At 64.1% G+C, this 223,518-nt stretch carries 217 protein-coding genes, 1 tRNA gene and 3 pseudogenes (2 of these 221 running past the window's edge); 120 read left to right on the top strand and 101 right to left on the bottom strand.

The annotated features are described in order from the left end of the window. Positions 1–121: the beginning of a monovalent cation/H+ antiporter subunit A gene (locus tag AC58NV_RS03875; RefSeq protein WP_497225956.1), read on the bottom strand. 2,741 nt of this gene lie to the left of the window's left edge; the window shows 121 of its 2,862 coding nt (coding positions 1–121); the start codon lies at positions 119–121; its stop codon lies off the left edge, out of view. A 255-nt stretch (positions 122–376) separates the two neighbouring features. Here AC58NV_RS03875 and AC58NV_RS03870 point away from each other — a divergent pair, with 255 nt between their 5' ends. Both AC58NV_RS03870 and AC58NV_RS03865 read left to right on the top strand, forming a co-directional pair. Beyond that, the gene (locus AC58NV_RS03870; RefSeq protein ID WP_497225955.1) at positions 377–850 is read left to right on the top strand and encodes a rhodanese-like domain-containing protein; all 474 of its coding nucleotides are present in this window, start codon (positions 377–379) and stop codon (positions 848–850) included. Continuing rightward, positions 847–1,692 carry a CE1 family esterase gene (locus AC58NV_RS03865; RefSeq protein WP_497225954.1) on the top strand — a complete coding sequence of 282 codons (846 nt, stop codon included), beginning with the start codon at positions 847–849 and terminating at the stop codon, positions 1,690–1,692. Before AC58NV_RS03870 ends, AC58NV_RS03865 begins: the two co-directional genes overlap by 4 nt. Positions 1,693–1,925: 233 nt before the next feature. Here AC58NV_RS03865 and mdoH read toward each other — a convergent pair whose 3' ends face one another. The 10 genes from mdoH to AC58NV_RS03815 all read right to left on the bottom strand — a co-directional run bounded on the left by mdoH (position 1,926) and on the right by AC58NV_RS03815 (position 15,429). After that, positions 1,926–3,803 carry a glucans biosynthesis glucosyltransferase MdoH gene (gene mdoH, locus AC58NV_RS03860; protein WP_497225953.1) on the bottom strand — a complete coding sequence of 626 codons (1,878 nt, stop codon included), beginning with the start codon at positions 3,801–3,803 and terminating at the stop codon, positions 1,926–1,928. Continuing rightward, positions 3,800–5,308, bottom strand: a complete 1,509-nt coding sequence (locus AC58NV_RS03855) for an OpgD/OpgG family glucan biosynthesis protein (RefSeq protein WP_497225952.1) — start codon at positions 5,306–5,308, stop codon at positions 3,800–3,802. The genes mdoH and AC58NV_RS03855 overlap by 4 nt, the downstream gene beginning before the upstream one ends. Beyond that, a complete protein-coding gene (locus tag AC58NV_RS03850) occupies positions 5,305–6,567 on the bottom strand; it encodes an OpgC family protein (RefSeq protein WP_497225951.1) in 1,263 nt (420 codons plus the stop codon). Before AC58NV_RS03850 ends, AC58NV_RS03855 begins: the two co-directional genes overlap by 4 nt. A gap of 25 nt (positions 6,568–6,592) precedes the next feature. After that, positions 6,593–7,954, bottom strand: a complete 1,362-nt coding sequence (locus tag AC58NV_RS03845; protein ID WP_497225950.1) for a tetratricopeptide repeat protein — start codon at positions 7,952–7,954, stop codon at positions 6,593–6,595. A 264-nt stretch (positions 7,955–8,218) separates the two neighbouring features. Beyond that, positions 8,219–9,418, bottom strand: coding sequence for a CaiB/BaiF CoA transferase family protein (locus AC58NV_RS03840; protein WP_497225949.1), 1,200 nt, complete (start codon positions 9,416–9,418; stop codon positions 8,219–8,221). After that, a complete protein-coding gene (locus AC58NV_RS03835) occupies positions 9,405–11,018 on the bottom strand; it encodes a thiamine pyrophosphate-binding protein (RefSeq protein WP_497225948.1) in 1,614 nt (537 codons plus the stop codon). The genes AC58NV_RS03840 and AC58NV_RS03835 overlap by 14 nt, the downstream gene beginning before the upstream one ends. A gap of 145 nt (positions 11,019–11,163) precedes the next feature. Beyond that, positions 11,164–11,634 carry a DUF302 domain-containing protein gene (locus tag AC58NV_RS03830; RefSeq protein ID WP_497225947.1) on the bottom strand — a complete coding sequence of 157 codons (471 nt, stop codon included), beginning with the start codon at positions 11,632–11,634 and terminating at the stop codon, positions 11,164–11,166. Between the two features lie 91 nt (positions 11,635–11,725). Continuing rightward, on the bottom strand, positions 11,726–13,753 hold the full coding sequence (locus tag AC58NV_RS03825; RefSeq protein ID WP_497225946.1) for a PhoX family protein: 2,028 nt from the start codon (positions 13,751–13,753) through the stop codon (positions 11,726–11,728). Positions 13,754–13,835: 82 nt separating this feature from the next. Then, a complete protein-coding gene (locus AC58NV_RS03820; protein ID WP_366661765.1) occupies positions 13,836–14,174 on the bottom strand; it encodes an ArsR/SmtB family transcription factor in 339 nt (112 codons plus the stop codon). A gap of 247 nt (positions 14,175–14,421) precedes the next feature. Continuing rightward, the gene (locus tag AC58NV_RS03815) at positions 14,422–15,429 is read right to left on the bottom strand and encodes a GlxA family transcriptional regulator (RefSeq protein WP_366661764.1); all 1,008 of its coding nucleotides are present in this window, start codon (positions 15,427–15,429) and stop codon (positions 14,422–14,424) included. Between the two features lie 252 nt (positions 15,430–15,681). Here AC58NV_RS03815 and AC58NV_RS03810 point away from each other — a divergent pair, with 252 nt between their 5' ends. The 6 genes from AC58NV_RS03810 (at position 15,682) to AC58NV_RS03785 (ending at position 19,526) form a co-directional block, all read left to right on the top strand. After that, a complete protein-coding gene (locus AC58NV_RS03810) occupies positions 15,682–16,314 on the top strand; it encodes an ATP-dependent Clp protease proteolytic subunit (RefSeq protein WP_497225945.1) in 633 nt (210 codons plus the stop codon). Positions 16,315–16,464: 150 nt separating this feature from the next. After that, on the top strand, positions 16,465–17,733 hold the full coding sequence (clpX, locus tag AC58NV_RS03805) for an ATP-dependent Clp protease ATP-binding subunit ClpX (RefSeq protein WP_222476178.1): 1,269 nt from the start codon (positions 16,465–16,467) through the stop codon (positions 17,731–17,733). A gap of 66 nt (positions 17,734–17,799) precedes the next feature. Beyond that, positions 17,800–18,165 carry a RidA family protein gene (locus tag AC58NV_RS03800; RefSeq protein WP_497225944.1) on the top strand — a complete coding sequence of 122 codons (366 nt, stop codon included), beginning with the start codon at positions 17,800–17,802 and terminating at the stop codon, positions 18,163–18,165. 134 nt (positions 18,166–18,299) lie between these two features. Next, positions 18,300–18,686, top strand: a complete 387-nt coding sequence (locus tag AC58NV_RS03795; RefSeq protein WP_366661761.1) for an NADH:ubiquinone oxidoreductase subunit NDUFA12 — start codon at positions 18,300–18,302, stop codon at positions 18,684–18,686. 25 nt (positions 18,687–18,711) lie between these two features. Further along, positions 18,712–19,167, top strand: coding sequence for an outer membrane lipid asymmetry maintenance protein MlaD (gene mlaD, locus AC58NV_RS03790; protein WP_366661760.1), 456 nt, complete (start codon positions 18,712–18,714; stop codon positions 19,165–19,167). After that, complete coding sequence (locus AC58NV_RS03785; RefSeq protein ID WP_366661759.1) at positions 19,164–19,526, top strand: DUF2155 domain-containing protein; 363 nt, start codon at positions 19,164–19,166, stop codon at positions 19,524–19,526. The genes mlaD and AC58NV_RS03785 overlap by 4 nt, the downstream gene beginning before the upstream one ends. Here the strand turns inward: AC58NV_RS03785 and aat are convergent. The 4 genes from aat to AC58NV_RS03765 form a co-directional block, all read right to left on the bottom strand. Next, positions 19,490–20,122, bottom strand: coding sequence for a leucyl/phenylalanyl-tRNA--protein transferase (gene aat / locus AC58NV_RS03780; RefSeq protein ID WP_497225943.1), 633 nt, complete (start codon positions 20,120–20,122; stop codon positions 19,490–19,492). The two genes, AC58NV_RS03785 and aat, sit on opposite strands and share 37 nt — an antisense overlap. A 75-nt stretch (positions 20,123–20,197) precedes the next feature. Beyond that, a complete protein-coding gene (gene accC / locus AC58NV_RS03775) occupies positions 20,198–21,547 on the bottom strand; it encodes an acetyl-CoA carboxylase biotin carboxylase subunit (protein ID WP_497225942.1) in 1,350 nt (449 codons plus the stop codon). Positions 21,548–21,556: 9 nt separating this feature from the next. Next, positions 21,557–22,063: an acetyl-CoA carboxylase biotin carboxyl carrier protein gene (gene accB / locus AC58NV_RS03770; RefSeq protein ID WP_366661756.1), complete on the bottom strand. Its 507-nt coding sequence runs from the start codon at positions 22,061–22,063 to the stop codon at positions 21,557–21,559. Between the two features lie 157 nt (positions 22,064–22,220). Then, positions 22,221–22,757, bottom strand: coding sequence for a LuxR C-terminal-related transcriptional regulator (locus AC58NV_RS03765; RefSeq protein ID WP_366661755.1), 537 nt, complete (start codon positions 22,755–22,757; stop codon positions 22,221–22,223). Between the two features lie 88 nt (positions 22,758–22,845). Here AC58NV_RS03765 and AC58NV_RS03760 point away from each other — a divergent pair, with 88 nt between their 5' ends. Further along, positions 22,846–24,354, top strand: coding sequence for a class I adenylate-forming enzyme family protein (locus AC58NV_RS03760; protein ID WP_497225941.1), 1,509 nt, complete (start codon positions 22,846–22,848; stop codon positions 24,352–24,354). A 12-nt stretch (positions 24,355–24,366) separates the two neighbouring features. Here the strand turns inward: AC58NV_RS03760 and AC58NV_RS03755 are convergent, their stop codons facing one another. The 6 genes from AC58NV_RS03755 to AC58NV_RS03730 form a co-directional block, all read right to left on the bottom strand. Beyond that, complete coding sequence (locus AC58NV_RS03755; protein WP_497225940.1) at positions 24,367–25,680, bottom strand: adenylate/guanylate cyclase domain-containing protein; 1,314 nt, start codon at positions 25,678–25,680, stop codon at positions 24,367–24,369. A gap of 251 nt (positions 25,681–25,931) precedes the next feature. Next, complete coding sequence (locus AC58NV_RS03750) at positions 25,932–26,687, bottom strand: ABC transporter ATP-binding protein (protein WP_421056005.1); 756 nt, start codon at positions 26,685–26,687, stop codon at positions 25,932–25,934. Between the two features lie 12 nt (positions 26,688–26,699). Further along, a complete protein-coding gene (locus AC58NV_RS03745) occupies positions 26,700–27,455 on the bottom strand; it encodes an ABC transporter ATP-binding protein (RefSeq protein WP_497225939.1) in 756 nt (251 codons plus the stop codon). A gap of 12 nt (positions 27,456–27,467) precedes the next feature. Then, positions 27,468–28,673: a branched-chain amino acid ABC transporter permease gene (locus tag AC58NV_RS03740; RefSeq protein WP_366661748.1), complete on the bottom strand. Its 1,206-nt coding sequence runs from the start codon at positions 28,671–28,673 to the stop codon at positions 27,468–27,470. Between the two features lie 3 nt (positions 28,674–28,676). Continuing rightward, positions 28,677–29,699 carry a branched-chain amino acid ABC transporter permease gene (locus tag AC58NV_RS03735; protein ID WP_497225938.1) on the bottom strand — a complete coding sequence of 341 codons (1,023 nt, stop codon included), beginning with the start codon at positions 29,697–29,699 and terminating at the stop codon, positions 28,677–28,679. Positions 29,700–29,829: 130 nt separating this feature from the next. After that, on the bottom strand, positions 29,830–31,176 hold the full coding sequence (locus tag AC58NV_RS03730; RefSeq protein WP_497225937.1) for a substrate-binding protein: 1,347 nt from the start codon (positions 31,174–31,176) through the stop codon (positions 29,830–29,832). A 231-nt stretch (positions 31,177–31,407) separates the two neighbouring features. Between AC58NV_RS03730 and AC58NV_RS03725 the strand changes: the two genes are divergently transcribed. The 5 genes from AC58NV_RS03725 (at position 31,408) to AC58NV_RS03705 (ending at position 37,671) form a co-directional block, all read left to right on the top strand. Further along, positions 31,408–32,706, top strand: a complete 1,299-nt coding sequence (locus tag AC58NV_RS03725; RefSeq protein WP_497225936.1) for a helix-turn-helix domain-containing protein — start codon at positions 31,408–31,410, stop codon at positions 32,704–32,706. A 92-nt stretch (positions 32,707–32,798) separates the two neighbouring features. Further along, positions 32,799–33,179, top strand: a complete 381-nt coding sequence (locus AC58NV_RS03720; protein ID WP_174144490.1) for a response regulator transcription factor — start codon at positions 32,799–32,801, stop codon at positions 33,177–33,179. 7 nt (positions 33,180–33,186) lie between these two features. Continuing rightward, entirely contained in the window at positions 33,187–33,528 is a 342-nt protein-coding gene (locus AC58NV_RS03715; RefSeq protein ID WP_497225935.1) for a hypothetical protein, read from the top strand. Further along, positions 33,528–36,206, top strand: a complete 2,679-nt coding sequence (locus tag AC58NV_RS03710; RefSeq protein WP_497225934.1) for an ATP-binding protein — start codon at positions 33,528–33,530, stop codon at positions 36,204–36,206. The genes AC58NV_RS03715 and AC58NV_RS03710 overlap by 1 nt, the downstream gene beginning before the upstream one ends. 85 nt (positions 36,207–36,291) lie before the next feature. Continuing rightward, a complete protein-coding gene (locus tag AC58NV_RS03705) occupies positions 36,292–37,671 on the top strand; it encodes a FliM/FliN family flagellar motor switch protein (protein ID WP_497225933.1) in 1,380 nt (459 codons plus the stop codon). Between the two features lie 267 nt (positions 37,672–37,938). Here AC58NV_RS03705 and AC58NV_RS03700 read toward each other — a convergent pair whose 3' ends face one another. From AC58NV_RS03700 to AC58NV_RS03685, 4 genes are read right to left on the bottom strand one after another with little or no spacing between them, the layout of a single operon-like run. Beyond that, complete coding sequence (locus AC58NV_RS03700; protein ID WP_497225932.1) at positions 37,939–38,364, bottom strand: protein tyrosine phosphatase family protein; 426 nt, start codon at positions 38,362–38,364, stop codon at positions 37,939–37,941. 11 nt (positions 38,365–38,375) lie between these two features. Then, complete coding sequence (locus AC58NV_RS03695; RefSeq protein WP_497225931.1) at positions 38,376–38,810, bottom strand: DUF6691 family protein; 435 nt, start codon at positions 38,808–38,810, stop codon at positions 38,376–38,378. After that, on the bottom strand, positions 38,810–39,238 hold the full coding sequence (locus tag AC58NV_RS03690) for a YeeE/YedE family protein (RefSeq protein WP_497225930.1): 429 nt from the start codon (positions 39,236–39,238) through the stop codon (positions 38,810–38,812). Before AC58NV_RS03690 ends, AC58NV_RS03695 begins: the two co-directional genes overlap by 1 nt. Before the next feature lie 22 nt (positions 39,239–39,260). After that, positions 39,261–40,124: an MBL fold metallo-hydrolase gene (locus AC58NV_RS03685; RefSeq protein WP_497225929.1), complete on the bottom strand. Its 864-nt coding sequence runs from the start codon at positions 40,122–40,124 to the stop codon at positions 39,261–39,263. Positions 40,125–40,412: 288 nt separating this feature from the next. Between AC58NV_RS03685 and AC58NV_RS03680 the strand changes: the two genes are divergently transcribed. Then, on the top strand, positions 40,413–40,628 hold the full coding sequence (locus AC58NV_RS03680) for a hypothetical protein (RefSeq protein WP_174144504.1): 216 nt from the start codon (positions 40,413–40,415) through the stop codon (positions 40,626–40,628). 34 nt (positions 40,629–40,662) lie between these two features. Here AC58NV_RS03680 and AC58NV_RS03675 read toward each other — a convergent pair whose 3' ends face one another. After that, positions 40,663–40,881, bottom strand: coding sequence for a hypothetical protein (locus AC58NV_RS03675; RefSeq protein WP_366661737.1), 219 nt, complete (start codon positions 40,879–40,881; stop codon positions 40,663–40,665). A gap of 206 nt (positions 40,882–41,087) precedes the next feature. Here AC58NV_RS03675 and AC58NV_RS03670 point away from each other — a divergent pair, with 206 nt between their 5' ends. From AC58NV_RS03670 to preA, 4 genes are all read left to right on the top strand, one after another. After that, positions 41,088–41,351, top strand: a complete 264-nt coding sequence (locus tag AC58NV_RS03670) for a DUF2312 domain-containing protein (RefSeq protein ID WP_008553759.1) — start codon at positions 41,088–41,090, stop codon at positions 41,349–41,351. 154 nt (positions 41,352–41,505) lie between these two features. Further along, positions 41,506–41,904 carry a RidA family protein gene (locus AC58NV_RS03665; RefSeq protein WP_497225928.1) on the top strand — a complete coding sequence of 133 codons (399 nt, stop codon included), beginning with the start codon at positions 41,506–41,508 and terminating at the stop codon, positions 41,902–41,904. 288 nt (positions 41,905–42,192) lie between these two features. After that, the gene (locus tag AC58NV_RS03660; protein ID WP_497225927.1) at positions 42,193–43,527 is read left to right on the top strand and encodes an NAD(P)-dependent oxidoreductase; all 1,335 of its coding nucleotides are present in this window, start codon (positions 42,193–42,195) and stop codon (positions 43,525–43,527) included. Between the two features lie 55 nt (positions 43,528–43,582). Beyond that, positions 43,583–44,887 carry an NAD-dependent dihydropyrimidine dehydrogenase subunit PreA gene (preA, locus tag AC58NV_RS03655; RefSeq protein ID WP_497225926.1) on the top strand — a complete coding sequence of 435 codons (1,305 nt, stop codon included), beginning with the start codon at positions 43,583–43,585 and terminating at the stop codon, positions 44,885–44,887. Between the two features lie 145 nt (positions 44,888–45,032). On the opposite strand, the gene AC58NV_RS03650 is transcribed toward preA, so the two are convergent. Further along, positions 45,033–45,647 (bottom strand): TetR family transcriptional regulator C-terminal domain-containing protein, encoded by a 615-nt coding sequence (locus tag AC58NV_RS03650; RefSeq protein WP_497225925.1) that lies wholly within the window; start codon positions 45,645–45,647, stop codon positions 45,033–45,035. A gap of 265 nt (positions 45,648–45,912) precedes the next feature. Here AC58NV_RS03650 and AC58NV_RS03645 point away from each other — a divergent pair, with 265 nt between their 5' ends. From AC58NV_RS03645 to AC58NV_RS03615, 7 genes are all read left to right on the top strand, one after another. Beyond that, positions 45,913–47,163, top strand: a complete 1,251-nt coding sequence (locus AC58NV_RS03645) for a Zn-dependent hydrolase (RefSeq protein ID WP_497225924.1) — start codon at positions 45,913–45,915, stop codon at positions 47,161–47,163. A gap of 131 nt (positions 47,164–47,294) precedes the next feature. Next, positions 47,295–48,749: a dihydropyrimidinase gene (hydA, locus tag AC58NV_RS03640; RefSeq protein WP_497225923.1), complete on the top strand. Its 1,455-nt coding sequence runs from the start codon at positions 47,295–47,297 to the stop codon at positions 48,747–48,749. Between the two features lie 60 nt (positions 48,750–48,809). Beyond that, on the top strand, positions 48,810–49,649 hold the full coding sequence (locus AC58NV_RS03635) for an ABC transporter ATP-binding protein (RefSeq protein WP_497225922.1): 840 nt from the start codon (positions 48,810–48,812) through the stop codon (positions 49,647–49,649). 99 nt (positions 49,650–49,748) lie between these two features. Then, positions 49,749–50,666 carry an ABC transporter permease gene (locus AC58NV_RS03630; protein WP_497225921.1) on the top strand — a complete coding sequence of 306 codons (918 nt, stop codon included), beginning with the start codon at positions 49,749–49,751 and terminating at the stop codon, positions 50,664–50,666. Then, a complete protein-coding gene (locus tag AC58NV_RS03625) occupies positions 50,663–51,508 on the top strand; it encodes an ABC transporter permease (RefSeq protein WP_497225920.1) in 846 nt (281 codons plus the stop codon). Before AC58NV_RS03630 ends, AC58NV_RS03625 begins: the two co-directional genes overlap by 4 nt. A gap of 149 nt (positions 51,509–51,657) precedes the next feature. After that, complete coding sequence (locus AC58NV_RS03620) at positions 51,658–52,644, top strand: ABC transporter substrate-binding protein (protein WP_497225919.1); 987 nt, start codon at positions 51,658–51,660, stop codon at positions 52,642–52,644. A gap of 294 nt (positions 52,645–52,938) precedes the next feature. Continuing rightward, positions 52,939–53,817, top strand: a complete 879-nt coding sequence (locus AC58NV_RS03615) for an ATP-binding protein (RefSeq protein WP_497226388.1) — start codon at positions 52,939–52,941, stop codon at positions 53,815–53,817. On the opposite strand, the gene AC58NV_RS03610 is transcribed toward AC58NV_RS03615, so the two are convergent. The 8 genes from AC58NV_RS03610 to acs all read right to left on the bottom strand — a co-directional run bounded on the left by AC58NV_RS03610 (position 53,777) and on the right by acs (position 63,210). Next, on the bottom strand, positions 53,777–54,277 hold the full coding sequence (locus AC58NV_RS03610) for a flavin reductase family protein (protein ID WP_497225918.1): 501 nt from the start codon (positions 54,275–54,277) through the stop codon (positions 53,777–53,779). The genes AC58NV_RS03615 and AC58NV_RS03610 overlap by 41 nt on opposite strands. 56 nt (positions 54,278–54,333) lie before the next feature. Beyond that, entirely contained in the window at positions 54,334–55,761 is a 1,428-nt protein-coding gene (locus tag AC58NV_RS03605) for a 3'-5' exonuclease (RefSeq protein WP_497225917.1), read from the bottom strand. Positions 55,762–55,763: 2 nt separating this feature from the next. Further along, entirely contained in the window at positions 55,764–56,282 is a 519-nt protein-coding gene (locus tag AC58NV_RS03600) for a hypothetical protein (protein WP_497225916.1), read from the bottom strand. A gap of 85 nt (positions 56,283–56,367) precedes the next feature. Next, positions 56,368–58,191 (bottom strand): DUF294 nucleotidyltransferase-like domain-containing protein, encoded by a 1,824-nt coding sequence (locus AC58NV_RS03595; RefSeq protein WP_497225915.1) that lies wholly within the window; start codon positions 58,189–58,191, stop codon positions 56,368–56,370. Positions 58,192–58,297: 106 nt separating this feature from the next. Next, complete coding sequence (locus tag AC58NV_RS03590) at positions 58,298–60,082, bottom strand: sodium:solute symporter family protein (protein WP_497225914.1); 1,785 nt, start codon at positions 60,080–60,082, stop codon at positions 58,298–58,300. A 1-nt stretch (position 60,083) separates the two neighbouring features. After that, complete coding sequence (locus tag AC58NV_RS03585) at positions 60,084–60,368, bottom strand: DUF4212 domain-containing protein (RefSeq protein WP_497225913.1); 285 nt, start codon at positions 60,366–60,368, stop codon at positions 60,084–60,086. 189 nt (positions 60,369–60,557) lie between these two features. Then, positions 60,558–61,241 carry an adenylate kinase gene (locus tag AC58NV_RS03580; RefSeq protein ID WP_497225912.1) on the bottom strand — a complete coding sequence of 228 codons (684 nt, stop codon included), beginning with the start codon at positions 61,239–61,241 and terminating at the stop codon, positions 60,558–60,560. A gap of 7 nt (positions 61,242–61,248) precedes the next feature. Continuing rightward, positions 61,249–63,210 carry an acetate--CoA ligase gene (gene acs, locus AC58NV_RS03575; RefSeq protein ID WP_497225911.1) on the bottom strand — a complete coding sequence of 654 codons (1,962 nt, stop codon included), beginning with the start codon at positions 63,208–63,210 and terminating at the stop codon, positions 61,249–61,251. A gap of 492 nt (positions 63,211–63,702) precedes the next feature. Between acs and AC58NV_RS03570 the strand changes: the two genes are divergently transcribed. The 3 genes from AC58NV_RS03570 to AC58NV_RS03560 all read left to right on the top strand — a co-directional run bounded on the left by AC58NV_RS03570 (position 63,703) and on the right by AC58NV_RS03560 (position 66,861). Continuing rightward, a complete protein-coding gene (locus tag AC58NV_RS03570) occupies positions 63,703–64,719 on the top strand; it encodes a C4-dicarboxylate TRAP transporter substrate-binding protein (protein WP_497225910.1) in 1,017 nt (338 codons plus the stop codon). Between the two features lie 82 nt (positions 64,720–64,801). Next, a complete protein-coding gene (locus tag AC58NV_RS03565; protein ID WP_497225909.1) occupies positions 64,802–65,452 on the top strand; it encodes a TRAP transporter small permease subunit in 651 nt (216 codons plus the stop codon). A 5-nt stretch (positions 65,453–65,457) separates the two neighbouring features. Next, complete coding sequence (locus AC58NV_RS03560) at positions 65,458–66,861, top strand: TRAP transporter large permease (RefSeq protein ID WP_497225908.1); 1,404 nt, start codon at positions 65,458–65,460, stop codon at positions 66,859–66,861. 491 nt (positions 66,862–67,352) lie between these two features. On the opposite strand, the gene AC58NV_RS03555 is transcribed toward AC58NV_RS03560, so the two are convergent. From AC58NV_RS03555 to AC58NV_RS03545, 3 genes and pseudogenes are all read right to left on the bottom strand, one after another. Beyond that, the gene (locus AC58NV_RS03555; RefSeq protein WP_497226401.1) at positions 67,353–67,706 is read right to left on the bottom strand and encodes a hypothetical protein; all 354 of its coding nucleotides are present in this window, start codon (positions 67,704–67,706) and stop codon (positions 67,353–67,355) included. A gap of 47 nt (positions 67,707–67,753) precedes the next feature. Then, positions 67,754–68,092 (bottom strand): annotated as a pseudogene (locus tag AC58NV_RS03550) (pyrroline-5-carboxylate reductase dimerization domain-containing protein); the annotation flags it as partial. 342 nt (positions 68,093–68,434) lie between these two features. Then, positions 68,435–69,472 carry a zinc-dependent alcohol dehydrogenase family protein gene (locus AC58NV_RS03545; protein ID WP_497225907.1) on the bottom strand — a complete coding sequence of 346 codons (1,038 nt, stop codon included), beginning with the start codon at positions 69,470–69,472 and terminating at the stop codon, positions 68,435–68,437. A gap of 140 nt (positions 69,473–69,612) precedes the next feature. On the opposite strand from AC58NV_RS03545, the gene AC58NV_RS03540 reads away from it, so the two are divergent. Then, complete coding sequence (locus AC58NV_RS03540) at positions 69,613–70,092, top strand: Lrp/AsnC family transcriptional regulator (protein ID WP_497225906.1); 480 nt, start codon at positions 69,613–69,615, stop codon at positions 70,090–70,092. A 347-nt stretch (positions 70,093–70,439) separates the two neighbouring features. On the opposite strand, the gene AC58NV_RS03535 is transcribed toward AC58NV_RS03540, so the two are convergent. Together AC58NV_RS03535 and amrB are read right to left on the bottom strand one after the other, a co-directional pair. Then, positions 70,440–71,429, bottom strand: coding sequence for an MBL fold metallo-hydrolase (locus tag AC58NV_RS03535; protein WP_497225905.1), 990 nt, complete (start codon positions 71,427–71,429; stop codon positions 70,440–70,442). Between the two features lie 39 nt (positions 71,430–71,468). Continuing rightward, positions 71,469–72,836 carry an AmmeMemoRadiSam system protein B gene (gene amrB, locus AC58NV_RS03530; protein WP_497225904.1) on the bottom strand — a complete coding sequence of 456 codons (1,368 nt, stop codon included), beginning with the start codon at positions 72,834–72,836 and terminating at the stop codon, positions 71,469–71,471. Positions 72,837–72,922: 86 nt separating this feature from the next. On the opposite strand from amrB, the gene amrS reads away from it, so the two are divergent. The 3 genes and pseudogenes from amrS (at position 72,923) to AC58NV_RS03515 (ending at position 76,357) form a co-directional block, all read left to right on the top strand. Further along, on the top strand, positions 72,923–73,987 hold the full coding sequence (amrS, locus tag AC58NV_RS03525; RefSeq protein WP_497225903.1) for an AmmeMemoRadiSam system radical SAM enzyme: 1,065 nt from the start codon (positions 72,923–72,925) through the stop codon (positions 73,985–73,987). 224 nt (positions 73,988–74,211) lie between these two features. Further along, the gene (locus AC58NV_RS03520; RefSeq protein WP_174147242.1) at positions 74,212–75,246 is read left to right on the top strand and encodes an IS110 family RNA-guided transposase; all 1,035 of its coding nucleotides are present in this window, start codon (positions 74,212–74,214) and stop codon (positions 75,244–75,246) included. A gap of 322 nt (positions 75,247–75,568) precedes the next feature. Continuing rightward, a pseudogene (locus tag AC58NV_RS03515) lies at positions 75,569–76,357 on the top strand (IS5 family transposase). Positions 76,358–77,011: 654 nt separating this feature from the next. Here AC58NV_RS03515 and AC58NV_RS03510 read toward each other — a convergent pair. Beyond that, positions 77,012–77,248, bottom strand: coding sequence for a hypothetical protein (locus tag AC58NV_RS03510; protein ID WP_497225902.1), 237 nt, complete (start codon positions 77,246–77,248; stop codon positions 77,012–77,014). Between the two features lie 275 nt (positions 77,249–77,523). Between AC58NV_RS03510 and dusA the strand changes: the two genes are divergently transcribed. The 3 genes from dusA (at position 77,524) to AC58NV_RS03495 (ending at position 80,297) form a co-directional block, all read left to right on the top strand. Beyond that, complete coding sequence (gene dusA / locus AC58NV_RS03505; RefSeq protein ID WP_497225901.1) at positions 77,524–78,549, top strand: tRNA dihydrouridine(20/20a) synthase DusA; 1,026 nt, start codon at positions 77,524–77,526, stop codon at positions 78,547–78,549. A gap of 86 nt (positions 78,550–78,635) precedes the next feature. Beyond that, positions 78,636–79,490 (top strand): sulfite exporter TauE/SafE family protein, encoded by an 855-nt coding sequence (locus AC58NV_RS03500; protein WP_497225900.1) that lies wholly within the window; start codon positions 78,636–78,638, stop codon positions 79,488–79,490. Between the two features lie 9 nt (positions 79,491–79,499). Further along, a complete protein-coding gene (locus tag AC58NV_RS03495; RefSeq protein ID WP_497225899.1) occupies positions 79,500–80,297 on the top strand; it encodes a hypothetical protein in 798 nt (265 codons plus the stop codon). A gap of 534 nt (positions 80,298–80,831) precedes the next feature. Here the strand turns inward: AC58NV_RS03495 and AC58NV_RS03490 are convergent. Genes AC58NV_RS03490 through ccmI form a run of 3 tightly spaced genes read right to left on the bottom strand, consistent with a single transcriptional unit; the run spans position 80,832 to position 82,777 of the window. Next, positions 80,832–81,065, bottom strand: a complete 234-nt coding sequence (locus AC58NV_RS03490; protein WP_019295422.1) for a DUF1289 domain-containing protein — start codon at positions 81,063–81,065, stop codon at positions 80,832–80,834. A gap of 3 nt (positions 81,066–81,068) precedes the next feature. Beyond that, complete coding sequence (gene ruvX, locus AC58NV_RS03485; protein ID WP_497225898.1) at positions 81,069–81,542, bottom strand: Holliday junction resolvase RuvX; 474 nt, start codon at positions 81,540–81,542, stop codon at positions 81,069–81,071. Next, entirely contained in the window at positions 81,539–82,777 is a 1,239-nt protein-coding gene (gene ccmI / locus AC58NV_RS03480; protein WP_497225897.1) for a c-type cytochrome biogenesis protein CcmI, read from the bottom strand. Before ccmI ends, ruvX begins: the two co-directional genes overlap by 4 nt. A gap of 188 nt (positions 82,778–82,965) precedes the next feature. Between ccmI and AC58NV_RS03475 the strand changes: the two genes are divergently transcribed. From AC58NV_RS03475 to rarD, 11 genes are all read left to right on the top strand, one after another. Then, positions 82,966–84,210, top strand: a complete 1,245-nt coding sequence (locus tag AC58NV_RS03475; RefSeq protein WP_174144566.1) for a sarcosine oxidase subunit beta family protein — start codon at positions 82,966–82,968, stop codon at positions 84,208–84,210. A 33-nt stretch (positions 84,211–84,243) separates the two neighbouring features. Then, entirely contained in the window at positions 84,244–84,585 is a 342-nt protein-coding gene (locus AC58NV_RS03470; RefSeq protein WP_039169867.1) for a sarcosine oxidase subunit delta, read from the top strand. Positions 84,586–84,634: 49 nt separating this feature from the next. After that, a complete protein-coding gene (locus AC58NV_RS03465; protein ID WP_497225896.1) occupies positions 84,635–87,667 on the top strand; it encodes a sarcosine oxidase subunit alpha family protein in 3,033 nt (1,010 codons plus the stop codon). Further along, positions 87,660–88,226 carry a sarcosine oxidase subunit gamma gene (locus tag AC58NV_RS03460; RefSeq protein WP_497225895.1) on the top strand — a complete coding sequence of 189 codons (567 nt, stop codon included), beginning with the start codon at positions 87,660–87,662 and terminating at the stop codon, positions 88,224–88,226. The genes AC58NV_RS03465 and AC58NV_RS03460 overlap by 8 nt, the downstream gene beginning before the upstream one ends. 314 nt (positions 88,227–88,540) lie before the next feature. Continuing rightward, entirely contained in the window at positions 88,541–88,849 is a 309-nt protein-coding gene (locus AC58NV_RS03455) for a hypothetical protein (protein WP_497225894.1), read from the top strand. A 149-nt stretch (positions 88,850–88,998) separates the two neighbouring features. Beyond that, positions 88,999–89,403, top strand: coding sequence for a hypothetical protein (locus AC58NV_RS03450; RefSeq protein WP_497225893.1), 405 nt, complete (start codon positions 88,999–89,001; stop codon positions 89,401–89,403). Positions 89,404–89,443: 40 nt separating this feature from the next. Further along, positions 89,444–89,932, top strand: coding sequence for a hypothetical protein (locus AC58NV_RS03445; RefSeq protein ID WP_497225892.1), 489 nt, complete (start codon positions 89,444–89,446; stop codon positions 89,930–89,932). Between the two features lie 164 nt (positions 89,933–90,096). Beyond that, positions 90,097–90,696 carry a superoxide dismutase gene (locus tag AC58NV_RS03440; protein WP_497225891.1) on the top strand — a complete coding sequence of 200 codons (600 nt, stop codon included), beginning with the start codon at positions 90,097–90,099 and terminating at the stop codon, positions 90,694–90,696. A 145-nt stretch (positions 90,697–90,841) separates the two neighbouring features. Continuing rightward, complete coding sequence (locus tag AC58NV_RS03435; RefSeq protein ID WP_497225890.1) at positions 90,842–91,042, top strand: hypothetical protein; 201 nt, start codon at positions 90,842–90,844, stop codon at positions 91,040–91,042. Next, positions 91,042–91,497 (top strand): host attachment family protein, encoded by a 456-nt coding sequence (locus tag AC58NV_RS03430; RefSeq protein ID WP_497225889.1) that lies wholly within the window; start codon positions 91,042–91,044, stop codon positions 91,495–91,497. The genes AC58NV_RS03435 and AC58NV_RS03430 overlap by 1 nt, the downstream gene beginning before the upstream one ends. A gap of 61 nt (positions 91,498–91,558) precedes the next feature. After that, the gene (gene rarD / locus AC58NV_RS03425; RefSeq protein WP_497225888.1) at positions 91,559–92,470 is read left to right on the top strand and encodes an EamA family transporter RarD; all 912 of its coding nucleotides are present in this window, start codon (positions 91,559–91,561) and stop codon (positions 92,468–92,470) included. Here the strand turns inward: rarD and AC58NV_RS03420 are convergent. Then, the gene (locus AC58NV_RS03420) at positions 92,407–92,958 is read right to left on the bottom strand and encodes an LOG family protein (protein WP_497225887.1); all 552 of its coding nucleotides are present in this window, start codon (positions 92,956–92,958) and stop codon (positions 92,407–92,409) included. The two genes, rarD and AC58NV_RS03420, sit on opposite strands and share 64 nt — an antisense overlap. Before the next feature lie 184 nt (positions 92,959–93,142). Here AC58NV_RS03420 and AC58NV_RS03415 point away from each other — a divergent pair, with 184 nt between their 5' ends. The 3 genes from AC58NV_RS03415 (at position 93,143) to AC58NV_RS03405 (ending at position 97,128) form a co-directional block, all read left to right on the top strand. Next, positions 93,143–94,738 carry a LysM peptidoglycan-binding domain-containing protein gene (locus tag AC58NV_RS03415; RefSeq protein ID WP_497225886.1) on the top strand — a complete coding sequence of 532 codons (1,596 nt, stop codon included), beginning with the start codon at positions 93,143–93,145 and terminating at the stop codon, positions 94,736–94,738. A gap of 97 nt (positions 94,739–94,835) precedes the next feature. Further along, the gene (locus tag AC58NV_RS03410; protein WP_497225885.1) at positions 94,836–96,665 is read left to right on the top strand and encodes an ABCB family ABC transporter ATP-binding protein/permease; all 1,830 of its coding nucleotides are present in this window, start codon (positions 94,836–94,838) and stop codon (positions 96,663–96,665) included. Positions 96,666–96,801: 136 nt separating this feature from the next. After that, complete coding sequence (locus tag AC58NV_RS03405; RefSeq protein WP_497225884.1) at positions 96,802–97,128, top strand: hypothetical protein; 327 nt, start codon at positions 96,802–96,804, stop codon at positions 97,126–97,128. Positions 97,129–97,204: 76 nt separating this feature from the next. Here AC58NV_RS03405 and AC58NV_RS03400 read toward each other — a convergent pair whose 3' ends face one another. Then, positions 97,205–101,041, bottom strand: a complete 3,837-nt coding sequence (locus AC58NV_RS03400) for an efflux RND transporter permease subunit (protein WP_497225883.1) — start codon at positions 101,039–101,041, stop codon at positions 97,205–97,207. Continuing rightward, positions 101,038–102,150 (bottom strand): efflux RND transporter periplasmic adaptor subunit, encoded by a 1,113-nt coding sequence (locus AC58NV_RS03395; protein WP_497225882.1) that lies wholly within the window; start codon positions 102,148–102,150, stop codon positions 101,038–101,040. Before AC58NV_RS03395 ends, AC58NV_RS03400 begins: the two co-directional genes overlap by 4 nt. Positions 102,151–102,439: 289 nt before the next feature. Between AC58NV_RS03395 and AC58NV_RS03390 the strand changes: the two genes are divergently transcribed. From AC58NV_RS03390 to AC58NV_RS03370, 5 genes are all read left to right on the top strand, one after another. Continuing rightward, positions 102,440–103,111, top strand: a complete 672-nt coding sequence (locus tag AC58NV_RS03390; protein ID WP_497225881.1) for a hypothetical protein — start codon at positions 102,440–102,442, stop codon at positions 103,109–103,111. Between the two features lie 53 nt (positions 103,112–103,164). After that, a complete protein-coding gene (locus AC58NV_RS03385; protein ID WP_497225880.1) occupies positions 103,165–104,487 on the top strand; it encodes a PQQ-like beta-propeller repeat protein in 1,323 nt (440 codons plus the stop codon). Between the two features lie 72 nt (positions 104,488–104,559). Then, on the top strand, positions 104,560–106,023 hold the full coding sequence (gene der, locus AC58NV_RS03380; protein WP_497225879.1) for a ribosome biogenesis GTPase Der: 1,464 nt from the start codon (positions 104,560–104,562) through the stop codon (positions 106,021–106,023). A 319-nt stretch (positions 106,024–106,342) separates the two neighbouring features. Continuing rightward, on the top strand, positions 106,343–107,296 hold the full coding sequence (locus AC58NV_RS03375; protein WP_497225878.1) for a fatty acid desaturase: 954 nt from the start codon (positions 106,343–106,345) through the stop codon (positions 107,294–107,296). Between the two features lie 60 nt (positions 107,297–107,356). Then, a complete protein-coding gene (locus AC58NV_RS03370; protein ID WP_497225877.1) occupies positions 107,357–107,824 on the top strand; it encodes a helix-hairpin-helix domain-containing protein in 468 nt (155 codons plus the stop codon). A 72-nt stretch (positions 107,825–107,896) separates the two neighbouring features. Here AC58NV_RS03370 and serS read toward each other — a convergent pair whose 3' ends face one another. Next, on the bottom strand, positions 107,897–109,189 hold the full coding sequence (serS, locus tag AC58NV_RS03365) for a serine--tRNA ligase (RefSeq protein WP_497225876.1): 1,293 nt from the start codon (positions 109,187–109,189) through the stop codon (positions 107,897–107,899). A gap of 145 nt (positions 109,190–109,334) precedes the next feature. Then, positions 109,335–109,751, bottom strand: a complete 417-nt coding sequence (locus AC58NV_RS03360; RefSeq protein ID WP_366661686.1) for an SET domain-containing protein — start codon at positions 109,749–109,751, stop codon at positions 109,335–109,337. A 311-nt stretch (positions 109,752–110,062) separates the two neighbouring features. Between AC58NV_RS03360 and yajC the strand changes: the two genes are divergently transcribed. The 10 genes from yajC (at position 110,063) to AC58NV_RS03310 (ending at position 116,953) form a co-directional block, all read left to right on the top strand. Beyond that, positions 110,063–110,347: a preprotein translocase subunit YajC gene (yajC, locus tag AC58NV_RS03355; protein ID WP_027237888.1), complete on the top strand. Its 285-nt coding sequence runs from the start codon at positions 110,063–110,065 to the stop codon at positions 110,345–110,347. Positions 110,348–110,380: 33 nt separating this feature from the next. Next, positions 110,381–112,042, top strand: a complete 1,662-nt coding sequence (secD, locus tag AC58NV_RS03350; protein ID WP_497225875.1) for a protein translocase subunit SecD — start codon at positions 110,381–110,383, stop codon at positions 112,040–112,042. Position 112,043: 1 nt separating this feature from the next. Next, positions 112,044–113,012, top strand: a complete 969-nt coding sequence (gene secF, locus AC58NV_RS03345; RefSeq protein WP_497225874.1) for a protein translocase subunit SecF — start codon at positions 112,044–112,046, stop codon at positions 113,010–113,012. Continuing rightward, positions 113,005–113,757, top strand: a complete 753-nt coding sequence (locus AC58NV_RS03340) for a TSUP family transporter (protein WP_497225873.1) — start codon at positions 113,005–113,007, stop codon at positions 113,755–113,757. Before secF ends, AC58NV_RS03340 begins: the two co-directional genes overlap by 8 nt. Positions 113,758–113,768: 11 nt before the next feature. Then, positions 113,769–114,122 (top strand): Mth938-like domain-containing protein, encoded by a 354-nt coding sequence (locus tag AC58NV_RS03335; protein WP_497225872.1) that lies wholly within the window; start codon positions 113,769–113,771, stop codon positions 114,120–114,122. Between the two features lie 88 nt (positions 114,123–114,210). Continuing rightward, positions 114,211–114,825: a heme ABC exporter ATP-binding protein CcmA gene (ccmA, locus tag AC58NV_RS03330; protein WP_497225871.1), complete on the top strand. Its 615-nt coding sequence runs from the start codon at positions 114,211–114,213 to the stop codon at positions 114,823–114,825. Next, the gene (ccmB, locus tag AC58NV_RS03325; RefSeq protein WP_497225870.1) at positions 114,822–115,478 is read left to right on the top strand and encodes a heme exporter protein CcmB; all 657 of its coding nucleotides are present in this window, start codon (positions 114,822–114,824) and stop codon (positions 115,476–115,478) included. Before ccmA ends, ccmB begins: the two co-directional genes overlap by 4 nt. A 56-nt stretch (positions 115,479–115,534) precedes the next feature. After that, complete coding sequence (locus tag AC58NV_RS03320; protein ID WP_174144618.1) at positions 115,535–116,266, top strand: heme ABC transporter permease; 732 nt, start codon at positions 115,535–115,537, stop codon at positions 116,264–116,266. After that, positions 116,266–116,421: a heme exporter protein CcmD gene (gene ccmD, locus AC58NV_RS03315; RefSeq protein WP_497225869.1), complete on the top strand. Its 156-nt coding sequence runs from the start codon at positions 116,266–116,268 to the stop codon at positions 116,419–116,421. Before AC58NV_RS03320 ends, ccmD begins: the two co-directional genes overlap by 1 nt. Then, entirely contained in the window at positions 116,414–116,953 is a 540-nt protein-coding gene (locus AC58NV_RS03310; RefSeq protein WP_497225868.1) for a DsbE family thiol:disulfide interchange protein, read from the top strand. The genes ccmD and AC58NV_RS03310 overlap by 8 nt, the downstream gene beginning before the upstream one ends. A 14-nt stretch (positions 116,954–116,967) precedes the next feature. Here the strand turns inward: AC58NV_RS03310 and AC58NV_RS03305 are convergent, their stop codons facing one another. From AC58NV_RS03305 to acnA, 4 genes are all read right to left on the bottom strand, one after another. Next, positions 116,968–117,261 carry a putative quinol monooxygenase gene (locus AC58NV_RS03305; protein WP_497225867.1) on the bottom strand — a complete coding sequence of 98 codons (294 nt, stop codon included), beginning with the start codon at positions 117,259–117,261 and terminating at the stop codon, positions 116,968–116,970. 74 nt (positions 117,262–117,335) lie between these two features. Beyond that, the gene (locus AC58NV_RS03300) at positions 117,336–117,674 is read right to left on the bottom strand and encodes a DOPA 4,5-dioxygenase family protein (protein ID WP_497225866.1); all 339 of its coding nucleotides are present in this window, start codon (positions 117,672–117,674) and stop codon (positions 117,336–117,338) included. 83 nt (positions 117,675–117,757) lie between these two features. Then, the gene (locus AC58NV_RS03295) at positions 117,758–118,042 is read right to left on the bottom strand and encodes a hypothetical protein (RefSeq protein WP_497225865.1); all 285 of its coding nucleotides are present in this window, start codon (positions 118,040–118,042) and stop codon (positions 117,758–117,760) included. Positions 118,043–118,293: 251 nt separating this feature from the next. Beyond that, complete coding sequence (acnA, locus tag AC58NV_RS03290; protein ID WP_497225864.1) at positions 118,294–120,981, bottom strand: aconitate hydratase AcnA; 2,688 nt, start codon at positions 120,979–120,981, stop codon at positions 118,294–118,296. A gap of 234 nt (positions 120,982–121,215) precedes the next feature. On the opposite strand from acnA, the gene AC58NV_RS03285 reads away from it, so the two are divergent. Beyond that, on the top strand, positions 121,216–121,917 hold the full coding sequence (locus AC58NV_RS03285; RefSeq protein WP_497225863.1) for a DUF1223 domain-containing protein: 702 nt from the start codon (positions 121,216–121,218) through the stop codon (positions 121,915–121,917). A gap of 14 nt (positions 121,918–121,931) precedes the next feature. Here the strand turns inward: AC58NV_RS03285 and AC58NV_RS03280 are convergent, their stop codons facing one another. From AC58NV_RS03280 to purB, 4 genes are all read right to left on the bottom strand, one after another. Further along, entirely contained in the window at positions 121,932–122,864 is a 933-nt protein-coding gene (locus tag AC58NV_RS03280; protein WP_497225862.1) for a lysophospholipid acyltransferase family protein, read from the bottom strand. Between the two features lie 166 nt (positions 122,865–123,030). Further along, positions 123,031–124,215, bottom strand: a complete 1,185-nt coding sequence (locus AC58NV_RS03275) for a flagellar motor switch protein FliG (protein ID WP_497225861.1) — start codon at positions 124,213–124,215, stop codon at positions 123,031–123,033. Positions 124,216–124,291: 76 nt separating this feature from the next. After that, positions 124,292–124,825 (bottom strand): tetratricopeptide repeat protein, encoded by a 534-nt coding sequence (locus AC58NV_RS03270; protein WP_497225860.1) that lies wholly within the window; start codon positions 124,823–124,825, stop codon positions 124,292–124,294. A 154-nt stretch (positions 124,826–124,979) separates the two neighbouring features. Continuing rightward, entirely contained in the window at positions 124,980–126,284 is a 1,305-nt protein-coding gene (gene purB, locus AC58NV_RS03265; protein WP_435659651.1) for an adenylosuccinate lyase, read from the bottom strand. A gap of 86 nt (positions 126,285–126,370) precedes the next feature. Between purB and AC58NV_RS03260 the strand changes: the two genes are divergently transcribed. Continuing rightward, positions 126,371–126,718, top strand: coding sequence for a hypothetical protein (locus AC58NV_RS03260; protein ID WP_497225859.1), 348 nt, complete (start codon positions 126,371–126,373; stop codon positions 126,716–126,718). A gap of 71 nt (positions 126,719–126,789) precedes the next feature. Here the strand turns inward: AC58NV_RS03260 and AC58NV_RS03255 are convergent, their stop codons facing one another. After that, positions 126,790–127,047 carry a DUF6455 family protein gene (locus AC58NV_RS03255; protein WP_497225858.1) on the bottom strand — a complete coding sequence of 86 codons (258 nt, stop codon included), beginning with the start codon at positions 127,045–127,047 and terminating at the stop codon, positions 126,790–126,792. A gap of 247 nt (positions 127,048–127,294) precedes the next feature. Next, complete coding sequence (locus AC58NV_RS03250) at positions 127,295–128,527, bottom strand: bifunctional alpha/beta hydrolase/OsmC family protein (protein WP_497225857.1); 1,233 nt, start codon at positions 128,525–128,527, stop codon at positions 127,295–127,297. A gap of 95 nt (positions 128,528–128,622) precedes the next feature. Here AC58NV_RS03250 and AC58NV_RS03245 point away from each other — a divergent pair, with 95 nt between their 5' ends. After that, positions 128,623–129,171 carry an NUDIX hydrolase gene (locus tag AC58NV_RS03245; protein WP_497225856.1) on the top strand — a complete coding sequence of 183 codons (549 nt, stop codon included), beginning with the start codon at positions 128,623–128,625 and terminating at the stop codon, positions 129,169–129,171. Positions 129,172–129,239: 68 nt separating this feature from the next. Here AC58NV_RS03245 and dddP read toward each other — a convergent pair whose 3' ends face one another. The 6 genes from dddP to AC58NV_RS03215 all read right to left on the bottom strand — a co-directional run bounded on the left by dddP (position 129,240) and on the right by AC58NV_RS03215 (position 135,961). Next, positions 129,240–130,583, bottom strand: a complete 1,344-nt coding sequence (dddP, locus tag AC58NV_RS03240; RefSeq protein ID WP_497225855.1) for a dimethylsulfonioproprionate lyase DddP — start codon at positions 130,581–130,583, stop codon at positions 129,240–129,242. A gap of 149 nt (positions 130,584–130,732) precedes the next feature. After that, entirely contained in the window at positions 130,733–131,575 is an 843-nt protein-coding gene (locus AC58NV_RS03235) for a hypothetical protein (RefSeq protein ID WP_497225854.1), read from the bottom strand. Positions 131,576–131,913: 338 nt separating this feature from the next. After that, complete coding sequence (locus AC58NV_RS03230) at positions 131,914–132,708, bottom strand: lytic murein transglycosylase (RefSeq protein ID WP_497225853.1); 795 nt, start codon at positions 132,706–132,708, stop codon at positions 131,914–131,916. A 93-nt stretch (positions 132,709–132,801) separates the two neighbouring features. Beyond that, positions 132,802–134,049, bottom strand: a complete 1,248-nt coding sequence (locus AC58NV_RS03225) for an Hsp70 family protein (RefSeq protein WP_497225852.1) — start codon at positions 134,047–134,049, stop codon at positions 132,802–132,804. 120 nt (positions 134,050–134,169) lie between these two features. Continuing rightward, the gene (gene glnA, locus AC58NV_RS03220; protein ID WP_366661662.1) at positions 134,170–135,576 is read right to left on the bottom strand and encodes a type I glutamate--ammonia ligase; all 1,407 of its coding nucleotides are present in this window, start codon (positions 135,574–135,576) and stop codon (positions 134,170–134,172) included. 46 nt (positions 135,577–135,622) lie between these two features. Beyond that, entirely contained in the window at positions 135,623–135,961 is a 339-nt protein-coding gene (locus AC58NV_RS03215; RefSeq protein ID WP_008554830.1) for a P-II family nitrogen regulator, read from the bottom strand. A 171-nt stretch (positions 135,962–136,132) separates the two neighbouring features. Here AC58NV_RS03215 and AC58NV_RS03210 point away from each other — a divergent pair, with 171 nt between their 5' ends. Next, a complete protein-coding gene (locus AC58NV_RS03210) occupies positions 136,133–137,707 on the top strand; it encodes an NAD(P)H-hydrate dehydratase (RefSeq protein ID WP_497225851.1) in 1,575 nt (524 codons plus the stop codon). Between the two features lie 6 nt (positions 137,708–137,713). On the opposite strand, the gene AC58NV_RS03205 is transcribed toward AC58NV_RS03210, so the two are convergent. Beyond that, a complete protein-coding gene (locus tag AC58NV_RS03205) occupies positions 137,714–138,241 on the bottom strand; it encodes a Hint domain-containing protein (RefSeq protein ID WP_497225850.1) in 528 nt (175 codons plus the stop codon). Between the two features lie 221 nt (positions 138,242–138,462). Here AC58NV_RS03205 and AC58NV_RS03200 point away from each other — a divergent pair. The 4 genes from AC58NV_RS03200 to tig all read left to right on the top strand — a co-directional run bounded on the left by AC58NV_RS03200 (position 138,463) and on the right by tig (position 142,846). Then, positions 138,463–138,547: transfer RNA gene (locus AC58NV_RS03200), tRNA-Leu, on the top strand. A 177-nt stretch (positions 138,548–138,724) separates the two neighbouring features. Further along, positions 138,725–139,846, top strand: a complete 1,122-nt coding sequence (locus tag AC58NV_RS03195; RefSeq protein WP_497225849.1) for a porin — start codon at positions 138,725–138,727, stop codon at positions 139,844–139,846. A gap of 353 nt (positions 139,847–140,199) precedes the next feature. After that, positions 140,200–141,318 carry a porin gene (locus tag AC58NV_RS03190; protein WP_497225848.1) on the top strand — a complete coding sequence of 373 codons (1,119 nt, stop codon included), beginning with the start codon at positions 140,200–140,202 and terminating at the stop codon, positions 141,316–141,318. Between the two features lie 196 nt (positions 141,319–141,514). After that, positions 141,515–142,846 carry a trigger factor gene (tig, locus tag AC58NV_RS03185; protein WP_497225847.1) on the top strand — a complete coding sequence of 444 codons (1,332 nt, stop codon included), beginning with the start codon at positions 141,515–141,517 and terminating at the stop codon, positions 142,844–142,846. 140 nt (positions 142,847–142,986) lie between these two features. Here the strand turns inward: tig and AC58NV_RS03180 are convergent, their stop codons facing one another. The 6 genes from AC58NV_RS03180 to rpsF all read right to left on the bottom strand — a co-directional run bounded on the left by AC58NV_RS03180 (position 142,987) and on the right by rpsF (position 146,172). Beyond that, complete coding sequence (locus AC58NV_RS03180; RefSeq protein ID WP_497225846.1) at positions 142,987–143,421, bottom strand: YqfO family protein; 435 nt, start codon at positions 143,419–143,421, stop codon at positions 142,987–142,989. A 219-nt stretch (positions 143,422–143,640) separates the two neighbouring features. Continuing rightward, entirely contained in the window at positions 143,641–144,126 is a 486-nt protein-coding gene (locus AC58NV_RS03175) for a transglycosylase SLT domain-containing protein (RefSeq protein WP_497225845.1), read from the bottom strand. A gap of 453 nt (positions 144,127–144,579) precedes the next feature. Then, a complete protein-coding gene (locus AC58NV_RS03170) occupies positions 144,580–144,759 on the bottom strand; it encodes a hypothetical protein (protein ID WP_497225844.1) in 180 nt (59 codons plus the stop codon). A gap of 179 nt (positions 144,760–144,938) precedes the next feature. Beyond that, positions 144,939–145,550 carry a 50S ribosomal protein L9 gene (gene rplI, locus AC58NV_RS03165; RefSeq protein WP_366661653.1) on the bottom strand — a complete coding sequence of 204 codons (612 nt, stop codon included), beginning with the start codon at positions 145,548–145,550 and terminating at the stop codon, positions 144,939–144,941. Positions 145,551–145,562: 12 nt separating this feature from the next. Next, positions 145,563–145,790: a 30S ribosomal protein S18 gene (rpsR, locus tag AC58NV_RS03160; RefSeq protein WP_005608650.1), complete on the bottom strand. Its 228-nt coding sequence runs from the start codon at positions 145,788–145,790 to the stop codon at positions 145,563–145,565. A gap of 28 nt (positions 145,791–145,818) precedes the next feature. Next, positions 145,819–146,172 carry a 30S ribosomal protein S6 gene (rpsF, locus tag AC58NV_RS03155; protein ID WP_019295532.1) on the bottom strand — a complete coding sequence of 118 codons (354 nt, stop codon included), beginning with the start codon at positions 146,170–146,172 and terminating at the stop codon, positions 145,819–145,821. Positions 146,173–146,473: 301 nt separating this feature from the next. Here rpsF and AC58NV_RS03150 point away from each other — a divergent pair, with 301 nt between their 5' ends. The 5 genes from AC58NV_RS03150 to AC58NV_RS03130 all read left to right on the top strand — a co-directional run bounded on the left by AC58NV_RS03150 (position 146,474) and on the right by AC58NV_RS03130 (position 149,584). Then, positions 146,474–147,007 carry a hypothetical protein gene (locus AC58NV_RS03150; protein ID WP_497225843.1) on the top strand — a complete coding sequence of 178 codons (534 nt, stop codon included), beginning with the start codon at positions 146,474–146,476 and terminating at the stop codon, positions 147,005–147,007. A gap of 155 nt (positions 147,008–147,162) precedes the next feature. Continuing rightward, entirely contained in the window at positions 147,163–147,744 is a 582-nt protein-coding gene (locus tag AC58NV_RS03145) for a YceI family protein (protein WP_497225842.1), read from the top strand. A gap of 146 nt (positions 147,745–147,890) precedes the next feature. Continuing rightward, positions 147,891–148,466, top strand: coding sequence for a YceI family protein (locus AC58NV_RS03140; RefSeq protein WP_497225841.1), 576 nt, complete (start codon positions 147,891–147,893; stop codon positions 148,464–148,466). A gap of 172 nt (positions 148,467–148,638) precedes the next feature. Further along, positions 148,639–148,971, top strand: coding sequence for a hypothetical protein (locus AC58NV_RS03135; protein WP_497225840.1), 333 nt, complete (start codon positions 148,639–148,641; stop codon positions 148,969–148,971). Positions 148,972–149,089: 118 nt separating this feature from the next. After that, on the top strand, positions 149,090–149,584 hold the full coding sequence (locus AC58NV_RS03130; protein ID WP_497225839.1) for a GNAT family N-acetyltransferase: 495 nt from the start codon (positions 149,090–149,092) through the stop codon (positions 149,582–149,584). 152 nt (positions 149,585–149,736) lie between these two features. Here AC58NV_RS03130 and AC58NV_RS03125 read toward each other — a convergent pair whose 3' ends face one another. Next, on the bottom strand, positions 149,737–150,984 hold the full coding sequence (locus AC58NV_RS03125) for a cytochrome b/b6 domain-containing protein (RefSeq protein WP_497225838.1): 1,248 nt from the start codon (positions 150,982–150,984) through the stop codon (positions 149,737–149,739). Positions 150,985–151,161: 177 nt separating this feature from the next. Between AC58NV_RS03125 and fabD the strand changes: the two genes are divergently transcribed. The 5 genes from fabD (at position 151,162) to AC58NV_RS03100 (ending at position 155,081) form a co-directional block, all read left to right on the top strand. After that, complete coding sequence (fabD, locus tag AC58NV_RS03120; RefSeq protein WP_497225837.1) at positions 151,162–152,094, top strand: ACP S-malonyltransferase; 933 nt, start codon at positions 151,162–151,164, stop codon at positions 152,092–152,094. Positions 152,095–152,097: 3 nt separating this feature from the next. Continuing rightward, positions 152,098–152,685 (top strand): alpha/beta hydrolase, encoded by a 588-nt coding sequence (locus AC58NV_RS03115; RefSeq protein WP_497225836.1) that lies wholly within the window; start codon positions 152,098–152,100, stop codon positions 152,683–152,685. A gap of 21 nt (positions 152,686–152,706) precedes the next feature. Next, a complete protein-coding gene (gene fabG / locus AC58NV_RS03110; protein WP_497225835.1) occupies positions 152,707–153,444 on the top strand; it encodes a 3-oxoacyl-ACP reductase FabG in 738 nt (245 codons plus the stop codon). A 417-nt stretch (positions 153,445–153,861) separates the two neighbouring features. Beyond that, entirely contained in the window at positions 153,862–154,095 is a 234-nt protein-coding gene (locus tag AC58NV_RS03105; protein ID WP_005982462.1) for an acyl carrier protein, read from the top strand. Positions 154,096–154,337: 242 nt separating this feature from the next. After that, entirely contained in the window at positions 154,338–155,081 is a 744-nt protein-coding gene (locus AC58NV_RS03100; protein ID WP_497225834.1) for a 1-(5-phosphoribosyl)-5-[(5-phosphoribosylamino)methylideneamino]imidazole-4-carboxamide isomerase, read from the top strand. Positions 155,082–155,218: 137 nt separating this feature from the next. Here AC58NV_RS03100 and AC58NV_RS03095 read toward each other — a convergent pair whose 3' ends face one another. Both AC58NV_RS03095 and AC58NV_RS03090 read right to left on the bottom strand, forming a co-directional pair. Beyond that, positions 155,219–156,121 (bottom strand): PilZ domain-containing protein, encoded by a 903-nt coding sequence (locus tag AC58NV_RS03095; RefSeq protein ID WP_497225833.1) that lies wholly within the window; start codon positions 156,119–156,121, stop codon positions 155,219–155,221. 299 nt (positions 156,122–156,420) lie between these two features. Further along, positions 156,421–157,293: a PilZ domain-containing protein gene (locus AC58NV_RS03090; RefSeq protein ID WP_497225832.1), complete on the bottom strand. Its 873-nt coding sequence runs from the start codon at positions 157,291–157,293 to the stop codon at positions 156,421–156,423. A 439-nt stretch (positions 157,294–157,732) separates the two neighbouring features. Between AC58NV_RS03090 and fabF the strand changes: the two genes are divergently transcribed. Both fabF and mltG read left to right on the top strand, forming a co-directional pair. Continuing rightward, the gene (gene fabF, locus AC58NV_RS03085) at positions 157,733–158,998 is read left to right on the top strand and encodes a beta-ketoacyl-ACP synthase II (protein ID WP_366661640.1); all 1,266 of its coding nucleotides are present in this window, start codon (positions 157,733–157,735) and stop codon (positions 158,996–158,998) included. Then, positions 158,998–160,152 carry an endolytic transglycosylase MltG gene (gene mltG, locus AC58NV_RS03080; RefSeq protein WP_497225831.1) on the top strand — a complete coding sequence of 385 codons (1,155 nt, stop codon included), beginning with the start codon at positions 158,998–159,000 and terminating at the stop codon, positions 160,150–160,152. Before fabF ends, mltG begins: the two co-directional genes overlap by 1 nt. A gap of 91 nt (positions 160,153–160,243) precedes the next feature. Here mltG and AC58NV_RS03075 read toward each other — a convergent pair whose 3' ends face one another. Further along, the gene (locus AC58NV_RS03075; protein ID WP_497225830.1) at positions 160,244–161,017 is read right to left on the bottom strand and encodes a TIGR01458 family HAD-type hydrolase; all 774 of its coding nucleotides are present in this window, start codon (positions 161,015–161,017) and stop codon (positions 160,244–160,246) included. Positions 161,018–161,304: 287 nt separating this feature from the next. Between AC58NV_RS03075 and AC58NV_RS03070 the strand changes: the two genes are divergently transcribed. From AC58NV_RS03070 to AC58NV_RS02985, 18 genes and pseudogenes are all read left to right on the top strand, one after another. Further along, complete coding sequence (locus AC58NV_RS03070; protein WP_497225829.1) at positions 161,305–161,697, top strand: hypothetical protein; 393 nt, start codon at positions 161,305–161,307, stop codon at positions 161,695–161,697. Next, entirely contained in the window at positions 161,690–162,976 is a 1,287-nt protein-coding gene (locus AC58NV_RS03065) for a DNA-packaging protein (protein ID WP_497225828.1), read from the top strand. Before AC58NV_RS03070 ends, AC58NV_RS03065 begins: the two co-directional genes overlap by 8 nt. Before the next feature lie 322 nt (positions 162,977–163,298). Next, positions 163,299–164,543 (top strand): phage portal protein, encoded by a 1,245-nt coding sequence (locus AC58NV_RS03060; RefSeq protein WP_497225827.1) that lies wholly within the window; start codon positions 163,299–163,301, stop codon positions 164,541–164,543. Continuing rightward, positions 164,536–164,760: a GTA head formation protein, RCAP_rcc01685 family gene (locus AC58NV_RS03055; RefSeq protein ID WP_497225826.1), complete on the top strand. Its 225-nt coding sequence runs from the start codon at positions 164,536–164,538 to the stop codon at positions 164,758–164,760. Before AC58NV_RS03060 ends, AC58NV_RS03055 begins: the two co-directional genes overlap by 8 nt. A gap of 23 nt (positions 164,761–164,783) precedes the next feature. Next, on the top strand, positions 164,784–165,356 hold the full coding sequence (locus tag AC58NV_RS03050) for an HK97 family phage prohead protease (RefSeq protein ID WP_497225825.1): 573 nt from the start codon (positions 164,784–164,786) through the stop codon (positions 165,354–165,356). After that, a pseudogene (locus tag AC58NV_RS03045) lies at positions 165,353–166,535 on the top strand (phage major capsid protein). Before AC58NV_RS03050 ends, AC58NV_RS03045 begins: the two are co-directional and overlap by 4 nt. Positions 166,536–166,717: 182 nt before the next feature. Continuing rightward, a complete protein-coding gene (locus tag AC58NV_RS03040) occupies positions 166,718–167,317 on the top strand; it encodes a head-tail connector protein (protein WP_497225824.1) in 600 nt (199 codons plus the stop codon). Beyond that, positions 167,314–167,646: a head-tail adaptor protein gene (locus tag AC58NV_RS03035; RefSeq protein ID WP_497225823.1), complete on the top strand. Its 333-nt coding sequence runs from the start codon at positions 167,314–167,316 to the stop codon at positions 167,644–167,646. Before AC58NV_RS03040 ends, AC58NV_RS03035 begins: the two co-directional genes overlap by 4 nt. Then, positions 167,643–168,050, top strand: a complete 408-nt coding sequence (locus tag AC58NV_RS03030) for a DUF3168 domain-containing protein (RefSeq protein WP_497225822.1) — start codon at positions 167,643–167,645, stop codon at positions 168,048–168,050. Before AC58NV_RS03035 ends, AC58NV_RS03030 begins: the two co-directional genes overlap by 4 nt. 46 nt (positions 168,051–168,096) lie before the next feature. Then, complete coding sequence (locus tag AC58NV_RS03025) at positions 168,097–168,510, top strand: phage major tail protein, TP901-1 family (protein ID WP_039170035.1); 414 nt, start codon at positions 168,097–168,099, stop codon at positions 168,508–168,510. Between the two features lie 2 nt (positions 168,511–168,512). Further along, entirely contained in the window at positions 168,513–168,833 is a 321-nt protein-coding gene (locus AC58NV_RS03020; protein ID WP_497225821.1) for a gene transfer agent family protein, read from the top strand. Next, positions 168,830–169,045 (top strand): rcc01693 family protein, encoded by a 216-nt coding sequence (locus tag AC58NV_RS03015; protein WP_497225820.1) that lies wholly within the window; start codon positions 168,830–168,832, stop codon positions 169,043–169,045. The genes AC58NV_RS03020 and AC58NV_RS03015 overlap by 4 nt, the downstream gene beginning before the upstream one ends. Beyond that, complete coding sequence (locus AC58NV_RS03010) at positions 169,038–169,697, top strand: RcGTA-type gene transfer agent tail tape measure protein (protein ID WP_497225819.1); 660 nt, start codon at positions 169,038–169,040, stop codon at positions 169,695–169,697. The genes AC58NV_RS03015 and AC58NV_RS03010 overlap by 8 nt, the downstream gene beginning before the upstream one ends. Positions 169,698–169,714: 17 nt before the next feature. Next, complete coding sequence (locus tag AC58NV_RS03005) at positions 169,715–170,347, top strand: phage distal tail protein, Rcc01695 family (protein WP_497225818.1); 633 nt, start codon at positions 169,715–169,717, stop codon at positions 170,345–170,347. Then, positions 170,344–171,231, top strand: coding sequence for a phage/gene transfer agent baseplate hub protein (locus tag AC58NV_RS03000; RefSeq protein WP_497225817.1), 888 nt, complete (start codon positions 170,344–170,346; stop codon positions 171,229–171,231). Before AC58NV_RS03005 ends, AC58NV_RS03000 begins: the two co-directional genes overlap by 4 nt. After that, positions 171,228–171,776 (top strand): C40 family peptidase, encoded by a 549-nt coding sequence (locus tag AC58NV_RS02995; RefSeq protein ID WP_497225816.1) that lies wholly within the window; start codon positions 171,228–171,230, stop codon positions 171,774–171,776. The genes AC58NV_RS03000 and AC58NV_RS02995 overlap by 4 nt, the downstream gene beginning before the upstream one ends. Continuing rightward, complete coding sequence (locus AC58NV_RS02990) at positions 171,776–175,690, top strand: baseplate multidomain protein megatron (RefSeq protein ID WP_497225815.1); 3,915 nt, start codon at positions 171,776–171,778, stop codon at positions 175,688–175,690. The genes AC58NV_RS02995 and AC58NV_RS02990 overlap by 1 nt, the downstream gene beginning before the upstream one ends. Further along, complete coding sequence (locus AC58NV_RS02985; RefSeq protein ID WP_497225814.1) at positions 175,687–175,968, top strand: DUF7742 family protein; 282 nt, start codon at positions 175,687–175,689, stop codon at positions 175,966–175,968. Before AC58NV_RS02990 ends, AC58NV_RS02985 begins: the two co-directional genes overlap by 4 nt. Before the next feature lie 54 nt (positions 175,969–176,022). On the opposite strand, the gene AC58NV_RS02980 is transcribed toward AC58NV_RS02985, so the two are convergent. Next, complete coding sequence (locus AC58NV_RS02980; RefSeq protein ID WP_497225813.1) at positions 176,023–176,361, bottom strand: TraR/DksA family transcriptional regulator; 339 nt, start codon at positions 176,359–176,361, stop codon at positions 176,023–176,025. Between the two features lie 84 nt (positions 176,362–176,445). On the opposite strand from AC58NV_RS02980, the gene cysE reads away from it, so the two are divergent. Next, a complete protein-coding gene (gene cysE, locus AC58NV_RS02975) occupies positions 176,446–177,258 on the top strand; it encodes a serine O-acetyltransferase (RefSeq protein ID WP_366661620.1) in 813 nt (270 codons plus the stop codon). Positions 177,259–177,363: 105 nt separating this feature from the next. On the opposite strand, the gene AC58NV_RS02970 is transcribed toward cysE, so the two are convergent. Continuing rightward, entirely contained in the window at positions 177,364–179,097 is a 1,734-nt protein-coding gene (locus AC58NV_RS02970) for a methyl-accepting chemotaxis protein (RefSeq protein WP_497225812.1), read from the bottom strand. Between the two features lie 347 nt (positions 179,098–179,444). On the opposite strand from AC58NV_RS02970, the gene cysK reads away from it, so the two are divergent. Together cysK and AC58NV_RS02960 are read left to right on the top strand one after the other, a co-directional pair. Further along, complete coding sequence (gene cysK / locus AC58NV_RS02965; RefSeq protein ID WP_497225811.1) at positions 179,445–180,509, top strand: cysteine synthase A; 1,065 nt, start codon at positions 179,445–179,447, stop codon at positions 180,507–180,509. 293 nt (positions 180,510–180,802) lie between these two features. Beyond that, positions 180,803–181,642 (top strand): DUF2189 domain-containing protein, encoded by an 840-nt coding sequence (locus tag AC58NV_RS02960; protein WP_497225810.1) that lies wholly within the window; start codon positions 180,803–180,805, stop codon positions 181,640–181,642. 111 nt (positions 181,643–181,753) lie between these two features. On the opposite strand, the gene AC58NV_RS02955 is transcribed toward AC58NV_RS02960, so the two are convergent. Genes AC58NV_RS02955 through pdhA form a run of 4 tightly spaced genes read right to left on the bottom strand, consistent with a single transcriptional unit; the run spans position 181,754 to position 185,723 of the window. Continuing rightward, positions 181,754–183,073: a pyruvate dehydrogenase complex dihydrolipoamide acetyltransferase gene (locus AC58NV_RS02955; RefSeq protein WP_497225809.1), complete on the bottom strand. Its 1,320-nt coding sequence runs from the start codon at positions 183,071–183,073 to the stop codon at positions 181,754–181,756. Between the two features lies 1 nt (position 183,074). Next, positions 183,075–183,335 (bottom strand): hypothetical protein, encoded by a 261-nt coding sequence (locus tag AC58NV_RS02950; protein ID WP_497225808.1) that lies wholly within the window; start codon positions 183,333–183,335, stop codon positions 183,075–183,077. Between the two features lie 8 nt (positions 183,336–183,343). Beyond that, entirely contained in the window at positions 183,344–184,717 is a 1,374-nt protein-coding gene (locus tag AC58NV_RS02945; RefSeq protein WP_497225807.1) for a pyruvate dehydrogenase complex E1 component subunit beta, read from the bottom strand. A gap of 16 nt (positions 184,718–184,733) precedes the next feature. Beyond that, positions 184,734–185,723, bottom strand: a complete 990-nt coding sequence (gene pdhA / locus AC58NV_RS02940) for a pyruvate dehydrogenase (acetyl-transferring) E1 component subunit alpha (RefSeq protein ID WP_497225806.1) — start codon at positions 185,721–185,723, stop codon at positions 184,734–184,736. Between the two features lie 306 nt (positions 185,724–186,029). Here pdhA and AC58NV_RS02935 point away from each other — a divergent pair, with 306 nt between their 5' ends. Beyond that, a complete protein-coding gene (locus AC58NV_RS02935; protein ID WP_497226387.1) occupies positions 186,030–186,785 on the top strand; it encodes an SDR family oxidoreductase in 756 nt (251 codons plus the stop codon). 40 nt (positions 186,786–186,825) lie between these two features. Here AC58NV_RS02935 and AC58NV_RS02930 read toward each other — a convergent pair whose 3' ends face one another. The 3 genes from AC58NV_RS02930 to AC58NV_RS02920 all read right to left on the bottom strand — a co-directional run bounded on the left by AC58NV_RS02930 (position 186,826) and on the right by AC58NV_RS02920 (position 189,750). Beyond that, the gene (locus tag AC58NV_RS02930) at positions 186,826–187,125 is read right to left on the bottom strand and encodes an FtsB family cell division protein (protein ID WP_497225805.1); all 300 of its coding nucleotides are present in this window, start codon (positions 187,123–187,125) and stop codon (positions 186,826–186,828) included. A gap of 150 nt (positions 187,126–187,275) precedes the next feature. Further along, a complete protein-coding gene (locus AC58NV_RS02925) occupies positions 187,276–188,418 on the bottom strand; it encodes a M24 family metallopeptidase (RefSeq protein ID WP_497225804.1) in 1,143 nt (380 codons plus the stop codon). A gap of 141 nt (positions 188,419–188,559) precedes the next feature. Beyond that, on the bottom strand, positions 188,560–189,750 hold the full coding sequence (locus tag AC58NV_RS02920; RefSeq protein ID WP_497225803.1) for a phosphoglycerate kinase: 1,191 nt from the start codon (positions 189,748–189,750) through the stop codon (positions 188,560–188,562). A gap of 140 nt (positions 189,751–189,890) precedes the next feature. Here AC58NV_RS02920 and AC58NV_RS02915 point away from each other — a divergent pair, with 140 nt between their 5' ends. The 3 genes from AC58NV_RS02915 (at position 189,891) to AC58NV_RS02905 (ending at position 192,056) form a co-directional block, all read left to right on the top strand. Next, positions 189,891–190,397, top strand: a complete 507-nt coding sequence (locus tag AC58NV_RS02915) for a peptidylprolyl isomerase (RefSeq protein WP_019296866.1) — start codon at positions 189,891–189,893, stop codon at positions 190,395–190,397. Then, entirely contained in the window at positions 190,390–190,941 is a 552-nt protein-coding gene (locus AC58NV_RS02910) for a peptidylprolyl isomerase (protein WP_497225802.1), read from the top strand. The genes AC58NV_RS02915 and AC58NV_RS02910 overlap by 8 nt, the downstream gene beginning before the upstream one ends. Positions 190,942–191,093: 152 nt before the next feature. Further along, entirely contained in the window at positions 191,094–192,056 is a 963-nt protein-coding gene (locus AC58NV_RS02905; RefSeq protein ID WP_497225801.1) for a DUF3179 domain-containing protein, read from the top strand. A gap of 54 nt (positions 192,057–192,110) precedes the next feature. Here the strand turns inward: AC58NV_RS02905 and AC58NV_RS02900 are convergent, their stop codons facing one another. From AC58NV_RS02900 to AC58NV_RS02875, 6 genes are all read right to left on the bottom strand, one after another. Next, positions 192,111–193,529, bottom strand: coding sequence for a calcium-binding protein (locus AC58NV_RS02900; RefSeq protein ID WP_497225800.1), 1,419 nt, complete (start codon positions 193,527–193,529; stop codon positions 192,111–192,113). A 760-nt stretch (positions 193,530–194,289) separates the two neighbouring features. Next, a complete protein-coding gene (locus tag AC58NV_RS02895; protein ID WP_039146145.1) occupies positions 194,290–194,847 on the bottom strand; it encodes a bactofilin family protein in 558 nt (185 codons plus the stop codon). Next, on the bottom strand, positions 194,837–196,168 hold the full coding sequence (locus AC58NV_RS02890; protein ID WP_497225799.1) for a DUF5930 domain-containing protein: 1,332 nt from the start codon (positions 196,166–196,168) through the stop codon (positions 194,837–194,839). Before AC58NV_RS02890 ends, AC58NV_RS02895 begins: the two co-directional genes overlap by 11 nt. Positions 196,169–196,390: 222 nt before the next feature. Beyond that, positions 196,391–196,912 (bottom strand): ribosome modulation factor, encoded by a 522-nt coding sequence (locus tag AC58NV_RS02885; protein WP_497225798.1) that lies wholly within the window; start codon positions 196,910–196,912, stop codon positions 196,391–196,393. A gap of 85 nt (positions 196,913–196,997) precedes the next feature. Continuing rightward, a complete protein-coding gene (locus AC58NV_RS02880; protein WP_497225797.1) occupies positions 196,998–197,840 on the bottom strand; it encodes a ferritin-like domain-containing protein in 843 nt (280 codons plus the stop codon). Positions 197,841–198,098: 258 nt separating this feature from the next. After that, the gene (locus AC58NV_RS02875) at positions 198,099–198,560 is read right to left on the bottom strand and encodes a peroxiredoxin (protein WP_497225796.1); all 462 of its coding nucleotides are present in this window, start codon (positions 198,558–198,560) and stop codon (positions 198,099–198,101) included. A gap of 50 nt (positions 198,561–198,610) precedes the next feature. Between AC58NV_RS02875 and AC58NV_RS02870 the strand changes: the two genes are divergently transcribed. From AC58NV_RS02870 to AC58NV_RS02850, 5 genes are all read left to right on the top strand, one after another. Continuing rightward, positions 198,611–202,075 (top strand): YhdP family protein, encoded by a 3,465-nt coding sequence (locus tag AC58NV_RS02870; RefSeq protein WP_497225795.1) that lies wholly within the window; start codon positions 198,611–198,613, stop codon positions 202,073–202,075. Positions 202,076–202,136: 61 nt separating this feature from the next. After that, entirely contained in the window at positions 202,137–203,186 is a 1,050-nt protein-coding gene (queA, locus tag AC58NV_RS02865; protein ID WP_497225794.1) for a tRNA preQ1(34) S-adenosylmethionine ribosyltransferase-isomerase QueA, read from the top strand. A 202-nt stretch (positions 203,187–203,388) separates the two neighbouring features. Then, positions 203,389–204,663 (top strand): MFS transporter, encoded by a 1,275-nt coding sequence (locus AC58NV_RS02860; RefSeq protein WP_497225793.1) that lies wholly within the window; start codon positions 203,389–203,391, stop codon positions 204,661–204,663. A 138-nt stretch (positions 204,664–204,801) separates the two neighbouring features. Then, positions 204,802–205,380: a DUF924 family protein gene (locus AC58NV_RS02855; RefSeq protein ID WP_497225792.1), complete on the top strand. Its 579-nt coding sequence runs from the start codon at positions 204,802–204,804 to the stop codon at positions 205,378–205,380. Positions 205,381–205,537: 157 nt separating this feature from the next. Then, the gene (locus AC58NV_RS02850) at positions 205,538–205,972 is read left to right on the top strand and encodes a GFA family protein (RefSeq protein WP_497225791.1); all 435 of its coding nucleotides are present in this window, start codon (positions 205,538–205,540) and stop codon (positions 205,970–205,972) included. A 7-nt stretch (positions 205,973–205,979) separates the two neighbouring features. Here AC58NV_RS02850 and AC58NV_RS02845 read toward each other — a convergent pair whose 3' ends face one another. Next, positions 205,980–206,393 carry a hypothetical protein gene (locus AC58NV_RS02845; protein ID WP_497225790.1) on the bottom strand — a complete coding sequence of 138 codons (414 nt, stop codon included), beginning with the start codon at positions 206,391–206,393 and terminating at the stop codon, positions 205,980–205,982. A gap of 193 nt (positions 206,394–206,586) precedes the next feature. Between AC58NV_RS02845 and lpdA the strand changes: the two genes are divergently transcribed. From lpdA to uvrA, 3 genes are all read left to right on the top strand, one after another. Beyond that, positions 206,587–207,981, top strand: coding sequence for a dihydrolipoyl dehydrogenase (lpdA, locus tag AC58NV_RS02840; protein ID WP_497225789.1), 1,395 nt, complete (start codon positions 206,587–206,589; stop codon positions 207,979–207,981). Between the two features lie 215 nt (positions 207,982–208,196). Further along, positions 208,197–209,366, top strand: a complete 1,170-nt coding sequence (locus AC58NV_RS02835; protein WP_497225788.1) for an MFS transporter — start codon at positions 208,197–208,199, stop codon at positions 209,364–209,366. Positions 209,367–209,624: 258 nt separating this feature from the next. Further along, a complete protein-coding gene (uvrA, locus tag AC58NV_RS02830; RefSeq protein WP_497225787.1) occupies positions 209,625–212,483 on the top strand; it encodes an excinuclease ABC subunit UvrA in 2,859 nt (952 codons plus the stop codon). 93 nt (positions 212,484–212,576) lie between these two features. Here uvrA and AC58NV_RS02825 read toward each other — a convergent pair whose 3' ends face one another. Further along, entirely contained in the window at positions 212,577–213,011 is a 435-nt protein-coding gene (locus tag AC58NV_RS02825) for an excinuclease ABC subunit A (protein ID WP_497225786.1), read from the bottom strand. Between the two features lie 120 nt (positions 213,012–213,131). Here AC58NV_RS02825 and AC58NV_RS02820 point away from each other — a divergent pair, with 120 nt between their 5' ends. After that, positions 213,132–213,902, top strand: coding sequence for a helix-turn-helix domain-containing protein (locus tag AC58NV_RS02820; RefSeq protein ID WP_497225785.1), 771 nt, complete (start codon positions 213,132–213,134; stop codon positions 213,900–213,902). A gap of 15 nt (positions 213,903–213,917) precedes the next feature. Here the strand turns inward: AC58NV_RS02820 and AC58NV_RS02815 are convergent, their stop codons facing one another. The 5 genes from AC58NV_RS02815 to AC58NV_RS02795 all read right to left on the bottom strand — a co-directional run bounded on the left by AC58NV_RS02815 (position 213,918) and on the right by AC58NV_RS02795 (position 219,255). Beyond that, positions 213,918–214,259 carry an excinuclease ABC subunit A gene (locus AC58NV_RS02815; protein WP_497225784.1) on the bottom strand — a complete coding sequence of 114 codons (342 nt, stop codon included), beginning with the start codon at positions 214,257–214,259 and terminating at the stop codon, positions 213,918–213,920. Positions 214,260–214,356: 97 nt separating this feature from the next. Next, a complete protein-coding gene (locus tag AC58NV_RS02810; RefSeq protein ID WP_497225783.1) occupies positions 214,357–215,928 on the bottom strand; it encodes a choice-of-anchor L domain-containing protein in 1,572 nt (523 codons plus the stop codon). 218 nt (positions 215,929–216,146) lie between these two features. Next, entirely contained in the window at positions 216,147–217,022 is an 876-nt protein-coding gene (mmsB, locus tag AC58NV_RS02805) for a 3-hydroxyisobutyrate dehydrogenase (protein ID WP_497225782.1), read from the bottom strand. Then, on the bottom strand, positions 217,019–218,065 hold the full coding sequence (locus AC58NV_RS02800) for an enoyl-CoA hydratase/isomerase family protein (protein ID WP_497225781.1): 1,047 nt from the start codon (positions 218,063–218,065) through the stop codon (positions 217,019–217,021). Before AC58NV_RS02800 ends, mmsB begins: the two co-directional genes overlap by 4 nt. A gap of 50 nt (positions 218,066–218,115) precedes the next feature. Continuing rightward, the gene (locus AC58NV_RS02795) at positions 218,116–219,255 is read right to left on the bottom strand and encodes an acyl-CoA dehydrogenase family protein (RefSeq protein WP_497225780.1); all 1,140 of its coding nucleotides are present in this window, start codon (positions 219,253–219,255) and stop codon (positions 218,116–218,118) included. A gap of 222 nt (positions 219,256–219,477) precedes the next feature. Here AC58NV_RS02795 and AC58NV_RS02790 point away from each other — a divergent pair, with 222 nt between their 5' ends. After that, positions 219,478–221,310 (top strand): O-linked N-acetylglucosamine transferase, SPINDLY family protein, encoded by a 1,833-nt coding sequence (locus AC58NV_RS02790; RefSeq protein ID WP_497225779.1) that lies wholly within the window; start codon positions 219,478–219,480, stop codon positions 221,308–221,310. A gap of 75 nt (positions 221,311–221,385) precedes the next feature. Here the strand turns inward: AC58NV_RS02790 and AC58NV_RS02785 are convergent, their stop codons facing one another. The 3 genes from AC58NV_RS02785 to AC58NV_RS02775 all read right to left on the bottom strand — a co-directional run. Beyond that, entirely contained in the window at positions 221,386–221,991 is a 606-nt protein-coding gene (locus tag AC58NV_RS02785; protein WP_497225778.1) for a L,D-transpeptidase, read from the bottom strand. A 148-nt stretch (positions 221,992–222,139) separates the two neighbouring features. Continuing rightward, on the bottom strand, positions 222,140–223,174 hold the full coding sequence (locus AC58NV_RS02780; protein WP_497225777.1) for a fatty acid desaturase: 1,035 nt from the start codon (positions 223,172–223,174) through the stop codon (positions 222,140–222,142). A gap of 202 nt (positions 223,175–223,376) precedes the next feature. After that, positions 223,377–223,518, bottom strand: partial view of a CoA-acylating methylmalonate-semialdehyde dehydrogenase gene (locus tag AC58NV_RS02775; RefSeq protein WP_174144791.1) — the final stretch only. Its footprint extends 1,358 nt past the window's final position; the window shows 142 of its 1,500 coding nt (coding positions 1,359–1,500); the start codon falls outside the window, past its right edge — the gene reads right to left on this strand; the stop codon is at positions 223,377–223,379.

Here is a 223,518-nt window from a genome sequence, read left to right as displayed (position 1 = left end):
TGAAGGCGAGCAGCGTGGTCAGCCCGGCAGCAGAGGCTGCTGCGTTGCGTCCGGCGCGGATCAATAACGCGGGAAAGACGGCTCCGAGAAAAGGCAGGGCCGCAATCAGGAAAAGGGACACGTGCAAGTCTCCTGTCGGGTTGGCGCGTCGTTTTTAGGCCAGTGCTACGCAAAATTCCTGCGCAGAACCACCCCCGCCGCCCTGATTGCGGCGGTAATGCCGCAGCCAATGGCAGAGTGAATACGCTCGTTACGGGCATAATTGGGCAGCAGACGCGCAATAACAAGAACTTGACCAGCGGATTCGGCCTGTTTCTGGTGATTGGCAGGCCCGGGCCTGCTAGACCGGAGGGGCAAAAGCGGCGGCGGAGGAATGATGGCTGGGGCAGAAGCAGGAAACCCGAAGCTCACGCGGCGTCTGATGCTGCTGGGCGGCGCTGCGGCGGCGGCGGGCTTTGGCTACTGGTGGCAGCGCCGCCAGCCGCCGGACCACGAACACCCGCGGCTGACGGCGGCAGAAGCCTATGCCCAAGCGCGGGCCGGCGAGATCACCCTGGTGGATATCCGCACGCCGCAGGAATGGCGCGCGTCGGGCGTTCCCGTGGGCAGCCATCAGATCGATATGCGGCGCGCGGATTTCATCGAGGCACTGCAGGCGGCGGCCGGGCCGGACCCCTCGGCGCCGGTAGCGCTGATCTGCGCCCGCGGCGTGCGGTCTGCGCGGATGACGCTGGCGCTGGCAGAGGCGGGATATACCAATGTTATCGACGTGCCGGAGGGGATGCTGGGCTCTGCTGCAGGCCCCGGCTGGATCGCGGGTAACCTGCCGGTGGCCCGGTGGAAGGGATGACGCGGCGGCTGAGAAGCGCGGCCGCTGCCGCCGTTCTGGCTTCGGCCTGGGGCACGGCAGCCGTTGCGGGCTGCGGCGGGGCGGAGGGCATCTGCAGAGTGGAGGATGGCGCGTATCGAATTGTCTTGCCGGAACCCTCAGAGGCTGAAACCGCCGTACCGGTGGTGATGTTCCTGCACGGCTACGGCGGCAGCGGCAGCAGCGTGCTGGCCAACCGGTCCCTGGTGGAGGGGCTGACGCAGCGCGGCTATGCGGTGATCGCGCCTGAGGGGTTGCGGCGGGACGGCAGCGGCCCGCAGTCCTGGGGCTTCGGCCCGTTCACGGGAGGCCGCGATGAAGGCGCCTTCTTTTCAGAAGTGCTGGCGGATGCGGCGGAGCGGTTCGGTACCTCGAGGTCGCAAACGGTGCTGGCCGGGTTCTCGGCCGGCGCCTTCATGGTGCATTATCTGGCCTGCCGCGATCCGGCAGGCTTTGCGGCTTACGCGCCGGTCTCGGGCGCTTTCTGGCGGCCGCAGCCGGAGCGCTGCGCCGGGCCGGTGCGGCTGTTGCAAGTGCATGGCTGGCGCGATGAGGTGGTGCCGCTGGAGGGGCGCGTCCTGAGCGGCGGCCGGTTTGAGCAGGGCGATGTCTTTGCCGCGCTGGAGGCCTGGCGGGAGGCCAACGGCTGTGCCTCCCATGCGCCGGACAGGGCGTCGAGCACCAATGGTCTGCTGCGCCGCCGCTGGGACTGCGGGCCGGATGCAGATATTGAGCTGGTGCTGTTTGACGGCGGCCATAAGGTGCCCAAGGGCTGGGCCGGGCTGATGGCAGATTGGTTCGAGGATCAGCCGGCGGTGCGCTGACGCAGCCGCTGCGTCAGATCCGGGCGGCTGGCTCCCGCCCCTTTGGACCGTGAATCAAAGATTTCCGGCAAAACGTTGGGCCGGGCAGCGCGCCCTTGGTGGGCGCGCTGCGGTTGTCTTTGCCGCGGGCCGCGCTGCACGTCAGCGCGGCGCCGGGCCCAAGGCCGCCAGGGGTGGTCCGGCGCAGCCGGGGCATCCTGCGGGCGCGGGAGTGTTCCTCTCCGGTTCCGGGTTTATTCCGCCGGGGTGCCGCGGGCGGAGCTGCCGTCCAGCAGCGCCTTCAGCTCGGCGCGGGCGGCGCGGGCAGCGCGGGTGATCTGGGGTTCGGTGAACTCCTCCCGCGTGGCCATCCAGTGGCGGATGCGGTTCACCGTCTTGACGCCGGACAGCGCCGACAGCGGTACCGCCAGTATCAGCGACAGAGCGATGGGCGCCAGCCACAGCGACACGGTGCCGGTCAGGATGCCAGCCCACAGGGCAACGCCGCTGACAGTTTCCAGCGCGTGGCAGGTGATCAGCGTGCGCAGGGAATAGCTGCCGCCGTCACGCGCCTGGGGCGCCCAGCCGCGCTGCAGGCCGAGGGCGGTGCGGAACACAGCGATCATCTGCTGCACCATCAGGATCGGCGCATAGAGGATGGCCAGCACCACCTCAGAGACGAAGGACAGAGCGAAATGCACCGGGCCGCCGTATTCGGAGAAGCGGCTGCCGGTCAGCGGCAGCGCCGAGGCGGCCAGCATCTTGGGCGCCAGCAGCATGGCGTAGATCAGGATGATCACCAGCACGTGCTTGGGCTCGGACATGTCCGGCCAGCTGGGGCGGAAGGGGTTTGCTTCGCTGAAGTAGCTGATCACCGAGGCTTCCTCGCTGCGGCCGATCACGGCCCAGAGGACCAGAAGCGCAAACCAGACCGGCGCCATCAGGTAGCCGATCGCGCCTGCAAACAGGTGAAAGCGGGAGATTGCGCGGAAGCCCTTGGCGTGCAGCAGGTTGAGGTGCTGCAGGTTGCCCTGGCACCAGCGGCGGTCGCGCAGGATGTGGTCGATCAGGGTGGCGGGCGTTTCCTCGTAGGAGCCGCGGATGCGGGGCAGGAAGCGCACCGACCAGCCGGCCCGGCGCAACAGGCCTGCCTCGACGAAATCATGGCTCATGATCAGCTTCTCGCCGCCGCCGAAGCGCGAGCGCAGCAGCGGCAGGCCGGCGCAGGCGGCAAAAGCGCGGGTGCGGATGATGGCGTTGTGGCCCCAGTAGTTGCCCTCGTGCCCGGCCCAGCGGGCCAGTCCCTCTGCCAGCGCCAGACCGTAGACGCCGTTGGCAAACTGCTGCATGCGGCCAAAGACCGACTGGGCACCGATCAATTGCGGGTAGCTCTGGATCAGGCCGGCGCCTGGGTCGCGTGACAGCGCATCGGCGAGGCGGGCAATGGCGCGGCCGGTCATCAGGCTGTCGGCGTCCAGCACCAGCATCGCCTCGTAGTCCGCACCCCAGCGGCGCACCCAGTCGGAGATATTGCCGACCTTGCGGCCCTCGTTGTCGGCGCGGCGGCGGTAGTAGAGCTCAGTGCCCTCCGGCAGCATGGTGCGCAGCGCCTCGACGCTGGCGCGTTCCTGTTCGGCAATCGCATCGTCGCGGGTGTCCGACAGGATGAACATCGCGTATTCATGCAGGCCGCCGCGGCCGTGAAGCTCCTGCAGCATGGTCTGGGCGTTGCCCAGCACATACCAGGGTACCTCGTTGTAGACCGGCATCAGGAGCGCCACCTTCATCGGGCGGGCAGCGCCGCGGCCTAGGGTCTTTTCGCGGCGCGACAGGCCGTAAAGGCCCAGGAGCACGGTGGAGACGGTGAAGGCGATCCAGAAGAAGTTGAAGGCAATCAGCGCCAGCAAGATCATTTCCAGCACCGAGAAACCGCCGTCGGTGAACCAGCCGCCCATCACCCAGGTGAGGACGCCGGTGGCAGCCATCGCCGGTGAAAAAGCCAGCAGGCGCCACAGCGCCACTTGGCGGGGCGCGGCGTCGCCGGGGGCGGCTGCGTCCCTGAAGTCCTTGCTGAAATCCTGTTCCGGCATCGCCAGGGGCTGTTCCGGGGGCATCAGATCACATGCGTTCATGCGGTCCACCTGTAAAGCCAGACTTCGGAGGCGGGGCTGCCGTCTTTCCTGAGCTGGGCGCGAAGTTCAACGTGATCCTGCTCGCCAGGATCGAAGTAAAAGGCGAGCCGCAGGCCGCCGGTTTCAGGGTTGCGCTGCAGCACGCCCTCGCTGGTCGCCACATGGGGAGAGTGGATGTGCACGTCAAGGGCCTCCGGCCCGTCTTCGAACAGGGGGTGGGCGTCAAAGTCGATGGTGACGATCCGGCCCGGCCCACCGAAGATCCGGGCGCCCTCGGCGGTGTCGATCACCCGCGGCATCGGTAGCACCGGCTCCTCGCCCCAGGTGAGGCGGTAGTTGAGGCTGATCTCAGCTCCGGCGGCGTATGGCTCGCGCGGGCGCCAGTAGGCGACGATGTTGTCGTAGATTTCCTTGTCGGCGGGGATTTCCACCAGGGTCACGGCGCCCTTGCCCCAGTCCTCCTTGGGTTCGACCCACAGGCAGGGGCGGCTGTGGTAGAAGGCCTCGAGGTCGTTGAAATCCGACAATTTACGCGACCGCTGCATCAGGCCGAAACCGCGGGGGTTTTCATCCAGGAAGGACGAAACCTGCAGCCGCGTGGGGTTGGCCAGCGGCCGCCACAGGGTTTCACCATTGCCGTTCAGCACCAGGAGGCCATCGCTGTCGTGCACCGCCGGGCGGAAGTCGTCGAAGCGGTTGCGGTTGGTGGCGTCGAACAGGAACATCGAAGTGAGCGGCGCAAGGCCTGCGTGGCTCAGCTCCTCGCGGGCAAACAGGGTTGCCTCCACATCCATCACCGCGCTGCTGCCAGGGGTAACGGTGAACCGGTAGGCGCCGGTGACAGAGGGGGAATCCATCAGAGCATGCACCACCATATGGCGCTGGCCGGGGGCCGGGGCCTCCAGCCAGAATTCGATGAACTCGGGGAATTCCTCGCCTTCGGGGTCGGCGGTTTTCAGCGCCAAGCCGCGGGCCGACAGGCCGTAGGCGTTGCCGATGCCGATGGCGCGGAAATAGCTAGCGCCCTGGAAGACGCAGAACTCGGTCTTTTTGGTTGGGTCGTCCAGATCGGTGCGCAAACGCAAGCCGGAATAGCCCAGATGACCTTCGGTGGTCAGGTCCGGCGCCTTTTCGTTCTTGTCGAACAGCGACAGATCGAAGGGAACTCGGTTCGCTAGTCCGTCCGTCACGGTATTGATCTGGATGGCGCGCGGGAAATAGAGGCCCGGCAGGAAGAAATCGACGTTGTAGCTGCGGCCGGTGCCGGACCACAGCGCGTCCTTGGTGCGGAACCAGCGCGCCTTGTAGTCGTCGTAGGACTGGTCGAGCCAGTCCTGCGGCACCGTCGGGCGTTCGGCATAATCCTCGGCTGCCAGGGCGCGGGCCTTTTCGACCACCACGTCGCGGGTGAAGGGCATGGCCTCGCTGGCCCAGCCAGGCAGGGCCGCCAGAGCGGTGCTGCCCAATGCGGCAGCCATGAAGGAACGGCGGGTCAAAGTGCTCATCGCTTGGCTCTCCAAGGTTGCGACTTGAACCAGGCTGCGGTGTAAGCGCAGACAATGATTAGGAAAAAGCCAACCAGGTTGGCGAATGCCGTGGTCATAACCGCGCGGTCGGTCTGGTCAAGCGCAAAGCCGATGAACCGGGCCAGCGCCATCGAGAAAACAAACACCGCAAGCGACTGCTGTCCGACCTTGGTGATGAGTTTCAACAGCACCGACCAAGTGCGCGCCGCCAGCGAATGGCCGGAGGCGATGAGCCGCTTGCCGCCTTCGCCTGCCGCCACCCAGCCCAGATAGGCCAGCGACAGGAAGTGAGCATAGCGGAGCAGGCCGAAGTCGGTCTTCTCGCGCCATTCGGCAGTGATCTCCCAGGTGGGGCGGATCAGGCTGGCAAGGTCCTTGTTCGCAGCTTCCACCCACAGGAACACCTTCCAGGAGCCGAATGGGGCCGACAGGATCACGAAGGCGGCTGCCAGAACCACCAGAGCCTTGGAAACCGGCGGTGCAGGCAGCCAGCCTTTCATGAAGGCAAAACCGGTGAAAAACAACAGCTGCCAGCCGAGCGGGTTGAAGAACCATTCGCGGTCTGACCAAGGTTCCGCCATGAAGGAGATGCCGTCCGGGCCGAGGCCGATCATGTAGGGGTTGGCGGTGAGCCAGATTAGGATGCTGGCGGCGGCCACGGTCCACAGACCCGCCTTTTCCAGCCCCATCATCAGCGGCATCAGCAGCAGAACGACCAAGTACATCGGCAGGATGTCAAAGTAGTTCGGCACATAGGTGAGGGTGAACAGCCCGGTCAGCTGCTGCACCGTGTTGGTGAAGAACCAGTGCAGGTTCAATGAGCCGATGTAGCTCTTGTCGAAGCCGCCGTAGAGGTCGAGCAGCGCCATCGAGGCGGCGAGGAAGAAGAATAGGCCGATGTGGGCCCAGTAGACCTGCCAACAGCGGAACACCACGCGGGCGGTGCCGAGCCACCAGCCCTGGCGGGCATAGGAGCTGCCAAAGGCGATGGCCGAGGCCATGCCGGAGCAGAAGACGAAGATTTCGGTTGCGTCCGAAAAGCCGAACCGGGCCGGGATCCAGCTGGCCCAGCGGTTGCCGGGGATATGCGCCACCAGAATGATGAACATCGCGATGCCGCGGTAGAAGTCGAGCCGCGGGTCGCGCACACGCGGCTGTGCCGTCTGCGGCGGCGGAGCTGCGCGGTTGGCAGCACTGGGATCTTTCTGAGGCCCGGGGAAGGGCGCAACGCTGGACATTGGTGGTTTTGGTCCTTGAAGGGTCTTATTCGGCGGGAACGCTTGCGGCGTCGGGGGAGTTCCGGCCTTCGGCGATCAGAGCGCGGCGGGCCAGGGCGTAATTGTCCTCTGTGCCGCCGCGCTTGACGCAGCGGTCATCCAGTATTGCTTCGACTTCGTCAAGCTGTCCTGCACGCAGGCCGGCGTCTATGGTTATCCGTTCGAAAACATCGCGTTGCGCGTGGCTGCCGCCGACGAGCTGCATCGTGGCGCGGGCTGTGGATAAATTAGCGAATGCGACCTTGTAATTACCGTCTCCGAAGGCCTCCAGCCCGTCGGCAGCGGCGCAGCCGGGGGCCGCCATCCGCTCCTTGGCCTCGCTGCCGCCGGCGCTGGCATCGGCGTGAATCCGCTGTACCAGCTTGTGCGCTTCCTCCTTGCGGTGGCCGGTGAGGGCCAGGAGGTAGTGCAAATCGGCGAAAATCAGGCTTCCATCCTCGGTCCGGTTGGCGCAGAGATTCGCCAGTTCCTCCCAGCGGGAGCCCACGTTGACGCCTTCCAGCTCCAGCCGCATCAGCAGCGAGGTGGCGTTTGAGATGTCGCGGTAGTCGTCGGTCTTGTCCTTGCGGACCTCGGTGTCATAGAGCGCAACCGCCTCCTCTATCTGGCCCAGATCGAGGTGCATCAGCGCCTTGTGCCACCAGACGTGGTAACGGAAGTTGTTGCAGTGGGACCAGGCGTTCTCGCGGCCTTCCAGCCATTCCAGCCCTGCCGCTGCATTGCCGGTCATGTCGTGGACGTGGGCAACCGCGTGCAGCCCCCAGGCATCGTCCGGGGCCATCCACAGCGCCTGGCGGCCGGCATTGGCGGCGCGTTCGTATTCGCCGGTTTCCTCCAGCGAGAAGGAGTGGCAGCCCAAGAGGTAGCCGCGGCCCGCGTGGTCCGGATCGTAGGACGGCAGCACCCGCTCGATCGAGGCGCGCATGCCAGCGGGGTCGCCCATGATGAAACGGATGCCGTGGCTGAGCTTCATTGCCAGGGTGTCCTGCGGGAAGACGTCCAGCACCTCTTCCATCCGCTGGATCGCCAAGCTGGGACGGCCGGCCAGCCAGTTTTCCAGTGCATCGACATATTTGCGTTCGCGGGGCAGAGCACCTTCAGATACCGCCTTGGCGTCGCGCAGTGCTTCGCGGGCGGTGGGCAGCAGCTCGGAGCGGCCAAGCATCAGCAGCGACAGCCCCTTGATCGCATGCGCCAGGGCGAACTCCGGTGCCGCTTTCAGCACCGCGCCGAGGTGGTCGGCGGTTGCGGCGGCGTGGGCCAGAACTCCCAGTTGCACGGCGTTCCAATCCTGCAGCGCGGCTGCGTCAGTCAGGCTGCTGTCTTGGCCGAAAATGTCATGCGTCATGGGATTCCAATCTCTTTTCTGAACTGTGCGCGGTTTCCGTGTTCCAGTAATGTAGAGTAGATCATCGGATTGACCCGGGCGAACCCTGCTCGCGGTTTGGTGATGGGCTGTGTGCCTTCAGATGCGGAATTCGCGGGATGTGTAGGATTTCCCGGGAAAATCCTGCAAGAGGCCGCAGCAATTGATTGCAAAAACATCGCCGGTTTGGCGGTGTTTTGCCGGAAACTGTAACACTTGGCGGAATGCTGCCGCGGATTGCGGCGGTCAGGGCTGTCCGAAGGGAGTGCCGGAGCCCAGAATCTCCTCCGTTCCCTCACCGCATCGTGGTGGGGCATGCCGGTAGGTGACTGGCGTGCGCGAGAAATTCAGCGGGTTGCCCAGGAGTTTCACCGGACCTGCCGCGGTCTCCATGCCGATGGCCATTTTCCGTGCTTCGACCTGATCGGTGGAAAACAGGGATTCCAGGTTCTGCACCGGGCCGGCAGGGACCTTGCGGGCCTCCATGGCGGCCAGCACCTCCTCCGTGGCGAACCGCTGCACCGAAGGGATCAGGATCGCATTCAGTGAGTCGCGGTTCTGCAAGCGGGCAGGATTGGTGGCAAAACGGGGATCTTCGGCCAGGCCCTCGAGTTTCAGGAACTCCATAAAGCGGCGGAACTGGCTGTCATTGCCCACTGCCAGGATCACATGGCCGTCCGAGGTTTCATAGACCCCGTAGGGCATGATGCTGGGATGCTCGTTGCCGCGGCGCTTGGGGATCCGGCCGGTGTTCAGATAGGCGACGCCTTCGTTGATCAGCCAGGCGATCTGGGCGTCGACCAGCGCTAGGTCGATCTGCTGACCCTCGCCGGTTCGCTCGCGGTGGTGCAGCGCCGAGAGGATGCCGATACACGCGTACATGCCGCACATCACATCGGCGATGCCGACGCCCGCCTTCATCGGCAGGCCCTCGGGCTCCCCGGTCAGGGACATGATGCCGCCGAACCCCTGTGCCATGATGTCATAGCCGGGTTTGTGGCTATTGGGGCCGGTCTGGCCGTATCCGGAGATCGAGCAGTAGATCAGGCCGGGCAGATCGTCCTTGAGGCTGGCATAGTCGAGCCCGTATTTCGCCAGCCCGCCGGGTTTGAAGTTCTCGATCAGGATATCGGCCTCAGCCGCCAGGCGGCGGATGGCCTGCTGGCCTTCCTCGGATGCGATGTCGATGGCGACGGAGCGCTTGTTGCGGTTGGCGGCCATGAAATAGGCCGACAGATCAGAGCGGTTGCCGTCCGCATCGGTCACATAGGGCGGCCCCCACTGGCGGGTGTCGTCGCCGCCGGTCTTGGGGTTTTCCACCTTGATCACCGTGGCGCCGAGATCGCCCAAGAGCTGGGTGCAGGTCGGGCCTGCCAGGATGCGGGAAAGGTCGAGAACCTTGACGCCCTTGAGGGCGCCGTGGGGGAGAAGATCAGATCCGGCCATCGTAGCCTCCGCGGTCTATCACGGCCGAGATGACAGTGAATGTGTCTGCTGTCAGCGCGTCCTGCAGGGCAGTGCGCAGTTCGGTGCGGTTGGTGACTGTCACGCCGTTGCCGCCGAACGCGCGGCCCATCGCGGCAAAGTCGTGTTCGGCGAAATCCACCCCGCCGTTGGCGAGCTGGCGCTGGCGCTGCTTCAGCTCGATCAGCGCCAGGCTGGCATCGGCAAATACCACGAAGACCGGTGCAACGCCCAGTTCCGCAGCGGTGGAGAGTTCACCGGCGACCATCAGGAAACCGGCATCACCTGAAAAGCTGACCACCGGACGCTCCGGCTGGGCCAGCTTGCGGCCGATTGCCATCGGCACCGCGCAGCCCATGGTGCACAGCGCCGAGGACTGGATCAGCCCGCGCGGCTCGGAACAGCCCCACATCTGGCTGAGCAGGATACGGTGGGCACCGCTGTCGGCGGTGGTGAGCGTCTCCGGCGGCAGGACAGCACGGCATTCGGCGATGACGCCGGCAGGGCCCCAGTCCTCATCCTGCGGGAAGGCCTTTGCCAGCGCGCTTTTGACCGACGCTGGCTGCCCGTTGCTCCAAGTTTCCCGCGGGGCGGTGCCCTGGGAAAGCGCCTCCAGTGTGGGGGCAATTGCGGTCAGGAAGTTCAGGCCCGCCTGATGCATGTAATGGGTATTCGCTTCGGGCGCGATGTCTATGACGTTCTGGGTTTCCACCTCCCAGACATTGCGCCAGCCGGGGCGCATTTCAATCGGGTCATAGCCGATGCAGAGCACCAGATCGGCATCCCGCACCAGCGGCAGCAGGTGCTTGTCCGCCAGCGGCGACAGGCCTGCGCCGCCAAGGCAGAGGGGGTGATCCTCCGGGATGATCCCCTTGGCCTTATAGCTGGTGATGAAGGGGATCTGGTGCTTCTCGACGAATGGACGGATTGCCGCGCCGGCGTTTTCCTGCAGCGCATCGAGGCCAATGACCGCCACCGGGCGTTCGGCTGCCGCCAGCCAGGAACGCGCCTGCGCCAGCGCTTCGCCGCTTGGTGCGCTGTCACTTGCAGGCGCGCGGCGGATGCCGCGGTCCCTGGCCGGCGCGTCTGCGGTGGAGATCGGCACGTCAATATGCACCGGCCCGTTGCGCGGCGCGGTGGCAATGGCAACCGCCTTGTCGGTGATCAGATCCGCGGCGTCTGCGTCCAGCCGGAAGGTTGCCTTGGTGATCGGGGTGAAGACCGCGCGGTGGTCAAGCACCTGGTGGGTGTAGCTCTGCTCCTCTGCCGCATCGACACAGCCGGTGAGCACCAGCATCGGCACCCGGTCCTGATGGGCGTTGGCGACCACATTGATGCCGTTCAGCGCGCCAGGGCCGAGGGTGGCGACCAGGATGACCGCCGCGCCGTCGGCGTGATGCACGCCTTCGCCGATGAAACCGGCGCAATTTTCATGCTTGGCCAGGTGGAAGGCGATGCCGGCCTTGGTGAGCGCATCGACCAGGGTCAGCACCTCACCGCCGGGCATGCCGAAGGCGTGGCGGCAGCCCGCCTCGTAGAGCCGCCGGGCCAGAACATCGGCTGCGCGTGAGGATTCTGTCATCTTGTCCGTCCAGTCCGTTGATTTGCCGCCAGAATGCCGAGGTTGCGTGTATGCGCAAGCCCTCTCACGCCAGTGTGAGAAATGCTGCGGCGGTTATTGGCGCAAACGGGGGGGCGGGTATTTGAAACCCGAAGGGCGCAGAAGGTTATTTCTGTGCCTGTTCTGCAATCAGCGCGAAGCGGCGGTCAAGCTGGCCGGCCAGAGCCGCCAGGCCGGCGCCGCCCTTATCCGAGTAAGGGGCAAAGACATGAGTGGGCAGCTTGTAGGACAGTGTGGCGGTGCCGTCTGCCTCCTCAGTCACATACATGCGCACTGGGGCTTCGATCATCGCTGCGGTCGACAGGGCGAGGATCTTGACTGCGAAGTCGTTGTTGAAGAGGCCGATAACGCGGTTGCCGGGGATGGTGATGCCGCGGGCGGCGGCAGCGCCGGTGGGGCCTGCCTGGGTGACGACGCCCAGGCCTTGATCCTTGGCGGCGGTTTTGACGTCTGCAGTCAGCTGCTCGAAGGACTTGGCGGTCTCATGCACGGCCCAGCCGTCGCGCGGAGCGACACTGCCTGCGGAGGCTGTTGCAGCAGTCAGGACTAAGGCGGCGGTCAGGCGTTTTAAAAACATGAAGCTCTCCAGGGCGTCAGTGCCAACACTAAAACTAAAAGCGTTGCAGGGCTTGCGGGGCTCACAATTGCGTGCGGAGTGCCGCTGCGGCTCAGACCGCAATCCTGCCGCCGCCCTTTTTGGTCACAACGACCACCGAGGGACGCGGCGGCATGGCTGGGTCGAAATCCGGCCAGCGTGTCGCCGGATCCTCGAAGGTGGACTCGCGTTCGAACCCTTTGAGGCTTCTGGTGCCGTCGGTCCCTGGGTGCTGTACCGCCAGGAACAGCGTTTCAGTGTCCGGGGTGAAATACGGGCCGCAGAGCTCTGCCCCGACCGGGCAGCGGAAGAAGAGCTTAGAGTGGCCGCGAAGGCTGCCTTCGGTCTCCAGCCCGTAGAGCCCGTCCGACTTGCCTGTTTTGTCCCACTTGCGGCCCTGGTCGGTGGCGACCCAGAGGCGGCCCTCGGCGTCAATAGTGCAGTTGTCCGGGGAGCCGAACCAGCCGTTTTCCGAAGTCTCCGGGTTCCACTGGGCGCCCACGGCGGCAATTGCGGGGTTTCCGCATTGCACCAGGATAGACCAGCTGCCGCGGGTTGCGGCGTGGTCGCCGCCGTCTTCCATAATCTCGATGATATGGCCGAAATCAGACTCCGGGCGCGGGTTGGCAGCATCGGTCTGGCCAGGTTTGCGTTTGGAGTTGCTGGTGAGCATCACAAAGGCGGTGCCGTCGCCGCGGGGCGAGACGTCTTCGGGGCGGTCCATTGGCGTGGCCCCCAGCGCGTCCGCGGCGAGGCGGGCGTCAATCAGCACGTCTGCCTGGCTGGTAAAGCCATTCTCAGCCGTCAGCGGACCGTGGCCATGCACCAGCGGCAGCCAGTGCAGCGAACCGTCCGGGTCAAAGCGGGCGGCGTAGAGGGTGCCGTCGCTCAGCAGGCGGGAGTTGGCAGCGCGGTCCTGAGACACCACGCCTTCGGAGACGTATTTGTAGAGATATTCGAACCGGGAATCGTCGCCCATGTAAATCACGAGGCGGCCGTCCGGGGACACGGTGGTTTCTGCCCCCTCATGCGCAAATCGGCCGAGGGCGGTGTGCTTCACCGGGGTGGACTGCGGGTCCAGCGGATCAACCTCAACAACCCAGCCGAAGCGGTTCACTTCATTGGGGTCTTTGCTGATATCAAAGCGGTCGTGGTATCTGCCCCAAGCGTACCACATGGCAGGCACGTTGTAGCGGGCCATCTGCGCGGCCTCCGGCTGGGCTGAGAGATCCGGCTCGCCTTCGGCGTCCAGCTGGTCGGTCCAGAAGTAGCCGTGGAAGTTTTCCTCTGCCATCAGCCAGGTGCCCCAGGGGGTCATGCCGCCGGCGCAGTTGTTCAGGGTGCCGATGACCTCGCGCCCGGTTGGATCGGCGCCCGTCTGCATCCGCGGATGGCCGACGGCGGGGCCGCCGATCGTCATCACCGTGTTCAGCGGCGAGATGCGGCGGTTCATCGCGCCATCCCGCACCGCCATCCATTTGCCGTCTGCGCCGCGGGTGATCTCCACCACCGAGCCGCCGTGGGCAGCCATTTCGATCTCGGCCAGCTCCCTGGTCATGCCGGTAAACTCCGCCTTGTCCTGGCGGCCGAGGCCGGGGAACATCACCTCTTCGTTGGTGTATTCGTGGCTGACGCACAGCAGGCCGCGGGTGCCTTCGGCGTTCAGCGGCAGGAAGCCGATATAGTCGTTGTTGTAGCCGAATTGCTGAAGCTGGGCTTCGGCGCTCTGGTTCATCACGTCGAACTCCGGCGCATCTGCAGTGATCGGGTCGCCCCAGCGCAGCAGGATGTCCGCGTCATAGCCCGCGGCGACATGGTGGGTTTCGTCAATTCCCCAGGCCAGCTCGTCAAAGGCATAGCGGCTCTGGGAACCGGAGACCGCCGCATTTGCCGGGGGCGGCACGGCGAGGGCGCCGAACAGGGCAGCGGTGGCGGAGGTGCCAAGCATTCCCGTCAGCACCTCGCGGCGGCCATAGCGGGCGGAAATCACGTCGCCGATGGTGCGGTGAAGGTCCGGGTTGGCCGGAAAATCGTCAGCGGCTTCAAAGGCCTCTGCCTTGTTGCCGGTCTGCGCAGCGTTGATGATCTGCCTGCGGTTCATTGCTGCTCTCCCATAGGTCCGCAGCCTTGATGCGGAAAAGGCGGTTTTTCCGGAAGGCCGGGTTTTCCGCAGCTCCGGGACATCAATCGCCGTCGTTGCAGAAAAGCTCGTAAACCACTTCCAGCACCCGGCGGGGCTTGTCATCCGCCAGGCGGTAGTAGATCGCCTTGCCGTCGCGGCGCGGAATGACCAGCCCTTCCAGGCGCAGGCGCGACAGCTGCTGGGAAACGGCGGCCTGGCGGGCTGACAGCAGTTCTTCCAGTTCCGTCACGGATTTCTCGCCTGAGACCAGATGGCACAGGATCATCAGCCTCCCCTGATGGCTGATGGCCTTGAGGAAGTTGGAGGCTTTGGTCGCGTTGGCAACCATCTTGTCCTTCTCTTCAGGATCCATGTCAGCTGAAAATTCGGGTAGTGGCATCTTACGTCTCCAGGCGGCACCGGGGCGCCTTACTCCTTCTTTGAAATCCGAGCAGGCAGTGATTTTGCGTAATCCGTGCGTATTATCAACATAATATGTATGAGCGCTTAGCAGAACTGAGCGGAACGGCCAAAGCAAAAGTTCGTTTACGGCCGTTGGGGCGGGCGCTCTTTGCGTTCAGGCCCTGATAGGCCAGAACGTGCTGCGGAGCATTTCCAGGTTGCGCCCCGCCGCTGACGGCAGGCCGTCAGCTCCAGCCCTTGCGGAAGAAATGCGGGCTGGCGCCGAACTTGCGCTTGAACTGGCGCGAGAAGTGGGTGGCCGAGTTGAAGCCGGAGGCCAGCGCGATTTCGGTGACGCTCATCGAGGTTTCGTTCATCAGCGCGAATGCATGGCTCAGCCGCATGTCGAAATAGACGTGCATCGGGCTCTGGTTCAAGTAGCGCGAGAACAGCCGCTCCAGCTGGCGGCGGGAGATGTCGAGCCGGTCGCAGAGGTCGCCGATCGACAGCGGTTCCTCAATCGATTCCTGCATCAGCTGCAGCGCATTCAGCAGGCGCTGGTTGCGGCTGCCGATGGCCACCGCATAGTTCGATTTCTGCGGCGCCGCCTGACCGCCGGAGCGCACGTGCAGACACATGTCGGCGACAATGATCGCCAGCTGCTTGCCGTGGCGCTCCTCGATCAGATGCAGCATCATGTCGGTTGCGGCATTGCCGCCGCCGCAGGTCATCAAGGGCCCCGAAATTTCAAAGATGTTGGGAGAGGGCTCCAGATTCGGATAGCTCTCCAGGAAGCCCGGCTGGTTTTCCCAGTGCAGGGTGAACTTGTGGTTCTTGATGAGGCCGGCCTGGGCCAAGGCAAAGGCGCCGGTGCAGATGCCGCCGATGGAACGGCCAAAGCGGCTTTCGCGGCGCAGCCAGTTCAGAGTGATTTCGCTGGCGGCGGCATGCGGTTCCACCCCGGCGCAGACAAAACCCAGCGAATCCGAGGGCAGCGGCTGCAATTGGGTGTCCGGGGTCACCACCATGCCGTTGGAGCAGCGCACCGGCTGCCCGTCCTCTGTCATGATGTACCAGCGGTAGAGCCGGGTGCCGGTCACCTGGTTGGCGATGCGCAGAGGCTCGATGGCGGCAGCCACCGGCAGCATCGTCGCCTTGGGCAGCAGCAGGAAATAGAAATCCTGCGGCTCGCCCTCGAACGGGATGGCGAGATTGGCGGCGGCGCCTTTCTGAACGAAGCTGTCGTCGGACATGACGGGACCCCAGCGCAGCGCCCGGGAAACACCACCGGGCGGAATTCGGACTTGATTTCGCTTCCTAAGGCGCTGGTGCGGCCTTCAGCCCGAGAATAGCGACAGCGTTCCAGCGGATTGCGACACCGGATACAGGTTTGCGTCATCGCGAAAATGCCTGCCGCCTCTTGCAGGTCAAAAGGGGCGATACTAAGACTCAGGTAACACACTGTCGGGTATGGTGCCGGACATAAACAACGCAGGCAGGTCGAAATGATTGATCCCAGAGAAACATACATGAACACCCTGGTCCCGATGGTGGTTGAGCAGACCAGCCGGGGCGAGCGGGCCTATGACATCTTTTCCCGCCTTCTGAAGGAGCGGATCATCTTTGTGAACGGCCCCGTTCACGACGGCATGAGCTCGCTGATCGTGGCCCAGCTGCTGCATCTTGAGGCGGATAACCCGTCCAAGGAAATCTCGATGTACATCAACAGCCCCGGCGGCGTGGTGACCTCCGGCCTGTCGATCTATGACACCATGCAGTACATCAAGCCCAAAGTCTCGACCCTGGTGATCGGCCAGGCGGCCTCGATGGGCTCGCTGCTGCTGACCGCGGGTGAAAAGGGCATGCGCTTCTCGCTGCCGAACAGCCGCGTGATGGTGCACCAGCCCTCCGGCGGCTTCCAGGGCCAGGCGACCGACATCATGATCCACGCCGAGGAAACCCTGAAGCTGAAGAAGCGCCTGAACGAGATCTACGTCAAGCACACCGGCCAGGACTATGACAACATCGTCAACGCACTGGAGCGCGACAACTTCATGTCGCCGGAAGAGGCCAAGGACTTCGGCCTGATCGACGAGATCGTCGAGAACCGCGCCAAGGGCGACGACGAGCAGGCCTGACGCCTGCGCTTGTGAACAGCCGTGTGCCCCGGCGTTTCAGATGGGGCGCACTTTCACATTGTGGCGGCCTAAGCACTGGCTTAAGCTGACCAAAAGATGAATTGCCCCGCGGCGCGGGCGCAGCGGACCGGGCGGACTGAAAGGTAGACCATGGCGACGAATTCAGGCGGCGACAGCAAGAACACCCTCTATTGCAGTTTCTGCGGCAAGAGCCAGCATGAAGTGCGCAAGCTGATCGCAGGCCCCACCGTATTCATTTGCGATGAATGCGTTGAACTGTGCATGGATATCATCCGTGAAGAGACCAAGGCCTCCGGGCTGAAGGCCACCGACGGCGTGCCGACGCCTAAGGACATCTGCCAGGTGCTGGATGACTATGTGATCGGCCAAGCCACCGCCAAGCGTGTGCTGTCGGTTGCGGTGCATAACCACTACAAGCGTCTGAACCACGCCCAGAAGGCGGGATCGGACATCGAACTGGCGAAATCCAACATCCTGCTGATCGGCCCCACCGGCTGCGGCAAGACGCTGCTGGCGCAGACGCTGGCGCGGATCCTGGATGTGCCCTTCACCATGGCCGACGCGACCACCCTCACTGAGGCCGGTTACGTGGGCGAGGATGTCGAGAACATCATCCTGAAGCTGCTGCAGGCGTCCGAATACAACGTCGAACGCGCGCAGCGCGGCATCGTCTATATCGACGAGGTCGACAAGATCACCCGCAAGTCGGAAAACCCCTCAATCACCCGCGACGTGTCGGGCGAGGGCGTGCAGCAGGCACTGCTGAAGCTGATGGAAGGCACTGTGGCGAGCGTGCCGCCGCAGGGCGGGCGCAAGCATCCGCAGCAGGAATTCCTGCAGGTGGACACCACCAACATCCTGTTCATCTGCGGCGGCGCCTTTGCCGGCCTCGACAAGATCATCGCGCAGCGCGGCAAGGGCTCGGCGATGGGCTTTGGCGCCGATGTGCGCGACAATGACGAGCGCGGCGTCGGCGAGATCTTCAAGGACCTTGAGCCGGAAGACCTGCTGAAGTTCGGCCTGATCCCGGAATTCGTCGGCCGTCTGCCGGTTCTGGCGACGCTGGAAGATCTGGATGAGGACGCGCTGGTCACCATCCTGACCATGCCGAAGAACGCCCTGGTCAAGCAGTACCAGCGCCTGTTCGAGCTGGAAGACACCGAGCTGGACTTCACCGAGGAGGCGCTGAGCGCGATTGCCAAGAAGGCGATCGAACGCAAGACCGGCGCCCGCGGCCTGCGCTCGATCATGGAGGATATCCTGCTGGATACCATGTTCGACCTGCCGGGAATGGACAGCGTGACCAAGGTGGTCGTCAATGAGGAGGCGGTGACCTCTGACGCGCAGCCGCTGATGATCCACGCGGATGCCGAGAAGGAGCCGGCGTCAGCAGGCTGAACGGCAAAAAGCCAGTATCATGCGGCGCGGAATTTTCCGCGCCGCTTTCATGTTGAGGAGAGAAACATGATCAAGCGGATTTCTTCGGGCGGAGAGTTCGAGGCCAAGATCGGCTACTGCCGCGCCGTGGTTGCGGGCGGGTTCGTGCATGTGGCGGGCACCGTCGGCCAGGGTGACGACGTGGTCGCCCAGTGCAAATCGGCGCTGGAGACCATCGGTGCGGCGCTGGAGAAGGCGGGCGCCAGCTTTGCCGATGCGGTGCGGGTGAACTACTACCTGCCGGACGCCACCGAGTTCGAACCCTGCTGGCCGGTTCTGGCCGAAACCTTCGGCGCCAACCCGCCGGCGGCCACCATGGTGGAGTGCAATCTGATCGATCCCAAGTTCCGGATCGAGATCGAACTGACCGCACTGGCGCCGGCTGATAGCTGATCCGGCGGGCGGCACATCAGCCGCTGAGGCAAATCTGCCAAATCCCGCCAAGTCACAGGCCGTCCTGGGTGCAAGCCACTGGACCTTGGCGGGAAATTGGGCCATATCGAAGTCGGAAAAATCCGGAGGCACCCATGGGAATCCTGAACACTCTTCTGCGCGCTGTGACCTGGTGGAACGGCTCCACCCTGAACACCGCGATTTTCACCGCCCGCAAGGGGATCAAGGTGGGCGAGGATGATCAGGGGAATGTCTTCTACCGCAACGCGGATGACAGCAAGCGCTGGGTGATGTTCAACGGCGAGGCGGAAGCCTCCCGCGTGAGCCCGGACTGGCACGGCTGGCTGCACCGCACCTTTGACGAGGTGCCAAGCGAGAAGCCGCTGAAGCACAAGGCCTGGGAGAAGCCGCATCAGGAAAACCTGACCGGCACCATGATGGCCTATGCGCCGGCGGGCTCGATCCGCGCGGGCGGCGAGCCGAAAGAGCGCCGCGATTACGAGGCCTGGGTGCCCGAGTAAACACATCTGCCAAAAGGCTGATTTCATGTCTCATAATCCTACTGAAGTTTTTGCTGGCGGCATCGTGCTGGCGGCGGCCATCGGCTTTGCCGTTTATGCGGGGCAGGCGGCCGGCCTGTCGCGTGCCGGCTCCACCTATGATCTGAATGCTTCTTTCCGCTCGCTGGAAGGCGTCAGCGTCGGCACCGACGTGCGGCTGGCGGGTGTGAAGATCGGCACCGTCACAGGCGTGGGGCTGAACCCGGAAACCTTCCGCGCCGATACCGTGTTCTCGGTCAAGGAAGGCATAGAGATTCCCGACGACAGCGCGGTGATCATTTCTTCCGAGGGTCTGCTGGGCGGCAATTTCGTCGAGATCATGCCGGGCGGTTCGCCCTTTGCCTTTGAGGCCGGCGATGAGATCGAAGACACCCAGGGCGCGGTCAGCCTGATTTCGCTGCTGGTGAAATTCGTGGCCGGCGGCGGCGAGGAAGAATCGTGAAGCGGCTGGCGGCGGCACTGACGGCCGCCTTGCTGGCGCTGCCCGCCTCGGCGCAAGAGCAGGCCACCCAGGGGACGGCAGCGGTGCTGCGGGCGTTGGACAAGGTCAACGGGCATTCCCTGGACGCCGAGATCGCAATTGGCGGCAGCGCAGAGATGTTCGGCCTGCTGGTGACCGTGCGGGACTGCCGCTATCCGGCGGACAACCCGACCGGTGACGCCTTTGCCTATCTGTCAGTGCAGGACCCCAAGAACGGGGCGGAGCATTTCCAGGGCTGGATGATTGCCTCCAGCCCGGCGCTGAATGCGTTGGACCACAACCGTTACGACGTCTGGGTCATCCGCTGCAAAAGCAGCTGAGGCGCAGGGACGGCCGGCGCTGAGAATTCCGCATCCTTGTCCAAGGCCTCGCGCAAGAGCGCGCGGTAGCGCGCGCGGGTGACCTCGACCCCGCCGAGGGACGCCAGGTGCGGGGTCAGGAACTGCGTGTCGCACAGGGTGAAGCCCGCCTGCACCAGCCGGTCGGTCAGGTAGGCCAGAGCCACCTTGGAGGCGTCGCGGCGGCGGGAGAACATGCTTTCGCCAAAGAAAGCGCCGCCCAGTGTAACGCCATAGGTGCCGCCTGCCAGCTCGCCCTGATGCCAGACTTCCAGCGAGTGGGCGTTGCCCATCATATGCAAATCCAGGTAGCGGTCGCGGATTTCGCTGTTGATCCAGGTTTCGGCCCGGTCCGCACAGCCATCCACCACGCCCGCGAAATCCCGGTCCACGGTGATCCCGAAGCCGCCGTTGCGGATGCGCTTGGCCAGGGACCGGGAGATGCGGAAGCCGTCGAGCGGCAGAATCCCGCGCCGCTTGGGGTCTACCCAGAACACTTCGGGGTCGTCGCGGTGTTCGGCCATCGGGAAAACACCGGCGGAATAGGCGTGCAGCAAAAGATCGGCAGTCAGGCTCATGGTGCCGCCAGTATAAAGGGAAAATGCAGGGAAAAGTAAAACGGGGCGCAACCGGATGGTGCGCCCCGCAGGATTTTATCCCGGTGTGTTTTCTTCCAGCCAGCGTTCCAGCCAGTGGATGCCGTAGTCACCGGTGTGGATGTCCTGTTCCTGCAGCAGCGCGTGGAACAGCGGCACGGTGGTGTCGATGCCGTCGATGATCAGCTCGCCCAAGGCGCGGTTCAGGCGCGCCAGCGCTTCGGTCCGGTCGCGGCCGTGCACGATCAGCTTGCCGATCAGCGAGTCGTAGTAGGGCGGGATCGAGTAGCCGTCATAGAGCGCCGAATCCATCCGGACACCCAGGCCGCCGGGGGCGTGGTACTGGGTGATCTTGCCTGGGCAGGGCGAGAAGTTCGGCAGTTTCTCGGCGTTGATCCGCACCTCGATGGCGTGGCCGTTGATCTCCAGGTCTTCCTGGGTGAACGACATCGGCAGGCCTTCGGCCACCCGGATCTGCTCGCGCACCAGGTCGACGCCGAAGATGGCCTCGGTCACCGGGTGCTCCACCTGCAGGCGGGTGTTCATCTCGATGAAGTAGAACTCGCCGTCTTCATAGAGGAACTCGACGGTGCCGGCGCCGGCATAGCCCATCTTGCCGACAGCGTCGGCGCAGATCTTGCCGATGCGCGCGCGCTCTTCCGGGGTGATGCAGGGGCCGGGGGCTTCCTCGAACACCTTCTGGTGGCGGCGCTGCAGGGAGCAGTCGCGCTCGGCCAGGTGGATGCCGGTGCCCTTGCCGTCGCCAAAGACCTGAACTTCGATGTGACGCGGCTTCTGGAGGTATTTCTCCATGTAGACTTCGTCATTGCCGAAGGCGGCCTTGGCCTCGGAGCGGGCGGTGGAGAAGGCCGAGACCAGCTCTTTCTCGTCCTTGGCCACCTTCATGCCGCGGCCGCCGCCGCCGGCGGTGGCTTTGATGATCACCGGGTAGCCCATGTCCGCAGCGGCCTTCTTGGCTGCCGCGATGTCGGGCACGCCGCCGTCGGAGCCGGGCACCACCGGGATGCCGAGGTTCTTGGCGGTTTCCTTGGCGGTGATCTTGTCGCCCATGATGCGGATATGCGCCGCCGATGGGCCGATGAAAGTCAGGCCGTGGTCTTCGATGATCTGCACGAAGTTGGCGTTTTCGGACAGGAAGCCGTAGCCCGGGTGGATCGCCTGGGCACCGGTGATCTCGCAGGCGGAGATGATGGCCGGGATCGACAGGTAGCTTTGGGCGCCCGACGGCGGGCCGATGCAGACCGATTCATCGGCCATGCGGACGTGCATCGCGTCGGCATCAGCGGTGGAGTGCACCGCGACGGACTTGATGCCCATCTCGCGGCAGGCGCGGATCACGCGCAGGGCGATCTCGCCGCGGTTGGCAATCAGGATCTTGTCAAACATGGCAGACCCTTATTCGATGATGACCAGGGGGGACCCGAATTCAACGGCGGCGCCGTCTTCGACCAGGATGCGCTTCACGGTACCTGCTTTGGGCGCCGGAATGTGGTTCATGGTCTTCATGGCTTCGACGATCAGCAGGGTGTCGCCTTCGCTGACCTGCTGGCCAACGGAAATGAACGAGGGTGAGCCCGGTTCCGGCTGCAGGTAGACGGTGCCGACCATCGGCGAGGTCACGGCGCCGGGGTGGCTGGCCGGATCATCGTTTGCGGCTGCGGGGGCGGCAGCAGCGGCAGGCGCGGCTGCGGCGGCGGCAACCGGCGCGGGGGCAGCAGCGGCAGGAACCTGTACCTGCATCGGGGCGGCCGCCATCGCGGTCTGGCGCGACACGCGCACGTTCAGGCTGTCATCATCGCCGTAGTCGCGTTTGACCTGCAGTTCAGTCAGATCGTTTTCGCGCAGCAGTTCCGCCAGCGCCTTGATGAATGCCACGTCAGCTTCGTGAGTTTTGTTTGTCATATTGTCCTCAGCCAATTCCGACACGCCCGCCGGTTAAGGCAGGCAGGAAATTAGGGCGCTTATAGGGCAAGGATTACCGCAAGGAAAGCACTCCTGAACTGCGCCGTAACATGAGGTCTATGGCGCGGATTCGCAATTGCCGGCGGGAAATTCCTGCCTAAAGCGGCATTCCGGTCAGTTTTGCCACCAGTTCCGGCAGTTTGCGGGCGCCGAATTTCTGCAGCAGATGCGCGCGGTGGCTTTCCACGGTGCGGTAGGACAGGTCCAGCTGCTTGCCGATTTCCTTGGCCGACAGGCCCTTGCAGGTGAGGATCGCCACCTCGCGCTCGCGCGGGGTGAGGGAGACGACAGGACGGTCGTCGGAAATGTCGGCAAAGGACCAGATGCCGGTCTGAAACGGCGCCTGCGGCGTGACCGACCGCCCGCGCACCCGGCACCAGAACAAGGCGCCGGAGCGGCGGCGCATGATACGCTCGTCGCTGTAGCTGCCGCTTTGCGCCTCAGGCTGCTGCAGCAGCGCGCCGATGCGGTTGAAATCTTCCTGGCTGGGGTAGAGTTCCGCCACCAGCATTCCGGTGTAGTCCGCGGGGGCGCCGCCGAAGGTTGCGGCAAACTGCAGATTGCACCGCGTGATGACGCGGCGTTCCAGCACGGCGAGGCCCACGGGGGCATGGTCAAAGGCAAGATCGCTCATATGGTATTCTTAGCCCGGTTATTCCGGGAAATTGAAGGGGTTGCCGCGACGCGCCTTTTGGCGGGCAATCGGGCATCGGGAGGAGCAAATGAACATAGCAGTGTGGCTGGAGCGGATGGCCGCAGCGGAGGGGGCGCGGCCGGCGCTGTATCTGGGGCAGGAGCTGGTTGCGGATTACGCCGGGTTCCATGCACGCGCGGCCTCGGTGGCGGGCTGGCTGCGGGTGCAGGGCATCGCGCCCGGCGATCGGGTTGGCATCTTCATGAAGAACTGCCCGGACTATCTGATCGCGCTCTATGGCATCTGGTACGCCGGGGCGGCGGCGGTGCCGATCAATGCCAAGCTGCACGGCAAGGAGGCGGAGTTCATCCTGCAGAACTCCGGCGCCGGGATGCTGTTCACCTCGCCAGGGCTGACACAGGCGGTTCAGGAGACTGAGGCCGCAGTGCGCTGCGTGGACATCACCGGCACGGAGTATGCGGATGCCTTGCAGGCTGATCCGGTGGCGGAACCCGCGTCGCGCCTGCCTGGGGATCTGGCCTGGCTGTTTTACACCTCCGGAACCACCGGGCGGCCCAAGGGGGTAATGATCACCCACCGGATGCTGATGAACATGGCCATCGCCTATTTCGCTGACGTGGATCAGGTGAGCGCAGAGGACCACGCGCTGTATGCGGCACCGATGAGCCACGGCGCGGGGATCTATGCGATCCAGCATGTGCTGGCCGGCGCGCGCCATGTCTGCCCGGTGTCCGGCGGGTTTGACGAGGCGGAGATTTTCGATCTGGCCGCGCATTTCGGGCGGGTGCACATGTTTGCGGCGCCCACCATGGTCACGCGGATGACCTCGGAGGCCAAACGGCTGGGCCGCACCGGCGAGGGGCTGCGCACCGTCGTCTATGCCGGCGGGCCGATGTATGTCGCCGACATCATGGAGGCGGTGGCGCATTTCGGCCCGGTCTTTGTGCAGGTCTACGGCCAGGGCGAATGCCCGATGGCGATCACCGCGCTGCCGCGCCAGGATGTGCAGGACCGCGCGCATCCCCGCTGGAAGGAGCGGCTGGCCAGCGTCGGCAGGTCTCAGAGCGTGGTGGAGGTGCGGATTGGCACGCCGGAGGGGGAGTTCCTGCCTGCCGGGAGCCATGGCGAGATCATGGTGCGCGGCGATGCGGTGATGCCCGGATACTGGCAGAACCCCGAAGCGACGGCCAAGACGCTAGTCAACGGCTGGCTGATGACAGGCGATATGGGGGTGCTGGACGAGGATGGCTACCTGACCCTGCAGGACCGCTCCAAGGATATGATCATCACCGGCGGCTCCAATGTTTACCCGCGCGAGGTGGAGGAGGTGCTGCTGATGCATCCGCAGGTGCGCGAGGTGTCCGTGGTGGGCCGTCCCCATGCGGACTGGGGCGAAGAAGTGGTGGCCTTTGTCGTTGGCGATGCGCCGGACGCGGAGCTGGATGAACTGTGCAACAGCGAGATCGCCCGGTTCAAGCGGCCCAAGGCGTATTTGCGCATCGAAGCCCTGCCCAAGAACAACTATGGCAAGGTGCTGAAAACCGAGCTGCGCAAGCGGCTGGCCGAGGACCGGTAAAGGCAGCCGGAGTCAGGCGGCGGTTTTGTAGACTTGCCACCTGTCCGGCAGCCCCTTCAGTTCGTGCGAGCCCAGGGATTCGAAGCAGAAGCCGGACCCGGCTACCAGATCCTTGACCGTGCGCGAGACAACGATATCGCCCGGCTGCGCCAGGTCCGCGATCCGTGAGGCGATGTGCACTGCCAGCCCGCGCACATCGTCCTCGGTGATCTCAACCTCGCCGGTATGCACCGACACCCGGATATCAAGCCCGAGCTGGGCGATGGCGTCGCGGATGGCGCCCGCGCATTGGATGGCCCGGCCGGGGCCGTCAAAGGTGGCAAGAAACCCGTCGCCCAGCGATTTAATTTCCCGCCCGTCATAGATTTGCAGTTCCTGCCGCACCCGGCTGTCATGGGCGTCTTTCAGGCTGCGCCAGGCGCCGTCGCCCATGGCCTCAGCGCGGGCGGTGGAGCCCGCGATGTCAGTGAACACGATGGCGGCCAGTACCCGGTCAACCACCGGTTCGGGCTTGGCGCCGGTGACAAACTCTTCGATCTCCGCCACGATCTGCCAGGCCTCCGGCCCGAGGAAGGGGAAATGATCCACCCCCGGCAGCTCAACCAGCCGGGCGTTCGGGATGCGGGCCGCCAGGGTGCGCCCGCCTTCGATATCAATCAGAGCATCCTCAGTCTTGTGCAGCACCAGCGCGGGCGACTTGATTGCCGGCAGGATAGCGGTGATGTCAATTTGGCTGTTGACCTTCATGATCTCGATCACATCGCGGGGCGATGCGCCGGTGCGCTCGTATTTGCCCCACCACTCCTGGACCTGGAGATCCCCGGCCGTCGACGGGCAGAACAGCGGCAGGCTGGTGCCGCTTCCCCACGCGGTTTCGGCGTAGTCGAACAGCTCCTGCAGTGCCTCCTGCGTCGGGAACCAGGAGGTGAAGCTGGCAAAGGCCCCGTAAAGGATCAGATGCTCGCAGCGCCGGGCATGGTAGGCCGCGAACACAGCGGCAAGGGAGCCGCCCTCGGAAATGCCCATGACCGATGCGGTGTCAAAGCCGACAGCATCCATCACCGCGCGGATGTCATCCATCCTCTTGTCCATGTCCGGGGTCGCCACGCCGCGGTCCGACAGGCCGGTGCCGCGCTTGTCGAACACCGCGACCCGGGCGAAATGGCCGATCCTCTCCAGCCAGCGGGCAAAGCCCGGCTCGTCCCAATAGGTTTCGATCTGCGAGATGAAACCCGGCACGAACACCAGGTTGCGCGGCCCGCTGCCAAAGGTCTGATAAGCGATATGGACATCGCCGCTCTTGGCATATTGTGTCTGTGGTCTCATGGTCAGCCCCCGTTGACGGCAATTTGCGCAGCGGGTCCGGGGCACAGAGTGCCGGGAAGTGGAGCGATTGGCGGCGAGGCTGCGCCGCGCCGCTGCGAGCCTTCCCATTCACTTTAGCAAATTCCGGCTGCGAAGTCAGTTTCGCAGGCCGCGCAAAAAAAAGAGGCCAGCCCTGAATGGAGCCGGCCTCAGTCTGCCACTGCCGGCACGCGGGTGGCCGGCAAGACGGAGATGAATTCTTGGTGCGCGCCTCAAATCGCCAGGTATTCGGCGCGCAGTTCTTCGTTCGCCAGGACCTCGGCGGCGGTACCGTCAAAGACAATGCCGCCGGTATCGAGGATCACCGCACGGTCCGCCAGTTCCAGGGCGCGGACCGCGTTCTGCTCGACAATGATGGTTGTCATGCCCTGTTCCTTGATATGGATGAGGGTCTTTTCGATTTCGTCGACGATCACCGGCGCGAGGCCCTCGTAAGGTTCGTCCAGCAGCAGCACCTTGATGTCGCGGGCCAGCGCGCGGGCAATCGCTAGCATCTGCTGTTCGCCGCCGGACAGGGTCACGCCCTCCTGCTTGCGGCGTTCGCCGAGGCGCGGGAACAGGTCATAAAGGCGCTCCAGCGACCAGCCGATGGGCGGGGCGATCTGCGCCAGTTGCAGGTTTTCCTCCACCGTCAGGCCGGGGATGATGCGGCGGTCTTCGGGCACCAGGCCCAGGCCCTCGGCAGCGGCTTCATAGGACGTCATCTTGTGCAGCGGCTTGTGATCCAGCCAGATCTCGCCGCGGGTCACCATCGGCGAGCCGGTGCGGGCGATCGAGCGCAGGGTCGAGGTTTTGCCCGCGCCGTTGCGGCCCAGCAGTGCCAGGATCTCGCCCTCGTGGACGTTGAAGTTGATGCCCTGCACGATGTAGCTCTCGCCGTAGTAGGCGTGCACATCCCAGACCGACAGGAAGGCCGGGGCAGTTGAGGCCACGTTGGCGTTCTTGGAGAAATCGGGTTTGACGTTCATCTTGGTTCCTCCTTACGCCGACTCGCCCAGATAGGCTTCGCGCACCTTCGGGTTGCCGCGGATGTTCTGCGGATCGTCCTCGACCAGCGGGGTGCCCTGTGCCAGCACGGTGATCCGGTTGGCGAGGCTGAACACCACATGCATGTCGTGTTCGATGATGGCGATGGTGATGTCGCGCTCCTCGCTGATCTGTTTCAGCAGGTCGATGGTGTTGTTGGTATCGGCCCGCGCCATGCCGGCGGTGGGTTCGTCCAGCAGCAAGAGGCGCGGTTCTTGCGACAGGCACATGCCGATCTCCAGCCGCCGCTTGTCGCCGCGGGACATGGCGGCGGCGTGCATGTGCCGCTTATCCGCCATGTTCATCTCTTCCAGCATGTGCTCGGCCTTCTGCAGGATGTCCTTCTGGCGCAGCACCGCGGACAGGGCGTTCAGCTCAAACGCGCCGTCCCGCTTGGCAAAGCAGGGGATCATCATGTTTTCCAGCACCGTCAGGTCGCCGAAAATCTCCGGCGTCTGAAACACGCGTGAAATGCCCATCTGGTTGATCTCGTAAGGCGCGCGGCCCAGCACCGACCGGCCGTCGAACATGACGGAACCGGTGTCGGGGATCAGCTTGCCCACCAGGCAGTTCAAGAGGGTGGACTTGCCCGCGCCGTTCGGCCCGATGATCGCATGGACCGAGTTTTCCTTGACGCTGAGGTTCACGTTGGACAGCGCCTGCAGGCCGCCGAACCGTTTCCCCACGTCTTTGACTTCAAGGATACCCATTGTTCTGTCTCCTTATTCCGCGGGGTTGGTTTCGCCAGCGGCCTTGCCGCCGTCTTTGGCCTTGCGGCGGCTGAGCCAGCCCTTGATCCGCTGTCCGCCTTCGACCAGGCCGCCGGGCAGGAAGATCACCACCAGCATGAACAGAATGCCCAGGGTCAGGTGCCAGCCCTTGCCGATGAAGGGGTGGATGATGAAGACTACTGCGTCCTCCATCCCGTCCGGCAGGAAGCTGAACCAGGTGTGCAGCACGTTGTCGTTGATCTTGGAGAAGATGTTCTCGAAGTACTTGATGAAGCCTGCGCCCAGCACCGGGCCGATCAGCGTGCCGGCTCCGCCCAGGATGGTCATCAGCACCACCTCGCCGGAGGCGGTCCACTGCATCCGCTCAGCGCCCGCCAGCGGGTCCATCGAGGCCATCAGCCCGCCTGCAAGACCCGCGTACATGCCGGAGATCACAAAGGCCGCCAAGGTATAGGGACGGGTGTTGAGACCGGTGTAGTTCATCCGCTGCTGGTTCGATTTCACTGCCCGCAGCATCATGCCGAAAGGCGAGCGGAAGATGCGGATCGCCAGATAGAAGGCAGCCAGCATGATCAGCGCGCACAGGTAGTAGCCGGCATTGAACTGGAAGGCCCAGGGGCCGACAGCCAATTCGAAGGTGGAGCGCATTTCCAGCCCGAACAGGTTGGTCACCGGAATCGAGCCGTCCGCGGTGGCGGAGACACCCAGGATCCGGGGATCTTCCAGCGTCAGCTGCAGGCCGGTCTCACCGTTGGTGATCGGGGTCAGCACCGAATAGGCCAGGTTAAAGGACATCTGCGCGAAGGCCAGCGTCAGGATCGAGAAGTAGATGCCCGAGCGGCGCAGGCTGATAAAGCCAATGAGCAGGGCGAACAGGCCCGCGACGATGACCGACAGCACAATAGCCGGGATCACGTTCATGCCAATGAGCTTGAACATCCAGACGGCGGAGTAGGAGCCGGCGCCGAGGAAGGCCGCGTGGCCGAACGACAGGTAGCCGGTGAGGCCGAACAGGATGTTGAAACCGATGGCGAAGATCCCGAAGATCACGAAACGCTGCATCAGGTCCGGATAGCCCGCGTTGAACTGCGCCATGGCGCTGCCGGTCGGGAAGGGGTTCAGGATGAACGGGGCGAACAGCGTCAGGCAGGCGACGATGATCAGCAAAGAAGTGTCTTTTTTATCCAGTCCGAACATGTCTTAGTCCTCCATCACGCCTTTGCGGCCCATCAGGCCCCGCGGACGGGTCAGCAGAATGATGATTGCGACCACATAGATGATGATCTGGTCGATGCCGGGGATCAGAGATTTGATCTCGTTCATCGAGGCAAAGCTTTCGAGCACGCCCAGCAGGAAGCCTGCCAGTACCGCGCCGGGCAGGGAGCCCATGCCGCCGACAACCACTACCACGAAGCTGAGGACCAGGAAGTCCATGCCCATGTGGTAGTTGGGCGAGTTGATCGGCGTGTACATGACACCGGCCAGGCCCGCGACGGCGGCGGCGATGCCGAACATGATGGTGAAGCGGCGGTCGATGTTGATGCCCAAAAGGCCCACCGTCTCGCGGTCTGCCATGCCGGCCCGCACCACCATGCCGAAGGTGGTGAACTGCAGGAAGCTGAAGATGCCGCCGATGATCAGCACAGCAAAGAAGAAGTAGACCACGCGCCAGACCGGATAGATGATGTCCATGCCGATGGCCGCGCCCAGGTTTACCACGCCGTTCAGCGCGTCCGGCGCCGGGGTCTGGATCGGGTTGGCCCCGTAGAAGTATTTGACCACTTCCTGCAGCACGATGGCGAGGCCGAAGGTCACCAGGATCTGGTCCGCATGGGGGCGCTTGTAGAAATGCTTGATCAGCCCGCGTTCCATTACATAGCCGACGCCGATCATGATCGGGATGGCAAAGAGAATCGCCAGCGGAACCGCCCAGTCGATGATACTGCCGCCGATATCGGGGCCGAACCAGGCCTCCACATAGGGTGTCTTGACCTTGAGCGGATTGCCCAGGAAGTCCGTCTGGGTTTCGTCCACGAGCTCAAAGCTGAGATTCAGGATGCGCTGCAGGGTGACGGCGCAGAAGGCGCCGATCATGAACAGTGCCCCATGGGCAAAGTTCACCACGCCCAGCGTGCCGAAGATGAGTGTCAAACCCAGCGCGATCAGCGCATAGGCCGAGCCTTTGTCAAGCCCGTTCAGGATTTGCAGGAGAATGGCGTCCATGGGTCCCACCGTGCGTCAGGTTGGGGAGGGCCCGTCCGGCGGGGGAGCGGACGGGCCGGTTGGGGCAGCCGGAGTCCGGTGCGGACTCCGGCCCGGAATTTTCGCAATATTCCGGTGCCCTGTGGCTGGCTTATGCGCCCGGGTTGCAGGCGCCCAAGTTGCCGCCGGCGAACATCGGGTGGTCCGGTGCGTATTCCACTTGCGCCCGCGGGGTGACCTCGACCACTTCCAGAAGGTCGAATTCGGAGGTCGGGTTTTCCTTGCCGCGCACCACAAGAACATCCTTGAAGCACTGGTGGTCTTCGGCGCGGTAGAGGGTCGGGCCGTTGCCCATGCCGTCGAACTCGAAGCCTTCCAACGCTTCCACGACGGCGCAGGGGTTGAAGCTGCCGGCCCGCTCCACGGCATCCGCATAGAGCAGGGTCTGCACATAGCAGGTGTGCGCCGCCTGGCTCGGCGGGAAGCCGTATTTGGTGCCGAAGGATTTCACGAAGGCCTTGGAGCCTTCATCCTGCAGCGTCCAGTGCCAGTTGGTGGAACCGTGGATGCCCTTCACGTTCTCGCCTGCGCCCTTGGCCATCAGGCGGGAGTAGAGCGGCACGACGATTTCGAAGTTCTTGCCATTCACCACTTTCTCGCGCAGGCCGAACTGCACCGCGTTGGTCAGCGAGTTGACCATGTTGCCGCCGTAGTGGTTCAGCACCAGCACGTCGGCGCCGGAGTTCAGCACCGGGGCGATGTAGGAGGAGAAGTCAGTTGCGGCCAGCGGGGTGCGGACCTTGTTCACGGTCTGCCATCCCAGCGCCTCGGTTGCGGCGGCGATCGATTCCTCCTGGGTCCAGCCCCAAGTGTAGTCGGCGGTCAGGTGATAGGCGACCCGGTCGGTGCCATAGAGGTTCTTCAGCACCGGCGCCAGCGCCGCACCCGACATGTAGCCGTTGAAGAAATGGCGGAAGCCATTGGCCTTCTTGTCCTTGCCGGTGGTGTCGTTGGAGTGGGTCAGGCCGGCCATGAAAATCACGCCTGCCTCCTGGCAGAGACCCTGCACTGCGATGGCAACGCCGGAAGAGGAGCCGCCGGTGATCATCACCGCGCCGTCCTTCTCGATCATCGACTTGGCAGAAGCGCGGGCAGCATCCGATTTGGTTTGGGTGTCGCCGGTCACGTACTCGACCTTCTTGCCCAGGATGCCGCTCCCTTGCAGCGCCTTGGAGCTGAAGGTGTTCATCATGCCGCCGTCGCCGCCGCCGTTCAGGTGCTCGACCGCCAGCTCATAGGCGCGCAGCTCGTCGGCGCCTTCGTCAGCGTAGGGGCCGGTCTGGGGCACGTTGAAGCCCAGGGTGACGGTGCCGCCGGTCGGCTCATTGGTAAAGGCCGCGGCGGAAGAGGCTGTAAAGATGGTCGGCAGCGCCACGCCGGCGCCTGCAATTGCGCCGGTCTTCAAGACTCTGCGGCGCGAAACGTCAAATTCAGACATGTATTCCTCCCTGATATGATTGGTGCCTTGCAGCTCCTCACTTCTGCGCGGTACCAGCACATTGCGTGCAAAATCAGTATGAGAGGCTCATGTAAACTCAGGCAATAAAACCCTTTTCCAGCTTGAAAATTCTGTAAAGAACTGAACAGTATTTCGGGGTGATCTGTAAACAAAGTTATTTTGCGTTGCAGAAAGCCGTTGAAATGGAAGTGTTTTGGGAGGCCCCCCAGCATGGCACGCGACACCCTGACCGGCAGCCGGATCCGCGAACGCAGGCTGATCCTTGGCATGCGCCAGGCCGAACTGGCGCGGGAGGCGGGGATTTCACCCTCCTATCTCAACCTGATCGAGCACAACCGCCGCAGAATCGGCGGCAAGCTGCTGGTCGGGCTAGCCGGGGTGCTGGGAGTGGAACCGTCGATGCTCAGCGAGGGGGCAGAGGCGGCGCTGATCTCGACCTTGCGGGAGGCCGCGGCGGACAGCGGTGTGCCGATTGCGGAACTGGACCGGGTCGATGAATTCGCCGGCCGCTTTCCAGGCTGGGCAGAAGTTCTGGCGGCGGGCCACCGCCGCATCGCCACCCTGGAACGGACGGTGGAAACCCTGTCGGACCGGCTGACCCATGACCCCAACCTTGCAGCTTCGGTGCATGAGGTGCTGTCAACCGCCGCCGCGATCCGCTCCACCGCGTCGATCCTTGCGGAAACCGGCGAGCTGGAGCCGGAATGGCGCGACCGTTTCCACAAGAACCTCAACGAGGATTCGCTGCGTTTGTCCGAAAGCAGCCGGGCGCTGGTGAGCTTTCTGGATGAGGAGGGCACAGGTGCAGACCGCCGCGGCATGCCGCAGGAGGAAGCGGAGGCGTTTTTCCTGAGCAACGGCTTTCATTTCCCGGCCCTCGAAGACGGCTCTGCCACGCCAGAGGATCTGGTGCTGGATGAGCCTGACCTGACCGGTGAGGCGGTGCGCAGCCTGGCGGTAGCAGCGCTGGAGCAATACCGCTCCGATGCCCGGGCAATGCCGCTGCGGGCGCTGGAGCAGGAGATCGCCGCTAGCGGGATTGATCCGGTTGCCCTGGCCCGCCGGTTCAACTGCGCGCTGCCTGCGGTGCTGCGCCGTCTGGCGGCGCTGCCGGAGGAGGTGCTGGGCCAGGAGTCAGGGCTGGCGATCTGCGATGCTTCCGGCACGCTGCTGTTCCGCAAGCCCGTGACAGGATTCGCGATGCCACGCTTTGGCGCCTCCTGCCCGCTGTGGCCGCTCTATACTGCCTTGGTGCAGCCGAATATGCCGGTCAGGCGCAACGTGGTCCAGCACGGGCGCAATGCCGCGGCCTTTGATTGCATGGCCACGGCCTGGATGCAGAATCAGCCGGATTTCGGCGAAGATCCACTGTACCGCGCGGTGATGCTGATCCTGCCAGGGGCGAAGGACGCGCAGGATCCCCAGCCGGTCGGCGCTAGTTGCCGGATCTGCCCGCGCCAGGGCTGTCCGGCGCGACGCGAGCCGTCGATCCTGAAGGAAGAGTTTTGACACTCAGGCGGGCAGGCGGCTAACCTGCGCAAAAATAACCGCGTGTCCGGGCTGTCCAGGCCGCAGGGCCGCGCCGGGAGGAAATTCTGCTGATGGGCAGGCATGTTGTTCTGATTGAAGATGAGCCGAACATTACCGAGGCGATCCGGTTTCTGCTGATGCGCGACGGCTGGAGCGTGGACGCACATACCGACGGTGCAACTGCGGTTGAGGTGATCCGGGACGCGGGGCCGGACCTGGTGATTCTTGACCTGATGCTGCCCGGCAAGAGCGGCCTGGAAATCGTGCGGGAGCTGCGCACGGTGGAGGGCATGCAGTCCCTGCCGGTGCTGATGCTGACAGCCCGCGGCCAGATGCGGGACCGCGAAATGGCGGAGAAGGCAGGTGTGACCCGGTTCATGACCAAACCGTTCTCCAACGCCGAGGTGCTGACCGCGGTACGCGACCTGCACGCCCAGGCCGGGCAGGGATAACGGCGCCATGGCGCTGGGAAGCGGCGAAGAACAGGCGGGCACCCGCACCGAGCGCCAGACCTACCGCCGCCGCCGGCTGATGGACATTTCCAGGCTGCTGCCGGTGCTGGGGGCGCTGCTGCTGGCGCTGCCGCTTTTGTGGCCCGAGGCCTCGGCCCATCCGGCGGCGCGCGGCGGGGTCAGCATGTCGGTTGCCATCATCTATGTCTTTGCCGTCTGGATCGGCCTGATCGCCGCCTGTTTCGTGTTCAGCCTGGCGGTGCAGCGGTGGGCCGACCACTGGACCGGTGGCGGGCCGGACGGGGCCGGCAGCCCAAGCCTGGACCCGGACGGAACGGAGGACAGCTGATGGCCTCTCTCAACGTCCTTGCCTTTGTCTGCCTGGCCTATGTGGCCTTTCTGTTCTTCATCGCCTTCTGGGCCGACCGCATGGCAAGCCGCGGCCGCAGTGCCGCCTGGATGCGCTCGCCGCTGATCTACACGCTGTCGCTGTCGATCTATTGTACAGCCTGGACCTTTTACGGCGCCGTCGGCTATGCGGCGCGGTCGGGGCTGGAGTTCGTGACCATTTACCTCGGCCCGTCGCTGGTGATGATCTGCTGGTGGTGGGGTCTGCGCAAGCTGGTCCGGATCGGGCGCAGCCAGCGGATCACCTCCATCGCTGACCTCCTGTCCTCGCGCTATGGCAAGTCGAACCTGCTGGCCGCCGGGGTGACCATTCTGGCGGTGATTGGCGTCACCCCGTATATTTCCCTGCAATTGCAATCTGTTACTCTGTCCTTTGCAATCTTCGCCGAGGCCGACCCGCTGCGGGGATACAACGAAACCTCCATCGTGTTCTGGGTTGCTGCGGGGCTGGCGGTGTTTGCCATTCTGTTCGGCACCCGCAACCTCAACGCCAATGAGCGCCACCATGGGGTGGTAACCGCCGTTGCGCTGGAGGCGATTGTCAAACTGGCGGCCTTGCTGGCGGTCGGGATCTTTGTTGTCTGGGGCATTGCCGGCGGCGTCGGCGAAACGCTGGCGCGTATCGACGCCTCTCAGATCGGGCAGTGGAATGTCGATGGCAGCCGCTGGGCGACGATCACTTTTCTGGCCGCCGCGGCTTTCATCTGCCTGCCGCGGATGTTCCAGGTGATGGTGGTGGAGAACGAGGACGAACGCCACCTGCGCATCGCCTCCTGGGCGTTTCCGCTGTACCTGCTGCTGATTTCCATGTTCGTGGTGCCGATTGCCGTGGTCGGCCTGGATCTGCTGCCGGCCGGCTCCAACCCCGACATGTTCGTGCTGACGGTGCCGCTGCAGCAAGGGCAGCAGGGGCTGGCGATGTTCTCTTTTCTGGGCGGGTTTTCCTCGGCCACCTCGATGGTGATCGTGGCAGCCATGGCGCTGTCGACGATGGTGTCGAACCACATCGTGATGCCGGTCTGGCTGCGGCTGCAGAACCGCCGAGCCTCGGTTTCGGGCGACGTGCGCGACGTGGTGCTGCTGTCGCGGCGGGTGTCGATCGCGGCGATCATGGCGCTGGGGTATTTCTATTACCACCTCTCCGGGGGCGCCGCGGCGCTGGCAGCCATCGGCCTGATCTCCTTTGCCGGGGTGGCGCAGCTGCTGCCTGCGCTTGTGGGCGGCCTGTTCTGGCGCGGCGCCACCCGCAGCGGCGCCTTGGCGGGGCTCACTGTCGGCTTCGGGATCTGGCTTTACACCATGCTGCTGCCGGCCCTGGGCGGCGGGCTGCTGCCGGAGCACATCCTGCGCTATGGGTTGTTCGGGCTCAGCTGGCTGCGGCCTGAGGCGCTGTTCGGGATCGAAGGCCTGGACCCCACGGTCCATGCGGTGATGTGGTCGATGAGCCTCAATGCGCTGGTGTTCTGCCTGGTCTCGCTGATGAGCTTCCCCAGCCCGCTGGAGCGGCTGCAGGGCGCCCAATTCGTCAATGTGTTCGACCATTCGGCGGGGCCGCGCGGCTGGACCGGATCGGTGGCGCAATGCGAGGATCTGATGATCATGTCTCAGCGGATCCTGGGCGCCACAGAGGCGCAGGCGTTCTTCCAGCGCGAGCGGATGCGCCAGGGCGGCCGCGGTCCCTTGCCGGAGCCGACGCCCGTCTTTCTGGAGCGGCTGGAACGGGAGCTCAGCGCCTCCATCGGGGCGGCGGCGGCGCATGCGATGATCGGTCAGATCGCTGGCGGATCCTCAGTTTCGGTAGCCGATCTACTGGCCGTGGCGGACGAAACGGCGCAGATGCTGGAATATTCCAGCCGCCTTGAGGCGCAATCGGCGGAGCTGTCAGCAACGGCGCGCAAGCTGCGGGAAACAAATGAGAAACTCACTCAACTTTCCGAGCAGAAGGACGCTTTCCTGAGCCAGGTCAGCCATGAGTTGCGGACCCCGATGACGTCGATCCGGGCGTTTTCCGAGATCCTGCGCGATGCCGGGCAGCTCGACACGCAAGAGCAGCGCCGCTATGCCGGAATCATTCACGACGAAACCCTGCGGCTGACCCGGCTGCTGAATGATTTGCTGGACCTCAGCGTGCTGGAAAGCGGCCAGGTCAGCCTCAACATCACGGCGGGCACGCTGTCCGAGGTGCTGGATCATGCCGTCGCTGCCGCGCTGGCAGGATCGGAGCAGCCGCTGACGGTCCGGCGCAGCCCGGAAGCGGAAGGTTTCCGCATTTCCTCTGATCTGGACCGGCTGGCTCAGGTGTTCATCAACCTGATCGCCAACGCCCAGAAATACTGCGACGCAGAGCAGCCGGAACTGACGGTCTCCGCCTCGGTCTCCGGGGGGCGTCTGCATGTTGATTTCACCGACAACGGCAGCGGCGTGCCAGCAGGTGCCCAGCAGATGATTTTCGAGAAATTTGCGCGGGTCAGCCCGGAACGCGCGGGCGGCGCCGGCCTTGGTTTGGCGATCTGCCGCGAGGTCATGCAACGGCTGGGCGGCGATGTGTCCTATTTGCCGGGACGCGGCGGCGGCGCCTTCCGGGTTTCCCTTCCCGCCGCGGGCGAAAAGGCGGCGTAAACGGCTTTGGGAATACAGAAGTTGTTAACCCCTTTTCGGTTAAAACCGGGGAAACGGGACGCGCAAGGGGCAGGTTGAACAGCCTATGTCTGAGACAGAAGCAGCAGAGGCAGGCAGCGGCAGGCAAAGTGTGCTTGCACGCAAGCTGGCGGCGACCAAGGAAGGCGCCGGGGGGCTGACCAGTTCCCTGACGCTGAAGGCGTTGCGCCGGTCGGTCGCGCGCGCGGCCGCGGACCTGTGCAATCTGCCGATGGCGGTGCTGGCGGCGCGCCAGTCCAACCGGTTGTCCGAAGACCTGGCCGAGCAGCTGTCGGACAAGGATCTCCTGGTGGTGCTGGATTGCCCGCAGGGGCGGCTGGGGGCGGCCAGCATGGACGCCGCCACGGTGACGGCGCTGATTCAGCAGCAGACCATCGGGGCGGTGATCGGCAAGGCGCCGTCCGAGCGCCACTACACCCCCACCGATGCAGCAATGACCGCGGACTTCCTGGAGCGCAGCTTTGCCAAGGTTGTGGCGATGCTGGACGGCCAGGCGGACCAATCCCTTTTTTCCGGTTACCGCTTTGGCGCCCAGGTCGAAAACGTGCGCAGCCTGGTGCTGGGGATGGAGGCTGATGACTACCGGGTGATTGAGCTGACCCTGGACCTTGCCAGCGGTGCCATGCAGGGCGTGATGAAGCTGATCCTGCCGGAACCCACGGCAGCGGAATTGCAGGACGGCAGCGGCAGCGCCAATGGCCCGTCTCTTGGGGCCAACCTCGATTCGATCCGGGCAGAGCTGACGGCGGTCCTGTGCAGGATGCGGGTGCCGGTGCAGAAATTCGCCAGCCTGCAGATCGGCGACACGATCCCGCTGGATGCGGCGTTTCTTTATGAAACGGACCTGCTGACCATCGGCGGCACGCCGGTGGCGCAGGGGCGCCTTGGCCAGATGAACGGATCGCGGGCCGTGCGCCTGCACCCGCCCAGAAACGGCCGCCCTGCAGACGGCAGTGCGGAGGCCGCAGCGTTTTCCGAAAGCGGCGGCATGCCGCCGCTGCCGGACGCAACACCGGCGATGGATCTGGACATGGGAATTGCTGCCCAGGGGCTTCAGGACCCGATGGATAATATGGGTCTGCCCGCGCTGGACGCAGGGCCGGACCTGGATGCCGCTGTTTTGGACGCGGGCGGCGGCGACGGTTTGCCCGCGCTTGGCGGAGACGGCTTTGACGCGGGCCTCGGCGGTGACCCGGGCGGTAGTTTGGACGGTGCTCCCGACGGCGGAATGGACGCCATGGGCATGCCTGTGCTCGAAGGCGACGGCGCGCTGAGCATGGACGGGCTGGACGGCGGCTTGCCCGATTTGCCGGATCTTCCCGACCTGCCGGATTTCCCGGCCGGTGACCTTGGCGATTTTGCTGCCGGGGATGCGGATGAAATCTCCCAGCTGGCCGGGTTGGACAGCGCGCTGCCTGAAAGCTGAGATCCCGAAGGGGAAGGCCGGCCGTGCGCTGGAAACCAGGGCCGCGGCGGCAGCGGGTCAGGCGCAAACGACCCCGGACGGCTTCCAGCCTTGCCTAGCCCGCGGTGCAGACGGAAGCGCCTGAACACTGGCGGAAAACTTCTGCGCCTCCTCAAGGTTCACCTTAAAGGCGCAGCATAAGCCCTATTATCTTAGGATTTTTCCTGACGGGTTGCCCGGCGTGCACGGGCCAAACAACCTGTTAGCGCAACACAGGGCGTGCTGCGATCACCTGCTCGCCAGCGACTCCAGCGCCGGGCGCAGCCCGTCCAGCTGATAGCCCGCAGCCTGGGTTTTCTGCAGAATGTCGTCGGCAGCCATATCGCAGGCCTGGCTCAGCGCCCAGACCACCGAACAGCGGGTGCCGGAGGCGCAATAGGCCAGCACCGGGCCTTCGCAGGCTTCATACAGTTCGCGCTGCAGGGCCACGTTTTCCGGTGTCATCGTCTGATGGGTCAGCGGCAGCACCTCGAACCGCAGGCCCGCGGCCTCGGCGGCAGCGCGGATCGCCTCAGCCTGGTGGCTGGGCGGCACTTCCTCGTCCGGGCGGTTGCAGATCACCGTCTTGTAGCCGGCATCGGCAATGGCGGGCAGGTCCTCGGCCGAGATCTGCGGCGAGACCGAATAGCGGGGGGTGATTACGCGTGCATCCATGGCCCGAGTCTTTACGCGTTTGCAGCGGCCCGGTCCAGATGCCGGCTGAGCCTTGGCGCGGCCATCATGCCGCAGGCCATCGCCGCCATGAACAAGACACCTTGCCAGCTGTTGTAGCTGAGCGAAGCCATCGCCGGGCCGGGGCAGAGGCCCGCAAGCCCCCAGCCGGCGCCGAACAGCACCGACCCAAGGACAAGCCGCCTGTCCAGCTCGGCAGAAGGCGGGGCGGGGAAGCTGCCGCCAGCCGCGGGTTTGCGCCCTTCAGCCAGCCGCCAGGCCAGCGCCATCGGCAGCAGCGCGCCGCCCATCACGAAGGCCAGGGTGGGATCCCAATCGCCAAGGATAACCAAGAACCCCTGCACCTTGGCGGTGTCGGTCATTCCCGACAGCATCAGTCCGATCCCGAACAGGCTGCCTGCAAGCAATGCCAGCACAATCCGCAGCATCAGATCACCCCCAGCATCTGGCGCAGCACCGCGAGCGTTAGGATGCCTGCCAGCATGAAGACCGCTGCTGCCGCAATCCCGCGCAGGGACAGGCGGGAAATGCCGCAGACCCCGTGGCCGGACGTGCAGCCATTGGCAACCCGGGTGCCGATGCCCACCAGCAGGCCGGCCAGCACCAGAACCGCAGCATTGCCGGTGACATTGGTGTCGGGCGTGCCGCCTGTCAGCAGCCCGATCAACAGCGGCATGCCGATCACCCCGGCAATGAAGGCGGTCCGTTCTGCCGCGGTGTTGCGGCCGCTGCCATCCAGCAGCCCGCCGAGTATGCCGCTGGCCCCCATGATGCGGCCGTTGCCTAGCAGGTAGACCGCGCCGCCGAGCCCGATCAGCAAACCGCCGCCCAAGCCCCAGATCCAATCCGCTTCCATGTGTGGTCTCCGTTTTTGGCGGTCAGAGCTTGTTGACCGGGATCTTCAGGAACACATCGCCCTGTTCGTCCGGCTCCGGCATCTGGCCCGCGCGCATGTTGACTTGCAGCGAGGGCAGGATCAGCCGCGGCATGCCCAGCGTCGCGTCGCGGGCGTCGCGCATTTCCACAAACTCCTCGATGCTGCGGCCGGAGCCGACATGCACGTTCAGCGCCTTCTGTTCGCCCACGGTGGTTTCCCACGCATAATCATCACGCCCCGGCGCCTTGTAATCGTGGCCGACAAAGATGCGGGTATCATCCGGCAGGGACAGGATCTTCTGGATCGAGTTGTAGAGATCCGCAGAAGATCCGCCGGGAAAATCGCAGCGGGCGGTGCCGAAGTCGGGCATGAACAGGGTATCGCCGACAAAGGCCGCATCGCCGATCACATAGGTGAGGCAGGCGGGCGTGTGGCCGGGCGTGTGCAGGACCTCACCGCGCATCTGGCCGATCATGAAGCTGTCGCCCTCGCGGAACAGCCGGTCGAACTGGCTGCCGTCGCGCTGGAATTCGGTGCCTTCGTTGAACACCTTGCCGAAGGTATCCTGAACCACAGTGATCTGGTCGCCGATGCCGATCTTGCCGCCCAGCTGGTTCTGCAGATACGGCGCTGCGGACAGATGGTCGGCGTGCACATGGCTCTCCAGGATCCATTCAACGCGCAGGCCTTCGTCCCGGGTCCAGGCGATGATCGCATCCGCGGATGCGGTGCAGGTGCGCCCCGCTGCCTGGTCGTAGTCCAGAACCGAATCAATGATGGCGCAGGCGGAACCTTCCGGTTCGCGCACCACATAGGAGACAGTGTTGGTGGCTTCGTCGAAAAAGGCTTTGACGGCGGGGGTCATAAGGTGCTCTCCCTTGGGTTCGCAATTCATATAACGATTTGAGAATATGTTTCAAGCCTGCCGGCAGGCGGGGCTGATGGGCAGTTGAATCATCACCTGCAACTGATTTAAGTCAAGGTATCGGGATGCTGCACTGCGGTAGCCTTCGCAGGCTGCCAAGTTGCCTGAAAACCATCAGCCGGCCGATAATTCTGCGTAAAAAAGCAGCGGCATGCCCAAATTGCGCAGGTATTCATGCAGCTGTTGTGAAATACCGTCATAACCTGATCGTCACAGGGAGGACTGCACATGACTCGAGAAGATCTGCTCAGCACCGTGGAAAGCCTGGAAACCCGGATCCGAAAGGAAAGCGGCGCCGAACGGCTGGCCATGCGGCCGGAGTTCATCCGTCTGCTGGATTACATGCGCAAGACCGGTGCCGAGGTTCCTGGCCGGCTGCGCCGCCTGGAGGCTGCGCTGTGCGAAGAAGCCGTTGAGGAGATGTTCGACAACGTGCCGGTCTGACCGGGGGCAAGGCCGCTATGGGGCGGCCCGGGCGTCAGCCCAGGAAAATGCCCACCATCACCAGCATCAGCCCCAGAACCGACAGCAGCAGGGCGCCCAGATTGTAGGGCAGCACCGATTGCACGACGGCGCGTAGCGCCTCGTCGTCCAGTTGCTGGCGGCGGGCGCGGGCGACCTTGATGATGCACCAGACCAGTCCCAGCAGGCCGGCTACGGACACGGCGGCTCCGGTCCAGACGATGAGATCGAACATGGTTAGGCTCCTGCGGGGTTTCGTGCTGCGATGCGCCTAGCCGATCCGGTCTGCGCGTGCAAGCGCGCGGGCTTCGCTTGCGCCAGAGCGGCGCCGGATTTTGCCGCTTTGATCGCCTCTGCCGCTTTCCCTTCTTGCAGCGCGGCGGGCAGGGCGCTATCCCCTTGCTCCGACAGCAACTGACAGCATGTTCGACGGAGCCGCAGATGGACATCACAGAAGACGAGAAAAGCGAAAACTACCGCGTGACCGCTGGCGAGCTGCGCCAGTTCATCGAACGGTTCGAGCGGCTGGATGAAGAAAAGAAAACCATCGCCGAACAGCAGAAAGAGGTGATGGCCGAAGCCAAGGGCCGCGGCTATGACACCAAGGTGATGCGCAAGATCATCGCCCTGCGCAAGCGTGACGAAAACGACATCGCCGAAGAAGAGGCGGTGCTTGAAATGTACAAGGAAGCGCTCGGCATGTAAGCCGCGTTTTCCAGTTGAATTGAACAGCCGCGCAGGTCCCGCACCTGCGCGGCTTTGTTTTTGAGGCTCCGCCTGTAAGAAATTTTAAGCTTGAAATAAATGCTGCAGCGGCGCTAAGGTCAGCCCAGGCAGTAATCAGCAAAGGAGTTCCGCCATGCCGGCCATCAGCGTGCATCCCGAAGGGTGGAAGCCCGCAAAAGGCTATGCCAACGGCATGGTGGCGGAAGGCAGGCAGCTGTTTGTCGGCGGCCAGATCGGCTGGACCGCGGATCAGGTGTTCGAAGCGCAGGACTTCATCGGCCAGATGAGCCAGGCGCTGCGCAACATTCTGGAGGTCGTCGAGACGGCAGGCGGCTCTGCTCAGGATATCACCCGGCTGACCTGGTATGTGACGGACAAGGCGGAATACCTGGCCCGTCAGGCGGAAGTCGGAAAAGCATACCGCGCGGTGATGGGCTATCACTTCCCGGCGATGACCATGGTGGTTGTTTCCGCCCTGGTCGAGGATGAGGCCAAAGTCGAAATTGAGGCCACCGCAGTTATGCCGTCCTGACCTTGCAGAAAGAGCGCTGGGACCTCGTTTGAAGGCGCCGGATTGCCCGGCAAAAGGGCGGAAAACGCGCCCTGAGCGGTCTCCGGCTGCTGGTGAGCCCCTGTTTTTAGCACGTCAGGCCGGAATTGGCCGAAAGGCGTTCCGGCATAAGTGTCTGATTTCAAGCCTTTGCAAGCCGCTCCTTCTGGGGCGGCATTTTTTTACCCCGCGAAAAAATTTTACCAGTTGATAAAAAACGAGACTGTGGCACTCTGATATCAGAACAACAGAAAATCAGGGAGACACCCAATGGCGACCAGCCATCAGGCATCCGGCATTCAGGCAGCGCGGCTTGACGCTGCCGGGATCGCTGAGAATTTCTCGGACCTGCACCCAGCTTATGACGCGCATGAGGCTGCCGTGGCGGCGGACCGCTGCTATTTCTGCTATGACGCGCCCTGCATGACCGCCTGTCCGACCACCATCGACATCCCCCAGTTCATCCGGGAGATTCAGGCAGGCCACCCCGAAAGCGCGGCCAGGACCATTCTGGAACAGAACATCCTGGGCGGCATGTGCGCCCGGGTCTGCCCGACGGAAACGCTGTGCGAAGAGGCTTGTGTGCGCGAAACCGCCGAAGGCAAGCCGGTCGAGATCGGCCGCCTGCAGCGCTATGCCACCGACACGCTGATGGAGAAGGGCGTGCATCCCTTCACCCGCGCCGCTGCCACCGGCAAGAAGGTCGCTGTGGTTGGTGCCGGCCCCGCGGGCCTGGCTGCGGCGCACCGGCTGGCGATGCTGGGCCATGACGTGGTCGTCTATGACACCAAGTCCAAGGCCGGCGGGCTCAACGAATTCGGCATTGCCGCCTACAAGACCACCAATGACTTCGCCGCGCGCGAGGTTGACTGGCTGCTGCAAATCGGCGGCATCATCATGGATTACGGCAAGAAGCTGGGCGCGGAGCTGTCGCTGGACGGGCTGACGTCGGCTTATGACGCGGTGTTCCTGTCCATCGGCCTTGCCGGGGTCAACGCCCTGAGGGCGCCGGGCGAGGACAAGGACGGCGTGCGGGATGCGGTGGAGTTCATCGCGGAACTGCGGCAGGCCGAGGATTTGACCGCGCTGCCGGTGGGCCGCAACGTGGTGGTGATCGGCGGCGGCATGACCGCGGTGGATGCGGCGGTGCAGTCCAAGCTCCTGGGCGCCGAAAATGTCACCATCGCCTACCGCCGCAGCCGCGAGGAGATGGGCGCGAGCCGCTTTGAACAGGATCTGGCGGCCTCCAAGGGCGTCAAGCTGATGTTCAACGTCATGCCCAAGGCGGTGCTTGGCAACGGTGCGGCAGCCGAGATCGAATTGGAGTATACTGAGGTCGCGGACGGCAAGGTCTCCGGCACCGGCGAGACCGTGCGGCTGGCGGCCGATCAGGTGTTCAAGGCGATCGGGCAGACGCTGGAAGGCCAGCCCGATGCGCTGGCGCTGGAGGGCCGCAAGATCAAGGTGGACGCCAGCGGGCGCACCTCGGTGGCCGGGGTCTGGGCCGGGGGCGACTGCGCCTCGGGCGGCGAGGACCTCACCGTGACCGCTGTGGCCGAGGGCCGCGACGCTGCAATGGACATTCACTCCAGCCTGATGGGCTGAGCCAGTTCGGGTGCGGTTCCACTGCACCCAAGCTAGCCTTAAGAGGAGAGATCAAATGGCTGATCTGACAACAGAATTTCTGGGTATCAAATCCCCCAACCCGTTCTGGCTGGCCTCTGCGCCGCCGACCGACAAGGAATACAATGTCCGCCGCGCATTCGAGGCCGGCTGGGGCGGCGTGGTCTGGAAGACCCTGGGCGCCGAAGGCCCGCCTGTGGTGAACGTGAACGGCCCGCGTTACGGCGCGATCTGGGGCGCCGACCGCCGCCTGCTGGGCCTCAACAACATCGAGCTGATCACCGACCGCCCCCTGCAGACCAACCTGGAGGAAATCACCCGGGTCAAGAAGGACTACCCGGACCGTGCCGTGATCGTGTCGATCATGGTGCCCTGCGAGGAGCAGGCCTGGAAGGATATCCTGCCGCAGGTCGAGGCCACCGGCGCCGATGGGATCGAGCTGAACTTCGGCTGCCCGCACGGCATGGCCGAGCGCGGCATGGGCTCCGCGGTGGGGCAGGTGCCGGAATACATCCAGATGGTCACCGAGTGGTGTAAGAAATACTACTCCAAGCCGGTGATCGTGAAGCTGACCCCGAACATCACCGACATCCGCAACCCGGCCCGCGCGGCAAATGCGGGCAATGCTGATGCGGTCAGCCTGATCAACACCATCAACTCGATCACTTCGGTGGACCTCGACAGCATGGCGCCGGAGCCGACCATCGGCGGCAAGGGCACCCACGGCGGCTATTGCGGACCGGCGGTGAAGCCGATTGCGCTGAACATGGTGGCGGAAATCGCCCGTGACCCGCAAACCCGCGGCCTGCCGATCTCTGCCATCGGCGGTGTCACCACCTGGCGCGACGCGGCGGAGTTCATGGCGTTGGGCGCGGGCAACGTGCAGGTCTGCACCGCAGCCATGACCTATGGCTTCAACGTGGTGAAGGAGATGATCTCGGGCTTGTCCAACTGGATGGACGAGAAGGGCTATAGCTCCACCCAGGATTTCATCGGCATGGCGGTGCCGAATGTGACCGACTGGCAGTATCTGGACCTGAATTATGTCACCAAGGCGAAGATCAGCCAGGACGACTGCATCAAATGCGGCCGCTGCTATGCGGCCTGCGAGGACACCTCGCACCAGGCAATCGCGATGAGCGAGGACCGGGTGTTCACGGTGAAGGACGACGAATGCGTCGCCTGCAACCTTTGTGTGAACGTCTGCCCGGTGGAGGGCTGCATCACCATGGAAGAGGTGCCGGCAGGCCAGATCGACGAGCGCACCGGCGAGGTGGTCTCGGCCGACTACGCCAACTGGACCACGCATCCGAACAATCCGTCGGCAACAGCCGCGGAGTAACTGAAACGCGCCCGGGCGGGCGCGCTGTCTCCCCGTTGACTTTACGCCCCGGCTGTCTGGCCGGGGCTTTTTTCATCCGGCTTGTTTTGGAAATAGGCAGGGCGGCGCAGTCCTTGCCGCAGTGTGAGCACACCGGAGTGCTACGTCAGGTTTTTGGTGTAAGCATCCGCCGGTAAAGGGTTTCCAGGTATTGCGGTGCGGCGTCGAACGGGTCTTCGTCGCCCATCAGCGTGCGCACCTGAGCGTCGAAATCGGCGTAGTGCTGGGTCAGCGACCAGATCGAAAACAGCAGGTGCTTGGGATGGGCGCGGTTGATCCGGCCTGCATCCATCCAGCCTTGCAAGAGCTGCGCCTTTTCCTCGACCAGCACGTACAGATCCGAAGCGATCACATCATGCAGCCGCGGCGCGCCCTGCACGATTTCATTGGCATACAGCCGGCTTTCGCGCGGGAAATCCCGGCTCATCTGCAGCTTGCGCTGCACATAGGCGAGGATTTCTTCCAGCGGCTCACCCTCCGGGTTCAAAGCCCGCAGCGGGTCCAGCCACGTATCCAGCAGCCCGGCCATCAGCTCGTTGAAGATCGCCTCCTTGGACGGGAAGTAGTAAAGCAGGTTCGGTTTGCTGAGCCCCGCCGCCTTGGCGATCTGGTCCACGGTGGAGCCGCGGAAGCCGTGGCTGGAGAAAACGTCCAGCGCGGCCTCCAGAATGGCGGCGCGATTCTTCTTTTGAATGCGGGTGGGCGCGCGGTCTGCGGGCATGTCCGTCCTGTCTGTTTCTGCCGCACCCGCCAGCGGAAGCGCGGAATTTCACCTATTTCCGGCAAAACAGCCGATTTTTTCAAGAGCCACGCGGCAATTTCTTGACTGGTGGTGAACCCGTGATAGCGTGAGTTTGACCAGTTGGTCAAATCAAAGGCGGGCGCGCAAAGACCACAGCTTTGATGAGACCGGCACTCAAAGCCACCTAACACGGCGCCAAGCCGGACAGCCTGCAAAGACGGGCGCACAGGGAAGGAAGCTGTTGATGACGTCGCTTGGACAGAATCTGAAAATCGATGGTGACAGGCTGTGGGACAGCCTGATGGAGATGGCCAGGATCGGCCCCGGCGTGGCAGGCGGCAACAACCGCCAGACGCTCACCGACGAGGACGGCGAGGGCCGTGCGCTGTTTCAGAAATGGTGCGTGGCGGCAGGCTGCACCATGGGGCTGGACCAGATGGGCAACATGTTTGCGATGCGTGCAGGCACCGATCCGGACGCGCTGCCGGTCTATGTCGGCTCTCACCTCGATACCCAGCCGACCGGCGGCAAATATGACGGGGTGCTGGGCGTGCTGGCGGGGCTGGAACTGATCCGCTCGCTCAACGACATGAACATCAAGACCAAGCACCCGATTGTGGCCACCAACTTCACCAACGAGGAAGGCACCCGCTATGCGCCGGCCATGCTGTCGTCGGGCGTGTTCGCCGGCGTGCATACCCAGGACTGGGCCTACGACCGGGAAGATGCCGAGGGCAAGAAGTTCGGCGATGAGCTGAAGCGCATCGGCTGGCGCGGCGAGGAGGAAACCGGTGCCCGCAAGATGCACGCCTTCTTTGAGCTGCACATCGAGCAGGGACCGATCCTGGAGGCCGAGGGCAAGGACATCGGCGTCGTGACCCACGGCCAGGGACTGAGCTGGACGCAGGTGACCATCACCGGCAAGGACGCCCATACCGGTTCCACCCCGATGCCGATGCGCCGCAATGCGGGCCTTGCGATGGCGCGGATCCTGGAGGAGGTGGACGCAATCGCCTGGAGCCACGCGCCCCATGCGGTCGGCGCCGCGGGCCATATCGACGTCTACCCGAACTCGCGCAACGTGATCCCGGGCAAGGTGGTCTTCACCGTCGATTTCCGCAGCCCGGATCTGGACGTGATCACCGACATGGAAAGCCGGCTGCGCGAGAAGGGCACCCGGATTGCAGAGGCGATGGGGGTCGGGATCGAGTTCGAGAAGGTGGGCGGCTTCGACCCGGTGGCCTTTGACGAGGGCTGCGTCAGCGCGGTGCGCAATGCGGCGGACCGGCTGGGCTACTCGCATCTCGATATCATCTCCGGCGCCGGCCATGACGCCTGCTGGATCAACCGGGTGGCGCCGACCGCGATGGTAATGTGCCCCTGCGTCGACGGCCTCAGCCACAACGAGGCCGAGGAGATCAGCAAGGAATGGGCCGAGGCCGGCGCCAATGTGCTGTTCCACGCGGTGGTCGAAACAGCGGAGATCGTTGAATAGGGGGCGCCGCCCCCGCGGCCCCTTGGGCCGCTCCCCCGGAGTGCTTCGGGAAAGGTGAAACAAGCTGCGCCAGACAGCGGAAGAGATAAGTGGAGGCGCCAAAATGCGCCCCGATTCAGGGAGTTATAACCATGAGTAAAGTCATCCGAGGCGGCACCATCGTGACCGCCGATCTGACCTACAAGGCCGATGTGCTGATTGAAAACGGAGTCATCACCCAAATCGGCCCGAACCTGAAAGGCGACGAGGAGCTGGACGCCACCGGCTGCTATGTGATGCCGGGCGGGATCGACCCGCACACCCACCTGGAGATGCCCTTCATGGGCACCTACAGTTCCGATGATTTTGAGAGCGGCACCCGCGCCGGGCTGGCCGGCGGCACCACCATGGTGGTGGATTTCGCGCTGCCGAACCCGGGCGAAAGCCTGCTGGACGCGCTGAAGCGCTGGGACAACAAGTCGACCCGCGCCAACTGCGATTATTCCTTCCACATGGCGGTCACCTGGTGGGGCGAGCAGGTCTTTGACGACATCAAGACCGTGATCCAGGAGCGCGGCATCAACACCTTCAAGCACTTCATGGCCTACAAGGGCGCGCTGATGGTGAATGATGATGAGCTTTATGCGTCGTTCAAACGCCTTTCGGAACTGGGCGGCATCGCGCTTGTGCATGCCGAAAACGGCGATGTGGTGGCGGAGCTGCAGGCCAAGCTGATGGCGGAGGGCAACACCGGACCGGAAGCGCATGCCTATTCCCGCCCGCCGCAGGTGGAGGGCGAGGCGACCAACCGCGCGATCATGATCGCCGATATGGCTGGCGTGCCGCTTTATGTCGTGCATACCTCCTGCGAGGACAGCCACGAGGCCATCCGCCGCGCCCGGATGCAGGGCAAGCGGGTCTGGGGCGAGCCGCTGATCCAGCATCTGACCCTTGATGAAAGCGAGTATTTCAACAAGGACTGGGACCACGCCGCCCGGCGGGTGATGTCGCCGCCGTTCCGCAACAAGCAGCATCAGGACAGCCTTTGGGCCGGACTGCAGTCAGGCTCCTTGTCTGTCGTGGCGACCGACCACTGCGCCTTTACAACGGAGCAGAAGCGCACTGGCGTTGGCGATTTCACCAAGATCCCGAACGGCACCGGCGGGCTGGAGGACCGGATGCCGATGCTGTGGACCCACGGCGTGGAAACCGGCCGCCTGACCCCGAACGAGTTTGTTGCGGTTACGTCAACAAACATCGCCAAGATCCTGAATTGCTATCCGAAAAAGGGCGCGGTTCTGGTTGGCGCCGACGCCGACCTGGTGGTCTGGGACCCGGAAAAGCGCAAAACGATTTCTGCAGGCACCCAGCAGTCCTCGATCGACTACAACGTGTTCGAGGGGCATGAGGTGAAGGGCCTGCCGCGCTTTACCCTGACCCGAGGCCATGTGGCGGTGCATGACGGCGAGATCCGCTGCCAGGAGGGCCACGGCAAGTTCGTGTCGCGGGAGCCCAACACCACGGTGAACAAGGCGCTGTCGACCTGGAAAGAGCTGACCGCGCCGCGTCCGGTGGAACGCACCGGCATCCCGGCAACAGGCGTGTAAATCAGGAGCGGGCTGCCGGTAACGGCGGCCCGTTTTCCTGTGTGAAATCAAGGCGAAGATATGAATATGGAACCGACCACCCAGGCAATCCGACCCGAGGCCGCCGCTTCCGCACCAGCCCCCGCAGATTGCGTGATTGAGGCCCGGAACCTGGACCTGACCTTCCAGACCAACGATGGCCCGGTGCACGCGCTGAAGGATGTGAGCCTGGAGATCAACAAGGGCGATTTTGTCTCCTTCATCGGCCCGTCGGGCTGCGGCAAGACCACCTTTCTGCGCTGTATCGCGGCGCTGGAAACACCAACCGGCGGCAGCCTGAGCGTCAACGGCATGACCCCGGATGAGGCGCGGCGCAACCGCGCCTACGGCTATGTGTTCCAGGCGGCGGGGCTGTACCCCTGGCGCACCATCTCCAAGAACATCAAGCTGCCGCTGGAGATCATGGGATACTCCAAGGCGGAGCAGGAAAAGCGCGTTAACCAAGTCCTGGAACTTGTTGAATTGTCAGGCTTTGACGGTAAGTTCCCCTGGCAGCTGTCGGGCGGTATGCAGCAGCGGGCGAGTATCGCGCGGGCGCTGGCATTTGATGCCGATATCCTGCTGATGGACGAACCTTTCGGGGCGCTGGATGAGATCGTGCGCGACCACCTGAATGAGCAGCTGTTGAAGCTGTGGGCGCGGACTGACAAGACCATCGGCTTTGTCACCCACTCGATCCCTGAGGCGGTGTATCTGTCCACCAAGATCGTGGTGATGTCGCCGCGGCCGGGCCGTATCCACGACGTGATCGACAGCACGCTTCCCAAGGAGAGGCCGCTGGATATCCGCGACAGCCCGGAGTTCATCGAGATCGCCCACCGGGTGCGCGAGGGCCTGCGGGCGGGGCATGGCGATGACTGAATTTGCCAGAAGGACCCGCCGGAATTGGGGGGTGACATCTGTGCACCCCCTGTGCACCCCCTGTGCACCGGGCGGCTGCCGGTCAGGGAGGGCGGGGTCATGAAAAGCCTTGTTGCCGTCCTCACCGTGCTCGCCGCCATCATCGCCTTCTGGTACGCGGCCTGCGTGCCGATGAACATCAAGGGGGTGCTGGATCAGGCGGAGCGGGCAGGGGTTGAGGTCACCCCTGCGACCGCCAAGGAACGCCGGGGCATGAGCGAGATCGGGCTGGTGGCGAAGAACAGCTTTGCCATCAATGACACTTGGGTGCAGGAGCGCCCGCGGCTGCCCGCGCCGCATCAGGTGGCGGTGGAGCTGTGGGAGACCACGGTGGAGAAGAAGATCACCTCCAAGCGCAGCTTGATCTATCACGGGCAGGTGACGCTGTCGGCCACGCTTCTGGGCTTTGCCATCGGCACCGGGCTTGGCATCCTGCTGGCGGTGGGGATCGTGCATTCCCGCGTCATGGACATGTCGGTGATGCCCTGGGCGATTGTCAGCCAGACCATCCCGATCATCGCGCTGGCGCCGATGATTATCGTGGTTTTGTACTCCATCGGGGTGCAGGGGATCATCCCCAAGGCGGTGATCTCAGCCTACCTCAGCTTCTTCCCGGTGGTTGTCGGCATGGTGAAGGGGCTTCGGGCGCCGGATGCGATGCAGCTGGACCTGCTCAAAACCTACAATGCCAACACGAACCAGGGGTTCTGGAAGCTGCGGCTGCCGTCCTCGATGCCCTACCTGTTTGCCTCGCTGAAGATCGGCATTGCCGCCTCGCTAGTAGGGGCCATCGTGGGTGAGCTGCCGACCGGGGCGGTTGCGGGCCTTGGCGCGCGGCTTTTGGCGGGCAGCTACTATGGGCAGACCGTGCAGATCTGGTCGGCGCTGTTTGCCGCGGCGATTCTGGCGGCGGCGCTGGTGGCGCTGTTGGGGCTGATTGAGAAACTGGTGCTGAACCGGATGGGGGTGCGGGCATGATACTGGTGATCCTTGCAATCCTTGTCTGGTGTTTGGGCTGGTGGCTGAACAGCCGCCTGGCAAACAGCCCGGCCTCGAAAACCCGCGCGGTGCAGCTGTTGGTGCCGGCCATCTTTGGCATCACCGTGCTGGTGGTCTGGGAGCTTCTGGTTCGCGGACTGGCGGTGTCGCTGGTGATCCTGCCGGCGCCCACGGTGATTGCAGCGCGCTTTGCCTCCAGCCTGCCGATCCTGTGGGAGGATTTTGCCCAGACCATCCTGAAAGGCGCGCTTGGCGGCTATGTGATCGGCTGCGGCGCGGCCTTCCTGACCGCGATCCTGGTGGACCGCAGCGATTTCCTGCGCCGCGGGCTGCTGCCGGTCGGGAACTTCGTGGCGGCGCTGCCGATTGTCGGCACCGCGCCGATCCTGGTGATGTGGTTCGGATTCGACTGGCACTCCAAGGCCGCTGTCGTGGTGGTCATGGTGTTCTTCCCGATGCTGGTGAACACGGTGGCGGGCCTGCGCGAGACCTCGGCCATGCAGCGGGATCTGATGCAGACTTATGCGGCGACCTACTGGCAGAGCTTCTTCAAGCTGCGGCTGCCGGCAGCGCTGCCGTTTGTGTTCAACGGGCTCAAGATCTCAACCACGCTGGCGCTGATCGGGGCGATCGTGGCGGAGTTTTTCGGCTCGCCCACCGTTGGCATGGGTTTCCGCATTTCCACCAGTGTCGGCCAGCTGGCGCTGGACATGGTCTGGGCGGAAATCGTGGTGGCGGCGCTGGCCGGTTCGGCCTTCTACGGGCTGGTGGCGCTGATCGAGAAGAGCTTTACCTTCTGGCACCCGTCGCAGCGGGGCTGAAAGTTGAACCGTCCCGCTGATTGCGGGGCGGTTTTTTGCGGGAATCTTGCGCGGGGTGCCGGCAAAGGCCGGCCTTATAAAGAAAAAACTTTGAACGAATGGTCAAACCCGGGCAAGCTTCACACCATAATCAATAGGGAGAACGAGACATGAAACATCTGATGACGGCGGCAGCGCTGGCACTGGGCACCGCGGGGGCGGCGCAGGCGGCGGATGACGTGACGCTGCAGCTGAAATGGGTGACCCAGGCGCAGTTCGCAGGCTACTATGTGGCGCTGGACAAGGGGTTCTATGAGGAAGAGGACCTGAACGTCACCATCCTGCCGGGCGGCCCCGACATCGCGCCGACCCAGGTGATTGCCGGCGGCGGCGCTGACGTGACTGTGGAATGGATGCCCGCGGCGCTGGCAGCGCGCGAAAAGGGCCTGCCGCTGGTCAATATCGCCCAGCCGTTCAAATCCTCCGGCATGATGCTGACCTGCTGGAAGGACACCGGCATCGCCGAGCCTGCCGATCTGGCCAACCGCACCCTGGGCGTCTGGTTCTTCGGCAACGAGTTCCCCTTCATGAGCTGGATGAGCCAGCTGGGCATCTCCACCGAAGGCAAGGGCGAAAGCGGTGTGGAAGTGCTGAAACAGGGTTTCAACGTCGACCCGCTGCTGCAGCGCCAGGCGGACTGCATTTCGACCATGACCTATAACGAATACTGGCAGGTGATTGATGCGGGCGTGTCCCCGGATGAGCTGATCACCTTCAAGTATGAGGACCAGGGCGTGGCGACGCTGGAAGACGGTCTGTACGTGCTGGAGGAAAAGCTGAGCGATGAGGCGTTCACCGGCAAGATGGAGCGCTTTGTCCGGGCGTCGATGAAAGGCTGGAAATACGCCGAGGAGAACCCGGACGAGGCGGCAGAGATCGTGCTGGACAACGATGCCTCCGGCGCCCAGACCGAGACCCACCAGAAGCGGATGATGGGCGAGATCGCCAAGCTGACCGCAGGCAGCAACGGCGCGCTGGACCCGGCAGACTATGAGCGCACCGTGTCGACCCTGATGGGCGGCGGCTCTGATCCGGTGATCACCAAGCAGCCGGAAGGCGCCTGGACCCATGCCATCACCGATGCGGCGCTGAAGTAAGGCAACGCGCCTGCCGAAAGCCTTACAGCCCCGCCGGATCCGGTCCGGCGGGGTTTTGCGTGGCAGGCCTGCGGTTCTGTTAAAACTGCAACAAAAAGGCTGTGCGGAGAAAATACTCCCTAAGGTTGTTCTGTTTTGTGTTAACCTTCCTTTATGGGAGAGGTGTGCGGACATATCTCTGAACGGCAAGGGCCTGCTGGCTGCGCACCGCAGCATCTGTGCCTTTGCGCTCGGCCGGAGGCCGCCGAATGCCGGTCCAGGTATGCGGTCAAGGGGCGGTCCGCCTTGCTGGATGTGGCCAGCCGGAGCAGTGCCCTGCCGCTGATGGCGCTGTGTCAGGCCGCGCACAGACGCAAGCTGGAAACAGGCCGGGCGCAGATTCTGGTGCTGTATGAGCTCGAGCCGCCGGGGCTGGCAGAGTCCTGCACTGCGCACAGCGATGTGGTTCCGGCAGCGGTCTGCCGCCTGGACAAGATCACCCATGCCGACCTGCTGCATGCTCTGGCCTGCGGTTTCGACGTTGTCTACCTGCAGGCCTGCACCGCGCCGCAGGGGCAGGAGGCGCAGCGGCTGGAAGTGGACCTGGTACGGGCCCTGGGGGGCTTGGGCCGGATCCTGCTGTTCAACGGTGCCGCCGGGGTGGACCGGCGTCTGGCGGCGCGGTTGCTGCCGTTTCCCGCGGTTGCGCCGGAGGTGCTGGCGGTAGGCAACCGACGGGACACCGCGCGGGCCAGTGCGGCGGCGCTGCTGCCTGCCAGCACCGGTCATGCCGCCCTGCCGGAGCAGGCGCCTTACGGGTCTGTCAGTCTGGATGAGACCCTGTGCAACAATTGCAGCAGCTGTGTCTGGGTCTGCCCCTCGGACGCGCTGAGCCTGACTGAGAACGGCGGCGCGCTGACCTTTGTAGAGTCGCTATGCACGCAGTGCGGGCTGTGCGTTTCGGTCTGCCCGCAGCGGGCGCTGAGCATGACGCCCGGCATGGATCTGACCGCTTATGCGGTGCTGCCGCATCAGCTGTCCGGGGAAGACGGGCACTTGGCCGGCCCGTCCGCCGTCGGCATTGCCGGGGACGAGGCGCCGGCCGGGCCGCATCCTGCCCCCGAAGATGGCTTGCCCTTTGCGGAGGAGGCGGTCAGCCCTGTTCTAGAAAGCCGCCATACTGGCCGCGTTTGAAGATCAGCCCCTTGCCCGGCCGGGTGGTGACACGCGCCACTTCTCCGATGACGATGGTGTGGTCGCCCGCAGGATGGGCGGCATAGCGGCGGCAGTCGAAACGGGCAATCACCCCCTCCAGCGCCGGCGCCCCCAGTTCGTTGGGCTGCCAGGCCGCGGCGCTGAAATCCTCGCCGAAGGCGGCAAAATGCTTGGACAAGCCCAGCTGGTCCTCCGCCATCACATGAATCGCGAAATTTTCAGCCGCGACAAAGGCGTCATGGCGCAGCGAGGCCTTGGCCGGGCACCACAGCATCAGGGGCGGGTCCAGCGAGACCGAGGTGAAGCTGTTGACGGTAATGGCCAGCGGGCCGCGTTCTGTCCGGGTGGTGACAACGGTCACCCCGGTGCCAAAGCAGCCGAGCGCATCGCGGTAGGCCCGGGCGGTGTCCGGCCCGGGAATAAAGCTGGTGTCGGCCATTTCGCGCGCCTTTTGTTCGTTCCGGGCCGTGACCTGCCACGCATGGCCCCGATTGTCTAGCCTCGGTTCTGCTCCTGATTCATGTCCTCAATGAGGCGGCCATGCTTACGGGTCTGTTCCAGCACCGCGCCGAAAGTCGTGAGCCCGCGGGCCTCCAGCATCGGCAGCATCCTGCAGAACACCTCTGCGGTGGCGCGGGCATCCCCCATCGCGGTGTGGCGCAGGGCAGGCGGGATGGTGACATCCAGCCGGTCGCAAAGCGCATCCAGCGTGTGGCTCTGGGAGGCGCCGAACAGCACCGCGCTCAGCAGCACCGTGTCCAGCACCGGCTGGTCCCAGGTGACGCCGGTGCGCTTGGCGTGGCGGTGCAGAAACGCCATGTCGAAGGGGGCGTTATGGGCCACGATCACTGCGTCGGAGGCAAAGCGGTGGAAATCGCGGGCGGCATTGGCAATGCCCGGACGTCCCCGCACCATGGTATCGGTGATGCCGTGCACCTTGGTCGAGGCAGCCGGAATGGGGCGGCCCGGGTTCACCAGGGTCTCAAAGGCTTCGCTTTCGATGATCCGCCCGCGCACCACCCGCAGGGCGCCGATCTGCACGATCTCGTCCTTGTGCGGCAGCAGGCCGGTTGTCTCGGTGTCGAACACCACATAGCTGAGGCTGGAGAGCCTGCGGCCGTTCAGCTCTGCGTGTTCGGTTTCCAGCAGCGCAAAGTCATAGACCAGCGGGCGGTCTTGCTCCGGGGCGAGGTCGGCATGGGCGCCTTCGAACAGGATGATATAGCCCGGCGCGCCGCCAAGGGGTTTCAGGCGCAGTTCGAACACCTGGCTGCTGCTGGCGCTTTTGACTTCCGCCTCAATCTCCTTGCCGCCACGCACCAGACGGCCGTAGGCCGCCTCCAGCCCGGTCTGGTCCAGATAATCCGACAGCGGCGCATTCAGCCGCGGCGGCGCCTCCTCCGCCAGCACCGCGGCGGCCTGGCCGTCATAAAGCACGATCTGATGCGCGGGGCTGGCCATCACGGTGGCAACCGGAATGTCGGTCAGCAGCGCCGCCAGCCGGGTTTTCTCCGCCTCAAGCTGCTCCGTCTCGCGGGCGATCGCTTCTGCCGCGTCCAGCGCCGAGGCGCCCAGCTTTCCGGCCAGCCCTTCCGCGGCAGCGGCCAGATCGCCCAGGTAGCGGGCGCCGTGGGTGTCCAGTTCCTTGCTGACACCGGCATGCGCGCGGGCGCGCATGCCGGCGGCCAGCCGCTCGATCGGCTTGGCGACGTTTTCGTCGAACAGCAGCCAGACCGCGGCGCAGAGGCCGAGAATGGCGAAAGCGCTGAGCAGGCCGGAGAAGATGAAGGCATCCATCAGCTCGGGCTGGCCCGCGCGGTTGTAGCCGGCCCAGAGCGCGCCGGCAGTGACCGCGGTGCCGCCAAGCGCCAGCAGGCAGAAGAACAGGAAGATCCGCAGCCGCAGTGACAAGCGTGTGTGCATGGCTATCCTCCGCAGGCAGTGGTCAAAATGGCATCATCGGCCGCTGCTGCCACCCAGTCCAGCCCCTTGGGCAGCCCGTCGCCGGAAAACGCGGCTGTGCCTCCGGCCAGCGCTCGCCGCCACTTGCCGCAGTCCAGCACCGCGGCCTGTTTGCTGACCGGCGCCCAGCGGCCGAAGAAATAGAGATCAGCCAGGAAAACCTGCGGGTGCGCCGGGTGGCTTTTCATCGTGGCGGTATCCACCGCGGCGAAGCGGTCCACATAAGGCACCACCTGCGTCCAGGGGCGGTAGAGGCTGCGGTTCTCGATGGTTTCGGCCACGGCCAGCCCTTCGGGCAGGGCGGCCTTGGTGCGGCTGTACCAGCCGTATTCGGAGGCGATGGTGACGCCGATCATCGCCAGGCCCGCCGCCACCGGCGCCATCCAGCGCGGCAGCCGCCCCTTCAGCGTCCGGTTCAGCAGCATCACCACGCCCGCCGCGGCAATGCCCGCAAAAACCACCGCAATCAGTTCCAGAAACATATGCTCTCCCCGCAGGCCTCCGGCCTTTTCATCTTTCTCAAAATACTCGCGCCTCAGGCTCCCGCATTCTCCGCAGGCGCAGCCGTCAGCTCAGCATCCCCTTACCGTGGCCAACCGCCGATTGCATTGTTTTTACCACAACAAAGGCGTCGCGCAGATGGCTTCTCTCAAAATCCGACAGATCCGAGGGCGCCAGATAGTTGTCCGGCGCCTGGGCGCTGCGGATCTGCCCGGCCTGATGCTCCAGCCGGGTTTGGGAGATCAAGTCGTAGGCGTCCATGAGGTCGCGCGCGCCGGAGGGGCTGAGCACGCCCGCGGCCTCCGCTGCCTCCAGCCGGGCGCGGGTGTTGACCTCTGCCAGCTGCCCCTGCAGCGCATAGATGCGGCCCAGGTCCACCACCGGCACAACGCCGTTGTGCTTCATGTCCAGCGTGTTGCGGTGCTCTCCCGAGCGGATGGTGGCCAGCCCGCGCAAGAGGCCCAGCGGCGGCGTGTGCTTCAGCGAGTTGGCGATCATGTGCGCGGTGAAGATCGAGTTGGCGCTGGCGGCCTTCAGGGTTTCCTGCTGCAGGTCCGCAAACAGCGCGGCGTCGCCGCCGATCGGGCGCAGGTCGAACATCACCGAGGCCAGCATCTGCGCCTCGGGGCTGGGCTTGGCGATCCAGCCGCGGAAATAGTCGCGCCAGACTCGCAGCGGCTGCCGCCAGCGAGGGTTGGAGGCCATCATGTCGCCGGGGCAATAGACATAGCCGCAGGTATTGAGCCCGTCGCAGACGAACCTAGCGAGTTGCTCGAAATAGGGCTCATCTCCGGGGGCCAGATCATCGGACAGGATCAGGCAGTTGTCCTGATCGGAGACGCCGGTCTGCTCGCGCCGCCCTTGCGAGCCGCAGGCGAGCCACAGGTAGGGAACGGGCGGGGCGCCGAGGTGTTCCTCGGCCAGCGCCAGCAGGCGGCGGGTCACGGTGTCGGCGATGTCGGTGATCAGGCGGGTGACCACCTCGTGCCGGTTGCCGCCTGCCACTAGCTGCACCAGCAGGCGGGGGATTTCGGCGGTGACCTTGGCCATCTCCTCAGCTGACCCGGCGCGGGCGATGGCAGCGACCATCTCGCCCGAGCTGACGGCCTGGAAGCGGGTGAGGTCGGTCTGGGTGACAATGCCTGCAAGTTTGCCAGCCTCAACCACCGGGATGTGGCCGATGCCGTGCTCCATCATCATGTGCAGCACGTCGGAGCCGATGGCAGAGGGCGCCAGGGTCAGCGGGTCCGGGGTCATTACCATGCTGACCGGGGTGGAGATCGGTTTGCCCGCAGCGAGGATTTTGCCGGTGAGGTCGCGGGTGGTGAGAATGCCGTGCAGCGTGTCCCCGTCGGTCACGCAGATGGATGAAATCCGGCGGTCCCGCATCAGCTGCGCCGCACCCTGGCAGGTGAGGCCGCCGGAACAGGTGACCGGGTCGCGGGCCATGATAGTCGCCACGCGGGTGGTCGCAAGGCTGCCGGAGTTCCGGCTGCCGGGGCGGCGGCGGTCGAAGAACCTGGCCACCTTCGGCTGGCTTGCCATCAGGGCGTGGAAGTCTGTCTTGGGCAGCAGCAGCAGGAGCGTCTCTGCCGTGGCCCGGGCCGATGTCACCGCGCGGCCGCCGCGGGTCAGCCCGCGCTCGCCAAATGAATTGCGGGGGCCGAGGATGGAGACAGGGATGCCGTTCTCATCGGTCACTTCCACCTCGCCGGTGTGGACCAGGTAGAGGCCGTTCAGCTCCTCGTTCAGGGCATAGACGGGATCGCCTGCGGCGGCCTGGATCAGGCGGAACTTCGGCGCCAGATCCTGCAGCCGCGCCGGGTCGAGGCTGTCATAGGGGTGAACCGAGGACAGGAAGCGGAGCAGGGCGGCGTCAGATAGGGGCATGGTTGTACCTGCATGGGATCAGGAAAAAAATGGCCCCGCCAGTGAAACACCGGACGGGACCATGAGGGAAGAGGCGGGCCGCTGGGAGCAGCCCGCCCAGGGGAGGTCAGTGGTCCTGTGCGGCACCTGCGCCGCGCGGGATGCGGACGCTTTCCACCAGCTCTTCGATCTCGGCGGGGATCGCCTCGCTCGACTTCGACACGAAGTAGGCCACCGCGAAGTTCACCATTGCGCCAATCGCACCGAAGGAGGTGGATTTTATGGTGCCCAGCAGCGGGTCCGCATCGGTGAAGGAGTTGGTGCCCGGGATGAACAGCCAGCCCTTGTGCAGGAAGATGTAGACCAGGGTCACGATCAGGCCTGCCAGCATGCCGGCCACGGCGCCCTTGTTGTTCACCTTGGTGAAGATGCCCATCATCAGCGCCGGGAAGATCGAGGCTGCGGCCAGGCCGAAGGCCAGTGCCACGGTCTGCGCAGCAAAGCCCGGCGGGTTCAGACCCAGGTAGGTCGCCACACCGATGGCCACGGCCATGGCGATACGGGCCGACAGCAGCTCGCCTTTTTCCGAGATGTTCGGGTTGATCGAGCCCTTGATCAGGTCGTGCGACACGGCGGACGAGATCGCCAGCAAGAGGCCCGCAGCGGTGGACAGTGCAGCCGCCAGGCCGCCAGCCGCCACCAGACCGATCACCCAGCTGGGCAGGTTGGCGATTTCCGGGTTGGCCAGAACCAGGATGTCGCGGTTGAACTTGGTCAGCTCATTGCCGGCCCAGCCGTTTGCCGCAGCAGTTGCCTGCAGCTCTTCGGACTGGTCGTTGTAGTACTGGATTGCACCGTCGCCGTTCTTGTCTTCCCAAGCCAGCAGGCCGGTTTTCTGCCAGGTGGCCATCCAGTCGTACTGCGGATCGTTCTCGATCTGCTGCACGGTCACGGCACCGCCTTCGATGCCGCCGTTCGGCCACATCATTTCGGTGATGTTCAGGCGCGCCATGGCGCCAACAGCCGGAGCGGTCAGATACAGCAGCGCGATGAACACCAGGGTCCAGCCGGCCGACCAGCGGGCGTCAGCCACGCGCGGCACGGTGAAGAAACGCATGATCACGTGGGGCAGGCCCGCGGTGCCGATCATCAGCGACAGGGTGAACAGCACCATGTTGAAGGTGTCGGCATGGTGCAGAGTGTACTCCTTGAAGCCCAGCTCGGTCACGATCGCGTCCAGCTTGGCCAGCAGCGGCTCGCCGGAGGCGGCGTGGTCGCCGAACAGGCCCAGGGCCGGGATCGGGTTGCCGGTCAGCTGCAACGAGATGAAGATCGCCGGGATGGTGTAGGCGGTGATCAGCACGCAGTACTGAGCCACCTGGGTGTAGGTCACGCCCTTCATGCCGCCGAACACGGCGTAGGCGAAGACCACACAGGCGCCGATCAGCAGGCCCGCGGTGTTGGAGACCTCCAGGAAGCGGCCGAAGGCAACGCCGACGCCGGTCATCTGGCCGATCACATAGGTGGTCGAGGCGACGATCAGGCAGATCACAGCCACCACACGCGCGGTCGGGGAATAGAACCGGTCGCCGATGAACTCGGACACGGTGTACTTGCCGAACTTGCGCAGGTAGGGGGCCAGCAGCAGTGCCAGCAGAACGTAGCCGCCGGTCCAGCCCATCAGGAAGGTGGAGTTGTCATAGCCGGTGAAGGCAATGAGGCCCGCCATCGAGATGAAGGAGGCCGCCGACATCCAGTCGGCCGCGGTTGCCATGCCGTTGGTGACAGGGTGAACGCCCCGGCCCGCGGCATAGAATTCAGATGTGGAGCCCGCGCGGGCCCAGATCGCGATGCCGATGTAGAGCGCAAAGGACGCGCCCACAAACAGCAGGTTGATGGTAAACTGGTCCATCTTATTCTTCCTCCACGCCGTATTCGCGGTCCAGCTTGTTCATCCGGAACGCGTAGAAAAAGATCAGCCCCAGGAACACCAGGATCGAGCCTTGCTGGGCGAACCAGAAGCCCAGATCGCTGCCGCCGATCTTGATGCCCGACAGCAGCGGGCGCAGCAGAATGCCGAAGCCGAATGAAACAACAGCCCAGATAATCAGGCTGACGATAATGATGCGCACATTGGCCGCCCAATAGCCCTTGTCGGCTTCGGCGGCCTTTGCGGCGTTTGTGGTTTGATCCGCCATGGCGGCTCCTCCTTCTTCCTCCATGCCTGCCGTGCGGGAGCGCAGGGCAAACCTCCTCTGTTTGCCTGCTGCCGGGTTCACGGGCGTGCAGGCATGACTCCGCTGGTCCGCCAAGGCGGTGCCTTCGGGTATTCCAATGTCCGGGGGACGGGGTCCTGCGGGTTCAGCGCAGGCCCCGTTTCTTGTTGGTTAGCTGGTGGCCTCGGTCACGATGGCCGCCATGTCCCGGGCGATGTCGTCGATACCGCCCATGGCATCTGTGGTCTTCAGAACTTCCTTGCCGCCGTAGTAGGCAATCAGCGGCGCGGTCTGCGCGTGATAGGCCTCCAGCCGGCTGGCAACGGTTTCCGCATTGTCATCGGCGCGGCGCTTCATCTCGGTGCCGCCGCATTTGTCGCATTTGCCGGCCTCGGCGGGCTGCTTGAAGCTGTCGTGATAGCCCTCGCCGCAGCCTGCGCAGGTGTAGCGGCCGGAAATTCGCTCGACCATCGCGGCGTCGTCCACTTCCAGGCTGATCGCGGCGTTGATCTTCTGGCCGGTTTCCGCCAGCAGACCGTCCAGCGCCTCGGCCTGCACCGTGGTGCGGGGAAAGCCGTCGAGGATCACGCCCTTGGCGCAGTCCGGCTCTGTCAGACGGTCGCGCAGGATGTTGATCACGATCTCGTCACTGACCAGCTGGCCTGCCTCCATCACCGCCTTGGCGGCGAGGCCGGCCGGGGTGCCCGCGGCAACCGCTTCGCGCAGCAGGTCGCCGGTCGACAGCTGCACATAGCCGAATTTTTCCTCCAGCATCCGCGCCTGGGTGCCCTTGCCGGCGCCCGGGGGGCCCAGCAGGATCAGAACGGCGGGACGGGTCATTACTTCCGTGGTCATCGTTCAATCACCCCTTGTTCGCGCGGTTTTCGATCAGGTCCTCGACCACCGACGGATCGGCGAGGGTCGAGGTGTCGCCCAGGGAACCGAAGTCGTTCTCGGCGATCTTGCGCAGGATGCGGCGCATGATCTTGCCGGAGCGGGTCTTGGGCAGGCCAGGGGCCCATTGGATCACGTCGGGGGAGGCAATCGGGCCGATCTCGGTGCGGACCCAGGTGCGCAGCTCCTTCAGCAGATCATCCGACGGCTCTCTGTCGTTCATAAGGGTCACATAGCAGTAGATGCCCTGGCCCTTGATCTCATGCGGGTAGCCGACCACGGCGGCCTCGGCCACGGCGGCGTGGGCAACCAGCGCGCTTTCGACCTCGGCGGTGCCCATGCGGTGGCCGGAGACGTTGATCACATCGTCGACGCGGCCGGTGATCCAGTAGTCGCCGTCCTCGTCGCGGCGGCAGCCGTCGCCGGTGAAGTAGTAGCCCTTGTAGTCCGAGAAATAGGTCTTCTCGAACCGCTCATGGTCGCCCCAGACGGTGCGCATCTGGCCCGGCCAGCTGTCCTTGATGCACAGCACGCCCTCGACGCCGTTGCCCTCGATCTCGACACCGGACTGCGGGTCCAGAACAACCGGCTGGATGCCGAAGAAGGGTTTCATCGCCGCGCCCGGCTTCAGCGTATGCGCGCCCGGCAGCGGAGTCATCAGGTGGCCGCCGGTCTCGGTCTGCCACCAGGTGTCGACGATCGGCACGGTGCCTTTGCCGATCACGTTGTGATACCACTCCCAGGCTTCCGGGTTGATCGGTTCACCCACGGTGCCCAGCACCTTGAGAGCGCTCAGGTCGCAGCTCTCGACCCATTTGTCGCCCTGGCCCATCAGCGCGCGCAGCGCGGTGGGGGCGGTGTAGAACTGGTTCACCTTGTGCTTTTCGCAGACCTGCCAGAAGCGGGAGGCATCGGGGTAGGTCGGCACGCCCTCGAACATCAGGGTGGTGGCGCCATTGGCCAGCGGGCCGTAGACGATGTAGCTGTGGCCGGTCACCCAGCCCACGTCAGCGGTGCACCAGTAGATGTCGCCGTCGTGGTAATCAAAGGTGACCTCATGGGTCATCGCGGCATAGGTCAGGTAGCCGCCGGAGGTGTGAACCACGCCCTTGGGCTGGCCGGTGGAGCCGGAGGTGTAGAGGATGAACAGCGGATCCTCGGCGTTCATCTCGGCCGGCTTGCAGTAGTCGTCCGCCTCCAGCGCCATCTCGTTGTAGTCATAGTCGCGCCCGTCCACCCAGGTGGTCTGGCCGCCGGTGCGCTTGACCACCAGGCATTTCACCGTGTCCTTGGTGTGCAGCAGGGCCGCGTCGGCGTTCGACTTCAGCGGGGTCTTGCGGCCGCCGCGCGGCGCCTCGTCCGCGGTGATGATGACCTTGGCGTCGCAGCCGTTGATGCGGGCCGCCAGCGCGTCGGGGGAGAAGCCGGCGAAGACGATCGAATGAATGGCGCCGATGCGGGCGCAGGCCAGCATGGCATAGGCCGCTTCCGGGATCATCGGCAGATAGATGACAACCCGGTCGCCCTTGCGAACGCCCATCGATTCCAGGATGTTGGCCATCCGGCAGGTGCGGCGGTGCAGCTCCTTGTAGGTGATGTGCTGCGCGTCTTCTTCCGGGCTGTCCGGCTCCCAGATGATCGCGGTCTGGTCGCCGCGGGTGTCCAGGTGGCGGTCGATGCAGTTGGCGGAAACGTTCAGGGTGCCGTCGGCGTACCAGTTGATCGAGACATTGCCGAAGTTGTAGTTCACGTCCTTCACCTGGGTGAAGGGCTTGATCCAGTCGATGCGCTTGCCCTGTTCGCCCCAGAAGCCTTCGGGATCGGACAGCGAGGCCTCGTACATCTCCTGATACTTGGCGGCATTCACATGCGCCCGGGCAACGGTTTCGTCGGACGGCGGATAGACAGCGTCTGCGTGCAGCGCGTTCATTCGGTTTCCTCCCAGAATTTCATTGGCAAGACAAACGACAACGCTGTGCCGTGGCTGTCAAACCGTTTCCTCCTGAGACCAGATAATACCGCAGTCTGAAAATTTGTGAATAAAATGCCGGTATCAAAGGATTTATCTGTAAACGAATTTCGGAAGTCCGGCGCGGTCTGAAAACAAATTTGCATGCGGACGCATACCGGCGCTTGTTTTCAAGGGCTTTTCTGTAAATTCCAGTGCGGTGCAATTGCCGCCTGCCGGCCTGATATTGGCCCGGGGGCGGCGTCCTGCCGCAGGGCGGGGCGGCCAGCCGCCTGCGGCATATTGTGCCCAGGGGCGGAGAAGGCGCCAGCCGCGCCGCGCGAGTCGCTGCGTCATCTTTGCAGCCGGGGGGCTTGGCAGGGCGCATCCCTGCCGCTAGCCTGACTGGCAAGCGTCCAGGCCGGATTTCCGTTTGCCGGCAGTCACAAGGGCGCAATTCGGGAGAGTTACATCATGAACAGATTTCTGACTGCCGCCGTGGCGGCTGCTGCGGGTTTTGCCATCGCCGGGGAGGCCGCGGCCACCGAGTGGAACGTGTCCCTGTGGGGCAAGCGCCGGGCCTTTACCGAACATGTGGAGAAACTGGCGGAGCTGGTTTCCGAGAAAACCGGCGGCGAGTTCACCCTGAACATCAGCTATGGCGGGCTGTCGAAGAACAAGGAAAACCTCGACGGCATCTCCATCGGCGCTTTTGAGATGGCGCAGTTCTGCGCCGGCTACCACCGCGACAAGAACCCGACCATCACCGTGCTGGAGCTGCCGTTCCTGGGCGTGAACACGCTGGAAGAAGAGGTGGCAGTGTCCCATGCGGTCTATGCCCATCCGGCGGTGCAGGCGGATCTGGCGCGCTGGAACGCCAAGCTGCTGATGACCTCGCCGATGCCGCAGTACAATATCGTCGGCACCGGCGAGCCGCGCGACGAGCTGGCCGAGTTCAAGGACATGCGGGTGCGCGCCACCGGCGGCATCGGCCAGGCGTTCTCCGCCGTGGGCGCAGTGCCGACCTCGGTGACCGCCACCGAGGCCTACAATGCGATGGAATCCGGCGTCGTCGACACAGTCGCCTTTGCCCAGCACGCGCATCTCAGCTTCGGCACCATCAACAAGGCCGACTGGTGGACCGCGAACCTGAACCCCGGCACCGTGAACTGCCCGGTGGTGGTCAACACCGATGCCTATGATGCCCTGAGCGATGCCGAGCGCGAGGCGCTGGACAGCTCGGTGGAGGAAGCGATTGCCCATTATCTGGAGAACTACAGCGCACTGCTGACCAAGTGGGATGGCGTTCTGGAAGAGAAGGGCGTCGAGAAGGTGATGATTTCCGACGAGCAGCTGGCCGAGTTCCGCAAGGTGGCCGCCGATCCGATCCGCGCCAAGTGGATCGAGGACATGAGCGCGCAAGGCCTGCCCGCGCAGGAGCTCTATGACCTGGTGCAGAAAACCCTGAGCGACGTGCGCTCGGGCAGCTGAGGCTGATAGAACTGGAAGGGGCCGGGCAGGACAGCACCGGCCCTTTCTGTCTTTGGCGATACGGAAATGACGGGGGCAGGGCATGGCAGGCAGCGCGGCGGTGCTGGAGGATGGCAGCCTGATCAGCAGGCTGGACCGAAGATTGCTGAAAGCGGAGCAATTGCTGGCACTGCTGAGCGGTTTGGCGGTGTTCTCGCTGATGATCCTGGCGGTGGTTTCGGTTGGCGGGCGTAACGCGGCCAATGCGCCCTTGCCCGGCTATGTCGACTGGATCGAGCAGATCATGCCGCTGATCGCCTTCATGGGCATTGCCTATGTGCAGCGTCAGGGCGGCCACATCCGCATGGACATCTTCATCGGCGCCCTGAGGGGCCGCGCGCTGTGGCTGTTTGAGCTGGTCTCGGTGGTGCTTATCCTGTTGCTGATCCTGGCGCTGGTCTGGGGCAGCTGGTCGCATTTCCTGCGCTCCTTCGACTTCGCTGCGCCGCTGTGGAGCCGCGACAGCTCCATCGACATCGGCCTGCCGATCTGGCCCGCCAAGCTGCTGGCGCCGGTGGCCTTTGCGGTGCTGGCCCTGCGGCTGATGCTGCAGGTCTGGGGCTACGGGCGGGCGCTGGTGCTGGGGCTGGAAGCGCCGGTAGCGGTGCCGCTGATCCAGAGCGCGGCAGAGCAGGCGGCAGCTGAGGCGGACCAGCTGGCCGGCCATGACACAAACGGCAGCGGGCAGGGGTAAGGCGGATGGAACCGATTGAAATCGGCCTGTGGGTCACGGGCGGCCTGCTGGCGATGGTGGTGCTGGGGATGCGGGTGGCCTTTGCCGCCGGTCTTGCGGGGCTTGCGGGCCTGATCTGGATCTTCTGGGCCAAGTTCGGCTATGATCCGGGGCGGTTCGGCAAGGCGCTGACCATCGCGGTCAAGACCGCGGGCCAGGTGCCGCATTCCAAGGTCTCCAGCCAGGCGCTCAGCCTGATCCCCACCTTCATCCTGATCGGTTATCTCGCGTATTATGCAGGGCTCACGCGGGCGCTTTTTGTGGCCGCCAAACGCTGGATCGCCTGGCTGCCGGGCGGGCTGGCTGTCTCCACCGTGTTTGCCACCGCGGGTTTTGCCGCGGTGTCGGGCGCGTCCGTGGCCACCTCAGCTGTCTTTGCCCGCATCGCCATCCCGGAGATGCTGGAGATCGGTTATGACAAGCGCTTTGCCGCAGGGGTGGTCGCGGCGGGCGGCACCCTGGCGTCGCTGATCCCGCCCTCTGCCATCCTGGTCATTTACGCGATCATCGTCGAACAGGATGTGGGCAAGCTGCTGCTGGCGGGTTTCATCCCGGGCGCCTTCTCGGCGGTGGTCTACGGGCTGCTGATCGTCGGCATCGCGGTGATCTTCAAAACCGTCGGTCCGCCGGTCAAGGGCTTCACCTGGGGCCAGCGGTTTGCGGCGCTGCCGGGGGCGCTGCCGATCGTTCTGGTGGTGCTGATCATCATCTGCTTTGTCTACAACCCCTTTGGCGGCGACGCCTGGGGCACCCCTACCGAAGGCGGCGCCATCGGCGCCTTCATCGTCTTCCTTTATGCGCTGAAGGAGGGGATGAAATGGGCGGAGCTGAAGTCGGCGCTCTTGGAGACCGCCAAGCTGACGGTGATGATCTTCACCATCATCTGGGGGGTGCTGATCTACGTGCGCTTCCTCGGCTTTGCGGATCTGCCGGGCGCGTTCTCGGATTGGATCACCTCGCTGGAGATGTCGCCGATGCTGATCCTGATCTGCATCCTGCTGGCCTATGCGGTGCTGGGGATGTTCATGGACGCCATCGGCATGCTGCTGCTGACCCTGCCGGTGGTCTATCCGGCGGTGATGGCGCTGAACGGCGGCGAGAGCGTTGCCGCAGCCGACAGCGCCTTTGGCATGAGCGGCACCATGTGCGCGATCTGGTTCGGCATCCTGGTGGTGAAGATGGCCGAGTTCTGCCTGATCACCCCGCCGATCGGGCTCAACTGTTTCGTGGTGGCAGGCGTGCGCCCTGACCTCAGCGTGCAGGATGTGTTCCGCGGGGTGACACCGTTCTTCGTTGCAGATGCGGTGACGATTGCCCTGTTGGTCGCCTTCCCGGGGATTGTGCTCTACCTGCCGTCCTTGGCCGGATAGGGCGCTCAGGGCTCACCAAAGCAGATACACGCGCCGGAGCCGCTCCCGCATGATCCCTGGCTGCCAGCGCCAGCCGCCGGCCCCAAGCAAAACAGCCGCATCCCCGCCTTCGGGCGGGGCCCCTCGGCGGTTTTGCCTGATCCCGCCGTCGGTCCCCGGCTGCCTGTGCTCACAAGAAGGCGGCTCCGAAGCAGATCGGCTTGGCGGATGGCGGCGCAGGGCCTATATGGCGCGGCATGAGAGATTTTGGCCCCTTGCACCAGGCCGCGCGTTTGAGCGCCGCACCGATGATGGACTTGTGCGACTAAGTGTATTGCCTTGATTTTGCGAAATTTTTCGGGTTCAAATTGTTCGTGCAGCACACGCACAGTAGCCGTCCTTACCTGATTGGAAAGCCAGGCCACGCTTGTTCGAGATTGCAAAACTTCTGTTTGGTCTCCAAATGAATGTGCCGGGACCGTGCGAAAAGTCCCGGCCATTCCGTTAACATCTCACAGGACTTTGGCCAGAAGGGCATCTGCGTCGCGGATGGCGGCCAGTTTGTCATACAGTGCGATCTTGGCGGCTTTGAATAGTTTCCAGCGGCAAGCCAGGTTCACGTACTCGATGACCTTTTGTTCTTGTTCCCAATCCGTATCCACATTTTGCGAAATCGCGGCATCGCCTTTGCCGTTGCGGATTTCATTCAGCGTTTTGCGGATTTGCTCTCCCATGAGCTCGATCAGATCGTGGTCGATGCCCACGAGGCCCTCACGCTCCCGGAGAGCCCGTAAGGCTTCCAGGATGATCTGCCGGGTCGATCCTTTTGTAACCAGAATTCCTTCGAGCCATCCTTCTGCGAGCAAGCCTCTGTCCTGCAACAAAACGATTGCGGTAGCGGTGTGCCATGCAGGGAATTCGCACGCGTGCAGAACTTCTGGGGCTGCATCGCATTTTGCTGTCTATTGGGGGCGCCAAGAGCGGTCTGCAAGGTCGGGGCTTTCGTAACATCGGGTAGGAGGCCAAGAGAGGTCCCGGGGCTAATCATCTCTTCGATCATCAGAAAGTAATAGGCCGGACCGCTTTCCGAAACCGCCGTGATGGCGTCCAAGAGCTCTTCCCTCTCCTCTTCGACGCAGATGCCGAAGGTCTCGATGATGGATTTGGCCACGGCCTTTTGTACAGGAGTGGTCCGAGCATTTATATAGAGCCAAGTCGTCCCAAGACCCAGAAGGGCCGGCGTGTTAGCCATCGCGCGCGCGATGGCGGCGGGGCCGAATAGGTCTTCGAGCGTTGCAATAGTAACACCCGCGGCAATGCTAATGACCAGATTCTCCCTAAGGCCTGTCGATCTACGTTCCCAAAGCGGGCACGACCTGTGGCTTTACGGCCAGAACAATGGTGCCGCCAGAGTCGTAGCCGCTGACCCGGTCGTCGGAAACCGCCACACTATAGCTCGACTGCAGCTCGCGCGCTTGTCTGCATTGGCAAAAACGACAGTAATCTCTTCAGGGCGCGCGCCATTGGCAGTAAGCCTGCCATCAATCGCGGCAGCCATGTTTCAACTTCAGATGAAAGCAATCCCGCCCATAGCTCAGAACCGGGTGATCACTGTGGCGCCGACGGACTGGAATTTGTCCATGCTCATCAGGGCCTCGGGCGCATCCGCAAGGCTAATTTGGTCGCCCACCAGCCGCGCCGGATCGAGCTTGCCGCTGGCGACCATGTCCAGCATCGCGCCATAGCGGTGCGCCTGCATGCCGTGCGAGCCGAGCAGCTCAATCTCCTGCCCCACGATCTTGGGCATCGGCACGGAGGGCGCGGCGTGTTCGCCGAGCATCAGCCCGACCTGGATATGTTTTCCCCGCGGCCGCAGGCAAAGGATGGAGTTGGTCATGGTCACCGGATGGCCAAGCGCATCGAGCGAGACGTGCGCGCCGCCCCGCGTGATCTCCTTGATCGCCGCGGGAACATCGGCCTCGCCCCCGTTGATGACAACGTCAGCACCGAGGTCTTTCGCGAGGTTCAGTTTGGCCGGATCGAGATCCACGCCGATCACATTGGCCCCGGCAGCTGCCGCGATCATGACGGCCGACAGCCCTACACCGCCGCAGCCATGCACGGCCACCCACTGGCCCGCGCGCACCTTGCCCTGATCGATCACCGCACGGAAGGATGTCGCGAACCGGCACCCGAGGCTGGCGGCGGTCGCAAAGTCCATGCTCTCAGGCAGCGCCACGAGGTTCAGATCGGCCTGGTGAATGCCGACATACTCTGCAAACGAGCCCCAGTGGGTGAAGCCGGGTTGCTCCTGGTGCAGACACACCTGCTGGTGGCCGGCGTGGCATTCGGAACAGCTTCCGCAGCCGCAGATAAAGGGCACCGTGACCTTGTCCCCAACCTTCCAGTTGGTAACATCCTTGCCCACCGCCTCGACCACGCCCGCCAGTTCATGTCCCGGAACATGCGGCAGGTCGATGTCGCTGTCGTGCCCCATCCATCCATGCCAGTCGCTGCGGCAGACACCTGTAGCTGCGACCTTCAACACGACACCATGCGCTTGGGGGCTCGGGTCTTCAACCGTGACCAGCTTGGGTGCTTCTTGGAACTTTTCAAACAGGACAGCTTTCATGGCAGTGTCTTTCCGTTTCGGTTTTGATCTGAGAAGATCATAGCGTTCAGCGTGGAAACAACTTTGCCAATCGTGCACAAAATATCATAATTTTGAGTGGGAACCCCTCCCGACCTGCAGTTCTCGAAAGGTTTCTGCCCTTGCCTGACGTTGATGCCGTAAATGCCCAGATCCTGTCCCTGCTGCAAAACGACGGCCGTATGACCAATGCGAAGCTGTCCGAGAACCTGGGCATGAGCGAAACGCCCTGCTGGCGCCGCCTGAAACGGCTGGAGGAAAGCGGCATCATAGAGGGCTACCAAGCGAACCTGAACCGCCGCAAGCTGGGACTGGGTGTCATGGCATTTGTGCAGCTCCGCTGTTCGGAACACGATCAGGCTGCCACGGCAGAATTCCAGCGGATCGTTGAGACGACCCCGAACATTCTTGCCTGTCACAACACGACAGGCGCGGACGATTTCCTGCTGATCGTCGTGGCCCGGGATCTGGACGATTACAGCACCTTCGTCGACAGCACCCTGCGCCGCCTGCCGGGAGTGACCAGCATTCGTTCGAACCTTTCTCTGAAAGAGATGAAAGCGTCCAGCAAATTGCCAGTAATACCGCCTGCCACATCATGACTCGGAGACACCAGTCGATGCCCGCAGATCTCAAGAGATTTGCTTGAAAGGCACCTGCAGCGGACGGCCGCCTTCCGCTCTTGGTTTAAGAGGAGCTCGAACGGCCCGGAGCCGAGGTTCACGGTTGTTGCAGCAAGGGTCGACTTTGAACCCGACGTGTTCGCACCCGAATTCACGCGGTTTACAGATGCAGAATTGCCTGTTCTCTGCTCAGAGCCCCAATCCAATGCCACGTTCACAGGTTGCGAAAGACTTCGATGGAAAGGTGTGTGGACTAACTGATGACAATGCGGAAGGCGTGCGTTGAGAAGAAACTGAAGAATTTGCGTTCTTTGCGCCGGCATGGATCAGGGCGCGGCGAATGCAGCGTGAAATTCGGTGGCGAGGCTTGCGGAGTCTGCTCCATACCGCGCCGAGAAATGAAATGGGATTGCGCGTTTGGCGCCAGCTTCTCTGGCGATCTCGCCTGCGGCCCGCGCTGTAAGGTGGCTAGTCGCCGCGGCAACCGGGCGGTCGGCTTCGAAGAAGGCAGCCTCAATGAACAGCTGGTCGGCTGCGCGGGCGAGCCCGATGATGCGGGACCGGTTCGGTCCGGTATCGGCGGCGTCGGTCACATAGGCGATATGCTGGCCTTTGCCTGTTCGGAACGCGCGGGACCGCAGCGCGCCAAGGGTGACCGTCCCGGCACCTGGCACTAAGATGACGGTGTGGTCCGGCAGATTGTCGCGAATGGCCTGCTTGGCGGCATTGATCCAGGGGCCAACCGGCAGCCCCAGTTCCGCAAGCCCGTTGCGCCAGACGTTGACGCGGTCGCGTTCGAGAAAGGCAAATGCCAGCGACGGTATGCCATGATCCAGGGCGGCCGCACGGATCTCGAACGCCGGTTCAGACAGAACCCGGCCCGGCGCCATGTCCGGCAGCGGCAATTCCCGCCGGGCGAAACGCTCCCGGGCCCGGAACTCAGCCATCTTGGTGACGCGTTCGCCGTCAAAGGACTGAACCGTCAGGCGAAAGTCCACGGCGGTCTCGTCCAGGAGATTCCAGGTGAAGGAGTTGAGGCGGCTTTGCATTTGCCTCACGAACCCCGGAGGCCCGAGCATCAGCAACGGGCGCGGACGATGCAGGCGAAGGCGCAGCAACCGGTCGAGGCCGGCGATATGGTCCATGTGGGCGTGGCTAATGAAAACATGGGATACCCGCAGAAGTTCGCGCGGGGAAAGCGGCGCCGTGTCCCCGAGATCGAACAGCATCGCGCGGCGCCCGAAACGGAAATCGAGGTACAAGCCGGGATCACCAGTGGGATCATTGATCAGCCGGGGTTGGACAGGAATGCTCATCTGACATCCAAACTGTTGCGGCTCATTGCGAATGGACTCTCAGGAACCCGCCAGGGTTTCCGCGAAATTCTCCACCTGGAACCGTTGCAGGGAGATGTTCCCGGCCCAGTAGTCTCGGGGCAAACCCGCCTTGCGCTTCAAACCCTCAACAAAGGCGTGCGGCTCGCTGAGGCCCTCCCAGACTTTGGGCAGGAAGGTTGCCCGGTGCCTGCCAACGGAAAGGATCAATCCGTCCCGTCCCGGATCAATCCGGGAGATTGCCTCTTCCTCGCTGGAGAACTCTATCTCCTGGGCTCTGCTCAGCACTGTAATCTCGATCCTGATCTCGCGCAGTTCTCCGGCCGTTACAGGCGAGAACCGCGGATCCCGGAATCCTGCACCAAGCGCATTCTCCGCCACGTCCTCCGCCAGGGACCGGCGCGCTTCCAGCGTGCCGACGCAGCCGCGCAACTCGCCGCCGCAGGTGAGTGTCACAAAACTGGCAGCAAACGTCTGCAACGGGGCTGACGCTGCGTCCGGCAGGGCCTCCGCTTCGTGCTGCGTTCCCAGGCGCTTGGAAATGGCGCCGCGCGCCACGTCCAGCAACTCGGCCCGGGATTTGCCGCTCAGCATTGCCACGTCCATCGGATAAAAGGCCCAGGCGCCATAACCGACGACGCTGGACGTATCGCCTGTCTCCGATGCGCTGTCCCCCATGCCAAGCCGCAGCGTCTTGGTTCCTTGGCCCGCATGGGACAGGAGCCAGCCCTGCAGGCACTTGGCGCCGCAAGCATGGTAAGGTGTCAATTCCTCCGCTAAGCCGTTCTCCAGCAGACGCGCGGTTTCGGCGTCTCTTTCCCGTGCCGCGCTCCGGCTCAGGAAATGGCTGAGATCAGAGGAAAGGACAAATAGTGTCTCAGGCCCGGCAAGCACATCAATTGCCGCGGCGGCCTGCCCGGCCGGCACATCGCCGCAGACCAGCGGGACGATCTGCGCATCCGGCCAGAGTGTCCGGACAAAAGGCAATTGGGTTTCGATTGCGTGTTCGTTGTCATGCGCCGCATCTTCGTCATGCGCCAACCCGGCCACCGCCAGCTCCTCACAGGCGGGCCGGTCGATTGCGAGCACGCCAAGCGGGGTTGAGAATCTGTCCTGAGACGGGAAAGCGAGGCCGTGAAACCAGTGCCGGTGCGACGGCCCTAACACCACGACACGCTTCGGGGACCAGGTCACTGCACCATAGGACAGCCCGGCCAGGCTGCCGGAAAACCGGTAACCGGCATGCGGGGCAACAATGGCCCGCGCCGCGGCCTCCCCAGCCTGGCCAGTCTGCGCCGCTGCCTCGAGGAATGCCCCGACCTCCGCTGAGAGCTGGTCACCGTCAGCGGTAAAGAACGTGCCGGCGAAACGGCAACTGCGTTCAGACATTGTCCCGCCCCTTTTGCGGTGCCCCTCCTACGCCTGTGATTTGTTACTATATAGGAAATATCCACCAGAAAACGGAGAGGCCGCCCGTGAAAACCGCGCGTTATTGGTCTGGCCGACCCGAGGATGACAGGCTCGTTTGCGAGCTGTGCCCGCGCTTTTGCGCTCTTAAGCCGGGGCAGCGCGGCTTGTGCTTTGTGCGAAAACGCGAGGGCCAGCGTATTGTGCTGGATACCTACAACCGCTCCTCGGGCTTCTGCATCGACCCGATCGAGAAAAAACCGCTGAACCATTTCCTGCCGGGGACGCCGGTACTGAGTTTTGGCACGGCGGGATGCAACCTCGCCTGCAAGTTTTGCCAGAACCACGACATATCGAAGAGCCGCGAGGTCGCAAGCCTGTCGGACTATGCCACGCCGGAAATGATTGCCGATGCGGCAGACAGGGCCGGTGCGGCCTCGGTCGCCTATACCTACAACGATCCGGTGATCTTTCACGAATACGCCGTCGACATCGCGCAGGCTTGTCACGAAAAAGGCATCCGCAGCGTGGCGGTCACGGCCGGCTACATAACGCCCGAACCGCGCGAAGAGTTCTTTGCGAACATGGATGCGGCGAACATCGACCTGAAGGCTTTCACCGAAGAATTTTATTGGAAACTCACCGCCTCGCACCTCGCGCCCGTGCTGGAGACCATCGAATATGCCGTGAAGGAAACCGGCTGCTGGGTGGAATTGACGACGCTGCTGATCCCCGGCTGCAATGACAGCGACGCGGAACTGGCGGAGATGTCCGAATGGGTGGTTGATAAGCTCGGGCCGGACGTGCCGTTGCACTTTTCGGCCTTTCATCCGGACTACCGGATGTCGGACGTGCCGCCGACGCCGCAGGCGACCCTGTTGCGGGCGCAAGAAATCGCCAGGGCAGCCGGCGTGCGGCACGTCTATGTCGGCAACACCCACCACGAGGAGGGGCAGTCGAGCTATTGCTCGGGTTGCGGCGGACTGGTGATCGGCCGCGACTGGTATCAGCTTTTGCAATGGAACCTGACGGATGAGGGGCAGTGCCGGAACTGCGGCACCGTTTTACCCGGCGTATTTGAAGGGCCGCCCGGCGACTGGGGGCGCAAACGGAAACCGCTGCGGGTTGGGTGACTTGTCAGAGGACGGCAGGTGCGGACCGCACTTTTTTCTTGATGCGCAATGATCTCAACACAACACGCCTGTGTGGTTCGGCGGCGATCATGGCTAGGGTCAGATGGGGTATTCGGCTTGCGCCCCACTTCCAGCCTCGGTCTCCGGTAGGTGCTGCGTCTCGAGCTGATGATAATACGTGGTCTGTGTGAAGCAGCCACAAGCATCAGGGAAGGAGACGCAGCATGAAGCATTATGCCGGATTGGATGTATCAGTAAAAGAAACCGCCATTTGTGTTGTCGACGACGACGGCCAAGTCTGCTCAGAAATGAAGATTGCGAGCCACCCCGAGGAGCTCTCTCTGGCCTTGAGCGGCATCGGGGTCCATTTCGAGCGGGTTGGGTTGGAAGCCGGTCCGCTGTCGCAATGGCTGTTCGAAGGGCTGGCGCGCACGGGGCTTCCGGTGATTTGTATCGAGACACGCCACGCGAAGGCCTTCCTCAAGGCGCAGGTGAACAAGACCGACCGCAATGATGCGCGTGGGATCGCGCAGATGATGCGGGTCAACCTATACCGTCCGGTGCATGTGAAGACCCGGGAAAGCCAGCAGCGCCGAGCCCTGCTGCGAGCCCGGAAGCTCCTGCAAGAGAAGGCGATTGCTGTCGAGAATGATATTCGCGGCTTGCTGCGCAACTTCGGGCTCAAGGTCGGCATCGTTGGCAGAGGGAAGTTCGAAGCCCGCGCCTTGGAACTCATCGCGGAACTGCCAGAACTGGAGAAGGTGATCAGCGTCTTACTCGCGGCAAGGCGCAAGCTCCGTGAGGGCTTCGCCAAACTGCACCGCGAGGTTGTGGAAATCGCGACGGGAGACGCCGTTTGCATGCGCCTGATGACGGTCCCAGGTGTTGGCGCGGTGACTTCGCTTGCCTTCGTCAGCACCATTGATATCCCGGCGCGCTTTCGAAGGTCGCGAGCGGTTGGGCCGGTGTTAGGGCTGACACCGGTCCTAAAACAGTCCGGAGAAAGTCAGCGCGTCGGCCGGGTGTCCTTGTGTGGCGACGGAATGATGCGAGCCTTGCTGTACGAGGCCGCGCAATCCATGCTGACCAGGGTGAAGAAGTGGTCATGGCTAAAAGCTTGGGCCGTGGGCGTCGCGAAGCGTAGTGGCTTCAAGAAGGCCGTCGTGGCTTTGGCGCGGCGCCTTTCGGTGATCATGCACAGGATGTGGGTCGATGGCAGCGAGTTCCGCTGGTCGCGGGAGGGAGCCATCGCAATGTGATCGACCCGGAAAGGAGTTAGAGTTCCACCGCAGGTGGGAAGACGTCCTTCGCGGGACGATGGGTGAGGCGAGTTCGCAATGGGTCCAGTTCCGGCAGCATCATGGCTGCCAGGCCGCGAGTCAGATTGGACCGCTTCACTCTTCTAATCCCATGATGGGAGGGCCAGCGTGCCGATCCCGAAGAGAAGCAAGGGCCCGCGAAAGACCTGAAGTCCTGCCGCGAATGACTGCTCGATGGCGCTTGACCAAAGAACGCCGAATAGAGAAGGACCCATTGATTTCCGGTCGGCGGCGTTACTCATCGATCGGAAAACGAGCTGCTATATGTCTGGCCGATGCGCAGAAGGTGCATCTCGAACCCTGTTCGCCGCAGCCCTATGGCAATCGCTGCGTCGATGACCGGCGAGTCTTCAGTGGGATTATCCTCACTAATTGCAATGGGCGGCGCTGGCGGGACGCGCCAAGAAAATATGGTCCCCACAGCGAAGCGGGAACGTCGCCCCTGCGGGGCGGTGAAAGCCCGGTGAACGCTCTGTAATTGCTGTAAACGATGGAACGACAAGGGCATCTTAACGCTGATGATGGCGGGCTTGGCTGTGGAACAAGGTGAAGAAAAGACCGTTAGGATTGAAGCAACTTACCTCAAAGCACACGGGCACCGTGATCAGCATGGGCGTCAAAAAGGTGGGCGTGGGCGTCTGATTGGACGCGCCAAGGGTGGCATGAACACAAAACTGCATGCTGTCCGTGACAGTGCTGGCCGCCTGATCAGGCTCTTCGTCACTGCCGGACAGGCTAGCGATTACATTGGCGCAAAGGCTTTGCTGAACAGCCTGCCAAAGGTCAGCTGGTTGCTCGGAGACCGTGGCTACGACGCCGACTGGTTCTGAGAAGCTCTGAAAGACAAGGAGATACGAGCCTGCCCCCGAGGCGGAATCAGAACAATACCACTGTGTGGCACGACAGGCTTCGATACAAGCGTCGCAACCGGATCGGGATCATGTTAGGAAGGCTCAATGACTGGCGGCGCGTCGCCACTCGCCATGACAGATGCCCAAAAAACGTTCTCTCGGCCATCGCGCTCGCTGCAACTGTCATGTTCTGGCTATGAAAAGGACCGTGTCCTGAGCCTGGGCGATGGCCTTTTGCGAGAGTAGGGTTTGGGCGGCGATGCTTGATCAAGACTTAGGTGCTCCATGTCCGTCCCATTCCCTATTGGACTGACAGGCGGAACAACTCCGAACATTTCGGGACGGCTTCAGTTGTCCCTACCAGATATAGTGGCTAATAAATCTTGGTTTTATGTGCTAAGTCAGGGATTGCCTCTCTCGGAGTAACGTTTAAGTGTCTGGAAAATCACTGAAAAACCTGCATCGGGCCGCGCGTCTCTCCATTGCGCCGATGATGGATGGGAGCGACGCTTTCTGAAACGCCTTGTTTTGTTGAGCTTTTGAGGCTTGGGGGGAATATGTAGCACCGCTTGTAGCACTGTAGAAGTTTAGAGGTATACAGTCTCTGTATGTGTAGCATTGCCTGCTCAAAGGAAACAGATCTTTGCCTAATAACTATCTGAACGATTTTCCAATCCCCGATAACCTCTTGCCGGCCCTTTTGCGCAGTATGCTTGAGCCCGTGGGAAAGGGGGTTGAGCACAATGTAGTTGTCGCAAATAGACACGAACATGATCCACACGGGGCAGGCCGTGAGAACCTTCATATGTTGATGGCGTGTGTGCCTGAAGACAAGCTTGAAGAATTGCGAGTTTTCAGTGAAGCCGGTGATGGTGTCCTATCCTTCTCAACACCTTCGCATTCACGGCGCTCTCCAAGCCTCCGGGCTTTTCCAATGCGTCTTCACGACGCTTCATCCAGTTTTCCGCGGCCCGTCTTGAGGCGAATGTATCGACCAGGTTGAGGATGACCTTGCCGTTTTTCTTCTTGCGGATCTGGGCGGTGAAGCTCGGTTTGCCATTGGTCTTGAGGCGTTCTGTGATAGTTCCCATGGGATTTCCTTTCAGTCACGGGTTTTCCATGGCCGGGACATCTGATCGTTTGAATTTTTCGGAAGCGGGTTGGACTAGGTTTGAAACCCAAATCGGGGGTGATCGAGCCGAATAGAGCAGAACTGATAGAGGAGGATGGCAGCCCAGCAGTGCTCGAACCGGAGTGCTGGAACTTGGGGCGAAAAAAGTGCTACACGGCGCCGTCGGTGCTACATTCTGTAGCACCGCATCCGAAAACGGGGCTGAATCGGGCCAAAACGAGGAAAACGGTGAAGATGGTGGATTCGAAAAACCAAGAAAAATCAGGGTTTTCGGAGGTGAGGCGGGCGGCACGCCTATCCATTGCACCGATGATGGACTGGACCGACCGGCACTGCCGCTATCTGCACCGGCTGCTGAGCCGCGAGGCGCTGCTGTACACCGAGATGGTGACCGCGCCGGCGCTGGTGCGGGGCGGGGCGCTGCATTTGCTGGAGTTCAATGTCGGCGAACACCCGGTGGCGCTGCAGCTGGGCGGCTCGGACCCGGAGGAGCTGGCAGAGGCGGCGCGGCTGGGGGCGGAGGCCGGCTATGATGAGATCAACCTCAACTGCGGCTGCCCCAGCGACCGGGTGCAATCCGGCGCCTTCGGGGCGGTGCTGATGCAGACGCCGGAGCTGGTCGCGGACTGCGTGGCAGCGATGCGCGAGGCGGTGGACGTTGAGGTGACCGTCAAATGCCGCATCGGGGTGGATGAGCAGGAACCGGAAGAAGTGCTTCCGGACTTCCTGGAAAAGGTTCGCGCCGCGGGCTGTCGGCGGGTGACGACCCACGCGCGCAAGGCCTGGCTGCAGGGGCTGTCGCCCAAGGAGAACCGGGACATCCCGCCGCTGGATTATGATCTGGTGCACCGGATGAAGGCGGCGTTTCCGGACCTGCATATCTCGATCAACGGCGGCATCGCCACATTGGCTGAGGCCAAGGCGCATCTGGAGCGCGGCCTGGACGGGGTGATGGTGGGGCGGGCGGCCTATCACCAGCCTGCCGATGTGCTCTGTGCAGCGGATCCTGAGATTTACGGCACCGGCGCAGTGAGTGACGCGGGCGATGCAGTGCGGCAGATGCTGCCTTATATCGAGGCGCGGCTGAGCGATGGCGCCAAGCTCAACCAGATCACCCGCCACATGCTGGGGCTGTTTGCGGGCAAGCCGGGTGCGCGGCAGTGGCGGCGGATGCTGTCCGAGGGCGCCTGCCGGGCCGGCGCAGGCCCGGGGCTGGTGCTGGATGCGCTGGCGCAGGTGGAGAGCCGCGCGGCGGCGTGACGCGGCGCCTCACACGCTAGTGCCTTGTGCAGGCGGGGAACCGCCGCTAACCCTTTGCCGGTGAACCAAAGCCGGAGGTACCCCTGATGACCGATCCTGCCGTGACCGCGGCCCTGCTGGCGGAGCCTGCACTTCTGATGCAGATGGCGGGGCTTCTGGTGGTGATCGGCGCCTTTGCAGGTGTGCTGGCTGGGCTTCTGGGGGTTGGCGGCGGCATCGTGCTGGTGCCGGCCTTCTTCTATGCCTTCCAGACGCTGGGCTATGGCGGCGATCAGCTGATGCAGATCTGCCTGGCGACCTCGCTGGCGACGATCATCGTGACCTCGGTGCGCTCTGTCATGAGCCACAACAAGAAGGGCGCGGTGGATTGGGATATCCTGCGCGGCTGGGGCATTGGCATTGCACTTGGCGCCATTGTCGGCGTGCTGGCGGCCTCCACCCTGCGCTCCACCGTGCTTCAGGGGGTGTTTGGCGGACTGGCGCTGGTCATTGGCTGCTACCTGGGGCTGGGCCGGTCCGAGTGGCGGCTGGCCGAAGCCATGCCCAAGGGCGCCAAGCGGATGGCGCTGTCGCCTGCGGTCGGGTTCCTGTCGGTGCTGATGGGGATTGGCGGCGGCAGCTTCGGGGTGCCGCTGATGACCCTGCACGGGGTCGCGGTGCACCGGGCGGTGGCGACGGCCGCCGGGTTCGGCGTGATCATTGCGGTGCCCTCGGTAGCCGGCTTTCTGCTGCTGGAGATAGACCCGTCGGCGCGGCCTCCCTTCACCATCGGCGCAGTCAATCTGGTGGCGTTCTTCATCGTGATTGCGATGACGCTGATCACCGCGCCCTGGGGCGTGAAGCTGGCCCATGCGATGGACCCGAAACCGCTGAAACGCGTGTTTGGGGCCTTCCTGGTGCTGGTGGCGCTGAACATGCTGCGCAAGGCCTTTGGATACTAAGAGGACGTCATGCTGGAACAGATCGAACAGTTTCAGGACAGGGGCTGGGTGCGCTTTGCCCATGACCCGCAAGTGGCCGCCTGGGCGGCGGATGCTTTGCGCCACGGTATCCGGTCGCTGGACGACCCGGCCTGCGCCGAGTGGTTCCAATGCGAGCGGACCTGGTTCATCGGTGTTGATGCGCTGCCGAATGATGCCACAGGGCGTTTGCCTGATGGGCCGCCGCTGGCCGGCGCGCCTGTCGATTTCATCACGCATCATCTCGGGCCCATTCCGGACTTGCACCGGGCGCAGGTGTCCTCGGTCTTTCCCGGCTATCCGCGCCCGCGCCCGGGCGAGGGCGAGGCCGCCTTCCGCTACCGTGTCAAACGCGACGCGGCTCATGTGGACGGGGTCAAGATGTACGGCGAGCACCGCCGCCGCAAGGTGGAGGAGCCGCATGCCTGGGTGCTTGGGGTACCGCTCAATGAAAGCAGCCCCGGCTCTTCGCCCCTGGTGATCTGGGAGGGCAGCCACCATATCATGCGCCGCGCCTTTGCCGCCGCCTTTGAGGGGGTGCCGCAGGCCGACTGGACGGATGTGGATGTGACGGATGCCTATACCGCCGCACGCGCCGAGGTGTTTGAAACCTGCCCGCGGATCACGGTGCCCGCCAAACCCGGTGAGTCCTATCTGATGCACCGGCTATGCCTGCACGGGGTTGCGCCCTGGGGCGAAGGGGCGTCCGCGCCGGAAGAGGGTAGGATGATCGCCTATTTCCGCCCGGAACTGGCGGATTGGACTAAAGGGTGGCTGGCGGAGGGGTAGGCCGTCTTTCTGTTTTTTACTTACCAACAGGGCTTCTGAGGTTTTTAGGAAGAGAGTTTTCGTACCGATTGTTCTTGCAATAACTTCATCTGTCGCGTCTGCAAGTGAACAAAAATGTCAGCAGGCTGCAGAACTTATGTACAAGTTTGGTCCGCTCTTGCAGAGAGAAGAGGCTACTTTGGCCCAAATTGAGGAGCTGACAAAAGTTCGAATCTCAACAGATGTTGAGCTTGTCGTTGAAGCCTCTCTTCTGCGCTATGAAGAACTACAGTTAGGGGTTAGCGATCTAGAGCGCAGGGTCAAAACATATGACCTATGCGCTGAATTTTTCGAACTTAAGTGATCAGAGCCACCCGGCTTGTCTCTAGCCTAGTACACGCCGTAGGCAAACGGCTATAGTCTGCCCTTCCAGCCAGGCTGGCGTAGGCTTTCTCATGATAGGTCAGTACCCCTGCCTAAATGTTTCGCGCGCGAAACATTGGGTCAGTGCTTATTCCGCATGATTGACAAAAGCTTACGCCGCCGCGCGCCGCGTTAACTGCGTTTGAGCCTCGCGCCGCGGCCGCCGCGGCGTTTGACCAGTTTGCTGGCGCGCTCCGGCAGGTCGTTCATGATGCCGGCGCGCTCCTCGTTAGTCATCTTCGACCAGTCGCGGATCTCGTCGATGGAGCGGTAGCAGCCGGTGCAGATGCGGGCCTCGGGATGGACGACGCAGATCTTGATGCAGGGGGATTGGATCTCGTCCCGTTTCCAAACGTCGTCAGTCATCTCTCACCCGTTCTTCAAATGCCGCATCCGGTCCAATGCGCCTTGCAAGATATAGGAGGCCGCGACGTGGTCGATAACCTCCGCGCGGCGTTTGCGTGTCGTATCCGCCTCAAGAAGCGCTTTTTCTGCCGCCACGGTGCTGAGACGCTCGTCCCAGAAAGAGATCGGCAGATCGGTGAGCTGCGCCAGATTGCGGGCAAAGGCGCGGGTGGACTGGCAGCGGGGGCCCTCAGTGCCGTCCATGTTGCGGGGCAGGCCCAAAAGGATGCCGCTGATGTCGCGCTGCTGGACAATTTCCAGCAGGCGTGCGGCGTCCAGCGAGAATTTCTTGCGCTTCACGGTTTCCAGAGGCGTCGCCACCGCGCCGATGCGGTCGGAAACGGCGACGCCGATGGTCTTGGTGCCTAGGTCCAGCCCCATCAGCGCGTTCATCGGCGGCAGGGCGGCGGCGAAGTCTTCGAAAGCGTCGTGGATCATTCGGCAATTCCGGATTGGGCGGCGATTGTGTCCAGCAGTTCCAGTGCGCCGGTGTTACCGGCAAAGGCGCCGCTGGCCTCGTCGTAGACGGTGCGGGCGCGTTCGGTTTCGCCCAGCACGGAAAGGGCGCCGATCAGGCGGGCCCATTCCTCGGCGCTGCCGCCCTCGGTCGCCAGGCGGTCCGACAGGCGGGTGACCATGCCGCGGATCATCTCCTGCTGCTCCTCGGCACTCAGTTCACTGGCAGAGGACATCTCCTCGGCGCTTGGGCCGGGCAGGGCGGGGGCGGTGCCGCCGCCGGGGGTGATCGGGCGGTATTCGACACCGGCCCGGAAGGCCATCTCCTCGATCTGGCCCTGAATGCCCTTGACCCAGGGTGCGTCCGCCGGGCCGTCGCGCAGGGTGGCGGCCCATTCGCGGTAGGCGAGGTCGGGGCGGCCGATCTGACCCAGCATCAGGCCCCAGTAGTATCGGGCCGGGCCGTGGCTGGGGTCGATCGCGCGGGCTTTTTGGAGATCGGTCTGCGCCTCGGGGGAGACATAGCCGCCGGCCGCCATGATCTTCAATTCGGCCAGTTCGGTGAAGTCGCGGGCGTTCACTTGGCCCCCGGCCAGCCGGATGTAGTTGGTCTTGGCCTCATAGGCGGCCTTGAAGTTGCCGAGGTTGGCCTCGTGCTGGGCCAGCAGGGCCTGGCCCTGGGCGTCGTCTTCGCGCTCGCCTGCGGTCTTGCGCAGCTGTTCGACCAGTTTGACGTAGCTTTCTTCCACCTGCGGGTTCCCGATTGCCGGAACCTCGGCCTCGGCCTCTGCCTGCGAGGGGCGGTTTTCGGCGCGCTCACCGGCCATCCGGATACGGTCCTGCAGGCCCAGATCACCATAGCCCGGCGCGCCCAGCTGCCAGTAAAGGCCCAGGGTGCCGCCGGTGATCAGCAGCGCGGTGGCGATCGCGAATCCCAGCGACAGGGCGCGGGGCTGGGCGGGGCCGGACTTGCGCTTTTGCAGCTGCGCATCAGCGGCCAGGATGCGGCGCGAGATTTCGGTGCGGATGCGCTCGGCGTCGGCCTGATTGATCACGCCGCGGGCCAGATCCTTGTCGACTTCGCGCAATTGCTGGCGGTAGACGCGCAGGTCGTAAGCCGCGGCAGGTTCGCCTTGCTCGCGGGCGCGGATGATGATCATTGCCAGCAGCAGCGCTGCCGCAAATGCGATAAGGGCGGTGACTGTCCAGAAAACCATGCCGTCTCCGAAGTTTGGTTTTCATCTATATGCGGGGCGGGCCGAACAAAAGGGCCAATCTGCCGCGGGATGCTGCAATGCGTCATTTGGATATGTCGCAATAACGCAGAAACAGGGCGATAAACGGCACTGGTCAGCCATGCGTTTCGGGCATACCCGCTAACAGACACGAACCATCGGATTCGCTCATGAAACGCTATTCAGTCTTTGCTGTCGCACGGGAAGCCCTGCGCTATCACACCGGATGGGAGCGCGCCTGGCGCTCGCCGGAACCCAAACGCCACTACGATGTCGTCATCGTGGGTGCGGGCGGGCATGGCCTTGCCACTGCCTACTACCTGGGTAAGAACTTCGGCATTACCAATGTCGCAATTATCGAGAAAGGCTGGCTTGGCGGCGGCAACACCGGCCGGAACACCACCATCATCCGCTCGAACTACCTGCAGGATCCCTCGGCTGCGATCTATGAAAAGGCGCGCAGCCTGTATGAGACCATGTCGCAGGACCTGAACTACAACGTGATGTTCAGCCCGCGCGGCGTGATCATGCTGGCCCAGACCGAGCATGAGATCCGCGGCTACAAGCGCACCGCGCATGCCAACCAGCAGCAGGGTGTGCAGACCGAGTGGATCACCCCGGAGCGGGTCAAGGAGATCGTGCCGATCATCAACCTGCACGGTCCCCGCTACCCCGTGCTGGGCGGCCTGTGGCAGGAACGCGGCGGCACCGCCCGTCACGACGCCGTAGCTTGGGGCTATGCCCGTGCGTGCTCCGACATGGGCATGGACATCATCCAGAAATGCGAAGTCACCGGTGTGCGCACCGAGAACGGCCGCACCGTGGGTGTCGACACCACCAAAGGCCCGATCGACTGCGACAAGATCGGCATGATCGTTGCGGGCAACGCATCCGTTCTGTCGGAAATGGCGGGCTTCCGTCTGCCGATGGAATCGGTTGCCCTGCAGGCGATGGTGTCCGAGCCGATCAAACCCTGCATGGATGTGGTTGTGATGGCCAACACCGTGCACGGCTACATGTCCCAGTCCGACAAGGGCGAGATGGTCATTGGTGGCGGCACCGACGGGTTCAACAACTATACCCAGCGCGGCAGCTTCCACCATATCGAGGAAACCGTGCGCGCCCTGGTTGAAACCTTCCCGATGGTCAGCCGTCTGAAGATGCTGCGCCAGTGGGGCGGTATCGTGGATGTGACCGGCGACCGTTCGCCGATCATCTCCAAGACCCCGGTTCAGAACTGCTTCATCAACTGCGGCTGGGGCACCGGCGGCTTTAAATCCATCCCGGGTTCGGGCTGGGCGATGGCAGAGCTGATGGCCACCGGCCACTCGCCGCTGACCGAGGAGTTCTCGATCAACCGCTTCAAAGAAGGCAAGTTCATCGACGAGAGCGTCGCCGCCGGTGTGGCGCACTAACGCCGCAAAATTCAATACTGTGGAGCAAGCACCATGCTGATCCTTGAATGCCCCTATTGCGGCGTCAAAGCCGAAGAAACCGAACTGGCCGCGGGCGGCGAAGCGCATCTGAAGCGCTTTGGCCCCGGCTCCTCGGATGATGAGTTCCATGACTACCTGTTCATGCGCGAAAACCCCAAAGGCGTTCACTTTGAACGCTGGCGCCATGCCAACGGCTGCGGCAAGTGGTTCCACGCCGCCCGCTGCACGATGACGCTGGAGGTGTTCGGTACCTACACCGCACAGACCTCTGTGCCGACGCAGGAGATCCTGGACAAGATCGCTGCCAAACGCCCGGGCTGGACCTGGCGCGAATTTGCGGACGGGAAGAAATGAACCTCCGCCTGACTGAAACACCCGCTTTTCTCTTGAAAGGTCTGCGCCCATGAGCACGCGTCTTGCCAAACACGGCCGGCTGATCGACCGCTCCAAACAGATCGCCTTCACCTTCAACGGCAAATCCATGCAGGGTTTTGCCGGCGATACCCTGGCGTCCGCTCTGCTGGCCAACGGCCAGGTGATGATGGGCCGCTCGTTCAAATACCACCGCCCGCGCGGCGTTGTCGCATCCGGTTCGGAAGAGCCCAATGCGCTGATGCAGCTGGGTGTGGGCGACCGTTACGAGCCGAACCAGCGCGCCACCACCACTGAGCTGTTCTCGGGCCTGACCGCACAGTCGCAGAACCACTGGCCGAGCCTGGAGTTCGACGTTCTGGCGGTGAACAACAAGCTGTCGCGCTTTCTGACTGCCGGCTTCTACTACAAGATGTTCATCCACCCGCGCCCGCTGTGGAAGCACGTCTATGAGCCGATCATCCGGAAGTCCGCCGGTCTGGGCGCTGCCCCTGACAAGGAGCTGAAGGACGCTGACACCTACGAGCACTTCTACTTCTTTGCAGATGTGCTGGTCATCGGCGGCGGCGTTGCCGGCCTGCAGGCAGCCAAGGCGGCTGCGGCCTCCGGCGCCAAGGTCCTGGTGATGGAGCAGAACAGCCACTGGGGCGGCCGCGCGCCGGTCGACGGCGGCACCATCGACGGCGAGGCGCCCGAGGTCTGGATCGAGAAGACCCTGGCCGAGCTGAAGGCGATGGACAATGTTACCCTGCGCGACCGCTGCATGGGTTCCGGGGTCTATGACCACGGCTATGCCCTGGGCTATGAGCGCCTGACCGACCACGCACCGGGCCAGGGTGGCCCGCGCCACCGTCTGTGGCGGATCCGCGCGAGCCAGATCGTCACCGCAACCGGTGCGATCGAACGACCGCTCTCCTTTGCTGGCAACGATGTTCCCGGCGTGATGCTGGCGGCCTCGATGCGCGACTATGTGGTGAACTGGGGCATCAACCCCGGCCAGAAGGTCGTGATTGCCACCAACAACGACGACGCCTACCGCACCGCGCTGGTGCTGCATGACGCAGGCGTCGAAGTGGTCCGCGTGGTCGACACCCGCGAAACCGGCGGCGGCGCGCTGATGGAAGCGGTTCGCGAAAAGGGTATCCGGGTTGAGCTGGGCCGTGCCATCGCCAAGGTGAAGGACGGCAAATGCGTGACCGAGGTCTCCATCTGCGCCCAGAACGGCGAAGGCGGTGCGCGCGAGACCGTGCAGGCTGACGCGGTTGCCATGTCCGGCGGCTGGTCGCCGGTGGTCCACCTGTGGTCCCATTGCGGCGGCAAGCTGATCTGGGACGAGGTGAACGCCAACTTCCGCCCCGATGCCTCCCGTCCGCCGCTGGGCGACAATGGCGAAGGCTTTGTGGTTCCGACCGGTGCCGCAAACGGCGAGTTCGGCTTGGGTGCGCTGCTGGAAGACGCAGCCGCGGCTGGCGCCAAGGCGGCCGAAGCAGCTGGCTTCCCGGCGAAGTCCGTGGCGGCTGCCAAGGGTGAATCCGAGGATGAAGCCCGTATGGAAGCGGTTTGGCTGATGCCCGCCAAGGCAGACATCAAGCTGCGCATGAAGTCCTGGCTGGACTATCAGAACGACGTGAAAGTGTCGGACGTGCAGCTGGCTGCACGCGAAGGCTACGAGAGCGTCGAGCACACCAAGCGTTACACCACGCTGGGTATGGCCACCGACCAGGGCAAACTCTCGAACATCAACGGCCTGGCCATTCTGGCCGACAGCCTGAACTCGGAAATCCCGCAGGTTGGCACCACCACCTTCCGTCCGCCGTACCACCCGATCTCGCTGGGCGCGATCGCCGGTGAGGCACGGGCCGAGATCTTCCAGCCTGTGCGCAAGACGCCGATCTACGACTGGTTCGACAAGAACGGTGCGGATTGGGAACCGGTTGGCCAGTGGCGCCGTCCGTTTTCCATCAACAAGCCGGGCGAGGACCGTCATGCCGCGGTGAACCGCGAGGTGAAAAACACCCGCGAGAACCTCGGCCTGCTGGATGCCTCGACCCTCGGCAAGCTGGTGGTCAAAGGTCCTGACGCAGGCAAGTTCCTGGACATGCTGTACACCAACATGATGTCCACGCTGAAGCCGGGCAAATGCCGCTATGGCCTGATGTGCACCGAGAACGGCTTCCTGATGGACGACGGCGTGGTTGCCCGCATCGACGAGGACACCTTCCTGTGCCACACCACCACCGGCGGTGCCGAGCGCATCCACGGCTGGATGGAAGAGTGGCTGCAGACCGAATGGTGGGACATGAAGGTCTACGTCGCCAACGTGACTGAGCAGTATGCCCAGATCGCAGTGGTCGGCCCGAACGCCCGCAAGGTGCTGGAGAAGCTGAACGCGGCAGCAGGCGGCGGCATGGATGTCAGCAAAGAGGCGCTGCCCTTCATGGAATGGCGTGACGGCAAGATCGGCGAGTTTGACGCCCGGGCTTACCGGATCTCGTTCTCGGGCGAGCTGTCCTACGAGATCGCGGTTGCGGCCTCCGAGGGCCAGGCGTTCTGGGATGCGCTGATGGAAGCGGGCAAGGAATTCGGCGTCATGCCTTACGGCACCGAGACCCTGCACATCCTGCGGGCCGAGAAGGGCTTCATCATGATCGGCGACGAGACCGATGGCACCGTGATCCCGCAGGATCTGGGGCTGCACTGGGCGCTGTCGAAGAAGAAGGAAGACTATCTGGGCAAGCGCGCGCAGCAGCGTTCGCACATGGTCGATCCTGAGCGCTGGCAGCTGGTTGGCCTGGAAACCGTCGACGGTTCGGTTCTGCCGGACGGCGCCTATGCGGTGGGTGAAGGCGTCAACGCCAACGGCCAGCGCAACATGATCGGCCGGGTGACCTCGACCTATCACTCCGCGACCCTAGGCCGCGGCATCGCAATGGGCCTGGTCAAGCACGGTCCCAAGCGGATGGGCGAAGTGATCGAGTTCCCGGGCACTGACGGCAAGACCTACAAAGCCAAGATCGTTGATCCGGTCTTCTACGATAAGGATGGAGAGAAGCAGAATGTCTAAGGCTGTTTCCGTACTGAACGGCGCCCGTTTCTCGGGTCTGGCCACCGTCGAGGATGCCGGTCTGCAGGGCATGATCACCCTGCGCGGCGATCAGGGCTCCAAAGCGCTGAAGGCGGCTGTCAAAGCCGCCACCGGCGCCGAGGTTCCGGCCCAGGGCACCATCACCGTTGCCGAAAACGGCGCCGCTGCCTGGATGTCCCCGGACGAACTGCTGCTGCTGGTCCCCTATGAGGATGCGGTTGCCAAAACCGCTGAAGTGGCGGAAGCGCTGAAGGGCGAGCACGCGCTCGCGGCGAACGTCTCCGACGCCCGCGCATTCTTCCGCCTGACAGGCGAAGGCGCGCGCGAAGTGCTGGGCAAGGTAAGCCCGGTGGATTTCGACGCCGCGGCCTTCAAGCCCGGTCAGTTCCGCCGCTCGCGCCTGGCACAGGTGGCCGGCGCCTTCTGGTTGAACGAGGACGGCAGCTTTTACATCATCTGCTTCCGCTCGGTGGGTGAATATGTGTTCAAACTGCTGAGCACGGCGGCGCATCCGCAAAGTAAAGTGGGTGTTTACTAAAATTTTCACTCGCTTTCTGCTTGTGACGCCTTTGCGCGTCATTTACGGTGCCCTGGAGATCTTCCGGGGCACTGTTTTTTGTGGTGCCGGTTCCAGGCAGATCCCTTTTGCAATAACTGCAAGCGGTTTAATTTGAGCTGGTTCCTTGGGGGGAGGTGGCTTCGTGACGATGTTACAGGGAGCTGCCCATGGGTCTGCGGCTATGCGGGGTCTTTGCACTGATTTTAACGCTCGGCGGGGCGGGCGCGGTGGCGGGCCCCAGCTTTAATTGCAGCCTGAAGCCAATTTCCGGAACGGCCTGGATCCCCAGCCTGGTGAGTTTGAAATTCACTGATGATTTCAGCCATGCCGAGGTCAGCGAAGCCGCCTTTGGCGTCCCGGTCAAGGCCAGGGTGGCACAGCACAGCGGCACCTCCTACGCGCTGAGCTGGACCATGCCGGGCCTCGCCGTGTCCGGTGATCCCGGACGGCCCTGGCCGCGGTTCCGGGCCATTCTGAACACCTCCAATCTAAAGATGAGCATCCAGGCGGTCTGGAAAGACCTGGACGGAAAGCTGCCGCGCGGCAGCGGCCGTTGCCAACTGGATCAAGGCCTGTCGCTGCTGGCGCAGAACGGCGGCTGAACTGAAAGCTTTCCGGCCTCTGGACTTGCCGGGATTGTGCCGCACCGGGACCTCGTCTACATCAAATGTGTCCTGATGACGCCGGAAAACGCTTGCGTTTCCCCGCATCGGTTGCAATCAACTCCGGGATGAATTCGGAGAAGTAACTGATGAAACGTATTGCACTTTCTGCGATTGCAGCCGCCGTTAGCATTTCAAGCCAGATGGCTTCTGCCGAAACAGTCTATGATTGTGAGATTAAGGTGTTCACTAACAACGGCTGGATTGCGCCGCGGGTCCTCGTCATGTGGGACAACGAAGAAAAAAGCGCGCGCGTGTATGATCGGTATATTCACAGGCAGGTGGGCGAGCCGCTTCAAGTCAAGGTCGAGCAGCGAAACGAGGTGTCATACGATCTGGATTGGCGGGTGAAGGATATTCCGGTGAGCAACGCCCGGATGACAATGGATGGACTGTATGCTGCGGTTCTCAATGTTCAGAAGAACACGTTGTCAGTTCGGAACGTGAGAACAGGCGCCCGCGGGCGGGGCAAATGCAAGATGAAACAGGGGTGACTGAAGCCTTTTGAAGACCCGAAGTTTGAGTAGGAAAAAAATGAATAAGATACTTTGCGCCGTTGCCGGTGCCGTAGCTGTTCTGTGGGCAGGTGTTCCCGGGACCGTGGGTGCGTCGGGCGTGGATGCCGTGTTTCGCTGTGAGGTTGAGCGGTTCGGCGGAGGGAAACCAGTTTCTGAAGGCGGCGGCGGATGGCTTTCCCCTCAGACATTTTTTGAGTTTTCCGACAACTGGCAGAAGGTTCAGGTGATTGATACACGCGTAACTACGTCCCGCGAAGGGACGGTCTATGCCAAAGTGAAACAGGCGAAGGATGGGAGCTTTAAGTTCAAATGGAGGGTTAGTCGGCCAACATCTTTGGATATCTGGACGCCAGTGGGTTATCGGGCCGAACTCGACCCTCAATCCAAAACTGGGTTTTTGCGGGCAAAAGTTTCGCTTGGGTACCATTCAAGGATCCGAGGAGAACTGACCTGTGACCAGATCAAAAGAAGCGACATACCTGAACCGGATCAGTTGCAGTTCTGAGTTTGAGTGCAGCGGTTAATCTGGCTTGAACCTGCAATGGCTATGCCTGTGCAGAAAAATGCACATAGACCTTGCGCTGTTTGCGTGCCTAAGCTCTTGACCTGCTAGCGCCCGCACCGCATGTATCTGCGCAGGAACGCAAACTTATTTCACAGGGGGCCCAAATGGCTTTTGAACTTCCCGATCTTCCTTATGCACACGACGCCCTGGCCGCCAAAGGCATGTCGGCGGAAACCCTGGAATACCACCATGACCTGCACCACAAGGCCTATGTCGACAACGGCAACAAGCTGGTCGCCGGCACCGAGTGGGACGGCAAGTCGCTGGAAGAGATCATCAAGGGCACCTATGACGCGAACGCGGTTGCCCAGAACGGTATCTTCAACAACATCTCCCAGCTGTGGAACCACAACCAGTTCTGGGAAATGATGGGCCCGGGCGAAAGCAAGATGCCGGGTGAGCTGGAGAAAGCCCTGGTTGAGTCCTTTGGCTCGGTCGACGAGTTCAAATCGCAGTTCTCTGCCGCAGGCGCGGGCCAGTTCGGCTCAGGCTGGGCATGGCTCGTCAAGAACGCTGACGGCTCGCTGGCAGTGACCAAGACCGAAAACGGCGTCAACCCGGTGTGCTTCGGCCAGACCGCTCTGCTGGGCTGCGACGTTTGGGAGCACTCCTACTACATCGACTTCCGCAACAAGCGCCCGGCCTACCTGTCGAACTTCCTCGACAACCTGGTGAACTGGGAAAACGTCGCCTCGCGGATGTAAGGCACGTGCCGCATACTGGCTTTTCAGGCCCGCCGGAGGTTTCCGGCGGGCTTTTTCGTGCTGAGTTTCCGCCACCTTTCGGTGGTTCCTCCGGAACGCGGGCCGGGTTTCGAACGTTGGTTCGATGTACGAAAGGAGGACCACCATGGCCGAACGCAAGAGGTCCAAGGACGGACACCGTGAAACCAAGGACATCCTGGGCGAGGAGGGCAGCGTTTCCCACGGCGGACGTACCGGCGGCCGGCTGGCCCGGGAAATCGGCAGCAAGGACGAGGAAAAACGTTCCAGGGAACGCCCGGCGGGGGCGACCAGGGTACGCAAGTCCGACGAACAGGAGGAAAAATGATGACGCGGCTCTCACACGGCACTTTCGTTCTGGTCGCAGACAGCGAAAAGGCGCTGTTCCTGGAAAACACCGTGGACGGAGACGACCCGTATCTGCAGGTGCGCCGCAAGGATGAGCAGTACAACCCGTCCGACCGTGAGCAGTCGGCCAACCGTCCGGGACGGTTCAACGACGGACCAAGTGTGCACCGGTCAGCGGTTGCCGACACTGACTGGCACGAACTGGCCAAGGAGCGGTTCGCCAAGGACCTGTCGGATAAACTGTACGAAATGGCCCACCGCGGCGAGTTCGAGAAGCTGGTTCTGGTCGCCGCCCCTGAGGTTCTAGGGGAACTGCGCAAGAATCTGCACAAGGAAGTCAGCGATTGCGTGATCGGAGAAATCAGCAAGAACCTGACTGGCCATGAGATCAGCAAGATCGAGGAAATGGTCAAAGACGCGCTGCGTCACAGCTGACCGGACTTGACCCGCGCGCCTGCCCGGTGTCTGTGAGACAAAAGCCGGGCAGGAGCTGTTTATGGGCGAGGCACAAAAAGGCGTTCTTGCACTCTGTGCCTCCTGCACCGTCTGGGGGCTGTCGGGCATTTACTACAAGGCATTGTCGCATGTGCCGCCGGAGCAGGTTCTGTCGCACCGGGCGCTTTGGTCGTTTGTTTTTTTCGCCATTGTTCTGCTGTGTCAGGGCCGCATCAGCGCGCTTGGCGCAGCGCTCTCTACCCGCCGCAGTGCGCTGCTGCTGGCGTTCGCGTCAGCGATGATTTCCCTCAATTGGTTCATCTTCATTTCAGCCGTGCAGCTGGGCTATGCCACCGAGGCGAGCCTCGGGTACTACATTTTCCCGCTGCTGAGCGTGCTTCTGGGGCGGCTGGCTTTTGGCGAGCGGCTGACACGGGCGCAGGGGGCCGCGGTTCTTCTGGCAGGTCTGGCGGTGGCGGTCCTGTCTTTCGGGCTCGGTGCCGCGCCTTGGATCCCCTTGGCGCTCAGCTTCAGCTTTGCCCTGTATGGTGTTGTTAAGAAACAGTTGCCCCTGGGGCCGGTGGTGTCGGTGACGGCGGAGGTTGCGCTGCTTCTGCCGGTTGCGCTGGCCATCATTTGGATAACCGGCGGGGCCGGTTTCCTGGGCGGTATCGGGGATGCGGCAATGCTGATGTTTGCCGGCATCCTGACCGGATTGCCGCTGATCCTGTTTGCCTATGCCGCCCGGAGGGTTCGCCTGGGGACCGTGGGGGTTCTGCAGTATTTGAACCCGACACTGCAGTTCCTGGTGGCGGTGCTGGTTTTTGCCGAGCCCTTTACTCCCTGGCACGGCACTGCCTTTGCGCTGATCTGGAGCGCGGTTGCGGTGTTCTCCTATTCAGCGCTGCGTCAGGAGCGGGCGTCGCGCAGGGCGGCGATGGCGGCCACCGGCGTGTCGGCCCAGATCAGGTAGTCCGACGTTTCCCGGCCGGCAAAGCCCTGGCTGACCACATGGCCCAGCAGGTCGCGCAGCTTGTCCCAGTAGCCTTCGGTGTTCAGGATCACGATCGGCTTGGAATGCAGTCCCAGTTGGCGCCAGGTGAGGGCCTCGAACAATTCGTCCAGTGAGCCGGCGCCGCCCGGCAGCACGATTACTGCATCGGCATTCCACAGCATCACCTTCTTGCGCTCATGCATGGTCTCGGTGACCACATAGGTGGTGAGGTCGGATTTCCCCACTTCACGCCGCTCCAAGTGGCTGGGGATCACCCCGAAGGTCTCCCCGCCGGCCTGCTGCGCCGCGCGGGCGACCTCGCCCATCAGCCCGACATCGCCGGCGCCATAGACCAGCCGCATCCCGTTTTCGGCCAGCGCAGCGCCGAGTTTGCGGGCGGCTTCGGCATAGGCAGGCAATGCGCCGGCGCGGGATCCGCAGTAGACACAGACGGATTTGATGCTCATCGGCCAGCCTTTCCGTGGAATATCAAGGTGAAAACCAATTGGTGTTTTGACCCGTGATAGCGGGGTTGTTAGGTTCCCTCAACTAAGCGGAAGGTCACATTCCGCAAATGCCGAAGGGAAAGAAATGGCGGATGCATCTGGAAGCGGGGGTCTTGGGGCCCTCACACTTGGCGGTATTGCCGGCGTGGCTGTAGTCGTGGGCGGCGTGGTGCTGTACCAGTTCGGGGTGTTTGGCAAGGTTGCGCCTGACGGCACGGTAGTGAGCGAAGAGACCGCCGGGCAGGCGGCGAACGGCAACGGCGCGTTTTCCGGAAACGGCGGGGAATCCGGCCAGCCGCTGCAAAACCGTGCCGTTCAGGAAGCCGCAAGCAATCAGGTTGAAGCGGTTGAAAACGGCCAGCAGCAGCAGACCGGCGCAGCGGAGGAAGGCGCCGGCGCGGACATCGCGGCTGAAGATCGCGCTGAGCCTGCGCCTGGCGAACCCGACGCGGAAATTGCCGTTGAGGATAATGCTGCGGCAGAGACCGGTACGGAAGAAGCCGGAGCGGAAGCAGCGGATCAAGGTACCGAACTGGCGGCCTTGACCGAGCCAGCGGACGCCGCAGCGGATCCCCAGCCGGACCCGGACACCGAAGCTGCAAAAGAGGATATCTTTGTGCTGCAGGTGCCGGAGCTGGATCTGGTGCGGGTGGACAGCGACGGTGCTGCGGTGATTGCCGGCCGGGCGCAGGAGGGCGTGCAGGTTTCTGTGCTGCTGGATGGCGAGGTGCTGGAACAGCTGGAGGTGCCGGCGGGCGGCGAGTTTGTTTCGCTGACCACGATTGCCCCCAGTGCGGATGCGCGGGTGGTGTCGCTGCTGGCCGAACATGACGGCAAACAGACCGCGTCCGGCGCATCCTTCATCCTGGCACCGGTCAGCCCGGTTGCTGCTGCAGGGGGCGATGAGGAACCAGCGGAAGAACAGGTGGCAACGCTGGCTGAAGAAACGCCGGCTGCGGAACAGCAGGAAACTGCCCAGGCGGGCGAAACGGTTTCTGTGCCTGAGCCCGATGCGGTTGAACCGCCGGAGGAAACCGCCGAAGCAGCCAAGGGCGTGCAAGACGCTGAAGGCACCGCAGCACCCGCCGAAGACGTCCAGGAGGCTGTTGAGTCTGCTTCAGCCGGATCTTCGCAGGAAGACCCGGAGCTTGCGGCAGAACCTGATGCGCAGCAGCCCCAAGGCCAAGCCGTGGCGGTACTGCGCGCCGATCAGGACGGGGTAGAGGTGGTTCAGCCTGCCGTCCCCGCCGATCCTGAACTGAATAAGGAAGTGGCGCTTGACGCGATCAGCTACAACGGCACTGGCGGGGTGGAACTGACGGGCCGGGCGCGGCCGCAGTCGCGGGTGCGGGTCTATGTGGACAACCAGGTGGTGGCAGAGCTGGATGCAGCCCAGGACGGCCGCTGGACCGGAGAACTGGCTGATGTGGCCCCCGGCGTCTACACTCTGCGCCTGGATGAGATCGAAACAGCCACCGGCAAAGTGGTGAGCCGCCTGGAAACCCCGTTCAAACGCGAAGCGCCGGAGGTGCTTCCGAAACCTGAACGTGATGCGGTCCCGGATCAGCCCGCGCCGCTGGTCCGGGCAGTGACGGTGCAGAAGGGCGATACGCTCTGGGCCATCTCGCAGGAAAAATACGGCAGCGGCTTCCTGTATGTGCGGGTGTTCGAGGCCAACCGGGGCGCGATCCGCGATCCGGACCTGATTTATCCTGGGCAGGTCTTTACGATCCCCGAATAATCCACGGAAAACGCGCCCTTGCGGCGCGTTTTTTTCTGCCGCCCCTCGCAAAACCGTGAACAGGTGAATATCTGGAGGTGTCTAGCCAGGAACAGCCATGACCCAGACTGATCAGGCCGCCGCGCCAAGCCAAGCCGACATCGCCCAGGACGAACGCCGCTCCGGCCTGCGTACTTTGCGCAAGGTGGGGCCCTACCTGTGGCCCGAGGGCAACCGCGCGGTGAAAGTCCGGGTGGTGCTGGCGCTGGCGGTGCTGGTTCTGGCCAAGCTGATCGCGGTCTATACGCCGATGCTCTACAAGGGCGCGGTGGACAGCCTGGCGGGCGAAGGCGTGCCGCCGCTGGCGCTTGGTGCCGTGGGCCTGACGGTTGCCTATGGCATGGCACGGATCCTGACCACCGGTTTCCAGCAGCTGCGCGATGCGGTCTTTGCCCCTGTGGGGCAGCGCGCCCTGCGGCGGCTGGCGCTCGAAACTTTCACCCATATCCACCGCCTGTCGATGCGCTATCACATCACCCGCAAGACCGGCGGCCTCAGCCGGATCATCGAGCGCGGGGTGAAAGGTGTCGAATTCCTGCTGCGTTTCATGCTGTTCTCCATCGGGCCGCTGATCCTGGAGCTGACGCTGGTGGCGGTGATCCTGACGGTGCTGTTCGACGCCTGGTATCTGGTGGTCGTGGCAGTGACCATCGGGTTTTATGTCTGGTTCACCTTCGCGGTCACCGAATGGCGGGTGAAGCTGCGCCGGGAGATGAACAAACAGGACACCGATGCAAACCAGAAGGCCATCGACAGCCTGCTGAACTTTGAGACGGTGAAATACTTCGTCGCCGAAAAGCGCGAGGCGGCCCGCTATGACGGCGCGATGCGGGGCTATGCCCAGGCGGCGCTCAAGACTGCCTATTCGCTGGCGGCGCTGAATTTTGGCCAGAGCGTGATCATCACCGCGGGTCTGGTCGGGGTGATGGTGATGGCGGCCATCGGGGTGGAGCAGGGCAACCTGACTGTCGGCGATTTTGTCATGGTCAACGCCTACATGATTCAGATCACCGTGCCGCTGAACTTTCTCGGCACGGTCTACCGCGAGATCCGCCAAAGCCTGGTGGATATGGGAGAGATGTTCGATCTGCTGGAACAGCCCGCCGATGTGAGCGACAGGCCGGGTGCAGGGGAGTTGCAGGTCAACGGCGGCCGCATCACGCTGGAGGATGTGCGGTTCTCCTATGATGCGGGACGTGAGATCCTGAAGGGCATCTCGCTGGAGGCGGAGCCGGGCCAGACCGTGGCCATCGTCGGCTCCACGGGGTCGGGCAAATCGACCATCGGGCGGTTGCTGTTCCGGTTCTACGACGTCACTGGGGGCGCGCTGAAGATCGACGGCCAGGATGTGCGCGAGGTAACCCAGCAAAGCCTGCATCAGGCCATCGGCGTGGTGCCGCAGGACACTGTGCTGTTTAACGACACGATCCGCTACAACATCGCCTATGGCCGCGACGGGGCCACGCAGGAAGATGTGGAGCAGGCGGCCCGCGATGCGCAGATCCACGATTTCATCATGGCGCTGCCGGAAGGCTATGACACCCAGGTGGGCGAGCGCGGCCTGAAGCTTTCGGGCGGCGAGAAGCAGCGGGTGGGGATTGCCCGGACGCTGTTGAAGAACCCGCCGGTTCTGCTCTTGGACGAGGCGACTTCGGCGCTGGACACCGATACCGAGCAGGAGATCAAGGAGGCGCTGGCGCGGGCCGGGCAGGGGCGCACGGTGATCACCATTGCGCACCGGCTGTCGACCATTGCCGAGGCCGACCGGATCGTGGTGCTGGAAAAGGGCGAGATTGCCGAGACCGGCACCCATGACGAATTGCTTGCCAAGGATGGCCGCTACGCCCGGCTGTGGCAGCGCCAGCAGGCGGATCAGGACGCAGCCTGACAGTCCGGCACAGCCTTGCGGCGGGGAAACCATCATTGGCTTTCCCCATTGACCGGGTGGCTGCTGTTTTTAAAGTGCCCCCATTCCGGGAAACAGCGGCATCTGTGCCGGCTGGCCCGCAGACAAGGACAAATGGATGAAGACCCTTCTGACTGCAGCCTCCGCAGCTGCCCTGCTTGCCTTTCAGGCGCCTGCCTATGCCGAAGACCTCGAGTTCCTGCTGGTAAACGACAGCAGCGCCGATCTGGTTGAATTCAACGTATCGCCCGCGTCCTCGGACAATTGGGAAGGCAATCTGATGGAGGGTGGCTACCTGGCGCCCGGCTATGAGATCGGCGTCCTGATTGCCGATGGTGCAACCACCTGCGTCTACGACGTCCGCGGCAGCTTTGCCGATGGGTCCGAGGCTGAGGATTATGGCCTCGATCTGTGTGATCTGGGCGAGTACGTCGTTACCGACTGAATTCGCCGCGCGCCGGGAAGCCCCCGGCCTGCTGTAATGAAAAGCCCCGCCGGAGCGGGGCTTTTTGTTTGCCTGGTTATTCCGCTGCGCGCAGGCGGCCGCGCGGGGCAGGCGGCTGCGGCTCGTCCTCTTCGGGTTCAGCTTCCCCTTCGCTTGTCTCAGAGGCAGCATCCTCAACCCACTGGATTTCCGTGCTGGGCAGCTGGCGCGCCTTTTTGAACAGCTTGGAGTCCTGCGCGATGCGGCTGGAGCGGCCGCGGGTGATCCGCGACAGCATCCGGCCGAGGGCGCGCATATAGGTGGAGAACCACACCCGGATCGACAGCAGCGAGGGCGTGACCACCAGGGTCAGCACGGTGGCAATGCCCAAGCCGAACACCACGGCGGTTGCCAGCTGTTTCCACCACAGTGCAGTGGGGCTGTCGATGGAGTAGCCGCCGTTGATGAAGTCCAGGCTGACGCCGAACATCATCGGGGTGAGGCCCGCCATCGTGGTGATGGTGGTCAGCAGCACCGGACGGATACGCGCCTCGGCGGTGCGAATGATCGCCTCGATCCGCGGCATCTGCTGGCTGAACTCCTGATAGGTGTCGATCAGCACGATGTTGTTGTTCACAACGATGCCTGCTAGCGCCACGATACCGGTGCCGGTCATGATGATCGAGAACGGCTGCTGCATCACCATCATACCGATCAGCACGCCGGTGGTGGACAGCACCACCGCCAGCAGCACCAGCACCGAGTTGTAGAAGCTGTTGAACTGGGCCAGCAGGATCACGAACATCAGCGCCAGCGCGCCGGCGAAGGCCTTGGACAGGAAGGCGCCGGATTCCTCCTGCTCCTCCTGGTCGCCAGTCCATTCCCAGCCGATGCTGCGCGGCAGCGGTTCGGTGTCCAGCCACTCAGTGATCACGGCAATCCGCTCGTTCGGGTTCACCGGGCTGATCTTGGCACCGTTGTCCAGCGCCGCCAGCACCGCATCAAAGCTCTCGGCGCCCGTCAGCTGCAGCAATTGCATGGTCTTGCCGTTGGGGGCAACCAGGGTGTCGCCGGCCGCAGCAGCGCCTTCCGGCAGCTCTTTCAGGACCGCCAGGCGGGTCATTTCACCGCTGTCCGCATCCTCGATCACCACCTTGTTCAGGCCCGGCTCCACATCCGCCTTGACGTCATAGAAGCGTTCCTGGCCGATGCGGTTGATCTGCGCCAGTTTCGGCACCGGCTGGCGGGTCACGAAGTTCGACAGCGGAACAAGCCCGTCCGCGGTGCGGACCTTGAGGTTGTCGAGTGTCGACAGCACCCGGTCCTGTTCCGGCAGACGGACGCGGATCTCGATCTCCTCGTCGGAGCTGTCGACCCGCATGGTGTCCAACAGGATGCCGCGGGTGACCAGCTGCACCATCGCGCCCACGGTCGCCACATCGGCGCCGTAGCGGCCGGCCTTTTCGACATCCACGTTGATCTGCCAGTCGATGCCGGGCAGGGGCAGGCTGTCCTCGATCAGGATCAGGCCGGGGGTGTTCTCGAAATGCTCCCGTGCAGTCAGGGTTGCCGTGGTCAGGTCTTCCCAGCCGTCGCCGCGCAGGCGCAGATGCACCGGCTTGCCGGAGGCGGGGCCCTGCGCCAGTGCGCGGACCTCGACCTCAAAGCCGGGCAGCTTGCCGAGAATTGCGTTCAGCTCATCGATCACGGTGTTGCCGTCGTATTCCTCGGCGATCACTTTCTTCTTAAAGCCCAGGTATTTGCTTAGCAGCCCGCCGAACCAGCCGTCCAGCGGCTCGCTCTCGGTGGGGCGCTCCTCCCAGGGGATGATCTCGAACTGGACCTGGCCGATGGTGTCCGGCGGCAGCTGCGCGCCGGAGCTGTCGGTGTTGAGGCCGCCGTCACCGGCAAAGGAGAACACGTTGATCACTGCGTGATGGTCGAGAATGACCTCCTCGGCAGCGCGGACCATCTCGTCCTTTTCGTGCAGGGAGATGTTGCCGCGGGCGCGGATGTAGGCAGTGGCCTGTTCCGGCTCGGAGTCGACGAAGAATTCAACACCGTAGTTGTTCTCGCTGAAGGTTGAGAACACGGTCATGATGGCAAAGCCCACGGCGGCGATGGTCACAATCGGCATCACCGGGTTGCCGGCGATGAACTTGATCACGTAGCCAAACGGGGTGTGGTGGTAGCCGGGGGCGACCTCCTTCTCCTCGCGCTCCACTTTGACCGAGCTGAGGGTGATCGAGGCGGCAAAGGATGCCAGCGTAAACACCAGCCCGCCGAACAGTACACCGGCCATCGGGCCCGTGCCCTCACCCAGCAGGTAGGAGGGGTTCAGAATCTGCATGGCGCCCGCAAACATGCCCCACATGGAGACCGGCACCAGCAGCGCGCGCAGCCACCAGGGCGCAATCATGCGCAGTGCGCGCGAGGTGCCCTCGAAGGTGCGGCTGATGCGGCCGGTGACGCCGCCCATGACGGGCAGGTAGATCAGCGCTACCACCAGCGAGGCAGACAGCACGAAGATGAGGGTCACGGGCAGCATGCCCATGAACTCACCCGGCACACCGGGCCAGAACAGCATCGGCAGGAAGGCGCAGAGCGTGGTCGCGGTGGAAGAGACGATCGGCCAGAACATCCGCTGCGCCGCCTCGACATAGGCGTGCATCGGGCCGGTGCCTTCCTTGATCCGCTTGTCGGCGTATTCCACCACCACGATGGCACCGTCCACCAGCATCCCGACCGCAAGGATCAGGCCGAACATCACGATGTTGGAGATCGAGATGCCCATCAGCGCCAGCAGGGCGAAGCACAGAAGGAAAGAGGTCGGGATCGCAAAACCCACCAGCAGCGCGGCGCGGCTGCCAAGCGCAGACAGCACCACGATCATCACCAGCGCGATGGCGGTCAGCACCGAGCCTTCCAGCTGGCTGACCATGGAGCCGACCACGCGGCTCTGGTCGTTGGAGGTCCCGACCTCAACTGCGGTCTGCAGTTCCGGCGGCCATTTGGACTTGGAGACCTCGATGGTTTCCTTCACCAGATTGACGGTGTCGATCAGGTTGTAGCCCTTGCGCTTCACCACCTGCAGGGCAACCGTGTCCTCACCGTTGAAACGGGCGGTGCCTTCGCGGTCTTCGAAGGTGAAGTTGATCTGTGCCAGCTCGCCCAGCTTAACCACCCGGTCGCCGTTGGTCTTGACCGGCAGCTGGTAGATGTCCTTCACATCATCAAAGGAGGAGGGGATCTTGACCGAAAATGCGCCCTGGCTGGTTTCTACCTCACCGGCCGCAATCAGCTGGTTGTTGTTTTGCACGACATTGATCAGCTCGAGCGCGGTAACGTTATAGGCCTCCAGCCGCAGCGGGTCGATCAGCACCTCGACCATCTCGTCCCTGTTGCCGGCGATCCCGGCCTCCAGCACCGCATCCAGCGCCTCAAGATCGTCCTGCAAGTCCTTGGCGATGCGCGCCATCGTCCGTTCCGGCACGGCGCCGGTCAGGTTCACGATGACGATCGGGAATTCGGAGAAGTTGATCTCGGTGATCGAGTATTTCTCGGCGCCTTCCGGGAATTCCGCCTCCGCCTTGTCCATGGCGTCGCGCACGTCGGCCATGATGGCGGTCTTGTCCCAGCCGAATTCGAACTCCAGCGCCACCCCGGCATAGCCCTCGGCGGCGGTGGAGGTCATCTTGTCGAGCCCGTCGAGGTCGGCAAGCTCGGTCTCCATCACCTTGACCATCAGGGATTCGGCGTCCTCGGCGGAAATGCCGGGGAAGGGGACCGAGATGAACAGGGCCGGGATTTCGATGTCAGGCTCGCCTTCCTTGGGCAGCATCGAATAGGCGAAGCCGCCGACAAGCAGAGAGATTGCTATGAACGCAAGGACCATCCGGGCGCGGCCGGCGGCCCAATCGACGATGCCAATCACTGTTCAGTCTCCCGGTAGGTGGCCGCCACGGCGACGCCTTCGGTTACGAAATCCTGTCCCACCACGATCACATCCGCGTTTTCAGGAAGACCGCCCAGCCAGACGCCATCCACATCATCCCGCAGAAGCTGCACGGGGTAGAATACCACGGTGCTGTCGGATCCGACAACGCGCACGCCCAACTGGCCCTCGTTGTTCAGCGTCAGCGCCGATTGCGGCAGCTTGTGCGCCAGCGCGCCGGCCGAGGAAATCGCGATGTCGGCGGTCTGGCCGTCGCGTATGCTCAGGTCCGGATTGGGAACCGTGATCTCGACCTCGAAGGTGCGGGTGGTGGGATCGGCAGACCGGCTGAGGAAGGTGACCTCACCCTGGACCTGCTGGCCGGTGGACAATTCTGCGCCTGCAGTTGCGCCCAGTTTGACCTTGTTAACCTCTGCCTCCGGCACATAGCCGACCAGCTTGATGGTATCGAGCTGGATAACCGTGCCGCACAGGCTGCCGGGCTGCAGCAGGCTGCCCAGTTCAGCGGTGTCGCTTTCCAGAAGGCCGTCAAACGGCGCGGTGATGGTCAGATGGCCGATCTCCCGCTCCGCCGCGGCCACTGCGGCCTGTGCGGAACGCTCTTCTGCTTCGGCCGACGCCAGCCGGGTTTCGGAGGCGTAGCCGCCCTCCGACAGCTTGGCTGCGGCGGTCAGATTGATCTTGGCTTCCTTCAGTTGCGCTTGCGCCTGAAGCAGCGATGCGGGGCGGGTGCCGGGGTCCAGTTCGCACAGCAGGTCGCCCCTCTGGACGTGCGCGCCCTTGCGCAGCGGCTCTGAAATCACGGTTGAGGTGGTTTCGGCCCGCACCTCCACCTGGCGGATGGCCTGGGTCTGGCCGCGCAGGATCACCGCGTTGCCGATGGTGCGCGCCTTGCTTTGAATGGCCACGACGCCGACGCGCGATTCTCCGGCCTCGGCCAGTTGCTGGCCTTCTGCGGCGGGTTCGGCCTCGGCGGCCTCCTGCGCATCCTCTCCTCGGGCAAAGGCCATCAGATCTTCACGCTCGAAGACCAGCGCATAAAGGCTGGCTGTCACCACAACTGCGGTCAGTATCGGTACAATGCGCATGTCGGGCCTTTCCTGTTTTTTATCTCTTCCACGGGCACATGACCCTTGTCCGTCCGACGGCCGGGCCTGTTCACAGCGGGAGTCGCGCGTATGTGATAGGCCTGATATAGGAGATGTCCATTCTAAACTAAGTGGTTTAGTTCACATTTCTTGCTTTTCAGGCCTAATTGACGGGGTTTCTGGTGCAAACGGGCCACTTGGCTTGGCCTTTGAGCCGGGGTAAGAGGGGCGCGACGCATTCAATACCGGTGCGGGCGGTAGCCCGGGCCGCGCATATCAGGGGCTTTTCATGAGCGATACCGACAGCTTTATCGACGAAGTGACCGAAGAGGTCCGCCGTGACCGGCTTTTCCTGATGCTGAAACGTTATGGCTGGATCGGCGGCGCTGTTGTAGTGCTGATCGTCGGCGGCGCGGCGTTCCGGGAATACAACAAGGCCAAGGATCAGGCCGCGGCGGAAACGCTCGGGGATGATATCACCGCGGCGCTGGAAATCGAAGGCAGCGAACAACAGGCAGCAGCGCTTGCAGCCGTCCCGGCAAAGAGCGCCGGCGGCGCGGCCATCCTGAACATGCTCGAAGCAGGTGCGCTGGCAGAGGCCGGCAAGACCGCTGAAGCGGTTGCCCAGCTGGAGGCGGTTGCAGTTGATGGCGAGCTGCCGCTGATCTACCGGCACATCGCAAGTTTCAAGGCGCTGGCGCTGCAGGCAGAGAGCCTGAGCGTTGCAGACCGCCGCGTGCAGTATGAGGCGCTGGCCCAGCCCGGCGCGCCGCTGGCGCTGCTGGCTGCCGAACAGCTGGCACTGCTGGATGTGGAAGAAGGCAACGCCGAGGCGGCCATTGCCCGGCTGCGGGACATCGTTGCGGATGCAACGGTCACTGCAGACTTGAAAGACCGCGCGTCTCAGGTGATTGTGGCGCTTGGCGGCTCCGTTAACGGGGACGCTGCGCCTGAGGGGTAAGGCGCTCCGCGGACTGGAATTTGCGGAACAAGAACGGCAGACAGGGCAGGGCAATGACAATAAGCAAATCTTTCTCCCGGGCACGGGTTCTTCTTTGCACAACTGCGGCTGCGGCCCTTCTGGCGGCCTGCGCAGAGGAAGAGGTCATCCTGCGCGGCGAGCGCGAGGACATCCGGCCGGACGCCGCTGTGGAGATTGTCAATCAGTCCCGCGTGATTTCCCTGCCGCAGCAGGTTGCCAACGCCAGCTGGGAGCAGGGCCATGGGGCCGAGGCCGTGCGCACCGCGCATCCGGCACTGGCGGCCGCCCCGCAGCGCATCTGGTCCGCTTCGATCGGTGCCGGCGACAGCCGCCGCCAGCGCATTACCGCAACCCCTGTCGTGGGCGGCGGGCGAATCTACACCCTGGACAGCGCTGCACGGGTCTCCGCGGTTTCACCGCAGGGCCAGATCCTGTGGCAAAGCGAACTGACCCCGGCCGCTGATGATGAAGGCCAGGCCACCGGCGGCGGATTGGCCTTTGCCGACGGGGTTCTTTATATCTCCTCCGGTTTCGGTGTTCTGACGGCGCTGAATGCTGCGGATGGCAATCCGATCTGGCGGCAGGAGCTGGATGCCACAGGTTCCGGCCAGCCGCGGGTCAGCGGCGGGCTGGTTTACCTGGTCGCTGGTGACGACACCGGCTGGGCAGTGAATACCAAGGATGGCCGCATCGCCTGGCAGATCGACGCCGCCCCCTCTCCGGCCAATGTCCTGGGCGCACCGGCACCGGTGGTGACAAGCGACCTTGCGGTCTTTGCCTTTGGTTCCGGCGATCTGATTGCCACCTTCCGCCGCGGCGGCCTGCGCCGCTGGAGCGCCTCTGTCGCGGGCAAGCGCACCGGGCAGACCCTGTCGCGGATCAGCGACGTCACGGGTGCGCCGGTGGTGTCCGGGAACCGTCTTTTTGCCGGCAACAACTCCGGCCGCACGGTTGCCATCGACCTTGAAACCGGAGACCGTCTGTGGACCGCGCGTGAAGGCGCATCCGGAACCGCCTGGCCCGCTGGCGGCAGCCTGTTCCAGGTCAGCGACCTCAATCAGCTGCTGCGGCTGGATGCAGGCAGCGGTGAGGTGATCTGGGCCGTGGACCTGCCCGGTTATCTGAAAGACAAGCCGCGCAAGCGCGGCCGGATCCATGTGCACCACGGCCCTGTTGTGGCCGGAGGGCAGGTGGTCGTTGCCTCCAATGACGGGCTGCTGCGCTTCTTCAACCCTGTCGACGGCAGCCTGGCCCGCACCCTGGAGGTGCCCGGCGGTGCCACCACGGCGCCGGTGGTCGCCGGGCGCACGCTGTATTTGGTTTCAACCAACGGTGAATTGCAGGCATACCGCTGATCAGTGTTTCCGGGTGGCACATGCCGCGCGGATGCGCTATGAGCCGCCTCTGAATCGCAGAAAGCTGGTCTGATGTCCTTTACCCTCGCCATCGTGGGCCGTCCCAATGTGGGCAAGTCCACCCTGTTCAACCGCCTTGTGGGCAAGAAGCTGGCCCTGGTCGACGACCAGCCGGGCGTGACGCGCGACCTGCGCGAAGGCGCGGCGCGGCTGGGCGACCTGCGCTTTACGGTGATTGACACCGCGGGTCTGGAAGATGCCACCGACAACTCGCTGGAGGGCCGCATGCGCCGCTTGACCGAGCGGGCGGTGGATATGGCCGACATCTGTCTGTTCATGATCGACGCCCGCACCGGCGTGACGCCGACGGACGAAATTTTTGCCGACATCCTGCGCCGCAAGTCCGCGCATGTGATCCTGGCCGCCAACAAGGCGGAGGGCAACGCCGCCGAGGCCGGTGTGCTGGAAGCCTACGGTCTCGGCCTGGGCGAGCCGCTGCGGCTGTCGGGCGAGCACGGCGAGGGGATGCCCGACCTCTATGGCATCCTGCAGCCGCTGGCCGAGAAATTCGAAGCCGCTGCCGAAGACCATGCGCCAGTCACCGATGTCGAGCTCTATGAAGAGATCGGCGAGGACGAGGAAGAGATCATTCCGGTCCCGACCGATGCCAAGCCCCTTCAGGTCGCCGTGGTTGGCCGCCCGAACGCGGGCAAATCCACCCTGATCAACAAGATCCTGGGCGAGGAGCGGCTGCTGACCGGGCCCGAAGCCGGGATCACACGCGATGCAATCTCGCTCAAGATCAACTGGAAAGACACGCCGATGCGCGTGTTCGACACCGCCGGCATGCGCAAGAAGGCCAAGGTGCAGGAAAAGCTGGAGAAGCTTTCCGTCTCCGACGGTCTGCGCGCGGTGAAGTTTGCCGAGGTTGTGGTGGTTCTCTTGGACGCCAGCATCCCGTTCGAGCAGCAGGATCTGCGGATTGCCGATCTGGCCGAGCGCGAGGGGCGCGCGGTTGTGGTGGCGGTCAACAAATGGGACGCCGAAGAGCACAAGCAGGAAAAGCTGCGCGACCTGAAGGAAGCCTTCGGCCGCCTGCTGCCGCAGCTGCGCGGCGCGCCGCTGGTCACTGTGTCCGCCAAGACCGGCAAGGGTCTGGACCGGCTGCATGAGGCGATCATGCGCGCCTATGGCACCTGGAACCGCCGGGTGCCGACCGCGGCGCTGAACCGCTGGCTGGTTGGCATGCTGGAACAGCACCCGCCGCCAGCCCCCCAGGGCAAGCGCATCAAGCTGCGCTACATGACCCAGGCCAAGAGCCGCCCGCCGGGGTTCGTGGTGATGTGCTCGCATCCCGACAAGCTGCCGGAAAGCTATACCCGCTATCTGGTCAACGGGTTGCGCGAGGATTTCGATATGCCGGGCACCCCGATCCGGCTGTACATGCGCGGGCAGGGCGACAAAAACCCTTACAAGGGCAAGCGGGCCAAGAACGCAGGCGCGCTGGAAAAACACTTGAAAAAGCGCGGCAGCTGACCGGCAAGGGGCGGGCGCTCCCGCCCGGCCCGCGGCATTCAAAGAATACCTGGGCCCGTTGGGCCCGGCGCCGCCCTGACGGGCGGCGCTTTCCGTACTGGGCCCAGCCGGGCAGCCGAACCTTCGGCGGGCTTTTGCCGTGCGTTGCTGCCCCCAAAGGAGCTATTCCATCAAAAGTGGCAGGGTGATACCCCTAGGGTTGAGGTGTTCGGCCTCAGCCGGCTTGCCTTTGGCCGGGCCGGGATTATCTCATTTTTATCTTGGGCGGGCTGCGCCGTTTTTCGCATGCCTGTCACATCGCGTATTTATGGAAGAATTCATGGATCTGAGGGCACACACGCGCAAGTACACGGAAAAGGACAACCAGCTGGCATCGCTCAGCTATTTCGGGACATTTGCGGTCTATTTCCTGTCTCTCTACCTTGCAATCGCCCATGCTGACCGCTGGTATGTGATGCTGCCCGCGGGGGTGGTTTTTGCCTTTGCCGCGGTGAGGCTTTACGTGCTGCAGCACGACACCGGCCATCACTCTCTGTTCGAGACCCGCCTGCAGAACGAGATCGCGGGCCATGTGCTGTCGCCCTTCACCTTTGCCCCGTTTGAGGTGATGAAGCAGAACCACAACCTGCATCATTCCAACATCGGCAACCTGGAGCACCGCGAGACCGGCGAGATCCACACCATGACGCTGCGGGAATGGAAGGCTGCCGGGTTCTGGGAGCGGCTGGGCTACCGGCTCTACCGCAACCCGTTTGTGCTGGTGCCGCTAGGGTCAGCCTTCACCTATTTCATCCGCTACCGCTGGCCCAAGAACACGGTGCGGTTCGGTGTGTCCGGGGTGATCCTGCACAACTTGGTGATCGTCGCCATGCTGGGCCTGCTCTATTGGGCGGCGGGGATGACCGGCCTCTGGATCTGGCTGGTGTTTTCCTTCCTTGGCGGCATGATCGGGGTGTTCCTGGTCTACTTGCAGCATAACTTCGAGGACACCTACTGGGACCGCCGCCCGGGCCTGAACCCGCAAGTGGCGGCGCTGCAGGGATCGTCCTGCCTGGATTTCGGCTGGTTCTTCGACATGGTGGTGGCCAATATCACCCTGCATGACATCCACCACTACAACGCCCGTATTCCGTCCTACCGGCTGCGCCAGTGCCATTACAGCCTGCCGCCGGAGCTGGGACTGCGCCGGATCAAGTTCCCGGAAGCGGTCCGCGCACTGGCGCTAAAGCTTTGGGATGAAGAGAAGAAATGCCTGGTGCCCTTTCCTGGATGAGCATTTCCTGCGAAGGTTGCCGGGGAGTCAGGTGGATTAAAGGGGGAGGCTGACAGCGGCATGACGTCGATTTCTGAATTAAAAGGTGTGGGTCCGGCACTGGAACGGATCCTTCAGGAAAACGGGGTAAATTCCGTCGAGGCGCTGGCCGGGATGGAGGAGCAGCAGCTGCGCAGTATTCCCGGGATTGGCACCAGCCGGGCCGGCCTGCTGCAGGATGCCGCCCGGGCGCACAATGGGGCCGCAGAACAAGACGGGGAGGATCTGAGCGCGCGGCTGGCCGCCGCGGAAGCTGCGCTTCAGGCGGCGGAGGAGAAGGCCGCCAAGGCACAGGCCAAGGCAAAGAAGGCCAAACGCCAGGCCGCGCAACTGATGGAAGAATTTGCCGAGGCAAAGGTCAAGGCCAAGAAGAAGGCCAAGAAAGTGAAGGCCAAGGCCAAGAAAGCCATTGAGAAGGAAAAGGCCAAGGCCAAGGCCATTCTGGAAGGCAAAGGAACAGAGAAGAAAGTGAAGAAGTCGAAGAAATAGCTTCAACTCATTTCTGACAAAAGAAAACCGGCGCCAGTGGCGCCGGTTTGTGTTTCTGGGGGAGGCCTTGGATCAGACCAGTTCTCCCTCTGCCGTCAGGGCCAGCTTGCCGCCCAAATACGGTGCCAGAACCTCCGGCAGCTTGACCGAGCCATCCGCTTGCTGGCCGTTTTCCAGCACTGCGATCAGGCAGCGGCCGACCGCCAGGCCCGAACCGTTCAGCGTGTGCACGAACTGCGGCTTGCCGCCGTCGGCAGGCTTGAAGCGCGCGTTCATGCGGCGGGCCTGGAAATCACCGCAGACCGAGACCGAGGAGATCTCGCGGTAGGTGTTCTGGCCGGGCACCCAGACCTCGATGTCGTGGGTTTTGCGGGCGCCAAAGCCCATGTCGCCGGTGCAGAGCACAATGGTTCGATAGGGCAGGCCCAGGCGCTCCAGAATGTCCTCGGCGCAGCTGGTCATGCGCTCGTGCTCTTCCAGGCTGTTGTCCGGATGAGTGACCGAGACCATCTCGACCTTTTCGAACTGGTGCTGGCGCAGCATGCCGGCAGTGTCCTTGCCGGCCGAGCCTGCCTCGGAGCGGAAGCACTGGGTGTGGGCAACATAGCGGCGCGGCAGGTAGCTTTCCTCGACAACCATATTGTTGACGATGTTGGTCAGCGTGACCTCAGCGGTCGGCACAAGCCACCAGCCGTTGGTGGTCTTGTAGCTGTCCTCGCCGAACTTGGGCAGCTGGCCGGTGCCGTACATCATCTCTTCGCGCACCAGCACCGGGGTCCAGGTTTCCGTCAGGCCGTTCTCGTCCACATGGGTGTTGATCATGAACTGCGCCAAGGCACGGTGGATGCGGGCCACTGCGCCCGACAGCACCACAAAGCGGCTGCCCGAGAGCTTGGCCGCAACCTCGAAATCCATGCCCGGCTTCACACCTTCGATTTCGAAATGCTCCTTGGGCTCGAAATCGAGCGCCTTCGGCTCGCCCCAGCGGCGGATTTCGACGTTGTCGTCCTCGTCCTCGCCCAGCGGCACATCCTCGAACGCCAGGTTCGGGATGGTGGCCAGCATGTCGTTCAACTGCTGGTCCAGCGCCTTGGCCTCGGTATTCACGGCCGCCACTTCGGCCTTTTTCTCTGCCACCAGCGCGCGCAGGCGCTCGAACTCGGCCTCGTCGCCGCGGCCCTTGGCAGCGCCGACTTCCTTGGAGGCCTTGTTCTGCTCCGCCTGGGCGGTCTCGGCGGTCAGGATCTTGGCGCGGCGCGCCTCATCCAGCGCCAGGATCTCTGACGACACGCCCGCATCCCCGCGCCGCGCCACAGCGGCGTCGAATGCGGCAGGATTTTCGCGGATAGCGCGGATGTCATGCATGAGAGTCTCTCCTAGCGTTGGAAGATGGTTTGAATCAGTAGGCCCATCCTATGACGCAAGGGTGAACAAAGGGGAAGGGGGCGGGCGCCTCCCCGCCTCATGGCGGAAAGAAAAAGGCCGGGTGTTGCGCCCGGCCTGCTTTCGATCATTCCGCTGCCATTGGCAGCATGTGCACGTGATGCCGGGGCGGCTGCATCCGGATCTCGCCGGTCAGGAAATCGGCATAGTCGAAGGTCAGCTCCGTGCCGGCCGGGACATTGGCCAGAGCCCGGCCCCAGACCCCGTCCGAGAAATCGAGGTTCGGATACATCGAGTGGTTCAGGAAGCGGCCTTCGTCGCATTGCAGGATCAGGTAGCCGGGGCGGCAGGGATCCGGGAAACTGTAGCGTTCCAGAAACTCCTTCATGTGGGGTTCGACATTGTCCAGCTTGCTCTCCGGAAAAGAGGTGTCGAGCATTCTGTCATGCCGCCAGACGATGTCTCCCTTGGTGATGTTGTCATGGCAAAAAACGCCCAGCCCTTCGATGGCCGAGGGGGCGAGATAGCAGCGCACCATCATCATGCGCCTGTTCCTTCTTTCAGGAATGGCCGGGCCGCCATCCGGACCGGAAAGAGGGGGCAGAAGCCCCGCGCCTGGCGGCTTGCGCAAGGTAAAGCAAAGCGCCGAATCGCGCTGTTTTGCAATCTAATTCTGCACGGCGGCAGGGCGCGTCTGTGCTTTCTTCAGCCACCTGCCGCACGGCCAGCCGCCGCGGCCTGCAATCCACCCCGCGGGGACTGCAGCGTTCCCTTGCAAACCCCCGGTCCAGCGCATAGGTTCCGCTGCAAAATTCCGGCGCTAACCCAGTGCCGCTTTTACAGAAGGAATATCCCATGGACGGTGGCGCAGTCGCCCAATTTCTCCCGCTTATCCTGATCTTCGCGATCATGTACTTCCTGCTGATCCGCCCGCAGCAGAAGAAGATGAAACAGCATCAGGCGATGGTGGACGGCCTGCGCCGCGGTGACCAGGTGGTGACCCAGGGCGGGGTGATCGGCAAGGTGGCCAAGGTCAAGGAAGATGGCGAGATCGAAGTCGAGATCGCTGACGGCGTCAAGGTGCGCGTGGTCAAGGCGACCATTGCCCAGGTTCTGAACAAGACCGAGCCGGCAGCGTAAGCGCCCTACGCAACCATCTGAAAAGGCAGGGCAATGCTGCAAATCGATCTCTGGAAGAGGGTGCTGATCTGGCTGGTTTGTGCGGCCGGCCTGCTGCTTGCCCTGCCAAACGGATTTTACACCCGCGTCGAACAGGCCAACGACGCGGCCGTCGATATCATCGCCAAGGGCGAAACGCCGGAACGGCTGGAAACCGCGGGCCAGTGGCCGTCTTTCCTGCCGTCGGGCCTGGTGAATCTGGGCCTTGACCTGCGGGGCGGCGCGCATCTCTTGGCTGAGGTGCAGGTCGAAGACGTCTATGAGGCGCGGATGGATGCGCTGTGGCCGGAGGTGCGCGATGCGCTGCGGCCCGAACGCTCCACTGTCGGCACCTTCCGTCGCCAGCCGGGGCCTGCGGACCAGATTCGCTTGAAGATTTCCAAACCGGACGGCATGTCCCGTGCGCTGGAAGTGGTGCGCGGCCTCGCCAACCCGGTGACCAGCCTGACTGGCGCCGGCGCAACCGACATTGAGGTTTCCGCCGAAGGCGACATTCTGGTGGTGCAGCTGAGCGAAGCGGAAAAGCTGGCTTCGGACGACCGCACCGTGCGCCAGTCGCTGGAAATCGTGCGCCGCCGGATCGACGAAGTCGGCACCCGCGAACCGACAATCCAGCGCCAGGGCGCCGACCGGATCCTGATCCAGGTGCCGGGCATCGGTTCCGCCTCTGAACTGAAGGCGATTATCGGCACCACCGCGCAACTGACTTTCAACCCGGTTGTGGGCCGCGGCAGCGACGCGGATGCGGCGCCCGGCATCGGCAACAAGGTTGTGCCCTCGCTGGACGAAGAGGGCACCTACTACACCATTGAGGCCGCCGCGGTAGTCACCGGCGAGGACCTGGTGGATGCGCAGCCGTCATTCGACCAGAACGGCCGCCCTGCGGTGACTTTCCGGTTCAACACATCCGGTGCGCGCCGGTTCGGGGACTATACCGCCGAGAACATCGGCTCTCCCTTTGCCATCGTGCTGGATGACGAGGTGGTCTCCGCCCCGGTGATCCAGTCGCACATCCCGGGTGGCTCCGGCATCATCACCGGCAATTTCACCATCGAGGAAAGCACCAATCTCGCCGTCCTGCTGCGCGCAGGCGCGCTGCCCGCCGGGCTGGAGTTCCTGGAAGAGCGCACCATCGGCCCGGAACTGGGCCAGGACAGCATCGATGCGGGCAAGGTGGCGACTGCCGTCGCCTTTGTCGCGGTGCTGGCGTTCATGGGCCTCAGCTACGGCATGTTCGGCATGTTTGCCAACGTGGCGCTGGTGCTGAACATCGCGCTGATCTTCGGCATGCTGAGCCTCATTGGCGGCACCCTGACCCTGCCGGGTATTGCCGGTATCGTTCTGACGGTTGGTATGGCGGTGGACGCCAACGTGTTGGTCTTCGAACGTATCCGCGAGGAGCTGAAGGCGGGCCGCGGCCCGGCCAAGGCCATCGACGAGGGCTACTCCAAGGCGCTGAGCGCCATTCTTGACGCCAACATCACCACCTTCATCACCGCGGTGATCCTGTTCGCAATGGGTTCCGGCCCGGTGCGCGGCTTTGCGATCACCCTGGGGCTGGGCATCATGACCTCGGTCTTTACCGCGATCTTTGTGACCCGCCTGATGATCGTCATGTGGTTTGAACGGCGCCGTCCGAAAACGATTGAGGTGTGATATGCGGCTGAGACTTGTTCCCAAGGAAACCTCATTCGATTTCTTCAAGCGCGCCAAGCTGTGGCTGGGCATTTCGGCGCTGATGATGGTGGTGGGCATTGCCTCCTTCCTGTTCCAGGGGCTGAACTTCGGCATCGACTTCCGCGGCGGCACCACCATCCGGACCGAAGCCACCGAATCCGTGGACGTAGGCGCCTACCGCGATGCCCTGGCTGTGCACGAGCTGGGCGATGTGTCGATCACCGAGGTGTTTGACCCGGCCTTCGAGGAGGACCAGCACGTTGCCATGATCCGCATTCAGGCGCAGGAGGATGGCGAGGCGATTTCGGGCGAGATGATCGAAACGCTGAAGGCCTCGCTGGATGCCGTGGCTCCGGGCATCAAATTCGTCTCGGTCGAATCCGTCGGCCCCAAGGTCTCGGGCGAGCTGATCCAGACCGCGGTGATTGCCGTTATGCTCGCCATCGCCGCGGTGCTGGTCTACATCTGGCTGCGGTTCGAGTGGCAGTTTGCGCTTGGTGCGGTGGCAGCGCTGGTGCATGACGTGGTGCTGACCATCGGCGTGTTCTCTGAGCTGCAGATCAAGTTCGACCTGGCGATCATAGCGGCGCTGCTGACCATCGTCGGCTACTCGCTGAACGACACCGTGGTTGTGTTCGACCGGGTGCGCGAGAACCTGCGCCGCTACAAGAAAAAGGATCTGGCAGAGGTTCTGAACATCTCGATCAACGAAACCCTCAGCCGGACAATGATGACCTCTGTCACCACGCTTCTGGCGCTGATCTCGCTGTATGTGCTGGGCGGGGACGTGATCCGCGGGTTTGTCTTTGCGATGATCTGGGGCGTTGTGGTCGGGACCTATTCGTCGGTCTTCGTTGCCTCCACCATCCTGCTGAAACTGGGGGTCAAGCGCGACTGGTCGAAGCAGGCCAACACCACCGGCAACCAGTTCTCGAACATCGATGCTTGAGGCGTTTCAGGCAGCCCTGCAAACGCCGGGGCTGTTCTGGCTTTTCCTGACCATTGGAGCCGCGGGCCTTGTCCGCGGCTTCACTGGTTTTGGCACCGCGATGATTTTTGTGCCCGTCGGCGCCCAGTTCCTGCCCTCGGCGGATGTGGTGTTCCTGATGGTGCTGATGGGGGTGTTCTCCACCATCACCCTGTTCCCGCAGGCCTGGAGCAAGGCGGACAGGGCAGAAGTCGGGGCGTTGTCGATGGCCGCCGCGGTCACCGTGCCTGCGGGGTTGTGGCTCATGTCGAAGATGGACCCGCTGACCCTGCGCTGGGTTGCTGCGGGAGTGATCGGTGTGACACTGGCCGCGGTGATTTCCGGCTGGCGCTGGCAGGGCCGCTTGGGGTGGCCGGGGCGCTTTGCCATCGGCGGCGCAGCTGGCATCGTCGGCGGCATGACCGGGCTGACCGGGCCGGTGATCATCGTCTTCTACCTTGCCAACGTGCGCGACGTGGCCCGGGTCCGGGCCAACACCATCGTGTTCCTGGCGGCGCTGGATGTTGTGATCGCCGCCAACCTGATCTTTGGCGGCATGGCCAGCCTCAAGGCGGTGATCCTGGCTGGGCTTCTGGGCATCCCCTACATAATCACCACGCTCACCGGCAAGGCGCTGTTTGATCCCAAGCTGGAGAAGCTCTACCGCTTTGCCTCCTATTCCGTGATCGCGCTGGCCGTGGTATCCAGCCTCCCGGTATTTGACTGAAAGGACCGCCCATGCGCCTGAACGAAGTGAGCTATTCCGACGCGCAGCCGGTGGACGGCTATGGCGAAGGGTTCTTCCGCATCGGCGGGAAGGTGCATCAGGGCGCGGTGCTGACCTCGGCTGCTGGCACCGCTGACTGGGGCGGCTTGGCCGATGCGGAGCCGCTGCTGGCGCTGGCCGGGGAAATTGACGTTCTGTTCATCGGCACCGGGTCAGAGATCGCCCATATCCCCGCAGAACTGCGCAAGCCACTGGAAGAGGCCGGGCTGGGGGTGGAGACAATGAACTCGCCCGCCGCGTGCCGCACCTACAACGTGCTCTTGTCGGAAGGGCGCCGGATTGCCCTGGCGGCGCTGCCGGTCTGATTTTCTGAAGATTCATTTGACCTGCCGCAAAGCGCGCCGCCGCTGAATGGTCTTTTCATGCGCAGGCACAATGGGATAAGCGAACTTCATGACATTGACTGTGACGGATCTGGGCGTGGCCCGTGGCGGCATCCCGGTGCTGGAGGGCTTGAGCTTTGCGCTGGAGCCCGGCAAGGCGCTGATCCTGCGCGGCCCCAATGGCATTGGCAAGACCACGCTGTTGCGGACCGTCGCAGGCCTGCAACCGCCGCTGAAAGGGCAGGTTGATGGGGCTGAGGATCAGATCGCCTATGCCGCCCATTCCGACGGGCTGAAGCCGACGCTGACAGTGGCAGAGAACCTGACGTTCTGGGCCAGTGTCTTTGGCCGCAATGGCATTGAACAGGCGCTGGACGGTTTTGACCTGCAAACCCTGCGCGACCGGCAGGCCGGTGCGCTGTCCGCGGGTCAGAAACGCCGCCTGGGCCTCAGCCGGATGCTGGTGACCGGCCGCCCGATCTGGATCATGGATGAACCGACGGTGAGCCTGGACAAGACCTCCGTGGCGATGTTTGCAAGCGCGGTGCGGGCGCATTTGGGGCAGGGCGGCTCGGCGCTGATCGCCACCCACATCGACCTGGGGCTGGAGGCGGAGGTGCTGGATGTCGGCCCCTACAAGGCCAAGCCGCCGGAGATCGACGATTTTGACGGAGGCTTCCTGTGATTGCGCTTCTTCTGCGGGATCTGAAGCTCGCCTTCCGCGCGGGCGGGGGCTTCGGCCTGGGCCTTGCGTTCTTCCTGATCGTGACCGTGATGGTGCCGTTCTCCGTTGGCCCGCAGTCGGAGCTGCTGGCCCGGATCGCCCCGGGTGTGCTGTGGCTGGGCGCGCTGCTTGCCTGCCTGCTGTCGCTTGATCGGCTGTTGGCGCTGGATTGGGAGGACGGCTCGCTCGACCTCCTAGCCACCGCACCGCTGCCGCTGGAAAGCACCGTGACCATCAAGGCGCTGGCCCATTGGATCACCACCGGCCTGCCGCTTGTGATGGCGGCGCCGGTGCTGGGGGTGCTGCTGAACCTGCCGGTACAGGGCTTTCAGTGGCTGGTGGTCTCCCTGCTGCTGGGCACACCTGCGCTGTCCGTTATCGGCACCTTCGGCGCCGCCCTGACCGTGGGGCTGAAGCGCGGCGGCCTGCTGATGTCGCTCCTGGTGATGCCGCTTTACGTGCCGACGCTGATCTTTGGATCCGAGGTGGCCCGCCGCGGTGCGGAGGGCATGGCGGTGCAGACGCCGCTGTTGCTGCTGGCCGGGATCTCCGCCGCCTCCATCGCCCTGCTGCCCTTTGCCAGCGCCGCCGTCCTGCGCGTCAATTTGCGCTAGGAAAATCGGCAGGCCCAAGAATTGAGAAACCCGAGAACAAGAGCTAAATAGCCACCATGTCGATCTGGGAATACGCCAATCCGAAGAAGTTCCTGGCCACCACCGAAAAGGTGATGCCGGCCCTGTGGGTCAGCTCAGCGGTGCTGATTTCCGTGGGCCTGGTCTGGGGCTTCTTCTTCACGCCTGACGATTACCGGCAGGGTTCCACCGTCAAGATTATCTTCCTGCATGTGCCCTCGGCGCTGATGGCAATCAACGCCTGGTTCATGATGCTGGTGACGTCGCTGGTCTGGGTGATCCGCCGCCACCATGTGAGCGCATTGGCCGCCAGGGCCGCGGCGCCTGTAGGCGTGGTTATGACCGTGATCGCGCTGGTGACCGGGGCAATCTGGGGCCAGCCGATGTGGGGCACCTGGTGGGCCTGGGACCCGCGGCTGACATCCTTCCTGGTGCTGTTTCTGTTCTACCTCGGCTACATCGCCCTGTGGGAGGCGATAGACAATCCGGACACCGCCGCGGACCTCACCTCGATCCTGTGCCTGGTGGGCTCGGTCTTTGCCGTGCTCAGCCGCTATGCGGTGAACTTCTGGAACCAGGGGCTGCACCAGGGCGCATCGCTGAGCCTGGACGAAAAGGAAAACGTGGCTGATGCGTTTTCCAACCCGCTTTATGTCTGCATGGCAGGCTTTGTGCTGCTGTTCATCGCATTGGTGTTCTACCGCACCGGAACTGAAATCCGCGCCCGCCGCATCAAGGCATTGATGGCGCGCGAACGGCTGGAGGCGTGATGCCCGATCTTGGAAAATACGCCGACACGGTGCTGTCGGCCTACGGCGCCTCGCTGGTGCTGCTGGTGGCGCTGGTGGTGGTGACGATCCTGCGCGGCCGCAAGGTGCGCCGGGAGATGGAATCGCTGGAAACCCGGATGAAGCGCAATGGCTAAGATCTCCCCCCTGATGGCGGTCCCCGGTGTGGTGTTTGCGGGTTTTGTGGGCCTGGCACTGGTGGGGATGTTCCGCGAGGACCCGAACAGCCTGCCGTCGGCACGCGAAGGCCAGCCTGCGCCGCCGGTCGTCCTTGATGAGTTTCCGGGCAAGGAAATGTTCAGCGACGCCACCCTGCGCGACGGCACCGTGAAACTGGTGAACTACTGGGCCAGCTGGTGCGCGCCCTGCCGCGCTGAGCATCCGAACCTGGAGGCGCTGTCCAAGGAAGGCATCCCTGTCTACGGCATCAACTACAAGGATCAGCTGGCCAATGCCGAGTCCTTCCTGAACGAGCTGGGCGACCCCTACAAGGCCATTGGCCGGGACGAGAAGGGCCGGATGGCGATTGATTGGGGCCTGTACGGCGTGCCGGAAACCTATGTGGTGGACGGCGACGGCAAGATTATCCTGCGCTTCGCCGGCCCGATCACCCAGCGGGTGGTCGAAACCACCCTGCGCCCGGCGATGGGAAAGGCGGCGGGGCAGTAGCCGGCCCTGCTGTGTCAGCCCGGTTCACACAGGGTGTAGCTGCTCAGATCTGGCTCCGCCTCCGACAGCGCATAGACGCGGTCCAGATGTTCCTGTTTGGACCGCCAAATCAGATACTCGCTGAACGCCTCCGGATCCTGCCATTTCTGGAATACGGATATTTTATCCCCTTCGGGGGCCAGCAGGATTTCAGCCTGCAAGCATCCGGCGTGCCGGCGGACCTCTTCCACCATCTGTTTGACAAGCACCGTCAGCTCGCTGAATTTTCCGGGCCGGGGGTGCAGATCTATTATCACCGCTTCCGTCATTGAAGTCTCCGGGATTTGTGAGTGCTGGGATGGTCACAGCAACCCGGAAATTTCCGGTAAATTTGCGGTTCGGATCAGCCGAAAATGCTGAGATCCAGCTCCAGCCCGGTGCCCAGCCAGATCCCGTGATCGCGGTGATCTGCCAGGGCGTTGCCGGTTTCCGGATGGGCAAAGACAACCAGCCCGTCCCGGTTCAGCGCCAGCCAGGGCAGCAGCAGTGCGAACTGTTCCGGTGTGGCCGCCAGCTGGCAGGACCACATCGGGTGCGGGCCGACGTTCTTTTCATGAACCCGGCCCATCTCCAGCGAGAACCGCTCCGCGGCCTGCTGACAGAGTGCGCGGGCCTGGTCCACACTGGCGGCGTCGAAATAGATATGGGCGTGGTAGCCGGTGATGCTGTCTGTCTGTTTCATAGCTGCAGTCTGTTACGGCTGGGCGCCGCAGGCAATGCGGTGAATGCGAACAGGCCCTGTGCAGCAACGGCTGATAGGCCCGGTCAGGGCACAGAATAGGTGCGGAATTCCTGTTCCCGCCGCATGGTTGCACTGCGGGCGTCAAGGTCGCCGCGTTCAGCCCGCCAGTCCAGGTAGCGGTTCAAGTGTTCCGGTGTCTCCCAAAGGTGGAACACTGCTATTTCCCAGCGCTCCCGGTTGAGGCCCACATGCGCCTCGATGCAGCCAGGAAAGGCCCGCGTGTCTGGCAGCATCGTCAGGACCGCCTCGGCATGCGCCTCGAACGTGCCGATGTCCGGGTAAACGACTGCAAAAACGGCCTCTTTCATGCTTTGGCATCCAGCCTTTCAATAGTCTGCGCAGTGTTTCTTAAGATTCATCCAAGAGTGACATTTGCACAAGAGGGCTGGGCCGTACAGCCGGTAAAGGTGCTGTGAGCTGCACATATAGATTGTGTTCAAGATGCAAGGCCGGGGCAAAATCCGCGCCGCAGGTCCGGAACTTCTACCCGCCTGTACCGGTGGCAAAAAAAACATGCACCCGGCAGGGTGCATGTTCAAAAGCTTAGGTCTGGCAGGCCTTACGACTTGGCCAGGTTACGCAGCACGTAGTGCAGAACGCCGCCATGTTCGATGTATTCGATTTCCGGCGCGGTATCGATGCGGCACTTCAGGGTGATCTCTTTCACCGAACCGTCGGCAAAGGTGATCGAGCAGGGCACTTCCTGCAGCGGCTGGATGGTGTCCAGGCCGCTGATCGAGACAGTTTCCTCGCCGGTCAGGCCCAGCGACTTGCGGGTATCGCCTGCAGTGAACTCGAACGGGATTACGCCCATGCCAACCAGGTTGGAGCGGTGGATACGCTCAAACGACTCGGCGATCACCGCCTTAACACCCAGCAGCGCAGTGCCTTTGGCCGCCCAGTCGCGCGAGGAGCCGGCGCCGTATTGCTCACCGCCGAACACCACCAACGGAGTGCCGTTGGCCTGATGCTCCATCGAGGCCTCATAGATCGAGGTCTGCTCACCATCGGGGCCTTTGGTGTAGCCGCCCTCGACGCCGTCCAGCATCTCGTTCTTGATGCGGATGTTGGCAAAGGTGCCGCGCATCATGATCTCGTGGTTGCCGCGGCGGGAGCCGTAGGAGTTGAACTCGCGCGGCTGAACCTGGCGCTCCAGCAGGTATTTGCCGGCCGGGGTGGTGGTGGCAAAGGAGCCGGCGGGGGAGATGTGGTCGGTGGTGACCATGTCGCCCAGAACGGCCAGAACCTTCGCGTTCTCGATGTTCGAGATGGTGCCCGGCTCATGGCCCATGCCCTGGAAGTAGGGCGGGTTCTGGATGTAGGTCGAGGCCGCGGGCCAGTCATAGGTTTCCGCATCGGTGGTCTCGACCGCCTGCCACTTCTCGTCGCCCTTGAAGACGTCGGCGTATTTCGACTGGAACGCTTCGCGGGTGACGGTCTGTTCAACCAGCTCCGCAACTTCCTGGGTCGAGGGCCAGATGTCCTTCAGGTAGACGTCGTTGCCGTCCTTGTCCTGCGCAATCGGGTCAGACGCCAGGTTGATATCTATGGTGCCGGCCAGCGCATAGGCTACAACCAGCGGCGGCGAGGCCAGGTAGTTGGCGCGCACATCGGGGCTGATGCGGCCTTCGAAGTTGCGGTTGCCCGACAGGACGGAGGTTGCCACCAGATCACCTTCGGCAATTGCCTCGGAAATCTCCTGCTGGATCGGACCGGAGTTGCCGATGCAGGTGGTGCAGCCGTAGCCCACCAGGTTAAAGCCGATCTTGTCCAGATCCTCCTGCAGGCCCGCGGCCTCCAGATAGGCGGACACCACCTGCGAACCCGGTGCCAGTGAAGTTTTGACCCAGGGCTTGCGATCGAGCCCCAGGGCGGCCGCCTTGCGCGCGACCAGACCGGCGCCGATCATCACATAGGGGTTGGAGGTGTTGGTGCAGGAGGTGATCGAGGCGATTACGACCTTGCCCGATTCCATGGTGTAGTCTTCGCCTTTGACGGCGACTTCCTTGCCCATCGGACGCTTGAAGGTCTCTTCCATCTCCTGGCGGAAGGCGGCCTTGGCGTTGGTCAGCGGCACATAGTCCTGCGGGCGTTTCGGTCCGGAGATGGCCGGAACGATGCTGCTCATGTCCAGCGACAGGGTGTCGGTGTAGACCGGCGCATAATCCGCGCCGCGCCAGAAGCCGTTTTCCTTGGCGTAGGCTTCGACCAGGGCGATGCGGTCCTCGTCGCGGCCGGTGTTGCGCAGGTAGCGCAGGGTCTCGTCGTCGATCGGGAAGAAGCCGCAGGTGGCGCCGTATTCCGGGGCCATGTTGGCGATGGTCGCACGGTCTGCCAGCGGCAGGCGGTCCAGGCCTTCGCCGTAGAATTCCACGAACTTGCCCACAACGCCCTTGGCGCGCAGCATTTCCACCACTTTCAGAACCAGGTCGGTGCCGGTGGTCCCTTCGACCATTTCGCCGGTCAGCTCAAAGCCGATGACCTCGGGGATCAGCATGGAGATCGGCTGGCCCAGCATTGCGGCTTCGGCCTCAATGCCGCCAACGCCCCAGCCCAGCACCGCGGCGCCGTTGACCATGGTGGTGTGGGAGTCGGTGCCGACCAACGTGTCCGGGTAGGCAACTTCCTCGCCGTTCTGGTCGGTGTCGGTCCAGACGGTCTGGGCCAGGTATTCCAGGTTCACCTGGTGGCAGATGCCGGTGCCCGGCGGTACAACGCGGAAGTTGTTGAACGCGTTCTGGCCCCACTTCAGGAACTGGTAGCGCTCCATGTTGCGCTCGTACTCGCGGTCCACGTTCATCTGGAACGCGCGCGGGTTTCCGAATTCGTCGATCATCACGGAGTGGTCGATGACCAGGTCGACGGGAACCAGCGGGTTGATCTTGGCGGCGGAGCCCTTCAGGCCGACAATGCCGTCGCGCATGGCGGCCAGGTCGACAACCGCGGGAACGCCGGTGAAGTCCTGCATCAGCACACGGGCAGGGCGGTAGGCGATCTCACGCGGGTTCTTGCCGCCGTTGGCACCCCATTCGGCAAAGGCCTTGATGTCGTCAGTGGAGACGGAAAAGCCGCCATCCTCAAACCGCAGCATATTTTCCAGCACCACTTTGAGCGCGGCGGGCAGCTTGGAGAAGTCGCCAAAGCCGGCTTCGGTGGCGGCGGGAATGGAGTAGTAGGAGATCGACTTGCCGTTGACGCTGAGCGTTTTGCGCGCCTTGGCATTGTCCTGTCCGACGGTGATAGGCATGGTTGGCCTCCCTCAAGAATTTGAAATCCGGGAATTCGCTGCCTGCTAATTGCATGAGGAAGATGAAGCATTCAATAGCCCAAACGCCGCAGGCGGCACTTTTGTATGCGATTGTACACATTTTTTGCATCCCTTGCCCCCGCAGCCTGCCAGAACCCGCCTCAAAAATGATTGATTGGCTTATTCCCCGGCACATCTTTAGACCGGAAGCCTAGGAAACGGAGACGGCGATTCATGAGACTTCTGGCCACTGCTGCAATGGTTCTGGGACTGGCCCTGCCGGTTTACGGGCAATCTGAAGCGGAACCGGTGGTGGTTGAGCTGTTCACCTCGCAGGGATGTTCGTCCTGTCCGCCGGCCGATGCGCTGCTGCATGACCTTGCCACGCGCCCGGACGTGCTGCCGCTGGCGCTGCATGTGGACTACTGGGACTACATCGGCTGGAAGGACCAGTTTGCGAAACCCTCCCATACCAAGCGGCAAAAAGGCTATGCCCGCGAGGGCGGCCGCCGGATGATCTATACGCCGCAGATGGTCATCATGGGGCAGGACGATGTGGTTGGGGCCGATGCGATGAAGGTGGATGATGCCATCGCACGCCACCAGGAACGGCCGCGGCCCGTGTCGCTGGCGGCAGCCCGCCGCGGCGAAGAGGTGGTCATCCGTGTTGAGGCAAGAGCACAGATGCCTGAGGGCCGCCTTCTGGTTCAGCTGGTGCGGTATACGCCCAAGCGCACCGTCAGCATCACACGCGGTGAGCTGGCCGGGCGGACGCTCAGCTATGCCAATGTGGTTGAAGACTGGCAGATCGCGGCGGAGTGGGACGGGACAGGCGATCTGGAGGTCGCGGTTCCGGCGCCTGGCGGACAGCCAGCCGCGGTTCTGTTGCAGGCCGGCCGGTTCGGGCCGATCATTGCTGCGGCGCGCGTCGATTAGACTGCGCTGCCGGATCAGTCAGCGGCAGTGCCGGCCTGCCTGGCGGCTTTTCCAACCGGCACGTAGGGTTTCCAGCGGCGGTGAATCCAGAACCACTGCCCGGTGTGCTTGCGCACGATAGCTTCCAGGTCCGCGCTCAGCGCCTTGGTCATGGTCAGCGCGTCGGTGTGCGGTACCTCGGCGTTCATCACGATCTCGAAGTCCAGACCGTTCTCCTGGCGCACCGCATAGACCGGGATCAGCGCGGCGTTGAATTTCAGCGCCAGTTCCGCGGGTACGGTGGAGGTGACTGCCGGCTTGCCGAAAAAGTCGATCAGCTCGCCGCCTTGGGCATGCAGGTCGGTGACGATGGCGGCGATGCCGCCCTTCTTCAGATGCCGCACCAGCTCCACCATGCCGCGCTTGCCCTGTTCGAACATCAGGTCGTGATTGGCCTTCATGGCAGCGACATAATGCGCGTTGAAATAGGGGTTGGCCATGCGCCGGTAAAGCGAACCCATTTCGTGGCCGCGGGCAACCAGAGCGGCGCGGGCGGCGTCGTAATTGCCGAAATGAGCGGTCGCCAGAAGCACCGGGCGGCCTGCTGCGCGGGCATCTTCAAGGGCCTTGAGGCCCGGCCCGGTGATGGGCGCCTTGCGGGCGCGCTCAAAGAACGCCTTGCCCGCATAAAGCTCAGCAATCATCCGGCCGGCATTGTTGCTGACATCGCGGTACAGCTGGTCTGCATCAAGCTCCGAGAGTTCCGGGCTGACCAGTTTCAGATTGTCGCGCACCCTCTTGTGAAAACCCGCGGCGCGGCCCATGGCGGTGACCAGCCGGCCCATCATCGGCACCCGCAACCGGTAGGGGATCAGCCCGGCACCCAGCAGCAGCCCGCGCAGGAACAGGTTGCTGCCAAAATATTTGACATGGCTCCAGGTGGAGAGCTCGGAAGGATCTGCGGGCATGGCGTCTGGATGTTTGCGGCGCTGAACTGCGCCCGGAAGCCTGCATCATACGCAGCTGCGGCTGAGGGTACAAGCAGCTCAAGCAGGGAGGCGGGCAGAGGCGGGGCAGCGGACCGCGGGCCGCCGCCCTTCGCGGGCTTGAGAGGGCTTTCAGCCCCGCCAGTGGTCAGCTGCCGCCTTCCTCATCTTCTTCTTCCGCGGCTTTCAGATCGATCTCGCCCGTTGCAACCAGATCGCGCATGGCGGCGATGATCAGGCTGAAGGCGGCCTCGCCGTCGCTGCGCTTGACCCGGCCGCGTTCGGCCACTTCCTCGCGGATGTTGTCGGCCATCCGGCTCGACATGTTCTTGAGCAGGAACTCCGAAGTCGCCACGTCTTCCTCGTCGGTGGCAAAGGCGATGGCGGTCACCAGGTCGGGCTGCGACAGCACCCGGATCAGCTTGGGCACATCCAGCGGCTGCATCCGTTCGGCAATCAGCGCGTAGGTGAAGATCGCCTTGCGCACAGTGATTGCGAATTCCTCGTCCTCCTCGTCCAGCGCGGTCAGCACCTCGTCGCGCTTGGCAGCAGCGGCCTCGGTGAGGATGCCGCCCAGGCGCTGGCCGGGGGTCTGCTCGAAGGCAAGATCGGGCCGCGCCTCTACCTGGGCAGCCAGCGACAGGCCGATGCGGTCCACAGTGTCCGGTGTCACATTGGCAGTCTGGCTGACCGCATAGGTGATGCGGCGGGCAACCGGGCCAGGCAGATGGATCAGCATCTGGGCGGCCTTGGCTGTGTCGAGTTTGGACAGAAGAACGGCGGCAACTTCGGTGCTTTCGGCCTCGGCCAGTTCGGCCAGATCTTCGGGCGGCAGCTGCTTCAGCCGCTCCCACGGGTCGCCGAACTGGCGCACCCCGGCCTCGCGGCGCAGGCGGCTGTGGGTGTGGCGGCTGATCTTGCCTTCCATCGCGCTCAGCGCGCCGGCCAGGCCGTTGGGAAAATGCAGGCCGACATTGTCCAGCAGGTCGGCAAATTCGCCCGCCACGGCATTCAGAGTGTCGCGGTCGACAATCCGCATCCGGCCCATCTGCTGGGTCAACTCCAGCTGCAGGTCGTCAGGCAGTTCTTCCAGCGGGATCTCGGCGCCTTCATTCAGCAGGAGCCGGACGATGATGGCGGCTTTGGCCTTGCCGCTGAGGCCCGCGGCCGCAGCCGGATTCGCTACCGCGCCGCCGCCCATTGCACCGCCGCCGAGGCCGCCCGCATCCAGGCCGCCCATCGGCGCGGGAGCGGCGAAATCGCCCATGTCCATTCCGCCCATGTCGCCCCCGCCCAAGTCCATCGGAAGCGCCAGCATATCGTCTTGAGGCATTCTCGCACCCTAGCAAAAGATTCTTCTCAATCGTGGAGGGCAGGATAGGCCGCAAGCCGTAAAGAAAGGCTGAAGCCTAGTAGTCGTAGGAGGTGCCCGTTTCCAAGGCGTTGCGCAGCGAAGCCTCCGCCCAGGTGCCGTCGCCGCCGCGCGTCCGGATTTCCTTCCACTGCGCCCGGGCTGCGTCGTATTTTCCCTGCGCCACAAGGCCTTGGCCCATGTACGAACGGGCCAGGATGTTGTCGGGATCCTGCGCCAGTGCCTGGTCGTAATAGGCCTGTGCCAGCTCCAGATTGCCCAGCTTGCGGTGGGTGAAACCCCAGTAGGTCAGCACCATGGTATCTTTCTGGTCAGCCATCGCGCTCAGCACTGCCTGGGCATCTTCCTGGCGTCCCGCATAGGCCAGCTCCCGCGCTGCGCCCAGCAGGCCGTCCTGGTTCAGCGACGACTTGCGGGGCCGCACGCAGCGTTTCTTATCCTCGTCCCAGACCCGCTTGCCCTTGCAGATCTTGGTGGTCTCGGTGGGTTTGGGCGGGTTCCAGTCGTTGCCGCTGGCGGCAAGGGCAGCAACGGGCAGGGTCAGGACAGCGGCCAAGGTCAAAATACGCATCTCAAGAACTCCAAGTGCAATGTCTGGCCCAGTCTATCCTCAGAACCATGGCTTGGATCTGTATTTTTGTTCACAAAGGCGTTTGCACCGGTGGCACGAAAAAAAACGCCCCGCCGGAGAGGCGGGGCGTCAAGTGCTTCATCCAAAGGCCGGCTTATTCGCCGAAGACGCGCTTGAAGATCGTGTCGACATGCTTGGTGTGGTAGCCCATGTCGAACTTCTCGTTGATCGCCTCTTCACCGAGGGCGGCAACCACATCGGCATCCGCCAGCAGCAGCTCGCGGAAGTCGACGCGCTCTTCCCAGACCTTCAGGGCGTTGCGCTGCACCATGGCATAGGCGTCCTCGCGGCTGACGCCTGCCTGGGTCAGCGCCAGCAGCACCCGCTGCGACATCACCAGGCCGGGGAATTTGTTCATGTTGTCCAGCATGTTCTCCGGGAACACCAGCATCTTGTCGACCACGCCGGCCAGACGGTGCAGGGCGAAGTCCAGGGTGATGGTCGCATCCGGGCCGATGCCGCGCTCGACGGAGGAGTGCGAGATGTCGCGCTCATGCCACAGCGCCACGTTCTCCATCGCCGGGATCACCGCCATGCGGACCAGACGCGCGAGGCCGGTCAGGTTCTCGGTCAGCACCGGGTTCTTCTTGTGCGGCATCGCCGAGGAGCCCTTTTGGCCCATCGAGAAGAATTCCGCGCCTTCCAGCACCTCGGTACGCTGCATGTGGCGGATTTCAACAGCAACGTTCTCAATCGACGACGCGATGACGCCCAGGGTGGCAAAGAACATCGCGTGGCGGTCGCGCGGGATCACCTGGGTGGAGATCGGCTCGGGGCGCAGGCCCAGCTGCTCGCAGACGTGCTCCTCAACCGCCGGGTCGATGTTGGCGAAGGTGCCGACCGCACCGGAGATCGCGCCGGTGGCGACTTCCCAGCGGGCCTTCTCCAGCCGGTTCTTGTTGCGGTCCATTTCCGCATAGAAGCGGGCAAAGGTCAGGCCCATGGTGGTCGGCTCGGCGTGGATGCCGTGGCTGCGGCCGACGCGCACGGTGTTCTTATGCTCCAGCGCGCGTTTCTTCAGCGCGGCCAGCACCTTGTCCATGCCATCGAGAAGAATGTCGGCGGCGCGCACCAGCTGCACGTTCAGGCAGGTGTCCAGGACGTCCGAGGAGGTCATGCCCTGGTGCACGAAGCGGGCTTCCTCGGAACCGACATGCTCGGCCAGGTGGGTCAGGAAGGCGATGACGTCATGCTTGGTGACGGCCTCAATCTCGTCGATACGGGCAACGTCGAACTCCACATCCTTGGCTTTCCACACCGCGTCGGCGTTCTCACGCGGGATCACCCCCAGGTTGGCCATGGCTTCGCAGGCGTGGGCCTCGATCTCGTACCAGATCTTGAATTTGGTCTCGGGCGACCAGATTGCGACCATCTCGGGGCGGGAATAGCGGGGGATCATGGGCGAAGGCACCTTTATGTGATTGCGCAGCAGATGCCCGGCCTCTTAGATCAGCAGAAGCAGGACAGCAAGGCTGGGAGAGGGTCATGAGGCAGTTTGCCCTGATGATTGCGTTATCATGCACGGTTGCGCCGGTTTGGGGCGGCGAATGGCGCAGCTTGAGCGGCGAAGAAGTGCAGGCTGCGCTGGAGGGGCAGCGGCTGGTCTACGGCAGCGGCGCCTGGCAGGAGTTCAATGCCTCGGGCCGGACGCTCTACAATGCAGGCCATGACAGCTGGGGCTACTGGGGCGTGCGGGATGGCAAATACTGTTCCACCTGGCCGCCCTCGGACCTGTGGGCCTGTTATGCGCTGGAAAGCGATGGAGAAGCCCTGCGGTTTGTCGGGGAGGGCGGTGACATCACCACGGGGCGCTACGCCGGGCCTGAGGAGTGAGCTGACGCGCGCACCCGCGCTCCGGACACCGGGTTGATCTGCAGCGGGAGTGAGCCGCCGGGCAGGAGGGATCAGCTGCCCCGTAATTGCGCCAGCAGCTGCGCGTTGCGGCAGTAAGATGGCGCCTCGGCCAGTTCCGTCATCTCCTGCTGCAAATCACTGCAGCCGTCCTGATTGCGGCAGGTGCTGCAGCGCAGGACCGCGCGCATGTATTTACGGCCTTGCGCCTGCGGATCGCCAGCAACCATTTCGCCATAATCGATGCCCAGACGGCTGGCCATCCCCTGCACCAGATCGCTGCTGCGCCCGAGTTTTGCAAAAAGTCCCATGTGTCTCCTCCCATGCCCGGCCGCCGCCGGAAGTGCAGACAGAATGGGCGGGAATGTTTCCCGGCACTTTGATGTGGCGCAAATTCCGCGGCAGTCAGGTCCTCCCGCCTGCGCTTCGGTCTTCTTGCGAGGACCTGAGCGCAGTAGGACCCCCCCCCCCCCCCCCCCCCCCCCCCCCCCAAGGCCGCTGGCGGTGCAGGTCTCCTGCACCGCCCGGGCGCGGGAGCACCGCTGGAGTTCTGGTGTGTCAGATTGCGGACTGTTCCATGGCCTCCAGCCGGGTCACCACCTTGGCACCGCTTTCCAGGGTCCGGTGCACCGGGCATTTGTCGGCTATTTCCATCAGTTTGACGCGCTGTTCATCAGTCAGCGGACCGCACATCCGCACCACCCGGGTGAACTGGTCGATCTTGGCAGGCCCCGAAGGCAGGGCGTCCTGGGCGTGCACCTTGTCGTGGCTCACGTCGACGCTGATCCCCTCCAGCGGCCAGCCCTTGCGGCGCGCATACATCCTGAGCGTCATCGAGGTGCAAGCGCCCAGCCCCGCAGCCACGAACCCGTAAGGCGACATGCCGCGGTTGGTGCCGCCATAGGCCAGCGGTTCATCGGCAAAAGCATGGTGGTAGGGGCCGGACTGCACGTCCTGCAGGAAGCCCGAGGGGTCCGCCTCTGTCACCCGCAGGATGCCCTCCGGCGCGCCGGGCGGCGGCGCGGGCGGCGCCATTTTGACATAGCGCCCGGCCCAGGCGGCGATGACTTCCGCCGCGTATTCGGCGTCCGCCGCGCGGGAAATCAGGTGGTCCGCGTCGTCCAGGGTGATAAAGCTCTTGGGGTGCTTGGCAGCGGTGAAGATCGACGCGGCATTGTCGATGCTCACGGTCTCATCGCGCGGCGCATGCAGCACCAGCAGCGCCGCCTTCAGCTCCGCAATCGCAGGCGCCAGCGCCTCCGCATTGATATCCTCGACAAACTCCTTGCCGATCACAAACGGCCGTCCGCCCAGGCAGACCTCGGCGCGGCCCTTGGCCTCGATCTCCGGCAGGGCGGCATCGAAGTGGTGTGAGACATGGCCCGGATCAAACGGCGCCCCCAGCGTGACCACCCCCTTGACCGAGGGAATGCCGACGCGGGCGCGCAGCACCGCGGCGCCGCCCAGCGAATGGCCGATCAGCAGCGCAGGTGCCATGTTGCGTGCCGCGAGATATTGCGCCGCCTTGATCAGATCCGCCACGTTGGAGCTGAAGGTGGTGTTCTCGAACTCGCCCTCCGAATGCCCCAGCCCGGTGAAATCGAACCGCAGGACCGCAATCCCCATCGCGGCCAGCCGTCCGGCAATCCGCCGCGCCGCCGGGATGTCCTTGGAGCAGGTGAAGCAATGGGCAAACAGCGCGGTGGCCAGCACCGGTCCCTCGGGTAGGTCGAGGCGGGCAGCGAGGGTGTTTCCGGCGTGGCCGGTGAAGGAAATCCGTTCCGTGGGCATGGGCGTGGCCTTTGTTGGGTGTTCCGCATAGATTGAGCGCTTCAATGGCCTCGAACAAGGCATCGGGCCGGAACGTCACGGGAAGGTGAAGGCAGATGAGCAGCAGCACCCTGAGAGGCATCGGATGTTACAGCCCGCAGACTGCGCGGGACCGCGGAATGTGGCAGCGCCTGACGGAGTTTTGCGCCAGCGAGCCCCAGGCCTTCGGCCGCAATCCGGAAACCGGCCATGTGACCGGCTCCGCCTTTGTGATGTCCTCGGACATGCGAAGCGTGCTCTTGACCCATCACAAGAAGCTCAACCGCTGGTTCCAGCTGGGCGGCCATTGCGACGGCATAGCCGACGTGCACTTTGTGGCGCTGAAGGAGGCCTATGAGGAAAGCGGGCTCCAACGGATCAGGCCGCTGTCGGCGCAGGTGTTCGACGTGGATATCCACGAAATTCCGGCAAATACCCGCGATTGCGCGCATCTGCACTACGATGTGCGCTACCTGTTTCAGGCAGAGGTGGGGCAGATTGCCCCCAGCGGCGAGTCCCACGCCTTGGCCTGGGTGCCGCTGAAGCAGCTTGAAGAGGTGACAGACTCGCCCGGCGTGCTGGTGCTGAGCGAAAAGCTGGAGCTGTTCCTGAATAGCTATTGTTAAGCGGTGGCGCCTGACGGCGCCGCAGGCTGTCCCGGTCCCTCCGTGCAGGAAGGACCGGCAGGATGGAATCAGGCTTCGCCCAGCAGCGCCTTGTCGAAGGGGTAGCTGGTCAGGTTTTCATGGCCGTCTTCGGTGATCAACACCTGGTCTTCCAGCTTGATCGAGAAATCGCCGCCCTCAGGCGACACCAGCGCCTCGACGCACAGCACCATGCCCGGCTCCAGTTCGTAATCGAAGGCGCCCTCGACCATGGCGTCGGGATAGGCCACCAGCGGCCATTCATCGCAGAGGCCCACGCCGTGCATCATGCAGCCGTATTTCTGCTTCTGGAACTGGTCGTCCAGAACATGGCAGCCCCGCGACAGCTCCTGGATATTCACGCCCGGCTTCAGCATTTCCATGTTGTGGCGGATGTGCTCCAGCCCGTGCTGCATGGCATAGACCATATCGGGCCGCGGCTTTTCATCGCCGATCCACCAGCTGCGCGAGATGTCGATGCAAATGCCGTAGGAGCCGACCAGGTCGGTGTCGAAACTGATCATCTCGTTGTTCTGGATGATGCGGGGCCCGCATTCCTGGAACCAGGGGTTGGTGCGGGGGCCGGAGGCCAAGAGGCGGGTCTCGATCCATTCGCCGCCGCGGCGGATGTTTTCCGCGTGCAGCACCGCCCAGACGTCGTCCTCGGAGATATTGCCGCCCGGGACCTGCTCGCGGGCGAATCTTTCCATTGCCGCCACCGCGGTTTCGCAGGCGTGATGGGCACAGCGCATCGCCAGGATCTCATCCGGGCCTTTCACCGCGCGGCATTTCTCAGTCAGCTCCTCGCCGGGGAAAATCTCCAGCCCCTGCGCCTCCAAAGCCCGCAGCCCGTGCAGCATCACTTTGTCCACCGCCAGCCGCTTGTTGCTGCCGCTGTGCTCTTCCAGCAGGATGCGCACCTCGTTGGAGAACTTGTCCGCGGCCACGTCGATCTTGTCGCCGCGGTCGAAATAGAACAGGTCGGCGCCTGCGCGCTGCTCGCGCACCAGCGGGTTGAACTCGCTGAGGAACGGCGACTGCTTGTAATCCCACAGCACCATGTAGCCATCGGCGCAGACCAGCAGCGCCCGGAACGGGTTGTGGGTGTTCCACAACTGCATGTTGGTGGAATCGGTCGCATAGCGGATGTTCAGCGGATCGAACACCAGCAGGCCGCCATAGCCGCGGTCGTTGATGTGCTTGACCAGCCGCTCCCAGCGGAACTTGCGCAGCGCCTGCAGATCCGGCAGCTGCAGCCCGGCCTCTGCCCATTCGGCAAAGGCCAGCTGGGTCGGGCCGATCTCGACCCGGTTGTTGTCGTTCGGGGTGTTGTCGCCCAGTTTGGCGCCGCGGGTCGGGTCGATCTTGCGGATGTCGCGGTAATGCTCGTTCATGCTGGGAGGTCCTTGCTGCACAGTCCTGTACAATGTGCAGCAAGGGGCGAGGCGGATTCGCCGCTGAAAGCGACGGATTCTATCGTCGTTTCTGACCTAAGCCGTGTTGTCAGACCGCGGGAGGCATTGCAGCAGCTGCTGCTTTGGACCTATGGCACCAGCGGCCGGGCCGCCTGCACCATGCCGGCGCTTTCAAGGTACAGCACCAGGGCCGTCAGCAGCAGCAGATGGCTGATGAAGCGAAGCCGGCGGGCGCCAGTCAGGGACAGCGCAGCGAGAGCCGAGGCATGCAGGTGGCGGCCCCAGCCGCCGCGCAGACCTGCTGAGGAAACGGATGTCCGAAGCCCTGCCCAGGACCTGCCGGAGGCCGCGGCGGCCGCACTTGCTGCTTTGCGCATCTTCGCCTCGCGGAAGGCGCGGTCGCAGTGGGCGTCCAGTTCCAGCGCGGTCTGGTCCACCGGTGTAAAGCAGTCCCGGCCGCGCGGGCGTGATTGTACTGCCGGGACAGTTTTGCGGGCTGCCGCAGGGAGGGCGGCGGCAACGGGTTGTTTCCGGCTGCTGGACTTGGGGGCAAAGGCACTCAGAAACTGTTCGCATGTCAGCGCAACCTCGTTGTCGAGCCATTCGACAGAGGTTGCCTCCACCGTTTCCAGCAGGCGGCGCAGCGTTTCGGCCAGAAGCAGTTCGGAGATTTCCTGATTGCAGTAGCCCGGATAGACCGGAGACAGCACCAGTTCCAGCAGTGCTGAGGGTTGCATCACGCTGCCGGGTAGCCTGCTGGTTCGGCGCAGCGGCACCCGGCGCAGGCGCACAGTCACCAGGTAATGATCGCATTGCAGACGGGCAGTGTTTTCCGCCCGCGCCTGAACCTGCTCTGCCGGGTGGCCGAAGTCCTCAAGCGTGTCCACAACCGCCGTCAACGCAGCGGAAAGCGTTCCGCTGTCGCGGCTTTCCAGTCCCAGCCGTCCTGTATATTGCACGTTCTCTGCCACTGTCCGGATCCTCCATTCAGGGTGCCGATAGAGAAACAATAAAATTCGAAATAGTTAAAAGTGGGGCGGGCCGGACTGATTTCGAAGCAACGGTGGTGCCGCGCAGCCGTGAAATGCGGCATTGTCCAATATTCTGAAATTAAACGGATTTGAGGAAAATCATCGGTTCTTAAGGGCCGGAATGCGGCTCAACTGTGACGGCTGGCGGACACATTGATGCCCCAAGCCCTACAATGGCGCCGGAATCGCGTGCACTGTTTTTCACAGCAGGCTGCAAACGCTTTGCGCCCGCCGGGCGGCGGGCGCATTCACTGCGATCCGTTGCGGACAAACGGTGCTCAACCGTCGATCTGGCGCCCCATGATCGCCAGCGACTGCTGGTACACGGTGGCCGCATTCCACTCCTTCAGCACACGGTAGTTGGGCTCGCCCTGCTGGTAGCCCTTGCCGGGTTTCCAGCCCTTCCGGCGCAGGTAGTTGGCGGTGGAGGCGAGCGCATCGCCCATGTTGTAGAAATCCACCCGTCCGTTGCCGTCCCAATCGACGCCGTATTGCAGCGCATTGCCGGGCAGGAACTGGGTATGGCCCAGCTCGCCATGCTTGGCGCCCAGGGTGGCCGGAGTGATGGCGCCCTGATCGACCAGTTTCAGCGCCCCCAGCGCATGCGGGCGGAAGAAGTCGGAGCGGCGGCAGTCATAGGTCAGCGTCACGATGGCCGACACCACTTGGCTGTCGCCCATGTAGTTGCCAAAGGCGGTCTCCATCCCGTGGATGGCAATCAGCACACCCGCAGGCACGCCGTACTGGCGCTCAAGTGCTGCATAGAAGTCCGGGTTGCGCGCCTTGCGCTTGCGGCCTTGCGCCACGATGGTGGCGGAGCCGCGGATCTGCATGAATTTCTCCAGCGAGTATTTGAAGCTCTTCTGGTTGCGGTCGGCGGAAATGGTGCGGCGGGCATACTGCGCATTGGCCAGTGCCTGCAGCCCCGCCTTGCGCACGCCCGCGCGCTTGGCCTCGGCGCCGAACGCCTGCTTCCAGGCGTCGAACCCGGCAGAGCTGTTGCCGCAATTGGCGGCAAGGGCAGGGGAGGCAAGCAGGGCGGAAATCAGGGCTGGGGCCAGAAGGCGGCGCATGAAGAAAACTCTCAAAATGTGACTCGTGGCTTTCAGCCTAACGTGCTGGCGCCCCTTGTCTAACGGGAAAAGCCGCCATTGCTTCCCATTTGCCTAGGCAAAGGCGCTGCCCGCGGCCAGTGCCAGCCCGTCTGCAACCGCGGTCATGGCATTTCCCGTTTCCAGCCGGGCATTTGGGCACAGCGCGCGCATTTCCGCCTGCACCGCTGCCAGCAGCGAAGAGCCGCCGACCAGAACGATCCGCTCCACCTTTTCGGCCGCTATCCCGGCCTGCGCCAGCGTCTCTGCCGCGCAGGCGCCGATTGCAGCGGTCTGCTCGCCAAGCGTCTGCGTCATTCCCGCGGCGTCCAGCGGCACCGACAGTCCGCGCTCCAGCAGTTTCAGATCGATGAGGGCCTGAGCATCCGTACCATTGGCGCGGATCTTGCCGTGCTCCACGGCAAAGGCGAGCTCATGGCCCAGCTCATCCTCCAGCACCGCCACCAGCCGCGCCAGTTTCTCGGGCTCCACCGCGTTGGCGGCCAGATCCTGCGCCGCCCGGCGGCTTTCGGGCGCATAGAGGAAGGGGATCATCTGCCAGGTGGCCAGATCGTTGAACAGCCGGTTCGGCGCAGGCAGGGTGCCGCCGCCAAAGGCATTGCGGATCCGGCTGCCCCGGCCCAGCAGCGGCATTACACGGCGAATGCTCAGCTGCCGGTCGAAATCTGTGCCGCCCAGCCGGACGCCGTGCGAGGCCAGGATGCGGGTTGCCCCATCTGCACCTTGCTCAAAGGCGGTGAAGTCGGAGGTGCCGCCGCCGATATCGACAATCAGCCCAAGGCCCGGCGCAGGCGCGGCGGCGCGCAGCGCGGCTTCCGGCTCATACATGAACAGAACGTCCTGAAACCCCGCCTCCAAGTAGCAGGCGCGCAGATCCTTTTCTGCCTGCACGTTGCGGTCTTCATCCTTGGAATGAAACTGCACCGGGCGCCCCGACAGCGCATGAGTGAATTCCATATGCGTCGCCGCTTCAGCGCGGCGTTTCATCTCTGCCAGGAACCGCGTGATGAGGGTGGCAAAGCTCAGGCGCTCGCCGCCCAGCCGCCGCTCGTCCTGCAGCAGCGGGGTTCCCAGCAGGCTTTTCAGCGCCCGCATGAACCGCCCCTCGTCGCCATTGATCAGCGCCCGCGTGGCGCTGTGGCCGATCCGCATGGTGCGGCTGCCGTCCTCAAAGAACACCGCGGTGGGCAGGGTCTGCTCGCCCGGCTCCATCTCCACCAGCCAGGGACGGCCCGCAACCGCAATCCCGGCCGCCGAGTTGGAGGTGCCGAAGTCAATGCCAAGGGTGTTGGGGGCGGTCATGGGAAAGCTCCTGTCTTCCGGGCTGAGCCGCGCTGGATATGGAATGCCGGCCCCAAGAGCAAGTCCTGCAAATGAAAAGGGCGCCCGCTGGGGCGCCCTTTCCGTGTCTGGTCTGTCAGCTTAGCAGCTGTAGTACATGCCGAACTCAACCGGGTGCGGGGTGTGCTCGTACTTGTGGACCTCTTCCATCTTCAGCTCGATGTAGCCGTCGATCTGGTCCTTGGTGAACACGTCGCCCTGCAGCAGGAAGTCGTGGTCGGCGGCCAGCGCGTCCATGGCTTCACGCAGGGAGCCGCAAACGGTCGGGATGCCTTCCAGCTCCTCGGCCGGCAGATCGTAGAGGTTCTTGTCCATGGCTTCGCCCGGATCGATCTTGTTCTTGATGCCGTCCAGGCCGGCCATCAGCAGGGCTGCAAAGCACAGGTAGGGGTTTGCCGCCGGATCGGGGAAGCGGGCCTCGACGCGCTTGGCTTTCGGGCTTTCGGTCCACGGAATACGCACACAGCCGGAGCGGTTGCGGGCGGAGTAGGCGCGCAGAACCGGGGCCTCAAAGCCGGGGATCAGGCGCTTGTAGGAGTTGGTGGACGGGTTGGTGAAGGCATTCAGGGTCTTGGAATGCTTCAGGATGCCGCCGATGAAGTACAGCGCTTCCTGGGACAGGTCAGCGTATTTATCGCCTGCAAACAGCGGCTTGCCGTCTTTCCAGATCGACATGTTGACGTGCATGCCGGAACCGTTGTCGCCATAGATCGGCTTCGGCATGAAGGTTGCCGACTTGCCATAGGCGTGGGCCACGTTGTGGATCACGTATTTGTACTTCTGCAGCTCGTCCGCCTGTTTGGTCAGGCTGTCGAAGATCAGGCCCAGCTCGTGCTGGCAGGACGCAACCTCGTGGTGGTGCTTGTCGACCTTCATGCCCAGACGCTTCATGGTGGACAGCATTTCCGAACGCAGGTCCTGCGCTTCGTCGGTCGGGTTCACCGGGAAGTAGCCGCCCTTCAGGCCCGGGCGGTGGCCCATGTTGCCCATTTCGAATTCAGCGTCGGTGTTCCAGGAGCCGTCGGTCGCGTCAACCTCGTAGGACACCTTGTTGATGGTGTTGGAGTAACGCACGTCGTCGAACAGGAAGAATTCCGCTTCCGGGCCCATGTAGGCCACGTCGCCGATGCCGGAGGACTTCAGGTAGGCCTCGGCCTTCTGGGCGGTGCCGCGCGGGTCGCGCTCGTAGCTCTCGCCGGTGTCGGGCTCAACGATGGAGCAGTGGATGCAGAGGGTCTTCTCGGCGTAGAACGGATCCATATAGGCCGAGGTGGTGTCCGGCATCAGTTTCATGTCGGAGTTTTCGATCGACTTCCAGCCGGCGATCGAGGAGCCGTCGAACATGAAGCCTTCTTCCAGGAAGTCTTCGTCGACCAGGTCCACGTCCACGGTCACGTGCTGCAGCTTGCCGCGCACGTCGGTGAAGCGGATGTCGACGTATGCGACATCTTCGTCTTTGAGTGTCTTGAGAACTGCGTCTGCGCTCATTCCCTCGGTCCTTCTGATTTATATGTCAGGATGTTTGTTGAATTTGTTACAGCGCGTCCGGGCCGGTCTCGCCGGTACGGATGCGGATCGCTTGCTCGACAGGCGAGACAAAGATCTTGCCGTCGCCGATCTTGTCGGTCTTGGCGGCATCGACAATGGCCTCGATCGCCTGGTCGACCTGATCGTCGTCCAGCACAACCTCGACCTTCACCTTGGGCAGGAAGTCGACAACGTATTCGGCGCCGCGGTACAGCTCGGTGTGGCCCTTCTGGCGGCCAAAACCCTTGACCTCGATGACAGAAAGCCCCTGGACGCCGACGTCCTGCAACGCTTCCTTCACCTCATCCAGTTTAAAAGGCTTGATGATGGCTTCGATCTTTTTCATCGGCTTTGGCTCCTCGCAAGCTTGTTGGGGGTGTCATTTCACTTCTAAATGAAGGCAGCAATGCATGGGTTTGCGGCTGCGGCAATTGTGGGCAGAAATTGAGCGTGTCTGCCTAAAAATTAAGCACTGCGCCCGGAAAATGCGCAGAATTGAATCGGGGAAGGGCGAAACATGACCGAACTGCTGACCGCAGCCCAGATGCGGGCGATTGAGCAGGCCGCCATCGCATCCGGTGAGGTGACCGGGCTGGAGCTGATGGAGCGGGCCGGGCAGGGGGTGGTCGAGGCCATCTTCGAGGAATGGCCGGAGCTGGTTAAGCTGCGACAAGAAGATAGTGGATTGAAGGCCATAGTCTTGTGCGGTCCGGGTAACAATGGCGGTGACGGGTTTGTGGTGGCGCGGTTGCTCCATGAGCGAGGCTGGGAAATTGAAGTTTTCCTGCTTGGCGATCCTGAGAAGCTTCCGCCGGATGCACGGGTGAACTTAAAGCGATGGAGCGAGATTGGAGGAACAAAGCCTCTGCGGACTGATCTTCCGCTAGAGCAGCAATCATCATTGGACGCAGACTTCGCGATCGATGCGCTGTTTGGAACAGGCCTAGTGAGGCCACTAGATTCTGGCCTGCGAAAGATCATCGAAGAAATCTACCACTGGGAAGACTTCGCGGTTGCAGTTGATTTGCCCTCGGGCTTTTGCACAGACAGCGGAGAATTTTTGGACGGCGAAAATGAAAGCAACTTGAAGCTGGATGAGATCGGTTTGGTGGTGACCTTCCAGCGCGCCAAACATGGCCATTTTCTTGGGCGCTTGACCCAAGTAACGAAGAAGCTGGTGGAAGTGGACATCGGCCTGGAACCGTTCTTGCTGCATGATGAGTCAGTGGTTTTTCGTGCGGACGCTTGCCATGTTTCTAGCAACATCTTCAAAGGCGGCGGCCACAAATACTCCCACGGCCACGCCCTTGTCCTCTCAGGCGGACATGGCAAGACCGGCGCCGCCCGGCTGGCCGCCCGCGGCGCCCTGCGGATCGGTGCAGGGCTGGTCACCGTCGGCTCGCCGCGCTCGGCGATGTTTGAAAACGCTGCCAATCTGACCGCCATCATGCTGCGCCAGATCGATGGCGCACATGGGGTCAGCGAACTGCTGGAGGACACACGCTTCAACGCGGTCTGCCTCGGCCCCGGCCTGGGGCGCGGTGCGGACACGCAGGCGGTGGTGATGGCGGTTCTGAAGGAAAACCGCGCCACTGTTCTGGACGCCGACGCGCTGACACGGTTTGAGCTGAAGCCGGAGGCGCTGTTCGAGCTGCTGCACGAAAACTGCGTCCTCACCCCGCATGGCGGCGAATTTGCCAAGCTGTTCCCGGATCTGGCGGAGAAACTGAACGCACCCGCAACCACAGGCCCCGCCTATTCCAAGGTCGACGCCACCCGTGAGGCGGCCAAACGCGCAGGCTGCGTTGTGCTGTTCAAGGGGCCGGACACGGTGATCGCCGCGCCGGACGGGCGCTGCTCTGTGAACTCTGCTCATTACGAGCGGTCCGCGCCCTGGCTGGCCACCGCCGGGTCGGGGGACGTTTTGGCGGGCTTCATCACCGGTTTGATGGCACGCGGTTTCGATCCGATGCAGGCAGCTGAAACCGCCGCCTATATCCACGTCGAATGCGCGCTGGAGTTTGGCCCCGGCCTGATCGCCGAGGACCTGCCGGAGCAGATCCCCGCGGTGTTCCGCAAGCTGGGAATGTAAGCCGCTTCAGGCCGCCGGTCGCAGGTCCTCTTGCGGCGCGGCGGCGGCTGCCAGCTCCAACCCGCCTGCATAGATCACATGCGGGCGGGAAAACTCCAGCACCGTCAGATCCATCATCTGCAGGCCCAGGTCGCGGATAAACTCGCCGTCCACCAGCTCATAGGCCGGCACCACCGCCTGCGGCTGGCCGAACATCGCCTTGGCGCGCCAGTCGCGCACCAGGATGCGCTGGTCCCAGGGCACGGTCAGGTCGCCCTCGCCACGGGTGTCGCCCAGAGAGCCGGCGGCAATGCACACCGCCTGCAGCATCGCGCGGCGGGTCCGCACGGCCTCCACCTGGGCCATGCCCAGGGTGCGGGTGATCAGGCTGTCGCCGGATCTGATTTCCTCGGCGGCGCGCTCGCCCTCGCGGGTCAGCACGATGGTGCCGCGCAAGAGGCTGATGTTCTGGCTGCCTTGAAACAGCCGCCGGGGCTGTGCCTGGCCGCGCATCGCCATTTGCGCGCGCAGGGCCGCATTTCCAAACGGTTTCATATTGTTGCTCGCTTTGTCTGCCTCAGACTTTTTTACCAAACTACGGCACAACCGGATTCCAGGCCCAGCCCTTTTGCGCGAAAACCCGCCGATTGTTGCGATATTCCGGACGGATTGTTGCCGTTTTGCACATCGGCATTTCGGGCACGATTTCCCCTCGCATCCCCGGCCAAGCTTTGCTATTCAGCGCGTCACGCGGCGGGTTCGTCCCGGCGCGCAGTGCGGGTGTGGCGGAATTGGTAGACGCACCAGATTTAGGTTCTGGCGCCGCAAGGCGTGGGGGTTCAAGTCCCTTCACCCGCACCATCCTTCCAGACGGTATCAGCGGCAAACAGCGCGCAGGCAGCAGCGGTTGCGGGCCGGTTTAACCTTGCCTGCCAGTAATTTCACTGGACCGGGCCTGAATGTGCTATACTTGTCACCGGCCGGCAGCGAACAGCGGCCGGCCCAAGTGTTCATCAGTATAATGTTAAAAAAAGGGGGATGGCTGTGACACGTCTTCTGAAAATCTCCACTGCCGCCGCGGGGCTATGCGCCGTCGCGGTGCCGGCCTCGGCTGAACTGCGGTATGACAACGATTCCGGCGGCTATGTCGAAATCTATGGCCAGTTCAATCCGGCCATCATCTCGGTTGACGACGGGCAGCAGACCGAAACCAATCTGCTGGACTACGACTTGTCCCGGTCCCGCATCGGGTTGCGGCTGATGCAGCCGATCGGGGCCAATACCTTCGGGTTCCGGTTCGAGGCCGGGCTGGGGTTCCCCAACTCGACCGAAGTGAACCAGTTCGGTTCCGACTACAGCGGCTGGACCCGCGCCGACCTGCGCCATGTGGACTTCTGGCTGGAGGGCAGCTGGGGCAGGTTTTCAGCCGGGCAGGGCAGCATGGTGGCCGACGGTGCGGCTGAGACCGACCTCTCCTATGTCGGCACGGCGCTTTATTCCTACACCGCGGATGCCAACGCCGCCTTCCTGTTCCGGGATACCACCGGCGCGCTGAGCGGGCCGGCTGTTGCCTCTGCTTTTGACAACCTCGACGGCTCCCGCCGCGGCAGGATCCGCTATGACACCCCGGATCTGAACGGCTTCTCCGCCGGCATTGCCTGGGGGCAGAACATCCTGTCGACCGGGGACGATGCCGATTACTACGACATCGGCCTACGCTACGGGCAGGAATTCGGCACCACCAACTTTGCCGCGTCGCTGGCCTATCAGGTGCGTGACGACGCCGGCGCAGAGCGCTCGGACGTGATCGGCTCCGCCTCCGTGCTGCTGGACAACGGCCTGAGTTTCACCATGGCGGGCGGCAGCCGCGACAATGACGCGGCCGGTGCCAGCGATCCCAGCTACTACTACGCCAAGATCGGCTATGAGAATGACTGGCTGGCCTGGGGCAAGACCGGTTTCGGGGTGCATTATTATGACGGCGAGGACTTCAACGTCACCGGCTCCAGCACCAAGGGCTGGGGCATCGGCGTGGCCCAGAAGGTCGACAGCATCAATACCGACATCTACCTGACCTATCAGGAATACGAGTATGAGGATTCCGCTGCGACCTACCAGGATCTGACAACCTGGGTGCTGGGTGCGCGCTGGCGGTTCTGACGAGCGGCAGATATCTGGAACACAAAGGAACGCTCCGGTCAGCCGGAGCGTTCCTTTGTTGAGGGCTGGACCGGGCAGTTTTCCGGATCCGCCCGCCCAGCTGATTCCCACCTCAGGGTTGCACGTGCGGCATAGCTGCTTTGCGTGAGGCGGGCCGTAAACGTAATCGTCTTCACATCTCCGGTCCCGTGGCGGCGCTACGGTGCAGGTGATTTTTTGCCACGGGCAGATTTTCACAATTGCCGCATCGGTCATCTGACCCGGAATTCATGCCATGCGCCCGGAGGCTCCCTCGGCTCCTGCGCTGGCCTGTACCGGACAGCGGCCGTAAGCGGCGGAACAGGAGACAGGACATGAAAACCAAGTTTGCAGCCCGCGCCGGCGCAGCCACCCTCGCAGCCGCAGTTGCGGCCCCGGCATTTGCAGGCCCCACCTATACCAATGACACCGGCGGCAGCTTCCGCTGGTACGGCCAGTTCAACCCTGCCTACCAGTCCTTCGACGACGGTGTGCAGGACTACAACCGGCTGACCGACAACGCCGCCTCCAATTCGCGCATCGGCTTCTGGCTGGAGCAGGCCTATGGTGAAAACACCCTGCGGTTCCGCTTTGAAACCGCCTTCGGCTTCCGCTCCTCGGACGGGGTCAGCCAGCTGTCCAAGGGCGACAACCTCAGCTGGGACCGCACCAATATCCGCCACGTCGACTTCCAGTTCGACACCGCGCGGTACGGCCGTTTCTCCGCAGGTCAGGGCTCGATGGCAACCGACGGCATCACCGGCGCTGATTTCTCCGGCACCGGCCTCGGCGCCTCCAACTCGGTTGCTGATTCCGCGGGCGGTTATGCTTTCCGCACCGGCGCAGGCGCGCTCAGCAGCATCGATATCGGCGATGCCTTCACCGATCTGGACGGCAGCCGTCTGGGCCGCGTCCGGTACGATTCGCCGGACTTCGCTGGTTTCACCCTGTCGACCTCCTGGGGCACCGATGTCCTGAAGGACGCCAATGACCGCGAAAGCTATGACGTGGCCGTCCGCTGGGCCAATGACGACGCCGCGGGCTTTGCCATCGACACCGGCATCGGCGCCTCCTGGACCGAGGAAACCGGCGAGGAAGACTACCGCGACATCTCCGGCTCCTTTGCGGTGCTGCACAAGGCCACCGGCCTGTCGCTGAACATTGCCGCGGGCGAGCGCGACATCTCGGGCACCTACGCCTATGCCAAGCTGGGCTACTCGGCAGACCTGATCTCGGCCGGCTCCACCTCCTTCTCGGTGGACTACTATGACGGCTCCGACATGGTCAGCAACGGCGACAGCGCCGAATCCTGGGGCGTTGCCGCGGTCCAGAAAATCGACGCCTACAACGTCGAGACCTACCTGGCCTACCGCGACTATTCCTACGCGGATACCAGCGCCACCACCTACCAGGACGCCAACGTCATCCTGGCCGGTGCCCGCTGGAAGTTCTGAACCGCAACTCCCTCGGTTTTCGGAACGGAAACACGCCCCATTGCGGGCGTGTTTTTCGTTGCGGGCCCTCGGAAATCCGCAGGAACGGCAGGGAATGGGGCAATGCCCCTTGCGCCGCGGCGCCGGGGGAAATAGAAGACCGCAAATTGTCTGGGGGCACCTCGCACAGGGGCCCCGAATCTCTATGGGGAATAGGATGCAGGTCACCGAGACGCTGAACGAAGGTCTGAAACGCGGCTACGCCATCACCGTCACCGCCGCCGAGCTGGACGAGAAGGTCAACGAAAAGCTGGTCGAAGCCCAGCCGGAAATCGAAATGAAAGGTTTCCGCAAAGGCAAGGTGCCGATGGCACTGCTGAAAAAGCAGTTCGGCCAGCGCCTGATGGGCGAAGCAATGCAGGAAGCCGTCGACGGCGCCATGAACAAGCATTTCGAGGACAGCGGCGACCGTCCGGCGCTGCAGCCCGACGTCAAGATGACCAACGAAGACTGGAAAGAAGGCGACGACGTCAACGTCGAGATGTCCTACGAGGCACTGCCGGAAATCCCCGAAGTCGATTTCTCCGGCGTCGAGCTGGAAAAGCTGGTGGTGAAGGCTGAAGACGAAGCCGTCACCGAGGCGCTGAACAACCTGGCCGAAACCGCCAAGGAATTCGAAGCCCGCGAAGACGGCGCTGCAGCCGAAGACGGCGACCAGGTCGTGATCGACTTCGTCGGCAAAATCGACGGCGAAGCCTTTGACGGCGGCGCAGGCGACGACTACCCGCTGGTGCTTGGCTCCAACTCCTTCATCCCCGGCTTCGAAGAGCAGCTGGTCGGCAGCAAAGCCGGTGAAGAAAAAGACGTGACCGTGTCCTTCCCCGAGGAATACGGCGCAGAGCACCTGGCCGGCAAAGAGGCCGTGTTCTCCTGCACCGTCAAGGAAGTCAAAGCCCCGAAAGCGGCTGAGATCGACGACGAGCTGGCCAAAAAATTCGGCGCCGACGACCTGGACGCGCTGAAGGGCCAGATCTCCGAGCGCCTGGAAGCCGAATACGCCGGCGCCGCCCGCGCGGTGATGAAGCGCGCGCTGTTGGACAAGCTGGACACCCTGGTCTCCTTCGACCTGCCGCCGTCGCTGGTCGACGCCGAAGCCAAGCAGATCGCGCACCAGCTGTGGCACGAGGACAACCCGGAAGTGCAGGGCCACGACCACGGTGAGATCGAAACCACTGAGGAGCACACCAAACTGGCCGAGCGCCGCGTCCGCCTGGGCCTGCTGCTGGCCGAGCTGGGCCAGAAGGCTGAGGTCGAAGTGACTGACGCCGAAATGACCCAGGCGATCATGGCGCAAGCCCGCCAGTACCCGGGTCAGGAGCGTCAGTTCTTCGAGTTCATCCAGCAGAACGCCCAGATGCAGCAGCAGCTGCGCGCGCCGATCTTTGAAGACAAGGTTGTCGACCACATCGTCGAGCAGGCCAAAGTCACCGAGAAAGAGATCTCCAAGGACGAGCTGCAGAAAGCTGTTGAGGAGCTGGAAGAGGAATAAACCTCTTGCCTGCATGACTTACGGAAAGGCCGCCCGTTGGGCGGCCTTTTTCGTTGGGGTCAGCGTGCGGGGCAGGCTCCTGCACCGGCGGAAACCCCGGCCGTGAAGGCCGCGGCGCGTGCTGGACAGCGGCGCCGCTGCTAGCGGTGCTCCGCCGGCACCCAATCCTCCGCCGCGCTGTTCCAGAACCTGTTGGGATTGTCCTCGTCCAAGCCCCGGATATGGAGCGTCCGCAGACAGGGGCTCACAAAGATCACCGGCTCCTCGTAAGGGTGTGACGCGTAGATTCGCCTGAGAACCTGCACGGCCTCATCGCGGCTCAAAAAGAAGGACAGTTCCACGCAAGGCACTTCAACCGCATTGCGGGTCGCCCGGTTGCGGCCGCTCCCCAGAGATCTGAAGCGCTGGATGCCCGCCGCCGTCGTGAAGGTGACACGGTCGTAATCACCGTATGTCAGGGGGGTGACCGACAGAACCGCATCGACGATTTTCTGCAGGTGCGTCTCAGGCACCTGGACCGCGATCCGCAAGCCGTCGTCGGGAACAAACCTGTCGTTGTTTAGGTCGGGCAGCATCAAAGGGTCTCCAGTTTCTTTCTGTCTGGATAACCCATGCAGGCGAGGCTGCGGGAATTGACGGTTCGCTGCGGGGCGAAACGTTCAGGCTTGCAGGCAGGCGGTGCCGGATCAGGGAAACAGGCGCTCCCGCCCGTTCTTGGCGCGGTCCTGCGGACCGCGCCGCGGCCCGCCCAAGCCGGGCAGCGCCCCTGCCGGGGCGCTGTAGAGGGGGAGGCATCAGCCGTCAGAGGGGGCCGGGCGCAGGCCGGTTTCAACCAGCATGCCGCGGCGCTTGGCCTCGTAATAATAGCCGCGCGAGTAGTGCTTCACCGCCATGTCCTGGCTGCCGTCAGCCAGTAGCCAGGCGCCGCGCAGGTACTTCACGGAGAACTGAAGGTTGGTATCGGCATCGAGCAGATCCTGGGGCTCGCCTCGGAAGCCCATCGACCGCGCCGTCGCGGGAAGGATCTGCAGCAGCCCGTAGTAGGGGCGGTTCACCGCCTTGGGCCTGTGGGTGCTTTCGCGGACCGCCAGCCGGTGCACCAGGCTGCGCGGGACCTCGTAGTGGTCTGCCCAGTAGTTGATCTTCTGGCGAAGTTCCGGCGTCTCATTGGGGTAGAGCGGCGGGCCGGCTCGGGACACCTCCGGGGGGGAGGCGGTGCTGGCGCAGGCAGAGAGCACTGCGGCAGCTAAAAATAAGATCAAAGTGGTCCGGCGCGTCATGCGGCCTCCGAAAGCGGTTTCTCACGACGGTCAGATTAGTCGCATCGCCGCGGGCTGCAATGCTGCCCGCGCACCAGCGCTGACGGACGGCGGGGAACCGCCATCACGGCGGGGGAAACCGCCTGTTGCCGCGCCTGTTCCGCGGGCGGCGGCAGGTGGTTCAAACTTTAATCATTAGACATTTGTTAAATATGGTTCTCCACTACATATTGGGGTCGCGCATTGAGGCAGAAACAACCCTCAGGGCAGTTAGCCCCTCACGCCTGTGGGGCAGCTGACCAAGTCGGGCAGAAGGGACCGCGGCTGTTTCCCAAATTTCGCGGTCCCTATAACAACCGGCAGCAGGCACTCAACAGGCATCGGCGCGGACATCCGCCGGGTTCAGAAAAACAGGTTGCAGCCTACAGCGGTGCAGCCCTTGCAGCAGCCCCGGGCGCTGGATCAGGCCGGCTTCTACTCCGCCGCCTGCGGCCGCTGGAACAGGCTTTCGCCCGGCGCAATCAGCCCCTTCGGCACCAGCTCCGAAATGGTCTCAGCGCGGGCGGCCGTCCGGCCTGGCCCGCTGCCGCGCAGCAGCCGGAACAACAGCCGCCGGCGCAGGGCCAGCTCCTCACTCTCCAATGCGTCCTGCATGGCGCATCCCCCTTTTTCACTCCACTCCCGGATTATTCTGGCCGAATGCGGCAAACAGATGGTTATTCCGGGGCAGGGGATTTGCGCGCAATTTGCCTCAGCTTTTCAGAACGTCAGTAGGCAACGAAAAAGGCCGCCCGTCAGGCGGCCTTTCCCATGTCTCACTGCCCCGAACGGGATCAGTTGGTTTCTTCGCCAGCGGCGTCGGCAACCGGTGCTTCGTCGTCGTCAGACGCGGCGGAGCCGATGTCATCGAACAGCTCGGAGATCTCGAACTCAGCAGCGGCTTCCTCTTCGGCGGCCAGCTCCTGGATCGATTTGCCCGATGCCTGCAGCTCGGCTTCCTCTTGGGAGCGGGCCACGTTCAGCTTGATTTCGACTTCCACTTCCGGGTGCAGCTTGACGGCGACCGAATGCAGGCCCAGTTCCTTGATCGGGTGGATCAGGGCGACCTGTTTCTTGTCGACCGAGAAGCCGTCCGCGGTTGCAGCGTCGGCCGCGTCGCGCGGGGTGACGGAGCCGTACAGCGCGCCCGCGTCCGATGCGGAGCGAATCACGATGAACTGCTGGCCGTCCAGCTTCTCTGCCAGAGCCTCGGCCTCTTTCTTGGTCTCCAGGTTGCGCGCTTCCAGCTGCGCTTTCTGGGCCTCGAAGGCGGCGATGTTGGACTCGGAGGCGGTTTTTGCCTTGCCCTGCGGCAGCAGGAAGTTGCGGGCGAACCCGGGCTTCACGTCAACGACGTCGCCCATCTGGCCCAGCTTTGCAACGCGCTCAAGAAGGATAACTTGCATCTGCTTATCTCCTTACTTCACGGCGTAGGGCAGCAGGGCGAGGAAGCGGGCGCGCTTGATAGCACGGGCCAGCTCACGCTGCTTCTTTGCCGAAACGGCGGTGATGCGCGAAGGTACGATCTTGCCGCGCTCAGAGATGTAGCGCTGCAGCAGACGGGTGTCTTTGTAGTCGATCTTCGGCGCATTTTCACCCGAGAACGGGCAAACCTTGCGGCGGCGGAAAAACGGTTTGGCTGCCATGATTTAGCGTCCTTTTCTCAAGCGTTGATCAGCGGCGCTCACGGCGATCGCCGCGTTCGTCGCGCTTCTGCATCTGGACCGAAGGGCCCTCGGCGTGCTCGTCGACCTTGATGGTCAGGACGCGCATCACGTCATCATGCAGACGCATCAGGCGCTCCATTTCCTGAACAGCGGCCGACGGTGCGTCGGTCTTCAGGAAGGCATAGTGGCCCTTGCGGTTCTTGTTGATCTTGTAGGCCATGGTCTTGACGCCCCAGTACTCCTGCTCGACCAGCTTGCCGCCGTTGTCGGACAGAACAGCACCGAAATGTTCGATGAGGCCTTCAGCTTGCGAGTTGGACAGGTCCTGACGCGCAATCATGACATGCTCATAGAGTGGCATGCGAACTCCTGTTTGTGTCTAGGCGCATTTCATAGACGGGGCATGTCACACTTCCGCTGCCCGGTCACGAGAGGCTGCGCGGATCGAAGATGTCGCGGAAGCAGGGCCTCCTATACAGGCTGCGGCCGAAAGAGCAAGGCAAAAGGGCATTTTGCGCTGGCTGCAAAACCCCGCCGCTGCAAAACCGCAAGCCCGCCCAATTGCTGCCGCAAAACCGGCCTTCAATCGTTAATGAAGTCTTAACACGGCCAGGCGCCGCGGCAAGGCAGCAGCACAACGGCAGCAGCAGAAGGGAAATATCATGGCAGTGACAGACCACACCCCGCCGCAGGTTTCCAGAATGTCAGGCGCCCGGGCGCTTGGCGCCATCGCCGGCGCATCGCCGTTGCGGCTGCGGTTTGAGGCGAACTGGAAAGTGCGCATTGTGGCGCTGCGGCTCCTGGGCGGGGCGTTGATCCTCAGCGCGTCCGGCTTGTGGCTGGTGCAGGGCGCCGGCGCCGATCCGGAAATGAACCTGATCCGCTTCGGCATCTCCGTCGCCTTCCTGCTGGCCGGCCTGGTCCTGATAACTGCGCATGAGCCCGCAGGCCGTCCCGAGGCCTGCTTCGACCCGGTGCGCCGCGAGCTGCGGGTGCTGAAGCGCGACGCCCAGGGCCGTCCGCGCACCGTGCTGCGCCGCAGCTATGACACTCTGGGTGCGGCGCGGCTGACGGCCGCCTCTGTGCAGCTGTTTGAGGGCGACGGCAGCCTGCTGATCGAACTGCCGCTGGGATCGGCCGCCATCCGCAGCCGGCTGCGCGACCAGCTCAGCGGTGCGGTGCGGATCCTGACCTGAGCCGCGATCACATTCCCGCGAGACCGGACCCGGCTGCCTGCAGCCGGGTTTTGTGTTCGCGCGCTCACAGATAGTGTTGGTTTTTGCGGGCTTCCAATCCGCAGGCCAAATGCCACATCTTTTGCCACAACATTCATTCAGACGGAGCCTTCCCCATGAAAAAGACCCTGCTTGCCGCCGCCCTGATCAGCGCGGCTGCCACCAGCGCCTTTGCCGTTCAAGCACCTGAGAAATACGTGCTGGACGCCAGCCACAGCCAGATCCTGTTCAGCTACAACCACCTTGGCTATTCGACCACATGGGGCATGTTCTCGGGGTTCGAGGGCGAGATCCAGTTCGACCAGGAAAACCCGGCGGCCTCCAGCGTTTCGGTCTCGATGCCGCTCAACTCGATGTTCACCGGCTGGCAGGCCCGGTTCGACCACTTCATGACCAAGGACTTCTTCGACGCAACCGAGGATGAAACCGTCAGCTTCACCTCCACCGGCATCGAGGTGACCGGCGACAGCACCGCCAAGATCACCGGCGACCTGACCCTGAACGGCGTGACCAAGCCGGTGGTGCTGGACGCCAAGCTGAACCAGGTGGGCGAGCATCCGATGGCCAAAAAGCCCTGGGCCGGTTTCGATGCCACCGCAACCGTGCTGCGCTCCGATTTCAATCTCGGCCAGTTTGCCCCCTTCGTCAGCGACGAGGTGCAGATCCAGATCTCGATCGAGGCGATGAAAGCGGAGTAACCCCGCATCACATCTGCGCGACTTCACACCCGGTCAGGTCCTGGCCGGGTGTTTTGTTTTTGCGCGCGAGGGTAGATGTGGGCGGGCGGGTGCCCGTCGTCGGCGCTGTTCCGCTGTCAGTTGAATAGTTACACGGAGTTTGGCCAATGAGATCCTGTCTTCTCGCTGCTTTCATCGCCGCTGCCGCGTCCGCTGCCGCCGCTGCGCCTGAGAAATACCTTCTGGACCCTTCCCACAGCCAGGTCGTGTTCACGTATAATCACCTGGGCTATTCAACCACGACCAGCATGTTCGCCGGTTTCGAGGGGGAAATCATGTTCAACCAGGAGGATCCCGCCGCCTCGAGCGTGTCGGTGACCATCCCGCTGGCGTCGATGATGACCGGATGGGAACCCCGGTTCAAAGATCTGATGTCCGAAAATTTCTTCAAGGCTTCCGGGGACGAGACAATCACATTTCAGTCCACCAGCATCGAGGTGACGGGCGGCACCACTGCCAATATCACTGGTGATCTGACCCTGAACGGCGTGACCAAACCGGTGGTGCTGGACGCCAAGCTGAACCAGACCGGCGAGCATCCGATGGCCAACAAGCCCTGGGCCGGGTTCGATGCCACCGCCAGCCTGCTGCGTTCTGATTTCGGTGTGGGTGCCGCCGTTCCCTTTGTCGGCGACGAGATCAGCATCAGAATCTCGATCGAGGCGATGAAGGCCGACAGCTGATTCCGCAACTGCCTGATCCTGTTTCCAGCCGCCGGCTCCCGATGGGCCGGCGGTTTTCCATTGCCCGGCCTGCAATCAGCTCCCCAAACTGTGACCGGGGTTCACTGGCGTTTCCGTCGCGGCAGGCGCAGACTGAAGACGGCCCCTCCGGCCACTTCGGAAAGGAGGCACCATGTTCCGCTTCGGCTTTCTCACTTCAGCCTGCGCGGCTTTGGCCCTTGCTGCCAACCTGGCCTTTACAGCTCCCGCCGCAGCCCATGATTCTGGCAGTGACGCCGCCCGCGCCATTGCCGGGCTGATTGCGCTTGGCATCATCGTCAAGAGCCTGGACAACGACCGGGACCGCCACCGCGGCCGCGTCTATTACCACCAGCCCAGACAGTACTACGGCCACCACGGCGCCCGCCGTCACCACCACGCGGGCCGCGACCGGCACCATTTCCGCCGCCACGGCGGCCACCGCCACCGCTCGCGCCACGGCGGATACTACTACCACCGGCACTGACCATGCTGCCAAGGTAGAGTTTGGTTGCGTGAATTCAGCTTTATGGTGTTGCCTGCCGCAACCTGCCTGTGCCAGAATTTGGCCTGCCGGCATACGGACCGGCGGACAGGAGCAGACAGTGGCAGCAAGCAGGACACAGACGGGCACCCTCCGCTACCGGCGGTCGCAACGCGGCGACGCGCAGGCTGTCTTTGATCTGGTTGGCGCATCGGTCAGCCGTCTTGCCCCGGACCCCTACCCGCAAGACGTGGTCGACAGCTGGATGGCGGGCCGGGTGCCCGAAGATTATCTGCGCGATTGCGCCGCCGGAGGCATCTGGATTGCCGAGGCGGAACGGAAACCGGTGGGTTTTGCCCACGGCGTTCCGGGCGAGATCAAGCGCCTGTTCGTCGCCGCGGGCCACACCGGCCTCGGGGCCGGTGCGGGTCTGATGCAGCGCGCGCTGGAGGATGCCCTGACGGGCGGCTCCGGGCATGTGCGCATCGAGGCGACTTTGAACGCGGTTCCCTTCTATGCGAAATGGGGGTTTGCCGAAACCGGCCGCAGTGTGTTTTCCGGGCGCGATGCAGCATTGCCCGAAATTGGTGTCGTGATCCTGGAAAAGGAGTTCTGAACACCGGTTAGCGACAGAACCGCCTAGGGGCAGAACCTTGCAGCGCCGCGCGTTAGCGCGGCGCCAGGCCCAAGGCTGCCAGGGGGTGCCGGCCCGGCCGGCGCCTCCGCAGGCGCGGGAGCGCTCCCCCGGGTTCCCCCAGGTCCCCTCAGTCAGTCTGTGCGTTTCGCCTCCAGCTCCACCGCCACATCAACGGCAAAGGCGAGCGAGCTTTCATCCGGCAGGCTTTTCCCGACCCCGAAATCCAGCCGGTTCAGCGTCAGACCGCCGGTCATCCTGGCAGTGTCCCCCTCCAGCACCAGGTCAAAGGGCAGGGTGGCCGGCACAGTTTCCCCCTTAATGGTCAGCGTGCCAACCGCCTGATAGCCCTCCGCCAGTTTCTCGATTTCCGCCTTGAACAGCGCGGTGGGGAAGCTTGCGCTGTCGAAGTAATCCGCGCCCATCGCCTGGCCCGCAACCGAGCCCAGCTCCAGTGACGGGATTGCGATGGTCACCTCCACATCGCCAGCCGGGCCGGGTGCGGCCGGCTCTTCGAAATTGATCGCTGCGGCCCACTCGCCAAAGCTGCCATCAACGGCGCTGCCCATCTGGGTGACGGAAATCCCCAGCGTGCCCGACTGCACCGCCCAGCTGCCTGTTCCTTCAGGCGCCGCGGCCACCACAGGGGCAACGGTGCCTTCGCTGCCGTGGCTGTGGTCATGGCCGCCAAGAATGCCCAGCGCAGCGCCGCCGCTCAGCACACCGCCCCAGACCGCCAGCGCCGCCAGCAGCGGCGCCACGCTGTGCGCCTGCGCAGGCGGCTCGGGCAGATCGCTGCGGCCCGGCAGCATCCGGCGCAGGGTGGCATCGCGGTCGACCGCATGATGCTTCAGTGCGCCGGCAATATGCAGCCCCAGCGCCGCCGCCAGCGTCCAGACCAGCAGCCAGTGTAGGCTGCCAAAGAAACCCGCCACATGATCGGACTTCGGCACAAACGGCAGGCTCTGGCCGAATGGCCACCAGATCGGCGCGAACCCGGTTGTGGCCGCGTGATGGATCCAGCCGGTCAGCGGCACCGCCACCAGCGAGCCATAGAGCAGCCAATGCACCACCTCCGCCGCCAGCGCCTCCGCCTTGCGGCCGGGGTGCAGCAGGCCCGGCTTCGGCTGGCTCAGCGCCCACAGGATCCGCAGCAGCGCAGTAAAGAACACCGCCACCCCGATGGTCTTGTGCATGGAGAACAAGAGCGTGGCGCGCTCGATCACCGCCTGGCTGCCGTCAAATCCGGGGCTCTGGATCTCATGCGCCAGACCGTTGGCGAAATAGCCCAGCGGAAAGGCTGAGAAGATCAGCAGCGCGGTCAGCCAGTGGAAGCCTTTGGCGACGCTGCCATAAGAAGAAAACGTGTTGGTGCGGGACATTGGGCGCATTTCCTGGTCAGGGTCCGGTTTCCCATAACCTAACCACGCCTTCCCCTGTTGCAACGCACGAGTGCTGTCCACCGGCGCACAGGTTTCGTGCGTCAGGTGCAGCTTTGCTTGTACGCAGGGGAAAGGGCGGGTACATCAGGCAAAACGCTGAAACAGACGAGGTCATCAATGACGATCGCATTTGTGTTCCCCGGGCAGGGCGCCCAGACCATCGGCATGGGCAAGGCGCTGGCCGAGGCCTATCCCGCCGCCAAGGCCATCTTTGACGAGGTCGACGACGCGCTGGGGGAAAGCCTGAGCCAGCTGATCTGGGAGGGCGATATTGAAACCCTGACCCTGACCCAGAACGCTCAGCCCGCCCTGATGGCCACCTCCATCGCTGCAATGCGTGCGCTGGAGGCCGAAGGGGTCACCATCGGCAAGGCGTCCTTCGTGGCCGGCCACTCCTTGGGCGAATACTCCGCACTGGCTGCCGCCAGCGCCATTTCGGTTGCCGACACCGCCCGCCTGCTGCGCACCCGCGGCCTGGCAATGCAAAGCGCCGTGCCGGTGGGCGAGGGTGCCATGGCCGCGATCCTGGGCCTCGATCTCGACGCCGTGCGCGCAGTGGCTGAAGAAGCCGCGCAGGGCGAGGTCTGCCAGGCCGCCAACGACAACGACCCCACCCAGGTGGTGGTCTCCGGCGCCAAGGCCGCGGTGGAACGCGCTGCCGAAATCGCCAAGGAGAAAGGCGCCAAGCGCGCGGTGATGCTGCCGGTGTCCGCCCCCTTCCACTGCGCCCTGATGCAGCCCGCCGCCGACGCCATGGCTGAGGCGCTGGCTGGTGTTGATATCAAATCCCCCGCGGTGCCGCTGATCGCCAATGTGCGCGCCGATGCCGTGACCAGCCCGGACGAAATCCGCGCCTTGCTGGTTGAGCAGGTGACCGGCTCCGTGCGCTGGCGCGAAAGCGTGCAGGCGATGGCGGCCAAGGGCGTCACCGAGTTCTGGGAAATCGGCGCGGGCAAGGCGCTGTCGGGCATGATCCGCAAGATCGACCGCAGCCTCACGTGCCGCCAGGTCGGCACCCCCGAAGACGCCGTGGCTGCCGCCGGGGCCTGATCCATGCAGCGCCGCCTCGCGTTCCTGGGTTTCAGCCTTGCCCTTGCCGCGGCAGTGGCAGGTGGGCTGATGCTCAGGCAGGCGCAGGCGGCCAGCTTCGAACTCCGGGGGCAGGACATTCTGGTCAACGGAACCGTGAACGGCAAATCGCTGCGCCGGTTCCGGACCTTCATGGCAAAGCACCCGGACGCGCAACGGCTGGTGCTGATGGACATGCCCGGATCCGACGACGACGAGATCAACCTGAAAATCGGCCATCTGGTGCGCGATCTGGGCCTGGACACCCATGTCACCGCCCGCAGCGAGATATTCTCCGGCGCGGTGGAGCTGTTCCTGGCCGGCTCCGAGCGCACCATGGAGGCAGGGGCGGTTCTGGGCGTGCACGCCTGGGAGGGCGACGGAACCGCGGACGAATACCCGCGCTGGCATCCGGAGCACGCCCCTTATGTGGCCTACACAACCCGGATGCTGGGCAGCGCGGAGTTCTACTGGTTCACCGTTCACGCCGCGCCTGCCAGCGGAATGCATGTAATGACCGAGGCGGAAATAGAAAGCTACGGTCTTCTGACAAAACCGGTCCTGCGGGACTAAGAAGCCAAGAGGGCAAGAAACATGTTTGATCTTACAGGAAAAAATGCGCTGGTGACTGGCGCCTCGGGCGGCATCGGCGGCGACATCGCCCGCGCCCTGCACGCGGCCGGCGCCACCGTCGCGCTGTCCGGCACCCGCGAGGAGCCGCTCAAGGCGCTGGCGGATGAGCTGGGCGAGCGCGCCTATGTGCTGCCCTGCAACCTCTCCGACGCCGAGGCGGTCGAGGCGCTGCCGAAACAGGCGGCCGAGGCGATGGGCTCCGTCGATATCCTGGTGAACAACGCAGGCATCACCCGCGACAACCTGTTCATGCGGATGAAGGACGAGGAATGGCAGAGCGTTCTGGACGTGAACCTCACCTCCACCATGCGGCTGTGCCGCGGCGTGCTGCGCGGCATGATGAAGGCGCGCTGGGGCCGCATCATCAACATCTCTTCCGTTGTCGGCGCCACCGGCAACCCGGGCCAGGGCAACTATGCCGCCTCCAAGGCCGGCATGGTCGGCATGTCCAAGTCGCTGGCCTATGAGGTCGCCAACCGCGGCATCACCGTCAACGCCGTGGCGCCGGGCTTCATTGCCACCGCAATGACCGACAAGCTGAACGACAACCAGAAAGACGCGATCCTGACCCAGATTCCGGCCGGCCGGATGGGAGATTCGAAGGAAATCGCCTCTGCCGTGCTGTATCTGGCCAGCCAGGAAGCGGGCTATGTCACCGGCACCACCCTGCATGTGAACGGCGGCATGGCAATGATCTGAGCGCACTGCCGCCGCGCATTTTCCAAAAGCCCCGCAGCCTGCCTGCGGGGCTTTTTTGCGCCTGGGGCATGAAACCGGACCGGCAGCCCGCGCCAGCTTGGGCCGCCAAATGGTTGAAATCCTGTAAAAAAGCAAAAAAGATGCGGTGCAGCCCTTGCAAGCTCTTGATTACAAGGCCATCTGCACGCTTCATAGCGGCCACAGGCAAGCCGCGCTGCCGCTTGATGACCGCGCGAAACCGTTTGCCTTGGCTGCGGTCTATGCTATAGGCGGCCCGTATCCGCAGGCATTTCCTTTGGGAAACGCCGCACTGTCCCCGTCCCGCGGGGATCACACCGCCCGCTCCGGGCAATAACCACGCCGCCCGACCGGGCAGGGCAGAACCGGGCAGAGTGCCCTGTAAAACGAGGAAGAGACATGAGCGACGTCGCAGATCGCGTTAAAAAGATCGTTGTTGAGCACCTGGGTGTTGAAGAGGACAAGGTCACCGAAAACGCCTCCTTCATCGACGATCTGGGCGCAGACAGCCTGGACACCGTGGAACTGGTGATGGCGTTTGAAGAAGAGTTCGGCATCGAGATCCCGGACGACGCAGCCGAAACCATCCAGACCTTCGGCGACGCGGTCAAGTTCATCTCCGAAGCGTCCTAAGCCACGCTTCCGGATGACCGGATTTAACGGCGCTCTCCTGCACGGAGGGCGCCGTTTTCTTTTGCCCGCCAGGGGCCCCGAATCTGCTCCTGCGGCGATCCGTCTCCTTGCGTGTTTGCGCTAGCAGACAGGCCGGATAGCCGCGCCGCAATTGTTCGATAAATGGTCAGGAAACGCCGTATCGCCGGGCAGGATCCGTGCTACTCTCACCTCCAGAGGCATAACATGAGGAGACTGGCACTATGATGATCTACCCCACGATGGAAATTCAGAACGGCCGTTGCGTGACCCTCGAAAAAGGCCGCCTGGATGAGCCGCAGATCTGGCACGTGGACCCGGTGGAGACCGCCAAGGGTTTTGCTGCGGCAGGGGCGGAATGGATGCACCTGACCGACTTCAGCGCGATCGAGGGCGACACCAGAAACGAGGAGCTGGTGCTGAATATCATCCGCGGCGCCGGCATTCCGGTGCAGCTGGGCGGCGGCATGCGCTCGCGCGAGCAGGTCGAGAGCTGGATCGACAAGGGGGCAGGCCGCATCGTCATCGGCACCTTGGCCGCGCGCGACCCGCATCTGGTGCGCGAACTGGCCGAACACCACCCGGACCAGATCGTGCTGGCGGTGGACATCTGGCAGGGCCAGGTAATGACCGACGGCTGGCGCCAATCCGGCGCCTTCACTCCGGAAGCCTATCTGGAGGCGTTCAAGGACACCCCCTTTGCGGGCATCATCATCACCGACATCGACGCCGATGTGGCCGACACCGAAGCGCAGATGGGGCTGATCTCGCATCTGGCGTCCGAAGTGAAGCTGCCGGTGATCGCCAGCGGCGTGGTGCGCAACGCCGATGACATTTCCCGGCTGAAGTACATCCACAACATTTCCGGCGCCCTCGTGGGCCGCGCCCTGTTCCGCAAGACCCTCTCGGTCGAGGAGGCGCTGACGGTGGCCCGTCCGGAACCGGAACCGGTGGCTGAATTCCAATAACCGCCGGACCGGGCAACGGTCAGAGCCGGAAACTGAAATACCAGGGGCGCCTGCTTGCAGGCGTCCCTTTTGCATAGGCCGGCAGTTCGGCGCGAATGGGCAGCCGCCCCTGCGAACGCCAGGTGCAATTCCCGCCGTCAGGCCGGTTTGACCGCCGCGGCCGGTGCGGCGGTTGCGGCCTGTTTCGACCGGTTGAGCAGGGTCTGCAGATCTTCGCCGGTCAACGGTTCGCTGAATTTCACACCGACGCAATCGGCGCTTTGCCAGGTCACCTGGGCGCGGACCTCCTCCACCCCGGGGAGGATGGCCATGACCTCGCTCCTGGGCGGCGGCAATGGGGTGCCGGGCAGTTGCCAGACCCGTATCTTGGCGCCCATGCGGCTGATATCGACCAGTTCTGCGCGCAGCATCTGGCGGTTTGCTTGCAGGCTGCAGGGCAGCGGGCAAGGGTAGCGTCTGCGCCTGCGCCGGTGCCTGCGGGCAACCCGCTCTGCCAGGACCAGGCCGCCGCAGCCCAGAACCAGCGCCGACAGCGAACTGGCGAGGGCGGCTTCCTGCGAAATCCCCTTGATCCGCCCGATGCCGGCCGCCCGGTCCGCAACCTGTTCCGGTTCCGGGTCGAACTTGCAGGGCAGGGAAATGATCCGCGCGGCAAACTCTTCCAGCAGCGCGGCGGTGCCAAGCCGCGCCGCACTGGTTTGCGCCTTGGCGGCCCCGTGCCGGCTGTACACCTGCAGCAGCCCTTTCTGCTGGGTGAGCAGCCGCATGGCCAGCGGCTCGTACAATGCCATGCCGTCCCGCCGCATTTGCATCCGCAGCGTCACCACCGGATGATCCTCCAGCCAGTGCTGCAGCCGCGTGGCCTTACCCGGATCATTGCCGGAGCGCAGATGCTCCAGAAACCCGCGTGCCTCGTGCTGGAAAATCACCAGATCGGACTGAAGCATGCAGGTGGCCTGCGACGCCGCAGCCCGGTCCGCCATGGTCCAGACCGCAACAGGCGCGGCAAGCGCCGCCAGGATCATTGGCCAGTGTTTCATTCAGGGCTCGCTTTGCAGCTCGGGTCGCAACTATGGATTGCCAGTCACCGGAGCATTCTACTTGAAGCGGTGGTATTGGAAATTAACGATGCCCCTCGCGAGAGTTAATTCGCCGCAAAAGCGAAAGCCGCTCAGGGCGCGGCTTTGGCGGCGGGCGCAGGAGGGGGTGCAAACCGGCGGGACAGGACGCTTAATGGCCGGGCCGCCCCGGTGCGGCACCGGCCAGCCTGCGCCGCACCGGGGCGGCCCGCATTTCCGCAACCATATGAGCCTGATTCTGAAGGGGAAGGCTGGTCCGCTTACAGACCCAGCCGGGCTTCCTCGCGCATGCCGCCTTCCTCCATCGGGAATTCCTCCAGCAGCCGATGCAGCTGCATGAAGTTGAATTCCTTGGTGAATTGCACCCCGATGTAGTCCGCTGTCTTCCAGCGGACCTGCGCCTGCATGGTGTAGCCGCCAAAGCTGAGGGTCACCCGGCCGCTTGCGTCGCATTGCGCGTCCGGATGCACCTTGGCGCCGGCCCGGCTGAGATCCACCAGCTGCGCCCGCACGGTCCGCCCGCCGGCCTGCAGAACGCAGGGAACGGCGCAGGGGTAGCGTTTGGTGCGGCGGATCTTGCGGATGCCGATCCGGTCCAGGAAATACAGAACGCTGCCGCCCAGTACCAGGAACGAGACCCAGGCAATGGCGGCATTGATGATCTGCTGGCGCTGCCGCGCATCATTGGCGTTGATCGCCACCAGCTTGCTGCCGAAACCGTCTTCCTTGATCTGATCGCAGGGCAGCGCCTCGACCAGGGTGCCGTATTCGGACTGCAGCTCAAAGATCCCCAGATGCCGCGCCCCTTCCAGCGCTGCCTGGCGGCCCTGGCTGGACAGCATCTGCAGCAAAACGGTGTTCTGCTGCATCAGCTTCAGCGTTCCGGGCTCAACCTGCTGGATGCCGACGGCCCGCATCCGCTGCGTCAGCGGGGCGGGCGGATTCGCGCCGATCCAGCTGTTCAGCTGCTGCGCGTAATAGGCGCCCTGGCCGGTCTCCAGATAGCTAAGGAACCCGGCCGACGCCCGGTTCAGGTCGGAGAGATCCTGATGCACAGGGCATGCAGCCTCCGCGCGCCCGGGAAGCAGGGACAAGGTCAGCAGAACCGCAGCTGTCGGCAGCCATTTACGCATGGCAAGGTGTTCCTCACGTATCTCCACAGGAGATATTGGCGCAAAGATACGAATTTGAGGTTAACGCGGACGGCTGGCTGCGGGAAAAGATGCGCTGCCCGGTCTTGCCTGCTGTGGCGCGGAAGAAGCGGCACAGGCCCAAGGCGCACCGGTAAGGAAACCGGACAGTCAGCACAGCTCTGAAAAAAAATGCGGGCTGGAGACAAAATGGCCCAGAGCTCCAGCCCGCTTTGGCAATCCACGAGGACGGATGCCGAGTTACGCGTTTTGATAAATTCAACCTGAATGAGAATTGTTAATCAAAGGTTCCCGTTTCGCAAAAAGTGCCGCCACGGCCTGTTTTCCGCCACGTCATCCCGGCGGCCAGCCCGCTCTTGCACCCGGTTGCCATTCCAAGCTATTTGGACAAACGGATTGCCGAGGCATAGGAGAGCAAGGAATGCGCCGAGTAGTAGTCACCGGACTGGGCCTGGTCACCCCGCTGGCCAGCGGAGTCGAAGAAACCTGGTCCCGGTTGCTGGATGGACAGTCGGGTGCCGGCCCCATCACCCTGTTTGATGCCGAGGCAAGCGGCGTCGCCACGACCTATGCCTGCGAAGTTCCGCGCGGCGACGGCTCCGAGGGCACTTTCAACCCGGATGACTGGGTGATCAAGAAAGAGCAGAAGAAGATCGACGACTTCATCCTCTACGGCATCGCAGCCGCCGACATGGCCGTGCGCGACGCCGGCTGGACGCCCGAGGACGAGGAAAGCCGCCTGCGCACCGGCGTGATGATCGGCTCCGGCATCGGCGGGTTGTCGTCGATCGCGGATACCGCGGTGATGATCAAGGAAAAAGGCCCCCGCCGGGTTTCTCCGTTCTTCATCCCCGGCGCGCTGATCAACCTGATCTCCGGCCAGGTTTCGATCCGTTTCGGCTTCAAGGGCCCGAACCACTCCGTCGTGACCGCCTGCTCGACCGGTGCCCACGCTATCGGCGACGCGGCCCGTCTGATCAAATCCGGCGACGCCGACGTGATGATTGCAGGCGGCGCCGAGGCGGCGATCTGCGAAATCGGGATTGCCGGCTTCAACGCCTGCAAAGCGCTGTCCACCAAGCGCGGCGACGACCCCAAGGCGGCCTCGCGCCCCTATGACGCCGACCGTGACGGCTTTGTCATGGGCGAGGGCGCCGGCATCGTGGTGCTGGAGGACTACGAGCACGCCAAGGCCCGCGGCGCCAAAATTTATGCCGAGGTGCTGGGCTACGGCCTGTCGGGCGACGCCTACCACATCACCGCCCCGTCCGAGGACGGCGAAGGCGGCGAGCGCTCGATGAAGGCGGCCCTGGCCAACGCAGGCCTGGACCCCTCCGCCATCGACTACATCAACGCGCATGGCACCTCGACCATGGCCGACACTATCGAGCTGGGCGCCGTCGAACGGCTGTTGGGCAACCACGCCGCCAATGTCACCATGTCCTCGACCAAATCCGCCACCGGCCACCTGCTGGGCGCCGCCGGCGCGATTGAGGCGATCTTCTCGATTCTGGCGATCCGCGACCAGGTGGCGCCGCCGACCATCAACCTCGACAACCCCGCCGTCGAAACCCCGGTCGACCTGGCGCCCAACGCCAAGCGCGAGCGCAAGATCGACGTGGCCCTGTCGAACTCCTTCGGCTTCGGCGGCACCAACGCATCGGTGATCTTCGGGAAAACCAGCTGATGTGGCGCAGCCTCGCCTCCAATATGCTGACGGTCCTGATCGCCGCCCTGTTCCTGCTGGGCGGCCTCATCCTGTGGGGCCAGTCGCAGTACACGGCCCAGGGTCCGCTGGACACCGCCATCTGCCTGCGGGTGGAGCGGGGCTCCAACATGGCCCGCGTCAGCCGCGATCTGGAAGCGCAGGGTGCGGTCACCTCCGGCACCATCTTCCGCCTCGGCGCCAAGTACAGCGAGAAGACCGGCCAGCTGAAGGCCGGCAGTTTCCTGGTGGAGCCGGGCGCCTCGATGGAGCGCATCGTTGACGAGATCACCCATTCCGGCGCCTCCACCTGCGGCACCGAGATCGTCTACCGCATCGGCGTGACCCGCACCCAGGCTGAGGTGCGCGAGCTGGATCCAGCGACCAATAAATTCGCGGAAAAGGCGGAATTCATCCTCGGCGAGGATGAGGTGCCCGCGGAATACACCGAAACCCGCCAGGACGCCGACACCCGCTACCGCATTGCGCTGGCCGAGGGCGTGACCAGCTGGCAGGTGGTCGAGGCGCTGAAGGCGATGGACGTGCTGGCAGGCGAGACCGGCGACCGCCCGGCTGAGGGCCTCCTGGCGCCGGACAGCTACGAGGTCACACCGGGCACCGGCCGCGCCGCCGTGCTGGCTGAGATGCAGAAGCGCCAGGAGCTGCGCATCAGCGCCGCCTGGGAAGGCCGCTCGGCGGACGCCGTGGTCAAAACCCCCGAGGAAATGCTGATCCTCGCCTCGATCATCGAGAAGGAAACCGGCGTTGCCGAGGAGCGCGGCCTGGTCGCCTCCGTCTTCACCAACCGCCTCAACCGCGGCATGCGCCTGCAGACCGACCCGACGGTGATCTATGGCGTCACCAAGGGCGAGGGCGTGCTGGGCCGCGGGTTGCGCCAGAGCGAGCTGCGCAAGGCCACCCCCTGGAACACCTATGTGATCGAGGGCCTGCCGCCGACGCCCATCGCCAACCCGGGGCTTGCAAGCCTGGAGGCGGCGGTTAACCCGGAGACCACCAATTACGTGTTCTTCGTCGCTGACGGCACCGGCGGCCACGCCTTTGCCGAGACGCTGGACGAGCACAACCGCAACGTCGCCAAATGGCGCGAGATCGAAGCCCAGCAGCAGAACAACTGAAGCTGCGGCTTGGAAAACGGAAAAGGGCGCCCCGGGGCGCCCTTTTTTACTGTCAGAGGCGGGCGCAAACCCGCGCCCTCAAGCCAGCTGGTCACGCGCCGTCCTGCGCCAGCAGGCGGTCCACAGCCTCCAGCACATCCGCCGCTGTGGCGGTCGGCTGCGGGTCAAAACGCGTCTCGTCGCCGTCGCGGTACTTGCCGGTGCGCACCAGATAGCCGGCTGCCAGCCCGGCCGCCAAGGCGCCCGCCACATCGCTTTCCGCATCATCGCCGATCATCGCCGCCTGCTGCGGCGAGCAGCCGGTGCTGGCCACGGCAGCACGGAAAAACTCCGGGTCCGGCTTGCCGAACAGCCTGGGCTTGGCGGCACTGGCGAATTCCAGCGCCTTGATGAAAGGCCCGGCATCCAGGCTCAGCCGCCCGTCCTCGTCCAGGAAAACACGGTTGTCGGCCAGGGCAAGCAGCGGCGCACCCTCCAGCAGAACCCGGAAGGCGCGGTTCATGTTCTCATAGCTGAAGGCCGGTCCGGCATCGCCCACCACAACCGCGGGCGGGCCACCGCCCTTGCAGTACTGAAACTCTTCCTCCAGCGCCGGGTGGACCAGCAAATGCGGGCTGTGGCCCGTGCGCTCCAGCCACGCCAGCGCGGCAGCAACGGGCGTGAACACCTCCTCCGGCTGGATGCCGAAGCCAAGGTCCCGGAGCTTGCCCATGATGCGCCGCTTCGGCTGCCGGGTGGAATTGGTGAGGCAGCGCACCTGCCGCCCAGCGGCCCGCAGCCGCGACAGGGCTTGCACGGCCCCGGGGATAGCCCGGCTGCCTTGATAGAGGACTCCGGACACATCGAGCAGAACGGTTTGTGCCATGTTCAAACTCTGCCTGAGCGCTGTGCTTGCGTCAAATCAGGCCTCCTCTGCAATCGCCGAACGGACCAGGCACAAGGCCGGCGCCAACCGGGGCGGCAATGCTGTTTACTGCACCCCCGTTGCGTACCCACCGTACGCTGCCCCTCCCGTAACCCTTGACTTTTCTTGCGAAATCGGGTATAAGTTGTGGTGCAGCTGGAAGAAACATGGACGGCCCCGGACCCCTCCGCCGGCGGCCGTCCTGTCTTTCTCTCGTGCGGACAAAAACGCATGAGGCAGAGCAAGTCATGACAGATCATACCAACGGCCCGGAACCGGGCCAGACACCGGAACAGGACGGCGGCGCCCTCCTGAAGCGGCAGGTGCATTATACCGCCGATCTCCTGCAATCCCTGCAGGAGAGCATACACCGCCTGCGACACGAGGCGGAGGAGCTAAGGGAGCAGCTCGAAACTACCGGCGCCGATGAAACAACCGGCGCCAAGGGGCAGATCAGCCGTCTGGAACAGCTGATCCGCGAATGCCAGAAAGTGGAGAGACTCCTTGCAGAACAAAGCACCGATTTCGCCCGCATGCTCAAATCCGAACACGAGCTCGATCTCGTCGCGGCGCGCGCAGCTGTCGAGCGCGGACTTTCTCGCCTGCGTGCCGCCCTGGCTCCTGAACTGCTTTTTGAATGAGCTGGACCGCAAGACGCTCTGCGCGCTGCCGCATCTTTTTCACATCTGGGCGCTGGATCACCAGCGCCCGCCGGACGGGAACTGGCGCGCCTGGGTGATCCTGGGCGGCCGCGGCGCAGGCAAGACGCGGGCAGGGGCCGAATGGATCCGCTCGCTGGCCGAAGGGGCCAGCCCCTATGACCCCGGCACCGCCCGCCGCATCGCGCTGGTGGCAGAAACCTATGACCAGGTGCGCGACGTGATGATCCATGGCGACAGCGGCATCCTGGCCTGCTCGCCGCCGGACCGGCGGCCGAAGTGGAAAGCCTCGGAGCGCAAGCTGATCTGGCCAAACGGGGCAGAGGCGCAGGCGTTCTCCGCGCATGACACCGAGGCCCTGCGCGGCCCCCAGTTCGATGCCGCCTGGGCGGATGAGCTGGCCAAGTGGAGGAAGGGGCAGGAGAGCTGGGACATGCTCCAGTTCGCCTTGCGGCTGGGGCAGGACCCCCGCGTCTGCGTCACCACCACCCCGCGCAATGCGCCGGTCCTGAAACGGCTGCTGGCCTCGCCCAGCACCGTCACCACCCACGCGCCGACCGAGGCCAACCGCGCCAACCTCGCACCGTCGTTTCTGGCGGAGGTGCGGGCGCGCTACGCGGGCACTCGGCTGGGGCGGCAGGAGCTCGACGGTGTGATGCTCTCGGACATCCAGGGCGCGCTGTGGACCACCGCGGCGCTGGTTGAGGCCCAGGTGGCAGAGGCGCCGCCGCTCGACAGGGTGGTGGTGGCCGTCGACCCGGCGGTCAGCGCAGGCAAGGATTCCGACGCTTGCGGCATCGTGGTGGCCGGCGCCGTCACCCACGGCCCGCCGCAGGACTGGCAGGCCTATGTGTTGGCCGATTGCACCGTGCAGGGGGTTGGCCCGCTCGCCTGGGCGCAGGCGGTGGTTGCTGCCCGCGATGCACATGGCGCCGAGCGGGTGGTGGCAGAGGTCAACCAGGGCGGCGCCCTGGTCGAAACCGTGCTGCGCCAGGCCGAGCCGCTGGTACCGTTCCGAGCCTTGCACGCGCAAAAGGGCAAATCCGCCCGCGCCGAACCGGTCGCGGCGCTCTATGAGCAGGGCCGGGTGTTTCACCTGCCCGGCCTGGGAGAGCTGGAGGACCAGATGTGCCAGATGACCCCGCAGGGCTACCGCGGCAGCGGCTCGCCCGACCGGGTCGATGCGCTGGTCTGGGCGCTGCATGAGCTGATCATCCAGCCAGCTGCCAACCTGCGCCGTCCGCAGGTGCGGGTGTTGTAACCCACCAGCAAACAACCGCCCGGCGTCACGCCGGGCAGCGCCCGTCCCGCCCTCCGTCATGCCGGAGGCGTGCTTCCAGCACGATGGGGCGGGCGCTACGCTTTCCGCCCCGCCGGGCCGGGCGCCGCCCTCAGCGCCCTGCAACACCGGTCACGCGCCACCAAAAACCCATAATTACAAATGTTTAGATCAAGGTGTTGCGCACCCACCGTACGCACCGCTTGCCAAATCTTCAGGCCTTTCTGTCCCTAAAGATCCCCAGCAAAGGCGCATCAGCCCCAAGGCTCAAGGCGCCGTACACGAACAAGCTGAGGAGCGGACCATGGTCTTTGACCTGCTGCGGCGCAAAACGCCGGACCCCCAGAAACCGGGCCCTGAAAATCCGGGCCTGGAACAGAAGGCCAGCCAGACCGCCCGCGTGGTTTCCTGGCACGGCGCCGGCCGCATCGCCTGGAGCCCGCGCGACACCGTTTCGCTGACCCGCAGCGGCTTTGCCGGCAACCCGGTTGCCCACCGGGTGATCCGCCTGATTGCCGAGGCCGCCGCCGCCGTGCCGCTGGTCCTGCAGGACAGCCGCCAGCGCTTTGACAGCCACCCTTGGCTGGCGCTGCTGGCACGCCCCAACCCGGCCCAGACCCAGGCTGAGATGCTGGAGGCGCTCTACGGCCACCTGCTGCTCTCCGGCAACGCCTACATCGAGATGGTCACGGCAGAGGACGCAACCCCCGCGGAACTGCATGTGCTGCGCTCCGACCGGATGAACGTGGTGCCGGGGCCGGACGGCTGGCCCGCAGGCTTTGACTATGTGGTCGGCGGGCGCAAGCACCGCTTTGCCAACGAGCCCGGCAACTCCCCGGTCTGCCATATCAAGAGCTTCCACCCGCAGGACGATCACTACGGCCTCTCGGCCCTGCAATCGGCGGCGATGGCGATTGACGTGCACAACGCCGCCTCGCGCTGGTCCAAGGCGCTGCTTGATAACGCAGCCCGCCCCTCCGGCGCTCTGGTCTGGACCGGCTCCGACGGCCAGGGGCAGATGTCCGACGATCAATTCCGCCATCTAAGCGAAGAAATTCAAACGAATTTCCAGGGCGCCAATAACGCGGGCCGCCCGATGGTGCTGGAGGGCGGGCTGGACTGGAAGCCGATGGGCTTCTCCCCATCCGACATGGAATTCCAGAAAACCAAGGACACCGCCGCCCGCGAGATTGCGCTGGCTTTCGGGGTGCCGCCGATGCTGATCGGCATCCCCGGCGACGCGACCTATGCCAACTATCAGGAGGCCAACCGCGCCTTCTACCGGCTGACCGTGCTGCCGCTGGTGTCCAAAGTCACCGCCGCACTGTCCGGCTGGCTCACCGCCTGGACCGGCGAAGCGCTGGCGCTGAAGCCCGACCTCGACCAACTGCCTGCGCTCGCGGCAGAGCGCGAGGCGCAGTGGCGGCGCGTCACGTCCGCAGATTTCCTCACCCATGAGGAAAAGCGGCGTCTGCTGGGGTTGCCCACAGAAACCCTGCCCACAGACCACACTGAGGGCGCGCAGACGGAGGGCGGACAGGATGACTGAGCACCCGATGCACCCATTCGATTGTTCACCGGGATTGCGCCTGTCCGCCCATGAGCGGGTGGCCCAGATCCAGAACGACGCCGTGAACCGCCGCCTCGACCGGATCGAACAGATGATGGAGCGGCTGGAAAAACGCCTTTGGCTCACCGTCTACGGCGTCGCCGCGGTGATCCTGGCGCAGGCCTTCCAATCCTTCCTGACGGTGCAATTGCCGTAACTCCAACGACTTGCGAGGCTCAGATGATGCAGGGAATACCCCAGCTGGAACATAAATTCGCACGCTTCGGCGAGGATCTCTCGCTGAAGGACGCAACCGGAATTGAGGGCTATGCCAGCCTGTTCGGCCAGACCGACCAGGGCGGTGACGTGGTGATGAGCGGCGCCTATGCCGCCTCGCTCAAGACGCTCCGCGATCAGGGCCGCAGCGTCAAGATGCTGTGGCAGCACGACCCGCACCAGCCCATCGGAGTCTGGGACGAGGTGCGCGAAGACAAGCGCGGACTGTATGTGAAGGGCCGCATCCTCACCGCCACACCCAAAGGAGCCGAGGCCGCTGCGCTGATCGGGGCCGGCGCCATAGACGGCCTGTCGATCGGCTACCGCACCCAGAAAGCCACCCGCGCCCCCGACGGCACCCGCCACCTGACCCAGGTGGAGCTGTGGGAGGTGTCGCTGGTCACCTTCCCGATGCTGCCGGCCGCCCGGGTGGCGGCGAAATCCTCCGCCGTGCAGGCGGAAGCGCAAGCGCTGCGCGCCTTGGCCGACGGCCTGCGCCAGATCACCCGTGACCTCAAAACAGGACACCCATCATGAGCAATCAAGACCTCCCGGCCCAAACCGGGGATGCAGCGCCCCTGGCGCATGAAGTGAAACAGGCCGTTACAGGCTTTCTTCATGAATTCAAGGGGTTTCAGGACGACGTGCAATCAAGGCTGAAACAGGCAGAAGAGCGAGTGACCATGCTGGACCGTAAGACAATCTCTCAGAACCGCCCCCATCTGGCAGCCAGCCAGGACGCGGGCGCCCCGCATCAGAAGGCGTTCAACGCCTACCTGCGGAGCGGCGATGACGACGGCCTGCGCGGCCTCGAACTGGACGGCAAATCCATGTCCACCGCGGTGGGCAGCGACGGCGGCTATCTGGTCGACCCGCAGACCTCTGACACCGTCAAGGCGGTGCTGAACGCCTCCGCCTCAATCCGCGCCGTGGCCTCCGTGGTGCACGTGGAGGCCTCAAGCTATGACGTGCTGATCGACCACAGCGAGATGGGCGCGGGCTGGGCCAATGAAACCGGCCCCGCGGCGGAAACCTCCACCGGCAGCATCGACCGTATCTCGATCCCGCTGCATGAGCTGAGCGCCTTGCCCAAAGGCCTCGCAGCGGCTGCTCGATGACAGCGCCTTTGATATCGAGGGCTGGCTGGCTGGCCGCATCGCCGACAAATTCGCCCGCTCCGAGGCTGACGCCTTCATCAACGGCGACGGCAACGACAAGCCCACCGGCTTCCTCAACTACAACGTCGAGGACAACGACAGCTGGAGCTGGGGCAACATCGGCTACAAGGCCACCGGCGTCGATGGCGAGGTCGGCAACGGCGACGCAATCATTGATCTGGTCTATGCGCTGGGGGCGGAATACCGCGCCAACGCGACCTTCATTCTGAACTCCAAGACCGCGGGAATGCTGCGGAAATTGAAGGACGCCGATGGCCGCTTCCTGTGGTCCGACGGTCTGGCCGCGGGTGAGCCTGCGCGCCTGATGGGCTACCCGGTGCTTATCGCCGAGGACATGCCGGACCCGGCTGCCAACAGCTACCCGATTGCCTTTGGCGACTTCCGCGCCGGCTACACCATCGCCGAACGCCCGGACCTGCGCGTCCTGCGCGACCCCTTCAGCGCCAAGCCGCATGTGCTGTTCTATGCGACCAAGCGCGTCGGCGGCGACGTTAGCGACTTTGCTGCGATCAAGCTGATGAAATTCGGCCTGAGCTGACCGCTCAGCGCTGATGGCGGACCGGCAGCCCGGTCCGCCGGCTGGCACGCACCCCCAAGTTTCCCTGCCGTCTAGCTGCTCCCCCTCCGTCCGAGCGGCAGGGAACGGTGCGTGCCGGCCGAACCTTAGAAAACGGACAGCAGACCCGGGCCGGCAAGGGGGAGGCCCGCAGGAGTGAGATGATGATGCTGAGCGAAGTGACCCCCGTGCCCGAGGCCGCCCTGCCGCTGGCCCCCTTCAAGGCGCATCTGCGTCTGGGCACCGGCTTTGGCGAGGGCAGCCTGCAGGACGAGGTGCTGTTTGGCTTCCTGCGCGCCGCCCTGGCCGCGGTGGAAGCAAGAACCGGCAAGGCGCTGATAACCCGTGATTTTGAACTGGAGATCCGCCACTGGCGCGACCGCAGCCGGATGGTGTTTCCCATCGCCCCGGTGCAGGCCGTGACAGAGGTGATGATCCGCGATGCCGCAGGGGCTGAGACGGTGCTGGACCCCGCCGCCTACCATCTGGAACGCGACAGCCAGCGCCCCGCGCTGTGTCCCGCGGGCAGCCTGCTGCCCGCCATTCCCACCGGTGGTCTGGCGCGGATCACCCTGCAGGCTGGCATGGCCGGGGACTGGGGCGGGCTTCCTGCCGATCTGGGCCAGGCGGTGATGCTGCTGGCCGCGCATTACTATGAATACCGGGCCGACACCGGCCTCCATGGCGGCTGCATGCCCTTTGGCGTCACCAGCCTCATTGAACGCTACCGCACGCTGCGGCTGACCTTGGGAGGCCTGGCATGAAACGCCCCCCGAACCTGACCCGCAAACTGCTGCTGGAAGACCCCCAGCGCACCGCCGACGGTGCGGGCGGCTATACTGAGACCTGGGTGGCGCTTGGCACCCTCTGGGCTGAGGTGAAACCGCTCAGCGGGCGTCTCAACAGCGACAGCCTTTCTTTGCAGAAATACCGCATCACCCTGCGTGCTTCCCCTAATGGTTTTGCATCCCGCCCGCGTCCCGACCAGCGGTTCCGCGATGAAAACCGTCTCTATCGCATTGATGCAGTTGCGGAAAATGGACCGGATGCACGCTATCTCACCTGTTTCGCGGTTGCGGAGGTGAGCACATGACCTATGCCATCGCAGGCGGGCTGCAATCCGCCGTCTACACCCACCTGACCGGTGATGCGGGCCTGACCGCGCTGGTCGGCAGCGCCATCTATGACGCCATCCCCGCAGGCCCCTTACCCCAGACCTATGTGGCGCTTGGAAGCGAGGAGGTGCTGGACCGCTCCGACAAATCCGCAGGCGGGGCGGAACACCGGTTCTTTGTCACGGTCACCACCGACATGGCCGGCTTTGCCACCGCCAAATCCGCCGCCGCCGCCGTCTGCGACGCGCTGGTCGGCGCCGCGGTGCCGCTGCCGCGCGGCCAGCTGACGGGCCTGTGGTTTGACCGCGCCAAGGCGGAGCGGCTGAGCACCGGCGGCAGGCAGATCACCCTGCGCTTCCGCGCCCGTGTGGATGATGTCTGAACCGCCGGAACCTAACGAAACCAATTGAAATACATGGAGAAACCCCATGACAGTTCAAAACGGCAAGGACCTCTTGGTCAAAGTGGACATGAATGGCGCAGGCCTTTTTGAGACCATCGCAGGCCTGCGCGCCACCCGGATCAGTTTCAACGCCGAAAGCGTCGATGTGACCAGCCTCGAAAGCCAGGGCGGCTGGCGCGAGCTTCTGGCCGGTGCCGGCGTCCGCTCCGCCAGCATTTCCGGCAGCGGCATCTTCCGGGACGAGGCGACGGATGAGCGCGCCCGGCAGCTGTTCTTTGACGGTCTCACGCCGGAATTCCAGGTCATCATCCCCGACTTCGGCATCGTGCAGGGGCCGTTCCAGGTCACAGCACTTGAATACGCCGGCAGCCACAATGGCGAGGCGACCTATGAGCTGTCGCTCGCCAGCGCCGGCCAGCTCAGCTTTGCCGCGGTGTGACAATGGTGAACCCGCATGCAGGCGAGGCAGAATTGCTCGTGAATGGAACCCCTTACGCGCTGAAGTTGACGCTGGGCGCGCTGGCGGGGCTGGAGGCCGCGCTGGAGGAAGGCACGCTGGTCGGCCTGGTGCAGCGGTTCGAACAGGGCCGGTTTTCCGCCCGCGACGTGCTGGCGCTCTTGGCAGCGGGTTTGCAAGGCGGCGGCCATGAGCTCAGCCGCGAGGATCTGGCTGCGGCTGCCATCGGCGGCGGCCCGATGCAGGCGGCAAAGGTGGCGGCGGAACTCTTAGTGCGCAGCTTTGCCGTGCCGGACAGCCCATGACCGCCCTCGACTGGCCCGCCCTGATGCGCGCCGGGATGGCGGGGCTGAAACTGCTGCCGCGCGATTTCTGGCAGCTGACCCCCGCAGAGCTTCGGCTGATGCTGGGCGATGCCGCCGCCCCCCAGCCGATGGCCCGCGACCGGCTGGCGGCGCTGATGCAGGACTTCCCGGACCTCCCGCCGCCAAGGAACAAGGAGATAACAGATGACTGACTCATCCTCGATGGCAGAACTGGAACTGCAGGGCGAAGCTTTGGGCGAAGCGCTGGACGGTGCCTCTGGAATGGCCGCGGCGTTTGCAGAAGTGCTGGGGCGGGTGAAGGAGGGGTTCTCCGAAACCGGACGTGACGCCCAGATCCTGGACCGCAGTCTTTCCAAAGGGTTGCGGCGGGCATTTGAAGATCTGATGTTTGACGGCGCCAACCTGTCGGATGCGATGGACACGCTGGCGCGCTCAATGATCCGCACCACCTATAACGCCGCGATGAAACCGGTCACCAATCATGTGGGCGGGCTGATTTCCGACGGTTTCGGCAGCTTCATCGGCAGCATCCTGCCTTTCGCCAACGGCGCAGCCTTCAGCCAGGGCAAGGTGATGCCTTTTGCCAAGGGCGGCATCGTCACCGGCCCCACGACCTTTCCGATGCGCGGAGCCACCGGGCTGATGGGCGAGGCCGGGCCGGAGGCGATCCTTCCGCTGACCCGCGGCGCCGATGGCTCACTGGGCGTGCGCAGCCAGGGCGGCGGCGCGGTCAACGTGGTGATGAATGTCACGACCCCGGACGTCAAAGGCTTTGAACGCAGCCGCAGCCAGATCGCGGCACAGCTCAGCCGTGCGCTGTCCCGCGGCGGGCGCAACCGTTAAGGATGGAGGGTAACCCGATGAATTTCCACGAAGTCCGATTTCCCGCCTCGCTCAGCTTCGGTTCCCTCGGCGGCCCGGAGCGGCGCACCGATGTGGTGACGCTGGCCAACGGGTTTGAGGAGCGCAACACCCCCTGGGCGCACTCCCGCCGCCGCTATGACGCGGGCCTCGGCCTGCGCGCGCTGGAGGATATCGAGGTGCTCATTGCCTTTTTCGAGGCCCGCCAGGGGCAGCTCTATGGCTTCCGCTGGAAGGATTGGAGCGACTACAAATCCGCCCGGCCCAGCGCCGGGGTGGCGTTTGACGATCAGGTGATCGCAACGGGTGACGGCAGCACCGTGACCTTCCAACTGGCCAAGACCTACCGCTCCGGGGCCTTCACCTACCAGCGCCTGATTGCCAAGCCGGTGGCCGGGACGGTGCGGGTTGGGATCGAGCAGGATGAGCTGCGCGAAGGCGTCGATTATGAGCTCGACACCGCCACCGGCCTGATCACCCTGGCGCATCCGCCGGAGCAGGGTCTCAGCATCAATGCGGGGTTTGAGTTTGATGTGCCGGTGCGGTTCGACACCGCCAGCATACAGACCAGCGTGGCCTCCTTCCAGGCAGGCGAGGCGCCCGCCGTGCCAGTGGTGGAGGTGCGGGTATGAACAGTTTTTCCAATGAGTTGCACGAACATCTTCGATCCGGTATCACCACGGTTTGCCGGTGCTGGGCGCTGACCCGCCGCGATGGTGCCGTGCTGGGGTTTACCGATCATGACTGCGTGCTGTCGTTCGATGGCGTGGATTTCCAGCCCGGCAGCGGCCTCACCGCGCGGGCGGTGAGCCAGGCCACCGGCCTGTCGGTCGACAACACCGAGGCGCTGGGGGTGCTGAACGACGCGGCCGTGCGCGAGGCAGACATCGAGGCGGGCCGCTTTGACGGTGCCGAGGTGCGCTGCTGGCTGGTCAACTGGCAGGATGTTACCATGCGCTGGCTGCAGTTCCGCGGCTCCATCGGGGAGATCCGCCGCGCGGGCGGCGCCTTTGAGGCAGAGCTGCGCGGGCTGACCGAAGCGCTGAACCAGCCGCTTGGGCGGATCTATCAGAAACCTTGCACGGCGGTTCTGGGCGACGGGGCTTGCGGTTTTGATATGAACACGCCGGGCTATGCGACTCAAACTGTTGTGGAAAGCGCGAACCGCAGCGAGGAGTTTCTTTGGGAAGCGCTGCCGGGGTTTGAGCCGGGCTGGTTCGCCGGCGGCCGTCTCACGGTGCTGAGCGGCGGCGCCGAGGGGCTATGGGCGGCCATCAAGGCGGATCAGAGCGGCGCGGATGGGCGCAGGATCACTTTGTGGGAACCGGTCCGCGCTGATGTGCAGCCAGGGGATTGGGTGCGGCTTGAGGCCGGCTGCGACAAGCGCATGGAAACCTGCCGGCTGAAGTTCAACAACCTTCTGAATTTCCGGGGCTTCCCCGACATTCCGGGGGAGGATTGGATCATGGCGGTGCCGCGGCAGTCCGGCATGAACACCGGGGGCAGCCGCAGATGAGCCGGGTGGTCGAGGCCGCGCGGGGCTGGATCGGCACGCCCTATGTGCACCAGGCGTCCTGCAAGGGCGCGGGCTGCGATTGCCTGGGCCTGATCCGCGGGCTCTGGCGCGAGCTGTGCGGGGCCGAGCCGGAGGTGCCGCCCGCCTATACGATGGACTGGTCGGAGCCGCAGGGCGCCGAGGCGCTGTGGCAGGCCGCGGCGCGGCATCTGGCGGCGAAGCCGCTGGGTGAGGCCGCCCCCGGCGATGTGATCCTGTTCCGGATGCGCGAAGGGTCGGTGGCCAAGCATCTGGGAGTGCAGTCCGTAATCGAAATGAGGGCAGCGCCCGGCCCGGCGGGGAGGGTGCGAAGCGCCCGCGTCGTGCTGGAAGCACGCCTCCGGCATGACGGGGAGCGGACGGGCACTGCCCGGCCTGTCGGCCAGGGGGAAGGCCCCGCCTTCATCCACGCCTACGCCGGCCACGGGGTTGTCGAAAGCCCGCTGAGCCCGCCCTGGCAGCGCCGCCTCGTGGCGCGGTTTCATTTCCCGAAGGAGCTGATCTGATGGCAACCATTCTTCTCTCTGCCGCCGGCGCGGCGATTGGCAGCACGATCGGCAGCACCGTGGCGGGACTGTCCTCGGCGGTGATCGGCCGCGCAGTGGGCGCCACCCTGGGGCGGCTGATCGACGAGCGGCTCCTCGGTTCCGGTGCCGATCCGGTGGAGACCGGCAAGGCCGACCGCTTCCGCCTGACCCAGGCCAGCGAGGGCGCGCCGGTGGCACAGGTCTATGGCCGGATGCGGCTGGGCGGGCAGGTGATCTGGTCCTCGCGTTTTCTGGAAACCGCCTCCACCAGCGGCGGCGGCGGCAAGGGGCGGCCGAGCCAGCCGCAGGTGACCAGTTACAGCTACTCGGTGTCAGTGGCGGTGGCGCTGTGCGAGGGCGAGATCGCCAGCGTCTCGCGCGTTTGGGCCGATGGCGAGGAAGTAGCGCCGAAGGATCTGAACATGACCGTCTACCGCGGCACCACGGATCAGCTGCCGGACCCGGTGATGGAGGCAATCGAAGGGCCGGGGCAGGTGCCCGCCTACCGCGGCACCGCTTATGTGGTGATGGAGAACCTGGAGCTGGGACGGTTCGGCAACCGGGTGCCGCAGTTCTCCTTTGATGTGCTGCGCCCGGAGCAGCCTGCCAGCAGCACCTATGCGCAGGACCTGGGCCAGCTGGTGCAGGGGGTGGCGCTGATGCCCGGCACCGGCGAATACTCCCTTGTCGCGGATGTGGTCCAGTATTCCGACGGGCCCGGCGATGCCAAGGCAGCGAATGAGCATACACCCTCAGGCCTCAGCGACCTCAAGACCTCGCTGAACGCGCTGGAGGCGGAGCTGCCGGCCTGCGGCGCGGCCTCGTTGATTGTGTCCTGGTTCGGAGATGATCTGCGCTGCGGCGACTGCGTCCTGAAGCCCAAGGTGGAGCATAAAGACGCCGAGGGGAACATGGCCTGGACCGTCAGCGGCGTCACCCGCGCGGCGGCGGAAGAAGTGCTGAAGGCGGACGGCGAGCCGCTTTATGGCGGCACCCCGGCGGATGCCTCGGTGATCCAAGCGATCCGCGAAATGCAGGGACGGGGCCTGCGGGTGATGTTCTACCCGTTCATCCTGATGGATCAGGCCGAAGGCAATGCGCTGCCAGACCCCTGGACCGGCGGCGCCAGCCAGCCGCATCTGCCCTGGCGCGGGCGGATCACCTTGTCGGTGGCGCCGGGCCAGCCGGGATCGCCGGATGGGACCGCGGCAGCAGATGCGGAAGTGGCGGCGTTTTTCGGCACCGTCACTGCGGCGGATTTCGCCGTCGGCGACGGCTCCGTCACCTATACTGGCCCGAACGAGTGGAGCCTTTCCCGTTTCATCCTGCACAATGCGGCGCTGTGCGCGGCGGCGGGCGGGGTGGAGGCTTTCTGCATCAGCTCGGAGATGCGGGCGCTAACGCAGATCCGCGGTGCCGGCGGGTTCCCGGCAGTGCAGGCATTGAAAGGGCTGGCGGCGGAGGTGCGGGCGCTGCTGGGGGTGGAGACCAAAATCGGTTATGCCGCCGACTGGTCGGAATACTGGGGGTATCAGTCGCCGGAGGGCGACCGCTATTTCCACCTCGATCCGCTGTGGGTGGATGAAAACATCGACTTCATCGGCATCGACAACTACATGCCCCTGTCCGACTGGCGTGAGGGCGAGGAACACCTGGACGCGCAATCCGGCGTGCCTGCGGTCTATGACCTCGATTACCTGCGCGGCAATGTCGAGGGCGGCGAGGGGTTTGACTGGTATTACCATTCGCCTGAAGCGCGGGAGGCGCAGATCAGGACGCCGATCACCGACGGCGCGCATGATGAGCCCTGGGTGTGGCGCTACAAGGATATCCGCAGCTGGTGGATGCAGGAGCACCACGAACGGATCGGCGGGGTCAGGCAGGCGGTGCCGACGGAGTGGGTGCCGCAGTCCAAGCCTGTCTGGTTCACCGAACTGGGCTGCGCGGCGATCGACAAGGGCACAAATCAGCCCAACAAGTTCCTGGATCCGAAAAGCTCTGAATCGAAACTGCCGAGTTATTCCAACGGCCTACGGGACGATCTGATGCAGATCGCTTATCTGCGCGCCTTCTTGGGATATTGGGGAGAGACCGCCAATAACCCGGTGTCGGAGGAATACGGCGGGCCGATGCTGGATATGTCCAATGCCTATGTCTGGGCTTGGGACGCGCGACCGTTCCCGTCCTTCCCCAGCCGGGTGGAAATCTGGAACGACGGCGAAAACTACCTGCGCGGCCACTGGCTGAACGGGCGTGCCGGGCAGCGGACGCTGGCCTCTGTGGTGGAGGAAGTCTGCCACCGTGCGGGGCTTTTTGACATTGATGTTTCCGGGCTTTACGGCGTGGTGCACGGGTTTGTGAACCCGGATGTCGCGGACGCCCGCGCGGTGCTGCAGCCGCTGATGCTGCGGCACGGGTTTGATGCGTTGGAGCGCGACGGGCTGCTGATCTTCCGGATGCGCAAGGGCACCGGGGCCGAGGCGCTGGCGCTGGAGCATCTGGTTGATAGCGACGGGATGGACGGCAGCCTGGAATTGTCCCGCGCCAGCGAGGCGGAGCTGGCGGGACGGGTGCGGCTGCGGTTCACCGAATGGGGCGGCGACCATGCCGCGGCCTCGGTGGAGGCGGTTCTGCCGGATGAAGCAACGCATTCCGTCAGCCAGAACGAGCTGCCGCTGGCGCTGACCCGCGCCGAGGCGCGCCAGACCGTCAGCCGCTGGCTGGCGGAGGCGCGGATTTCGCGCGACACAGTCCGGTTCATGCTGCCGCCCTCGCTGCTGCATCTCGGGGCCGGGGACGTGGTCTCCCTGCCGGTGGAGGGCAAGGATCAGCTCTACCGCATCGACCGGGTGGAACAGGCTGAGGCGCAGATGCTGGAGGCCGTCAGGATCGAACCCGGCACCTATGACCTGGCCGCGGTGGCGGAGGAGCTGCCGGGGGTCAATGCCTTTGTCGCGCCGGGGCCGGTGCTGCCCCTGTTCATGGACCTGCCCTTGATGCGCGGCGATGAGGTGCCGCACGCGCCGCATCTGGCGCTGACCGCGGCGGCCTGGCCGGGGAGCGTGGCGGTCTACGGCTCCGAGGCGGATGAGAATTACGCGCTGGAACAAGTGGTTGCGGCGCGGCAGGTGGTCGGGGTCACGGAAACGCCGCTGTTTGCCGCCGGTGCCGGACGCTGGGACCTGGGGGCGGATCTGCAGGTGAAGCTGATCTCCGGTTCCCTGGAGAGCCGCACGGCGGAGGCGGTGCTGAACGGTGCCAATGCGGCCGCCATCGGCGACGGCACACCTGGCAACTGGGAGCTGTTCCAGTTCCGCGAGGCGGAGCTGATTGCGCCGCAGACCTATCTGCTGCGGGGCCGCCTGCGCGGCCAGCAGGGCACCGATGCGCTGATGCCGGATGTCTGGCCTGCGGGCTCTTACATGGTGCTGCTGGACGGTACGCCGGTGCAGATGGACCTGGCGCCGGAACAGCGCCGCCGCCTGCGGCACTACCGGATCGGCCCGGCACGCCGCGCGCTGGAGGATCCCTCCTACGTGCATCAGCAGGAGGCGTTCGAGGGCATTGGCCTGCGCCCCTATGCGCCGGCGCATCTGCAGTTGGAGGGGGCTTTGGGCGCGGACATCACTGCCGGCTGGGTGCGGCGCACCCGGATCGAAGGCGACAGCTGGGAGCTGGAGGAGGTGCCGCTGGGCGAGGAGTTTGAATCCTACCGCATCCGGGTGATGCGCGGCCCCGCAGTGCTGCGGGAGGAGACCTCTGCAATGCCGTTCTGGAGCTATCCGGCGGCCGCCCAGGCGGCGGACGCGGTGCAGGCGGGAGATGTGCTGGAAGTGGCGCAGCGCTCGGCCCGTTTCGGCGCCGGGCCTGCGGCACGGGTTCCGCTCGGATGATCCGCCCGGTGCTGCCCGGCGATCTCTCTGCGGTGGCGCGGGCCTTGCTGGCGGTGCCGGAGGGCGACCGGTTGCGCCTGTGCCGCAGGATCTTCGGCGGCGCGGCTGAGGCGGCAGCACATTGCGGGCTGCACGGCGCTCTGCATCCGCGCTGGGGCGATGGAAGCTTGAGCGCGGCGGCGCGAAAGTCCGGCCTGGCAGAGGAGCCGTTTCTGGATGATCCCGCTTATCTCAGCTGCACCCGGCTGGTGCTGCGGGAACTGGCGGCAGTGTTTTAGGCGGGCTGGCGCTCGCCCGGCGGCGCTGAGCGCCTTGTTCCGGGCGAATGGTTGTTAGCCCGAAGCACAGCTGATGCATTTGAGGGCCGCCGGGTCCAGCTCCAGCCGCTTCAGGTCGATGTCCTCGCCGCAGTCCTCGCAATAGCCGTATTCTCCGTCCGCCACGCGGGCCAGCGCAGCCTGCAGGCGCTGGGTTTCCAGCTGGCGGCGGGCGGCCTGGGCCTTGGCCATCGCCTGCATCTGCAGGGCGTCCATGCGCGACAGGCGGCCGACCATCTGCTGGTCCAGCTCCACCACGCCCTGGGCGTCCGCGCCGCGGGCGTCCTCTGCCGCAAGCTCTGCCAGCCGGGCGGTGATTTGCGCCTTGAGGCGCGCCAGGTCCGAGTCATTCATAACGAAAATGTACCCCATCACGGGTTTGCGTTTGCCGAAAAAGACCTTAGATGGCTATCTTGAGCGGAGAAAGGATGCATCGCCATGTTCAAAACGCAGCAAGCCGTCGCCTCTCTGGATCCCGTCTGGGACCGGATTACCAAGGAAGCACAAGAGGCTGTCGACTCGCAGCCGCTGATGGGCGGGCTGATCCATGCCTGTATCCTGCACCACAAGTCGCTGGAAAAGGCGCTGTCCTACCGGATTTCGGCCAAGCTGTGCTCGAACGAGATGTCGATGACGATCCTGCGGGAGATCGTCGATGCGGCCTATGCCGCCGATCCCGGCATCGTCGAGGCTTCGCGCGCCGACCTGATGGCGGTCTTTGAGCGCGATCCGGCCTGCCACCGGCTGCTGCAGCCGATCCTGTACTTCAAAGGGTACCAGGCGGTGCAGGCCTATAGGATCGGCCATTGGCTGTGGCAGCAGGGCGACTGGGACCTGGCGTATTTCTTCCAGATGCGGATTTCCGAGATTTTCGGCGTCGATATCCATCCGGCGGCGGTGATCGGCAAGGGGATCATGATCGACCACGCCCATTCCATCGTGATCGGCGAAACCGCGGTGGTGGGCGACAATGTGTCGATGCTGCATTCGGTGACGCTGGGCGGCACCGGCAAGGAGGAAGAGGACCGGCATCCGAAGATCGGCGACGGGGTGCTGATCGGCGCCGGCGCCAAGGTGCTGGGCAATATCAAGGTCGGCCAGTGCAGCCGGATTGCCGCCGGGTCGGTGGTGCTGGCAGAGGTGCCGCCGTGCAAGACCGTGGCCGGCGTGCCGGCCAGGATTGTCGGCGAGGCGGGCTGCGATCAGCCCTCGGTCAGCATGGACCAGCGGTTCCCGAACGGATCGGAATGAGGGCCCGGGCCGCGGGCCTGGGTACCTTGAGTATTTATGCAAAGAAGAAGGGGGCGGCCGCGCCCCCTTTTTTGATGCCTGCCCGTTTGCTGTTTTCCCGGTTCCTCAGGCGGCGCGCGGCGGGGCCTGGGGCGGCGTGTCCGCGCCGGTTCCGGGCAGCTGGAAGGCGGCAGCCAGGGTGCTGAGCTGATCCGCATCGCCGCGCAAATCGCCGACGGACCGGACCGTTGCCGCAACAATACCGGTGTTTTCCTGCGTTGTTGCCCCCAGCGCGCTGAGGTTGCGCGACAGCCCCTGCAGGTCCTGCGAGTCGCGGGTGAACCCCTCGGCTGAGGTGCTGACGCGGGCAGAGATCTCGTCCATGCGGGCGATGATTCCGGTCAGCACCGCGCCGGTGTTGTTGACCTCGGACACGCCTTTCTGGATGTGGCGGGCGGCGCTGCTGATCAGCTCCTTGATTTCTGTTGCCGCGTGCGAGCTGCGCTGCGCCAGGGCGCGGACCTCGCTGGCGACCACGGCAAAACCCTTGCCCGCCTCGCCGGCGCGGGCGGCCTCCACCCCGGCATTCAGCGCCAGCAGGTTGGTCTGGAAGGCGATGTCGTCGATCACCCCGGTGATGGTTTCGATCTGCACCGCGCTTTGCTCGATGCCGGTCATCGCGGCGACGGCGTTTTTGACCACGCTGCCACTGGCGCCGGCCTCCTGCACCGCGCCGGAGGCCAGCCCGTTCACCTCGCGGACGCCGTCCGAAGCGCGGGCGAGCGAGCCGGTCAGGGTGCTGAGCGCCCGGGACAGGGCTTCCAGCTTCTGCGACTGGCTGGTGATGCGGCGCGAGAGGCCGGCCGATCCGGCCTCGATCCGCTCGCTGCGGGCGAGCACCGCGGAGGCGGTGTCCAGCACCTGCGCCAGCAGCCCGGCAATGCTGGACAGCGCGGAGTTGAAGTCGCGGCGCAGCGGTTCATAGGTTTCGGCCAGCGGGTCGTCCATGCGGTAGGAGAGATCCCTGCGGGCCAGGGCGCCCAGGCCCGCGCGCAACTGCTCAACCGCCTTGGCCTGCTCTGCCCGGTCCGCGTCGCGGGCTTCAGCAGCGGCGCGGCCCTCTGCCAGGGTGTCCTGAAGCATGGCGATGCGGCGGGCGATGCGGCCGAGCTCATCCTGGCGGGCGGCGGCCTGCAGCGCGGTGCCGTAATCGCCGCCGGTGATCCGTTCCAGCGCCGCGGCCAGTTCCTGCATCGGGCGGCCCAGCAGGCGTTTCAGGATCATCAGGCAGGTGATCATCGAAACGGCCAGGATCAGCGCGCCGAGGGCGGCGTCGCGGCGCAACCCCGCGTTGACGGCGGCCAGTGCCGGGGCCGGGTTCCAGGACATGATCAGGGCGCCGCGCAGCTTGCCCTTTTTCGACAGCACCGGGGTGACCAGCGTGTAGCCGTCCGCTGACTGCCAGGGCTCAGCTGTACCGATGACCTGCAGCGCGGTTTCGTCCAGCGCCGCGAGGCGGTCCGGGGGCAGGCTGCCGGCCTCCGCCATCACCACGCCGTCGGATTTCACCGCCCTGGCGTAGGCAAAGCTGGCACCGGCGCGTTCGATCACATGCTGGATGCGCTTTTCGACGGTGCCGGAGAAACCGAGCTTCATCGGCTGTTCGATTTCCCTGGCGGTGATGGCGGTGAGCTCCTGCTCGAGCACCCGCAGCGCGTCCAGCGCCTGGGATTGCAGGCGCTGTCCGGCCAGGTAGGCCAGCGGCAGCGCGGTGAGCAGGGAAAAGAGGGTGACAAGCAGCGCAATCCGCAGGTTGAGTGAGCGGAAGCGGCGGCGGGAGGAGAGATCGGGCAGGGCCATTTTTCTGAGTCCGCAAGTAATCGTTATGGTTGCAGTATGGCCGCAGAAATAAACGCGTGGTAAACCGCGGCCTGCGGGCGGCGGATTGTCATGAAAGCTTCATGCAGGCGTTACATCGGGCGGTGCGGGGCAAAGAATTTCCTCCCGTCCTGCGGCGCTTTGCAGCCCATCCGTCCGGCCCGCCCGCGGCTGGGGCGGCTGGGGTTCCGGGACAGGCAGCGGGCGGCTGACGGCAGTCTTTGCGCCTGGCGGACGGGGGCCAGGCTGGCTTGATTGACGGCGCCGCACGGCGCATATGTTAAGGCAAATTCGAAGAATTCAGTCAGTTTGTAACATGGGGACACAGCATGATTTACACAACCGAAGGCCGCGGGCGTCTGTTTGGCTCGATCCTGGAGACGGTGGGCAACACGCCCGTGATCCGGCTGAACAATATCGCGCCAGCGCATGTCACCATGTATGTGAAGTTCGAGGCGTTCAATCCGGCGGGATCGGTAAAGGACCGGCTGGCGCTGAACATCATCGAGGCGGCGGAGCGAGAGGGCCGGCTGAAGCCGGGCCAGACCGTGGTAGAAGCGACCAGCGGCAATACCGGCATTGGCCTGGCGATGGTCTGCGCCGCCAAGGGCTATCCGCTGGTCATCACCATGCACGACGGGTTCTCGGTCGAGCGGCGGCGGCTGATGCGGATGCTGGGCGCCAAGGTGGTGCTGACCCGTAAGGAGGATAAGGCGGTTGGCATGGTGGTGAAGGCCAAGGAGCTGGCGGAGGCCAACGGCTGGTTCCTGGCGCATCAGTTCGAGACTAAGGACAACGCCGACATCCACGAGAGCACCACCGCGCGGGAAATCCTGGGCGATTTCGACGGTGAGCGTCTGGATCACGTGGTGCTGGGTTACGGCACCGGCGGCACAGTTTCGGGCCTGGGGCGGGTTCTGAAGGGCGCGCGGCCTGATCTGAAGATCACCCTCAGCGAGCCGTCCAACGCGGCGCTGGTGCAGTCCGGTGAAGCGCAGGCGCGCAACGATGAGGGCGAGCCCGCGGCGACCCATCCGGCGTTCAACCCGCACCCGATCCAGGGCTGGACCCCGGATTTCATCCCGCTGGTGCTGCAGGAGGCGCTGGACAAGGGTTACTTTGACGCGCTGGAACCGGTGAGCGGTGACGAGAGCATCAAGTGGTCCCGGCGGCTGGCAGCGGAGGAGGGAATCCTTGCCGGGATTTCCAGCGGCGGCAGCCTGGCGGCGGCGATGAAGGTGGCCGAGAGCGCGCCGGAAGGCTCGGTGCTGCTGGCGGTGCTGCCGGACACCGGCGAGCGGTATCTGTCGACGCCGCTGTTTGAGGATATTCCTGCCGAAATGGATGAGGCGGAGCAGGCGCTGTCGGCCTCGACCCCCGGCTATCAGTACTGATCTGCGCGCCGCCGCTGGCGTTATGCTTGCGGCGTACGTTGCGCAGGCGAGTATTTGGACAAAGAAGAAGGGGGCGCGGTGGTGCTCCCTTTTTCCGACCGGGTTTTTGGCACTTGTGGGTTGGGGCCCCGCGTGCCTGCGTGATCGCTGTGCAGAGCTTTGCTGCATTGCACGCCCCTTGCCCTTGTGTCCGGGCTGATGCACACTTCCATGTACAGGAGGGATGTCTGTTTCACCGCTTGGTCCGTTTGCACGGGGGCCAGAGCAGGGTCATGCTTTGGGAGGAGTGTGCCATGACATCCAATACTGAAGGGTCTCCATCACCGGACAAACTGAAGCCGCGGCCGCGGAGCGTTCTTGACGTCAATACGTTGACTGCGGGCGATATCAGCGCATCGCTGAAGGCCGGGTTTTCCGATTTTCTGGCGCGCCCCGTCATGAGCGGGTTCTTTGGCCTGTTCTATGCGGTTTTCGGCATTCTGTTTGTTTGGTGCCTGGTCTGGCTGGGCAAGATCTGGATGATCATTCCCGCCGCTGTGGGCTTTCCGCTGGTGGCGCCTTTTGCCGCTGCCGGGCTTTATGAGATGTCGCGGCGGATGCAGGCGGGGGAAAACTTCGGCTGGTCTGAAATCCTCACCGTCATGGCCAGACAGCGCAACCGCGAAATGGGGTGGATGGCCTTTGTCACCCTGTTCATCTTCTGGGTGTGGATGTATCAGGTTCGGCTTTGGCTGGCGATCATCCTGCAGGATGCGTCCTTTTCGGATTTCGAAGGGTTCCTGCACACGGTCTTCTTTACCCCGCAGGGCTGGGCCTTTCTTGCGGTTGGCACCTGTGCCGGCACGTTTCTGTCGGCGGTTCTGTTCACGGTGACCGTCGTCGCCATGCCGATGCTGCTGGACCGGGAAACCAATTTCGTGACGGCCATGCTGACGTCGATCCGCGCGGTTGCGGAGAATCCGGTGGTCATGCTGGGCTGGGCGGCGATCATCTCGGCCGCCATGCTGGTGTCGCTGGTGCCGGCGTTTCTGGGCCTGATCGTCACGCTGCCGGTTCTGGGGCACACCACCTGGCATCTGTACCGGCGGGCCGTGCCGCCGGATAAGGAGGGGGCTTTGCAGCCAGAGTCTTGAGCCGGGACCGCCCTGGGTGTGAAGACGGCCCCTGAGGCGGGCGGCTGCATCACAAATTAAAAGCCCCGGTCGTGGACCGGGGCTTTTTGGGTTTCTCATGGCGATGGCCCCTCAGGCCAGCATCACCATCGGGTTTTCCAGGTTGTCGACGATTGCTTTCAGCAGGTCCGCGCCGAGGGCGCCGTCGATGACGCGGTGGTCGACCGACATGGTGACGCTCATCACGGTGGCGACCTTCAGCTCGCCGTCCGAACCAACAACCGGCTTCTTGACGCCGGAGCCGACCGCCAGGATGCCCGCGTGCGGCGGGTTCACGATGGCGTCGAAGTTGTCGATGCCGAACATGCCGAGGTTGGAGATTGCGAAAGAGCCGCCCTGGTATTCATGCGGGGCCAGCTTGCGCTCGCGGGCGCGGGAGGCCAGGTCCTTCATCTCTGCCGACAGCGCCGAGAGCGATTTGGTGTCGCTGTCCTGAAGCACGGGGGTGAACAGGCCGCCTTCGATGGCGACAGCCACGGCCACGTCGGAAGCTTTCATCTTCAGGACCCGGTCGCCGGCCCAGACCGCGTTGGCGTCCGGCACCGCCTGCAGCGCCAGGGCCACGGCCTTGATAATGAAATCGTTGACCGAGAGTTTCACACCGCGGCCCTCAAGCTGTTTGTTCAGCTCGCCGCGGAATTTCAGCAGCGCGTCGAGCTGGATGTCGCGGCGAAGGTAGAAATGCGGGATGGTCTGTTTCGCTTCGCTGAGGCGGGCAGCAATGGTCTTGCGCATGCCGTCGAGCGAGACTTCCTCGTAGTCGCGGGCCTCGTACATGCGGGCAACCATGTCGGCGGAGGGGCCGGCAGGGGCAGCAGCAGCAGCAGGCGCGGCGGCCGGAGCGGAAGCTGCCGGGGCAGCGGCGGCGGCTGCCTGCGGCTTGGCATCCATGACGTCGGCCTTGACGATGCGGCCTTTGGGGCCGGTGCCCTTGATGGCGCTCAGGTCCAGGCCCTTGTCGGCGGCGATGCGGCGGGCCAGCGGGGAGGCGAAGATGCGGTTACCGTCGGCACCTTGTGGAGCGGCGGGAGCGGGTTTGGCTTCTTCCTTGGGCGCGGCTGCGGGGGCCTCAGCTTTGGCCGCAGGGGCTTCTTCCTTGGCCGGGGCGGCTGCGCCGCCGTCGGAGGACTGGATGTCGTCGGCGCTTTCGCCGTCTTCCAGCAGCACCGCGATCGGGGTGTTGACCTTCACGCCCTCGGAGCCTTCGGCGATCAGGATCTTTCCGACCACGCCTTCGTCCACGGCTTCAAATTCCATGGTGGCCTTGTCGGTTTCGATCTCGGCGATCAGGTCGCCGGAGGAGACAGTGTCGCCCTCCTTGACCAGCCATTTGGCAAGGGTGCCTTCCTCCATGGTGGGAGAAAGCGCGGGCATCAGGATTTCGGTGGGCATGTCAGCGCTCCTCAATCAGAACAATTTGGTCATAGGGCGCCCTGGGGCGCTTGGTGCCGCGGGCCAATTGGGTTATCGCGGCTTCGATATTGTCTTTCTTTTCCGCCATCCAGACGTAAGCTTCCTGATGGGAGGGCCGCGAGCCGATCAGCCGTGTGTCTGCTGCCAGCCGTTCGGGAACCAGTGCAGTGACTGTGCGCCCGTCGACGGTCAGCGTGACGCGGTAGCATTCGGTTTCGGGATCGCGGCCCCTGATCTCCATCTTCGTCCTTAGCGGTAGGTGACTTGCTTCACCGCCTCGACCACCTCATCCGTGGTGATCAGCGCGTGGCGCTCCAGGTTTGCGGCATAGGGCATCGGGACGTCCTTGCCGGTGCAGGTCACAACCGGCGCGTCCAGGTAGTCAAACGCCTGCTGCATCACCTCGGAGGCGATGTAGCTGCCGACGGAGCCCTGCGGCCAGCCTTCCTCGACCGTGACCAGGCGGTTGGTCTTCTTGACCGATTCGATCACCGTGGGCAGGTCCATGGGCCGGAGCGTCCGCAGGTCGATGACCTCGGCCGCGATGCCGTCCTGGGCCAATTTGTCGGCGGCTTCCAGCGCGTATTGCATGCCGATGCCGAAGGAGACGATGGTGACGTCAGAGCCTTCGCGCCAGATGCGGGCCTTGCCGAAGGGAATGGTGAAATCATCCAGCTTCGGCACGTCGAAGGCGCGGCCGTAGAGGATTTCGTTCTCCAGGAAGATCACCGGGTTGTTGTCGCGGATCGCGGTTTTCATCAGGCCCTTGGCGTCGGCGGCGGAGTAGGGCATCGCCACTTTCAGGCCCGGGATCTGCATGTACCAGGCGGCGTAGTCCTGCGAGTGCTGGGCGGCAACGCGGGCGGCGGCGCCGTTGGGGCCGCGGAACACCATCGGGGCGCCCATCTGGCCGCCGGACATATAGAGCGTCTTGGCCGCCGAGTTGATGATGTGGTCAATCGCCTGCATGGCGAAGTTGAAGGTCATGAACTCGACAATCGGGCGCAGGCCGCCGAAGGCGGCGCCGGTGGCGATGCCGGCAAAGCCGTGTTCGGTGATCGGGGTGTCGATCACCCGCTTGGAGCCGAATTCGTCCAGCAAACCCTGCGAGACCTTGTAGGCGCCCTGGTACTCGGCGACTTCTTCGCCCATCAGGAACACGTCCTCGTCGCGACGCATTTCCTCGGCCATGGCGTCGCGCAGCGCTTCGCGGACGGTGGTCTGCACCATCTCGGTGCCTTCCGGGTAGTCAGGTTCCAGCACGCGGCTTTCAACCGGTGCAGGCGCGGCGGCCGCAGCGGCGGGGGCTGCAGGCGCTTCGGCGGCGGGGGCCGGGGCTTCAGCCGCGGGGGCAGGGGCGGCAGAGGCGTCGTAGCTTTCGCCGTCTTCCAGCAGCACCGCGATCGGGGTGTTGACCTTCACGCCCTCAGAACCTTCGCCGATCAGGATCTTGCCGACGGTGCCCTCGTCGACGGCTTCGAATTCCATCGTCGCCTTGTCGGTTTCGATCTCGGCGAGGATGTCGCCGGAATTCACGGTATCGCCTTCCTTGACCAGCCATTTGGCCAGGGTGCCTTCCTCCATGGTCGGCGACAGGGCGGGCATCAGGATTTCAGTTGCCATGTCTTTGTCTTCCCTCTCAGGCGTAGATGTCGGTCCAGAGTTCGTCCAGGGCCGGTTCAGGGCTTTCCTTGGCGAATTCTGCGGATTTGCTGACGATCTCCTTGATCTCCTTGTCGATCGCCTTGAGATCCTCTTCGGTGGCGTGCTTGCCGGTCAGCAGCATCTCGCGGACCTGCTCGATCGGGTCGCGCTCCTCGCGCATCTTCTGGACCTCTTCGCGGGTGCGGTACTTGGCCGGGTCCGACATCGAGTGGCCGCGGTAGCGGTAGGTCTTAACCTCGAGGATGTAGGGGCCGTCGCCGCTGCGGCAGTGGGCCACGGCGCGCTCGCCGGCTTCCTTGACGCTGAGGACGTTCATGCCGTCGACCGCTTCGCCCGGGATGCCGAACGCCTTGCCGCGTTCCCAGATCTCGGCGCTGGAAGTGGAGCGCTGCTGGGCGGTGCCCATGGCGTACTGGTTGTTCTCGATCACGAAGACCACCGGCAGCTTCCACAGAGCGGCCATGTTGAAGGTCTCGTAGACCTGGCCCTGGTTGGCGGCGCCGTCGCCGAAATAGGCGAAGGTCACGCGGCCGTTGCCCTTGTACTTGTCGGCAAAGGCGAGGCCGGCGCCGATCGGCACCTGGGCGCCGACGATGCCGTGGCCGCCGTAGAAGTGCTTCTCTTTCGAGAACATGTGCATGGAGCCGCCCTTGCCCTTGGAATAGCCGCCCTCGCGGCCGGTGAGCTCGGCCATCACCCCGTCCGGGTCCATGCCGCAGGCCAGCATATGGCCGTGGTCGCGGTAGGAGGTGACGCGCTTGTCGCCTTCCTCTGCTGCCGCCTCAAGACCGACGACAACGGCTTCCTGGCCGATGTACAGGTGGCAGAAGCCCCCGATCAGGCCCATGCCGTAGAGCTGGCCGGATTTCTCTTCGAATCGGCGGATCAGCAGCATCTCGCGGTAGTGTTTTGTCAGTTCTTCGGCAGAAACGTTTGGTTTCTTTGCGCTTTTTCTAGCGGCCATGGTGGTCAGCTCCCCCTGAAGGCTAGATAGTTTAGTGTTAAACAAATTCATAGCGGGTTTTGCCGCGGCTGAATAGTGCTATTCTGACGCGGGGCGGACGCGGGGTAAAGATCCGCCGACGGACGCGCAAAAATGCAACGCTTGCGGGGTTGGTGAGGGGGCAGGGCAGGTCTGTTTGGCGCTGGCCCGCCGGCCCGGATCTTGCGCCATCCTTTCCGGGGTGCGCGGCAAGCGCAAGAAACGGGTCGCCGCGTACCGGTTTTCCTTTTTTGCTGATTGGCGTGCAAAAAAGCGAAAGGCATGACCATGGAACTGAAGGACAAGACAATCATCATCAGCGGGGCGAGCAGCGGGATCGGCGCGGCCGCGGCGCTGCTCTTTGCCTCTGAGGGGGCGAATGTGGTGCTGGGCGCGCGCAGGGAGGCACGGCTGAAATCCATTGCCGGGCAGATCGGGCAAAGCAATGGGAACGCCGTTTTCCTGGCCGGGGATGTGCGCGAGGGATCTTATGCCGAGGCTCTTGTCGCATTGGCGGAAGAACACTTTGGCGGCCTTGACGGCGCGTTCAACAATGCAGGCATGATGGGCGACGTGGGCCCCATTGCGGACATGGAGCCCGGCAACTGGCAATCCGTCCTGGAAACCAACCTGACCAGCGCATTTCTCTCTGCCAGAGCCCAGATGCCTGCGTTGCAAAGACGGGGCGGCGGATCAATTGTCTTTACCGGAACCTTTGTCGGCGTCAGCAACGGCGGCATGCCGGGCATGGCGGCCTATGCAGCGTCAAAGGCCGGGTTGCTGGGTTTGACCCAATCGCTGGCCTCAGACCATGCGGCTGAGGGGATCCGGGTGAATACGATTCTGCCGGGGGGCACCAAGACGGACATGGCTGGCGACGATCCCGCGACGCATGAATTCATCGCTGGTCTGCACCCGCTCAAGCGGATGGCAGAGCCCAAGGAGATTGCCCAGTCTGCAATGTTTCTGCTGTCTGACAGGGCAAGCTTTGTGACCGGCGCTCCGGTCTCCGTTGATGGCGGGATTTCGGCCCGCCTGCTTTGAACGTCCTGCTGCCGGCGGCTGTGCTGCCGGCGGCCGCGGATCAGCGGATCACGATCTCGTCCGCGCGGACGAGACCGAGAACCGTGCGTGCCTGTTCGTCGAGGAGGTCGAGGTCGAGGTAATCGTCGGACAGGCGACGGGTCAGATTCTCCATCTCGCCGATGCGGGACTGGAGGCGGCTGAGATCCTGCTGAAGTTCTTCCGCTTCGGCCTGGATCTCAACCCGTCTGAACAGCCCGAAGTCGCCCTGCACCGCCGCGAAGGTAAAATACGCGCTGAGCGCGAAGGCGATGGCAAAAAAGGCGATGGCGCCGAGAGACGGCCGTGTGCTTCGGGTCACTTTGGAGGTGCCTGTATGTTACTGCTCTTGATGTGTTTTGCGCCGTTTGCCGGCGTCTGGATCCAGAATGCCACAAGCGAATCTTCTTGGGAATCCTAAATCTGTCCAAAGCCGGGAAAATTTGCGGAAGATGCTAAGCAACGGAAGGCGTCAGAGGATCACGTCCTCCAGCGCCCTGGGGTGGGAAGTGATCTGCTCGTAGCCATCCTGGGTGATGATGAAGCTGTCGCCGACCTGGGCGCGGAACGTGTCCGTCGAGACGGAGCCGTCGACGGCGAACACCATGCCGGGCTGCAGGACGGTGGTGTCGCCGGTGACCAGCTGCGGGCGCTCGAGGAAGCTGAAGCCGGTGGCGCGGCCGCAGCGGAACGGGTAGCTGAAGCCCGCGTCCTGGATCGCTTCGGCATAGGCGCGGTGCACCTCCTGCGCCTCGACGCCGGGGCCGAGGCGGTCCAGCGCGGCCTTCTGGCTGGCCACCGCCACCTCGTAGATGCGGGCCTGTTCCGGGTCTGCCTCGCCGATCCAGAAGGTGCGGTCGAAGCCCAGCTTGAAGCGGTGGAAGTTGGTCATGCCGCAGAAGCAGAGGAATACCGGATCACCCCGCTGCATGATGCGGGTGGAGGCGCGATGGTGGGTCTTGGTGATGTCCCGGCCTGAGGCCATGATCTGCAGGAAATGGGTGCTGGGCGACATGTTGGCATCACTGTAATACGTGCGCAGCAGCTCAGCCGCGGTGCGGGTGCCGGCCTGGGAGGTGGCGATGGCGACCTCGTATTCCGGCACGCCGGCGGCGATGGCGCCGCGGCCCGCGGCCATCATGGCGCCGGCGACTTGGCCTGCGTGTCGGGCCAGTTGCAGCTCCTCCGCCGATTTGAACATCCTGAGGCCGGACAGCGCCGGGGTGATGCTGGTGATCTCGGTTCCGCCCGCCAGTTCATCGACGCAGGCGCGCACCATTGGCGACATGTGGTCCGGCTCAACCGCGATGCGGGCGGCGCCTGCCAAGGCGGCTGGCAGTTCGGCGCGCCATTCGGCCCCGTCGCCGTCGTTCCAGGCGGCGATGCGGTCCACCTGCGCGACCTCCTCGGCCATCACCACGTCAATCACCGGGGTGATCAGCAGCGACGGGCCGTCGCAGGGAACCACCAGGATGGTGGGGCGGCCGAACTCCATATGCAGGTAGTCGTAATAGCCGGTGAGGTAATAGACGCTGTCGTCGTCGGTGATCAGGGCAACGCCAACTTCGTCCTTAGCCATCTTCTGCCTGAGACGGGTCATGCGGTCCTGGAACATGGCGGGCCTCCCTGCTGCGCCGGTGTCTTGCAGCGACGCTAAGGGGGCAGGCAGGGCCGGGGCAAAGCATTTTTTGTCCCGTGTCAAAGAAAACGCCCCGGCGGTGAGGCCGGGGCGCCGGGAAGCGTGGTTGCGTGGGCCTTACTGGTCCAGCGCCGCAACGCCGGGCAATACTTTGCCTTCCATCCATTCCAGGAAGGCACCGCCGGCGGTGGAGATATAGGTGAAGTCACCCGCCGCGCCGGAGGCGTTCAGCGCGGCCACGGTGTCGCCGCCGCCCGCAACCGAAATCAGCTGGCCGGAGCGGGTCATTGCCGCTGCTTTCAACGCGGCAGAATTGGTGGCGGCATCAAAAGGTTCCAGCTCAAACGCGCCCAGCGGGCCGTTCCAGATCAGGGTCTTGCTGTTTGCAAAGACCTCGATGATGCGGGCGACGCTTTCGGGGCCTGCGTCCAGGATCATGCCGTCCTCGGGGCACTGGTCCGCGGGCAGAACCTCGTGCTCGGCATTGGATTCGAACTTCTTGGCGACCACGATGTCGGAGGGCAGGATGATCTCGCAGCCCGCGGCCTCGGCCTTGGCGAGGATTTCGGCGGCGGTGTCCTTCATGATGCGTTCGGCGAGCGAGATGCCAACCGGCAGGCCCTTGGCGACCAGGAAGGTGTTGGCCATGCCGCCGCCGATCACCAGGTGATCGACCTTCTCGATCAGATTGCCCAAGAGTTCCAGCTTGGTGGAGACCTTGGCGCCGCCGACAACGGCAGTGACCGGGCGCTGCGGCTGGCCGAGCGCACTTTCCAGCGCTTCCAGTTCGGCTTGCATCAGGCGGCCGGCGCAGGCGGGCAGCAGGCGGGCCAGTGCCTCGGTCGAGGAGTGGGCGCGGTGGGCGGCGGAGAAGGCGTCGTTGCAGTAGACCTCGCCCAGGCGTGCCATGCCGGCGGCCAGATCGGAATCGTTCTTGGTTTCCGCGGCGTGGAAGCGGGTGTTCTCCAGCAGCAGAACCTCGCCCGGCTGCAGCGCGTCAGCTGCGGCCTCGGCGCCTGCGCCGACGCAATCGGCGGCAAACAGCACCTTGGTTTCGAACGCGCGCTCCAGCGTCGGCACCAGCTGGTTGAGCGACAGGTTCTCGCGGCGCTCGCCGCCGGGGCGGCCGAAGTGGGCCAGCAGGATCGGCTTGCCGCCCGCGGCCAGAATATCGCGCACGGTGGGGGCGATGCGGCGGATGCGGGTGGAGTCGGTCACCACGCCGTCGACGATCGGCACGTTGATATCCACGCGCACCAGCACGCGCTTGCCGTTCAGATCCATGTCGTCGAGTGTTTTCCAGCCCATCTTTCGAGACCCCTTATGGTGAAAGTGCAGTCAAATCCGCGGGCTGTTTCGGGGGTTTTTGCGCATCAGTCAATGCTCCCTTGGCATTTCCGGGCGCTGGCCTTAACTATCGTTGCAAATTTCGACGACAGGAGGGCCACATGGCCGAGATCAAAGATCCCGAAAACACCATCATCATCGAGCTGAAAGACGGCAATGTGGTGATCGAGCTGCTGCCCGACGTGGCGCCGAAGCATTCCGAGCGGATGAAGGAACTGGCCCGCGGCGGCGAATATGACAACGTCTGTTTCCACCGGGTGATCGACGGCTTCATGGCGCAGACCGGCGACGTGGCCAACGGCGACATGGAAGACGGCTTCAACATCCGCATGGCGGGCACCGGCGGATCCAGCCTGCCCGATCTGCCGGCCGAGTTCTCCAAGCTGCCGCACGACCGCGGCACCCTGGGCGCGGCGCGGTCGCAGAACCCGAACTCCGCCAACTCGCAGTTCTTCATCAACTTCAAGGACAACCACTTCCTGAACGGCCAGTACACCGTTTACGGCCGTGTGATCGAAGGCATGGAGCATGTGGACGCGATCACCCGCGGCGAGCCGCCTGCGAACCCGGACCGGATGATCTCCGTCAAGGTTGCTGCGGATGCGTAAGGCGCTTTCGCTGGTGGCCCTGCTGGCGGCGGGGCCTGCCTTTGCCTCCGGCCTGGAAATCCAGGTCGAAGGCGAAGCCAACGGCACCATCAAGATCGACCTCTTTGAGGACGTGGCGCCCAAGCATGTGGAGCAGATCACTGCGCTGGCGGCTGAAGGCCAATACGATGGCGTGGTGTTCCACCGCGTGATCGAGGGCTTCATGGCGCAGACCGGCGACGTGGAGTTCGGCAAGCTGGAAGGCGGCGACATGAGCTATGCCGGGCGCGGCGGTTCCAGCCGTCCGGACCTGCCGGCCGAGTTCTCGGATCTGCCGTTTGACCGCGGCGTGGTGGGCATGGCGCGCTCGCAAAGCCCGAACAGCGCCAACTCGCAGTTCTTCATCATGTTCGATGCGGGCCATTTCCTGAACGGCCAGTACACGGTTGTCGGCAAGGTGACCGAGGGCATGGACGTGGTCGACGCGATCAAGCGCGGCGCCGGGCAGAACGGGTCGGTGATCGGCCAGCCCGACGCTATGACCAAGGTGAGCGTCACCGAATAAGCCATACCGGATTTCCGGAAGGAGAAGGCCCGCGCCCGGGAATCCGGTGGCGGGCCTTTGCTTTTGCGGGGATGACAACCGGTCACAAGCGCGTGCCGGCCCCTGTTCCGGGCCTGTCTGCCGCCGTCTAATGAGGCAGGGAGGCGTTGGTCATGTTTAAGAGTTTGATGGTGTGTCTGGCGCTGCTGCTGCCGTGGAGCGCTGACGCCGATCCGCGGGTCTGGAAGCGGGAGTGGCCGCAGACCGATTTCAGCCGCACCGCTGTGCCTGAGTGGAGCCAGATCCGCTCCGGCGGGGTGCGCAAGGATGGGATTCCGGCGCTGGACGCGCCGAAGTTCGTGGCGGCCTCCGATGCGCGGCGGCTCAAGCCGCGGGAGCCGGTGATCACGCTGCAGATGGAGGGTGCCAAGCCGCGGGCCTATCCGCTCCGCTACCTGACCTGGCATGAGATCGTGAACGACGTGGTGGCGGGGGTGCCGGTTGCGGTCACCTATTGTCCGCTGTGCAACTCGGCGATGACATTCGACCGGCGCACCGCTGCGGGTGTGCTGTCCTTCGGGGTTAGCGGCAAGCTGCGGTTTTCCGACATGGTGATGTATGACCGAGAGAGTCAGAGCTGGTGGCAACAGGCAACCGGTACTGGCATCGTGGGTCGGATGACCGGCACCAGGCTGAAGACGCTGCCAAGCTGGGTCGAGAGCTGGCAGGAATTCACCGCGCGCAATCCTGACGGGCTGGTGATGGCGGAGCCGGGCTGGAACCGGGATTACGGACGCAACCCCTACCGCGGCTATGACACCGCGAAATGGCCGTTCCTCTATGACGGCAGCCCGCCGCCGCACGGGCTGGCGCCGATGGCGCGGGTGGTGCGGGTGGGCAGCCGCGCCTGGCCGCTGGCCCGGCTGGCCCGGGAAGACGAGATCCGCGAGGCCGGTCTGGTGCTGAGCTGGCGGGCAGGCCAGGCCTCGGCACTGGACACGCGCAGGCTGGCGCAGGGGCGCGACATCGGCAGCGTCCGGGTGCGCGACGCGCAGGGGCGCGACGTGGCCCATGACGTGATGTTCGCCTTTGCCTTTCACGCCTTCTGGCCGGACGGCACCTGGATGCTGAAATGAAAAAGGCGCGCCGGACAGGGCGCGCCTTGGTTCGTCCTGCGGCGGCGGAAGTTGTCAGAACAGGAAGTTGTCCGCGTCCTGCAGCTGCGCCAGAGTGATGTCCTCGACCAGGATTGTCACGTCGGAGAAGGACACCAGCACTTCATCCCCCTGGGTTTGGAAATTGAGATCGCCCATGCCGGAGGCACCTGTGCCGATCCTGATGTGATCCAGGTCGGCGGTGAAGTCCTGGATGGTGTCATTGCCATAGCCGCTGTGGAAGACGAAGACATCGGCACCGGTGCCACCGTGCTGCAGGTCGTCGCCCGCCATGCCCCGCAGCGTGTCATTGCCAGCACGCCCGTGCAGGGTGTCACTGCCCGCTTCGCCCAGAAGAATGTCGTCGCCGTACCCGCCCGACATGAAATCGTTGCCGCTGCCCGCTTTGAGGGTGTCGTTGCCCTTGCCGCCCTGCAAGGTGTCGTGGCCTGTTTGCCCGAAGAGCAGGTCATCACCCGGGCCGCCGTAGAGCGTGTCGTCGTCGGTGCCGCCATAGAGCAGATCTGCGCCGCTGTTTGCCTCCAGCCGGTCGTTGCCCGGTCCGCCGTAAAGGGTGTCGTCGCTGACGCGGTCCCGAAGGCCATATCCCTTCACCGTGTCATTGCCCTCGCCCCCATTGAGCAGGTCGCTGTCCGGCCCCCCGAAAAGGGTGTCGTTTCCGTGCTGGCCATAGAGGGTGTCAGTTCCTCTCCACCCGCGAATCCAGTCATCGCCAGTCCCACCATACACCTTGTCGTTGCCCAAGTGCGCACTGACGGAGTCGTCTCCGGAATCGCCGAAAATCACATCATGGCCCTCATGTGCGTACAGTAGGTCGTTGCCGAGATTGCCGTTGAGGGTGTCGTTGCCCGACCACCCGCTTAGGGTGTCATCGCCAGCTCCGCCAACCAGCACGTCATTGCCTGCCTCGCCGCGCAGATTATCAGGCTGCTTTCCGCCATGCAGAAAATCGTCGCCATTGCCGCCATACAGGGTATCGTAACCTCTTTGGCCATAAAGCCTGTCGTCGCCTGCGCCGCCGTAGATCTTGTCTCTGCCCGCGCCGGCTTCGACACTGTCATCGCCGGTGTAAACCTGAATTGTATCCTTGCTGTCCAGGAGGGAGGAGTATGTATCGTTGCCGGCAAAAGCCGCATAACCAAATTGCTTCGAGCCGTCTCCGAAAAGGTCCGCGTATGTAGCAGTGAGGCCGGTGCCCTTCAAAAACTCAGTGCCGTCATACCAGAGCGAGAAAGCTGTAACGGTGCTGCCTGCTGAGGCGGTTCCGGAATTGCCGTAGGTAAAACTTCCCGTGAACTCGTAGATGATGCCGTCCTTTTGCACCCTCAGACTGGATGCTGTTGCGGAAACAACGGTGGCGCCTTCGATCGTAAAATCAAACAGTTTATAGCTGGGGACGGTGCCTGCAACTCGTGTGACGGTAATCTTGGTCATTTCAAAATGTCCTGTCAGGCTGCCCCGCAATAGGAAAGCGTTTCAAAATTTTTTTATAAGTGTACGCAACCTAAAGTTTCAAGGATGGGGCGCTCTTTGCCCAAAGTTAAACGTCTCTTTCGCAGTCCACACCTGACGCACCCCGCAGGTCAAGCCGTAGCGTTCCTGGCTGTATTTTTTGGAATTAGGATGTTGTCCGCGCTCTTAGCCTTAGCAAAAGTGGCGTCTATGGCTAGAAAGCGGGAGCGGTTAAGGGGGGGGTGATGAGTGCACCGCCGCGGTTCTGTGAACTGAACAGATCCGCCAGCGAACCTGTGGAACCCATAAGGAACTGCGTTTTGTCATCGCCGTCACGGCCGTTGGCCCTGTCCTGGCCGCCGCGGGCAATCCGGGCCAATACAGAGAAAGGCGCTTTTGAAGACGCCAGCGATACCGTCGAGACGCTCCGTGAGGGCGGCACTGGTTATGACATGGATAGAGGCGTTGCTGACGTCGAAGTTGGAGTGTTCATAATCAGGGATGGTATTGGACGCGTCCGTTACAACAATTTTCGCCGCAATGTGTCCTTATCCTGGAGGATTTGCAGGCTGGGGTTGTTTTGTCGGTTTGGTAACTCTTTAAGCGAAAATGGTAATGTTCTGACCGCTTTACGTGCCATTAAGCCGGTGTGCAGAAAAAGAAAACGCCGCAGGGGTTTCCCTGCGGCGTTCTGGTGGTCCCTGTCAGACCCGGCCGTGCTGAGGGCCTGCCGGATGGCGGCTCAGCTTTCTGCCTTATGTGCCTTGGTGGCGGCCTGTACCGCGGCCGACGGCGCCGGAGCGGGGGCTGCGGCCGGTGCTGCGGCTGCAGCCGGAGCGGACTTGCGGCCGCCCGGGTTCAGCGGGTCGTCCTGGCGCTGCACGGAGCCTTCGAAATGGGCGCCGCTCTCGATCGCGATGGTCTTGTGGATGATGTCGCCCTCGACCCGCGCGGTGGAGGTCAGGCGCACCTTGAGACCGCGCACGCGGCCGACGATACGGCCGTTGATCACCACGTCATCGGCGGTGATTTCACCCTTGATGGTGGCGGTTTCGCCAACGGTCAGCAGATGCGCGCGGATGTCGCCCTCAACCGTGCCTTCGACCTGGATGTCGCCGGTGGTCTTGACGTTGCCGGTGATGTGCAGGTCCGAGCTCAGCAGCGATGCGGCGGGCTTGGCCTTGGGCATGCTGGAGGTGTAGTCGCTGGCCGCAGGTGCAGCTGCCGGTGCTGCCGCGGGTGCCGGGGTTGCTTCGGCCTGCTTCGGCCCGGGCTCGTTGATTTTGCTCTTAGAAAACATTTCTCGCAGCCTTGATATAGATCATGGGGTTAACAGCTTGCCCGTTGACCCTGACCTCGTAGTGGAGGTGGGTCCCGGTGGACCGTCCGGTGTTACCCATATCAGCAATGTGATCCCCGCGCGAGACCCTTTGGCCCTTTGTCACGCGGATCCTGGAGTTATGGGCATATCTGGTTTCGATGCCGAAAGCGTGGCGGATGGTGACCATCTTGCCGTAGCCGGATTGCCAGCCGGCATGGGTGACGACGCCGTCGGCGGTGGCAAAGATATCGGTGCCGGTGCTGCCGGCGAAATCGGAGCCCTTGTGCAGGCGGCGGCCGCCGGTTTTTGGGTCGCGGCGGTAGCCGAAGCCGGAGGTCTGGCGCACGTGGCTGAGGTTCACCGGCGTGGCGAAGGGCGCCTGCTGGGCGGCCAGCCGGTAAAGGTTCAGCTGGTCCAGCTTGGCCAGAATGGCGTTGGCGCGCAGGGCTTCGGGGCTGGGCTCCTCGCCGCGGGTGGACATCGCCAGCGGCTCCAGCGGGCCGCCCTGGCCGTTGTAGCCGCGGCGCACCTGTTCGAGGATGCGGTCGGGCGGCATGCCGGCGTTGCGGAACATCTTGTCGAGCGGGGTGACGGAAACCGCGACCGCCTCTTCCAGCTGGCGGAAGATCTGGCTGTTGCGCTCATTCATCAGCTGCAGTTCCAGCTCCAGCTCGTCGCGCTGCTCCAATGCGCCCCGGGCGTCGGCCTGGATCCGGTCGCGTTCGTTGGCGGTATCGGCCAGCACATCCGCCAGCAGGTCCATTTGCGCCTCAGCACTGGCCATCACAGCATGCGGGCTGGCGCCGCCCTCGGTCTCTTCCTTCAGCTGCGCCAGGGCTTTGCGGGCGCCGTCGCGCTGGCTCATGGTGTCGCGCAGGGTGGTCTGGATCACCTCGATGCCGGTTTCCAGCTCGCGGCGGCGGGTTTCCGAGGCCAGCAATTCCGACTGCATGACGGAGATCTGCGCCAGCGCGGCATTGAAGCGCTCCTGCGCGGCCAGCGCCTCTTCGGCGCGGGCGTCGCGTTCATCGGAAATCGCGTTGAGGCGGGCGCGGTAGGTCTGCTGGTCGCGCTTGGCCAGCTCGCGGAAGTTGCCGGAGCCGATGCTGTCCATCAGCACGATGGCGGTGGCGACAATCGACCAGGCCACAAACAGGGTGACGCCGGCCACGGCGATCAGCTGGGTTTCCGAGCGCAGACGGATAAAGCGCGTGTCGGTATCGGACTTCAGGAACACCCGCCGCTCCGGGAAGCGGTGTTCGAGAAAGCTGTGGATTCTGATCGCGAGCCGTGTGCGCAATGTGTCTTCCCTGTCTGTCCCGTCGTCCGGTCCCGCGACGGCACCGCAGGGCGGTTCCGGGACCTTGGGCGAAGTCAATAGACAGGGCGGGCCGATTGGGCAAGCCTGTTGACCCATCGGTGCGGGCCGCGGCGGTCTGGGGGAAGGGATCGGCGGAAACCTGCCGAACGTCAGGCCTGCCGGAAGCCCCCGGCAAGGCGCATGCGGCAGGAAAAGGCGGGATCAGCGCAGCTGTTCTCTCCGCCGTTCCTCCTGTGCTTCGGTCCAGCCGTTTTCCCAGGCTTGGTGGTCGGCGTTGTCGAAGGCATAAGGGTTGGCGGTGAAGGGCAGGCCGTTCAGGCAGGCAAGGTAGCCCTTGTCGAAATGCTCTCCGCGCGGATCCATGCCGCAGGGCTGGTGGGCGGTGTCGCGGAGGTGGGCGGCAAATTCCGGGTAGCGGGCAAGATCGGTCTGGTCGAGGCCCTCGGGGTGCTGCTCCAGCGCCCGGCGGCCGCGGCGGGTCAGCTGCCAACCGCCGTCCGGCACCGGTTCCAGAATGCAGGCGGTCTCCAGGTCGGACAGATGGCCTGCGAGCCGCTCGCGCAGTTCCTCCGGCGGCAGGCCGGGAACCTCGTTGGCCTGCTGGAACAGGGCGCCAAGGGCGGTTTCGCAGCTTTCCAGCGTGACCGGTCCGGTGCCTGCCTTGTGCATGATCAGGGCCACAAGGCTGGCTGTGCTCAGCAATGGAAAGTCATTTTCGAACATGGGTTCAACCCGGTTTCCGGGCCTCCCATTCTACGCCTCCGCGGCCTTCAGGTAAAGGCTGGCGCGGGACGAAAGGCCGCCGGGTTCACCAGCCCGGCAGCGGTTTCACCTGATCCGCCAGCGGCCAGTAGAAATCCGGTGGCAGGCCGGCATCGGCGCGCTTTTCCTCGTTGAAGGGCGGTTTCAGGGCGCCGCGGAAGTATTTGCGCACCAGCGCATGGAATTCTTCCTTGGGGTCCAGGTCGTCCCGGCCGCAGAGGAAGTTGAACCATTTGGAGCCATAGGCGACATGGCTGACCTCTTCGGCATAGATCAGCTCCAGTGCCTCCACCGCCTGGGTCAGGTTTGCCTTGCGGAAGATACCGATCATACCGGGGGTCACGTCGAGGCCGCGGGCCTCCAGCACCATCGGCACCACGGCGAGGCGGCCCATCAGGTCCTCTGCGGTGTCCTCGGCGGCGCGCCACATGCCGGCATGGGCAGGCAGGGCGCCGTAATGGCTGCCGAGCGACTCAAGACAGTCGCACATCAGGTCGAAATGCTTGGATTCTTCATCTGCAGCCTTAACCCAGTCGTCGAAGAAACCGAGCGGCATCGGCACATGGGAAAACCGCGCGATGATGTCCCAGTGCAGGTCGACGGCGTTGAGCTCGATGTGGGCCACCGCGTGCAGCAGGGCGATGCGGCCGGCCTCCGACCCAGGCTTGCGCTTCGGCACGTCGCGCGGGTTCAGCAGGTCAGGCTTTGCAGGCCGCGCGGGATGCATCGGCGGGCTGGCGGTGCCGATGGCGATCTCCGGCCCTTCGCCGTTTCGGCAGGCGAACCACTCTGCGGCATGGCGGCGCGACAGGGCGGTCTTGGCGCGCCCGTCAGGGGTGGTCAGCACCTCGGCGGCGCGTTCGGCAAGCGAAAGGGGCTGATCGGCCATGCGGGTCTCCTGAAACGGCGTGGTGCAACGGGTTCATCTGATTTGAGCGGCAGAGTCCAGAGCGGAAAAGGGAGTGCTCCCGCGCCTGCGGGTGATCAGCAGGCTGATCGCCCTGGCAGCCTTGGGCCAGGCAGCGCGCCTTCCGCGCGCTGCGCGCCGCCCCCCGCGGGGCGGCGCCGGGCCCAACAGGGAAGCCTGCGCCCGGCAGGGCGCGGGCGGAGCCGGCGGGAGCGCCCCGCGGCGTCTGGGCGGTGTGGCTCAGAGAGCGCGGACCGCTTCCAGCACTTCCTCGGCGTGGCCGTCCACCTTCACCTTGCGCCAGACGCGGGCGATCCTGCCGTCCGCACCGATCAGGAAGGTGGAGCGCTCGATGCCCCAGTGCTTCTTGCCGTACATGCTCTTTTCCTTCCAGACGCCATAGTCCTCGCAGACGGTGCTGTCCGCATCCGACAGAAGCGGCGTGGTCAGCCCGTGTTTTGCGGTGAAATTCTCATGCTTCTTGAGGCTGTCCTTGGAAATCCCGAAAACGTGAGCGCCGGCATCGGCGAAGGCCTGCAAAGCCTCTGAAAAGGCGATGGATTCTTTGGTGCAGCCGGGGGTATTATCGCGGGGGTAGAAGAACAGCACCACGGGCGCGCCCTGAAGGCTGGACAAAGTGACCTCTCCGCCGCCGCCGCGGGGCAGGGTAAAGGAAGGGGCGGGATCTGAAACGTCGAGCATTGGCCTGTCTCCTGTCTGTTGCGCAAATCACTGCGCGGCGACCATAACCCATGAGCAGCGAAGGGAAAGCTGAGATCAAACCCGCCGGCGAGAATAACCGCGCCGCCGCCGAAGCGGTGCCTGTTCCCGGGCCCGTGCCGGAACCGGAAGCGCAGGCGGCGCCGCGGCGCCGGCGCCGCTGGCGGCTGCTGCGCGGGCTGGTCTGGGTGCTGGCGCTGCTGTCCTTCCTGGGCGCCGGCGCGGTCTATTTCGGGATCGGCACACGGCTGGATGCGCCGGACTGGGTGCGCGGCCGGGTGGAAAGCCGGATCGAGCGGCATCTGAACGGGCTGCAGATCGAATTCGGCGCCATTCATGTGGTGGTGAACAAGGGCTGGCGGCCGCGGGTGAGCCTGCAGGACGTGGTGCTGCGGCACCCGGACGGCAGTGTCTTTGCCCAGCTTGCGGATGCTCAGGCGAGCCTGGCGATGCGTCCTTTGCTGCAGGGGCGGATCCAGCCCAAGCGGATCGCGCTGAGCGGGCTGTTTGCGGCGCTGCGGCGCAACGAGGACGGCAGCCTGGCGCTGAGTTTTGCCAGCGGCGCCGCGCCGTCGCGGCAGGCCGCAACCCTGGTGGAGCTGATCGAGCAATGGGACAGCCAGCTGCAGAAGCAGGTGCTGGCGGCGCTGGTGGAGGTTGAGACCAGCGAGCTGACGCTGTCCTACACCGACGACCGGCTGGGCCGCGGCTGGACCCTGGACGGCGGCCGGATCGGGCTGCAGCGGCAAGGCAATTCAGTGTCGCTGTCGGCTGCGTTCTCTGTCCTCAGCGGACGCGGCGATGTGGGCACGGTTGAGGCCAGCTACGCCTCAGAGATCGGCAGCCCTGAGGCGGAGTTCGGCGTGCTGGTGTCGGATATCGCAAGCGAAGACATCGCGGTTCAAAGCCCTGCGCTTGGCTGGCTGGGGGTGCTGCAGGCGCCGATTTCCGGCTCGCTGCGCGGCGGTGTCGGCGGGGACGGCAAGGTGCAGCCGGTGCAGGCCAGCCTGCGCATCGGCGAGGGAGTGATTCAGCCGGCGGCACAGACCCGCCCGGTGCCGATCACCGGCGCACGCAGCTATTTCACCTATGATCCGGCCCGTCAGGTGCTGGCGTTTTCAGAGCTTGCCGTGCAAAGCGGCTGGGGCTCCGGGGTGATGCAGGGGCAGGCCAGCCTGGCCGGGATCGAGAACGGCCAGCTGGCCGGTCTGGTCGGGCAGCTGCGGTTCACCGATCTGGAACTGAACCCGCGCCGCCTGTTCGAAACCCCGGTGAAGTTCCCCGCGGTGGATGCGGACTTCGACCTTCGGCTGAAACCGTTCCGGCTGCGGCTGGGCGAGATGCTGGTACGCGACGGGGACAGCCGCATTCATTTTGACGGCACGGTCGGCGCCGGGCCGGAGGGCTGGGACTACGATCTGAACGGCAGCGTCGATCAGGTTCGCGCAGAGCGGGTCAAGGAGCTGTGGCCCTCGGTGCTGGCACCGAAGCCGCGGGAATGGGTTCGAGAGAATCTCTATACCGGGCTGGTGCGCGACGTCGGCTTTCACATGCGCGGGCGCGGCAGCGGCAAGCCTTTTGTCAGCCTGGATCTGGCCTTTGAAGGCGCTGAGGTGCTGTTTCAGAAATTCATGCCGCCGGTGCGGGATGGCTCAGGCCAGCTGAGCCTGTATGGCAACCGGTTTGTGGTCACCGCCTCCGGCGGGACCGTCACCGCAGATCAGGGCGGTGAGGTTGAGGTGGCCGGCACGTCCTTCATCATTCCGGATGTGTCGGCCAAGGACGGCACGCCGGGGATTGCCCGGATCAAGGCGCGTGGCTCTGCCACGGCGGCGCTGTCGCTTTTGAACCGGGAACCGCTCAGGGTGATGGACAAGGCCAGCCTGCCGGTGGATCTGGCGGAGGGGCAGGTGGAGGCCACCGGAACCCTGTCGCTCCCGCTGCAGAAAGAGGTGCCAGTGGAGAAAATTCTCTACCACTACCGCGGCACGGTGCGCAGCGTGCAGTCGGACAGGCTGGTGCCGGGCCATGTTGCAGCAGCACCGCTGCTGCAGGTTGAAGGCGACCAGGGGAAGGTGCGGATCAGCGGCAACGGCAGCCTGTCCGGGGTTCCGCTGAGCGCCAGCTGGCAGCAGAAGATCGGCAAGGGTGCCGCGCCGGACAGCCGGGTCGAGGGAACGATCGAACTGTCGGCGGCGGCGGTGGAGGCCTTCAACATAGGCCTGCCGCGCGGCTCGGTCTTCGGCAAAACCCAGGGGCGCTATGCGGTGGACCTGAAACCGGGCGCGCCGCCGCGGCTGGAGCTGGAGGCGGACCTGAAGGGCGCGGGCCTCAGGATTCCGGAAATCAGCTGGCGCAAGGCAGAAGCCGCAAGTGGCAAGCTGTCGCTGACGGCCACCCTGGGCGAAAGCGCCACGGTGGACCGGCTGGAGCTGCAGGCGCCCGGGCTGTCTGCCACGGGACGGGTGACCACGCACAAAAGCGGCGGTCTGGATCAGGCGGTATTCTCTTCGGCCCGCGCGGGCAATTGGTTCCAGGGCGCGGTGACCTTCAGCGGCCGCGGCGCCGCGGCGCCGGCGATTGAGGTGACCGGCGGGCGGCTGGACCTGAACCGCTCGCCGTTTGCGGACACGGCGAGCGGCGGTGGCGGCGGCAGCAGCAGCGGCGGCGATGTGCCGATCACGCTCAGGCTGCAGAACCTGCAGGTGACCGACAGCATCGGGCTGCGGAATTTTCAGGGGCGGTTTTCCACCCGCGGCGGCATGAACGGGGAGTTCACTGCACGGCTCAACGGCCATACACCGGTGGCCGGCACCGTTGTGCCGCAAAACGGCGGCACCGCCTCGCGCATCCGGTCCAATGACGCCGGCGGGGTGTTCCGGTCTGCCGGGGTGTTCGAGCATGGCCGCGGCGGCCGGTTTGACATGACACTGGTGCCGGCAGCCGGTGTGCCAGGCGAATATGACGGCAAGGTCAATGTCCGCAACATCCGGGTGCGGAACGCGCCGTCGATGGCAGCGATCCTGAACGCCATCAGCCTGGTGGGCCTGCTGGATGAGATGACCGGCCAGGGCATTCTGTTCACCAGCATGGAGGGCCGGTTTCGGCTGGGGGATTCGCATCTGATCCTGCATCAGAGCAGCGCGGTGGGCCCGTCGATGGGGCTGTCGCTGGACGGCAACTACAACCTGAACAGCAGCCGGCTGAACATGCGCGGGGTGATTTCTCCCGTTTACCTGCTGAATGCCATCGGGCGGGTGCTGTCGCCCAGGGACGGCGAGGGGCTGTTCGGCTTTACCTTCACCCTGCGCGGCACCGCCGATAACCCCTCGGTCTCGGTCAACCCGCTGGCCGGTCTGGCGCCTGGGTTCCTGCGCGAGATTTTCCGCGGCCCGGCACCGAAAGTGCCGGGGGACAACAGGGCGTTTTCAGCGGACGGCCAGGAACTGGAAGAGGGCGAGGAACAGGTCCGCACCCCGCGGGGCGGCGACAAGTAAACTTGGCGGCGGGTGAAAATCGCCATAGATTTCCCCTGCAGCACATCCTATAGCGCGCGCCATGAAACTCAGCGATTTCGACTTCGACCTGCCTGACCATCTGATTGCCACCCGGCCTGCCAATCCGCGCAGCTCGGCCCGCCTGCTGGTGGCCGAGGGCGGCGATCTGCATGACGGCCAGGTGACCGATCTGGTGAACTGGCTGCAGCCCGGTGACCGGCTGGTGCTGAATGACACCAAGGTGATCCCGGCACGCCTGAGCGGGCTGCGCCACCGCGACAGCGCGCAAGGCCCGGTGGCGGCAAAAATCGAGGCGACCCTGCTGGAGCCGCGCGCTGATGGCAGCTGGGCGGCGCTGCTGAAGCCTTTGAAGAAAATCAAGGCGGGCGAGGAGATTGTCTTCTCCGATGACCTGAGTGCCAAGCTGGAAACCATCGGGGACGGCCAAGGCGTTCTGCGCTTCAACCTGAGCGGCACCGATTTCGACGCGGCGCTGGCCGCTGCCGGCGCGATGCCGCTGCCGCCGTATATCGCCGCCAAGCGCGCAGCGGATGAGCAGGACAAGACCGATTACCAGACCGTCTGGGCCAAGAACTCCGGCGCGGTGGCGGCGCCGACGGCCTCCCTGCATTTCGACGCGCCGCTGCTGGCGGCACTGAAGGACCGCGGCGTTGAGATTTCCTATGTCACGCTGCATGTGGGCGCGGGCACGTTCCTGCCAGTGAAGGTGGAGGATGTGACCACCCACCGGATGCACGCGGAATGGGGCAAGGTGAGTGAAGATGCCGCGGCACAGATCGCGGCGACCAAGGCGGCAGGCGGACGGGTGATTCCGGTCGGCACCACGGCGTTGCGGCTGATCGAGAGCGCCGCCAAGGACGGGCAGATCCACCCCTGGGAAGGCGACACCGATATCTTCATCTATCCCGGGTTCGAATTCCAGGTGGCGGACGCGCTGATGACCAATTTCCACCTGCCGAAATCGACTCTTTTGATGCTGGTTTCGGCGCTGATGGGGCAGGAGGAGATCCGGCGCATCTATGCGCACGCGGTTGATAACCGCTACCGGTTCTTCTCATACGGCGATGCGTCGCTTTTGATCCCGGCTTAGACGAATACATCTCAGAAATGCGGCGGAAAATCATAGACAAGCGCCGCAACTACGGGCCCTGATTTCGCGAACAGGGTCATCAAACTGAAACCGGAATCGGCGATACCGGCCCGGCGGGCTTGATCGCCCGGACATAACAATCAAAGGTGAAGGCAGCCCGTCCCGTTGTGGAGGGCTGCTTTGCTTTCGAAGGAGGCATGAAATGCTGCAGGTGCTGTCGAGCGCATGGGCGCTGCTATTGGGGGTTTGCTTGCTGATGGTGGGCAATGGCCTGCAGGGCACCATGCTGGGGGTGCGCGGCGAGCTGGAGGGCTTCTCCACCTTCCAGATGTCGATCGTGATGGCAGCCTATTTCGTTGGCTTCCTGGGCGGCTCGCGGCTGGCGCCGGAGATGATCCGGCGGGTCGGCCATGTGCGCGTCTTTGCGGCGCTTGCCTCCTTTATCTCGGCGGTGATGATCCTCTATCCGCTGCTGCCCAACACCGTCGCCTGGGCGCTGGGGCGGATGATCATCGGTTTTTGCTTCTCCGGCGTGTATGTGACCGCCGAGAGCTGGCTGAACAACGCCGCCGACAACACCAACCGCGGCAAGGCGCTTTCTCTGTACATGATCGTGCAGACCATTGGCATCATCACGGCGCAGGGGCTGATCCAGGTCGGCGATCCGGCCGGCTATGAGGCCTTCATCATTGCGTCGATCCTTGTTTCGGTCTCCTTCGGGCCGATCCTGCTGTCGATTTCGCCGACCCCGGCCTTTGACACCACCAAGCCGATGACCCTGCGCCAGCTGTTCGAAACCTCGCCGCTGGGCTGTATCGGCATGTTCCTGCTGGGCGGCGTGTTCTCGGCCCAGTTCGGCATGAGCGCCGTTTACGGCTCCGCCGCCGGGCTGACCCTGACGCAGCTTTCGATCTTCGTCTCCTCCTTCTATGTCGGCGCGATGCTGTTGCAGTACCCGCTGGGCTGGCTGTCGGACCGCATGGACCGCCGCGTGCTGATCCTGTTTGTCGCCCTGGTGGGTGGTGGCGGCGCGGTGATCGGCTTCCTGTTCGGAATGGAGTTCAAGATGCTCCTGGTCGCGGCCTTCTTCATCGGCGGTTTGTCGAATCCGCTCTATTCGCTGCTGATCGCCTATACCAACGACTACCTGGAGCATGACGACATGGCGGCCGCATCGGGCGGGCTGGTGTTCATCAACGGGCTCGGTGCCATCGCCGGGCCGCTGATCACCGGCTGGCTGATGGAGGATGCGGTGTTCGGGCCGGCCGGCTTCTTTACCTTCATCGGCGCGCTGATGTTCTCGATGGCTGCCTACGCCGCCTATCGTGCAACCCAGCGTGCGTCGACCCCGGTGGGCGAGACCGGCAGCTACGCGGTGATGTCGCCGGCGGTGTCGCCGGTGGCGGTGGAATTTGCCCAGGAATACGCCATCGAGAGCGAGCTGGAAGAGCAAGAAACTGCCCAAGAAACAGTCTGATTGCGCTAACCAGCCGGAATTGTGAGGATTATTTCACACAGAGGGCTTGTCTGATACAACTTGTGACCCAAGGTTACTTGTAAACGGTATGTAAATTGGCCTGAAGTTAAGGTCAGGAGAAACTTGGAGTTACGACCGATGGCTGGTCCCGAAGAGATACTTGCATTCTGGCTCGACAAAGTCGGGGAGAAGGGATGGTATCTGCAGGATGACGCGCTGGATCAGGAGATCCGCGAAAAGTTCCAAACCACGTGGGAGGCGGCCTGCGAAGGCAGGTTCTCCTTCTGGCTCACCTACCCGAGCGGCACGCTGGCCTATATCATCCTGATGGACCAGTTCCCGCGCAACATGTTCCGCGGCGATGCCCGGGCCTTTGCTTCTGACCGCGCCGCGCTGTCGGCGGCGAAGATCGCGATCAACAAGAACTGGGACCTCAAGATCGATGAGCCGGCCCGGCAGTTCTTCTACCTGCCGCTGATGCATTCAGAAAACCTGTGCGACCAGGAACGCTGCATCCGGCTGATGATTGAGCGGATGCCGGAGAGCGGCGGCAGCAACCTGCTGCATGCGCGCGCCCACCGCGAAGTTATCCGCCAGTTCGGCCGCTTCCCCTACCGCAACGAGGCGCTGCACCGTGCCAGCACTACGCCGGAACGGGCATATGTGCAGGCGGGCGGTTACGGCGAGACCGTGCGGCAGATGCAAGCGGCGGGCTGACGTCAGCACCGGCAGACAATTTGAACGCCGCTTCCCGTGCCAGGGCGCGGCGTTTTCTTTTGCCCGGTCCTTGTGACTGACGGGTGCGTGCGGCAGGGAAGCGGTCCCCGGTTTCAGGCACGCACTGGAGGCCCCCACGACCGTTTCACCATTTCCGATGACCGGCACTTGCCGCTGCGGCGCTGCCGCAATTGAAGTCTCCGCGCCGCCGGTTCTGACTGCTGCCTGCCACTGCCCCGGCTGCCAGAAAATGAGCGCCAGCGCGTTTTCCCTGACCGCGATGTTTCCGGCGGAGGCGTTCAGCGTGGTGAAGGGCGTCCCGGTCATTGGCGGTGCCAAAGGGGAGGAGCTGGCGCATTACTGCTGCCCGGAGTGCCTGACATGGATGTTCACCCGGATCAGCGCCGTGGAGGCGTTTGTGAACGTGCGTCCGACGATGTTCGAGGAGAGCAGCTGGTTCAGCCCGTTTATTGAGACCTGGACTGCGGCAAGACATCCGTTTGTGCGGGTTGCGGCTGCACACAGCTTTGAGCACTTCCCCTCGATGGAGGAGTTCGGCGAATTGCTGGAGGCCTTCGCTGCTAAGGGGTGAACCCGGATCAGCCTTCGGGCGCGGGGCAGGCAGCGCTGTCCTTCAGCAACGGGGCGGCGCGGATGATACGGTCGGCAAGCTCCGCGGCGCCGGCCCGCGCGGCCTCAGCGGCGGCCTGCAGCGGCAGCGCGCGCATTTCCGAGACGCTGGCCTGTAATTGCACTAGGCGCTCCTCCAGTTTATCGAACCGGGCGGCAGACGCCGTGCCGTCCGTTAGCGAGTTGCGGAGAGCTGCGACCTCCGCCTGCAAGCCTGTCACGGAGGTGCGCAGCGGCGTAACGCGGTCCGCTATGGTCGCAGCGTTGGCGGTGACGCCCTCGGCCGCGTCCATCAGCTTCCATCCCAGGAACAGGCAGAGCGCGAGCAGGACCAGGGTGGCATTCAAAAGCGCCTTGGCGAGGTCGTAAAGTGTTTTGGCCATATACATCCAGTCCGGGGTTGTGGATTGAAGAAAGCTTACGGCCTATGGTGGCCTGGAGCTGCCTGGGCTGCCAAGCGGAAACCTGCCGGAAAATGCATGGCCGCTATGCCGCAGCACAGGGTGATTGCAGCGCAGCGAAAACTAGTTTAACGGTAAACTAGTTTTGGAACCTGTTTGAGGGCGAGGGAGCACCATGGCCGCACAATCTTATGACGTGATCGTAATCGGCGCAGGGCCGGGGGGCTATGTTGCGGCCATCCGTGCCGCGCAGCTGGGTCTGAAGACCTGCGTGGTCGAGCGCGAGCATCTGGGCGGCATTTGCCTGAACTGGGGCTGTATCCCGACCAAGGCACTGCTGCGCTCCTCCGAAGTGTTCCACCTGATGGAGCGCGCCAAGGATTTTGGCCTGAAGGCGGAAAACATCGGCTATGACCTGGACGCGGTGGTGAAACGCTCGCGCGGGGTGGCTAAACAGCTGTCCTCCGGCATCGGCCACCTGATGAAGAAGAACAAGATCGACGTGGTGATGGGCGAGGCGTCCATTCCGGTCAAAGGCAAGGTCTCGGTCAAGACCGGCAAGGGCACGCAGGAGCTGACTGCCAAGAATATCGTGCTGGCCACCGGTGCCCGCGCCCGCGAGCTTCCGGGGCTGGAGGCGGACGGCGATCTGGTCTGGACCTACAAGCACGCACTGCAGCCGGTGCGGATGCCGAAAAAGCTGCTGGTGATCGGCTCCGGCGCCATCGGCATCGAATTTGCCAGCTTCTACAATACCTTGGGCGCTGAAACGACTGTGGTCGAGGTGATGGACCGGGTGCTGCCGGTCGAGGACGCCGAAATCTCCGCCTTTGCCAAGAAAGCCTTTGTCAAACAGGGCATGAAGATCATGGAGAAAGCCATGGTCAAGCAGCTGGACCGCGGAAAGGGCAAGGTGACGGCCCATATCGAGGTCGGCGGCAAGGTGGAGAAACAGGAATTCGACACCGTGATTTCCGCCGTGGGGATCGTCGGCAACGTCGAGGGCCTGGGGCTGGAAGAGCTGGGGGTGAAGGTCGACCGCACCCATGTGATCACTGACGAATTCTGCCGCACCGGCGTGGACGGCCTCTATGCCATCGGCGACATTGCCGGCGCGCCCTGGCTGGCGCACAAGGCGTCCCACGAGGGCGTCATGGTGGCCGAGCTGATCGCGGGCAAGCACGCGCATCCGGTGAAGCCCGAGAGCATTGCCGGCTGCACCTACTGCCAGCCGCAGGTCGCCTCCGTCGGTTATACCGAGGCCAAGGCCAAGGAGCTGGGCTACGACATCAAGGTTGGCCGCTTCCCCTTCATCGGCAACGGCAAGGCGATTGCGCTGGGTGAGGCCGAGGGCATGGTGAAAACTGTCTTCGACGCCAAGACCGGCGAGCTGCTGGGCGCCCATATGGTCGGCGCCGAGGTGACCGAGATGATCCAGGGCTATGTGGTGGGCCGTCAGCTGGAAACCACCGAGGAAGACCTGATGAACACCGTCTTCCCGCACCCGACGCTGTCCGAGATGATGCACGAGAGCGTGCTCGATGCCTATGACCGGGTAATCCATATGTAAGCTGCCAACGGCAGCGGACGTTCTAAAAGGCGGTCCGTAACGGGCCGCCTTTTTTGTGGATCCGCACTGCGTCGGCGCGCACCGGCGATGCGGGGCGGCCTTGCGGCCTTGTTCCGCGCTGGGGTTGTGGCGCTGCGTCAGTTTCGGTTGGCCCTCTGGCCACTGGCTGCGCGCCGGGGTAACCAGAGGCAAATCAAGAACAAAAGGCAGCGTAGATGAGCACAACCGGGAAAACCCGCTGGGGCGCGATTCTGGCGGTCTGGGCTGCCGGACTGGGGGCCGCAGCACAATACGGCAAGGTTTCCGTTGTTTTTGACCAGCTTGGCGCGCTGTATCCGGAGGCCGGTGCGGCGCTGAGCCTGAGCGTGTCGATGACCGGCGTGCTGGGCATTCTGATGGGCGCGGTGGCCGGGCTGTTTGTCTCTGCCTTCGGATACCGGCGCGCGCTGGTCTGGGCGCTGTGGACCGGCGCCGCGATGTCGGCGCTGCAGGTGCTGCATCTGCCCTACGGGCTGTTCCTGGCGACCCGGGTTGCGGAAGGCCTGTCGCATCTGGGCATCGTGGTGGCGGGTCCGACGCTGATGGCGCTGCTGGCCAGTGACCGCCAGCGGGGCACGGCGCTGACGGTGTGGAGCACGTTCTTCGGCGTTGCCTTTGCGCTGCTCAATTGGCTGGGGCTGCCGCTGGTGGCGTCCCACGGCCTGCTGGCACTGTTTGCCGCCCATGCGGTGCTGATGGCGGCGCTGGCGGTGCTGCTGCACCGGGCGATGCGGGACCTGCCGGTGCCGCCGCGCCAGACCATGCCGCAGCTGGCCAATCTGTCGGCGTTGCATCTGAAAATTTACCGCTCGCCGTTCAAGCTGGCGCCGGCCGCGGGCTGGCTGTTTTACACCACCTGTTTCGTAGCGCTGCTGACGGTGCTGCCGCCGCATGTGCCGGAGGGGCAGCGGGCCTTTGTGATGGGGGCGTTTCCGCTGATCTCCATCGCGTCATCCATGGTGATCGGGGTGGCGCTGCTGCGGGTGATGCGGGCGGTGCAGCTGATCCAGCTGGGGTTTGCGCTTTGTGCCGCAGCGGGCCTGTGGCTGTGGATGATGCCAGGGGACTGGCTGGCCTGTTTCGCGCTGGCCGCCGCCTTTGGGATGGTGCAGAGCGGAAGCTTTGCCGCGGTGCCGCAGCTGAACACCACCGCCGCGGACCAGGCCGAGTCGAACGGTGCCATGTCGCAGGCCGGCAATGCAGGCAACGTGATCGGCACGCCGCTGCTGCTGGCGTCGCTGGGGGTGGCGGGCTACGGGGGCATGATGCTGGTGGTCTGCGTGCTGTTCCTGGCGGGCATTGTGGTGCATCAGCTGCTGGCCACGCGGCGGAGGGCCTGGGCCTAGGCGCCGCTCCCGCCCGTCACCGGTCCCTTTGGGGACCGTCTTCGGTTGGGCCGGGCGCCGCGCGGGGCGCGGCGCGCCGTAAATCGCGCCGGATTCCGGGCAGGCAAACGCCTGTTTTCCGGCTGCTGCCAGCTGCTGTCAGCAAACTTCATCCTGTTCGCGCAATGTTCTCATTTTGCCCTTGGCGTTTTCCACCGCATTCCCTATCTGTAGGGCGGGCGTCCGCCAAGGGTTCGGCGGCGCGGGTACGGGGGCATTATGGCTGAGCTGAAATCCATCGAAGTGCGCGGCGCGCGCGAGCACAATCTGAAGAGCATCGACGTGGATATTCCGCGCGATGAGCTGGTGGTGATCACCGGCCTTTCGGGCTCGGGCAAGTCCTCTCTGGCGTTCGATACCATCTATGCCGAGGGCCAGCGCCGCTATGTGGAAAGCTTGAGCGCCTATGCGCGCCAGTTCCTCGACATGATGGAAAAGCCGGATGTGGACCACATCAGCGGTCTGTCCCCGGCGATCTCGATCGAGCAGAAGACGACCTCGAAGAACCCACGCTCCACCGTTGGCACGGTGACCGAGATCTATGACTATCTGCGTCTGCTGTTTGCCCGTGCGGGCACGCCCTATTCGCCGGCCACCGGGCTGCCGATCGAGGCGCAGCAGGTGCAGGACATGGTCGACCGGATCATGGAGATGGAGGAGGGAACCCGCGGCTACCTACTGGCGCCGATCGTCCGCGACCGTAAGGGCGAGTACAAGAAGGAATTCCTGGAGCTGCGCAAGCAGGGCTTTCAGCGGGTGAAGGTGGACGGGGAGTTCTACGAGCTCGACGAGCCGCCCGTGCTGGACAAGAAGTTCCGCCATGACATCGACGTGGTGGTCGACCGTCTGGTGGTGCGCGAGGGTATGGAGACGCGGCTGGCGGACTCGCTTCGCACCGCGCTGGACCTGGCCGACGGTATTGCCATTCTGGAAACCGCCCCGCGCGAGGGCGAGCCGGAGCGGATCACCTTCAGCGAAAACTTTGCCTGCCCGGTCAGCGGCTTCACCATCCCGGAGATCGAGCCGCGGCTGTTCTCTTTTAACGCTCCGTTCGGGGCCTGCCCGGAATGTGACGGGCTGGGGGTTGAGCTGTTCTTTGACGAGCGGCTGGTGGTGCCGGACCAGAGCCTGAAGGTCTATGACGGCGCGCTGGCGCCCTGGCGCAAGGGCAAGTCGCCCTATTTCCTGCAGACCATCGAGGCCATCGCGCGGCACTATGAGTTCGACAAGAACACCGTCTGGAAGGACCTGCCCGAGAAGGTGCAGCAGGTGTTCCTGTATGGCTCCGGCGACGAGGAGATCATGTTCCGCTATGACGAGGGCGGGCGGGTCTACCAGGTGGAGCGCACATTCGAGGGCGTCATTCCGAACATGGAGCGGCGCTACCGCGAGACCGATTCCAACTGGATCCGCGAGGAATTCGAGCGCTATCAGAACAACCGCCATTGCCATCACTGCGAGGGCTACCGGCTTCGCGAGGAGGCGCTGGCGGTCAAGATCGCGGGCGTGCATGTGGGGCAGGTGGTGCAGCTGTCGATCCGCGAGGCGCTGGCCTGGATCGAGGATGTGCCGAACCACCTGAGCCAGCAGAAACAGGAGATTGCGCGGGCCATCGTCAAGGAGATCCGCGAGCGGCTGGGCTTCCTGAACAATGTGGGCCTTGAATACCTGACGCTGTCGCGGTCATCCGGCACGTTGTCCGGCGGCGAGAGCCAGCGGATCCGGCTGGCGTCGCAGATCGGCTCCGGCCTGACCGGGGTGCTTTATGTGCTGGACGAGCCGTCGATCGGCCTGCATCAGCGCGACAACGACCGGCTGATCGGCACGCTGAAGAACCTGCGCGACCAGGGCAACACGGTGATCGTGGTGGAGCATGACGAGGACATGATCCGCCAGGCGGATTATGTTTTTGACATCGGCCCCGGCGCCGGGGTGCATGGCGGTGAGGTGGTGAGCCAAGGCACGCCGCAGCAGATTGCCTCTGACACCAATTCGATCACCGGCCAGTATCTGGCGGGCACGCGGGAGATCGCGGTCCCACCCAAGCGGCGCAAGGGCAACAAGAAGAAAATCAAGGTAGTGAAGGCCTCCGGCAACAACCTGAAAGAGGTGACGGCGGAGTTTCCGCTGGGCAAATTCGTCTGCGTAACCGGTGTGTCGGGCGGAGGCAAGTCGACGCTGACAATCGAGACGCTGTTCAAGACCGCCTCGATGCGGCTGAACGGTGCGCGCCAGACACCAGCGCCTTGCGAGAGTATCAAGGGGCTGGAGCATCTGGACAAGGTGATCGACATCGACCAGCGCCCGATCGGCCGCACGCCGCGGTCGAACCCCGCGACTTACACCGGCGCCTTCACCCCGATCCGCGACTGGTTTGCCGGCCTGCCGGAGGCCAAGGCACGGGGCTACAAGCCCGGGCGGTTCTCCTTCAACGTCAAGGGCGGCCGCTGTGAGGCGTGCCAGGGCGATGGTGTGATCAAGATCGAGATGCACTTCCTGCCCGACGTCTATGTCACCTGCGAAACCTGCAAGGGCGCGCGTTACAACCGCGAGACGCTGGAGATCAAGTTCAAGGGCAAGAGCATTGCTGATGTGCTGGATATGACGGTGGAAGACGCGCAGCAGTTCTTTGCGGCGGTGCCTTCAATCCGCGACAAGATGGACGCGCTGATGCGGGTGGGCCTTGGCTATATCAAGGTCGGCCAGCAGGCGACGACGCTGTCGGGCGGCGAGGCGCAGCGGGTGAAGCTGTCGAAAGAGCTGTCGAAGCGCTCCACCGGGCGGACGCTGTATATTCTGGATGAACCGACGACCGGCTTGCATTTCGAGGATGTGAAGAAGCTTCTGGAAGTGCTGCACGAGCTGGTGGAGCAGGGCAATTCGGTGGTGGTGATCGAGCACAACCTGGATGTGGTCAAGACCGCTGACTGGATCATCGATATCGGCCCGGAGGGCGGCGACGGCGGTGGCGAGATCGTGGCGGCGGGCACGCCTGAAGCGGTAGCGGATGAGCCGCGCAGTCACACCGGGCGCTATCTGAAAGACATTCTTGCGGCGCGGAAGGTGGCGGCGGAATGAAAAGGAGGGGCGCTGCCCCTCTTGGCCTTTGGCCAATTCACCCCGGAGTATTTGCACAAAGGTGAATGGGGGGGGGCGGTGACGCCCCCTTTCTTACGCGGTTTGCGCGGTCGCGGGGCGGGCCAGCATCAGCGGCACCAGGAACAGGGCCAGAAAGGCAGTGTTCATTACCACGTTGAACCAGGCGCCGGCGGCGAGGGAGCCGAGGCTGTCGGGGATGTACCAGGCCAGCAGCGCCGGGATCAGCAGGCGACGGCCGAGGGCCGGGTTTGTGCTGTAGACGTGGTCTGCCACCAGATAGATGAGCACGCAGAAACCGCACATCAGCCCGCCGCTGATCGCGGTCATCAGCGAGGCCGCGCCGGGGGTGATCGCTTGCGCACCGTCCACCGGAAGGAACGCTAGGTCAATGAACAGGCTAAGTACCGCGCCCAGCGGAGTGGCCAGCGCCAGCACCATGGCGAGTCCGAAGGCGGCGGAGAGGATCGAAACGGTCTTGAGCATGCGGATAGCGGCGGCGTGGGTCATGTGAAGCTCCTGTGTAGTGTCCCGTTCAAACTGCGGATCGCACGGAAGCAAAACAATTACCTTGGAGGTAAGTGAACTTCCGGGCGCTACTGCCTATGCTGCGGAAAACGGAGGCAGCAGATGGCAGAGGGATTTGGCGCGGTTCTGAAGAAATGGCGCGGGCTTCGGCGGATGAGCCAGATGGAGCTGGCGCTGGAGGCCGGTGTCTCGGCCAGGCATCTGTCGTTTCTGGAGAGCGGCCGCTCGCGCCCCAGCCGCGGCATGGTGCTGCGCCTGAGCGAGGAGCTGCAGCTGCCGGGCGGGGCGCAGAACCAGCTGCTGACGGCGGCGGGGTTGGCGCCGGCCTATGCGAGCCGGGACCTGGATGACGCGGAACTGGCTCCGCTGCGGCAGGCGGCGGAGCAGATGCTGGCCGCGCATGAGCCCCTGCCAGCGATGGTGATCGACCGGCACTGGCGGCTGCTGGACCTGAACCGGCCCATGGCGCTGATGCTGGGCGGCGCCGGGATCAGCAGGGGCAGCAGCCTGATCGAAGCGCTGCTGGACAATGCCGCGCTGCGGGCGGCGCTGGACAATCTGGAAGAAGTTGAGCGGCACAGCCTGGCGCGGCTGAGGACAGAATTGGCGCATTTCGGCGCTGACTCGGTTCTGGAGCGGGCGGTGGCTCGGCTGCGGGCAAATGCCGCGGCCCATGCGGTGCCGCAGGAGGTGGTGCTGCCGGCGGTGATCCCGGCGCGCTACCGCATGGCAGGGCAGGTGCTCGCGTTCTTCTCCACCATCACGCAGTTCGGCGGTACCGGCGATCTGGCGATGTCGGAGCTGCGGATCGAAATGCTGTTCCCGGCAGACAACTCCACACGCGCGGCGATGGAGGCGATGGCCCGGTCCTGACCGGGCCGCACGGCCCTATTGCGAGAGATTGTCCGCAGCGCCGATCAGGCGCAGCACTTTCTGTGTCTCGCGGTTGACCTGGTAGACATAGCCGCCGGCCTGCACATAGGTGCCATAGGGATCCGGCGCCCATTTGCCGGGGTTCCCGATCCAGGTGTAATCATCCAGGATATGGTCGCCGCGCCGGTAGAACTTCTTGGCCACCCGGGCAGGGGTGCATTGCGAGGCCTTCAACGCCAGGCCCTGCGGGCAATCCAGCGCGGCCTTCTCAACACCGCCATTGCCTGCGGCCAGCGGAATCGCCAGCGCGCAAGCCGCGGCAAGAACGGTGATCGGGACAAGGTGACGGCGTACCATTTACAGCGGATCCTTTCTTCGCTGCCCTTGTCATAAAGAGCTGTGCAGCAAAGCCAAGGGAGCTGAAAAGGGGCGGCGGCGGGCTGCCGGTTGCCGCTCAGGCGGTGGCAAGAACCCGCGCTTCGAAGCTGCGCAGCGACAGCCGGGCGGCGTTTCCGTAGCCGCGGCCGGTTTCAGCGCAGAGTTCCGGGAACAACTCGCGGATTTCCGCCTGTGTGCCGGCATCAAAGCCAGCGGCCGTTTCCGGTCCGGGCTGGTAGCTTTCGCTGAGGGCGCCGTTGGCCCAGAGAATCTGGTGGCTGCCGAACAGCAGGTGGAAGTACTCCGCCTGCGGCATGTCCAGCGCCGGGCGCACGGTCTTGTCATTGACCAGGTCCTTGGCCTTGACCAGCACTTCGTCCTCGCCGAACAGCAGCTGCGCCAGCGGGCCGTCGATCAGCATCCGGTGCTGCGGCGAGACATAGAGGTCGCGGCTGTTGCCGCAGCTGCCAGCGGCAAAGCGGATCGGCGCCGTGTCCGGGGTGCAGGAAGTGCGGCGGCTGCCGGTCCATTGCAGCACCTGGGAGCCGTTGTCGTAGGTCAGAACCTCCATGCCGGGACGCAGGTCCTCGACCGGGATATCGCCGCCGGGGGTGCGGATCAGGGTGCCGCGCAGAAAGCAGGGCACGGTCTGGTTGATCTGCACCAGGCCGGTGTCCGAATTGCCCAGGCCGTTGTCCGCAGTGTAGTTGAAATAGACGGTTTCCAGGTCGCCGTCGGTGACCACGGTCAGGGTGCCGTCGGCGTTCAGGGTGATCTGCTGGCCGGTGGTGAGCGTGACCGTGTCACCGGCCGAGACCGCCTGGTCGTTGATATGGGTGATGGTCAGCGTGCCGGAGGTGGTGCTGTCGTTCTCCAGCACGTCAATCACCCGGGTCTTGTTGATGGCGATGTCGTCCTGATCGTCCTGGGCGACCACGGCGGTCTGGACCGACCCGCCGGCAATCAGCAGGTTGGTGTCATAGCTGCTGTCGGCGGTATCGGCGACGCCGATCTTGAGGGTGTTGATTTCGCCTGCATTCACCGGGGCGACAAAGGTCAGGGTGATGGTGAACCCGTCCATCTCGGTGTTGTACTGGTCGCCGGTGTTGTCGACGTAGACGTTTTCGGTGCCGTCATTGATGTTGCCGATCGATGCGGTGCCGTCGCCGATGGAGACCTCCGCCTCGGCCCCGTTCACCCAGACACCAATGACGTCGTTGTACTGGGAGTTGGCGAATTCCGGGTATTCTTCGGACGATAGCACGAAGTCGATGGTCAGAACATCGCCGTCCGGAACGAAGTCCACTTCAAGGAACGAGGCGTCATAGGTGGCGGCCCCGGCCAGCGCATTGAAATCGGCGTCCCCATTGGTGCCGGAGGTATTGGTGCTGGTGTTGGTGCGGACGTTGGTATTGGCGGAGCCGTCGCTGTTGGTGAAATCACGCACGTAACCGGTTGACAGGATGACCCCTGAATCCGCGGGCGCAACGCCCGGGGTGGTGGTGTCGGCGCCGGAATAGATGCCGGAGGACAGCGTGTCGCCGCTGTAGGAGGCACTGGTCACCGTGACGCCGTCGCCGAAGATCTCCTCCGCCATCTGGATGGCGGTGGCATTGGAGTCGATGTTCAGTTCGGTTGCGGTGGCCATGTCGGGCAGATTCAATCCGGATGCTGGGTTTGACGGTCGCTTACCGGAATGCTGCTGAATTGGGGCGGAACTGTGGCAGGGCGGGGCCGAAATCCGGGAGTTTAGTCGAATTTTAGGAGTATTTGCCGGAAGCCTGCAAAATTTAGGCCGGCCCGAAAGAGGGCCGGCCTGGCGCGGTGCCGGTTTGGGAGGTGGCCGCGCGGGCGCGGCTGGGTGTGTCAGCCCTCGCGGCTGCGCTTTTCGAACCGGGGCAGCATGGCGGAGAAATCCAAGCCCTTGCCGTCTTCTTCCTCGACGAATTTCTTATAGAGCGCCATCGCCAGTTCGCCCATCGGGGTGTCGGCATCGGCGCTTTCGGCAGCCTGCTGGCTGAGGCCAAGGTCCTTGAGCATCAGCTCCGCCGCAAAACCGGGCTGGTAGTTGTTGTCGGCGGGCGACTGCGGGCCGACGCCGGGGGCCGGGCAATAGGCGTTCATGGTCCAGCTGTAGCCGGAGGAGGTGGAGACCACGTCGAACATCTTCTGCCGGTCGAGGCCCAGCTTGTCGGCCAGCGCAAAGGCCTCGCAAGTGGCGATCATGGTGACGCCGAGGATCATGTTGTTGCAGATCTTGGCGGCCTGGCCGGCGCCGGCCACACCGCAATGCACGGCCTTCTGTCCCATGATGTCGAATAGCGGTTCCGCCGCCGCGAACGCCTCTGCCGAGCCGCCGGCCATGAAGGTGAGCGTGCCGCCGGCAGCGCCGCCGATGCCGCCGGAGACCGGCGCGTCGACGGAAAGCAGCCCTGCGGCTTCGGCCTGTTCGGCCACTGCGCGGGCAGAGTCGACGTCGACGGTGGAGCAGTCGATGAAGGCCGCGCCCTTGGCCATGGCCGGGATCACCTCTGCCGCGACCAGCCGCAGGATGGCGCCGTTGGGCAGCATGGTGATGACGGCATCGGCGCCCGCCGCGGCCTCAGGGCCGGAAGCGGCCATTTTCACGCCCTCGATGCTGACATCGGCCATGTCGAAGCCGGTGACCTCGTGGCCGGCCTTGGCTAGGTTGGCGGCCATCGGCCCGCCCATGTTGCCGAGCCCGATAAATCCGATCTTCATTGCACGTCCTCCTCAAATGTCAGCGCATCAGCGCCCAAAGGCGCCAGCATATCGTCAACCGCCTGCGCAGGCACCGGCTGGCCCGCATATTGCCATTGCGGATTGCGGTCCTTGTCAATGATCTGCGCCCGGATGCCCTCCAGGAAATCGCTTTTTTCCATGGCGCGGAAGGTGTAGCGGTATTCCAAGTCCAGCGCGCGGCGGATGGCGGGGCCGTCGGCGCGCAGGCGGTGCAGCATCTCCAGCGTGCAGGCCATCGACAGCGGCGAATTGCGCTTCAGCGACTTCAGAGCGGCAGCGGCGAATTCGCTGTCCTCTGCCTCGAGGCCCGCAAGGATGTCCTCCAGGCTGTCCTTGCCGAAGTGTGTGGCGGTGTCCTTGCGGACCGCGCGCAGCTTGCCTTCCGGCGCGGGCCGTGCGGCGTCCTCCACCTGCTTGGCGGAGCCGGTTTCCGCCAGCGCGGCAATCAGCGCGGGCCATTGGTCCTGCGGGATGAAATAGTCGGCAAAGCCCGCAAGGATCGCATCGTCGGCGCCCATCCGCGCGGCGGTCATGCCGAGGTATTCGCCCAGGTGATCCGGCGCCAGCGCCAGCATCAGGGAGCCGCCCACATCCGGCACCAGGCCGATGCCGACCTCCGGCATAGCGATCTGGCTGCTTTCGCTTACCACCCGGTGGGTGCCGTGGCAGCCGATACCGACGCCGCCGCCCATGGTGAAGCCCTGCATGAAACTGATCACCGGCTTCTTGTACTCGAAAATGCGGGCGTTCAGCCGGTATTCGTCGCGCCAGAAGGTGCGGCCATAGGAATAGTCGCCCTTGGTGCCGGTGTCATAGAGCTCGGCAATGTCTCCGCCGGCGCAGAACGCCTTGTCGCCCTCGGCGTCGATCACCACCAGCTTGACGTCCTCGTCACTGGCCCAGCCGCGCATGGCGGCGTCGATCGCCATGCACATGCCGTAGCTCATCGCGTTCAGCGCCTTGGGGCGGGTGAAGGTGATGCGGCCGGCGAGGCCGGCTTTACGGATATGGATATCACTCATCAGGCGGGCTCCATCAGTGTTTGCGCCGCGGACAGTCTGCCGATTGCAGATTACTCCGCAATCAGCTGGCGCGCGACAATCAGGCGCATGATCTCGTTGGTGCCTTCCAGGATCTGGTGCACCCGCAGGTCGCGGACGATCTTCTCGACGCCGTAGTCGGCCAGATAGCCGTAGCCGCCGTGCAGCTGAAGGCAGCCGTTGGCGACGTCAAAGGCGGTGTCGGTGACCATCAGCTTGGCCATGGCGCAGAACTTGGTGGCGTCATGGGCGCCGGTGTCCAGCTTCCACGCCGCCTGGCGCAGGAAGGTGCGGGCAGCCTGCAGGCGGGTCTCATACTCCGCCAGCCGGAACTGCAGCGCCTGGAACTGGTTGATCGGTTTGCCGAAGGCCTTGCGCTCCGACATATACTGCACGGTCTGATCCAGTGCCGCCTGGGCACCGCCGAGCGCGCCGGCCGAAATGTTCAGGCGGCCGCCGTCAAGGCCGGCCATCGCATAGGAGAAACCCTTGCCTTCCTCGCCGATCAGGTTGTCGGCAGGGATCGCGCAATCGTCGAATTGCACCTGCGAGGTCGGCTGCGCCTTCCAGCCCATCTTGTCCTCCAGCGCGCCGAAGGAGAGGCCCGGGTTGCCGTCCTCGACCACCACCGTGGAGATCCCCTTGGGGCCGTCCTCGCCGGTTCGGCACATCACGACATAGGCGTCGGAGTAGGAACCGCCGGAGATGAACGCCTTGGTGCCGTTCAGCACATAGCCCTCATTGCTGCGCTCGGCGCGGGTTTTCAGCGCCGCCGCGTCGGAGCCGGAGCCGGGTTCGGTCAGGCAGTAGGAGAAGATCTTCTCCATGGTGCACAGGCTCGGCAGCCATTTCTGCTTGGTCTCCTCCGAGCCGAACTTGTCGATCATGCCGCCGCACATGTTGTGGATCGACAGGAAGGAGCCGACGGCGGGGTCGGCCATCGCCAGCGCTTCGAACACCAGGGTGGCGTCGAGCCGCGAGAGGCCGGAGCCGCCGTATTCCTCGGACACATAAAGCCCGCCAAAACCCAGCTCCGCCAGTTGCGGCCACAGCGATTTGGGGATGGTGCCTGCCTTTTCCCATTCGCGGGAATGCGGTGCGATGTTTTCCTGGCCGAATGCATGGGCCATGTCGAAAATGGCCTGCTGTTCCTCTGTCAGTGCGAAATCCATGCGCCGCTCCTCCCGTCGATCAGATGAATTGAACAGTTGTTTATTTAATACCCGCCGACGGACGCTGAGGCAAGCTGCGCAAATGCAAAGCCGCCGTGCAGCAATGCCGCGCCATCCCGGCATGGGATCAGGAGAAAATTAAGAAACTTCGGCGAAACTCTGTCTCAAACCGGTCAAGTGCAGGTGAATCCTGCCAAACGCATTCCAAAAGGAGCAGGCGCAGTGTCGAATTCTGGGGCTCAGCATTTTCTGGCATCTTCCACCCCGCAAAACCCGGACAAGGCCAAGCAGGGGTTTGCCGGCGCCGTCACCGCCAATGCCCGCGCCGATTTTGCCTTGTCGGTAAAACATGGGATGCTGAAGTCAAACAACCGCGGCCCCAAGGAACAAGCCGCGCAGCTGATGAAACTCGCGCGGCGCAAGGCCGTTGAACGCGGCTTTGACGACGCGATCTACCTGCTGAAACAGGCGCTGGAACTGGACAGCAAAAACCGCAAGCTCCACACCACGCTCGGTGAGGTTTACGAGCTGATGGAAAAGCGCGACAAGGCGATCCTGTGCCATATTGAAGCGCTGCGGCTTGAGCCGCAAAACCCTGAATGCCTGGCCTATATCGGCAGCTACCTGATGCGGATCGGGCAGGATGAGGAGGCCATCAACTATTTTCAGGACACGCTGAAGTTCGCGCCGAACAATGAAGTTGTCTTTGCCCGCATGATGCACCTGAAACGGCAGAAATGCGACTGGTCCGACTTTGACAAAGCGCGCCGGAAGATTAAGCACAACACCAAGGGCATGTCGGCCATCGACCCGTTTTCCTTCCTGAGCCTGGTCGATGATCCGGACCTGCAAAAGCAGTTTTCGGTGCTTGCAGCCAAGGCAACCAAGGTCTGCAAGACCGAGACCGCCAGTTTCACCTCGCCGCTGGCGAAGAAAGACAAGATCCGGATCGGCTATTTCTCCTGCGACTTCCTGGATCATGCGACCATGTTCCTGATCGGCCGGATGTTCGAACTGCACGACCGGGAGAAGTTCGAGATCTACATTTACGACTATGGCGCGATGAACGACAATGCAGGCCGGCTGCGGGCGGAAAAATCCGCGGATGTCTACCGTCACGTCGGCGGCGTCGACAGCGAAACGATTGTCGAACAGGCGCGGGCAGACGGACTCGACATCGCGATCGATCTGAAGGGGCACACCAAGGGCAACCGGATCAACCTGTTCGATCACCGCATGGCGCCGGTCCAGATCTCCTATCTCGGCTACCCCGGCACCTCCGGTGTCGAGGCCATCGACTATATGGTGGCGGATTCCGTTGTGGTGCCGCCGAAGTACCGCAAGTTTTACACCGAAAAAGTCCTGTATATGCCGGACTGCTACCAGTCCAACGACGACGGCCGCAAGGCCGCGGCATTCAAACCCACACGTGCGGACATGGGGCTGCCGGAGGATGCGGTGGTGTTCTGTTCCTTCAACAGCCCCTACAAGGTGTCGCCGGATGAATTCGACATCTGGATGAAGCTGCTGAAGCTGGTTCCCGACAGCGTCCTGTGGTTCTACGCTGCCCGCGACAATATCCAGGCAAACATTCTGGCCGAAGCGAAACGGCGGGGTATAGGCCCCGAGCGTATCGTTTTTGCCGGGTTTGCAAAGCAGGAGGAGCACCTGGCCCGCCTGCCGCTGGCGGACATCTTTCTGGATACTTTCTTTGTTAACGCGCATACCACGGCCAGTGACGCGTTGTGGGCAGGCGTCCCTGTCGTCACCAAAGCGGGCAAGCAGTTCGCCGCACGGGTGGCTGCCAGCCTGCTGCACTCGGTCGGCCTGGATGAGTTGACCGCAGCAACGCCGCAGCAATACCAGGCGCTGGCCCTGAAACTGGCCCGAGACAAGGCATACCTGGCGGATGTGAAGGCACGGGTGAAACAGGGGATCGAGACCGGCCCGCTCTATGACACCGGGAAATTCACCCGCAACTTTGAGGCGCTGCTGGAAAAGACCCTGGAGCGTTTCAATGCCGGGCTGAAGCCGGACCACATCAGCCTGACCTGACTTGGGCAAACAATGAACGAAGGGCGCGGGAATTCCCGCGCCCGCTTCATTTGGAGCCAGCCTGATCCGCTGAGATCAGAGCAGCCGGACCTGGGTGCCGACTTGCACAAGCTCATACAGCTCTTCGACATGCTGGTTATAAAGGCCGATGCAGCCGGAGGAGCTTTGCCGCCCGATCTTGCGGGTGTCATGGGTGCCGTGGACCAGGTAGGCCGGCCAGTCCAGATACATCGCGCGGGTGCCCAGCGGGTTGCCTTTCTCGCCGCCCGCAATGCGTTCCGGCAGGGTCGGATCGCGCTCGCGCATCGATGCGGTCGGGGTCCAGCTGGGGTTCTCGGCCTTGCGCACGATCTCGCTGTAGCCGCGCTTGGTCAGGTCCTCTGTCATCGGAACCGAGGAGGGGAACAGCCGGTAGGTCTCGCCGTCCGGGCCCCAGTAGTGCAGCGCGCGGGAACTGATATCAGCCAGCAGGCAGCCCACGCCCAGGGTTTCGAAATGGTCCTGCCAGTTCTGCTGGCTGAAAGCGGAGACGTTCCGCTGCACCGGCACTTCGTCGCGGATGGCGGGTTCGTTCTGCGGGAAGGCGTCAGATGATGACTGCGCGCGCAGGAGCGCAGGAGTTGCCAGCGTGGCGCCAAGGCCCATCAGGGTTGCGCGGCGGGTAATGCGGAGTTTGGTCATGTTGCCTCTACCGTGCTGCTCGAAAACTCCGCCGCAAGATAAGCATCCCGGCAAGTTTTCCTAGGGCCGGCATAGCGGAAATTCCCCGCCTCACAAGCTTGTGTTGCGCCGGGCGGCGGAAGATTGCCGCCCGGGCATCAATCGCGGGTCAGGCCGGCAGGGTGCGGGCCTGGGCAAAGGACAGGAGGCGCTTGCTGTCCTCGTCCCACAGGTGCAGCCGGGCATTGGCCAGGCTTTCGCGGATGGTCATCCGGTTGCCCTCGGCCAGTTCGGCATGGTCGCGCAGCACCTCGGGAAGCCGGTAGAAGGGGATGCGGCTGTACAGGTGGTGCACATGGTGGATGCCGATATTGGCGCTGAGCCATTGCAGCACCGGCGGCAGCACGTAGTGGGAGCTGCCGTGCAGGGCAGCGTCGTGCAGCTGCCAGTCGCTGTCCTGCTCCCACTGGGTGGTCTCGAACTGGTGCTGGACATAGAACAGCCACAGGCCCGCAGTGGCGGCAATCAGGGTGGCCGGCAGGAAAATCAGCAGCAGCGGCATCAGCCCGCCGAAGTACCAGATCAGCCCCAGCGCCGCCAGGATCGACGCGTTGGTGCCCATGGCGCTGATCCAGTAGCGGGCCTGGCCCGTCAGGCCGTAAGGGATGCGGTTCTGCAAAAAGAACAGGTAGCCGGGGCCGATGCCGAACAAGGTTACCGGGTGGCGGTACAGCCGGTAGATCAGGCGGTCCCAGCGGCTGGCGGCGCGGTACTCGGCCACCGTCATTGTGTGGATGTCACCCATACCGCGCTTGTCCAGGTTGCCATGGGTGCTGTGATGGATCGAATGGGTGCGGCGCCAGACGTCATAAGGTGTCAGGGTCAGAACGCCGATGATGCGGCCCACCCAGTCGCTGACATGCCGGTTGGCAAAGAAGGACCCATGGCCGCAGTCGTGCTGAATGGTGAACAGGCGCAACAGGAATGCGGCGATCAGTACGGAAATGGCCAGCGTCAGCCAGTAGCTTACCGACAGCGACCACCAGGCCAGCGCCCAAAGCAGCAGGAAGGGCACCACCGTCACAGCTAGCTCGAAACTGCTGCGCAGAGGGTTGGGTTCGCGGTACTGGGCCAGGATCTTGACCCAGTCACGGGCGGTTCGTGCAGCCGCCTGCGGCTGGTTCCGGTCTTGTGTCTTGCTCATGCGCCTGCCGTTTATCTCTCAATTCAGGACCGGATAGACGACCAGCAGCGGGGAGCAAGCAAAAATTGGCTGGAAACCTTATTTAAACTGGTGCCGTGCCGGGAAAGACGCCACGGGTCATGGCGCACAGATTGTCCAAGACTGCCGCCAAAGAAAAAGGCCCCGGAAAATCCGGGGCCTTTTCCTATTAAGGGGCAGTAGGTTAGTCCATTGCCTTGAAGTTGAACTCGCCGCCTTCCTTGATGCCCGAGGGCCAGCGGGAGGTCACGGTCTTGGTGCGGGTGTAGAATTTGAAGCTGTCCGGGCCGTGCTGGTTCAGGTCGCCGAACATCGACTTCTTCCAG

This window comes from Leisingera sp. ANG49 (assembly GCF_059694505.1).
Note: the sequence above shows the minus strand (reverse complement) of the source record. Positions and strands in the feature narration are given on the sequence as shown.

Coding starts and splice junctions, on each gene's coding strand:
- mltG (WP_497225831.1), top strand. CDS start 158,998: ATGTGGCGCAGCCTCGCCTCCAATATGCTGACGGTCCTGATCGCCGCC.
- AC58NV_RS03720 (WP_174144490.1), top strand. CDS start 32,799: ATGGGCAGGCATGTTGTTCTGATTGAAGATGAGCCGAACATTACCGAG.
- rpsF (WP_019295532.1), bottom strand. CDS start 146,172: ATGCCACTCTATGAGCATGTCATGATTGCGCGTCAGGACCTGTCCAAC.
- AC58NV_RS02785 (WP_497225778.1), bottom strand. CDS start 221,991: ATGACCAAACTCCGCATTACCCGCCGCGCAACCCTGATGGGCCTTGGC.
- AC58NV_RS03475 (WP_174144566.1), top strand. CDS start 82,966: ATGAAACGCTATTCAGTCTTTGCTGTCGCACGGGAAGCCCTGCGCTAT.
- AC58NV_RS03070 (WP_497225829.1), top strand. CDS start 161,305: ATGACAGATCATACCAACGGCCCGGAACCGGGCCAGACACCGGAACAG.
- AC58NV_RS03090 (WP_497225832.1), bottom strand. CDS start 157,293: ATGCGTAAATGGCTGCCGACAGCTGCGGTTCTGCTGACCTTGTCCCTG.
- AC58NV_RS03560 (WP_497225908.1), top strand. CDS start 65,458: ATGGAACCGATTGAAATCGGCCTGTGGGTCACGGGCGGCCTGCTGGCG.
- AC58NV_RS03510 (WP_497225902.1), bottom strand. CDS start 77,248: ATGGGAACTATCACAGAACGCCTCAAGACCAATGGCAAACCGAGCTTC.
- AC58NV_RS03585 (WP_497225913.1), bottom strand. CDS start 60,368: ATGGCGGATCAAACCACAAACGCCGCAAAGGCCGCCGAAGCCGACAAG.
- yajC (WP_027237888.1), top strand. CDS start 110,063: ATGGACGGTGGCGCAGTCGCCCAATTTCTCCCGCTTATCCTGATCTTC.
- AC58NV_RS03215 (WP_008554830.1), bottom strand. CDS start 135,961: ATGAAAAAGATCGAAGCCATCATCAAGCCTTTTAAACTGGATGAGGTG.
- secF (WP_497225874.1), top strand. CDS start 112,044: ATGCGGCTGAGACTTGTTCCCAAGGAAACCTCATTCGATTTCTTCAAG.
- fabF (WP_366661640.1), top strand. CDS start 157,733: ATGCGCCGAGTAGTAGTCACCGGACTGGGCCTGGTCACCCCGCTGGCC.
- AC58NV_RS03495 (WP_497225899.1), top strand. CDS start 79,500: ATGCTGGAACAGATCGAACAGTTTCAGGACAGGGGCTGGGTGCGCTTT.
- fabG (WP_497225835.1), top strand. CDS start 152,707: ATGTTTGATCTTACAGGAAAAAATGCGCTGGTGACTGGCGCCTCGGGC.
- AC58NV_RS03335 (WP_497225872.1), top strand. CDS start 113,769: ATGCGCCTGAACGAAGTGAGCTATTCCGACGCGCAGCCGGTGGACGGC.
- acs (WP_497225911.1), bottom strand. CDS start 63,210: ATGAACGCGCTGCACGCAGACGCTGTCTATCCGCCGTCCGACGAAACC.
- AC58NV_RS03410 (WP_497225885.1), top strand. CDS start 94,836: ATGACCCAGACTGATCAGGCCGCCGCGCCAAGCCAAGCCGACATCGCC.
- AC58NV_RS03015 (WP_497225820.1), top strand. CDS start 168,830: ATGACCGCCCTCGACTGGCCCGCCCTGATGCGCGCCGGGATGGCGGGG.
- AC58NV_RS03625 (WP_497225920.1), top strand. CDS start 50,663: ATGATACTGGTGATCCTTGCAATCCTTGTCTGGTGTTTGGGCTGGTGG.
- AC58NV_RS02925 (WP_497225804.1), bottom strand. CDS start 188,418: ATGTTCCAGGACCGCATGACCCGTCTCAGGCAGAAGATGGCTAAGGAC.
- AC58NV_RS03635 (WP_497225922.1), top strand. CDS start 48,810: ATGAATATGGAACCGACCACCCAGGCAATCCGACCCGAGGCCGCCGCT.
- AC58NV_RS03440 (WP_497225891.1), top strand. CDS start 90,097: ATGGCTTTTGAACTTCCCGATCTTCCTTATGCACACGACGCCCTGGCC.
- AC58NV_RS03295 (WP_497225865.1), bottom strand. CDS start 118,042: ATGAAAGAGGCCGTTTTTGCAGTCGTTTACCCGGACATCGGCACGTTC.
- AC58NV_RS03630 (WP_497225921.1), top strand. CDS start 49,749: ATGAAAAGCCTTGTTGCCGTCCTCACCGTGCTCGCCGCCATCATCGCC.
- AC58NV_RS03765 (WP_366661755.1), bottom strand. CDS start 22,757: ATGAGCGATCTTGCCTTTGACCATGCCCCCGTGGGCCTCGCCGTGCTG.
- AC58NV_RS03845 (WP_497225950.1), bottom strand. CDS start 7,954: ATGACGCATGACATTTTCGGCCAAGACAGCAGCCTGACTGACGCAGCC.
- AC58NV_RS03360 (WP_366661686.1), bottom strand. CDS start 109,751: ATGATGATGGTGCGCTGCTATCTCGCCCCCTCGGCCATCGAAGGGCTG.
- der (WP_497225879.1), top strand. CDS start 104,560: ATGTCCTTTACCCTCGCCATCGTGGGCCGTCCCAATGTGGGCAAGTCC.
- AC58NV_RS03395 (WP_497225882.1), bottom strand. CDS start 102,150: ATGCGCATTGTACCGATACTGACCGCAGTTGTGGTGACAGCCAGCCTT.
- AC58NV_RS02935 (WP_497226387.1), top strand. CDS start 186,030: ATGGAACTGAAGGACAAGACAATCATCATCAGCGGGGCGAGCAGCGGG.
- AC58NV_RS03405 (WP_497225884.1), top strand. CDS start 96,802: ATGAAGACCCTTCTGACTGCAGCCTCCGCAGCTGCCCTGCTTGCCTTT.
- ccmD (WP_497225869.1), top strand. CDS start 116,266: ATGCCCGATCTTGGAAAATACGCCGACACGGTGCTGTCGGCCTACGGC.
- AC58NV_RS03450 (WP_497225893.1), top strand. CDS start 88,999: ATGAAACGTATTGCACTTTCTGCGATTGCAGCCGCCGTTAGCATTTCA.
- cysK (WP_497225811.1), top strand. CDS start 179,445: ATGATTTACACAACCGAAGGCCGCGGGCGTCTGTTTGGCTCGATCCTG.
- AC58NV_RS03870 (WP_497225955.1), top strand. CDS start 377: ATGGCTGGGGCAGAAGCAGGAAACCCGAAGCTCACGCGGCGTCTGATG.
- lpdA (WP_497225789.1), top strand. CDS start 206,587: ATGGCCGCACAATCTTATGACGTGATCGTAATCGGCGCAGGGCCGGGG.
- AC58NV_RS03460 (WP_497225895.1), top strand. CDS start 87,660: ATGTCTAAGGCTGTTTCCGTACTGAACGGCGCCCGTTTCTCGGGTCTG.
- mmsB (WP_497225782.1), bottom strand. CDS start 217,022: ATGAAGATCGGATTTATCGGGCTCGGCAACATGGGCGGGCCGATGGCC.
- AC58NV_RS02795 (WP_497225780.1), bottom strand. CDS start 219,255: ATGGATTTCGCACTGACAGAGGAACAGCAGGCCATTTTCGACATGGCC.
- AC58NV_RS03730 (WP_497225937.1), bottom strand. CDS start 31,176: ATGTCTGAATTTGACGTTTCGCGCCGCAGAGTCTTGAAGACCGGCGCA.
- secD (WP_497225875.1), top strand. CDS start 110,381: ATGCTGCAAATCGATCTCTGGAAGAGGGTGCTGATCTGGCTGGTTTGT.
- AC58NV_RS03135 (WP_497225840.1), top strand. CDS start 148,639: ATGTTCCGCTTCGGCTTTCTCACTTCAGCCTGCGCGGCTTTGGCCCTT.
- rarD (WP_497225888.1), top strand. CDS start 91,559: ATGGGCGAGGCACAAAAAGGCGTTCTTGCACTCTGTGCCTCCTGCACC.
- AC58NV_RS03620 (WP_497225919.1), top strand. CDS start 51,658: ATGAAACATCTGATGACGGCGGCAGCGCTGGCACTGGGCACCGCGGGG.
- AC58NV_RS03260 (WP_497225859.1), top strand. CDS start 126,371: ATGAGGCAGTTTGCCCTGATGATTGCGTTATCATGCACGGTTGCGCCG.
- AC58NV_RS03255 (WP_497225858.1), bottom strand. CDS start 127,047: ATGGGACTTTTTGCAAAACTCGGGCGCAGCAGCGATCTGGTGCAGGGG.
- AC58NV_RS03385 (WP_497225880.1), top strand. CDS start 103,165: ATGACAATAAGCAAATCTTTCTCCCGGGCACGGGTTCTTCTTTGCACA.
- AC58NV_RS02855 (WP_497225792.1), top strand. CDS start 204,802: ATGGCTGGTCCCGAAGAGATACTTGCATTCTGGCTCGACAAAGTCGGG.
- AC58NV_RS03725 (WP_497225936.1), top strand. CDS start 31,408: ATGGCACGCGACACCCTGACCGGCAGCCGGATCCGCGAACGCAGGCTG.
- AC58NV_RS03190 (WP_497225848.1), top strand. CDS start 140,200: ATGAAAACCAAGTTTGCAGCCCGCGCCGGCGCAGCCACCCTCGCAGCC.
- AC58NV_RS02950 (WP_497225808.1), bottom strand. CDS start 183,335: ATGGAGATCAGGGGCCGCGATCCCGAAACCGAATGCTACCGCGTCACG.
- AC58NV_RS03305 (WP_497225867.1), bottom strand. CDS start 117,261: ATGACGGAAGCGGTGATAATAGATCTGCACCCCCGGCCCGGAAAATTC.
- AC58NV_RS02980 (WP_497225813.1), bottom strand. CDS start 176,361: ATGAATGACTCGGACCTGGCGCGCCTCAAGGCGCAAATCACCGCCCGG.
- AC58NV_RS03830 (WP_497225947.1), bottom strand. CDS start 11,634: ATGTTTTTAAAACGCCTGACCGCCGCCTTAGTCCTGACTGCTGCAACA.
- AC58NV_RS03430 (WP_497225889.1), top strand. CDS start 91,042: ATGACGCGGCTCTCACACGGCACTTTCGTTCTGGTCGCAGACAGCGAA.
- AC58NV_RS03665 (WP_497225928.1), top strand. CDS start 41,506: ATGCCGGCCATCAGCGTGCATCCCGAAGGGTGGAAGCCCGCAAAAGGC.
- serS (WP_497225876.1), bottom strand. CDS start 109,189: ATGCATGACATCCGCGCTATCCGCGAAAATCCTGCCGCATTCGACGCC.
- AC58NV_RS03285 (WP_497225863.1), top strand. CDS start 121,216: ATGAGACTTCTGGCCACTGCTGCAATGGTTCTGGGACTGGCCCTGCCG.
- AC58NV_RS02875 (WP_497225796.1), bottom strand. CDS start 198,560: ATGCTCGACGTTTCAGATCCCGCCCCTTCCTTTACCCTGCCCCGCGGC.
- AC58NV_RS02990 (WP_497225815.1), top strand. CDS start 171,776: ATGGCAACCATTCTTCTCTCTGCCGCCGGCGCGGCGATTGGCAGCACG.
- AC58NV_RS03195 (WP_497225849.1), top strand. CDS start 138,725: ATGGCTGTGACACGTCTTCTGAAAATCTCCACTGCCGCCGCGGGGCTA.
- ccmI (WP_497225897.1), bottom strand. CDS start 82,777: ATGGTTTTCTGGACAGTCACCGCCCTTATCGCATTTGCGGCAGCGCTG.
- AC58NV_RS03675 (WP_366661737.1), bottom strand. CDS start 40,881: ATGTTCGATCTCATCGTCTGGACCGGAGCCGCCGTGTCCGTAGCCGGC.
- AC58NV_RS03660 (WP_497225927.1), top strand. CDS start 42,193: ATGGCGACCAGCCATCAGGCATCCGGCATTCAGGCAGCGCGGCTTGAC.
- preA (WP_497225926.1), top strand. CDS start 43,583: ATGGCTGATCTGACAACAGAATTTCTGGGTATCAAATCCCCCAACCCG.
- AC58NV_RS03445 (WP_497225892.1), top strand. CDS start 89,444: ATGAATAAGATACTTTGCGCCGTTGCCGGTGCCGTAGCTGTTCTGTGG.
- AC58NV_RS03685 (WP_497225929.1), bottom strand. CDS start 40,124: ATGACCCCCGCCGTCAAAGCCTTTTTCGACGAAGCCACCAACACTGTC.
- AC58NV_RS03535 (WP_497225905.1), bottom strand. CDS start 71,429: ATGAGCATTCCTGTCCAACCCCGGCTGATCAATGATCCCACTGGTGAT.
- AC58NV_RS03145 (WP_497225842.1), top strand. CDS start 147,163: ATGAAAAAGACCCTGCTTGCCGCCGCCCTGATCAGCGCGGCTGCCACC.
- AC58NV_RS03850 (WP_497225951.1), bottom strand. CDS start 6,567: ATGTCCAGCGTTGCGCCCTTCCCCGGGCCTCAGAAAGATCCCAGTGCT.
- AC58NV_RS03180 (WP_497225846.1), bottom strand. CDS start 143,421: ATGCTGCCCGACCTAAACAACGACAGGTTTGTTCCCGACGACGGCTTG.
- acnA (WP_497225864.1), bottom strand. CDS start 120,981: ATGCCTATCACCGTCGGACAGGACAATGCCAAGGCGCGCAAAACGCTC.
- AC58NV_RS03025 (WP_039170035.1), top strand. CDS start 168,097: ATGACAGTTCAAAACGGCAAGGACCTCTTGGTCAAAGTGGACATGAAT.
- AC58NV_RS03855 (WP_497225952.1), bottom strand. CDS start 5,308: ATGAGCACTTTGACCCGCCGTTCCTTCATGGCTGCCGCATTGGGCAGC.
- AC58NV_RS03125 (WP_497225838.1), bottom strand. CDS start 150,984: ATGTCCCGCACCAACACGTTTTCTTCTTATGGCAGCGTCGCCAAAGGC.
- AC58NV_RS02995 (WP_497225816.1), top strand. CDS start 171,228: ATGAGCCGGGTGGTCGAGGCCGCGCGGGGCTGGATCGGCACGCCCTAT.
- AC58NV_RS03005 (WP_497225818.1), top strand. CDS start 169,715: ATGAATTTCCACGAAGTCCGATTTCCCGCCTCGCTCAGCTTCGGTTCC.
- ccmA (WP_497225871.1), top strand. CDS start 114,211: ATGACATTGACTGTGACGGATCTGGGCGTGGCCCGTGGCGGCATCCCG.
- ruvX (WP_497225898.1), bottom strand. CDS start 81,542: ATGATCCACGACGCTTTCGAAGACTTCGCCGCCGCCCTGCCGCCGATG.
- uvrA (WP_497225787.1), top strand. CDS start 209,625: ATGGCTGAGCTGAAATCCATCGAAGTGCGCGGCGCGCGCGAGCACAAT.
- rpsR (WP_005608650.1), bottom strand. CDS start 145,790: ATGGCAGCCAAACCGTTTTTCCGCCGCCGCAAGGTTTGCCCGTTCTCG.
- AC58NV_RS03750 (WP_421056005.1), bottom strand. CDS start 26,687: ATGAACGTCAAACCCGATTTCTCCAAGAACGCCAACGTGGCCTCAACT.
- accC (WP_497225942.1), bottom strand. CDS start 21,547: ATGTTTGACAAGATCCTGATTGCCAACCGCGGCGAGATCGCCCTGCGC.
- AC58NV_RS03170 (WP_497225844.1), bottom strand. CDS start 144,759: ATGCAGGACGCATTGGAGAGTGAGGAGCTGGCCCTGCGCCGGCGGCTG.
- AC58NV_RS03825 (WP_497225946.1), bottom strand. CDS start 13,753: ATGAACCGCAGGCAGATCATCAACGCTGCGCAGACCGGCAACAAGGCA.
- AC58NV_RS02895 (WP_039146145.1), bottom strand. CDS start 194,847: ATGTTTTCTAAGAGCAAAATCAACGAGCCCGGGCCGAAGCAGGCCGAA.
- AC58NV_RS03270 (WP_497225860.1), bottom strand. CDS start 124,825: ATGCGTATTTTGACCTTGGCCGCTGTCCTGACCCTGCCCGTTGCTGCC.
- AC58NV_RS03375 (WP_497225878.1), top strand. CDS start 106,343: ATGGATCTGAGGGCACACACGCGCAAGTACACGGAAAAGGACAACCAG.
- AC58NV_RS03340 (WP_497225873.1), top strand. CDS start 113,005: ATGCTTGAGGCGTTTCAGGCAGCCCTGCAAACGCCGGGGCTGTTCTGG.
- AC58NV_RS03175 (WP_497225845.1), bottom strand. CDS start 144,126: ATGACGCGCCGGACCACTTTGATCTTATTTTTAGCTGCCGCAGTGCTC.
- AC58NV_RS03590 (WP_497225914.1), bottom strand. CDS start 60,082: ATGGACCAGTTTACCATCAACCTGCTGTTTGTGGGCGCGTCCTTTGCG.
- AC58NV_RS02905 (WP_497225801.1), top strand. CDS start 191,094: ATGTTTAAGAGTTTGATGGTGTGTCTGGCGCTGCTGCTGCCGTGGAGC.
- AC58NV_RS03840 (WP_497225949.1), bottom strand. CDS start 9,418: ATGGCCGGATCTGATCTTCTCCCCCACGGCGCCCTCAAGGGCGTCAAG.
- tig (WP_497225847.1), top strand. CDS start 141,515: ATGCAGGTCACCGAGACGCTGAACGAAGGTCTGAAACGCGGCTACGCC.
- AC58NV_RS02800 (WP_497225781.1), bottom strand. CDS start 218,065: ATGAGTGATATCCATATCCGTAAAGCCGGCCTCGCCGGCCGCATCACC.
- AC58NV_RS02860 (WP_497225793.1), top strand. CDS start 203,389: ATGCTGCAGGTGCTGTCGAGCGCATGGGCGCTGCTATTGGGGGTTTGC.
- AC58NV_RS02910 (WP_497225802.1), top strand. CDS start 190,390: ATGCGTAAGGCGCTTTCGCTGGTGGCCCTGCTGGCGGCGGGGCCTGCC.
- AC58NV_RS03105 (WP_005982462.1), top strand. CDS start 153,862: ATGAGCGACGTCGCAGATCGCGTTAAAAAGATCGTTGTTGAGCACCTG.
- AC58NV_RS03280 (WP_497225862.1), bottom strand. CDS start 122,864: ATGCCCGCAGATCCTTCCGAGCTCTCCACCTGGAGCCATGTCAAATAT.
- purB (WP_435659651.1), bottom strand. CDS start 126,284: ATGATCCCCCGCTATTCCCGCCCCGAGATGGTCGCAATCTGGTCGCCC.
- AC58NV_RS02850 (WP_497225791.1), top strand. CDS start 205,538: ATGACCGGCACTTGCCGCTGCGGCGCTGCCGCAATTGAAGTCTCCGCG.
- AC58NV_RS03800 (WP_497225944.1), top strand. CDS start 17,800: ATGATCAAGCGGATTTCTTCGGGCGGAGAGTTCGAGGCCAAGATCGGC.
- pdhA (WP_497225806.1), bottom strand. CDS start 185,723: ATGGCCGCTAGAAAAAGCGCAAAGAAACCAAACGTTTCTGCCGAAGAA.
- clpX (WP_222476178.1), top strand. CDS start 16,465: ATGGCGACGAATTCAGGCGGCGACAGCAAGAACACCCTCTATTGCAGT.
- AC58NV_RS02815 (WP_497225784.1), bottom strand. CDS start 214,259: ATGGTACGCCGTCACCTTGTCCCGATCACCGTTCTTGCCGCGGCTTGC.
- AC58NV_RS02915 (WP_019296866.1), top strand. CDS start 189,891: ATGGCCGAGATCAAAGATCCCGAAAACACCATCATCATCGAGCTGAAA.
- mlaD (WP_366661760.1), top strand. CDS start 18,712: ATGTCTCATAATCCTACTGAAGTTTTTGCTGGCGGCATCGTGCTGGCG.
- AC58NV_RS03680 (WP_174144504.1), top strand. CDS start 40,413: ATGACTCGAGAAGATCTGCTCAGCACCGTGGAAAGCCTGGAAACCCGG.
- AC58NV_RS03205 (WP_497225850.1), bottom strand. CDS start 138,241: ATGAAACCGTTTGGAAATGCGGCCCTGCGCGCGCAAATGGCGATGCGC.
- AC58NV_RS03820 (WP_366661765.1), bottom strand. CDS start 14,174: ATGCCACTACCCGAATTTTCAGCTGACATGGATCCTGAAGAGAAGGAC.
- AC58NV_RS03010 (WP_497225819.1), top strand. CDS start 169,038: ATGACTGACTCATCCTCGATGGCAGAACTGGAACTGCAGGGCGAAGCT.
- AC58NV_RS03490 (WP_019295422.1), bottom strand. CDS start 81,065: ATGACTGACGACGTTTGGAAACGGGACGAGATCCAATCCCCCTGCATC.
- AC58NV_RS03705 (WP_497225933.1), top strand. CDS start 36,292: ATGTCTGAGACAGAAGCAGCAGAGGCAGGCAGCGGCAGGCAAAGTGTG.
- AC58NV_RS03075 (WP_497225830.1), bottom strand. CDS start 161,017: ATGGCACAAACCGTTCTGCTCGATGTGTCCGGAGTCCTCTATCAAGGC.
- AC58NV_RS03150 (WP_497225843.1), top strand. CDS start 146,474: ATGGCAGTGACAGACCACACCCCGCCGCAGGTTTCCAGAATGTCAGGC.
- AC58NV_RS03095 (WP_497225833.1), bottom strand. CDS start 156,121: ATGAAACACTGGCCAATGATCCTGGCGGCGCTTGCCGCGCCTGTTGCG.
- AC58NV_RS03810 (WP_497225945.1), top strand. CDS start 15,682: ATGATTGATCCCAGAGAAACATACATGAACACCCTGGTCCCGATGGTG.
- AC58NV_RS03690 (WP_497225930.1), bottom strand. CDS start 39,238: ATGGAAGCGGATTGGATCTGGGGCTTGGGCGGCGGTTTGCTGATCGGG.
- AC58NV_RS03000 (WP_497225817.1), top strand. CDS start 170,344: ATGAACAGTTTTTCCAATGAGTTGCACGAACATCTTCGATCCGGTATC.
- AC58NV_RS03500 (WP_497225900.1), top strand. CDS start 78,636: ATGACCGATCCTGCCGTGACCGCGGCCCTGCTGGCGGAGCCTGCACTT.
- AC58NV_RS03225 (WP_497225852.1), bottom strand. CDS start 134,049: ATGACCGCCCCCAACACCCTTGGCATTGACTTCGGCACCTCCAACTCG.
- AC58NV_RS03610 (WP_497225918.1), bottom strand. CDS start 54,277: ATGGCCGACACCAGCTTTATTCCCGGGCCGGACACCGCCCGGGCCTAC.
- AC58NV_RS03645 (WP_497225924.1), top strand. CDS start 45,913: ATGACGTCGCTTGGACAGAATCTGAAAATCGATGGTGACAGGCTGTGG.
- AC58NV_RS03755 (WP_497225940.1), bottom strand. CDS start 25,680: ATGAGACCACAGACACAATATGCCAAGAGCGGCGATGTCCATATCGCT.
- AC58NV_RS03370 (WP_497225877.1), top strand. CDS start 107,357: ATGACGTCGATTTCTGAATTAAAAGGTGTGGGTCCGGCACTGGAACGG.
- AC58NV_RS03230 (WP_497225853.1), bottom strand. CDS start 132,708: ATGCGCCGCCTTCTGGCCCCAGCCCTGATTTCCGCCCTGCTTGCCTCC.
- AC58NV_RS03815 (WP_366661764.1), bottom strand. CDS start 15,429: ATGTCCGACGACAGCTTCGTTCAGAAAGGCGCCGCCGCCAATCTCGCC.
- cysE (WP_366661620.1), top strand. CDS start 176,446: ATGTTCAAAACGCAGCAAGCCGTCGCCTCTCTGGATCCCGTCTGGGAC.
- AC58NV_RS03710 (WP_497225934.1), top strand. CDS start 33,528: ATGGCCTCTCTCAACGTCCTTGCCTTTGTCTGCCTGGCCTATGTGGCC.
- AC58NV_RS03245 (WP_497225856.1), top strand. CDS start 128,623: ATGAGCAGCAGCACCCTGAGAGGCATCGGATGTTACAGCCCGCAGACT.
- AC58NV_RS03745 (WP_497225939.1), bottom strand. CDS start 27,455: ATGGGTATCCTTGAAGTCAAAGACGTGGGGAAACGGTTCGGCGGCCTG.
- AC58NV_RS02820 (WP_497225785.1), top strand. CDS start 213,132: ATGGCAGAGGGATTTGGCGCGGTTCTGAAGAAATGGCGCGGGCTTCGG.
- AC58NV_RS03605 (WP_497225917.1), bottom strand. CDS start 55,761: ATGCACACACGCTTGTCACTGCGGCTGCGGATCTTCCTGTTCTTCTGC.
- AC58NV_RS03140 (WP_497225841.1), top strand. CDS start 147,891: ATGAGATCCTGTCTTCTCGCTGCTTTCATCGCCGCTGCCGCGTCCGCT.
- hydA (WP_497225923.1), top strand. CDS start 47,295: ATGAGTAAAGTCATCCGAGGCGGCACCATCGTGACCGCCGATCTGACC.
- aat (WP_497225943.1), bottom strand. CDS start 20,122: ATGAGCCTGACTGCCGATCTTTTGCTGCACGCCTATTCCGCCGGTGTT.
- AC58NV_RS03210 (WP_497225851.1), top strand. CDS start 136,133: ATGACCGAACTGCTGACCGCAGCCCAGATGCGGGCGATTGAGCAGGCC.
- AC58NV_RS03670 (WP_008553759.1), top strand. CDS start 41,088: ATGGACATCACAGAAGACGAGAAAAGCGAAAACTACCGCGTGACCGCT.
- rplI (WP_366661653.1), bottom strand. CDS start 145,550: ATGCAAGTTATCCTTCTTGAGCGCGTTGCAAAGCTGGGCCAGATGGGC.
- AC58NV_RS02870 (WP_497225795.1), top strand. CDS start 198,611: ATGAGCAGCGAAGGGAAAGCTGAGATCAAACCCGCCGGCGAGAATAAC.
- AC58NV_RS03040 (WP_497225824.1), top strand. CDS start 166,718: ATGATGCTGAGCGAAGTGACCCCCGTGCCCGAGGCCGCCCTGCCGCTG.
- AC58NV_RS03435 (WP_497225890.1), top strand. CDS start 90,842: ATGGCCGAACGCAAGAGGTCCAAGGACGGACACCGTGAAACCAAGGAC.
- AC58NV_RS03300 (WP_497225866.1), bottom strand. CDS start 117,674: ATGAAACAGACAGACAGCATCACCGGCTACCACGCCCATATCTATTTC.
- AC58NV_RS03035 (WP_497225823.1), top strand. CDS start 167,314: ATGAAACGCCCCCCGAACCTGACCCGCAAACTGCTGCTGGAAGACCCC.
- AC58NV_RS02780 (WP_497225777.1), bottom strand. CDS start 223,174: ATGAGCAAGACACAAGACCGGAACCAGCCGCAGGCGGCTGCACGAACC.
- AC58NV_RS03545 (WP_497225907.1), bottom strand. CDS start 69,472: ATGAAAGCTGTCCTGTTTGAAAAGTTCCAAGAAGCACCCAAGCTGGTC.
- glnA (WP_366661662.1), bottom strand. CDS start 135,576: ATGAGCGCAGACGCAGTTCTCAAGACACTCAAAGACGAAGATGTCGCA.
- AC58NV_RS03735 (WP_497225938.1), bottom strand. CDS start 29,699: ATGGACGCCATTCTCCTGCAAATCCTGAACGGGCTTGACAAAGGCTCG.
- fabD (WP_497225837.1), top strand. CDS start 151,162: ATGACGATCGCATTTGTGTTCCCCGGGCAGGGCGCCCAGACCATCGGC.
- AC58NV_RS03390 (WP_497225881.1), top strand. CDS start 102,440: ATGAGCGATACCGACAGCTTTATCGACGAAGTGACCGAAGAGGTCCGC.
- amrB (WP_497225904.1), bottom strand. CDS start 72,836: ATGTCTGAACGCAGTTGCCGTTTCGCCGGCACGTTCTTTACCGCTGAC.
- dusA (WP_497225901.1), top strand. CDS start 77,524: ATGGTGGATTCGAAAAACCAAGAAAAATCAGGGTTTTCGGAGGTGAGG.
- AC58NV_RS03465 (WP_497225896.1), top strand. CDS start 84,635: ATGAGCACGCGTCTTGCCAAACACGGCCGGCTGATCGACCGCTCCAAA.
- AC58NV_RS03600 (WP_497225916.1), bottom strand. CDS start 56,282: ATGTTTCTGGAACTGATTGCGGTGGTTTTTGCGGGCATTGCCGCGGCG.
- AC58NV_RS03050 (WP_497225825.1), top strand. CDS start 164,784: ATGATGCAGGGAATACCCCAGCTGGAACATAAATTCGCACGCTTCGGC.
- AC58NV_RS03570 (WP_497225910.1), top strand. CDS start 63,703: ATGAACAGATTTCTGACTGCCGCCGTGGCGGCTGCTGCGGGTTTTGCC.
- AC58NV_RS02880 (WP_497225797.1), bottom strand. CDS start 197,840: ATGGCCGATCAGCCCCTTTCGCTTGCCGAACGCGCCGCCGAGGTGCTG.
- AC58NV_RS02810 (WP_497225783.1), bottom strand. CDS start 215,928: ATGGCCACCGCAACCGAACTGAACATCGACTCCAATGCCACCGCCATC.
- AC58NV_RS03310 (WP_497225868.1), top strand. CDS start 116,414: ATGGCTAAGATCTCCCCCCTGATGGCGGTCCCCGGTGTGGTGTTTGCG.
- AC58NV_RS02900 (WP_497225800.1), bottom strand. CDS start 193,529: ATGACCAAGATTACCGTCACACGAGTTGCAGGCACCGTCCCCAGCTAT.
- AC58NV_RS02920 (WP_497225803.1), bottom strand. CDS start 189,750: ATGGGCTGGAAAACACTCGACGACATGGATCTGAACGGCAAGCGCGTG.
- AC58NV_RS03055 (WP_497225826.1), top strand. CDS start 164,536: ATGACTGAGCACCCGATGCACCCATTCGATTGTTCACCGGGATTGCGC.
- AC58NV_RS03595 (WP_497225915.1), bottom strand. CDS start 58,191: ATGCCCCTATCTGACGCCGCCCTGCTCCGCTTCCTGTCCTCGGTTCAC.
- AC58NV_RS03795 (WP_366661761.1), top strand. CDS start 18,300: ATGGGAATCCTGAACACTCTTCTGCGCGCTGTGACCTGGTGGAACGGC.
- AC58NV_RS03865 (WP_497225954.1), top strand. CDS start 847: ATGACGCGGCGGCTGAGAAGCGCGGCCGCTGCCGCCGTTCTGGCTTCG.
- accB (WP_366661756.1), bottom strand. CDS start 22,063: ATGACAAACAAAACTCACGAAGCTGACGTGGCATTCATCAAGGCGCTG.
- AC58NV_RS02825 (WP_497225786.1), bottom strand. CDS start 213,011: ATGACCCACGCCGCCGCTATCCGCATGCTCAAGACCGTTTCGATCCTC.
- AC58NV_RS03835 (WP_497225948.1), bottom strand. CDS start 11,018: ATGACAGAATCCTCACGCGCAGCCGATGTTCTGGCCCGGCGGCTCTAC.
- AC58NV_RS03700 (WP_497225932.1), bottom strand. CDS start 38,364: ATGGATGCACGCGTAATCACCCCCCGCTATTCGGTCTCGCCGCAGATC.
- AC58NV_RS02960 (WP_497225810.1), top strand. CDS start 180,803: ATGACATCCAATACTGAAGGGTCTCCATCACCGGACAAACTGAAGCCG.
- AC58NV_RS03115 (WP_497225836.1), top strand. CDS start 152,098: ATGCAGCGCCGCCTCGCGTTCCTGGGTTTCAGCCTTGCCCTTGCCGCG.
- AC58NV_RS03020 (WP_497225821.1), top strand. CDS start 168,513: ATGGTGAACCCGCATGCAGGCGAGGCAGAATTGCTCGTGAATGGAACC.
- AC58NV_RS03520 (WP_174147242.1), top strand. CDS start 74,212: ATGAAGCATTATGCCGGATTGGATGTATCAGTAAAAGAAACCGCCATT.
- AC58NV_RS03420 (WP_497225887.1), bottom strand. CDS start 92,958: ATGAGCATCAAATCCGTCTGTGTCTACTGCGGATCCCGCGCCGGCGCA.
- queA (WP_497225794.1), top strand. CDS start 202,137: ATGAAACTCAGCGATTTCGACTTCGACCTGCCTGACCATCTGATTGCC.
- AC58NV_RS03715 (WP_497225935.1), top strand. CDS start 33,187: ATGGCGCTGGGAAGCGGCGAAGAACAGGCGGGCACCCGCACCGAGCGC.
- AC58NV_RS02985 (WP_497225814.1), top strand. CDS start 175,687: ATGATCCGCCCGGTGCTGCCCGGCGATCTCTCTGCGGTGGCGCGGGCC.
- AC58NV_RS03100 (WP_497225834.1), top strand. CDS start 154,338: ATGATGATCTACCCCACGATGGAAATTCAGAACGGCCGTTGCGTGACC.
- AC58NV_RS03030 (WP_497225822.1), top strand. CDS start 167,643: ATGACCTATGCCATCGCAGGCGGGCTGCAATCCGCCGTCTACACCCAC.
- AC58NV_RS03060 (WP_497225827.1), top strand. CDS start 163,299: ATGGTCTTTGACCTGCTGCGGCGCAAAACGCCGGACCCCCAGAAACCG.
- dddP (WP_497225855.1), bottom strand. CDS start 130,583: ATGAACGAGCATTACCGCGACATCCGCAAGATCGACCCGACCCGCGGC.
- AC58NV_RS03580 (WP_497225912.1), bottom strand. CDS start 61,241: ATGACCACGGAAGTAATGACCCGTCCCGCCGTTCTGATCCTGCTGGGC.
- AC58NV_RS03695 (WP_497225931.1), bottom strand. CDS start 38,810: ATGCTGCGGATTGTGCTGGCATTGCTTGCAGGCAGCCTGTTCGGGATC.
- AC58NV_RS02885 (WP_497225798.1), bottom strand. CDS start 196,912: ATGTTCGAAAATGACTTTCCATTGCTGAGCACAGCCAGCCTTGTGGCC.
- AC58NV_RS02970 (WP_497225812.1), bottom strand. CDS start 179,097: ATGGCCCTGCCCGATCTCTCCTCCCGCCGCCGCTTCCGCTCACTCAAC.
- AC58NV_RS03650 (WP_497225925.1), bottom strand. CDS start 45,647: ATGCCCGCAGACCGCGCGCCCACCCGCATTCAAAAGAAGAATCGCGCC.
- AC58NV_RS02835 (WP_497225788.1), top strand. CDS start 208,197: ATGAGCACAACCGGGAAAACCCGCTGGGGCGCGATTCTGGCGGTCTGG.
- AC58NV_RS03565 (WP_497225909.1), top strand. CDS start 64,802: ATGGCAGGCAGCGCGGCGGTGCTGGAGGATGGCAGCCTGATCAGCAGG.
- AC58NV_RS03250 (WP_497225857.1), bottom strand. CDS start 128,527: ATGCCCACGGAACGGATTTCCTTCACCGGCCACGCCGGAAACACCCTC.
- AC58NV_RS03320 (WP_174144618.1), top strand. CDS start 115,535: ATGTCGATCTGGGAATACGCCAATCCGAAGAAGTTCCTGGCCACCACC.
- AC58NV_RS03760 (WP_497225941.1), top strand. CDS start 22,846: ATGAACATAGCAGTGTGGCTGGAGCGGATGGCCGCAGCGGAGGGGGCG.
- mdoH (WP_497225953.1), bottom strand. CDS start 3,803: ATGAACGCATGTGATCTGATGCCCCCGGAACAGCCCCTGGCGATGCCG.
- AC58NV_RS02955 (WP_497225809.1), bottom strand. CDS start 183,073: ATGCCCACCGAAATCCTGATGCCCGCGCTTTCTCCCACCATGGAGGAA.
- AC58NV_RS03470 (WP_039169867.1), top strand. CDS start 84,244: ATGCTGATCCTTGAATGCCCCTATTGCGGCGTCAAAGCCGAAGAAACC.
- AC58NV_RS03275 (WP_497225861.1), bottom strand. CDS start 124,215: ATGCCTCAAGACGATATGCTGGCGCTTCCGATGGACTTGGGCGGGGGC.
- AC58NV_RS03740 (WP_366661748.1), bottom strand. CDS start 28,673: ATGTTCGGACTGGATAAAAAAGACACTTCTTTGCTGATCATCGTCGCC.
- AC58NV_RS02945 (WP_497225807.1), bottom strand. CDS start 184,717: ATGGCAACTGAAATCCTGATGCCCGCCCTGTCGCCGACCATGGAGGAA.
- AC58NV_RS02845 (WP_497225790.1), bottom strand. CDS start 206,393: ATGGCCAAAACACTTTACGACCTCGCCAAGGCGCTTTTGAATGCCACC.